The organism is Pectobacterium parmentieri (genome assembly GCF_001742145.1).
Lineage (GTDB): Bacteria > Pseudomonadota > Gammaproteobacteria > Enterobacterales > Enterobacteriaceae > Pectobacterium > Pectobacterium parmentieri.
Genome location: NZ_CP015749.1, coordinates 519,043 through 749,728, shown reverse-complemented (window position 1 = coordinate 749,728; position 230,686 = coordinate 519,043). Strand labels below are relative to the sequence as shown.

The 230,686-nt window shown below is 50.7% G+C and carries 209 protein-coding genes, 6 tRNA genes, 1 other RNA gene and 2 pseudogenes (2 of these 218 running past the window's edge); 109 read left to right on the top strand and 109 right to left on the bottom strand.

The window, feature by feature from the left end; all coding sequences use genetic code 11:
- The 17 genes from tolA to sdhC form a co-directional block, all read right to left on the bottom strand.
- On the bottom strand, positions 1–207 hold the beginning of the coding sequence (tolA, locus tag A8F97_RS03240) for a cell envelope integrity protein TolA (RefSeq protein WP_014700689.1). It extends 954 nt beyond the left edge of the window; only the first 207 of its 1,161 coding nucleotides appear in the window; its start codon is at positions 205–207; its stop codon lies beyond the left edge, outside the window.
- A 64-nt stretch (positions 208–271) separates the two neighbouring features.
- On the bottom strand, positions 272–697 hold the full coding sequence (gene tolR, locus A8F97_RS03235; RefSeq protein ID WP_005973933.1) for a colicin uptake protein TolR: 426 nt from the start codon (positions 695–697) through the stop codon (positions 272–274).
- Between the two features lie 12 nt (positions 698–709).
- Positions 710–1,396: a Tol-Pal system protein TolQ gene (tolQ, locus tag A8F97_RS03230; RefSeq protein ID WP_005973932.1), complete on the bottom strand. Its 687-nt coding sequence runs from the start codon at positions 1,394–1,396 to the stop codon at positions 710–712.
- Entirely contained in the window at positions 1,393–1,797 is a 405-nt protein-coding gene (gene ybgC, locus A8F97_RS03225; RefSeq protein WP_033071785.1) for a tol-pal system-associated acyl-CoA thioesterase, read from the bottom strand. Before ybgC ends, tolQ begins: the two co-directional genes overlap by 4 nt.
- A gap of 133 nt (positions 1,798–1,930) precedes the next feature.
- Positions 1,931–2,224 carry a cyd operon protein YbgE gene (gene ybgE, locus A8F97_RS03220; RefSeq protein ID WP_015730894.1) on the bottom strand — a complete coding sequence of 98 codons (294 nt, stop codon included), beginning with the start codon at positions 2,222–2,224 and terminating at the stop codon, positions 1,931–1,933.
- A complete protein-coding gene (cydX, locus tag A8F97_RS03215; RefSeq protein WP_005973928.1) occupies positions 2,221–2,337 on the bottom strand; it encodes a cytochrome bd-I oxidase subunit CydX in 117 nt (38 codons plus the stop codon). The genes ybgE and cydX overlap by 4 nt, the downstream gene beginning before the upstream one ends.
- A 16-nt stretch (positions 2,338–2,353) precedes the next feature.
- On the bottom strand, positions 2,354–3,493 hold the full coding sequence (gene cydB, locus A8F97_RS03210) for a cytochrome d ubiquinol oxidase subunit II (protein WP_033071786.1): 1,140 nt from the start codon (positions 3,491–3,493) through the stop codon (positions 2,354–2,356).
- 13 nt (positions 3,494–3,506) lie between these two features.
- Positions 3,507–5,075, bottom strand: coding sequence for a cytochrome ubiquinol oxidase subunit I (cydA, locus tag A8F97_RS03205; RefSeq protein WP_014700693.1), 1,569 nt, complete (start codon positions 5,073–5,075; stop codon positions 3,507–3,509).
- Positions 5,076–5,787: 712 nt separating this feature from the next.
- Positions 5,788–6,957 (bottom strand): YfaP family protein, encoded by a 1,170-nt coding sequence (locus A8F97_RS03200; protein ID WP_033071787.1) that lies wholly within the window; start codon positions 6,955–6,957, stop codon positions 5,788–5,790.
- A 228-nt stretch (positions 6,958–7,185) separates the two neighbouring features.
- On the bottom strand, positions 7,186–8,058 hold the full coding sequence (gene sucD, locus A8F97_RS03195; RefSeq protein WP_033071788.1) for a succinate--CoA ligase subunit alpha: 873 nt from the start codon (positions 8,056–8,058) through the stop codon (positions 7,186–7,188).
- Positions 8,058–9,224 (bottom strand): ADP-forming succinate--CoA ligase subunit beta, encoded by a 1,167-nt coding sequence (sucC, locus tag A8F97_RS03190; protein WP_014700697.1) that lies wholly within the window; start codon positions 9,222–9,224, stop codon positions 8,058–8,060. The genes sucD and sucC overlap by 1 nt, the downstream gene beginning before the upstream one ends.
- 209 nt (positions 9,225–9,433) lie before the next feature.
- On the bottom strand, positions 9,434–10,660 hold the full coding sequence (odhB, locus tag A8F97_RS03185; RefSeq protein WP_014700698.1) for a 2-oxoglutarate dehydrogenase complex dihydrolipoyllysine-residue succinyltransferase: 1,227 nt from the start codon (positions 10,658–10,660) through the stop codon (positions 9,434–9,436).
- A gap of 15 nt (positions 10,661–10,675) precedes the next feature.
- Positions 10,676–13,483, bottom strand: a complete 2,808-nt coding sequence (sucA, locus tag A8F97_RS03180) for a 2-oxoglutarate dehydrogenase E1 component (RefSeq protein WP_014700699.1) — start codon at positions 13,481–13,483, stop codon at positions 10,676–10,678.
- Between the two features lie 275 nt (positions 13,484–13,758).
- On the bottom strand, positions 13,759–14,475 hold the full coding sequence (locus A8F97_RS03175; RefSeq protein WP_005973896.1) for a succinate dehydrogenase iron-sulfur subunit: 717 nt from the start codon (positions 14,473–14,475) through the stop codon (positions 13,759–13,761).
- Between the two features lie 16 nt (positions 14,476–14,491).
- The gene (sdhA, locus tag A8F97_RS03170; RefSeq protein WP_005973894.1) at positions 14,492–16,258 is read right to left on the bottom strand and encodes a succinate dehydrogenase flavoprotein subunit; all 1,767 of its coding nucleotides are present in this window, start codon (positions 16,256–16,258) and stop codon (positions 14,492–14,494) included.
- Positions 16,258–16,605 (bottom strand): succinate dehydrogenase membrane anchor subunit, encoded by a 348-nt coding sequence (gene sdhD / locus A8F97_RS03165; RefSeq protein WP_005973891.1) that lies wholly within the window; start codon positions 16,603–16,605, stop codon positions 16,258–16,260. The genes sdhA and sdhD overlap by 1 nt, the downstream gene beginning before the upstream one ends.
- Entirely contained in the window at positions 16,599–16,988 is a 390-nt protein-coding gene (gene sdhC / locus A8F97_RS03160) for a succinate dehydrogenase cytochrome b556 subunit (protein WP_015730898.1), read from the bottom strand. Before sdhC ends, sdhD begins: the two co-directional genes overlap by 7 nt.
- A 666-nt stretch (positions 16,989–17,654) precedes the next feature.
- Between sdhC and A8F97_RS03155 the strand changes: the two genes are divergently transcribed.
- Positions 17,655–18,941, top strand: a complete 1,287-nt coding sequence (locus A8F97_RS03155) for a citrate synthase (RefSeq protein ID WP_005973887.1) — start codon at positions 17,655–17,657, stop codon at positions 18,939–18,941.
- A 74-nt stretch (positions 18,942–19,015) separates the two neighbouring features.
- Here A8F97_RS03155 and nei read toward each other — a convergent pair whose 3' ends face one another.
- The 11 genes from nei to A8F97_RS03100 form a co-directional block, all read right to left on the bottom strand.
- A complete protein-coding gene (nei, locus tag A8F97_RS03150) occupies positions 19,016–19,807 on the bottom strand; it encodes an endonuclease VIII (RefSeq protein WP_033071789.1) in 792 nt (263 codons plus the stop codon).
- A 49-nt stretch (positions 19,808–19,856) separates the two neighbouring features.
- A complete protein-coding gene (pcp, locus tag A8F97_RS03145; RefSeq protein ID WP_025918724.1) occupies positions 19,857–20,504 on the bottom strand; it encodes a pyroglutamyl-peptidase I in 648 nt (215 codons plus the stop codon).
- A gap of 29 nt (positions 20,505–20,533) precedes the next feature.
- On the bottom strand, positions 20,534–21,271 hold the full coding sequence (pxpA, locus tag A8F97_RS03140) for a 5-oxoprolinase subunit PxpA (RefSeq protein WP_015730901.1): 738 nt from the start codon (positions 21,269–21,271) through the stop codon (positions 20,534–20,536).
- On the bottom strand, positions 21,261–22,205 hold the full coding sequence (pxpC, locus tag A8F97_RS03135; protein WP_033071790.1) for a 5-oxoprolinase subunit PxpC: 945 nt from the start codon (positions 22,203–22,205) through the stop codon (positions 21,261–21,263). Before pxpC ends, pxpA begins: the two co-directional genes overlap by 11 nt.
- A complete protein-coding gene (pxpB, locus tag A8F97_RS03130; RefSeq protein WP_025918726.1) occupies positions 22,199–22,855 on the bottom strand; it encodes a 5-oxoprolinase subunit PxpB in 657 nt (218 codons plus the stop codon). Before pxpB ends, pxpC begins: the two co-directional genes overlap by 7 nt.
- A 156-nt stretch (positions 22,856–23,011) precedes the next feature.
- Positions 23,012–23,755 carry a type 2 GTP cyclohydrolase I gene (locus A8F97_RS03125; RefSeq protein WP_033071791.1) on the bottom strand — a complete coding sequence of 248 codons (744 nt, stop codon included), beginning with the start codon at positions 23,753–23,755 and terminating at the stop codon, positions 23,012–23,014.
- The gene (gene phrB / locus A8F97_RS03120; RefSeq protein WP_033071792.1) at positions 23,748–25,226 is read right to left on the bottom strand and encodes a deoxyribodipyrimidine photo-lyase; all 1,479 of its coding nucleotides are present in this window, start codon (positions 25,224–25,226) and stop codon (positions 23,748–23,750) included. Before phrB ends, A8F97_RS03125 begins: the two co-directional genes overlap by 8 nt.
- Before the next feature lie 21 nt (positions 25,227–25,247).
- Positions 25,248–26,207, bottom strand: a complete 960-nt coding sequence (locus tag A8F97_RS03115; protein WP_014700708.1) for a YbgA family protein — start codon at positions 26,205–26,207, stop codon at positions 25,248–25,250.
- Between the two features lie 294 nt (positions 26,208–26,501).
- On the bottom strand, positions 26,502–26,708 hold the full coding sequence (locus tag A8F97_RS03110; protein WP_010299142.1) for a YbfA family protein: 207 nt from the start codon (positions 26,706–26,708) through the stop codon (positions 26,502–26,504).
- 611 nt (positions 26,709–27,319) lie between these two features.
- The gene (locus A8F97_RS03105) at positions 27,320–27,826 is read right to left on the bottom strand and encodes a hypothetical protein (protein WP_033071793.1); all 507 of its coding nucleotides are present in this window, start codon (positions 27,824–27,826) and stop codon (positions 27,320–27,322) included.
- A gap of 128 nt (positions 27,827–27,954) precedes the next feature.
- Positions 27,955–28,506: a hypothetical protein gene (locus A8F97_RS03100; RefSeq protein WP_033071794.1), complete on the bottom strand. Its 552-nt coding sequence runs from the start codon at positions 28,504–28,506 to the stop codon at positions 27,955–27,957.
- 716 nt (positions 28,507–29,222) lie between these two features.
- On the opposite strand from A8F97_RS03100, the pseudogene A8F97_RS25095 reads away from it, so the two are divergent.
- The 3 genes and pseudogenes from A8F97_RS25095 to A8F97_RS03090 form a co-directional block, all read left to right on the top strand.
- Positions 29,223–29,312 (top strand): annotated as a pseudogene (locus A8F97_RS25095) (DUF4118 domain-containing protein); the annotation flags it as partial.
- Positions 29,306–29,782 (top strand): annotated as a pseudogene (locus tag A8F97_RS03095) (winged helix-turn-helix domain-containing protein); the annotation flags it as partial. The pseudogenes A8F97_RS25095 and A8F97_RS03095, both read left to right, overlap by 7 nt.
- A gap of 82 nt (positions 29,783–29,864) precedes the next feature.
- Positions 29,865–30,293 (top strand): EamA family transporter, encoded by a 429-nt coding sequence (locus A8F97_RS03090; protein WP_033071795.1) that lies wholly within the window; start codon positions 29,865–29,867, stop codon positions 30,291–30,293.
- A 57-nt stretch (positions 30,294–30,350) separates the two neighbouring features.
- Here the strand turns inward: A8F97_RS03090 and pgm are convergent, their stop codons facing one another.
- Positions 30,351–31,994, bottom strand: coding sequence for a phosphoglucomutase (alpha-D-glucose-1,6-bisphosphate-dependent) (gene pgm, locus A8F97_RS03085; protein ID WP_015730910.1), 1,644 nt, complete (start codon positions 31,992–31,994; stop codon positions 30,351–30,353).
- Between the two features lie 126 nt (positions 31,995–32,120).
- Positions 32,121–32,657: a replication initiation negative regulator SeqA gene (gene seqA, locus A8F97_RS03080; RefSeq protein WP_014700714.1), complete on the bottom strand. Its 537-nt coding sequence runs from the start codon at positions 32,655–32,657 to the stop codon at positions 32,121–32,123.
- 284 nt (positions 32,658–32,941) lie between these two features.
- On the opposite strand from seqA, the gene ybfF reads away from it, so the two are divergent.
- Positions 32,942–33,709 (top strand): esterase, encoded by a 768-nt coding sequence (gene ybfF, locus A8F97_RS03075; protein WP_033071796.1) that lies wholly within the window; start codon positions 32,942–32,944, stop codon positions 33,707–33,709.
- A 292-nt stretch (positions 33,710–34,001) separates the two neighbouring features.
- Positions 34,002–34,283, top strand: coding sequence for a LexA regulated protein (ybfE, locus tag A8F97_RS03070; protein WP_005973848.1), 282 nt, complete (start codon positions 34,002–34,004; stop codon positions 34,281–34,283).
- A gap of 151 nt (positions 34,284–34,434) precedes the next feature.
- Here the strand turns inward: ybfE and A8F97_RS03065 are convergent, their stop codons facing one another.
- Positions 34,435–36,102 carry a methyl-accepting chemotaxis protein gene (locus A8F97_RS03065; RefSeq protein ID WP_014700716.1) on the bottom strand — a complete coding sequence of 556 codons (1,668 nt, stop codon included), beginning with the start codon at positions 36,100–36,102 and terminating at the stop codon, positions 34,435–34,437.
- A gap of 888 nt (positions 36,103–36,990) precedes the next feature.
- On the opposite strand from A8F97_RS03065, the gene fldA reads away from it, so the two are divergent.
- Together fldA and fur are read left to right on the top strand one after the other, a co-directional pair.
- Entirely contained in the window at positions 36,991–37,518 is a 528-nt protein-coding gene (gene fldA, locus A8F97_RS03060) for a flavodoxin FldA (RefSeq protein ID WP_014700718.1), read from the top strand.
- 329 nt (positions 37,519–37,847) lie between these two features.
- A complete protein-coding gene (gene fur, locus A8F97_RS03055) occupies positions 37,848–38,297 on the top strand; it encodes a ferric iron uptake transcriptional regulator (protein ID WP_005973843.1) in 450 nt (149 codons plus the stop codon).
- 57 nt (positions 38,298–38,354) lie between these two features.
- Here the strand turns inward: fur and glnS are convergent, their stop codons facing one another.
- Both glnS and nagE read right to left on the bottom strand, forming a co-directional pair.
- Positions 38,355–40,013, bottom strand: a complete 1,659-nt coding sequence (gene glnS, locus A8F97_RS03050; protein ID WP_014700719.1) for a glutamine--tRNA ligase — start codon at positions 40,011–40,013, stop codon at positions 38,355–38,357.
- 165 nt (positions 40,014–40,178) lie between these two features.
- Positions 40,179–41,675, bottom strand: coding sequence for an N-acetylglucosamine-specific PTS transporter subunit IIBC (gene nagE / locus A8F97_RS03045; protein WP_014700720.1), 1,497 nt, complete (start codon positions 41,673–41,675; stop codon positions 40,179–40,181).
- 359 nt (positions 41,676–42,034) lie between these two features.
- On the opposite strand from nagE, the gene nagB reads away from it, so the two are divergent.
- From nagB to A8F97_RS02990, 11 genes are all read left to right on the top strand, one after another.
- The gene (gene nagB / locus A8F97_RS03040) at positions 42,035–42,835 is read left to right on the top strand and encodes a glucosamine-6-phosphate deaminase (protein ID WP_014700721.1); all 801 of its coding nucleotides are present in this window, start codon (positions 42,035–42,037) and stop codon (positions 42,833–42,835) included.
- 19 nt (positions 42,836–42,854) lie between these two features.
- Positions 42,855–44,000: an N-acetylglucosamine-6-phosphate deacetylase gene (gene nagA / locus A8F97_RS03035; RefSeq protein ID WP_015730914.1), complete on the top strand. Its 1,146-nt coding sequence runs from the start codon at positions 42,855–42,857 to the stop codon at positions 43,998–44,000.
- Between the two features lie 91 nt (positions 44,001–44,091).
- A complete protein-coding gene (gene nagC, locus A8F97_RS03030; protein WP_015730915.1) occupies positions 44,092–45,315 on the top strand; it encodes a DNA-binding transcriptional regulator NagC in 1,224 nt (407 codons plus the stop codon).
- Positions 45,316–45,518: 203 nt separating this feature from the next.
- Positions 45,519–47,183, top strand: coding sequence for an asparagine synthase B (gene asnB, locus A8F97_RS03025; RefSeq protein ID WP_033071797.1), 1,665 nt, complete (start codon positions 45,519–45,521; stop codon positions 47,181–47,183).
- 298 nt (positions 47,184–47,481) lie between these two features.
- Positions 47,482–47,558: transfer RNA gene (locus A8F97_RS03020), tRNA-Met, on the top strand.
- A gap of 8 nt (positions 47,559–47,566) precedes the next feature.
- Positions 47,567–47,651 (top strand) — tRNA-Leu (locus tag A8F97_RS03015).
- 56 nt (positions 47,652–47,707) lie between these two features.
- A tRNA-Gln gene (locus A8F97_RS03010) sits at positions 47,708–47,782 on the top strand.
- A gap of 35 nt (positions 47,783–47,817) precedes the next feature.
- Positions 47,818–47,892 (top strand) — tRNA-Gln (locus tag A8F97_RS03005).
- Positions 47,893–47,946: 54 nt separating this feature from the next.
- Positions 47,947–48,023, top strand: a tRNA-Met gene (locus tag A8F97_RS03000).
- A 6-nt stretch (positions 48,024–48,029) separates the two neighbouring features.
- Positions 48,030–48,104: transfer RNA gene (locus A8F97_RS02995), tRNA-Gln, on the top strand.
- 133 nt (positions 48,105–48,237) lie between these two features.
- A complete protein-coding gene (locus tag A8F97_RS02990; protein ID WP_015730917.1) occupies positions 48,238–48,852 on the top strand; it encodes a hypothetical protein in 615 nt (204 codons plus the stop codon).
- A 23-nt stretch (positions 48,853–48,875) separates the two neighbouring features.
- Here A8F97_RS02990 and ubiF read toward each other — a convergent pair whose 3' ends face one another.
- Entirely contained in the window at positions 48,876–50,042 is a 1,167-nt protein-coding gene (gene ubiF / locus A8F97_RS02985) for a 3-demethoxyubiquinol 3-hydroxylase (RefSeq protein WP_014700726.1), read from the bottom strand.
- A 230-nt stretch (positions 50,043–50,272) separates the two neighbouring features.
- On the opposite strand from ubiF, the gene miaB reads away from it, so the two are divergent.
- The 9 genes from miaB (at position 50,273) to A8F97_RS02940 (ending at position 59,976) form a co-directional block, all read left to right on the top strand.
- Positions 50,273–51,697, top strand: a complete 1,425-nt coding sequence (gene miaB / locus A8F97_RS02980) for a tRNA (N6-isopentenyl adenosine(37)-C2)-methylthiotransferase MiaB (protein WP_014700727.1) — start codon at positions 50,273–50,275, stop codon at positions 51,695–51,697.
- Between the two features lie 343 nt (positions 51,698–52,040).
- On the top strand, positions 52,041–53,099 hold the full coding sequence (locus tag A8F97_RS02975; protein WP_014700728.1) for a PhoH family protein: 1,059 nt from the start codon (positions 52,041–52,043) through the stop codon (positions 53,097–53,099).
- The gene (gene ybeY / locus A8F97_RS02970; RefSeq protein ID WP_014700729.1) at positions 53,096–53,575 is read left to right on the top strand and encodes an rRNA maturation RNase YbeY; all 480 of its coding nucleotides are present in this window, start codon (positions 53,096–53,098) and stop codon (positions 53,573–53,575) included. Before A8F97_RS02975 ends, ybeY begins: the two co-directional genes overlap by 4 nt.
- Before the next feature lie 295 nt (positions 53,576–53,870).
- A complete protein-coding gene (gene corC, locus A8F97_RS02965) occupies positions 53,871–54,749 on the top strand; it encodes a CNNM family magnesium/cobalt transport protein CorC (protein WP_015730920.1) in 879 nt (292 codons plus the stop codon).
- Positions 54,750–54,756: 7 nt separating this feature from the next.
- On the top strand, positions 54,757–56,286 hold the full coding sequence (gene lnt, locus A8F97_RS02960) for an apolipoprotein N-acyltransferase (protein WP_033071798.1): 1,530 nt from the start codon (positions 54,757–54,759) through the stop codon (positions 56,284–56,286).
- Between the two features lie 431 nt (positions 56,287–56,717).
- Entirely contained in the window at positions 56,718–57,614 is an 897-nt protein-coding gene (locus tag A8F97_RS02955; RefSeq protein ID WP_005976312.1) for an amino acid ABC transporter substrate-binding protein, read from the top strand.
- A gap of 218 nt (positions 57,615–57,832) precedes the next feature.
- Entirely contained in the window at positions 57,833–58,573 is a 741-nt protein-coding gene (locus tag A8F97_RS02950) for an amino acid ABC transporter permease (RefSeq protein ID WP_014700732.1), read from the top strand.
- A 3-nt stretch (positions 58,574–58,576) separates the two neighbouring features.
- Positions 58,577–59,251 carry a glutamate/aspartate ABC transporter permease GltK gene (gltK, locus tag A8F97_RS02945; protein ID WP_033071799.1) on the top strand — a complete coding sequence of 225 codons (675 nt, stop codon included), beginning with the start codon at positions 58,577–58,579 and terminating at the stop codon, positions 59,249–59,251.
- Entirely contained in the window at positions 59,251–59,976 is a 726-nt protein-coding gene (locus A8F97_RS02940; protein WP_005976306.1) for an amino acid ABC transporter ATP-binding protein, read from the top strand. The genes gltK and A8F97_RS02940 overlap by 1 nt, the downstream gene beginning before the upstream one ends.
- Positions 59,977–60,024: 48 nt before the next feature.
- On the opposite strand, the gene A8F97_RS02935 is transcribed toward A8F97_RS02940, so the two are convergent.
- Positions 60,025–60,507: a zinc ribbon-containing protein gene (locus A8F97_RS02935; protein WP_014700734.1), complete on the bottom strand. Its 483-nt coding sequence runs from the start codon at positions 60,505–60,507 to the stop codon at positions 60,025–60,027.
- A 308-nt stretch (positions 60,508–60,815) separates the two neighbouring features.
- On the opposite strand from A8F97_RS02935, the gene leuS reads away from it, so the two are divergent.
- From leuS to lipA, 13 genes are all read left to right on the top strand, one after another.
- The gene (gene leuS, locus A8F97_RS02930) at positions 60,816–63,398 is read left to right on the top strand and encodes a leucine--tRNA ligase (protein ID WP_033071800.1); all 2,583 of its coding nucleotides are present in this window, start codon (positions 60,816–60,818) and stop codon (positions 63,396–63,398) included.
- A gap of 14 nt (positions 63,399–63,412) precedes the next feature.
- A complete protein-coding gene (gene lptE, locus A8F97_RS02925) occupies positions 63,413–63,967 on the top strand; it encodes an LPS assembly lipoprotein LptE (protein WP_014700736.1) in 555 nt (184 codons plus the stop codon).
- Positions 63,964–64,989: a DNA polymerase III subunit delta gene (holA, locus tag A8F97_RS02920; protein ID WP_033071801.1), complete on the top strand. Its 1,026-nt coding sequence runs from the start codon at positions 63,964–63,966 to the stop codon at positions 64,987–64,989. The genes lptE and holA overlap by 4 nt, the downstream gene beginning before the upstream one ends.
- Entirely contained in the window at positions 64,956–65,645 is a 690-nt protein-coding gene (gene nadD, locus A8F97_RS02915) for a nicotinate-nucleotide adenylyltransferase (RefSeq protein ID WP_025918740.1), read from the top strand. The genes holA and nadD overlap by 34 nt, the downstream gene beginning before the upstream one ends.
- Before the next feature lie 194 nt (positions 65,646–65,839).
- Positions 65,840–66,157, top strand: coding sequence for a ribosome silencing factor (rsfS, locus tag A8F97_RS02910; RefSeq protein WP_014700739.1), 318 nt, complete (start codon positions 65,840–65,842; stop codon positions 66,155–66,157).
- 1 nt (position 66,158) lies between these two features.
- Positions 66,159–66,629 (top strand): 23S rRNA (pseudouridine(1915)-N(3))-methyltransferase RlmH, encoded by a 471-nt coding sequence (gene rlmH, locus A8F97_RS02905; RefSeq protein ID WP_015730925.1) that lies wholly within the window; start codon positions 66,159–66,161, stop codon positions 66,627–66,629.
- A 33-nt stretch (positions 66,630–66,662) separates the two neighbouring features.
- Positions 66,663–68,567, top strand: a complete 1,905-nt coding sequence (mrdA, locus tag A8F97_RS02900) for a peptidoglycan DD-transpeptidase MrdA (RefSeq protein ID WP_014700741.1) — start codon at positions 66,663–66,665, stop codon at positions 68,565–68,567.
- Between the two features lie 9 nt (positions 68,568–68,576).
- Entirely contained in the window at positions 68,577–69,689 is a 1,113-nt protein-coding gene (gene mrdB / locus A8F97_RS02895) for a peptidoglycan glycosyltransferase MrdB (RefSeq protein ID WP_015730926.1), read from the top strand.
- Positions 69,690–69,702: 13 nt separating this feature from the next.
- Entirely contained in the window at positions 69,703–70,815 is a 1,113-nt protein-coding gene (rlpA, locus tag A8F97_RS02890) for an endolytic peptidoglycan transglycosylase RlpA (RefSeq protein WP_033071802.1), read from the top strand.
- Positions 70,816–70,980: 165 nt separating this feature from the next.
- A complete protein-coding gene (dacA, locus tag A8F97_RS02885; RefSeq protein ID WP_014700744.1) occupies positions 70,981–72,192 on the top strand; it encodes a D-alanyl-D-alanine carboxypeptidase DacA in 1,212 nt (403 codons plus the stop codon).
- Positions 72,193–72,359: 167 nt separating this feature from the next.
- Positions 72,360–72,623 (top strand): DUF493 family protein YbeD, encoded by a 264-nt coding sequence (gene ybeD / locus A8F97_RS02880; RefSeq protein WP_005976281.1) that lies wholly within the window; start codon positions 72,360–72,362, stop codon positions 72,621–72,623.
- 223 nt (positions 72,624–72,846) lie between these two features.
- Positions 72,847–73,530, top strand: a complete 684-nt coding sequence (lipB, locus tag A8F97_RS02875; protein ID WP_183042263.1) for a lipoyl(octanoyl) transferase LipB — start codon at positions 72,847–72,849, stop codon at positions 73,528–73,530.
- Between the two features lie 227 nt (positions 73,531–73,757).
- Positions 73,758–74,723 (top strand): lipoyl synthase, encoded by a 966-nt coding sequence (gene lipA / locus A8F97_RS02870; RefSeq protein ID WP_014700745.1) that lies wholly within the window; start codon positions 73,758–73,760, stop codon positions 74,721–74,723.
- Positions 74,724–74,805: 82 nt separating this feature from the next.
- On the opposite strand, the gene tatA is transcribed toward lipA, so the two are convergent.
- Both tatA and A8F97_RS24955 read right to left on the bottom strand, forming a co-directional pair.
- Complete coding sequence (gene tatA, locus A8F97_RS02865; protein ID WP_014700746.1) at positions 74,806–75,003, bottom strand: Sec-independent protein translocase subunit TatA; 198 nt, start codon at positions 75,001–75,003, stop codon at positions 74,806–74,808.
- 280 nt (positions 75,004–75,283) lie between these two features.
- Positions 75,284–75,409 carry a hypothetical protein gene (locus A8F97_RS24955; protein ID WP_257785659.1) on the bottom strand — a complete coding sequence of 42 codons (126 nt, stop codon included), beginning with the start codon at positions 75,407–75,409 and terminating at the stop codon, positions 75,284–75,286.
- Positions 75,410–75,479: 70 nt separating this feature from the next.
- Between A8F97_RS24955 and crcB the strand changes: the two genes are divergently transcribed.
- On the top strand, positions 75,480–75,863 hold the full coding sequence (gene crcB / locus A8F97_RS02860) for a fluoride efflux transporter CrcB (protein WP_014700747.1): 384 nt from the start codon (positions 75,480–75,482) through the stop codon (positions 75,861–75,863).
- A gap of 63 nt (positions 75,864–75,926) precedes the next feature.
- Here crcB and cspE read toward each other — a convergent pair whose 3' ends face one another.
- Positions 75,927–76,136, bottom strand: a complete 210-nt coding sequence (gene cspE, locus A8F97_RS02855; RefSeq protein ID WP_005976270.1) for a transcription antiterminator/RNA stability regulator CspE — start codon at positions 76,134–76,136, stop codon at positions 75,927–75,929.
- 218 nt (positions 76,137–76,354) lie between these two features.
- On the opposite strand from cspE, the gene A8F97_RS02850 reads away from it, so the two are divergent.
- Entirely contained in the window at positions 76,355–77,065 is a 711-nt protein-coding gene (locus tag A8F97_RS02850; RefSeq protein ID WP_014700748.1) for an aspartate/glutamate racemase family protein, read from the top strand.
- A gap of 164 nt (positions 77,066–77,229) precedes the next feature.
- Here A8F97_RS02850 and ypfM read toward each other — a convergent pair whose 3' ends face one another.
- Positions 77,230–77,289: a protein YpfM gene (gene ypfM, locus A8F97_RS25090; protein ID WP_137739554.1), complete on the bottom strand. Its 60-nt coding sequence runs from the start codon at positions 77,287–77,289 to the stop codon at positions 77,230–77,232.
- A gap of 232 nt (positions 77,290–77,521) precedes the next feature.
- On the opposite strand from ypfM, the gene A8F97_RS02845 reads away from it, so the two are divergent.
- From A8F97_RS02845 to A8F97_RS02830, 4 genes are read left to right on the top strand one after another with little or no spacing between them, the layout of a single operon-like run.
- The gene (locus A8F97_RS02845; RefSeq protein ID WP_025918743.1) at positions 77,522–77,899 is read left to right on the top strand and encodes an ArsC family reductase; all 378 of its coding nucleotides are present in this window, start codon (positions 77,522–77,524) and stop codon (positions 77,897–77,899) included.
- Position 77,900: 1 nt separating this feature from the next.
- Positions 77,901–79,028, top strand: coding sequence for a succinyl-diaminopimelate desuccinylase (gene dapE, locus A8F97_RS02840; RefSeq protein ID WP_033071803.1), 1,128 nt, complete (start codon positions 77,901–77,903; stop codon positions 79,026–79,028).
- Positions 79,025–79,699: a M15 family metallopeptidase gene (locus A8F97_RS02835; protein WP_025918744.1), complete on the top strand. Its 675-nt coding sequence runs from the start codon at positions 79,025–79,027 to the stop codon at positions 79,697–79,699. Before dapE ends, A8F97_RS02835 begins: the two co-directional genes overlap by 4 nt.
- A gap of 3 nt (positions 79,700–79,702) precedes the next feature.
- Positions 79,703–79,894, top strand: a complete 192-nt coding sequence (locus A8F97_RS02830) for a YpfN family protein (protein WP_014700752.1) — start codon at positions 79,703–79,705, stop codon at positions 79,892–79,894.
- 62 nt (positions 79,895–79,956) lie between these two features.
- Here A8F97_RS02830 and A8F97_RS02825 read toward each other — a convergent pair whose 3' ends face one another.
- Positions 79,957–80,856 (bottom strand): LysR family transcriptional regulator, encoded by a 900-nt coding sequence (locus tag A8F97_RS02825; protein WP_015730932.1) that lies wholly within the window; start codon positions 80,854–80,856, stop codon positions 79,957–79,959.
- 606 nt (positions 80,857–81,462) lie between these two features.
- Here A8F97_RS02825 and A8F97_RS02820 point away from each other — a divergent pair.
- The 6 genes from A8F97_RS02820 to A8F97_RS02795 all read left to right on the top strand — a co-directional run bounded on the left by A8F97_RS02820 (position 81,463) and on the right by A8F97_RS02795 (position 87,127).
- Entirely contained in the window at positions 81,463–82,785 is a 1,323-nt protein-coding gene (locus A8F97_RS02820; protein ID WP_014700754.1) for a CitMHS family transporter, read from the top strand.
- A 61-nt stretch (positions 82,786–82,846) separates the two neighbouring features.
- Complete coding sequence (locus A8F97_RS02815) at positions 82,847–84,187, top strand: acyclic terpene utilization AtuA family protein (RefSeq protein ID WP_014700755.1); 1,341 nt, start codon at positions 82,847–82,849, stop codon at positions 84,185–84,187.
- Positions 84,187–84,486 (top strand): AtuA-related protein, encoded by a 300-nt coding sequence (locus tag A8F97_RS02810; protein WP_005976252.1) that lies wholly within the window; start codon positions 84,187–84,189, stop codon positions 84,484–84,486. The genes A8F97_RS02815 and A8F97_RS02810 overlap by 1 nt, the downstream gene beginning before the upstream one ends.
- A gap of 147 nt (positions 84,487–84,633) precedes the next feature.
- Complete coding sequence (gene atoD / locus A8F97_RS02805; protein WP_015730933.1) at positions 84,634–85,290, top strand: acetate CoA-transferase subunit alpha; 657 nt, start codon at positions 84,634–84,636, stop codon at positions 85,288–85,290.
- Positions 85,290–85,937 (top strand): 3-oxoacid CoA-transferase subunit B, encoded by a 648-nt coding sequence (locus A8F97_RS02800; RefSeq protein ID WP_014700758.1) that lies wholly within the window; start codon positions 85,290–85,292, stop codon positions 85,935–85,937. The genes atoD and A8F97_RS02800 overlap by 1 nt, the downstream gene beginning before the upstream one ends.
- Before the next feature lie 11 nt (positions 85,938–85,948).
- On the top strand, positions 85,949–87,127 hold the full coding sequence (locus tag A8F97_RS02795) for an acetyl-CoA C-acetyltransferase (protein WP_033071804.1): 1,179 nt from the start codon (positions 85,949–85,951) through the stop codon (positions 87,125–87,127).
- Positions 87,128–87,362: 235 nt separating this feature from the next.
- Here the strand turns inward: A8F97_RS02795 and A8F97_RS02790 are convergent, their stop codons facing one another.
- The 8 genes from A8F97_RS02790 to dapA all read right to left on the bottom strand — a co-directional run bounded on the left by A8F97_RS02790 (position 87,363) and on the right by dapA (position 96,398).
- Positions 87,363–89,033: a methyl-accepting chemotaxis protein gene (locus A8F97_RS02790; RefSeq protein ID WP_014700760.1), complete on the bottom strand. Its 1,671-nt coding sequence runs from the start codon at positions 89,031–89,033 to the stop codon at positions 87,363–87,365.
- A gap of 337 nt (positions 89,034–89,370) precedes the next feature.
- On the bottom strand, positions 89,371–89,988 hold the full coding sequence (gene ypfH / locus A8F97_RS02785) for an esterase (RefSeq protein WP_014700761.1): 618 nt from the start codon (positions 89,986–89,988) through the stop codon (positions 89,371–89,373).
- A 164-nt stretch (positions 89,989–90,152) separates the two neighbouring features.
- Complete coding sequence (locus A8F97_RS22895; protein ID WP_014700762.1) at positions 90,153–90,380, bottom strand: DUF1272 domain-containing protein; 228 nt, start codon at positions 90,378–90,380, stop codon at positions 90,153–90,155.
- Positions 90,381–90,874: 494 nt separating this feature from the next.
- Positions 90,875–92,938 carry a tRNA(Met) cytidine acetyltransferase TmcA gene (locus tag A8F97_RS02775; protein WP_033071806.1) on the bottom strand — a complete coding sequence of 688 codons (2,064 nt, stop codon included), beginning with the start codon at positions 92,936–92,938 and terminating at the stop codon, positions 90,875–90,877.
- Positions 92,939–92,955: 17 nt separating this feature from the next.
- Entirely contained in the window at positions 92,956–93,408 is a 453-nt protein-coding gene (locus A8F97_RS02770; RefSeq protein WP_005976235.1) for a DUF441 domain-containing protein, read from the bottom strand.
- A gap of 201 nt (positions 93,409–93,609) precedes the next feature.
- Positions 93,610–94,323, bottom strand: coding sequence for a phosphoribosylaminoimidazolesuccinocarboxamide synthase (gene purC, locus A8F97_RS02765; RefSeq protein ID WP_014700764.1), 714 nt, complete (start codon positions 94,321–94,323; stop codon positions 93,610–93,612).
- Between the two features lie 142 nt (positions 94,324–94,465).
- The gene (gene bamC / locus A8F97_RS02760) at positions 94,466–95,503 is read right to left on the bottom strand and encodes an outer membrane protein assembly factor BamC (RefSeq protein WP_014700765.1); all 1,038 of its coding nucleotides are present in this window, start codon (positions 95,501–95,503) and stop codon (positions 94,466–94,468) included.
- 16 nt (positions 95,504–95,519) lie between these two features.
- Positions 95,520–96,398 (bottom strand): 4-hydroxy-tetrahydrodipicolinate synthase, encoded by an 879-nt coding sequence (dapA, locus tag A8F97_RS02755; protein ID WP_014700766.1) that lies wholly within the window; start codon positions 96,396–96,398, stop codon positions 95,520–95,522.
- Positions 96,399–96,770: 372 nt separating this feature from the next.
- On the opposite strand from dapA, the gene A8F97_RS02750 reads away from it, so the two are divergent.
- The 4 genes from A8F97_RS02750 to arsC all read left to right on the top strand — a co-directional run bounded on the left by A8F97_RS02750 (position 96,771) and on the right by arsC (position 99,877).
- Positions 96,771–97,322: a glycine cleavage system transcriptional repressor gene (locus A8F97_RS02750; RefSeq protein WP_014700767.1), complete on the top strand. Its 552-nt coding sequence runs from the start codon at positions 96,771–96,773 to the stop codon at positions 97,320–97,322.
- A 62-nt stretch (positions 97,323–97,384) separates the two neighbouring features.
- A complete protein-coding gene (bcp, locus tag A8F97_RS02745) occupies positions 97,385–97,852 on the top strand; it encodes a thioredoxin-dependent thiol peroxidase (protein ID WP_005976221.1) in 468 nt (155 codons plus the stop codon).
- A gap of 169 nt (positions 97,853–98,021) precedes the next feature.
- Positions 98,022–99,485, top strand: coding sequence for a beta-barrel assembly-enhancing protease (gene bepA / locus A8F97_RS02740; protein ID WP_014700768.1), 1,464 nt, complete (start codon positions 98,022–98,024; stop codon positions 99,483–99,485).
- Positions 99,486–99,499: 14 nt separating this feature from the next.
- A complete protein-coding gene (gene arsC / locus A8F97_RS02735; RefSeq protein WP_014700769.1) occupies positions 99,500–99,877 on the top strand; it encodes an arsenate reductase (glutaredoxin) in 378 nt (125 codons plus the stop codon).
- Positions 99,878–99,941: 64 nt separating this feature from the next.
- Here arsC and hda read toward each other — a convergent pair whose 3' ends face one another.
- The 3 genes from hda to upp all read right to left on the bottom strand — a co-directional run bounded on the left by hda (position 99,942) and on the right by upp (position 102,880).
- Positions 99,942–100,649: a DnaA inactivator Hda gene (hda, locus tag A8F97_RS02730; RefSeq protein ID WP_014700770.1), complete on the bottom strand. Its 708-nt coding sequence runs from the start codon at positions 100,647–100,649 to the stop codon at positions 99,942–99,944.
- Between the two features lie 99 nt (positions 100,650–100,748).
- Positions 100,749–102,038, bottom strand: a complete 1,290-nt coding sequence (uraA, locus tag A8F97_RS02725; RefSeq protein ID WP_014700771.1) for a uracil permease — start codon at positions 102,036–102,038, stop codon at positions 100,749–100,751.
- Positions 102,039–102,253: 215 nt separating this feature from the next.
- On the bottom strand, positions 102,254–102,880 hold the full coding sequence (upp, locus tag A8F97_RS02720) for a uracil phosphoribosyltransferase (protein WP_005976210.1): 627 nt from the start codon (positions 102,878–102,880) through the stop codon (positions 102,254–102,256).
- Between the two features lie 352 nt (positions 102,881–103,232).
- Here upp and purM point away from each other — a divergent pair, with 352 nt between their 5' ends.
- Together purM and purN are read left to right on the top strand one after the other, a co-directional pair.
- Entirely contained in the window at positions 103,233–104,270 is a 1,038-nt protein-coding gene (gene purM / locus A8F97_RS02715; RefSeq protein ID WP_015730939.1) for a phosphoribosylformylglycinamidine cyclo-ligase, read from the top strand.
- Positions 104,270–104,905: a phosphoribosylglycinamide formyltransferase gene (gene purN / locus A8F97_RS02710; RefSeq protein WP_014700773.1), complete on the top strand. Its 636-nt coding sequence runs from the start codon at positions 104,270–104,272 to the stop codon at positions 104,903–104,905. Before purM ends, purN begins: the two co-directional genes overlap by 1 nt.
- 173 nt (positions 104,906–105,078) lie before the next feature.
- Here purN and A8F97_RS02705 read toward each other — a convergent pair whose 3' ends face one another.
- Positions 105,079–107,265: a TonB-dependent receptor domain-containing protein gene (locus A8F97_RS02705; protein ID WP_050512669.1), complete on the bottom strand. Its 2,187-nt coding sequence runs from the start codon at positions 107,263–107,265 to the stop codon at positions 105,079–105,081.
- A 435-nt stretch (positions 107,266–107,700) separates the two neighbouring features.
- Between A8F97_RS02705 and speG the strand changes: the two genes are divergently transcribed.
- Positions 107,701–108,276, top strand: coding sequence for a spermidine N1-acetyltransferase (gene speG / locus A8F97_RS02700; RefSeq protein ID WP_025918749.1), 576 nt, complete (start codon positions 107,701–107,703; stop codon positions 108,274–108,276).
- Positions 108,277–108,683: 407 nt separating this feature from the next.
- On the opposite strand, the gene ybbP is transcribed toward speG, so the two are convergent.
- Together ybbP and ybbA are read right to left on the bottom strand one after the other, a co-directional pair.
- Positions 108,684–111,113, bottom strand: coding sequence for a putative ABC transporter permease subunit YbbP (gene ybbP / locus A8F97_RS02695; protein ID WP_033071807.1), 2,430 nt, complete (start codon positions 111,111–111,113; stop codon positions 108,684–108,686).
- Complete coding sequence (gene ybbA / locus A8F97_RS02690) at positions 111,110–111,841, bottom strand: putative ABC transporter ATP-binding protein YbbA (protein WP_050512670.1); 732 nt, start codon at positions 111,839–111,841, stop codon at positions 111,110–111,112. Before ybbA ends, ybbP begins: the two co-directional genes overlap by 4 nt.
- Here ybbA and tesA point away from each other — a divergent pair.
- From tesA to A8F97_RS02675, 3 genes are all read left to right on the top strand, one after another.
- The gene (tesA, locus tag A8F97_RS02685; RefSeq protein WP_071822927.1) at positions 111,764–112,447 is read left to right on the top strand and encodes a multifunctional acyl-CoA thioesterase I/protease I/lysophospholipase L1; all 684 of its coding nucleotides are present in this window, start codon (positions 111,764–111,766) and stop codon (positions 112,445–112,447) included. The genes ybbA and tesA overlap by 78 nt on opposite strands.
- Positions 112,448–112,475: 28 nt before the next feature.
- Positions 112,476–113,246, top strand: coding sequence for an SDR family oxidoreductase (locus tag A8F97_RS02680; protein ID WP_014700779.1), 771 nt, complete (start codon positions 112,476–112,478; stop codon positions 113,244–113,246).
- 110 nt (positions 113,247–113,356) lie between these two features.
- Positions 113,357–114,217 (top strand): co-chaperone YbbN, encoded by an 861-nt coding sequence (locus A8F97_RS02675; protein WP_014700780.1) that lies wholly within the window; start codon positions 113,357–113,359, stop codon positions 114,215–114,217.
- A 422-nt stretch (positions 114,218–114,639) separates the two neighbouring features.
- Here the strand turns inward: A8F97_RS02675 and A8F97_RS02670 are convergent, their stop codons facing one another.
- On the bottom strand, positions 114,640–115,833 hold the full coding sequence (locus tag A8F97_RS02670) for a nicotinamide mononucleotide deamidase-related protein YfaY (protein ID WP_014700781.1): 1,194 nt from the start codon (positions 115,831–115,833) through the stop codon (positions 114,640–114,642).
- Between the two features lie 365 nt (positions 115,834–116,198).
- On the opposite strand from A8F97_RS02670, the gene tyrP reads away from it, so the two are divergent.
- Positions 116,199–117,407 carry a tyrosine transporter TyrP gene (gene tyrP, locus A8F97_RS02665; protein WP_015730946.1) on the top strand — a complete coding sequence of 403 codons (1,209 nt, stop codon included), beginning with the start codon at positions 116,199–116,201 and terminating at the stop codon, positions 117,405–117,407.
- Between the two features lie 166 nt (positions 117,408–117,573).
- Here the strand turns inward: tyrP and A8F97_RS02660 are convergent, their stop codons facing one another.
- From A8F97_RS02660 to A8F97_RS02625, 8 genes are all read right to left on the bottom strand, one after another.
- Entirely contained in the window at positions 117,574–118,113 is a 540-nt protein-coding gene (locus tag A8F97_RS02660; protein ID WP_033071808.1) for a YfaZ family outer membrane protein, read from the bottom strand.
- A 112-nt stretch (positions 118,114–118,225) separates the two neighbouring features.
- On the bottom strand, positions 118,226–119,638 hold the full coding sequence (gene menE, locus A8F97_RS02655) for an o-succinylbenzoate--CoA ligase (protein WP_014700784.1): 1,413 nt from the start codon (positions 119,636–119,638) through the stop codon (positions 118,226–118,228).
- Complete coding sequence (menC, locus tag A8F97_RS02650; RefSeq protein ID WP_033071809.1) at positions 119,626–120,597, bottom strand: o-succinylbenzoate synthase; 972 nt, start codon at positions 120,595–120,597, stop codon at positions 119,626–119,628. Before menC ends, menE begins: the two co-directional genes overlap by 13 nt.
- Entirely contained in the window at positions 120,597–121,454 is an 858-nt protein-coding gene (menB, locus tag A8F97_RS02645) for a 1,4-dihydroxy-2-naphthoyl-CoA synthase (RefSeq protein WP_015730947.1), read from the bottom strand. The genes menC and menB overlap by 1 nt, the downstream gene beginning before the upstream one ends.
- 5 nt (positions 121,455–121,459) lie before the next feature.
- The gene (menH, locus tag A8F97_RS02640; protein ID WP_025918753.1) at positions 121,460–122,260 is read right to left on the bottom strand and encodes a 2-succinyl-6-hydroxy-2,4-cyclohexadiene-1-carboxylate synthase; all 801 of its coding nucleotides are present in this window, start codon (positions 122,258–122,260) and stop codon (positions 121,460–121,462) included.
- Positions 122,248–123,930 (bottom strand): 2-succinyl-5-enolpyruvyl-6-hydroxy-3-cyclohexene-1-carboxylic-acid synthase, encoded by a 1,683-nt coding sequence (gene menD / locus A8F97_RS02635; RefSeq protein ID WP_033071810.1) that lies wholly within the window; start codon positions 123,928–123,930, stop codon positions 122,248–122,250. Before menD ends, menH begins: the two co-directional genes overlap by 13 nt.
- Before the next feature lie 289 nt (positions 123,931–124,219).
- The gene (gene menF, locus A8F97_RS02630) at positions 124,220–125,542 is read right to left on the bottom strand and encodes an isochorismate synthase MenF (RefSeq protein WP_033071811.1); all 1,323 of its coding nucleotides are present in this window, start codon (positions 125,540–125,542) and stop codon (positions 124,220–124,222) included.
- Positions 125,543–126,000: 458 nt separating this feature from the next.
- Positions 126,001–126,762 carry an SDR family oxidoreductase gene (locus tag A8F97_RS02625; RefSeq protein ID WP_033071812.1) on the bottom strand — a complete coding sequence of 254 codons (762 nt, stop codon included), beginning with the start codon at positions 126,760–126,762 and terminating at the stop codon, positions 126,001–126,003.
- Between the two features lie 365 nt (positions 126,763–127,127).
- Here A8F97_RS02625 and A8F97_RS02620 point away from each other — a divergent pair, with 365 nt between their 5' ends.
- The 4 genes from A8F97_RS02620 to rcsB all read left to right on the top strand — a co-directional run bounded on the left by A8F97_RS02620 (position 127,128) and on the right by rcsB (position 132,216).
- On the top strand, positions 127,128–127,547 hold the full coding sequence (locus A8F97_RS02620; RefSeq protein WP_014700790.1) for a winged helix-turn-helix transcriptional regulator: 420 nt from the start codon (positions 127,128–127,130) through the stop codon (positions 127,545–127,547).
- 136 nt (positions 127,548–127,683) lie between these two features.
- Positions 127,684–128,853, top strand: coding sequence for an MFS transporter (locus tag A8F97_RS02615; RefSeq protein ID WP_015730951.1), 1,170 nt, complete (start codon positions 127,684–127,686; stop codon positions 128,851–128,853).
- A gap of 16 nt (positions 128,854–128,869) precedes the next feature.
- A complete protein-coding gene (gene rcsD, locus A8F97_RS02610; RefSeq protein ID WP_014700792.1) occupies positions 128,870–131,557 on the top strand; it encodes a phosphotransferase RcsD in 2,688 nt (895 codons plus the stop codon).
- 8 nt (positions 131,558–131,565) lie between these two features.
- Entirely contained in the window at positions 131,566–132,216 is a 651-nt protein-coding gene (gene rcsB / locus A8F97_RS02605) for a response regulator transcription factor RcsB (RefSeq protein ID WP_005976164.1), read from the top strand.
- Between the two features lie 37 nt (positions 132,217–132,253).
- Here rcsB and rcsC read toward each other — a convergent pair whose 3' ends face one another.
- Both rcsC and gyrA read right to left on the bottom strand, forming a co-directional pair.
- Entirely contained in the window at positions 132,254–135,109 is a 2,856-nt protein-coding gene (gene rcsC / locus A8F97_RS02600) for a two-component system sensor histidine kinase RcsC (RefSeq protein ID WP_015730953.1), read from the bottom strand.
- A gap of 115 nt (positions 135,110–135,224) precedes the next feature.
- Positions 135,225–137,864: a DNA topoisomerase (ATP-hydrolyzing) subunit A gene (gene gyrA, locus A8F97_RS02595; protein WP_014700794.1), complete on the bottom strand. Its 2,640-nt coding sequence runs from the start codon at positions 137,862–137,864 to the stop codon at positions 135,225–135,227.
- A gap of 248 nt (positions 137,865–138,112) precedes the next feature.
- Between gyrA and ubiG the strand changes: the two genes are divergently transcribed.
- The 6 genes from ubiG to A8F97_RS02565 all read left to right on the top strand — a co-directional run bounded on the left by ubiG (position 138,113) and on the right by A8F97_RS02565 (position 144,612).
- On the top strand, positions 138,113–138,832 hold the full coding sequence (gene ubiG, locus A8F97_RS02590) for a bifunctional 2-polyprenyl-6-hydroxyphenol methylase/3-demethylubiquinol 3-O-methyltransferase UbiG (RefSeq protein WP_014700795.1): 720 nt from the start codon (positions 138,113–138,115) through the stop codon (positions 138,830–138,832).
- A gap of 348 nt (positions 138,833–139,180) precedes the next feature.
- Positions 139,181–141,466 carry a class 1a ribonucleoside-diphosphate reductase subunit alpha gene (nrdA, locus tag A8F97_RS02585; protein WP_005976154.1) on the top strand — a complete coding sequence of 762 codons (2,286 nt, stop codon included), beginning with the start codon at positions 139,181–139,183 and terminating at the stop codon, positions 141,464–141,466.
- A gap of 109 nt (positions 141,467–141,575) precedes the next feature.
- Entirely contained in the window at positions 141,576–142,706 is a 1,131-nt protein-coding gene (nrdB, locus tag A8F97_RS02580) for a class Ia ribonucleoside-diphosphate reductase subunit beta (protein WP_025918758.1), read from the top strand.
- A 3-nt stretch (positions 142,707–142,709) separates the two neighbouring features.
- Positions 142,710–142,970 carry a class I ribonucleotide reductase maintenance protein YfaE gene (gene yfaE / locus A8F97_RS02575; protein ID WP_005976150.1) on the top strand — a complete coding sequence of 87 codons (261 nt, stop codon included), beginning with the start codon at positions 142,710–142,712 and terminating at the stop codon, positions 142,968–142,970.
- 272 nt (positions 142,971–143,242) lie between these two features.
- The gene (locus A8F97_RS02570; protein ID WP_005976148.1) at positions 143,243–144,157 is read left to right on the top strand and encodes an SPFH domain-containing protein; all 915 of its coding nucleotides are present in this window, start codon (positions 143,243–143,245) and stop codon (positions 144,155–144,157) included.
- The gene (locus A8F97_RS02565; RefSeq protein ID WP_014700797.1) at positions 144,157–144,612 is read left to right on the top strand and encodes an NfeD family protein; all 456 of its coding nucleotides are present in this window, start codon (positions 144,157–144,159) and stop codon (positions 144,610–144,612) included. Before A8F97_RS02570 ends, A8F97_RS02565 begins: the two co-directional genes overlap by 1 nt.
- A gap of 43 nt (positions 144,613–144,655) precedes the next feature.
- Here A8F97_RS02565 and cueR read toward each other — a convergent pair whose 3' ends face one another.
- Complete coding sequence (gene cueR, locus A8F97_RS02560; protein ID WP_005976144.1) at positions 144,656–145,072, bottom strand: Cu(I)-responsive transcriptional regulator; 417 nt, start codon at positions 145,070–145,072, stop codon at positions 144,656–144,658.
- A 181-nt stretch (positions 145,073–145,253) separates the two neighbouring features.
- Between cueR and A8F97_RS02555 the strand changes: the two genes are divergently transcribed.
- The 4 genes from A8F97_RS02555 (at position 145,254) to ybaK (ending at position 150,262) form a co-directional block, all read left to right on the top strand.
- A complete protein-coding gene (locus tag A8F97_RS02555) occupies positions 145,254–145,769 on the top strand; it encodes a DUF6097 family protein (protein ID WP_227001579.1) in 516 nt (171 codons plus the stop codon).
- A gap of 237 nt (positions 145,770–146,006) precedes the next feature.
- Entirely contained in the window at positions 146,007–148,730 is a 2,724-nt protein-coding gene (gene copA, locus A8F97_RS02550) for a copper-exporting P-type ATPase CopA (RefSeq protein WP_015730955.1), read from the top strand.
- A 163-nt stretch (positions 148,731–148,893) separates the two neighbouring features.
- Positions 148,894–149,712 carry a TraB/GumN family protein gene (locus A8F97_RS02545; protein WP_025918761.1) on the top strand — a complete coding sequence of 273 codons (819 nt, stop codon included), beginning with the start codon at positions 148,894–148,896 and terminating at the stop codon, positions 149,710–149,712.
- 70 nt (positions 149,713–149,782) lie between these two features.
- On the top strand, positions 149,783–150,262 hold the full coding sequence (ybaK, locus tag A8F97_RS02540; protein ID WP_014700801.1) for a Cys-tRNA(Pro)/Cys-tRNA(Cys) deacylase YbaK: 480 nt from the start codon (positions 149,783–149,785) through the stop codon (positions 150,260–150,262).
- A 152-nt stretch (positions 150,263–150,414) separates the two neighbouring features.
- On the opposite strand, the gene A8F97_RS02535 is transcribed toward ybaK, so the two are convergent.
- From A8F97_RS02535 to ushA, 6 genes are all read right to left on the bottom strand, one after another.
- Entirely contained in the window at positions 150,415–151,797 is a 1,383-nt protein-coding gene (locus A8F97_RS02535) for a glycoside hydrolase family 28 protein (protein WP_014700802.1), read from the bottom strand.
- 266 nt (positions 151,798–152,063) lie between these two features.
- Positions 152,064–153,050 carry a GTPase gene (yjiA, locus tag A8F97_RS02530; protein WP_033071813.1) on the bottom strand — a complete coding sequence of 329 codons (987 nt, stop codon included), beginning with the start codon at positions 153,048–153,050 and terminating at the stop codon, positions 152,064–152,066.
- A gap of 15 nt (positions 153,051–153,065) precedes the next feature.
- On the bottom strand, positions 153,066–153,269 hold the full coding sequence (locus tag A8F97_RS02525; RefSeq protein WP_005976130.1) for a YbdD/YjiX family protein: 204 nt from the start codon (positions 153,267–153,269) through the stop codon (positions 153,066–153,068).
- Positions 153,270–153,414: 145 nt separating this feature from the next.
- Positions 153,415–155,568 (bottom strand): carbon starvation CstA family protein, encoded by a 2,154-nt coding sequence (locus A8F97_RS02520; protein WP_014700804.1) that lies wholly within the window; start codon positions 155,566–155,568, stop codon positions 153,415–153,417.
- A 292-nt stretch (positions 155,569–155,860) separates the two neighbouring features.
- Positions 155,861–157,870 carry a discoidin domain-containing protein gene (locus A8F97_RS02515; protein WP_033072075.1) on the bottom strand — a complete coding sequence of 670 codons (2,010 nt, stop codon included), beginning with the start codon at positions 157,868–157,870 and terminating at the stop codon, positions 155,861–155,863.
- Positions 157,871–158,099: 229 nt separating this feature from the next.
- The gene (ushA, locus tag A8F97_RS02510; RefSeq protein ID WP_033071814.1) at positions 158,100–159,749 is read right to left on the bottom strand and encodes a bifunctional UDP-sugar hydrolase/5'-nucleotidase UshA; all 1,650 of its coding nucleotides are present in this window, start codon (positions 159,747–159,749) and stop codon (positions 158,100–158,102) included.
- A gap of 669 nt (positions 159,750–160,418) precedes the next feature.
- On the opposite strand from ushA, the gene ybaL reads away from it, so the two are divergent.
- Positions 160,419–162,104, top strand: coding sequence for a YbaL family putative K(+) efflux transporter (ybaL, locus tag A8F97_RS02505; RefSeq protein WP_015730960.1), 1,686 nt, complete (start codon positions 160,419–160,421; stop codon positions 162,102–162,104).
- Between the two features lie 108 nt (positions 162,105–162,212).
- Here the strand turns inward: ybaL and hemH are convergent, their stop codons facing one another.
- From hemH to A8F97_RS02465, 8 genes are all read right to left on the bottom strand, one after another.
- A complete protein-coding gene (gene hemH, locus A8F97_RS02500; protein ID WP_033071815.1) occupies positions 162,213–163,175 on the bottom strand; it encodes a ferrochelatase in 963 nt (320 codons plus the stop codon).
- 222 nt (positions 163,176–163,397) lie between these two features.
- Entirely contained in the window at positions 163,398–164,042 is a 645-nt protein-coding gene (gene adk, locus A8F97_RS02495; RefSeq protein ID WP_014700808.1) for an adenylate kinase, read from the bottom strand.
- Positions 164,043–164,304: 262 nt separating this feature from the next.
- A complete protein-coding gene (gene htpG, locus A8F97_RS02490) occupies positions 164,305–166,188 on the bottom strand; it encodes a molecular chaperone HtpG (RefSeq protein ID WP_181021254.1) in 1,884 nt (627 codons plus the stop codon).
- Between the two features lie 175 nt (positions 166,189–166,363).
- Complete coding sequence (gene recR, locus A8F97_RS02485) at positions 166,364–166,969, bottom strand: recombination mediator RecR (protein WP_005976114.1); 606 nt, start codon at positions 166,967–166,969, stop codon at positions 166,364–166,366.
- A complete protein-coding gene (locus A8F97_RS02480) occupies positions 166,969–167,298 on the bottom strand; it encodes a YbaB/EbfC family nucleoid-associated protein (RefSeq protein ID WP_005976112.1) in 330 nt (109 codons plus the stop codon). The genes recR and A8F97_RS02480 overlap by 1 nt, the downstream gene beginning before the upstream one ends.
- Positions 167,299–167,338: 40 nt before the next feature.
- Positions 167,339–169,411: a DNA polymerase III subunit gamma/tau gene (dnaX, locus tag A8F97_RS02475; RefSeq protein WP_033071816.1), complete on the bottom strand. Its 2,073-nt coding sequence runs from the start codon at positions 169,409–169,411 to the stop codon at positions 167,339–167,341.
- A 74-nt stretch (positions 169,412–169,485) separates the two neighbouring features.
- On the bottom strand, positions 169,486–170,043 hold the full coding sequence (apt, locus tag A8F97_RS02470; RefSeq protein WP_015730964.1) for an adenine phosphoribosyltransferase: 558 nt from the start codon (positions 170,041–170,043) through the stop codon (positions 169,486–169,488).
- A 214-nt stretch (positions 170,044–170,257) separates the two neighbouring features.
- The gene (locus tag A8F97_RS02465) at positions 170,258–170,653 is read right to left on the bottom strand and encodes a DUF454 family protein (RefSeq protein WP_033071817.1); all 396 of its coding nucleotides are present in this window, start codon (positions 170,651–170,653) and stop codon (positions 170,258–170,260) included.
- A 175-nt stretch (positions 170,654–170,828) separates the two neighbouring features.
- Here A8F97_RS02465 and priC point away from each other — a divergent pair, with 175 nt between their 5' ends.
- Complete coding sequence (gene priC, locus A8F97_RS02460) at positions 170,829–171,365, top strand: primosomal replication protein PriC (RefSeq protein WP_033071818.1); 537 nt, start codon at positions 170,829–170,831, stop codon at positions 171,363–171,365.
- 37 nt (positions 171,366–171,402) lie between these two features.
- Positions 171,403–171,582 carry a pleiotropic regulatory protein RsmS gene (gene rsmS / locus A8F97_RS02455; RefSeq protein WP_014700814.1) on the top strand — a complete coding sequence of 60 codons (180 nt, stop codon included), beginning with the start codon at positions 171,403–171,405 and terminating at the stop codon, positions 171,580–171,582.
- Positions 171,583–171,622: 40 nt separating this feature from the next.
- On the opposite strand, the gene acrR is transcribed toward rsmS, so the two are convergent.
- Positions 171,623–172,264, bottom strand: coding sequence for a multidrug efflux transporter transcriptional repressor AcrR (acrR, locus tag A8F97_RS02450; RefSeq protein ID WP_015730967.1), 642 nt, complete (start codon positions 172,262–172,264; stop codon positions 171,623–171,625).
- A gap of 141 nt (positions 172,265–172,405) precedes the next feature.
- On the opposite strand from acrR, the gene A8F97_RS02445 reads away from it, so the two are divergent.
- The 6 genes from A8F97_RS02445 (at position 172,406) to A8F97_RS02425 (ending at position 178,787) form a co-directional block, all read left to right on the top strand.
- A complete protein-coding gene (locus A8F97_RS02445) occupies positions 172,406–173,602 on the top strand; it encodes an efflux RND transporter periplasmic adaptor subunit (RefSeq protein WP_033071819.1) in 1,197 nt (398 codons plus the stop codon).
- Between the two features lie 28 nt (positions 173,603–173,630).
- Positions 173,631–176,759: an efflux RND transporter permease subunit gene (locus A8F97_RS02440; protein WP_033071820.1), complete on the top strand. Its 3,129-nt coding sequence runs from the start codon at positions 173,631–173,633 to the stop codon at positions 176,757–176,759.
- A 232-nt stretch (positions 176,760–176,991) separates the two neighbouring features.
- Positions 176,992–177,240: a type B 50S ribosomal protein L31 gene (locus A8F97_RS02435; protein WP_015730970.1), complete on the top strand. Its 249-nt coding sequence runs from the start codon at positions 176,992–176,994 to the stop codon at positions 177,238–177,240.
- 17 nt (positions 177,241–177,257) lie between these two features.
- On the top strand, positions 177,258–177,401 hold the full coding sequence (gene ykgO / locus A8F97_RS22890) for a type B 50S ribosomal protein L36 (RefSeq protein ID WP_005976091.1): 144 nt from the start codon (positions 177,258–177,260) through the stop codon (positions 177,399–177,401).
- 758 nt (positions 177,402–178,159) lie between these two features.
- Positions 178,160–178,528 carry an Hha toxicity modulator TomB gene (gene tomB / locus A8F97_RS02430; protein ID WP_005976089.1) on the top strand — a complete coding sequence of 123 codons (369 nt, stop codon included), beginning with the start codon at positions 178,160–178,162 and terminating at the stop codon, positions 178,526–178,528.
- Between the two features lie 55 nt (positions 178,529–178,583).
- Complete coding sequence (locus tag A8F97_RS02425; protein WP_005976087.1) at positions 178,584–178,787, top strand: HHA domain-containing protein; 204 nt, start codon at positions 178,584–178,586, stop codon at positions 178,785–178,787.
- A 457-nt stretch (positions 178,788–179,244) separates the two neighbouring features.
- On the opposite strand, the gene ffs is transcribed toward A8F97_RS02425, so the two are convergent.
- An RNA gene (gene ffs / locus A8F97_RS02420) (signal recognition particle sRNA small type) lies at positions 179,245–179,341 on the bottom strand.
- A gap of 174 nt (positions 179,342–179,515) precedes the next feature.
- Here ffs and A8F97_RS02415 point away from each other — a divergent pair.
- Positions 179,516–179,836, top strand: a complete 321-nt coding sequence (locus tag A8F97_RS02415; protein ID WP_005976085.1) for an MGMT family protein — start codon at positions 179,516–179,518, stop codon at positions 179,834–179,836.
- A gap of 19 nt (positions 179,837–179,855) precedes the next feature.
- Here A8F97_RS02415 and A8F97_RS02410 read toward each other — a convergent pair whose 3' ends face one another.
- Positions 179,856–180,440 (bottom strand): YbaY family lipoprotein, encoded by a 585-nt coding sequence (locus A8F97_RS02410; protein ID WP_033071821.1) that lies wholly within the window; start codon positions 180,438–180,440, stop codon positions 179,856–179,858.
- A gap of 210 nt (positions 180,441–180,650) precedes the next feature.
- Between A8F97_RS02410 and tesB the strand changes: the two genes are divergently transcribed.
- Positions 180,651–181,514, top strand: coding sequence for an acyl-CoA thioesterase II (tesB, locus tag A8F97_RS02405; protein WP_014700820.1), 864 nt, complete (start codon positions 180,651–180,653; stop codon positions 181,512–181,514).
- A gap of 117 nt (positions 181,515–181,631) precedes the next feature.
- Here the strand turns inward: tesB and amtB are convergent, their stop codons facing one another.
- The 5 genes from amtB to A8F97_RS02380 form a co-directional block, all read right to left on the bottom strand.
- Complete coding sequence (gene amtB / locus A8F97_RS02400) at positions 181,632–182,918, bottom strand: ammonium transporter AmtB (RefSeq protein WP_014700821.1); 1,287 nt, start codon at positions 182,916–182,918, stop codon at positions 181,632–181,634.
- Positions 182,919–182,957: 39 nt separating this feature from the next.
- Positions 182,958–183,296: a P-II family nitrogen regulator gene (gene glnK / locus A8F97_RS02395; RefSeq protein ID WP_002208627.1), complete on the bottom strand. Its 339-nt coding sequence runs from the start codon at positions 183,294–183,296 to the stop codon at positions 182,958–182,960.
- A 359-nt stretch (positions 183,297–183,655) separates the two neighbouring features.
- Entirely contained in the window at positions 183,656–185,431 is a 1,776-nt protein-coding gene (locus A8F97_RS02390) for a SmdB family multidrug efflux ABC transporter permease/ATP-binding protein (protein WP_025918774.1), read from the bottom strand.
- Positions 185,424–187,193, bottom strand: coding sequence for a SmdA family multidrug ABC transporter permease/ATP-binding protein (locus A8F97_RS02385; protein ID WP_033071822.1), 1,770 nt, complete (start codon positions 187,191–187,193; stop codon positions 185,424–185,426). Before A8F97_RS02385 ends, A8F97_RS02390 begins: the two co-directional genes overlap by 8 nt.
- A 324-nt stretch (positions 187,194–187,517) precedes the next feature.
- Complete coding sequence (locus A8F97_RS02380; RefSeq protein WP_005976040.1) at positions 187,518–187,979, bottom strand: Lrp/AsnC family transcriptional regulator; 462 nt, start codon at positions 187,977–187,979, stop codon at positions 187,518–187,520.
- A gap of 263 nt (positions 187,980–188,242) precedes the next feature.
- On the opposite strand from A8F97_RS02380, the gene A8F97_RS02375 reads away from it, so the two are divergent.
- From A8F97_RS02375 to queC, 3 genes are all read left to right on the top strand, one after another.
- On the top strand, positions 188,243–188,686 hold the full coding sequence (locus A8F97_RS02375) for a hypothetical protein (protein WP_014700824.1): 444 nt from the start codon (positions 188,243–188,245) through the stop codon (positions 188,684–188,686).
- A 158-nt stretch (positions 188,687–188,844) separates the two neighbouring features.
- Positions 188,845–189,921 carry a PLP-dependent cysteine synthase family protein gene (locus A8F97_RS02370; RefSeq protein ID WP_025918776.1) on the top strand — a complete coding sequence of 359 codons (1,077 nt, stop codon included), beginning with the start codon at positions 188,845–188,847 and terminating at the stop codon, positions 189,919–189,921.
- A 124-nt stretch (positions 189,922–190,045) separates the two neighbouring features.
- Entirely contained in the window at positions 190,046–190,741 is a 696-nt protein-coding gene (gene queC, locus A8F97_RS02365; RefSeq protein ID WP_014700826.1) for a 7-cyano-7-deazaguanine synthase QueC, read from the top strand.
- 76 nt (positions 190,742–190,817) lie between these two features.
- On the opposite strand, the gene A8F97_RS02360 is transcribed toward queC, so the two are convergent.
- From A8F97_RS02360 to bolA, 9 genes are all read right to left on the bottom strand, one after another.
- A complete protein-coding gene (locus A8F97_RS02360; RefSeq protein ID WP_014700827.1) occupies positions 190,818–191,216 on the bottom strand; it encodes an acyl-CoA thioesterase in 399 nt (132 codons plus the stop codon).
- A gap of 138 nt (positions 191,217–191,354) precedes the next feature.
- Positions 191,355–191,720 (bottom strand): helix-hairpin-helix domain-containing protein, encoded by a 366-nt coding sequence (locus A8F97_RS02355; protein ID WP_014700828.1) that lies wholly within the window; start codon positions 191,718–191,720, stop codon positions 191,355–191,357.
- Positions 191,721–191,858: 138 nt separating this feature from the next.
- Positions 191,859–193,742, bottom strand: coding sequence for a peptidylprolyl isomerase (gene ppiD / locus A8F97_RS02350; protein ID WP_014700829.1), 1,884 nt, complete (start codon positions 193,740–193,742; stop codon positions 191,859–191,861).
- A 336-nt stretch (positions 193,743–194,078) separates the two neighbouring features.
- Positions 194,079–194,351, bottom strand: a complete 273-nt coding sequence (hupB, locus tag A8F97_RS02345; RefSeq protein WP_005976031.1) for a nucleoid-associated protein HU-beta — start codon at positions 194,349–194,351, stop codon at positions 194,079–194,081.
- 192 nt (positions 194,352–194,543) lie between these two features.
- On the bottom strand, positions 194,544–196,925 hold the full coding sequence (gene lon / locus A8F97_RS02340; protein WP_005976030.1) for an endopeptidase La: 2,382 nt from the start codon (positions 196,923–196,925) through the stop codon (positions 194,544–194,546).
- Positions 196,926–197,115: 190 nt separating this feature from the next.
- Positions 197,116–198,390, bottom strand: coding sequence for an ATP-dependent protease ATP-binding subunit ClpX (clpX, locus tag A8F97_RS02335; protein ID WP_014700830.1), 1,275 nt, complete (start codon positions 198,388–198,390; stop codon positions 197,116–197,118).
- A 162-nt stretch (positions 198,391–198,552) separates the two neighbouring features.
- Complete coding sequence (clpP, locus tag A8F97_RS02330; protein ID WP_014700831.1) at positions 198,553–199,176, bottom strand: ATP-dependent Clp endopeptidase proteolytic subunit ClpP; 624 nt, start codon at positions 199,174–199,176, stop codon at positions 198,553–198,555.
- A gap of 527 nt (positions 199,177–199,703) precedes the next feature.
- A complete protein-coding gene (gene tig, locus A8F97_RS02325) occupies positions 199,704–201,008 on the bottom strand; it encodes a trigger factor (protein ID WP_014700832.1) in 1,305 nt (434 codons plus the stop codon).
- A 317-nt stretch (positions 201,009–201,325) separates the two neighbouring features.
- On the bottom strand, positions 201,326–201,640 hold the full coding sequence (bolA, locus tag A8F97_RS02320) for a transcriptional regulator BolA (RefSeq protein WP_014700833.1): 315 nt from the start codon (positions 201,638–201,640) through the stop codon (positions 201,326–201,328).
- 448 nt (positions 201,641–202,088) lie between these two features.
- Here bolA and A8F97_RS02315 point away from each other — a divergent pair, with 448 nt between their 5' ends.
- The 8 genes from A8F97_RS02315 (at position 202,089) to A8F97_RS02280 (ending at position 211,034) form a co-directional block, all read left to right on the top strand.
- A complete protein-coding gene (locus tag A8F97_RS02315) occupies positions 202,089–202,667 on the top strand; it encodes a lipoprotein (protein ID WP_033071823.1) in 579 nt (192 codons plus the stop codon).
- Positions 202,668–202,726: 59 nt separating this feature from the next.
- Entirely contained in the window at positions 202,727–204,214 is a 1,488-nt protein-coding gene (ampG, locus tag A8F97_RS02310) for a muropeptide MFS transporter AmpG (protein WP_033071824.1), read from the top strand.
- 421 nt (positions 204,215–204,635) lie between these two features.
- Positions 204,636–205,598 carry a cytochrome o ubiquinol oxidase subunit II gene (cyoA, locus tag A8F97_RS02305; RefSeq protein ID WP_033071825.1) on the top strand — a complete coding sequence of 321 codons (963 nt, stop codon included), beginning with the start codon at positions 204,636–204,638 and terminating at the stop codon, positions 205,596–205,598.
- A 4-nt stretch (positions 205,599–205,602) separates the two neighbouring features.
- On the top strand, positions 205,603–207,594 hold the full coding sequence (gene cyoB / locus A8F97_RS02300; protein ID WP_033071826.1) for a cytochrome o ubiquinol oxidase subunit I: 1,992 nt from the start codon (positions 205,603–205,605) through the stop codon (positions 207,592–207,594).
- Complete coding sequence (locus A8F97_RS02295; RefSeq protein ID WP_014700838.1) at positions 207,584–208,198, top strand: cytochrome o ubiquinol oxidase subunit III; 615 nt, start codon at positions 207,584–207,586, stop codon at positions 208,196–208,198. The genes cyoB and A8F97_RS02295 overlap by 11 nt, the downstream gene beginning before the upstream one ends.
- Complete coding sequence (locus A8F97_RS02290) at positions 208,198–208,530, top strand: cytochrome o ubiquinol oxidase subunit IV (RefSeq protein WP_011092734.1); 333 nt, start codon at positions 208,198–208,200, stop codon at positions 208,528–208,530. Before A8F97_RS02295 ends, A8F97_RS02290 begins: the two co-directional genes overlap by 1 nt.
- A gap of 14 nt (positions 208,531–208,544) precedes the next feature.
- Complete coding sequence (gene cyoE / locus A8F97_RS02285; protein ID WP_033071827.1) at positions 208,545–209,435, top strand: heme o synthase; 891 nt, start codon at positions 208,545–208,547, stop codon at positions 209,433–209,435.
- Positions 209,436–209,669: 234 nt separating this feature from the next.
- Positions 209,670–211,034, top strand: coding sequence for an MFS transporter (locus tag A8F97_RS02280; protein WP_014700839.1), 1,365 nt, complete (start codon positions 209,670–209,672; stop codon positions 211,032–211,034).
- 61 nt (positions 211,035–211,095) lie between these two features.
- On the opposite strand, the gene A8F97_RS02275 is transcribed toward A8F97_RS02280, so the two are convergent.
- Positions 211,096–211,587 (bottom strand): YajQ family cyclic di-GMP-binding protein, encoded by a 492-nt coding sequence (locus A8F97_RS02275; protein ID WP_005976012.1) that lies wholly within the window; start codon positions 211,585–211,587, stop codon positions 211,096–211,098.
- A 188-nt stretch (positions 211,588–211,775) separates the two neighbouring features.
- Between A8F97_RS02275 and panE the strand changes: the two genes are divergently transcribed.
- A complete protein-coding gene (gene panE / locus A8F97_RS02270; RefSeq protein ID WP_033071828.1) occupies positions 211,776–212,684 on the top strand; it encodes a 2-dehydropantoate 2-reductase in 909 nt (302 codons plus the stop codon).
- A complete protein-coding gene (gene yajL / locus A8F97_RS02265) occupies positions 212,647–213,237 on the top strand; it encodes a protein deglycase YajL (RefSeq protein ID WP_014700841.1) in 591 nt (196 codons plus the stop codon). The genes panE and yajL overlap by 38 nt, the downstream gene beginning before the upstream one ends.
- Before the next feature lie 66 nt (positions 213,238–213,303).
- Here yajL and thiI read toward each other — a convergent pair whose 3' ends face one another.
- Entirely contained in the window at positions 213,304–214,752 is a 1,449-nt protein-coding gene (thiI, locus tag A8F97_RS02260) for a tRNA uracil 4-sulfurtransferase ThiI (protein WP_033071829.1), read from the bottom strand.
- A 253-nt stretch (positions 214,753–215,005) separates the two neighbouring features.
- Here thiI and xseB point away from each other — a divergent pair, with 253 nt between their 5' ends.
- From xseB to dxs, 3 genes are read left to right on the top strand one after another with little or no spacing between them, the layout of a single operon-like run.
- Positions 215,006–215,254, top strand: coding sequence for an exodeoxyribonuclease VII small subunit (gene xseB / locus A8F97_RS02255; protein ID WP_005976008.1), 249 nt, complete (start codon positions 215,006–215,008; stop codon positions 215,252–215,254).
- Complete coding sequence (gene ispA / locus A8F97_RS02250) at positions 215,251–216,162, top strand: (2E,6E)-farnesyl diphosphate synthase (protein WP_015730980.1); 912 nt, start codon at positions 215,251–215,253, stop codon at positions 216,160–216,162. Before xseB ends, ispA begins: the two co-directional genes overlap by 4 nt.
- A gap of 17 nt (positions 216,163–216,179) precedes the next feature.
- Entirely contained in the window at positions 216,180–218,045 is a 1,866-nt protein-coding gene (dxs, locus tag A8F97_RS02245; RefSeq protein WP_014700844.1) for a 1-deoxy-D-xylulose-5-phosphate synthase, read from the top strand.
- A gap of 109 nt (positions 218,046–218,154) precedes the next feature.
- On the opposite strand, the gene thiL is transcribed toward dxs, so the two are convergent.
- The 5 genes from thiL to nrdR form a co-directional block, all read right to left on the bottom strand.
- A complete protein-coding gene (thiL, locus tag A8F97_RS02240; RefSeq protein WP_014700845.1) occupies positions 218,155–219,135 on the bottom strand; it encodes a thiamine-phosphate kinase in 981 nt (326 codons plus the stop codon).
- 68 nt (positions 219,136–219,203) lie between these two features.
- Positions 219,204–219,623, bottom strand: coding sequence for a transcription antitermination factor NusB (gene nusB / locus A8F97_RS02235; protein ID WP_005976004.1), 420 nt, complete (start codon positions 219,621–219,623; stop codon positions 219,204–219,206).
- Between the two features lie 24 nt (positions 219,624–219,647).
- A complete protein-coding gene (gene ribH, locus A8F97_RS02230; RefSeq protein WP_014700846.1) occupies positions 219,648–220,124 on the bottom strand; it encodes a 6,7-dimethyl-8-ribityllumazine synthase in 477 nt (158 codons plus the stop codon).
- A gap of 110 nt (positions 220,125–220,234) precedes the next feature.
- Positions 220,235–221,401 (bottom strand): bifunctional diaminohydroxyphosphoribosylaminopyrimidine deaminase/5-amino-6-(5-phosphoribosylamino)uracil reductase RibD, encoded by a 1,167-nt coding sequence (gene ribD / locus A8F97_RS02225; protein ID WP_050512671.1) that lies wholly within the window; start codon positions 221,399–221,401, stop codon positions 220,235–220,237.
- A gap of 35 nt (positions 221,402–221,436) precedes the next feature.
- Positions 221,437–221,886, bottom strand: coding sequence for a transcriptional regulator NrdR (gene nrdR, locus A8F97_RS02220; RefSeq protein ID WP_005975999.1), 450 nt, complete (start codon positions 221,884–221,886; stop codon positions 221,437–221,439).
- 209 nt (positions 221,887–222,095) lie between these two features.
- On the opposite strand from nrdR, the gene A8F97_RS02215 reads away from it, so the two are divergent.
- Entirely contained in the window at positions 222,096–222,665 is a 570-nt protein-coding gene (locus A8F97_RS02215; RefSeq protein ID WP_014700848.1) for a SadB/YajI family lipoprotein, read from the top strand.
- A 72-nt stretch (positions 222,666–222,737) separates the two neighbouring features.
- Here the strand turns inward: A8F97_RS02215 and secF are convergent, their stop codons facing one another.
- From secF to queA, 5 genes are all read right to left on the bottom strand, one after another.
- Positions 222,738–223,706: a protein translocase subunit SecF gene (gene secF, locus A8F97_RS02210; RefSeq protein ID WP_014700849.1), complete on the bottom strand. Its 969-nt coding sequence runs from the start codon at positions 223,704–223,706 to the stop codon at positions 222,738–222,740.
- Positions 223,707–223,716: 10 nt separating this feature from the next.
- A complete protein-coding gene (secD, locus tag A8F97_RS02205; RefSeq protein ID WP_025918783.1) occupies positions 223,717–225,564 on the bottom strand; it encodes a protein translocase subunit SecD in 1,848 nt (615 codons plus the stop codon).
- Between the two features lie 27 nt (positions 225,565–225,591).
- Positions 225,592–225,921, bottom strand: a complete 330-nt coding sequence (gene yajC, locus A8F97_RS02200; protein WP_005975995.1) for a preprotein translocase subunit YajC — start codon at positions 225,919–225,921, stop codon at positions 225,592–225,594.
- 108 nt (positions 225,922–226,029) lie between these two features.
- On the bottom strand, positions 226,030–227,175 hold the full coding sequence (gene tgt, locus A8F97_RS02195) for a tRNA guanosine(34) transglycosylase Tgt (RefSeq protein ID WP_014700851.1): 1,146 nt from the start codon (positions 227,173–227,175) through the stop codon (positions 226,030–226,032).
- A gap of 219 nt (positions 227,176–227,394) precedes the next feature.
- Entirely contained in the window at positions 227,395–228,462 is a 1,068-nt protein-coding gene (gene queA / locus A8F97_RS02190) for a tRNA preQ1(34) S-adenosylmethionine ribosyltransferase-isomerase QueA (protein ID WP_033071830.1), read from the bottom strand.
- 132 nt (positions 228,463–228,594) lie between these two features.
- Here queA and A8F97_RS02185 point away from each other — a divergent pair, with 132 nt between their 5' ends.
- From A8F97_RS02185 to A8F97_RS02175, 3 genes are all read left to right on the top strand, one after another.
- A complete protein-coding gene (locus A8F97_RS02185) occupies positions 228,595–229,176 on the top strand; it encodes an acyl carrier protein phosphodiesterase (protein ID WP_005975991.1) in 582 nt (193 codons plus the stop codon).
- Between the two features lie 212 nt (positions 229,177–229,388).
- Positions 229,389–229,991, top strand: coding sequence for a peroxiredoxin C (locus A8F97_RS02180; protein WP_010299049.1), 603 nt, complete (start codon positions 229,389–229,391; stop codon positions 229,989–229,991).
- 217 nt (positions 229,992–230,208) lie between these two features.
- A protein-coding gene (locus A8F97_RS02175) for a mechanosensitive ion channel family protein (RefSeq protein ID WP_033071831.1) crosses the window boundary here: on the top strand, positions 230,209–230,686 show its 5' portion. 797 nt of this gene lie beyond the right edge of the window; the window shows 478 of its 1,275 coding nt (coding positions 1–478); the start codon lies at positions 230,209–230,211; the stop codon falls past the right edge of the window.

The window sequence follows — 230,686 nt, the reverse complement described above, 5'->3', positions numbered from 1 at the left end:
TTGCTGTTGCTGGCGGTTATACTGCTCTACCACTGCGCTCGGATCGACCATCACTGCATCAATTGACGAGCCTCCGCCGCCTCCGCTAGCATCCATCGTTTGCGTCGATGAATTCCAGAGCAGCAAAGCAATCAGTATGATGTGCAGAACAGCCGAGATAATAACGGCGCGTTTCAGCTTATCGTTTTGTTCGTTTGCCTTTAGCACAAGCGATTCCCAAAAACAGTGTTGCCAGAAATAGGCTTAACGATCATTACCGTGATGCACTCATTTAAATCGGTTGCGTCATCAAACCAACGGATTTTACGCCGGCCTGATGCAACAAATTCAACGCTTTAATGATCTCATCATAAGGAACATCCTTCGCGCCACCAATCAAAAATACCGTCTTGGGGTTAGTTGCCAGCCGTGATTGCGCTTCAGCAACCACCTGCTCTGCCGGAAGTTGTTCCATACGGTTTTGCTCAACAACCAGGCTATATTGCCCGATGCCTGAAACCTCTACGATCACGGGCGGATTGTCGTTGCTGGAGACCGTTTTTGAGTCGGTCGCATCCGGCAGATCAACCTCAACGCTCTGCGTAATAATCGGTGCTGTCGCCATAAAAATCAGCAACAGAACCAACAGCACGTCCAGTAGCGGAACAATGTTGATCTCGGATTTTAGCTCACGACGACCTCTGCGTACTCGTGCCATGATCCCCCCTGATTACTTGCTGTTGTCGCTGGAGAACGCCTGACGGTGCAGGATCGCGATAAACTCTTCGGTAAAGTTGTCGTAGTTCTGCTCCAGTTTACCTACCCTCTGGTTAAGGCGGTTATACGCCATGACCGCAGGGATCGCCGCAAACAGACCGATTGCCGTTGCAATCAACGCTTCTGCAATACCAGGGGCAACCATTTGTAAGGTTGCCTGCTTCACGGCACCCAGCGCGATGAAAGCATGCATAATCCCCCAAACGGTACCGAACAGGCCGATATACGGGCTAATGGAGCCCACGGTGCCCAAAAAGGGGATGTGAGTTTCCAGCGTTTCCAATTCACGATTCATTGAAATGCGCATCGCACGGGATGCACCTTCAACGACCGCTTCCGGCACATGACTGTTAACGCGATGCAACCGCGCAAATTCTTTGAAACCAGAATGGAAGATTTGTTCAGTGCCAGTCAGGCTATCACGGCGAGTTTGACTTTCCTGATAGAGACGCGACAGCTCGATACCCGACCAAAATTTGTCCTCGAATGCCTCGGCCTCACGCGTCGCTGCATTCAAAATTCGGGTACGTTGAATAATGATCGCCCAGGAAGCGATAGAAAAACAGATTAAAATCAGCATGATTAGTTTGACCAGAAGGCTTGCCTTCAGGAACAAATCAAAAACGTTCATGTCAGTCACTGCTTGAACTCCGCGACAATAGACTTAGGAAGCGCAATTGGCTTCATTTGATGTGGATCGATGCATGCGATCAAAACTTCAGCATGGCTTAGCAGGGTGCCCTGAGCATTGAGAATACGCTGTGCGAAAGTCAGAGAAGCGCCACGAAGCGAGACAATTTCGCTCTGCACTTCCAGCATATCGTCGAGGCGCGCAGGAGCAAGGTACTCCACCCTCATCCGACGAACAGCGAACGCGATATGCTCACTTAGTAAGGCTTGCTGATGAAAGTTGCGCTCCCGCAACGCCTCGGTTCTTGCCCTTTCATAAAAGGCAACATAGCGCGCATGGTAGACAACGCCACCTGCATCAGTGTCTTCAAAGTAGACTCGAACTGGCCAGCGAAACAACGAATTACTCACTCTACATCCCGGTAATGCATTAAACCTCGCTACTATACGCAAGAGAAATGAGGTTTGGAATGGATTGTGACAGCGGAAAGAAAATAATTATGGGTCGCAAGCAACCCATAACTAAATGGAATAGGAGACTATTTTAACCGAAGAAATAGTACAATCCTGCGCACAGGATCACAAAGGCGGGAAGTGGTGCGAAAAACGCACGCCAAAGCAGGCGATGTGGACGGAAACCAACACCATGAACAACGCCAGCGCAAACGGCCCAAATCAACAGCAGCCCCTGCCAAACCGCGAGTTCACTGGTCCGCGCAGCAAAGCGTGTCGGGTCCCAGAAGACACAGCCAGCCAGTAGCAACGCCATGACAAGGGAAAGAGCCCTTAACGGGCTCTTATCCATCAGGCGATAGAGTTTATCGACCAGATCATTCATTGCTTATCGTCTTCAACCGCTTTGCTTGCCTCACTCTGCTCGATAGCCAGGGCCGTGATGATCCCCAGTGAGCAAGCAAGAAGCGTTCCGAGTATCCAGGCAAAATACCACATAAATTAAGCTCCTTACTTAGTACATAGAGTGAGTGTTTTGCTCAATCTGCTCTTTGGTAATACGACCGAACATCTTGTAATAGCACCATGCGGTATAAGAAAGCACGATAGGAACGAAAATCATCGCCACTACGGTCATGACTTTCAGCGTCAGCAGGCTTGATGTTGCATCCCATACCGTCAAGCTGACGTTAGGCACAGTCACTGACGGCATGATGAACGGGAACATGGCGATCCCTGCGGTCAGAATCACACAAGCGATAGTCAGAGAGGAGAACAGGAATGCCCAAGCCCCTTTCTCTGCACGCGCCATAAGGGTAGTCAGCACTGGCAGCACTACACCCAGAGCAGGGATAGCCCACAATACCGGATGGTTATTGAAGTTGATCAGCCAGGCACCCGCCTGCTGAACGACTTCTTTACGCAGTGGGTTAGACTCAGCGGCAGTGTTAATCGCCGACGTCACCACATAACCATCAATACCGTAAATCACCCAGACGCCAGCCAGAGCGAACGTCACCATCATCACCAGCGCGGAAATCTGCGCAGCAGATTTAGAACGCACGTGCAGGTCGCCCGTGGTCCGCATCATCAGGTAGGTTGATCCCTGAGTAAGAATCATCGTCAAACTGACCACACCAGCCAGCAAGCCAAACGGATTCAGCAGTTGGAAGAAGTTTCCGGTGTAGTACAGACGCAGATATTCATCGACGTGGAACGGTACGCCCTGTAACAGGTTGCCAAACGCCACACCAATAACAACCGGCGGCACAAAGCTACCAATAAAGATGCCCCAGTCCCACATTCCCCGCCAGCGCGGATCTTCGATTTTTGAACGGTAATCGAAACCGACAGGACGGAAGAACAGTGAGGCCAGCACCAAAATCATAGCAATGTAGAAACCGGAGAACGCGGCAGCGTAAACCATCGGCCAGGCCGCGAACAGCGCGCCACCTGCGGTGATCAACCATACCTGATTACCGTCCCAGTGCGGAGCAATACTGTTAATCATGACGCGACGCTCGGTATCCCCACGCCCCATCAGACGGACCAGAATGCCCACGCCCATGTCAAAACCATCAGTGATAGCGAAGCCAATCAGCAAAATACCGATCAACAGCCACCAGATAAAACGTAAGACTTCATATTCAAACATAGTGGACTCCTGTTTACCGTGCTTCCTGCGCAGCCGCTATAGGTTGTTCAAAATGGTAACGCCCTGTTCTCAGGCTGCTCGGCCCCAGACGTGCGTATTTGAACATCAGATACATTTCTGCAACCAGGAAGAGCGTATACAGACCACAGATCAGCCCCATTGAGAACAGAATATCCCCCGCTGTTAGCGATGAGGTCGCGACGGCTGTCGGCAGGATTTCACCTATGGCCCAAGGTTGACGGCCGTATTCAGCCACAAACCAGCCTGCTTCGATAGCAATCCACGGCAGCGGAATACCATACAGTGCGATGCGGTGCAGCCAGCGTTTCTGACCAATTTTGCCACGCAGAACAGTCCAGAAAGACAGGCCAATGATCAACAGCATCAGAATGCCGCTGCCCACCATAATACGGAAAGAGAAATACAGCGGCGCAACACGTGGGATAGAATCTTTAACCGCCTGTTGAATCTGCGTTTCTGTCGCATCAGAGACTTTCGGCGTATAGCGTTTCAGCAGCAAACCATAGCCCAGATCCTGCTTAGCTTGATCGAACGCTGCTTTTACTGCTGGGTCGGTGTTACCCGCGCGTAATTCTTCCAGCAGGTGATAAGCCTGCATACCATTACGAATACGCACTTCATGCATCGCCATCAGCTCTTTCAGACCTGTGACTTCTTTGTCAGTAGAACGCGTGGCAATTAACCCCAGAGCGTAAGGGATCTTGATGGCATAGTTATTTTCCATCGTATCCTGGTTCGGGATGCCGAACAGCGTAAAGGAAGCGGGAGCCGGTTGTGTTTCCCATTCGGCTTCAATCGCTGCCAGTTTAGTTTTCTGCACGTCCCCCATTTCATAACCGGACTCATCGCCCAATACGATAACAGACAGAACAGAAGCCAGACCGAAACTTGCTGCGATAGCAAATGAACGCTTGGCAAACGCAACATCGCGGCCTTTCAACAGATAGTAAGAACTGATGCCCAGAATGAACATCGCGCCGGTACAGTAACCTGCTGCCACCGTGTGAACGAATTTCACCTGAGCAACCGGGTTCAGCACCAAGTCAGCGAAGCTCACCATTTCCATACGCATGGTTTCAAAATTGAAATCTGATGCGATAGGGTTTTGCATCCAGCCATTGGCGACCAGAATCCACAGTGCAGAGAAGTTAGAGCCCAGTGCGACCAGCCAGGTAACGGCCATATGCTGCACTTTTCCTAAACGATCCCAGCCGAAGAAGAACAAGCCAACAAAGGTCGATTCCAGAAAGAATGCCATCAAGCCTTCAATAGCCAGCGGCGCGCCGAAAATATCCCCGACGTAGTGAGAGAAATATGACCAGTTGGTCCCGAATTGAAACTCCATGGTCAATCCGGTAGCGACCCCAAGAGCAAAGTTAATTGCGAATAACTTGCCCCAGAATTTAGTCATATCTTTATAGATTTGTTTGCCAGACAGCACATATACCGTTTCCATAATCGCCAGCAGAAACGCCATCCCCAGCGTTAATGGTACGAATAGAAAATGGTACATTGCAGTTAAGGCAAACTGTAAACGTGACAGTTCGACTACATCAAACATTTTGACTCCTTGCTCCTCGCAGGAAGGGATTAGCTTGCAAACGCTGACAAGCCGCCAAACATTCGGCCATTACACCCAAAAAGAACACAACAAGAATTGCTTTAACATCGGCTGTAACAAACGCTAAAAATACCGTTCACCAAGGCAGTCGCATCGCGACGCCCCCGACAGCAAGCTCAAGATAAATCACAAGTATTACAAATAGCGTACCCCGTAAGGAGGTAACCGTATATTACGCCTGTAATCCCCTACAATAAATAGGTTTTTACGTGACCCAGACTAGGTTTTTGGCTTCAAATCAACTTTCCCACCAAACGGCATGAGAGGCGATAATTGACCTCGCGCAATTTAAGCCTATTTCATAAATTATATCCAGAGACGTTTCTTGATCTAAAACAATTTAACGTCTTTCTCGTGATTAGCACGTTACATTAATTTCTTTACCACACTCATTGTTAATGCAATGTGACTTTTAAGTTTAATTGAAATTAATTCAGCAATATAATTGCTACTTCTCGTTATCGATTATTTAATCGATTCCCTCGTCTTCTATTTTATGTCAAATTTTTATTTTTTATTGCTGACAACAGCGCTGTATTTTCGCCGTGAATTCCCCCGCCCTCCCCGAGTGCCACCTGCTTGTGACGATCCATACCACTGCGGAGACCAAAAGGCCTCCGCAGTGGTTACACACGTAGCAAGATGCTGCGATTTACTTCTTCGCGTTCATCCGTTCAATGGCTTTATCGTAAACCGTGTTACTTTTCTGGCTTCTTGCAAGCTCATAATGCTGAAGTGCATCGCTGAACTGACCCGCATTCTCGTAAATTTTTGCAATATTGTAGTACGAGCTGGCACGCGTGGTTGCCGCATTGCTACCATTTGCCAGCGCAATCGCTTTACGGTTGGCCCAAATAGCTTCGGCAATATTGCCGCGCTTTTGATAGGCCAGACCCAGGTTGCTATATGCCTGGCCAAACGCGCTGTCCTGATCGATCGCGGCCAGAAACAACGTTGTGGCCTGCTCTAGCTCACCCCGCCCATAGGCGGCTTCACCGTCGCGATTGAGGCTTTTTGCCAGCGCGGTATTCCCAGTAACGGAAACTGCCGTCTGCGCCGGGTTAAGCACCATTGGCAGCGCATTACCATCTTTCGCTTTTGAGAAATCAGCCTCGCCAACGGCATTGATATCTTCAAAGTCACCGTTAGGGTTAAGACGGAAAACCGTCCAGATATTCCCTGTCTTATTCAGTGGGACGGAATATGAACGTACCTGCGAGCTTCCAACATAGACAAATACTTTTGCACTACTTGCGGAAAGCGCTAATGAATTAGCCTTATCACCATTTGAATAATCATGGACGGCATAAATATAACTTTCACCTAAACGCTTTTTATCAATTGTGATCGTTTCTGGGCCGAAACTATCTGTATCATCGACATCAAGATTAGCATCGCGTCCTTTTTTGTGGCTGAAATAAATATGATTACCCGGATAAATAAGATGGGAATCTAAATCAAAAGGTTTTTCGCCCCAGGTTAATACAATTCGCATGCCATCCAGGCTTTTCATTACTGGGCTAACTGCATAGGTCATTCCGTCACACGGGCATTTAACCACCAGATCGGAATACCCTTCTTTTTTAATGATCAACAGACTGTCTTGATCGACACTGAATGGCGCGTTGAGCGCCGCACGGCCTGCGGCATCAGAGCGTGCGGTCACTGACTGCGCACCGTTTTTCTGTAGAATAACCGTTGCATCATCAATCTTTTTATCTTTAACCGTCGCACTTAGCACTTCAATATTAATAGACTGTGCGCTGGCCACGCAGGTAAATGCAGATAATGCCAAAATCAGCGATTTTATATTTCCTTTCACACAACATCCCCTTAAGGAAAATTAATTAATCATTCCCTGCTTATACAAAACCAATGAGATAATCATCATTTCTGTTTATCACTCATCGCTTTTTTTCAGGCGCGCAAATTATCCGATAAAACCCCGAAAAAGTCATGCGTAATTCAGTTATGCCAATTAACTTCGCAAGCCAAATATGAATAAAAAAAGCCACCCGGAGGTGGCTAGCGTGTTTCATCGAATAATAAATTAACGAGTTAATACCGCTTTTACTGCATCGCCGATATCCGCCAGACTGCGAACGGTTTTAACACCTGCCGCTTCTAACGCTGCAAATTTATCATCGGCAGTGCCTTTACCACCGGCAATGATGGCACCAGCATGGCCCATACGTTTGCCTTTCGGCGCCGTTACACCCGCGATGTAACCGACAACCGGCTTCGTCACGTGCTCTTTAATGTACGCTGCCGCTTCTTCTTCTGCCGTACCACCGATTTCACCGATCATGACGATGGCTTCAGTCTGTGGATCCTGTTCAAACAGTTTCAGAATATCGATGAAGTTAGAGCCTGGGATCGGGTCACCACCGATACCGACACAACTGGATTGACCCAGCCCGGCATCGGTCGTTTGCTTCACTGCTTCATACGTCAGCGTGCCTGAACGAGAAACGATACCGACTTTACCCGGCAGGTGAATATGGCCCGGCATGATACCAATCTTACATTCGCCCGGCGTGATCACACCGGGACAGTTCGGACCGATCATCCGCACGCCGCTCTGGTCAAGTTTCACTTTCACCGTCAGCATATCCAGCGTCGGGATACCTTCAGTGATGCAGATAATCAACTCGATACCTGCGTCAATCGCTTCCAGAATAGAGTCTTTACAAAACGGTGCGGGTACATAGATAACGGATGCCGTTGCGCCCGTCGCTTCTACCGCTTCACGCACCGTATTAAATACGGGCAGACCCAGATGTTCCGTGCCACCTTTACCCGGCGTCACACCACCGACCATTTGTGTACCGTAAGCAAGTGCTTGCTCAGAGTGGAATGTCCCCTGACTACCGGTAAAACCCTGACAGATAACTTTGGTATTTTTATTAATCAGAATGGACATTATTTATCCCCCACTGCTGCAACAACCTGCTGAGCTGCACCCGTCAGGCTGGTCGCGGCAATAATATTCAGGCCGCTATCCGCCAGTTTCTTGGCACCCAGTTCCGCATTGTTTCCTTCAAGACGTACCACAACCGGCACGCTAACGCCCACTTCGGCTACCGCGCCGATGATACCGTCAGCGATCAAATCGCAACGCACGATGCCACCAAAGATGTTAACAAAGACGGCTTTTACCTTGTCGTCAGACAGGATAATTTTGAACGCTTCAGTAACACGTTCTTTCGTTGCGCCACCGCCTACATCAAGGAAGTTAGCAGGAGAACCGCCGTGTAGCTTCACGATGTCCATGGTGCCCATCGCCAGACCGGCACCGTTCACCATACAGCCGATGTTGCCGTCCAGCGCAACATAGTTCAGTTCCCACTGGGCTGCATGCGCTTCACGAGAGTCTTCCTGGCTTGGGTCACGCATTTCACGCAGCTCAGGCTGACGGAACAGTGCATTACCGTCTGCGCCCAGCTTGCCATCCAGACAGATCAGATCGCCCTGCTTGGTGATAACCAGTGGGTTGATTTCGACCAGCGCCAGATCGCGCTCAAGGAACAGCGTCGCCAGACCCATGAAGATTTTGGTGAATTGCGCAACTTGCTTACCGCTCAAACCCAGTTTGAAGGCCAACTCGCGGCCCTGATAAGGCTGTGGACCTACCAGTGGATCGATAGCAGCTTTGTGGATCAGTTCCGGCGTCTCTTCCGCCACTTTTTCAATTTCTACGCCACCTTCGGTGGACGCCATGAACACGACACGACGCGTGCCACGGTCAACAACCGCGCCCAGATAAAGCTCTTTGTCGATATCCGTTGCGGCTTCAACCAGAATCTGATGAACCGGTTGACCCTGTGCGTCAGTTTGATAAGTAACGAGCTTTTTACCCAGCCAGTTTTCAGCAAAAGCGCGAATGTCTTCTTTGTTACTGACTACTTTAACGCCGCCCGCTTTACCGCGACCGCCTGCGTGAACCTGACATTTTACAACCCACGGACCCGAGCCAATCTTAGATGCGGCTTCTTCTGCTTCACGCGGTGTCGTACAGGCATAGCCGGTGGGTGCCGGTAAACCATATCGAGCAAAGAGTTGTTTTGCCTGATACTCGTGTAAATTCATGATGTTCTATCCATTTAGGTTTGGAGATAAGTCGGCAGACGACTTTCATCACCGACTTTTTCGGTAGAAAAAAGCGCCATAAACTCTCTGATATATTTGGATAACGCCGTTGAGAAAAAACGGCCTGCATAGCACATAATTTGGTTTATCTTTTCGGGCGGAAAACCGTCAGGGTTATCCGCCCTCAAGAATGACTGACCCAGCGATAATTAAACGTCTAGCAGCAGACGCGCGGGATCTTCCAGCATTTCTTTCACCGTCACGAGGAAGCCAACGGACTCACGGCCATCGACCAAGCGGTGATCGTAAGACAGCGCCAGATACATCATCGGCAAAATAACCACCTGACCATCAACTGCCATTGGGCGATCTTTAATGGCATGCATGCCCAGGATCGCACTCTGCGGTGGGTTGATGATTGGGGTAGACATCAGAGAACCAAAGACACCGCCATTGGTAATCGTGAAGTTACCACCCAGCAGTTCTTCAACCGTCAGTTTGCCGTCACGGCCTTTCACGGCCAGCTCTTTGATACGCTTCTCAATGTCGGCCATGCCCAGCGCATCGACATCACGCAGTACTGGCGTGACCAGACCACGCGGGGTAGAAACCGCAATGCTGACATCGAAATAGTTGTGGTAAACCACATCTTCGCCATCAATGGAGGCATTTACTTCAGGGTAACGTTTCAGCGCTTCAACGACGGCTTTGATGTAGAAGGACATGAAGCCCAGACGCACACCGTGACGCTTCTCAAACGCTTCACCGTATTGCTTGCGCAGATCCATGATCGGCTGCATGTTGATTTCGTTAAACGTCGTCAACATTGCGGTGCTGTTTTTCGCTTCCAGCAGACGCTCAGCAACACGCTTACGCAGGCGCGTCATCGGTACGCGTTTTTCGCTACGCGCCCCCAGAACAGGCGCAGGAGAAGCTGCCGGAGCTTCAGATTTAGCCGCTTTACCAGAGTCTTTCTTCTGAGCAGCCAAATGCTTATCCACGTCTTCACGGGTAATTCGACCACCCACGCCGCTGCCTTTAATCGTTGACGCATCGAGATCGTGCTCTGCAATCAGGCGGCGGATAGCCGGGCTAAGCGCATCGCTGTTCTCTTCTTCCAGACCAGCGGTATGACGCTGTGCCGGCGTCGATTCTTTACTCTGCGATTTCTCGCCAGTTTCTTTACCGGAACTATCACCACGGCGAATACGGCCTAGCAGTTGGCGAGACGTTACCGTCGCGCCTTCTTCTTCCAGCACGGCATCCAGAACGCCTGCTTCAGAGGCTGGCACTTCCAGCACCACTTTGTCAGTTTCAATCTCAACCAATACTTCATCACGCTGGACGCTATCGCCTGGTTTTTTATGCCAGGTTGCAACAGTGGCGTCAGCTACAGATTCAGGCAGGTCGGGTACAAGAATATCTACGCTACTCATTATCTATCCTTTTATTTAATCAACGTTCAGCGCGTCATCGACCAGATCTTTCTGTTGTTTCTGGTGTACGGACATATAGCCAACGGCAGGTGATGCAGACGCCGGGCGTCCTGCATAACGTAAAGAAGATCCAAACGGAATCACTTCACGGAGATGGTGCTGACTGCAATACCAGGCTCCCTGATTCAGCGGCTCTTCCTGACACCATACGAAATCATGGACTTGGGAAAAAGGCTCCAGTGCCGCTTGAACAGCCTGATGCGGGAACGGGTAAAGCTGTTCGATACGGACGATCGCGACATCTTTTTGCTCGTTCTTGCGGCGCTGCTCCAGCAAATCATAGTAGACCTTACCGGAACAAAGCACGACTCGCTTCACGGCTGCTGGATCTAATTCTTCTACTTCACCAATCGCTGGCTGGAAGGAACCATTTGCCAGTTCATCCAGTGAAGAGATCGCCAACGGATGGCGCAGCAGAGATTTTGGCGACATGACCACCAGCGGACGGCGCATACCGCGCAGCGCCTGACGGCGAAGCATGTGATAAACCTGCGCCGGTGTTGACGGAATACAAACCTGCATATTTTGCTCTGCACACAGTTGCAGATAGCGCTCCAGTCTGGCAGACGAGTGCTCCGGGCCTTGCCCTTCGTAGCCATGCGGCAGCAGCATGACCAGACCACACATCCGGCCCCACTTCTGCTCGCCGGAACTGATGAACTGGTCGATCACCACCTGAGCACCGTTGGCAAAGTCACCAAACTGCGCTTCCCAGATGGTCAGCGTGCGCGGTTCTGCGGTTGCATAGCCGTATTCAAACGCCAGTATCGCTTCTTCTGACAGCACGGAGTCCCAGACGTTAAACTCGCCCTGTCCGTTATGCACATGATTTAACGGTGTATAACTGGAACCGTTTATCTGGTTATGCACGACTGCATGGCGATGGAAGAACGTACCGCGACCGCTGTCCTCTCCAGACAAACGAATCGGGATCCCTTCATCAACCAGCGTAGCGTAAGCCAGCGTTTCTGCCCCACCCCAGTCGAAAGGTTTGTTGCCAGCGGCCATTTCGGCACGGTCAGCATAAACTTTGGCAACGCGAGGATGAACGTCAATCCCTTCCGGCACTTCACTGATACGCTTCGCCAGTTCCTGCAAACGTTTCATTTCCGTTGCGTGCGGATAAGGTTCATCCCACTCATGGTTCAGATACGGCGTCCAGGTAAAGGACTGCATATCCATCTCACGCCATTCTTCCACCACGCATTCACCCGCATCCAGCGCATCGCGGTACAGGTTGACCATTTCGGTGGCGTCTTCCAGCGTGATAGTTTTATTCTGTTCCAGGCGATCGGCATACACCTTACGCGGCGTCGGGTGTTTTTTGATCTTCTGGTACATCATCGGCTGCGTTGCACTTGGCTCATCAGCTTCGTTATGGCCATGACGACGATAACAAATCAAATCGATGAATACATCGCGCTTGAAGGCGTTACGGAAATCCAGCGCCAGACGAGTAACAAACGCCACGGCTTCCGGATCGTCTGCATTAACGTGGAAAATCGGTGCCTGCACCATTTTGCCGATATCGGTACAGTATTCGGTGGAGCGGATATCCAGTGGGTTAGACGTCGTGAAGCCAATACGGTTGTTAATGACAATACGCAGCGTACCGCCAACTTCATAACCACGCACTGTCGACATATTCAACAGTTCCTGCACCACGCCCTGACCACTGACTGCTGCATCGCCGTGAATGGTGATCGGCAAAACACGTGGACCGCTCTGGCTATTCAGGCGGTCAAGACGCGCACGAACCGATCCCGTCACAACCGGGCTGACGATCTCCAAATGCGAAGGGTTGAACGCCAGCGCCAAGTGTACCAGACCACCAGCAGTCTCAAATTCAGACGAGAAGCCTTGGTGATATTTAACGTCACCTGTACCCAGGTGCTCTTTATGCTTACCGGCAAATTCGTCGAACAGATCCTGAGATTTTTTGCCCAACACGTTGATCAGCACGTTAAGGCGACCACGGTGTGCCATCCCCAATACAACTTCACGCGTATCGTTTGCACCAGCATGGCGAATCAGTTCTTTCAGCATCGGAACCAGTGCGTCACCGCCTTCCAGAGAGAAACGCTTGGCGCCAGGATATTTGGCCCCCAGATAACGCTCCAGCCCTTCGGCTGCGGTTAACTCTTTCAGGAAACGGCGTTTCTCTTCTACCGTAAACGACGGTTGACCGGTTACCGATTCAATACGTTGCTGGATCCAACGTTTCTCTTCCGTGCTGGTAATATGCATATACTCCGCACCGATAGAACCGCAATAGGTGCGTTTCAGCGCGTCATACAGATCTTCCAGCTTCATGGTGTCTTTGCCGATGGCAAAAGAACCCACGTTGAAGGATTCCTGTAGGTCATCCTGAGTCAGGTTATGATAATCCAGATCCAGTTCTGCAACCGGCTCCTGAGGACGCAGGAAAATCGGGTCCAGATTGGCCTGCTGATGCCCACGGAAGCGGAATGCATTGATCAGTTGCAATACCTTGACCTGCTTGACATCAATATCGGGATCGGTGACAGATGAGGTAAAGCGCGAAGAGTCTTTCGCCAGACGGCGGAAATAGTCGCGCGTTTTGGAATGGAGTTGATCCGGTTTGACCCCGCTCGTAGGCAGTTGCTGGAAGATCGAGCGCCAGCTATGTTCGATCGAGTCAGGATCGGTTAAAAAATCTTCATAGAGTTGCTCTATGTAGGACTGATTCGCACCCGCCAAATAGGAGGAATCCAGCCAGGCCTTCATCGCGCCGTTCTGCATTATGATCCCTTAAGCTAATAAGCTTCAGTTTTCGCCGTGGTTAACATGTAATTAGTGTCCGTATATCGTTTGCCGTACAAACGGTTCACTTGTCGTACAATCGGTACGTGCTTAGAGTATCCATCCCCCTAAGGAACCTTTAAAAACCGGTTCTGGCGCGCAAGCCGGTTTTTAAAGGTTTCCTGCGCTCCCTCTGAAGAATAGCAACTCCAGAGGGAGATACATGTTTACTACTTAACTCTTTATGCAATAACGCGTTATGTAATGGCTATCCGTTACGCGCTGCGGTGCAGTAACATCGATTTAATATGGCCGATAGCCTTAGTCGGGTTCAGTCCTTTCGGACAGACGCTGACGCAGTTCATGATACCGTGGCAGCGGAAAACGCTAAATGCATCGTCCAGATCGTCCAACCGTGGCGTAGTTTCCGTATCACGACTGTCAATCAGGAAACGGTACGCAGCCAGCAGCCCCGCAGGCCCAACAAACTTGTCTGGGTTCCACCAGAACGACGGGCAAGACGTTGAACAGCATGCACACATAATACATTCATACAACCCATCCAGCTTGGCACGTTGTTCAGGCGATTGCAGATGCTCACGCGCTGGTGGATTTTTCCCATTATTCAACAGGTAAGGCTTTATTTTCTCATATTGAGCATAGAACTGTCCCATGTCCACTACCAAATCACGCACAACCGGCAATCCCGGTAAAGGACGGATAACAATTTTGCTCTTTCCGCGCTGTAACGCGGAAACCGGCGTAATACAGGCCAAGCCATTTTTGCCGTTCATGTTAACGCCGTCGGAGCCACAGACACCTTCACGGCAGGAGCGACGGAATGAAAGCGTTGGATCTTGTTCTTTCAGCAGCATCAGCGCATCCAGCAGCATCATGTCGCGGCCTTCTTCCGCCTCCAACTGGTAATCCTGCATCCGCGGCGCATCGTCAACATCCGGGTTGTAACGATAAATGGAAAATTCGAGTTTCATCGTTTGATCTCCGCAATTAATAAGTACGTATTTTCGGCGGGAACGCCGGACGCAATTTAGGCTGCATGTTCACCTCACGGCGCGTCATGCTGTCGGTTTGCGGCAGATACAATGAATGGCACAACCAATTTTCATCGTCACGCTCTGGGTAATCGAAGCGACTATGCGCCCCACGACTTTCGGTACGGAAGTTAGCCGAAACCGCTGTTGCATAAGCCGTTTCCATCAGGTTATCCAATTCCAGACACTCAATGCGCTGGGTGTTGAACTCGCTTGAGGTGTCATCCAGACGTGCGTCTTTCAGGCGCTCACGGATCACTTTCAGCTCTTCCAACCCTTTCGCCATCGCATCGCCTTCACGGAATACCGAGAAGTTATTCTGCATGCAGGATTGCAGCGCCTTGCGGATTTCAACCGGATCTTCACCGGAACGGGTATTGTTCCAACGATTCATACGATCGAGCGACGCTTCAATATCGGATTCGCTGGCATCACGGCTTTCGCCCTGTTCTTCCAGTGATTCTTTCAGGTGAAGTCCGGCAGAGCGACCGAATACCACCAGGTCGAGCAACGAGTTACCGCCCAGACGGTTGGCACCATGAACCGATACGCAGGCAATTTCACCCACGGCGAACAGCCCAGGGATCACCACATCTTCGCCTTTCTCGTTTACCGTCAACGCCTGACCGCTCACTTTGGTCGGAATACCGCCCATCATGTAGTGACAGGTTGGGATAACCGGAATCGGTTCTTTTACCGGATCGACGTGAGCAAACGTGCGGGACAGTTCCAAAATACCCGGCAGACGAGATTCCAGAACGTCTTTACCCAGATGATCCAGCTTCAGCTTGGCGTGCGGCCCCCATGGACCCTCACAGCCACGACCTTCACGAATCTCGATCATAATAGAACGAGCAACCACATCACGGCCGGCCAGATCTTTCGCGTTTGGCGCATAGCGTTCCATGAAACGCTCACCGTGCTTATTCAGCAAATAGCCGCCTTCACCACGACAGCCTTCGGTGACCAGCACACCCGCACCAGCAATACCCGTTGGGTGGAACTGCCACATTTCCATGTCCTGCAACGGAACACCGGCACGCAATGCCATGCCCACGCCGTCGCCGGTATTAATGTGCGCATTGGTGGTGGACTGGTAGATACGGCCCGCACCGCCCGTTGCCAGCACGGTTGCTTTCGCTTTGAAATAGACAACTTCACCGGTTTCGATACAGATCGCCGTACAGCCGACAACCGCGCCATCCTGATTTTTCACCAGATCGAGGGCATACCACTCGGAGAAAATAGTGGTGTGATTTTTCAGGTTCTGCTGATACAGCGTGTGCAGCAGCGCATGGCCGGTACGGTCAGCGGCTGCGGCGGTACGTGCAGCCTGCTCACCGCCAAAATTCTTGGATTGACCACCGAACGGACGCTGATAAATGCTGCCATCATCCAGACGGGAGAACGGTAGCCCCATGTGTTCCAGTTCCAGAATCGCTTCCGGGCCGGTTTTACACATATATTCAATCGCGTCCTGATCGCCAATGTAATCCGACCCTTTGACGGTGTCATACATATGCCATTCCCAGTTATCCTCATGGGTATTACCCAACGCGACGGTAATACCGCCCTGCGCAGATACAGTATGAGAACGGGTTGGGAACACTTTCGATAATAGGGCACAGGACTGGCCCATTTGGGAGATTTGTAGCGCGGCACGCATACCTGCGCCACCCGCACCCACAACCACTGCATCAAATTCTCTGACTGGCAAATTCATCACGCACCCCACACCACAACAGTTCCATAAATGACGTACACCAACAGCGCTACCACAATTGCCAACTGTAAAGTCAGGCGTAAGGCCAGCGGTTTAATGTAGTCGGTCAGCACTTGCCACATCCCTATCCAGGCATGAACCAGAATGGAAAATAACGTTAGCAGTGTGAATACTTTGGTGAGGGCCATCGCGAAGAAACCACGCCAGATTTCATAAGTGATGTCGCCAGCCGTAGCAATAAAACCAATAATATAAATTACATATAGAACAATGACGATGGCGGAAGCGCGAATCAGTAACCAATCGTGTACGCCATTGCGTCCTAACGCAGAAGCATTGCTTACCATACGAGGACTCCAGCCAGAATTGAAAGCACGACAGTAATAATAAATGAAATATTTGCAGAACGCTTACCTGCGGCAAGGTCTTCTTCTATATAGCCAAAATCCATCAACAGGTGACGTAAACCACCAACAATGTGATAAGCCAACGCAGCGAGGATGCCCCAGACGATAAACTTGACGATGAAACTATCCATAATTTCCGCGGCGCGTAGGAACCCTTCCTCTGAAGAAAGAGAAGTGCCTAACAGCCACAGTAAAATACCGACAGCGACAAAGGTGATAACGCCGGAGACGCGGTGAAGAATAGATGCTATCGCAGTAACGGGGAACTGAATCGTCTGCAATTCCAGATTGACAGGTCTTTGTTTTTTCACGGATTTGCCCACACAGCTTTTATTATTGTTTCTTCCTCCGGGCCTGATGTGAGGTCAGACAGTATGAAAGTTGCAGCCCTGAAAGTGGGTTTACGATACGCGCTCAAACATCGACATTCCGGTGTCTAAACAGCGCATGATCCTTTCATACTGGGTGCTCCTACTGCAGGGTGATTCCGGAGACCTGGCGGGAGTATAGGTCCTTCACATTCCCATTACAATTCCCATACAAACTGTTTGGTGACATTTGCCACGAACAGTGATTTAGATCACGAAGTTCACAATTTATATAAAATTAATTATCTGATTTGACAAAACTTCAACATTTCAATTACAACTAGGGGATTGAATTTCTTATGATGTGTTAAAGCACGGTGGACACTTCCACACTGGCGTAACTTATGTAACAGTGAAGAGAGTCCACGTAAAAGTCATAGGTAATGGCTACAATCTATTCAGAACGTGATTAATTATCTGATAATTGTTAATTGCCTGGAGATTGTTAATTACCTGGAGAACGAATTTTTCATCCTGAATGCGGCTACCCGCCTTACTCTGTATCCTATTTGACGACTGTGTCACGACAGAGTTTCACCGGTCATTACTCGTCCGGTGCACAGGCATGACGGTATTTCTTCAGTGAGAATTTTTAAAATTAAAGCGCTAAGGAGACTGTAAATGGCTGATAAAAAAGCAACACTTACCCTAGAAGGTAAAGAACCGATTGAGCTAAATGTCCTATCTGGTACGCTAGGATATGATGAGATTGATATCCGTCCTCTCGGTTCGAAAGGTTACTTCACATTTGACCCTGGCTTTACCTCTACCGCATCTTGCGAATCAAAAATTACCTATATCGACGGCGACGAAGGCATCCTGCTGCACCGTGGCTTCCCGATTGCCCAACTGGCTGAAAAATCTAATTATCTTGAAGTTTGTTACATCCTGCTATTCGGTGAAACCCCAACGGTAGAACAGTATGAAACCTTCAAGACAACCGTGACTCGTCATACCATGATCCATGAGCAGATTACCCGTCTGTTCCACGGTTTCCGTCGTGATTCACATCCAATGGCCGTTTTATGCGGCGTCACCGGTGCACTGGCGGCGTTTTACCACGATTCTCTCGACATTAATATCGAGCGCCACCGCGAAATCGCGGCCTACCGCCTGCTGTCGAAAATGCCGACCGTCGCAGCGATGTGTTATAAATATTCACTGGGTCAGCCGTTTGTTTACCCGAAAAACAACCTGTCCTACGCGGGTAATTTCCTGCACATGATGTTCTCCACCCCTTGTGAAGAATATGTTGTGAATCCGGTGCTGGAACGCGCCATGGACCGCATTCTTATCCTGCATGCCGATCACGAACAAAACGCCTCTACGTCTACCGTGCGTACCGCAGGTTCGTCTGGTGCAAACCCATTTGCCTGTATCGCCGCGGGGATCGCCTCGCTGTGGGGACCGGCGCACGGCGGCGCGAACGAAGCCTGTCTGCGTATGCTGGAAGAGATCAGCAGCGTGGAACACATTCCGGCGTTTATCGAGCGAGCAAAAGACAAGAACGACTCTTTCCGCCTGATGGGCTTCGGTCACCGTGTGTACAAAAACCACGACCCGCGCGCCACAGTGATGCGTGAAACCTGCCATGAAGTGCTGAAAGAATTGGGCAGAAAAGACGATCTGCTGGAAGTGGCGATGGAGCTGGAACATATCGCGCTGAACGACCCGTACTTCATTGAGAAGAAACTGTACCCGAACGTGGACTTCTACTCTGGAATCATCCTGAAAGCGATGGGGATTCCATCTTCCATGTTTACCGTCATCTTCGCGATGGCGCGTACCGTGGGCTGGATTGCACACTGGAGCGAAATGCATGCCGACGGCATCAAGATTGCCCGTCCACGTCAGTTGTATACTGGCTATGACAAACGTGACTTCTCGTCCAACCTGAAACACGATTAATCCATTCAGCACATACACAAAAGGCCGGATTTTCCGGCCTTTGTTGCTTCAGAACCGAATTTCTCTTACTTCTACTACCTCTGGCAGTGCGGGCACCAATAAAATGGGCGCGATGACAGCATCGTTCTTTCAATGATCCCACCGCAGCGCTCACAGCTTTCCCCTTCACGATGGAAAACCTTGAACGAGAAAATTGCACCATGATGGTGGTTTTCATCAACGGTGCCGCGCGTGTTGTAAGACAACCGAGGAATCTCCAGCAGCGCTCGACTCAGCGTCTGCAACTGTTCCTCATTCAACTGCGACGCCGTATGCTGCGGTGCCAACTGGGCCTGCCAGAGAATCTCGACGCGCAGATAATTCCCCAACCCTGCGAGAAAAGCCTGATCCAGCAGCAGCCCACTGAACTGACGACGTCGAAAACGCGGTAGCAACAAACGCTCGCAGACCTGCTCCGGCGTCAGAGACAGATCCAACACATCAGGGCCAATACGTTGCAGAAAAGGGTGTGTCGCCAGTGTCTCCGGCGTCAGCATTTCAATATCTGATGCGCTATAGAGCAAAATGGCACGATCCTGTGTTTCCAGCCGGATGCGTAAATCCCGTTTCGTTTCCGGCGACTCACCCGCATTCACAACTCGCCACACGCCATAGAGCTGATTGTGGCTATACAACACCCGATCGTTGCTAAAATAGGTCAGTAGCGCCTTTCCGCGCGTTTCGATCTGCCTGACCTGCTGCCCGACCAATTGTGTTTCATACGGCTTCAGTTCTGGAAACGCAAACCAGACACGCGTCAGCGTTTTCCCCACCACTGCCTCAACCAGCTTATCAGCCGCCCGGCGAATTTCCGGTCCTTCCGGCATACTTTACTCCCTAAAAATCAGACACTCTGCGGCAGAGCGATTCACTAAACTAATGTAATGCCCCGCCAGTGACCGACACATCACCCTGCTGCACCAGCGATTGCTTAATCATCACTTCCAGCGCCGTGGTGACTAGCGACGTGGGCATACTCGGCTCACTGGGATGATGAGCAGCCTGTTCCGGCGAATAGGGAATATGCACAAAACCACCACGCACTGCATCTCCCTGCTGATGGAGACGATGTAAGAGCCCGTACATCACGTGATTGCAGACAAACGTCCCCGCAGTTTGCGATACCGCAGCGGGAATGCCCGCCACGCGTAATGCCTGCACCAGCGCTTTCACCGGCAGCGTCGAGAAATACGCCGCTGGCCCGTTTTCCACCACGGGCGTATCGATCGGCTGGTTGCCTCGGTTATCAGGAATTCGAGCATCATTAATGTTGATCGCCACACGCTCGACGGAAATATCAGCACGACCGCCAGCCTGCCCCACGGCGATCACCACTTCCGGCTGCCATTCCGCCATCGCACGGTAAAGCTGTTCCAGTGACAGGTCAAAGGCGCAAGATAAACGGCAAGCCACCACGCGTGCACCGCCGACCTCGCGCTGATGAAGGACTTTTACCGCTTCCCAAGAGGGGTTAATCGCTTCCCCCTCAAAAGGTTCAAACGCCGTGATTAAAACGGTTTTCATCTGTTATCCCCGTCATACAAAAATAATGATTACGCGGCAGCAACAGCTATCTGATGCTGGCTAAAACAGTGTCGTAATTTGCGAGCAAACAACAGCGCATGCTGCCCATCGCCGTGAATGCATACCGTATCAGCTTGTACGTTAACCCAGGAACCGTCGATCGCCCTGACCCGCTGGCGTTGAATCATTTCCAACGTCTGTGCCAGCGCCAGTTCATCGCTGTTAATCAACGCCCCCGCCTGAGTGCGCGACACCAGCATCCCGTCTGGCAGATAGCAGCGATCGGCGAACACTTCCTGGCGCGTTTCTAGCCCTAGACGTTTTCCGGCTCGAATCAACTCACTTCCCGCCAACCCGACCAAACGCAGTGCCGGGTTGACGGCCTTTACCGCCTTGGCTACCGCATCGGCTAACCCTGGCTGGCTGGCAGCCTGATTGTAAAGCATACCGTGAGGCTTTACGTGCGACAGCGTTCCCCCTTCAGCAGCAACGATCGCACTGAGCGCGCCAAGCTGATACACCATCTGCGCAAAGACAATTTCTGCGGGTACATTCATCGCCTTGCGACCAAAATTTTCACGATCGAGAAAACTTGGGTGAGCACCAAGCGCGACCCCATAGCCCATCCCCCAGCGCACAGACTGACGCATGGTCTGCGCATCACCCGCGTGAAAGCCACAGGCAATATTGGCCGATGTCACCAGCTTCAGCAGCGCTTCGTCGTTCTCACCGCCCTCGCCCAAATCGGCATTCAGATCAATAATCATGCAGCCTCCACGCCAATTGTTCGAGGTAACGCCGCTGCTCTTCTGCGGCTTTTTGCGCCTGAGCTGGCGTACAGTGAATAAAATGTATCGGTTCACCGAGCCGAATTTGCGCCAAATGGAATAAATCCGCTTCAATCACACTCGCAATGCGCGGATAGCCACCGGTGGTCTGTGCATCCGCCAGCAGTACAATAGGATGACCATTGTGGGGAACCTGCACGACGCCCGGCAGCAACCCATGTGAAGGCAGCTCGCGCGGTTGATTACCTGACGATGTGGTTCGCTGTAGCTCAGCGCCCTGCAGCCGGTAACCCATGCGGTTACTTTGTGGGCTCAACTGCCAGGAGGTGCGCCAGAACAGTTCCTGCATCTCTTCGCTGAACTCCTGGTATTCCGGCCCCGGCAATGCCCGCACGCGGTTACTGAATAACAACTGCTTGATACCCACTTCTCGTGTCAGTTCGCGAGTCGGCGTCCCCAGCGGAAGCGCATCGCCATCCCTCAATAAACGCCCGTCAAAACCACCAAATCCGGCTTTCAAATCGGTACTACGCGAACCCAACGCTTCTGGCACATTGACGCCACCGGACAGAGCCAAATAGCTACGCATTCCGTTACGCGGCAGGCGCATTTTTAACGTTTGTCCCGGTTTCACGGCGAAACGCCAGCCTGTCCAGAGCGGCTTTCCATCCAGCTCTGCATGGCAGTCGGCGCCGGTTAGCGCAACCCAGCAGGCCGTGGTAAACGTTGCAGTAAATTTACCCAGCGTAATTTCCAGCGCAGCCGCATTCTCTGCGTTACCCACCAGCAGGTTAGCCATTTGCAGAGCAGGCAGATCGAGCGCACCTGACTGGCTGATGCCCAAACGACGAAAGCCGACGCGACCGCCGTCCTGCACCGACGTATGTAATCCGGCATGGATAACTTTCAGCATACGCCCTCCTTCAGTGGCAGAAACCGAACGTTATCCCCAGGGCGCAGCAGCGTTGGCGGCATCGTTTGCGGGTTGAACAGCGTCAATGAGGTGCGGCCAATCAACTGCCAGCCGCCCGGCGTCGCCAGCGGATAAATCCCGGTCTGCGCACCGCCAATCCCGACCGATCCCGCTGGCACACGCAGGCGGGGTTCAGCGCGACGCGGCATATGCAGTTTCTCATTTAATCCGCCGAGGTAGGCAAAACCCGGTTGGAAACCCAAAAAGTAGACCACGTACTGTGCAGCCGCATGCGCTTCCACAACCTGGCTCACCGTCAGGCCGCTGTGAGTGGCTACTTCTGCCAGATCTGGCCCCGCTTCTCCGCCATAAACGACTGGAATGTCGATGTCACGTGGATCAAATACCAGCGATTCGCTTTCTTCCCACCAGTTCTGCAAACGCTCAATCGCATCCAGCGCCACCTGTTGTGGATGCGCCAACAGCACCGTTAGGTTGTTCATCCCCGGAATCGCTTCCAGCACCTCTTCATGGTGATTCAGGCGCTCGGTAAGCCCCCATATCCGCTGCTGGCTCTCCAGCGACATGGGCGGTTCCAGTTCCAGTACGACAGCTCTCTCGCCCAGAAGATAACACCGTGCTCGTTGCAATCTTTCCTCCTGAATCACGTTTTATCCATCATGATGAACATGGCTAAATGATTAACGCTGCTTACCGATCTATTCTCTTCTCAATAGTTAAGCAACAACGATGCCAACATACAAAGTACACCATCATTCATGTGCAATACCGATATTTTCAGTCCATCAGGCTGGGTTAGGAATATCAATAAATGTCACATCAAGACCATGCTGTACCGCCAGCCATTCACCCAACGCGCGAATGCCGCCGCGCTCAGTAGCATGGTGTCCGGCAGCGAAAAAATGCAGCCCCATTTCACGCGCGATGTGGATGGTTTGCTCAGACACTTCACCCGTAATAAAGGCATCGACGCCGAATCGGGCAGCTTGTTCAATAAACCCTTGACCGCCACCGGTACACCAGGCCACACGCTGTATCTGTTGCGGTGCATTATCCCCACAATGCAGCACGCTACGCCCCAGCCGTTTTTCTACGCGGCGGCAAAAGGCCTCTGCTGTCATGGGCTGCGCCAACTCGCCATACGGCACCAGCGGTTCGATCATGCCCTGCACCTGAATCTCAAGCAGCGCCGCCAACTGTGCGTTATTCCCCAACTCCGGGTGTGCATCCAGCGGCAGGTGATAGCCATACAGGTTGATATCATTGAGCAGCAGCGTTTTCAGTCTGTTACGCTTCATGCCACAGACAATCTGCGGTTCGTTTTTCCAAAAATAGCCGTGGTGAACCAGAATCGCATCGGCCTGCTTTTCTACCGCCGCATCCAACAGCGCCTGTGAGGCGGTGACGCCCGTTACAATACGTTTTACTTCAACACGCCCCTCAACCTGTAAACCGTTAGGTGCATAATCCTGAAACGCCGCCGTACTCAGTTTCTCGTTAATGACCCTTTCTAAATCCGTATTACGCATACTTACTCTTCTCTTCTCGATCGTTATTCGCCATGCCGATGTTTTTTGCCGCTTCAAACGCCGCCAGCGTATCCTGACGAGCAGTTTTGTGGTCAACGATTGGCTGCGGATAGTTCAGCTTAAAATGTTGTTTGTCGGCCCAGCGATGGGGCTGATGAATGTCTTTATCCGGCACAATAGCCAGTTCAGGTAGCCAATGGCGAATAAACCGCCCTTCAGGATCGAAACGTTCACCCTGCGTTGTCGGATTAAAAATACGAAAATAAGGTGCCGCATCGGTGCCCGTTGACGCCGCCCACTGCCAGCCGCCGTTATTCGCTGCCAGATCGCCATCCAGCAGTTGTGACATAAAGTAGCGCTCGCCTTCACGCCAGTCGATCAGTAAATCTTTGACGAGAAAGCTGGCGCAGATCATACGCAGTCGATTATGCATCCACCCCGTTTCATTCAGTTGACGCATCGCCGCATCCACAATCGGATAGCCAGTTTTCCCCTGCTGCCAGGCCGCTAAATCCTCCGGCGATTCCCGCCATTTCACCCACTGCGTCCACGCGGTGAACGGGCGGTGCTTACACAACAGTGGCCAGGAAACGATCAGGTGGCGGTAAAATTCACGCCAGACTAACTCGTTAAACCAGGTAAATGCCCCGCCTTCGCGCCGTTCCAGCATCTCTGGGCATTCGGTACGCAGGCGGTTAAAACATTGACGCGGCGATACGATTCCAAGTGCCAGATACGGAGACAGTTTACTGGTGCCGGGCTGCGCCGGGAAATCTCTCTGTTGATCATAATCCTGCACCTGCTCGCGGCAAAAGCGTCGCAATTGCTGCAATGCCGCACGTTCGCCGCAGGGGAAATCGTCGTTATTAACCTCAACCCGCGGATAACTGAACGGCACGAATGCCACTGTGTTATTGATCGGCTCACCGCGCACGTCCGGTGCGGGTACACACATGGTATCCGCTTCCAGCAAGCGTTTGATAAAGGCCTGACGGAATGGCGTAAATACTTTATACATCTCGCCGTTACCCGTCAGCACGCTACCCGGTGGCAACAACAGGCTGTCGTGATAGCCATGGCAAACCACGCTATCAGTCAGCCGATCTTTCACCTGCTTATCACGCAGGCGTTCGTTGATTTCATACTGATGGTTGTAAAAAAGATCGGTAGCCTGCTGCTGTGCACAGAACTGCACTAGCCAATCAACCGACGCCGCAAAGTCAGCACATTCGTGGTAATGCAGCGGGATGCCTTTCTCCGCTAGCGCGTGCTGTACCAACGTCAGGTTATCTAGCAGAAAAGTCGCCTGACGCGGTGCCATATCATGCAGCTTCCACTGCGCAGGCGTCGCGATGAATACCGCCAGCACGGTCGCATTCGGATTCTGACAAGCTGCGTGTAGCGCCAGATTATCGGTAACGCGCAGGTCATTGCGCAGCCAGACAACATGTGTAACGACAGGCGTGGTCATGAAATTCCTCAGGCGATCAAATTAGTGTCCATAACGCAGGCGCAATGCTTCCGGGTACGGCTCAAAGTAACGCTGCTGGGCCAGATACGCATCGGGGTATTCCGCCATATAATGTTTTAGCAATGTGATAGGTGCCAATAGCGGCTGCAAACCCTGTCGATAGCGATCGATAAGCTGCGCCAGTTCCTGTCGCTGTTGAGAATTTAGCTGGCGTCGGAAGTACCCCTGCACATGCATCAGCACATTGGTGTGATTGCGTCGCGTCGCAGGCGTCGATAGCAGTTTCATCAACCTTATCCGGTATTCAACAATATAGTCTTCCAGCGATTCCCACTTATCGATCCCCGCAACAAACGGCCCCAGCTCGCGGTATTCCGGTTGGGAGTGCGCCAACAGCAGTAATTTATAGCGGCTATGAAAGGCAATAAGCGCGCCACGGCTCAGCCCGTTTTGCCATAGCTGATTCAGTTCGTGCAGCGCATAAACGCGTTCAATGAAATTTTCCCGCAAGCCAGGATCTTGCAGGCGCCCATCTTCCTCAACCGGCAGCCAGGGCATTTGCCGCATCAACTCCTGCGTAAACAGGCCGATTCCGCTTTTACGCGCATCCTTTTGCGCTTCATCGTAAACCTTCACGCGCTCCATGCCACAACTTGGTGATTTAGCGCAGACGATATACCCGCATAAGTGCTGAAGTTCGCTCACTTTGTCAGCGGAAAACACCGTCATTTGCTGGGTGACATCCAGAGGCGAGCCATTACTGGCGCGTAGTGTGATGTGGCTCTCCCCTTCGCGCACCAGCCTGAGCGCAGGACGCGGCACCGGTAAACCAATCGCCATTTCCGGGCAGACCGGCTCAAAACGAAAATAGGGCGCCAGTTGTTCAGCGGCAAACGTCAGACGCTTGTGTCCACCATCAAACCGCACGGGATTACCGAGCAGACAGGCGCTGATACCAACAGGGATGAGTTCGAGCGTCATGATTTATCCTTATACCCGTCATAGTTCAAGCTGCATGTGCGTTGGCATTCTGCAAACCCTCTGACCAGCATAGCGGATTTCACCGCAATTCAGTGCAGTCGCAGCGAAGAATAAAGTAATAAATCATGAGATTGGAGAGGAATAAAGGGAGAACTGGCGAGAAGAGAGAAGATCAGACAACGTCAAAACCCCTTGAACCGATACTCTATCAATGAAGTATGGTTCATTTTCGTGTTTATCTGCCATTCCTTTAGGTATACAGCAGATAAACACGATAGACCTTACACTCAGGCCTTAATAGAAATCGCAGGCTGCGGCTTCGGACTGCGCCATCCATACCGGTTTATCGCTGGTTTTCAGCCAGACACGGTGTAGATAGCTGTAAAAACGTGCCCGATCGCGGCGGAACAACATCACCGGTAACGCCAAGACACCGATGGCAACCACGGCGGCACGACGCAGGAGAATACGGTGCAAGGGATAAGTAGTATAAAGCGACATAACGATCCTCCTCTGGGATAAGCGCCCTTGTTCAGCGGCACCTTTCATAACGATAAAATAAGAACTGTGATATTGGTTAAAATTTTACCGCCTTTCCTGAAAATTTACTACTCATCGGACCAGAAAAAGATGAAATAATCGCCAGTTTTTTCGTCATCACGTTATTAAGTTACAATAACGTTAACAACAAACTTACTATTCGTTAACTCATGGACAAGAGGATGAGCAGCATTTGTATTGCCAGATTAGATCGTCAGGTGTCTCTTCAATCCCTCCGCTCTCCGATGGCAAAGCAAACGTTTGAAATCACCACCCGGCCCATCTACATAAAATACACAGACGGCGTGACTCCCTGATGATATGGCTCGATGAATCGGTGGTTATCACATAGGCGATGAACATCAGTACAAAAGCGTCGGCACAGGGTGAAATCACCCACCTGATCATTTAAATCCAAGGAGGGATGAAAAAAGGAGGTTACTAAGATGCGCATTTAGCCATGGGCCCATGATATATCATGGGTAAAAAACGGATTGATATTACTCTAAATCATTAAAAAACCATTTTATATATCCCATCGCAGAGTATGTTATCTTTCGTGACCTAAATAATTATGAATGTGCCAATCTCGCTAGTTGGTTCTCAGCATTCGATTTAATAATCTCTATATCTGATTGGCACAGCTCGGATAATTTAGATTTGGCATTCTCGTTATTTATTCCACCTAACGCCCATATACACTTTATTGCCAATGCATAACTATCGTCAAATGATAAGTATTTATAATCCTCTTGAATGGCTTTAAATAAACACTCCACACTGCTTTCTGATCTAATGTCCTGCAGCAAACTAGCAATATCCTCATGCTTATAATGCCAGTGTTCAAGCAACAAAAAATTTAGCTGTTCTACAGGAACATCCTTCTCATTAAAAATAAAAACAAGCGTTATCGCATCTTCTAATTCATCGGCATTTTCTTTTTTTGATGCGATGCCTATTTCTTTTGAAATGAACGCAGCAGGGCTGTAGCACTCAAGGTCAAATCTCTTAATTAACTCCTCTTTAGAAAAATTTTGAGAGTAAAACTCATTGAGTAATGTTTGATTATATAAATTCATTTACCCCCCGTAATTTCAGTCACATTATAAATCATCTAGAGTTAACCATATCAAATACCTTACCATCCCCCATCAAGTTATGTACATATCCATAGTTATTATCACCTAAAATACTATAGGATCCTGAGTCAAACAACCGTTAATACCGAGGGATCAAAAACAACGATTTCATTAGCATTTTTCTTTACCCCACAAGGTAAAAAACCCATTTTAAAAATATCGAACAACTCCTCAAGTTTATTGTTAACCCCCTCACCTTTCAAATATCTCTGCACACTCAGCATCATTAACATATAATTGCACTCATCACCGACCTCCTTAACAAATTCATCATATTCAGAATTATCGGCCAGCACCGCCTTTTTCCTTATAAGATATTCTTTCCTTTTCCTTATAGTTTCTTTTAATGTGTCATCATTCTCAGCTATAATTCTCTCAACTATAGATTTTTGTGCTAAATCATAATTATCATCCAATATCAATTCTGATATTAGACCAGAAAAGAAATCATCCCAAATCCAATAGCCTGAAGGTACGTCTTGGCTAAAAATAAGCTTTAAAGCATCATCTTTTTTCGTAATCACATCGTGTTTAGATGAAGCCATTTTAGATCCAGATAAAAACAATGGATTTTTAAAAAAACGGACAGGTTCCATATAAAATTCAACTTGCTTATTCATTTCATCACCTTACCATATCTATTTATAAATAAAACACGCTCTGCCTATCAATTTATCCTATAGCTTTACCAAGCCGAGGATATCAACATTCTACATATCTTTATAGTCCGCCATCCATCAGATAAGCCACTTTCTTCCTGCCGTCGATGCTTTGGATTTAGTGTAAGGTTAATAAAACAACCCCTACTCCATCATGTTTCTTTATGGGCATTAATTTCGAATATATCACTATATCCATCAATGAGTAAATTAAAAGAAACCGGAGAGATAACAAACATAGAATAAAGCAAAAAACAGTGATTTTCAGTCGTTTTTTTCATAAAAAACTATTTTTTATCTTCCGACGGAAGGGGAAAGAAAAAATCATGCCTTTCCTGAGTTATGTTTACCCTACAATTATCTACAGTTTGAATTAATGAAGTAAATAACCGATTGAAAAATAGTTATTTAATAGATCAAAAATAAAAAAGACGATAATTCACTCAATTTTATAAAATATAAATGAGCAGTGACTTACATTTGTTTATGTAAAGTCTACATAGCAACGTGGAGATCTCCACCGTCTATTTCCATTTCACCCCATTTTTATACTTTTTTTACGCCTACCGACGGGAAATTTGCACCTTCTTTTCCTGCGTTTTCCTACCCTGACGCTGTCTATTTTGTTCCGGAGGTGTGTTGTGACGCTCAGCATCGTCTTAGGCAGTCTGCTCGTGCTAGTGATGATTTATCTGCTGGCTGTCGTCATCGTCGCGCTTTTCTTCGGTCGTTGGCCATTGGTGTTCGCTGCCGTGATTAACGTCAGTGGAGCAGCCTGCCCGTTATTGTGCTATCTGCCTGTACCGACGAGCAGGATAAAATAGCTGCGCTGGATGCCGGTGCCGATGATTACCTAACCAAACCGTTTGGCATCGGCGAACTGCTGGCACGGCTGCGCGTCGCGCTCCGTCGCCACAACAATACCCAGCAGGAAACACCGCTGGTGAGCTTCGGTACGATTACCGTAGATTTGCTTAATCGGCAGGTGAACCGCGACGGTCAGGAACTGCACCTGACGCCCATCGAATTTCGTCTGCTGGCAACCTTGCTCGCCAACCCCGGCAAAGTGCTGACGCAACGCCAGCTCCTGACGCAGGTCTGGGGGCCAAACGCCGTCGAACACAGCCACTATCTGCGTATTTATATGGGGCATCTACGCCAGAAGCTGGAAAGCGACCCGGCAAGACCGCGCCATCTCTTGACTGAAACCGCTATCGGTTATCGATTTATACCGTAAAATCATCCTTCTGTATCAGGCAGCGTCCTTGGCGAACCTCTCCCACGGTACGCGCCTGCCTTCTCTTCAGGGATACGCCATCATGAGTAGTTGGTTAATTTATGCTTTGTTGTCTGCCGTATGCGCCGCGATGGTCGCAATATTTGGCAAGATCGGTCTGCAAAATTTGGACGCCAATACGGCGACCGCGATTCGTGCCGTCATCATGGCACTTTTTCTGGTGGGGGTAGTGGTCGCACAAGGTAAGCTGGTGCTGGTCGGTGAAGTTATCGCTAATAAGAAAGCGCTATTGTTCATTGTACTCAGCGGCATCGCGGGAGCGCTGTCGTGGCTGTTTTACTTTGTCGCGTTGAAGAACGGTAACGTCGCACAGGTCGCGCCGATCGATAAACTCAGCGTGGTATTTGCCGTCGTGCTGGCGGTCATCCTGCTGGGAGAAAAAATTTCGCTAATGGCGGGAGCCGGCGTGGCGCTGATTTCAGTGGGTGCGCTACTTGTTGCGTTAGGATAAATACGTTTTCTGGCTGAACGAGATTAACAAGGGCGCTGCAAGCAGCGCCCTTTTCACTTATTTGGCGCTGGCAAGCACCGCACTAACAATCTCTACCGCTTCTTTCTCGATTCGCTCGCGGTGTTCCACCCCGAGGAAACTTTCACAGTAGATCTTGTAGGCTTCTTCCGTACCGGAAGGACGTGCGGCGAACCAGCCGTTCTCCGTCATCACTTTCAGGCCACCAATTGATGCACCATTGCCCGGTGCAGCGGTCAGGCGAGCCGTAATCGGATCGCCCGCCAGCGTGCTCGCTGATACCTGCTCAGGAGACAACTTGGACAGCGCGGCTTTTTGCGCGTGCGTCGCGGAAGCCTGAATACGGTTGTAGCTTGGTGCGCCAAAGCGCTGTGCCAGCTCATCATAATGCTGCTGCGGATTCTTACCCGTCACAGCCGTAATTTCCGCTGCCAGCAGACACAGGATGATGCCATCTTTGTCCGTTGACCATGGCGTGCCATCAAAGCGCAAGAAGGAAGCTCCCGCGCTTTCTTCACCGCCGAAGCCAAAACTGCCGTCATATAGGCCATCAACGAACCATTTGAAGCCAACCGGCACTTCCACCAGCTTGCGGCCCAAATCTGCCACCACGCGGTCGATCATCGCACTGGATACCAGCGTTTTACCGACAGCAACAGATTGCCCCCACTGTGGACGGTGCTGGAACAGATAGTTGATTGCCACCGCCAGATAGTGGTTCGGGTTCATCAACCCAGCAGGGGTGACAATGCCGTGGCGGTCATAATCAGGATCGTTGGCAAACGCCAGATCGAATTTGTCACGCAGCGCTAGCAATCCGGCCATCGCGAATTCTGACGAGCAATCCATACGGATCACGCCGTCATGATCCAGCGACATAAAGCGGAATGTTTGATCGACAGCATCGTTAACCAGCGTCAGATCCAGCTTGTAGTGTTCTGCGATGCGCTGCCAGTAGGCAATGCCGGAACCACCTAGCGGGTCGACGCCCAGTTTCAGACCGGCGCGTTGAATAGCCACCATGTCCACCACGCTAGCCAGACCTTCTACATAAGCTTGAACCAGATCCTGCTCGTGGACATGTCCGCTGTTAAACGCCTGATCCAGCGTAATACGCTTCACGTCACGCAGTTCATCTGCCAACAGCGCATTCGCACGCGTTTCAATCACGCTGGTCAGATTAGTATCCGCAGGGCCGCCGTTCGGTGGATTATATTTAATGCCGCCATCTTCCGGCGGGTTGTGAGACGGCGTAATCACAATACCGTCCGCCAGCGCACCGCCCTGACGATTATGAACCAAAATCGCGTTAGACACCGCAGGCGTTGGGGTAAAACCATTATCCAACTGAACAATGACATCCACACCGTTGGCAGCCAACACTTCCAGCACGGAAATAAACGCTGGCTCGGAGAGCGCGTGAGTATCTTTCCCAACATAGCACGGGCCGCTGATGCCCTGCTTTTTGCGCTCTTCTGCAATCGCCTGCGCAATCGCCAGAATGTGCGGTTCATTAAAGCTATGACGCCCGGCGCTACCACGATGGCCAGACGTACCGAATTTCACCGCATGAGCGGTATTGCCGACTTCCGGGCGCAACACATAATATTGTGACGTTAACTGTGCCACATTAATCAAATCGCTCTGCTGGGCAGGCTGTCCGGCCCTTGGGTGATTAGCCATTGGCGCTTCTCCCTAACGCTGTAGTTAGTGTAGTTAGATAAGTGGTTGATGTTATCCCCCTCATTCTTCGAGCGGTTTGGGTGTTGACTGCATGCCACTCGAATTATGTAGGGGATAGATAGATGATTAGATGGTTCCACACACTTTTTCTGTTAGTTCCGCAGGGAACTGCATCGTCAGCATAATGTGCTCAACCATACTGCGTTTACGACCCGTATTCGTATTGGTAATCACCCAGTATGGCGTACCCGGAATATGTTTAGGCTTGGTGTGTGTGCCATGCTGAAGCAATGTTTGTTGGTCGCCCGCAAAATAGACCCGAGTCCGGCCATGAAGCGATTCCGTCGCGGCAGCAAATTCCTGTGGCGCCAGGGTATATAGCGAGCACAAAACCAGCATAAAGCGATTAATGGCCTTATTTTGTTCAGCGTATTCATCTGACAGCAGCAGTTCACGCAAGGTGCGAACCCGATCGCGCGGGCTCGGCGCAACAGCAGGCTGAGACGTCGCCGTTGCCGTCGTCTCTACCGCTGGCGTTGTAACAGGCTGCCCAGCAGTAAATTTCAGCATGCGCCGTAAAATATCCGATGCGCTCTCACCAATATGCTGTGTGTGGCTGGCAATATAACGATAAAGCTCTTCGTCGACTTCAATAGTTTTCATCTTTATCCAGTGCTGTTTTTTACCCATTATCGTGCAAATTACAGAGTTGTTCCCTTCTGCAACCCGACATCGATGGGTAGATGACTCAAATCAAAAGGATTATACAGGCGTTCAAACATTATCGAACAGCGGCATAATGGGACAATACCAAAAGTCAGACTATGCCCCAATGCCTTTCACATCCATTCAAGTAGCTATACGTGTCCCTTACCGTTCCTTCAGTGACAACATTGCCTCTAAAGTCATGATACCCTAAGCCCATGTCTCTCTGAATGAACTTCACCATGAAATTGAATCATCGCTGGCAAAATGCGCACCAGCCCACAGATAAACGCCCTGTCGTCCTGATTCATGGCTTGTTTGGCACATTAGATAACCTTGGCGTACTGGGTCGGGATTTGCAAAATACGCATGACATCCTGCAAATCGATTTACGCAATCACGGTTTATCGCCACGGTCATCACAGATGAACTACCCCGCCATGGCAGAGGATGTATTGACGCTGCTGGATGAACTGAACATCGAACGCACTATCGTTATTGGGCATTCGATGGGAGGAAAAGTCGCTATGGCGCTCAGCGAGCTTATTCCTGAACGGCTGGACAAACTGGTCGCGATTGATATCGCGCCAGTGGATTATCAAGTACGCCGCCACGACACCATCTTCACTGCACTGCGTGCCGTAACGGAAGCAGGCCTGACATCACGAACCGAAGCAACCGCACTCATGCGCCAATATATAAAAGAAGAAGGCGTAATTCAGTTTTTGCTGAAATCCTTCCAGCAGGGAGAGTGGCGTTTTAACGTACCAGCCTTGTGGGATGAGTATGAAAACATTGTTGGCTGGCAAGAGGTTCCGGCTTGGCAAGGGCCAATATTATTCATCCGCGGCGGCGATTCCCCCTATCTGGACGATCGCTACCGTGATTCGCTGCTGCGTCAGTTCCCAGCGGCGCGGGCGCACGTTGTCAGCGGCGCGGGCCACTGGGTTCACTCAGAAAAACCCGATACCGTTTTGCGCGCTATCCACCGTTTTCTGGACGCGAATTAACCAGACCATACACACACTGGCGGATTCATGGCAACAGCGGCAGTTAACCGTTGTCGCCGCCAGTGTGGCTAGGGTATGATGGCGTTCGCAGTAGAGGGACGGCTGATTCAGCCACAAGTCATTGTAACCACTTCATCAAAGTGCACGCGTAATTCCCCGGCATGTTCCACAGATAGCCAAACCGCCCCCTGACAATCCTATTGCAGAGTGAGGGTAGGCATCGATTTTATCTGTAGGACAGAACGGGCAGTTCTGTGTATTTTGATCCGAATACCTTGCAGTATCATTACTTATGGCAAAAGAACAAACGGATCGCACTACACTGGATCTGTTCGCAGATGAGCGTCGTCCGGGCCGCCCCAAGACCAACCCGCTCACACGTGACGAACAACTAAGAATTAACAAGCGTAATCAACTACGTCGCGATAAAGTGCGTGGCTTACGCCGTGTTGAATTAAAGATTAACAGCGACGCTGTGGATATCCTGAACAGCCTTGCTGAACAGCGGAACATTAGCCGCAGTGAATTGATTGAAGAGATGTTGCTGGCACAGTTGGCCGAACAGCAGCCCTGATTGACGTAACGCGATATTCACATAGTGCGGTTTCATATTTTGCGCGGCGCCATCTCTGACGCCGCCTGAACATTCATCCGAGACTAAAAACACGCCACCGGATTAAAACAACACTGTTTTCTGATTAAAAATTTCCCGATTAAAACAACAGTTAGAATTTTTCCCAGTTGTCGCTACTGGCTGGCAGTGCTTTGCCTGCACGCGGGGCAATCACTGCCGCTTTTTGCACCGGTTTTGCAGCCACTTGCAGCGCTGACTGCGAATCGGACAGTTGGAACAGGGACACAGTCTGGTTCAACAGCGCCGCCTGCTCTTCCAGCGACAAGGCAGCCGAAGAGGCCTGTTCAACCAATGCCGCATTTTGCTGCGTTACGCTGTCCATTTCCGCCACTGCCTGACCAACCTGTGCGATGCCTTTGCTCTGTTCTTCAGATGCCGAGGCAATTTCACCCATAATATCTGTCACGTTAGTGACCGCGCGGACGATATCCTGCATGGTGTCGCCGGCATCGCTAACCAAATTGGAACCCGTATCCACACAGCGGACCGATTCAGAAATCAGCCCTTCAATCTCTTTCGCCGCCTGTGCACTACGCTGCGCCAGACTACGTACTTCTCCGGCTACCACGGCAAAACCACGGCCTTGTTCGCCCGCACGCGCCGCTTCTACCGCGGCGTTCAGCGCCAGAATGTTGGTCTGGAAAGCAATGCCGTTAATCACGGTGGTGATTTCTGCGATTTTTCTCGAACTGCCGGAGATTTCTGCCATGGTTTTCACCACGTTTTCGACGATCTGCCCACCCTTCTTCGCCGTTGTTGAGGCTTGCAATGCCAATTGGCTGGCGTGATTGGCATTTTCTGCGTTCTGTTTCACCGTCGCCGTCAGTTGCTCCATGCTGGCTGCCGTTTCTTCTAACGCAGAAGCCTGCTCTTCGGTACGTGATGACAGATCGTTATTACCCGCAGCAATCTCAGAAGCCCCCTGATAGATGGAGTCCGTGCTGTTTCTGATGGTGCTAACGGTGCTAGCCAAACTCCCCTGCATTTCACGCAGCAATGGAAATAGGCGGCCAACGCAGTTATTACCAAAGTCCAGAATCGGCTTGCCCAAGTGACCAGAAGCAATCACGCCAAAGTGATAGCGCAGGTCATTCAGCGGGCGAACCAAGCACACCACCAAATAACGGTCGGTCAGGAACAGCATGATAAGACCGATAAACAGCCCGCTCAGCAAAATGTTCTGTCCAACCGTGGTGATTTGTTCAAAGCGAACCCCCGCTGCAGCGAATTTCTCTGCGCTGGCGCTACTGAATGCGGATAGGGACGCGCCAAACTGACGGCTCAATGGCGGCACAATATTCTTGGCCTGATTTTGGTAATCGTCCAGCGCGTTGGCAACAGCCTTTTGATAAAGCGGTTCAACACCTTGAACAACCAGACTATTCCAGTCACGACTGACAGCCTGCACCAGAGCATTATCCAGACCCGCATGATCGATGGCATTAAACGCCACCAAATCAGACTTCAGTTTATCCAGCGCGACGAGAGCAGAGGCCTGCTCTTTATCAGCGGTAGCATTATCACCACTGCGACGCGCATCTACGGCACGCGCCAGACGGGTTACCATACGGAAGTATTGATCGTTGCCCTGGTTGATGAAATTCATGTTCTGAACCAGCAAGGTGCTGGTTTTTGAGGTTGTAGTCATCTCTTTAAAAGAGAACAGGGTATATATCGATACCCCCCCCCAAAGAACACAAAAAATGCCCAGCACCCATAGCATAGCGGTTCTGATGGCAATATTTTTAATAAGTCTCATAGCTCACTCCAAATCAGGAAAATGGTTAAAAAGATTTTTATCGCTAATCAACCAATATGAATCAGAAAATTCACACAATAAAACAGACCACTTCTCCCTAGCGTTCACATTTCACCGAGTCGAAAACTCAAAAACCACGCTAGTTCATCGGCTAAATACAGAGAATATTTAGCACTCTTGCTATATTTATTAATATAATTTTTCACACCGAGAATAAATTCGCCTATTTTTATAAATATACGTTTTTTAATCAGAGGGTTGAAAGCAAAGCGACTGCCACCCTACGTCCCTTGTGCGTTGGCGTGGATACACAGCCAGACGGAAAAGCAATTTAAACATCATTTTCATTTTATTCTTTAATATCAAAAGCTAAAGACTTTCTCTTCAAGGTTGCATCGTTTCAGCTACAAATGATTATAATTCTTATCTTCTTTGATTAGGAATATTCCCGAAAAATGTTACAAATCTTCAATTCAATAAAAACATTATCTTTTGTATGTATTTTAATTCTCCCTAAATAGAGATGTACCGTTCCGTGACTTTTATTTCTTAAAAAAAGAAGTCTGCTTTTAATTACAACTGAAAGGAAATGCAAAATAAAAACATCATTCATAAAAAATGAAACGTCGTTGCAAATAAATAACCTTCTGGTACTGGGCTATGCATGTCTAATCTCGGAAGGCAATATAACCATACTATTGACATGGATAATTTAGCGCCAGAAGAGATGCACTTCGCTCCTTTTATCGCCCTCCGCATTTTGCATGCTCTTGATTTACGCCTCTATACCGATACGAGTTTCTCCTAATGTGAGTGTCTGTTATTATTAGCAGATAAGTGGGTGAAACATTACACCATACCATTAGGAATCAAGGGGTTATTCAATTCATGGCACTCATCGGAATATTCTTTGGCAGTGATACCGGCAACACGGAAAACATCGCCAAAACGATCCAACAACAGTTAGGCACCAGCGTTGCTGATGTTCATGACATCGCCAAAAGCAGCAAAGAAGACCTGGAAGGTTTCGATATTCTGCTGTTAGGTATTCCAACCTGGTATTACGGTGAAGCTCAGTGCGATTGGGATGACTTCTTCCCTTCGTTGGAAGAGGTTGATTTCACCGGAAAATTGGTTGCTCTGTTTGGCTGTGGCGATCAGGAAGACTATGCAGAATACTTCTGTGATGCCATGGGAACTATTCGCGACATCATTGAGCCTCGCGGCGCGACGATTGTCGGCCACTGGCCAACAGAAGGCTATTATTTTGAAGCGTCTAAAGGACTTGCCGACGATAATCACTTCATTGGTTTGGCTATCGATGAAGACCGCCAGCCTGAATTGACCAGCGAGCGCGTGACGACGTGGGTGAAACAGATCGGCGATGAACTGAATCTGAAAGAGCTGGTTGGTTAAGCCATTTTGGCTCTGATAATCCCTATCAGAGCCAAAATAGTATCGATAGGTAAAACCTTTCATAATAATTGATACATTTTTTTAACTTCTATCAGTAAACCTGTACAATAATCCCATCGGTTTTATACGCGCTTTACCTTTTCCTCATTCATCAACAACGGATTGCGTTATATATCAGTAGTGTGAGTGGGGACAATATTGTTAACATTCCCTTGTTTTCATTTTGTATGCGCGGTTCTATAATTGAGACGCGTTTGCATTTTTTGAGCCGACCGATGTCATAGGCTAGGCAGCCTCCATTGATAAGTAAGCTACAGGACTAAACCCGCATGACTGACAACAATACCGCATTGAAGAAGGCCGGCTTGAAAGTCACTCTTCCAAGACTGAAAATACTGGAAGTGTTACAGGATCCTGTCTGTCATCACGTCAGTGCGGAAGATTTATACAAGAGACTGATTGATATGGGCGAAGAGATTGGTCTTGCTACCGTCTATCGCGTACTCAACCAGTTTGATGATGCAGGTATCGTAACCCGTCATAACTTCGAAGGTGGTAAATCCGTCTTTGAATTGACGCAGCAGCATCATCACGATCACTTAATTTGCCTCGACTGTGGCAAAGTCATTGAATTCCGCGATGAATCTATCGAAGCACGTCAGCGTGAGATCGCAGAAAGACACGGCATTAAATTGACCAACCACAGTTTGTATCTCTATGGGCATTGCAGTGAAGGGGATTGTCGAGAAGACGAAACCCTGCATGAGTCCACACGATAAATCGACCACATAAAAAAATAAAACCGCCGAGGCGGTTTTATTTTCTAACTCATGCCCTTAACCTACCCAGGTATCGCGCAGCCCGACCGTTCGGTTAAACACCAGATGGTCTGTACTGGAGTAAACGCGATCGGCACAGAAATAGCCTTCGCGCTCAAACTGATACGCTTTCTCTATTTCCGCCTGCGCCAAACTCGCTTCGACAAAGCCTCGCGTAACTTTCAGTGAGTCTGGGTTAATCGTCGACAGGAAGTCATCCGCCGCGCCAGGATTTGCCACACTGAATAAACGATCGTACAAACGGAATTCTGCTGGCACGCCATGCGCCGCGGAGACCCAGTGGATAACCCCCTTCACTTTACGGCCGTCAGCCGGATCTTTGCTCAGCGTTTCCGCATCATAACTACAATAGATCGTGGAGATGGTGCCCTGCTCGTCTTTTTCAATGCGATCAGCTTTGATCACATAGGCATTACGCAAACGAACTTCTTTACCCAACACCAGACGTTTGTACTGTTTGTTAGCTTCTTCACGGAAGTCAGCGCGATCGATGTAAACTTCACGGCTGAATGCCACCTGACGCGAGCCCATTTCCGGCTTATTAGGATGGTTCGGCATCGCAACAAACTCTTCGTGCTCAGCGGGCAGGTTCTCGATCACGACTTTGACTGGATCTAACACTGCCATCGCACGCGGAGCATTCTCATTCAGATCGTCACGGATGCAGGATTCAAGCGCGGCCATTTCCACGTTATTGTCCTGCTTCGTTACGCCGATGCGCACACAAAATTCACGGACGGAAGCCGCACTATAGCCACGACGACGCAGGCCTGAGATAGTCGGCATACGCGGGTCATCCCATCCTTCAACCACATTTTCCACAACCAGTTGGTTCAGCTTACGCTTGGACATAATCGCGTATTCGAGATTGAGGCGGGAGAATTCGTACTGGCGTGGATGGCAAGGAATCGTGATGTTATCCAGCACCCAGTCGTACAGACGACGATTATCCTGGAATTCCAACGTACATAGAGAATGCGTGATCCCTTCCAGCGCATCGGAAATGCAGTGGGTGAAGTCATACATCGGGTAGATGCACCACTTATTGCCCGTCTGGTGGTGATCGGAGAACTTAATGCGATACAGCACCGGATCGCGCATCACGATAAAGGATGATGCCATATCGATTTTTGCACGCAGACAAGCAGTACCTTCAGCAAACCCGCCGTTACGCATTTTTTCAAATAGCGCCAGGTTTTCCTGCACGGTACGGTCACGATAAGGGCTGTTTTTGCCCGGTGCCGTCAACGTACCACGGTATTCGCGAATCTGATCGGCGGTCAGCTCATCAACGTAAGCCAGCCCTTTACCGATCAGCTCAACCGCATAAGCGTGCAGTTGATCAAAATAATCAGAAGAATAACGAACGTTACCGCTCCATGAAAAACCCAGCCACTCGACGTCACGTTTGATCGACTCAACGTATTCGATATCTTCTTTTACCGGATTGGTGTCGTCAAAACGCAGGTTGCATTGCCCTTGATAGTCACGCGCGATACCAAAATTCAGGCAAATAGATTTGGCATGCCCAATATGCAGATAACCATTCGGCTCTGGCGGAAAACGTGTCTGAATACGGTCATGCTTACCAGACGCCAGATCTTCATCAATAATCTGACGGATAAAGTTAGTCGGGCGGGCTTCAGCCTCACTCATTCTTCATTCCTCAATGCTAAAACGACGTATAACCGACAATGATCCAACAAGCTACGCTGGGAAACAACCGTTAATTATTCATAACGAAAAAAAGGGGCGAGATTGCTATCTCACCCCCTCAGTTTCATCGATATAACACGGCGTTACACAAGCATCGTCATTATATTACGCCTTGTCATACTCCGCTTTCAGCGCCGTTGCGATCGACTCAGCCTGCGTGCCCACAACAATCTGTACGCTTTGTTTATTCAGGCGAATAACACCCGCAGCGCCAAGACGTTTCGCCTGTGCATCATCAACCAGAGAGGAATCAACCACGTTCAAACGCAAACGTGTGATACAGGCATCGATGCCAACCAGGTTGGCTTTACCGCCAAGTGCCTGTAAATATCCCTGTGCCAACGCCGCCGTATCGTTTGACTTCTTGCCCACAGACGCTTTAATCACGTCATAGCCATCTGCCTCACTACCGCTTACCGCCAGCTCACGTCCCGGCGTTAACAGATTGAAGCGAGTGATGGTAAAGCGGAACACCACGTAGTAAATGACGAAGAATACCAGCCCCTGCGCTATCAACATGTACCACTGGGTTGCCAGCGGATTACGTGAAGACAGCACCATATCCACCAGACCGGCACTGAAACCAAAACCGGCGATCCACTGCATACTGGCTGCAATAAAGACGGAAAAACCTGTCAGTAACGCATGCAGGAAATACAGCACTGGCGCGACAAACATAAACGAAAATTCCAGCGGCTCGGTGATCCCGGTAAAGAATGAAGCAAATGCCGCCGCCAACATAATCCCGGCCACTTTGCTTTTGTTCTCTGGGCGCGCGCAGTGGTAAATCGCTAGCGCAGCGCCCGGCAGGCCGAACATCATAATCGGGAAGAAGCCCGCCTGATAACGCCCAGTGATCCCAACGATGGCTTTACCAGAATCGATAGACTGTTGGCCTGCCAGGAAGTTAGGAATATCGTTGATACCTGCGACATCAAACCAGAACACAGAATTCAGCGCATGGTGTAATCCAACAGGGATCAGTAAGCGGTTAAAGAAAGCATAAACCCCAGCACCAGCCGACCCTAACTGTTGAATATGTTCACCAAACGACACCAGCGCATTGTAAATGACTGGCCAGACGTACATTAAAATGAACGCCACCAGAATCATCAGGAAAGAAACCAGAATCGGTACCAAACGCCGCCCACTGAAGAAAGAGAGCGCTTTAGGCAATTCAACCTGGCTGAAACGGTTATACAGTTCGGCGGACATCACACCGACGATAATCCCGATGAACTGGTTTTCAATCTTACCAAACGCAGCCGGCACCAGTTCAACGGGAATTCGTTGAATCATAGCGACCACGGCGGGTGAACACAGTGTAGTCAGCACCAGATAACCAACAAAACCGGTCAAGGCGGCCGCACCATCCTTATCTTTCGACATGCCGTAAGCGACACCGACCGCAAACAGCACCGCCATATGTCCAATGATCGCCTCACCCGATTTAATGAGAAGCGCCGCCAACGCGTTTTCACTTCCCCAGCCAACCGGATCAATCCAATAACCTATCCCCATCAGGATAGCGGCAGCAGGCAGCGTCGCGACAGGCACCATCAATGCCCGGCCGACTTTTTGTAAATAGCTCAGAATACTCACTTTTCCCTCTCTTACCTTTGTGAGGTAAATGAAATGTTGTGGGGCAAACAAACCTGCCAATAAATTTCACTGCCAAAAATTTCACTGTCGAACAGTTTCATTGTCGAAAAACCATGACCCGCGGTGGTTCTTAGGGACAGTGTAAGAAAAATAATTCGCTACACAAATTAAACCCCATAATTATGTGATAAAAATCACCAAAAAACTGCATACGAAAACTTTATATCTGAATAAAACCCCAACTTATTTCAAGATTAAAAAAAACGGAGTAGACTAATTTTAATGCATAGACAACGCGCGTCACTGGCGCGACTTACGCGATAACGAATTTAATCCCACTAGAAATCAGGAGAGCGCCGATGAGACTCATCCCTTTAACTACCGCCGCAGACGTCGGAAAATGGGCCGCCCACTACATCGTTGAGAAAATTAACGCTTTCAAACCCAGCGCGGAGCGCCCTTTTATTCTTGGCTTACCGACAGGTAGCTCACCACAGGAAGCCTATAAATCGCTGGTCGCCATGCACAAAGCCGGTCTGGTGAGCTTCAAATACGTTGTGACTTTCAATATGGATGAATACGTCGGCCTGCCAACCGATCACCCGGAAAGCTATCATACCTTTATGCATCAAAATTTCTTCAATCACGTTGATATTCCGCGTGAAAACATTAACCTGTTGAACGGCAACGCAGAAGACACCACAGCAGAATGTCGCCGCTATGAAGAAAAAATAAAATCCTACGGGAAAATTCATCTTTTCATGGGCGGCGTGGGTAATGATGGGCACATCGCCTTCAATGAACCCGCTTCCTCTCTGGCTTCCCGCACCCGCATCAAAACGTTGACGGAAGAAACCCGTATTGCGAATTCCCGTTTCTTCGGCGGGAACGTCAGTTTGGTGCCCAAATTTGCCCTGACCGTTGGCGTTGGTACATTGCTGGATGCCGAAGAAGTGATGATTCTGGTGACCGGACGCAACAAAGCGCAAGCGCTACAGGCTGCGGTAGAAGGCAACGTCAACCACATGTGGACCATCAGTTGTCTGCAACTCCATGCTAAAGCCATCATGGTTTGTGATGAGCCTTCAACGATGGAGCTAAAGGTAAAAACCGTTAAATATTTCCGTGAGTTAGAAACGGAAAGTATGAAAAATCTCTAACCGATCGCGGGAGTTGATGATGTACGCGTTAACCCATAGCCGGATTTTCACCGGCCATCAGATTTTGGATAATCACGCCGTTGTGATTGCCGATGGGCTGATCGAACGGATCTGCCCACTTGCCGCTCTCCCTTCTGGCATTGAACAGCACGACCTGGGCGGTGCGTTCCTCGCCCCCGGGTTTATTGATCTCCAGTTGAACGGTTGTGGAGGTGTGCAATTCAACGATTCGCTGGAGACGATCTCCGTCAAAACGTTGGAAATCATGCAGCAGGCAAACCAGCGATCAGGCTGCACCAGCTTTTTACCTACGCTAATTACGTCCAGCGACGCGTTCATGAAGCACAGCGTCAACGTAATGAGAGACTGGCTGGCGCAGAATAAGCATCTGGCGCTTGGACTGCATCTCGAAGGCCCATGGCTGAACGTAATAAAAAAAGGCACACATGACCCTGCTTTTATCCGCAAGCCAACGCAAGAACTCGTCGACTTTCTGTGCGCCAACGCGGATGCAATTACGAAAATCACACTGGCACCGGAAGAAGTCGAGCCGTCGTTCATCCGCCAGTTGACGGCGGCGGGTATCGTCGTCTCTGCTGGGCATTCTAACGCGACCTGGGAACAGGCTAAGCAGGGTTTTGCCGCCGGAATTCGTTTCGCCACTCACCTGTTCAACGCCATGCCGTATCTGACTGGTCGTGAGCCTGGGCTCGTTGGTGCGATTTACGATGCCCCTGAAGTCTATTGCGGCATTATCGCGGATGGACGACACGTAGACTGGGCCAACATTCGCAACAGTAAACGCATCAAGGGCGACAAGTTGGTGTTGGTTACCGACGCCACCGCACCGGCGGGCGCGGATATTGACCAGTTCATTTTTGCTGGTAAAACCATATACTACCGTGATGGCATTTGTGTTGATGAAAACGGCACCCTGAGCGGTTCGGCACTGACTATGATTGACGCCGTGCGTAATAGCGTCGAACACGTCGGTATCGCATTGGATGAAGCCATTCGGATGGCGACGCTCTATCCCGCTCGTGCCATCGGTGTCGACAAACAGTTAGGCAGCATTGAAAGCGGTAAAGTAGCGAACCTGACCGCCTTTGACCGTGATTATCACATTCTCAAGACATTTGTTAACGGCAACCCAGTTTGGGGGTAAAGCGAAAGCGTCTTGGGGTAACGCAGAAATACGTTGGGGAAACCAAATAAGGTTCCCCAACGTTGAGTTAAACCTAAGCGAGTACTTCTTAATGACCACAGGCGGACAGGCGCAGATAGGGAATGTCGATCTGGTTAAGCAATTAAACAGCGCGGTGGTTTACCGCCTGATTGATCAGCAAGGCCCGATCTCACGGATTCAGATAGCAGAGCAGAGCCAACTTGCTCCCGCCAGCGTCACCAAAATCACCCGCCAACTTCTGGAGCGCGGGCTCATCAAAGAAGTCGATCAGCAGGCTTCCACCGGTGGCAGACGCGCCATTTCGATTATCACCGAAAATCGCCCTTTCCATAGCATAGCCGTTCGTCTCGGTCGTTATGACGCCACCATTGCGCTGTACGATTTACAGGGAAAAGCACTGGAAGAAGCGCACTACGAACTACAAGAAAACACGCAGGAGACATTGGAAACCGCGCTTTTTCAAGCGCTCAATAGTTTTATCACCAACCACCAGCGCCGCATTCGCGAGCTTATTGCGATCTCTGTGGTGCTGCCGGGGTTGGTTGATCCCGTTGCGGGTATTGTCCGCTATATGCCGCACATCAGCGTGGATAACTGGCAACTGGTCGAAAACCTGCAACGCCACTTCAACGTCACCAGCTTTGTCGGTCACGACATCCGCAGTCTGGCGTTGGCAGAACACTACTTTGGCGCAACCCACGACTCGCTAGATTCTATTCTGGTACGTGTCCACCGGGGTACAGGCGCAGGGATTCTCGTCAACGGGCAAATTTTTCTTGGCAGCAACGGCAACGTGGGTGAGATCGGTCATATTCAGATCGATCCGCTCGGCGATCGCTGCCACTGTGGTAATTTCGGCTGTCTGGAAACCGTCGTCGCCAACAGTGCGATTGAACAACGTGTACAGCATCTGCTGCGCCAAGGTTACCCCAGCAAACTTTCTGCAGATAACGCAACGATTTCTGCGATTTGCAAAGCGGCGAATCGAGGCGATGCGCTCGCCCGTGAGGTCATCGAACAGGCCGGGCTTAATCTCGGTAAAGCGCTTTCCATCGCGATCAACCTGTTCAACCCTCAGAAAGTCGTGATTGCTGGTGAAATCACCGCAGCAGAAAAAACACTACTTCCTGCCATCCAGCGCTGTATCAATTCTCAGGTGCTGAAGGAATTCCGTCATAATCTGCCGATTGAGATCTCAAGCCTTAACCATCTTTCCGCTATCAGCGCCTTCGCCTTGGTCAAACGTGCGATGCTAAACGGTGTTCTGCTACAGCAATTGCTCGAAAACGCCTGATTCCCTTTCTGGCCGGATTATGTAATCACTAAAAACCCGGCCTTTCCTCTTCATTAATTTGACGGATCAATACCAAATGCGCCAAATAATTATCGAAACACCACCCCAATGGCTTTTTTCATTAAATAATATTGAATTCCTATAGCACTTTGATGCTAAATCAATAGCACTGAGGTCGAATTCGTAATTACTGGGAGTCATGTATGTGTTCTATTTTTGGTGTGCTTGATCTGAAAAGCGATCCTGTTGAACTGCGTAAGAAAGCGCTGGAGTTATCTCGTTTAATGCGTCACCGCGGGCCAGACTGGTCCGGCGTTTATGCCAGCGATAAAGCGATTCTGGCTCACGAACGTCTGTCTATCGTTGACGTCAACACGGGCGCACAGCCGCTTTACAACGCCGAGCGCACCCACATTCTGGCCGTTAACGGTGAAATTTATAACCATCAAACATTGCGTCAGCAATACGGTGACCGTTACGCGTTTCAGACTGGCTCCGACTGCGAAGTCATCCTGGCGCTGTATCAGGAAAAAGGCCCGGAATTCCTGGATGAGCTGCGCGGCATGTTCGCTTTTGCGCTGTATGACAGCGAAAAAGACGCCTACCTGATTGGCCGTGACCACCTCGGCATTATCCCACTGTATATGGGCTACGATGAGCACGGTAACCTCTACGTCGCGTCTGAAATGAAAGCACTGGTACCGGTTTGCCGTACTATCAAAGAATTCCCAGCAGGCAGCTACCTGTGGAGCAAAGACGGGGAAATCCGTGAATATTACCAGCGTGACTGGTTTGATTACGACGCAGTAAAAGACAACGAAACGGATAAAGAAGCACTGCACGACGCGCTGGAAGAAGCGGTGAAAAGCCACCTGATGTCTGACGTGCCATACGGCGTGCTGCTCTCTGGCGGCCTGGATTCTTCCGTTATCTCCGCAATCACCAAAAAGTATGCCGCGCGCCGCGTAGAAGATGGTGAACGCAGCGAAGCCTGGTGGCCTCAGTTACACTCTTTCGCCGTCGGTTTGGAAGGTGCGCCAGATTTGAAAGCGGCGCAGGAAGTCGCTAACCACTTAGGCACTGTGCACCATGAAATTCACTTCACCGTGCAGGAAGGGCTGGATGCGATTCGCGACGTGATTTATCACATCGAAACCTATGACGTCACCACGATTCGCGCCTCAACGCCGATGTACCTAATGTCGCGTAAAATCAAAGCGATGGGTATCAAAATGGTACTATCAGGCGAAGGTTCTGACGAAGTGTTCGGCGGCTATCTCTATTTCCACAAAGCGCCAAACGCCAAAGAGCTGCATGAAGAAACCGTGCGTAAGCTGCTGGCACTGCACCAGTATGACTGCGCTCGCGCTAACAAAGCGATGTCGGCCTGGGGCGTAGAAGCTCGCGTGCCATTCCTGGACAAAAACTTCCTTGATGTCGCCATGCGCATCAACCCGCGCGACAAAATGTGCGGCAACGGCAAGATGGAAAAACACATTCTGCGTGAGTGCTTTGAATCCTATCTGCCACACAGCGTAGCATGGCGTCAGAAAGAACAGTTCTCTGATGGCGTGGGTTACAGTTGGATCGACACGCTGAAAGAAGTGGCAGCTAACCAGGTTACCGATCAACAGTTGGAAACTGCACGCTTCCGCTTCCCGTACAACACGCCGGGCTCCAAAGAAGCCTACCTGTACCGTGAAATCTTCGAAGAGCTGTTCCCAGTTCCGAGTGCAGCAGAATGTGTACCGGGTGGCCCGTCAGTTGCCTGTTCGTCGGCTAAAGCGATTGAGTGGGATGAATCCTTCAAAAAACTGGATGACCCATCAGGCCGCGCGGTTGGCGTACACCAATCTGCCTACAAATAATTTGATTTAGTTTCATCAGCTAACGGGCCATATACCCTACATAATTCGAGTTGCAGGGCAAAACGTTAACGTTTTGAACAACGCACATGCAGCTTGAAGTATGGCGAGTATAATGGCCCGTTTTTGTACGCTTAATTGATTGGGATTATGTGCTTTTTGGCGCTTTTCTCACCATACTGTTCATAACCCAAACAAACGATACCCTGAGGGCACTTTTCGGGAAAAAACTAGTTGACGCAATTAGACCAACTACGCATAATGCGCCCCGCAACGCCGATGAAGGTGACGCGAAAAAGATGGCTACGTAGCTCAGCTGGTTAGAGCACAGCACTCATAATGCTGGGGTCACAGGTTCGATTCCCGTCGTAGCCACCATCTTTTTTGCGGGAGTGGCGAAATTGGTAGACGCACCAGATTTAGGTTCTGGCGCCGCAAGGTGTGCGAGTTCAAGTCTCGCCTCCCGCACCATGTCACTTTTTCGGTCTGGCATCGTTTTTCGAAGCCTGTTGGTATTTTGTAGTGATTGGGGTATCGCCAAGCGGTAAGGCACCGGTTTTTGATACCGGCATTCCCTGGTTCGAATCCAGGTACCCCAGCCATTTCGAAATACATGCTAAAAAATTCGTTGTCCTGTTGGGGTATCGCCAAGCGGTAAGGCACTGGTTTTTGATACCAGCATTCCCTGGTTCGAATCCAGGTACCCCAGCCATCTACTTGATAGTAGAAGATTTTGTTGAAATGAAATAATAATAGCAGTACATTTGGCTACGTAGCTCAGCTGGTTAGAGCACAGCACTCATAATGCTGGGGTCACAGGTTCGATTCCCGTCGTAGCTACCAAATTTTTGGGGTATCGCCAAGCGGTAAGGCACCGGATTCTGATTCCGGCATTCCGAGGTTCGAATCCTCGTACCCCAGCCAAATAAAGCTGGTAAAACAGCGAGATACGGGGCGACAGTCGAAAGACGTCGCCCCGTTTTCTTATGTCTGGTATTAACATAGTCTGGTGCCAGCAAGCATATCCCAACCATTCGATTTTCCCAAAAAGGGCAGCATGAAGGTTTTATCTACATTTTTTATTACTTATGGTTTCAGCCACGTAGTGCCATCGCGACAAAAACACGTTAACCAATCGTGGCAATCCATTGTTCGTGCGCGGTTAAACACGTTGCTGCTCAATGTGGCTCTGCTGTTTTGCTTCATCGCCCCAACGTATGCCGCGAATATCGCGTCTTTCAAGATTTCATCACAAGAGTTTGCTGACAGAATGAATGCCAATCTGACACAACTCAATATCCCTCTCAAACTGACCATTAATCTGGAAAAGGGACATTCCGTTGATGATTTTCAGCATATTTTCAATGAGCACGTCGGGTTAATCGGGTCAGCAGAGAAACAAAATCAACAACTCACAGAGCTCATCGTGTTCAGCGCTTCATCAGAATCTGCCGAAACAGCGACACAGAACCTACAAATTGTCACAGCCGTGTTTTCTGCACTACTGAGTGAGAATAATATCGAAAATCGTGAAGTAACTGAGATGATGTTCGGCCTACTTCAGGATAGCCGAACCTCAGGTAAAGGCATTCGGCAGGTAGGGAATACTCGTTTTACAGCAACAACCGACGCGGACGCCGATATTATCTTCACCGCCAAGCCAGTACGGTAGCTGGCGGCATCCTCATTATCGGATTAGACACCAATGGCATATTTCAGTGCGCGCTGTTTTAACACGCCAGCGCGCTGTGCAATCATCAGCGCCATATTGCGAGCAAAGCTCAGCGGCGGTAATGTGTTACTGAACGCGTTATAGAATAAATCCATCCCACTTTGCATCATCAGGTTATCCGGCATACGGCGGCACTGATAACGGCGTAAAATCCGTTCAGAAGCCCATTCTTCCCCAGCATCGCGCGCGTTAATCAACACATCCAGCAACGCCTCAACATCGCGATATCCTAAATTAACGCCCTGCCCTGCCAGCGGATTAATGGTATGCGCCGCATCGCCCAGCAACACCAAACCGGGCTTGATATAAGTTTGGGCATGGCGTCTGATCAGCGGAAATGACCCTACGGAGAATGCCTTTACCGCACCCAATCGCTCTGGAAACGCGGCGGTAATCTCTTTATCCAACTGTGTAAGCGGCATCGCCTGAAGCTGGCGAATACGCTGCGGGCTGTCATACCACACTAGTGATCCCCATTGGTCAAACAGCGGTAAAAACGCACGTGGGCCACTCGGCGTGAACTGTTGCCAGGTAACATCCTGCTGCGGTTGAGAAGTTTCAACACCTATCAACATACAAGACTGGCGATACTGCCACCCGCTAATGCCAATTCCCGCCCACTGGCGAACCTGAGAGTTCGCGCCATCAGCGCCAACCACCAGTGAAGCCATCAGTTGTTTCCCATCAGTAAGTTGCAAGCACCAGCCATCATCCGTGTGTTGCAGACTCTGCGGCGTAGCCGGGCAGTGACATTCGCAGTGTTCTTCTTCCTGTAAGCTTTCCCAGAGCGCCAATTGCAGCACACGGTTTTCCACCATAAAACCCAGCTCAGGTAGATGAATGTCGGCAGCATCGAAAACTACTCTGGCATTCGCCCATTCCCAGGTTTCCAGCCGGCGGTAAGGCGCACTGCGCATCTGCTGCACTCTCTGCCATACGCCCAGCTCTTTCAGCAACGCAACCGACGCGTAGCCAATCGCCGAGATCCGTAAATCTGGCGGGCTGGCAGCATCAAACGGCGCAGGCATTTCTTGCTCAACCACCGCAACCTGAAATCCTTGCTGTGCCAGCCCAAGCGCCGCAGCCGCGCCGACCATACCACCGCCGACCACAATCGCATCGTAATGCATATTGGCTTTATCCCCTCTGGTTCTGGTTTATTCACACCAGTAAAAATGCATGAAAATAGTGTACTGGATTTACGGGGGATTTTTCAGAAAAGCCGCATTTTTATAGAAAGTAAGGGGTTATCAAATCAGCACGGCTTCCAGCTCTGGTCACAACGTCAGCGAACGATTACAATATCCATCCCAAATGAGGGGAATCTTTCTTATTTTCCGCACTGAGTAATGGCAAGTCGATGACAAAAAAACTGCATATTAAAACCTGGGGCTGTCAGATGAATGAGTACGACTCATCAAAGATGGCTGATTTACTGGGAAGTACGCACGGCTATGAGCTTACTGAAATCGCTGAAGAAGCCGATGTCCTGCTGCTCAATACCTGTTCGATCCGCGAAAAGGCGCAGGAAAAGGTCTTCCATCAACTTGGTCGCTGGAAAGCGCTGAAAGATCTTAATCCGAACCTGATTATTGGTGTCGGAGGCTGCGTTGCCTCGCAGGAAGGCGCGCATATTCGTGAACGTGCGCACTACGTTGACGTTATTTTTGGTCCGCAAACCTTGCACCGCCTGCCGGAAATGATTAATCACGTTCAGGGCACGCGTAGCCCTATCGTTGACATCAGCTTCCCTGAAATCGAAAAATTTGACCGTCTGCCAGAGCCCCGCGCCGAAGGGCCGACGGCTTTCGTCTCCATCATGGAAGGCTGCAATAAATATTGCACATTCTGCGTGGTGCCTTATACCCGTGGCGAAGAAGTCAGCCGCCCGTGCGATGACGTCTTGTTTGAGATCGCTCAACTGGCGGCACAAGGCGTGCGTGAAGTTAACCTTCTGGGACAGAACGTTAACGCCTATCGAGGTGAAACCTATGACGGTGAAATCTGCTCTTTCGCCGAATTGCTACGCTTGGTCGCCGCCATTGACGGGATTGATCGTGTCCGCTTCACCACCAGCCATCCGATTGAATTCACAGACGATATTATCAGCGTCTATGAAGACACGCCGGAATTGGTCAGCTTCCTTCATTTGCCAGTGCAAAGCGGCTCTGACCGCGTATTGACAATGATGAAACGCCGTCATACCGCGCTGGAATACAAGGCTATCATCCGTAAATTGCACAATGCGCGTCCGGGTATTCTGATCAGTTCTGACTTTATCATCGGTTTCCCTGGTGAAACGCAGGCTGACTTTGAACAGACCATGAAGCTGATCGCCGATGTGAATTTCGATATGAGCTACAGCTTTGTCTATTCCGCCCGTCCGGGAACACCGGCTGCGGATATGGTCGATGACGTGCCGGAGGAAGAGAAAAAACAGCGGTTGTACCTTCTGCAAGAACGCATCACCCAGCAGGCAATGCGGTTTAGCCGCCTCATGCTGGGCACCGTCCAGCGTATTCTGGTGGAAGGCACCTCGCGTAAGAGCGTGATGGAACTGTCTGGTCGTACAGAAAACAACCGAGTCGTCAACTTCGAGGGCACGCCGGATATGATCGGTAAATTTGTCGATGTTGAAATCGTTGACGTTTATACCAACTCATTGCGTGGCATCGTGGTGCGTACCGAAGATCAAATGGATCTGCGCGTACATGAATCACCGTCTTCCGTGATTGCGCGTACTCGTAAAGAGAACGAGATCGGCGTCGGATTCTACCAGCCATAATCGACGTTCATTTGCTTAGGTATTATTGTGGGTGGCTTTGCCACCCGTTTTTTATGGCAGGCTATCCTTGCCTGCCACCCTTCGGGCCGTTGCTTTGCAACGTTGAAAAACGTTCCCTGCGTTTTTTTATGGCAGGCAGAGATAAACTTCAACCAGTTTCAATTTCATGGCGCTTACATTTGCTTTTGCGAAGCGGCATCCCAATATCATTATTGTGACTTGCAGCATAGGGCATTCACGATGAATAATTCACTCACATGGCGGATACATCAGGCCATCTGACAACCGTTCATTTTGTGCGGGCAGAAATAGTGCCAGCACCGTAACGCTCAAGAGGAATAATTTGAACGTAACAACAAAAGAAATTGCCCTTGAACCCGCAGATAACCAACGCCTGCTCAGCCTTTGCGGTCCGTTTGATGACAATATTAAACAGTTAGAACGCCGCTTAGGCATTGAGATCAATCGCCGGGATAACCAGTTTAAACTGGTCGGTAAAAGCCTGCTGACGCAGGCTGCCGCCGATATCCTGCAACGCCTGTATGTCGATACGGCCCCAGTACGTGGCGTCATCGGTGACATAGACCCTGAGCAGATTCATCTTGCGATTAAAGAATCTCGCGTGCTGGAACAGTCTGCTGAGCACGTTCCTGATTATGGCAAAGTGGTCAATATCCGAACGAAACGCGGCGTAATCAAACCACGCACACCGAATCAGGCACAGTATGTCGCCAACATCCTCGATCACGATATCACGTTCGGCGTTGGTCCGGCGGGAACAGGGAAAACCTACCTGGCCGTCGCTGCCGCCGTGGATGCATTGGAGCGTCAGGATATTCGTCGCATTCTGTTAACACGCCCAGCGGTCGAAGCTGGCGAGAAATTGGGCTTCCTGCCTGGCGACCTGAGCCAGAAAGTCGATCCTTACCTGCGCCCACTTTATGATGCCCTGTTTGAAATGCTGGGCTTTGAGCGCGTAGAGAAACTCATCGAACGCAACGTCATTGAAGTGGCGCCACTGGCTTACATGCGTGGGCGAACGCTGAATGATGCTTTTATCATTCTGGATGAAAGCCAGAACACCACCATCGAACAGATGAAAATGTTCCTGACTCGTATCGGGTTCAACTCAAAAGCCGTCATCACCGGCGACGTTACACAGATCGACCTGCCGAAGAATCTGAAATCGGGCTTACGCCACGCGATTGAAGTGTTGGCCGATGTGGAAGAGATCAGCTTTAACTTTTTCCACAGCGAAGACGTGGTGCGCCATCCGGTGGTTGCGCGGATTGTGAATGCCTATGAAGCGTGGGAAAATGCCGACCAGAAACGTAAAGACGCCTTAGCAGAACAGCGTAAGCGTGAAGCACAGGCTGCGGCATCAGATCAGGAGCAAAAATGAGTCAGGTGATTCTCGATTTACAAATCGCCAGCGAGCAAGCACAGGGGCTACCGGAAGAAAAAGACTTTCAGCGCTGGCTGGAAGGCGTTCTACCGCAGTTTCAGGAAGTCTCTGAAGTCACCATTCGTATCGTCGATGAAGCTGAAAGTCGCGATCTGAATAACACCTATCGCGGGAAAGACAAGCCGACCAACGTGCTGTCATTTCCTTTTGAGGCACCACCTGAAGTCGAGCTTCCTCTGCTAGGCGATTTAATCATCTGCCGTCAGGTTGTGGAACGCGAAGCCGCTGAGCAGGAAAAAACCGTAGAAGAGCACTGGGCGCACATGGTTGTCCATGGTAGCCTGCATCTGCTAGGGTATGACCACATCGAAGATAGCGAAGCCGAAGAAATGGAAGCGCTGGAAACCGAGATTATGCAAAGTATGGGTTATACCGACCCTTACCTTGCAGAAAAAGATGGCCTCACCGAATAAATAGAAATACATTTTATATGACCCTAAATAATTCGAGTTGCAGGACAAAACGTTATCGTTTTGAACAACGCAAGGCGTTGGCCCGCTAGGGCGAGGACCATTTATAGGACTCGTAACGCGGCAAGGTTCACGCGAGTGAGCCGAGTATCGCAGCCAGCGCACGTGCAGCTTGAAGTATGACGGGTCTCCCCGAGATCGGGAAGATATCGGGTACTTATCCGTTCCACATCAGCCACTGTGCCGCTTCCAGTTGCTGGCAATAATCCTTTAACAAGAGTGATGTTAATTAAAACGCATGAGCGACGACCATTCTCAAAACAGCGATGCACCCAGTCCCAAGAAGGGCTTCTTTTCTCTTATTCTTAATCAGCTTTTTCACGGCGAGCCAAAAGATCGTAACGGTTTACTCACTCTGATTCGTGATTCCGAGCAGAATGACCTGATCGATCCTGAAACACGAGACATGCTCGAAGGCGTCATGGATATCGCCGACCAGCGTGTACGTGACATCATGATCCCTCGCTCGCAGATGATTACGCTCAAGCGTGATCAAACGTTGGAAGAGTGTCTGGATGTCATTATCGAATCCGCTCACTCCCGCTTCCCCGTCATTAGCGAAGATAAAGACCACATTGAAGGCATCCTGATGGCCAAGGATTTACTGCCGTTTATGCGCAGCGATTCCGAACCGTTCAGTATGGATAAAGTCCTGCGTTCCGCCGTTGTTGTGCCGGAAAGTAAACGCGTTGATAGAATGCTGAATGAGTTCCGTTCGCTGCGCTATCACATGGCGATTGTCATCGATGAATTTGGTGGCGTATCCGGCCTGGTCACGATTGAAGATATTCTTGAGTTGATTGTCGGCGAAATTGAAGACGAATACGACGATGAAGAAGACAGAGATGTTCGTCAGCTTAATCGCCAGACCTACACCGTTCGTGCATTAACCGATATAGAAGATTTTAACGAGGCTTTCGGCACACGGTTTAGCGATGATGAAGTCGACACCATCGGCGGCTTGGTCATGCAGTCTTTCGGCCATCTTCCTGCTCGTGGCGAAACCATCGACATAGAAGGTTACCTGTTTAAGGTTGCGATGGCAGACAGTCGCCGTATCATTCAGGTTCATGTCAGAATCCCTGACAATGCCCCCCAACCAAAATTGGAAGAATAATTTGGCAATGGTTGTCGCATCTTTTCTACAACGCCAGCGGGTCAAAGCCCTGCTGGCGCTCTTATTTGGTGCCTGTGGCACGCTGGCATTTTCTCCTTTTGATTTCTGGCCTGCGGCGATTATCTCGCTCATGGGCCTACAGGCACTGACGCTCAACCGCACGAGTCGTCAGTCAGCCTGGATAGGGTTTTGCTGGGGATTAGGTCTGTTCGGCAGCGGCGTAAACTGGGTGTATGTCAGCATCGCGCAATTTGGCGGAATGCCAGGCCCTGTCAATGTTGCGATAGTCATTCTACTCGCCACCTATTTGTCACTCTATCCTCTGCTGTTTTCTGCCCTGCTCTCACGCCTGTGGCCAAAAACCACGCTGTGGCGTCTTGCGCTTGCCGCCCCCGTTCTCTGGCAGCTAACCGAATTTCTACGCGGTTGGGTGCTCACCGGCTTTCCCTGGCTGCAATTCGGCTACAGCCAACTTGACGGCCCATTAAAAGGTATCGCGCCCATTCTGGGGATCGACACCATTACCTTCCTATTGATGAGCCTCAGCGGGCTACTTGTTTACGCCATCAATCAGCGAAAAATCGCACCAGCAGCCGTTGCTATCGGTGTTTTCGTTTTAGCATGGCCGCTACGTAACGTGCAGTGGTACACCCTGCAACCAGAACGCGCCGTCAATGTCGCGTTGGTACAAGGTAATATCCCGCAGGCCATGAAGTGGGAACAAGATGAGCTGTTGAACACGCTGAGAATCTATCTCGATAACAGCCTGCCTTATATGGACAAGGCACCTATCGTTATCTGGCCGGAAACGGCAATTCCTGATATTGAAAGCCGCCAGAACGCCTATTTGAAGCAGATTGACGATATTCTACGTAGCCACAATAGCAGCCTGATTACGGGTATTGTCGACATCCGGCGTGATGGCAATAAGACCGATTTCTATAACTCAGTTATCGTACTCGGCGACAAAGGGCCATACAACTACCCCACGACGAACCGCTACAACAAAAACCATCTGGTGCCTTTTGGCGAGTTTGTCCCGTTGGAAACGCTGTTACGTCCGCTGGCCCCGTTCTTCGATCTTCCGATGTCGTCGTTTAGTCGAGGGGACTATGTTCAGCCACAGCTTTCTGTGCATGGTTTTAAACTTAATGCCGCTATTTGTTATGAAATCATCCTAGGCCAACAGGTGCGTGATAACTTCCGACCAGACACCGATATGCTGTTGACCATCTCGAACGACGCCTGGTTCGGCCATTCAATCGGCCCATGGCAACATTTCCAGATGGCACGCATGCGTGCGCTGGAGTTAGGGCGTCCTCTGGTTCGTAGTACCAACAACGGCGTCACCGCGGTGATTACGCCAGATGGTAAAGTTAGCGCCAGCCTGCCGCAGTTCACACGTGCAGTGCTTGACACGCAGGTCGTTCCTGCAACGGGAATAACGCCTTATGCCCGCTTCGGTTCCTGGCCGCTCTGGATCGTTACGCTGCTAGGCGGCATCACCGCCGTTTTCTTCGGTTTACGTCGCCGATAACCGCCCCTCCTCACGTCCCTAAGGGCATGCTTTTGCATGCCTTTTTTTATTTTTGGCACGGTATTTGCCTCTTATTATCCTGTAAAGGGTTGTTTCTGTATTTTTTTGGATATTACGTCGACTTAAAGCCCTATCGCGGGGCAAGTTACGCACCAAATTGGTGCCAACCTCTGACATTGCTGCCATTTGGTGCGGCGGATATCGCAAAAAGAAAACATTTCTATTTCAATCTATTTACAATCAGCTACTTTTTAACTGTATACGCAGTAACTTCGCGCTTTAACGGTGCAACGTTATCACTGAGAAGTAGCAACGTGTCATGAGTGATTCAGCGATATAACGTTAACTTGAAGATAACGAACACATTAACCCTATGGTTATTGATGACAGCGCTATAACTATTGCAGCAACGACAGCAAAGGAGTTAGAACATGCAAATGCGTAAACTGGCATTATCACTGATTCTGCTTGGCACTGCCGCCAGTGCAGCCCAGGCTGAAGATCTGGCCGGTACATTGAAAAAGGTCAAAGATAATGGCGTGATCGTCATTGGCCACCGTGAATCGTCCGTCCCTTTCTCTTACTACGATAATACGCAGAAAGTCGTCGGCTATTCTCAGGCCTACTCTGACAAAATTGTCGACGCGATTAAGAAAAAACTGGATGCGCCTAACCTACAGGTCAAACTACTCCCGATCACCTCTCAGAATCGTATTCCGCTGTTACAGAACGGGACTTTCGATTTGGAATGTGGCTCAACGACCAACAACCTGGAACGTCAGAAACAAGCTGCGTTCTCTAACACCATTTTCGTTGTCGGTACACGTCTGTTAACCAAAAAAGATTCCGGTGTAAAAGATTTCCCGGATTTGGCGGGTAAAACTGTCGTCGTGACCTCCGGTACAACCTCTGAAGTTCTGCTGAATAAGCTGAACGAAGAAAAACAACTGAAGATGCGCATCATCAGTGCGAAAGACCATGGCGACTCTTTCCGCACACTGGAAAGCGGCCGTGCAGTCGCCTTTATGATGGATGATGCACTGCTGGCTGGCGAACGTGCGAAAGCAAAAAGCGCCGATCAGTGGGATATCGTTGGTAAAGCGCAGTCTGAAGAAGCCTACGGCTGTATGCTGCGCAAAGACGATCCGCAATTCAAGAAACTGGTTGATGACACCATCGCCGAAGTACAGACCTCTGGCGAAGCCGAAAAATGGTTCGATCGCTGGTTCAAACAGCCGATTCCGCCAAAAGATCTTAACCTGAACTTTGCCCTGTCAGACGAAATGAAAGCGCTGTTCAAAGCGCCAAATGACAAAGCACTAAACTAATTAATAATGAGAATAAGGGCAGAATAATCTGCCCTCTGATTGCTGATTCGTGGCAGGACAGACAGGCATGTGATGGTCGTTCCCCATCACATGTTGCCCCGAGAAATTTCGAGAAACAGGAAATAAATACAACGCCTGTAGTTTGAAAAAAAACGGGAATATGGCCGCTCATCAATCTTCAGGGTAGCTTCGCTACCCTTTTTTTACCGGAGTTCGTTATGTCAATAGATTGGAACTGGGGCATATTTTTACAAGCCGCCCCCTTCGGCAACACAACCTACCTCGGGTGGATTTTGTCCGGTCTGCAAGTCACCGTCACACTATCCATCTGTGCCTGGATTATCGCTTTTCTGATTGGTTCTTTATTTGGAATCCTACGTACCGTCCCGAACCGTTTTCTTTCAAGCATTGGTACTTGCTACGTCGAACTATTTCGCAACGTCCCGCTTATCGTCCAGTTCTTTACCTGGTATCTGGTGGTTCCCGAGCTGCTTCCCGTCAACATCGGTATGTGGTTTAAAGCCGAGCTAGACCCTAATATTCAGTTCTTTCTGTCATCGATGATTTGTCTGGGGCTCTTCACCGCAGCGCGCGTTTGTGAGCAGGTGCGCGCAGGGATTCAATCGCTACCACGCGGGCAGAAAGCAGCCGGGTTGGCGATGGGTCTGACGCTACCGCAAACCTATCGCTATGTGTTACTGCCGAATGCGTATCGCGTGATCGTCCCGCCGCTGACGTCAGAAATGTTAAACCTGGTAAAAAACTCGGCTATCGCCTCCACGATTGGTCTGGTTGATATGGCGGCACAGGCAGGGAAGCTGCTGGACTATTCAGCCCACGCCTATGAATCCTTTACCGCCATCACACTGGCGTATGTTGGCATCAACGCCATTATTATGTTGATCATGCAGGTCGTTGAGCGAAAAACCCGTTTGCCGGGCAATATGGGGAGCAAATAAATCATGTATGAATTTGACTGGAGCTCAATTGGGCCAAGTATGCCGTACCTGATTCAGGGGATGGCCGTCACACTCGAAATTACGCTGACGGCGGTAGTATTCGGGATTGTCTGGGGTACGATCCTCGCGGTAATGCGTCTGTCGCCGATAAAACCCATCAGTTGGTTCGCCAAACTGTATGTGAACCTGTTCCGCTCCGTTCCACTGGTCATGGTACTACTGTGGTTTTATCTGGTGGTTCCTAGCTTATTACAAAATGTGCTTGGGCTATCGCCGAAAACCGATATTCGACTGATTTCAGCTATGGTAGCCTTCTCGCTGTTCGAGGCAGCCTACTATTCGGAAATCATTCGTGCGGGTATCCTCAGCGTATCGCGCGGTCAATCTTCCGCAGCGTTAGCATTAGGAATGACGCACTGGCAGTCCATGAAGCTGGTTATTTTACCACAGGCATTCCGTGCCATGGTGCCGCTGTTGCTGACACAAGGTATCGTCCTGTTTCAGGATACCTCACTGGTTTACGTACTCAGCCTCGCTGATTTCTTCCGTACCGCCTCAACCATCGGCGAGCGCGACGGGACACAAGTTGAAATGATCCTGTTTGCTGGATTCATTTATTTTCTCTTCAGCATTACTGCCTCAATGCTGGTCAGTTACCTGAAAAAAAGGACGGTTTGATGATTTCCCTGAAAAATGTTTCTAAATGGTACGGCCAATTTCAGGTGCTAGCCGACTGCTCCACAGAAGTAAAAAAAGGTGAAGTTGTCGTCGTCTGCGGGCCTTCTGGCTCCGGTAAATCAACCCTGATCAAAACCGTAAATGGACTGGAACCGATTCAAAAAGGTGAAATTACCGTCAATGGCACTGCTGTTAACGATAAAAAAACCAATCTGGCCCAGTTACGTTCCAAAGTCGGGATGGTGTTCCAACACTTTGAGCTTTTTCCACATTTATCGATCATCGAGAACCTAACGCTGGCACAGGTAAAAGTGCTAAAGCGTAAGCGCGAAGATGCCAAAGCCAAAGCACAGAAGCTGTTGGAACGTGTGGGGCTGGCGGCACACGCCAACAAGTACCCTGGGCAGCTCTCCGGTGGTCAGCAGCAACGTGTCGCGATTGCCCGCGCGCTGTGTATGGACCCTATCGCGATGTTATTTGACGAACCGACATCCGCACTCGATCCAGAGATGATCAACGAAGTGCTGGACGTTATGGTTGAATTGGCGCAGGAAGGTATGACCATGATGGTCGTCACCCATGAAATGGGCTTTGCCCGTAAAGTTGCGCACCGCGTGATCTTTATGGATGAGGGCAAAATTGTTGAAGACACCCGCAAGGATGATTTCTTCAATAATCCACAGTCCGAACGTGCGAAAGACTTTCTGGCGAAAATCTTGCATTAATACCCGTCAAAGCGTGCCGCAAGGCACGCTGTATCTATTTAGCGCGTCTTACGGCTGAAACGGCTGGCGATGAAACAGGTCATGTGAACATTTCGGACAAAGTGGCAAAATTTCCGGTGTGTAGAACGCGATATGGTGATGGCAGTTTTCACACACCAGATTGCCTAGCCCCACCACTTCACCACTGTGGTACACCCCGTGATGATTCACATCTTTAAAGAGTTCACGCCACTCCAATTGCGTTTTATCCGTAATATCCGCCAACTCCTGCCACAGACTTTCCTTGATCACTCGCATAAAAACGCTGTCGGTAAATTCATCCTGGCTTTCGCTATAGCTACGGCCAAATTCTTCCAGATCGCGCTGAACAGCCTGAATCACCTGTTCTATTTCTTTCTGCGTCAGCTCAGAGCCTTCCTGTAAGGTTTTGCGGGCGCTCTGCACCAGACTGTCAAAATCGCGCTCACCGTTGTTCAGCCGGGCCGTCACTGAAGCCATTAACTCGCGGTAATAGCGGGCTAGTTTATTCATGCTTCCTCCTGAATAGCGGGTTGAAGGGTGATAAAAAACGATTATTCGCTGTCTGGCATATCTAGCCAAAAACCGATACGTTGCCTATCTCTCTCTATTTTAGATTATTTTTTCCGCATACCTGATGAATTGTCGCCAATTTGCGCAATTCCTCGCAGTATTCCGCTCACAGATCAGAAATATTCCTCAGTCGGGCGCTGGGTGTTGTTGCCTGCGCCGCTTACGGCTATGCTATGCGGATCTTTTGTTATGAATCAGAACAGGCTACTCACGTAGCGATTCTTCACTAAACAGGACCCCTGGCAGCCATGCAAGAGCAATACCGCCCAGAAGAGATAGAAGCGGACGTCCAGCTTCACTGGCAAGAGAAGCAGACATTTAAAGTCACCGAACAGCCTGGCAAGGAAAAATATTATTGCCTTTCCATGCTGCCATACCCTTCTGGTCGACTACATATGGGCCACGTCCGTAACTACACCATCGGTGACGTGATTTCCCGCTATCAGCGCATGCTGGGCAAAAATGTTCTGCAACCGATCGGTTGGGATGCGTTTGGCCTGCCTGCTGAAGGCGCAGCGGTCAAAAACAATACCGCACCTGCCCCCTGGACCTATGCCAACATCGACTACATGAAAAACCAGCTCAAACTGCTGGGCTTTGGCTATGACTGGGATCGTGAAGTCGCGACCTGTAAACCGGACTACTACCGCTGGGAACAGTGGTTCTTCACCAAGCTGTACGAAAAAGGCCTGGTGTATAAAAAAACCTCCGCCGTTAACTGGTGTCCGAACGACCAAACTGTGCTGGCGAACGAACAAGTTATCGACGGCTGCTGCTGGCGCTGTGACACCAAGGTTGAACGCAAAGAGATTCCGCAGTGGTTTATCAAAATCACCGCCTATGCAGACCAACTGCTGAACGATTTAGATACGCTGGAAAGCTGGCCTGAGCAGGTCAAAACCATGCAGCGTAACTGGATTGGCCGTTCTGAAGGGGTGGAAATCACCTTTGACGTGGCAGACAGCACAGAGAAACTGAGCGTTTACACTACGCGTCCGGATACGTTCATGGGCGTGACCTACGTTGCCGTTGCTGCGGGTCACCCTCTCGCCGCGCAGGCTGCCGCAACCAATCCAGCGTTGGCCGATTTCATTGCAGAGTGCCGTAATACCAAAGTCGCTGAAGCCGATATGGCGACGATGGAGAAAAAAGGCATAGCCACCGGCCTGTATGCCATTCACCCGCTGAACGGTGAGAAAGTCGCTATCTGGGTTGCCAACTTTGTTCTGATGGAATACGGCACAGGCGCAGTCATGGCCGTTCCGGGCCACGACCAGCGTGACTGGGAATTTGCCACCAAATATGACTTGTCCATCAAGCCAGTTATTCTGAATGCCGACGGCAGCAAGCCCGATCTGTCCACTGAAGCAATGACGGAAAAAGGTAGCCTGTTCAACTCCGGCGAGTTTGACAGTCTGGATTTCGATGCGGCCTTCAACGCTATTGCCGATAAGCTGGTAGAAAAAGGCATTGGCGAGCGTAAAGTCAACTATCGCCTACGCGACTGGGGTGTCTCCCGTCAGCGCTACTGGGGCGCGCCAATTCCAATGGTGACGCTGGAAGACGGCACCGTCATCCCGACTCCAGAAGATCAGTTGCCGGTGATCCTGCCGGAAGATGTCGTGATGGATGGCATCACCAGCCCGCTGAAATCTAACCCGGAATGGGCGAAGACCACCGTTAACGGTCAGCCGGCGCTGCGTGAAACCGACACGTTCGACACCTTTATGGAATCGTCCTGGTACTACGCCCGCTATACTTGCCCGCAGTACGATCAGGGGATGCTCGATCCGGCTGCCGCCAACTACTGGCTGCCCGTTGACCAATATGTCGGCGGTATCGAACACGCCATCATGCACCTGATGTATTTCCGCTTCTTCCACAAACTGATGCGCGATGCGGGTCTGGTTACGTCTGATGAACCAGCCAAACGCCTGCTGTGTCAGGGTATGGTGTTGGCGGATGCCTTCTACTACCTGGGTAATAACGGCGAGCGCATCTGGGTTTCACCTGCCGACGTTACCGTTGAGCGTGATGAGAAAGGTCGCATCGTCAAAGCCGTCGATAACGAAGGCCGTAACGTGATCTACGCGGGTATGAGCAAAATGTCGAAGTCCAAAAACAACGGCATCGACCCGCAGGTCATGGTAGAGAAATACGGTGCGGATACCGTTCGTCTGTTCATGATGTTTGCTTCCCCGGCGGAAATGACGCTGGAATGGCAAGAATCCGGCGTAGAAGGCGCGAACCGCTTCCTGAAACGTGTCTGGAGACAAGCCTTCGAGCATACCGAGAAAGGTGCGGTAACGGCTCTGGATATCGCTACACTGACTGAAGATCAGAAGTCACTGCGTCGAGATCTGCACAAAACGATCGCTAAAGTGACCGATGATATCGGCCGTCGCCAGACCTTCAATACCGCGATCGCTGCCATCATGGAACTGATGAACAAGCTGGCGAAAGCGCCGCAGGAAAGCGATCAAGATCGCGCGCTGACGCAGGAAACACTGCTGGCCGTCGTTCGTATGCTCTATCCGTTCACTCCGCACGTTTGCTTCACACTGTGGCACGCGCTGCAAGGTGAAGGCGATGTGGATACCGCACCGTGGCCGGTTGCGGATGAGAACGCGATGGTGGAAGATTCCAAACTGGTCGTCGTTCAGGTTAACGGTAAAGTACGTGGTAAAATTACCGTTGCCGCTGATGCCAGCGAAGAACAGGTTCGCGAACGCGCTGCTCAGGAACCGCTGGTCGCGAAATATCTGGACGGCGTCACGGTTCGTAAAGTGATTTATGTCCCTGGCAAACTGCTTAATCTGGTTGTAGGTTAAGGCAAGGAGGAACTGTGCGACATCGTCTATTCACGTTGTTGCTGGGGCTGGCGGTGTTAATCACCGCTGGCTGCGGTTTTCATCTGCGCGGCACGACACAAGTGCCTACGCAGTTACAAACACTCATCGTCGACAGCAGTGACCCTTATGGTCCGCTAACGCGTGCGGTGCGCGAGCAGCTCCGTCTCAGCGATGTAAAAATCGTTGACGATGCGACGCGTCAGGATATTCCGTCTCTGCGGGTACTGGGCTCAAGCGAAACGCGTGATACTGTCTCTATTTTTCAGGACGGTAAAACAGCGGAATACCAGATGGTGCTAACGTTGCAAGCGCAGGTGCTGATGCCGGGTGAAGATATTTATCCGCTCAGCGTGACGGTGTTCCGCACGTTCTTTGATAACCCGCTGGCTGCACTGGCGAAAGATGCCGAACAGGACATCGTCCGTCAGGAAATGCGTGAGCAGGCAGCCCAGCAGTTGGTACGTAAGTTGCTGACCATCAACGGTAGCCAGGAAGTCAAAAATCGGCTGCAGTCCACCGATTCAACGACTGCCGCCACGCGTTCATGATTCGGCTTTACCCCGAACAACTCACCGCGCAACTCCATGAGGGGCTGCGCGGTTGTTATTTGGTCTTCGGTTCAGACCCTCTCCTGCTGCAAGAAAGCCTCGATAGCATTAAACGCGTCGCTCAACAGCACGAATTCAGCGAGCATTTCAGTTTCATTCTGGATCTACATACCGAATGGGATGCGATTTTCAGTACCTGTCAGGCGCTCAGCCTGTTCGCTTCGCGCCAATCGCTTCTGCTGATCTTGCCGGAAAATGGCCCGAATGCAGCGATGAGCGAAAATCTGATCAAGCTTTCTGGATTATTACACCCCGATATTTTGCTGATCCTGCGCGGCCATAAGCTGACGAAAGCGCAGGAAAACAGCGCCTGGATCAAAGCGCTGTCGCAAGACAGTGTCTATATCAATTGCCTGACGCCGGAACAAGCACAGCTCCCCCGTTGGGTTGCTCAGCGCGCCAAAGCGATGAAGTTGACGTTGGATGAACAGGCCACGCAGCTCATTTGCTATTGCTATGAAGGCAACCTTCTCGCGCTGTCTCAGGCGTTAGAACGATTGGCGCTGCTTTATCCCGATGGCAAGCTGACCCTGCCGCGCGTAGAAAATGCGGTCAACGATGCCGCACACTTCACGCCTTTTCACTGGCTTGATGCGTTACTGGCAGGTAAAGCCAAACGCGCCTGGCACATTTTGCAACAGTTAAAGCAGGAAGATTGCGAACCTGTCATTTTGCTGCGCACGCTACAGCGCGAGTTGCTACAACTGTTGGCGCTGAAACGGCGCATGTCAGACACGCCGCTGCGCACGTTATTCGATCAGCAAAAAGTGTGGCAAAACCGACGTGATCTGCTCAGTCAAGCATTACAGCGGCTTTCTCTTCAGCAACTACAGCAGGCCGTGCGGTTACTGACACAGGTGGAAATAACCCTAAAGCAAGATTATGGTCAATCCGTTTGGTCTGAACTTGAATCGCTTGCCATGCTGCTGTGCGGCAAAGCCTTGCCGGAGGCATTCATCTGAATAGGCCATCCACTGCACCATCGTTGACCGCATTTTTTGGCGGCACGTTCGATCCCATCCATTACGGCCACCTTCAGCCAGTGACTGCGCTGGCAAAGCTCGTAGGGCTGACTAGCGTCGTCCTGATGCCCAATAATGTTCCGCCGCACCGACAGCAGCCCGAAGCCAGCTCCCGGCAGCGTTTTCATATGGCTGAACTTGCCGTTGAAGGTAATCCGCTCTTTACCGTGGACGATCGGGAGCTGCAACGGCAAACCCCCTCCTACACCATTGATACGCTGGAAGCATTGCGAGCTGAAAAAGACCGCGATACACCACTGGGATTTATCATCGGGCAAGACTCGCTGCTGACTCTACACCGTTGGCACCGCTGGCAAGATCTACTCAGCGTTTGCCATTTACTGGTGTGCGCCCGTCCCGGCTATCGCTCGACGCTGGAAACACCCGAATTGCAGCAGTGGTTGGACAATCATCTGACGCACACACCAGACGATCTTCATCAGCAGTCGCACGGACGTATCTTTTTGGCAGACACGCCACTGGTCACCATTTCCGCAACGGACATTCGCCAGCGGCGACAGCAAGGCCTGGACTGCCACGATTTATTGCCTCCCACCGTACTCAACTACATCGACGAACACGGCTTGTACCAATAGCACAGGTTTTCCCATCTATCAGCCACGGGCTTTATACCACTCGGCAAAAGTGCGTGATATACTCCGCGGCTGGTTTCAATCACCGGGAAAAGCGGGAATTCTCGGCAATTACTCGGTGATTTACGTTTTTCTTAAACAATTCAGCGCCACACGCGTTCATCAGTGACTGATAGAACGCCATTGAGGGGGAACCTTTGCAAGGTCAAGCACTCCAAGACTTCGTTATTGATAAGGTCGATGACTTAAAAGCCCAGGATATCGTTGCACTCAACGTCCAGGGTAAATCCAGCATCACCGATTACATGGTTATCTGTACGGGCACATCTACACGTCATGTCGCGTCTATTGCCGATCACGTCGTGCAATCCTCACGCGCAGCAGGTTTGATTCCACTCGGCGTTGAGGGTGAAAATGCCTCTGACTGGGTTGTTGTCGATTTAGGTGACGTGATGGTTCATGTATTGCAAGAAGAAAGCCGCCAGTTATACGAATTGGAAAAGCTGTGGGGCTAGCATGAAACTGCAACTGGTCGCCGTTGGCACCAAAATGCCCGACTGGGTGCAGACTGGTTTCACCGATTATCTGCGGCGCTTCCCGAAGGACATGCCTTTCGAATTACTCGAAATTCCGGCGGGGAAACGGGGCAAAAATGCCGATATTAAACGCATTCTGGAGCGCGAAGGCGAACAGATGCTGGCGGCGGTGGGCAAAGGCAACCGTATTGTTACGCTGGATATTCCAGGTACTCGCTGGGAAACGCCGCAGTTGGCGCAACAGCTAGAGCGCTGGAAACAGGATGGGCGCGATGTCAGTCTGCTGATTGGCGGACCTGAAGGGCTTGCGCCGGAATGCAAAGCCGCAGCGGAACAAAGCTGGTCACTCTCGCCATTAACGTTGCCTCACCCGCTCGTTCGTGTACTGGTGGCAGAGAGTCTGTATCGTGCATGGAGCATTACGACTAATCACCCTTACCATCGGGAGTAAGGCGATACGATGAAACATGTGAAATAACACTGGATGAAAGTAGAACGCAAACCCTTTCGTGATTATACGGCGGAGTCCGCTCTGTTCGTGCGCCGTGCTTTGGTAGCCTTTCTGGGCATTTTGCTGCTTTCTGGTGTATTAGTCGCTAATCTTTATCATCTGCAAATTTTGCGCGTCGATGACTATCGCACGCGCTCTAACGAGAACCGCATTAAGCTGGTTCCTATCGCGCCAAGCCGCGGCATCATCTACGACCGTAACGGTACGCCGTTGGCATTGAATCGTACCATCTATCAATTAGAGCTGGTGCCCGATAAAGTCGACAACCTGAAAGAAACGCTGGACGCGCTGCGCCCCATCGTTAATTTGACCGATGACGATCTGGAAAATTTCGAAAAAGAACGCAAGCGTTCACGCCGTTTCACTTCCATTCCAGTAAAAACCGGGCTTGATGAGATTCAGGTTGCCCGTTTCGCCGTCAACCAATACCGCTTTCCCGGCGTTGAGGTTAAAGGCTATCAACGCCGCTATTATCCTTACGGTTCTGCACTAACGCACGTCACTGGCTATGTCTCCAAAATCAACGATAAAGACGTAGAACGGCTGACCAAAGAAGAAAAAATCGCCGATTACGCCGCGACGCGCGACATAGGCAAGCTGGGTATCGAACGTCATTATGAGGATTTGCTGCACGGTAAGCCCGGCTATGAAGAAGTTGAAGTTAACAACCGCGGCCGCGTGATCCGCCAGCTCCACGAACAACCTCCGCAGGCCGGGCGTGATATTTATCTAACGCTGGATCTGAGCCTGCAAATCTACATCGAAAAACTTCTGGAAGGCAGCCGCGCTGCCGTCATTGTCACCGACCCACGCGACGGTGGTATTCTGGCGATGGTTTCCACCCCCAGTTACGACCCCAATCTGTTTGTCGACGGGATTTCCACCAAAAATTATGCGAAGCTACAAAACGATCCCAATCGTCCATTGATCAACCGTGCAACACAGGGAATTTATCCTCCCGCCTCCACCGTTAAACCCTATATAGCAGTTTCCGCCCTGACTGCGGGCGTTATTACCACGAATACTAGCTTGTTCGATCCCGGCTGGTGGCAATTACCTGGCTCCGAAAAGCGCTTCCGTGACTGGAAAAAATGGGGGCATGGTCGCCTTAACCTCACCAAATCACTGGAAGAGTCTGCGGATACCTTCTTTTATCAGGTCGCTTATGACATGGGGATCGATCGCCTATCCGAATGGATGAATAAATTTGGTTACGGCGAGAAAACCGGCATCGATATTTCGGAAGAAAGCGCTGGCAACATGCCAACCCGTGAGTGGAAACTCAGGCGATTTAAGAAACCCTGGTATCAGGGGGATACGATCCCCGTAGGGATCGGTCAAGGCTACTGGACGGCAACGCCGATCCAGATGAATAAGGCACTGGTCACGCTCATCAACGACGGCCAGGTCAAAACGCCTCATTTGCTTTATAGCTCGCGAGAAAATGGCGCTATTGTGCCTTTCCGACAAACTGAGAACCAACAGATTGGCAATATCCACTCTGGCTATTGGGAAGTGGCGAAGGACGGGATGTATGGCGTAGCTAATCGCGCTAACGGCACCGCACACAAAAGTTTCGATGATGCGCCCTATAAAATTGCGGCAAAATCCGGTACGGCGCAGGTTTTCGGCCTGAAAGAAAATGAAACCTATAATGCGCACAAGATCGCAGAACATCTGCGTGACCATAAATTAATGGTCTCATTTGCCCCCTATAAGAACCCTAAAGTCGCACTGTCGATTATTCTGGAAAATGGTGGAGCGGGCCCAACCGTGGGCACTATCACCCGCCAGATCCTTGATCATATTCTGCTAGGCGATAACAATACCGATTTACCCAGTGCGCCTCCTGCGCCGCCGGGTAGCGAGAGTGAGTAACAGATATTCATGACCGATAGCCAACAAAAGGGTTCGTTCTGGGCAAAAATCCACATCGACCTCCCGTTTCTTCTCTGCATCCTGGCACTGCTGGGCTATAGCCTATTTGTCTTATGGAGTGCCAGCGGGCAGGACGTCGGTATGATGGAGCGAAAAGTCATTCAGATCGTGCTGGGGTTTACAGTAATGATCGTGATGGCACAAATCCCTCCTCGCGTCTATGAAGGCTGGGCACCCTACCTGTATGTAGTTTGTGTCATTTTGCTGCTTATCGTGGATATTTTCGGACAAATAAGTAAAGGTGCACAGCGCTGGCTGGATTTAGGTTTTATCCGCTTCCAGCCATCGGAAATCGCCAAGATCGCCGTGCCGCTGATGGTTGCTCGTTTTATTAACCGTGATATGTGCCCACCGTCGCTAAAAAATACGGCGATCGCGCTGATCCTGATTTTTGTTCCTACCCTACTGGTTGCCGCACAGCCGGATTTAGGCACTTCGATCTTGATTGCCTTATCTGGTCTGTTTGTTCTTTTTCTGGGAGGGATGAGTTGGGGCTTAATTGGCATCGCCGTACTGCTAATCGCCGCGTTTATTCCGATACTCTGGTTCTTCCTGATGCATGATTATCAGCGTGCCAGGGTCATGATGCTGCTCGATCCAGAAAGCGATCCACTCGGTGCGGGATACCATATTATTCAGTCGAAAATTGCGATAGGCTCAGGTGGCCTGTCTGGTAAAGGCTGGCTACATGGCACACAATCTCAGCTAGAGTTTCTGCCGGAGCGGCACACTGACTTTATCTTTGCCGTGTTGGCAGAAGAGCTTGGATTAATCGGCGTGTTGATTCTGCTCACGATGTATCTATTCATGATTATGCGCGGTCTGGTCATTGCCGCCAATGCGCAAACCTCGTTCGGCCGGGTGATGGTCGGCGGGCTGATGTTAATTCTGTTTTTCTATGTTTTCGTCAATATCGGGATGGTCAGCGGTATACTTCCCGTCGTTGGCGTGCCGCTACCGCTAATCAGCTACGGCGGATCGGCGCTGGTCGTCTTAATGGCGGGATTCGGTATCGTCATGTCGATACATACTCACCGCAAACTGCTATCTAAGAATTTATAATACGAGGTGAGCAATGCGTAAGAATTGGCTTTGGATCGGCGTAGCAACTCTGGCGCTTGCGGCCTGTACCACAACGGAACAGCGGCAACCCGCGCCGCCCGTTACTCAGGTTTACAGCGGCCCGACGGAAGAGATCGGTGGAGCGGAACCTCGTTATGAACCCTACAATCAGGGTACGCTGCAAGACTACAGCATCAAAGGCAAGAGCTATAAAATTGTCAAAAATCCGCAAAACTTTAGCGAAGCGGGTTTAGCGACATGGTATGGCGAAGAAGCCAGCGGTAACCGCACGTCAATCGGCGAAATTTTTGATCCTAACGCAATAACGGCGGCCCATCCCACGCTACCGCTACCGAGCTATGTCCGCGTCACCAACCTAAGTAACGGTCGTCGCCTGGTTGTGCGCGTTAATGACCGCGGGCCGTATACGCCAGGCAGAATTATCGATCTATCGAAGGCCGCAGGCGATCGCCTGAACATCTCGAATAATACCAAAGTGAAAGTGGATTTCATCAGCGTCGCGCCAGACGGCACACTTTCTGGCCCAGGAACCGTGGGAACCACCGTTGCCAAACAAAGTTTCTCCCTGCCAGAACGCCCGAACTTCGGTGCTAGTGGGCTAGGTACACCCATGATGGAAACGACGTCGCCAACGTCTGCCAGCGCCGTTCGCCCAATTAGCAATAATAACCTGAGCGTCCCCACAGAAAGCACACAGTCGCAGAGTAGCGCACCATCGCATAGCGGTGGCTTTTTAGGCGCGCCTTCCGCACTGCGCGATGGCGTAGTTGAGTCAAACGTGACGCCAACCGCCCCCTCATCACCATCCGCTGCGCCAATGAACGTCGCGCCAGCGGTTGCTGCTCCCGCAGTTGTTGCTCCTTCTGCTACGGGTCGCTATGTGGTTCAGGTCGGTGCGTTGAGCGATCAGCAGCGAGCGCAAACCTGGCAACGCAGCCTGAGCGAACGCTTCAGCGTGGCCGGAAAAGTCATGGCGAGCGGCGGGTTGTATCGTATCCAACTAGGGCCATTCCAGAACCGTCAGCAGGCCGCTGAACTTCAACAACGTTTGTCGGTCGAAGCTCAGCAGCAGTCGTTTATTACCGCCGCACCCGGCACGCTCTAGTCACGGATAATCGGCAGGCTCACGAAGCGAAAACGGCGGCTATGGCATTGAACATACCGCCCTTTTGCAAAATCACGTAACGTAATGCCTGATGCCTGCCTATTCCCCATCTGCTATAGTGTGGCTCGTTTTTAACTCATACCCACGGATGTTGTTGTTCCAATCATGAATACTGTAAACACGTCTCGTTTTACTAAGCGTACTGCGCTTGGCGCACTGCTCGTCATTAGTGCCTCTTCCTTTGCCTATGCCGAAGATATCAATCTTAAAACGATGATCCCCGGCGTCCCGCAAATCGATGCTGAATCCTACATCCTGATTGATTACAACTCTGGGAAAGTGTTGGCGGAAATGAATGCCGACACACGCCGCGATCCGGCCAGCTTAACGAAAATGATGACCAGCTACGTTATTGGTCAGGCGATTAAATCAGGAAAAATCAGCCCGAACGACATCGTTACCGTCGGTAAAGATGCCTGGGCAACCGGCAACCCGACCTTCCAGGGGTCTTCCCTGATGTTCCTGAAGCCAGGCGACCGTGTTCCTGTTTCCCAACTCAATCGCGGCATTATCCTGCAATCCGGTAACGATGCCTGCGTCGCGATGGCCGACTACGTTGCTGGCAGTCAGGATGCTTTCGTTAACCTGATGAATGGTTACGTGAAAGCGCTGGGGCTGCAAAACACCAATTTTGAAACTGTGCACGGTCTTGATGCGCCGGGTCAGTTCAGTTCGGCGCGTGATATGGCTTTGATCGGTCAGGCGCTGATCCGCGATGTTCCAGAAGAGTATGCAACCTACAAAGAGAAAGAGTTCACATTCAACAATATCCGCCAGCCTAACCGTAACGGCTTGCTGTGGGATTCCAGCCTGAATGTTGACGGCATCAAAACGGGCCATACGTCATCAGCCGGCTTCAATCTGGTCGCCTCAGCAACAGAAGGTCAGATGCGCCTGATTTCAGCGGTACTGGGTGGACGTAATGCCAAAGGGCGAGAGTCAGAAAGTAAAAAACTGCTGACCTGGGGCTTCCGCTTCTTTGAAACCGTCGCGCCGTTAAAAGCCGGTAAAGAATTTGCGTCTGAGCCAGTCTGGTTTGGCGACAGTGACCGCGTTGCATTGGGTGTAGAGAAAGATGCCTACCTGACCATACCGCGCGGCCGCATGAAAGATCTGAAAGCCAGCTACGTTCTGGACAACACGGAACTGCACGCACCGTTAGCCAAAAATCAGGTTGTGGGCTCCATCAACTTCCAGTTGGATGGCAAAACCATCGATCAGCGCCCGCTGGTCGTCATGAACGAAGTGAAAGAAGGCGGGATCTTTGGCCGTATGATCGATTACATCAAACTGATGTTCCACCACTGGTTCGGCTAATCCCCCTTGTCTGGGGCCAAAGCGTCCCCATATAGCTAGAACGTCACATATAAATATGTATCCATAACTCCCGCAGAACGCGGGAGTTATGTTTTTTAGTATAATGTAATAGCATCGTGCTAATACCGTCGGAATCATGCCGACGTATTACCCTCTCTGGAGCGCAAATGAAAACCAAATTAAACGAACTGCTTGAATTCCCCTGTGTTTTTACCTACAAAGTTATGGGTGAGGCAAAGCCGGAACTAGTCGATCTGGTCGTTGAAGTGGTACAGCGTCACGCGCCTGGCGACTACACCCCGCAGATCAAACCCAGCAGCAAAGGAAACTATCACTCAGTTTCCATCACTATCACGGCGACTCACATTGAGCAGGTGGAAACGCTGTACGAAGAACTGGGCAACATCGACATCGTGCGTATGGTGCTGTAAAAAGAACGAGCGGGAAAGTTTGCAAGTGCGGCATTGTTTTGCAAGTACGACATTGTTTTGCAAGTACGGCATTGCTTTGCAAGTACGGCATTGCTTTGCAAGTACGGCATAGTTTTGCAAATATGGCATAGTTTTGTGCCCTATAGCGCTGCGTAATTTTGCATAGTGCTGTTCGCTGAGGCTTCCCGCCGTTATAATCCCCCCACCTTTCCTTAACCTGAAGATGACACACTTGCTACAGGATAAGATCGTCGTGCGTCAATTTGGCGTACAACCGTATGAACCCGTCTCTCTGGCGATGCATAATTTCACCGACCGACGTGATGATAAAACTCCAGACGAGCTCTGGCTAGTTCAGCACCCTCGCGTGTTCACACAAGGTCAGGCGGGCAAAGCCGAACATGTCCTCATGCCCGGTGACATTCCCGTGATTCAGAGCGACAGAGGCGGCCAGGTGACCTACCACGGCCCTGGTCAGCAGGTCATGTACGTGCTGATTGACCTAAAGCGCCGCAAGCTCGGCGTTCGCCAACTCGTCACCGCGATTGAAAATACCGTGATTGGTACACTGGCACACTTCCAGATTGAAGCCCATGCGCGCCCTGATGCGCCCGGCGTTTACGTGGGCGAACGCAAGATCTGTTCGCTAGGACTGCGTATCCGCAAAGGATGCTCTTTTCATGGGCTGGCGCTGAATATCGCCATGGATCTCTCTCCTTTCCTGCGTATTAATCCTTGTGGTTACGCTGGTATGGAGATGACGCAGATAAGCGATCTGGTGCCGGGCGTCACGCTGGATGACACCGCCCCCGTGCTGGTAAACACCTTTTTACAGCTAGTCGGCTATTCTGCACCCGAATGTATTCCTTGGAATCTGGACACACAGGGTGAGCCGATTTCTGGTTAATCTTTTTCATCTTGTCAATAAAAATCAGTCAGTTAGACGACCATTTTTTGATAAATTACATTTTATTCACATAATTTCTTCATTTTGATCGCGCAAGGGCTGATTGTCGTTAGGCAAGATGATATAATTTTTATTGTTTTTTAAAAAAAAGTTTAACTAAAAACATAATCCTTTGAATTTGAATAATAAATTTAAAGAAACGATTCAGAACTGGAACTTACGCAAACATGAGTAAACCGATTCAGATCGAACGCGGCGTCAAATACCGCGATGCCGATAAGATGGCGCTAATCCCGGTACGTACCGTCGTCACCGAACGCCAAGAGCTTCTGCGCAAACCTGAATGGATGAAGATTAAACTTCCGGCGGATTCGAGCCGTATTCAGGGAATCAAAGCAGCCATGCGCAAAAACGGGTTGCACTCAGTTTGCGAAGAAGCATCCTGTCCGAATCTGGCAGAGTGTTTTAACCACGGCACTGCCACCTTCATGATCCTGGGTGCCATTTGTACACGGCGCTGTCCGTTTTGTGACGTTGCCCACGGCCGCCCGCTTACGCCAGATGCCAATGAGCCAGAGAAACTGGCACAGACCATCCATGACATGGGCTTGCGCTATGTCGTGATCACTTCCGTTGACCGTGATGACCTGCGCGACGGCGGGGCTCAGCATTTTGCGGACTGCATTAGTGCTATTCGCCGCAAAAACCCGCAGATTCGTATCGAGACGCTGGTGCCAGACTTCCGTGGCCGTATGGATCGTGCGTTGGAGATCCTGACTGCTACGCCGCCGGATGTGTTCAACCACAACCTGGAAAACGTGCCGCGCGTTTACCGTCAGGTCCGCCCCGGTGCGAACTATGAGTGGTCGCTGAAGCTGCTGGAAAACTTCAAGAGCGCGCATCCTGATATCCCGACCAAATCTGGCCTGATGGTGGGATTGGGGGAAACCAATGCTGAAATCGTGGAAGTCATGCGCGACCTGCGCCGCCACGGTGTGACGATGCTGACGCTGGGACAATATTTACAGCCGAGCCGCCATCACCTGCCGGTACAGCGCTACGTCAGCCCGGATGAATTCGATGAGATGAAAGCCGAAGCCATGGCGATGGGCTTTACCCACGCAGCCTGCGGCCCGTTTGTTCGCTCGTCTTACCATGCCGACTTACAGGCAAAGGGTATCGAAGTAAAATAAGCACTCATATATTTTTACACATTTTTTGTGTGGAATAAAAAACGGACGGTCATTACCGTCCGTTTTGCTATGCAATGTGCGATCAGGATCCTTTGTGTGACGAATCATTCAGCGCAGTCGTATCATCCGTCTTCGCCGGTTGCTCCTCATTCATCGCCTTTTTGAAACCTTTAATCGCCGCGCCCAGATCACCGCCTAAACTGCGAAGCTTATTCGTACCAAACAGCAGAACGATTAATGCGCCAATCACCAACAGTTTGGCAATACTGATACCTTCCATACAAACCTACCTGATTTACAGAGGCTGGAGACGCCAGCAAACGAGAACACGTACTGTCGAACAATGGTTGTCGAAAAAAAGGGTTGTCGAAAAAATTCTTTGTATCCTATGTCCTCTATGTAAAACCTTACGCAGCACGACACAATTGCCATCTGTAACAAAGTAAGACGTATAAGAGCGTGCTTTCGCACGTATTCAACTCCCTTTACCGCTTTCCCTTCCCGCATCACTACAAAAATCCTGTCTGACGGCGTAAACTTTTCATACTGGAGCGGACTCCCTACCCTAGCGCGACCACAATGCTGGTAGCCTGAAGTTCAGGGACAATCACCACTCGGCTAATGATGTCTACGCCCGTCTCGCTGAGAGGTCGTAGCGCCCGATCCAGCGCGCGTCGAGATCGCAAAAACTATCCATGTAAAAAAGCAATCTATGTAAAAAACCATCCATGCAAAAGCAATCCAAGAAAGGTTCCTATGCTTAGTACATTACTCGCGGTATTTATTGGTGGCGGCGTCGGCAGCGTAGCACGCTGGCAGTTGGGCGTTAAATTTAACAGTCTGTATCCAACGTTGCCTTTGGGGACGCTGCTTGCCAACTTGATTGGTGCTTTCGTAATTGGCGGCGCACTCGCCTTCTTTCTGCGCCATCCTCATCTCGATCAGGACTGGAAGATATTGATTACCACCGGGCTATGCGGCGGCTTAACGACATTCTCTACTTTTTCAGCAGAAGTCGTTATGTTCCTGCAAGGCGGGCAATTGGCGGCGGCGGGGTTGCACGTGCTGTTGAATCTGGCGGGGTCGTTACTTATGACCGCACTGGCGTTTGCCTTGGTCACTTGGGTGACAACACACTGATATAACGTGGAAAATGATGAAAAAAAACCCGCCATAGGCGGGTTTTTCACGAAATCGGTATAATTAAATAGCGTTAACGTTAGCAGCAGAAGGACCTTTGGCACCGTCAGTGATTTCGAACTCTACACGCTGACCTTCAGCCAGAGTTTTGAAACCATTGCTCTGGATGGCAGAGAAGTGTACGAACACGTCTTTGCTACCATCTTCTGGAGTAATGAAACCGAAGCCTTTAGACTCATTAAACCACTTAACACTACCTTTAATCTTAGACATCAAACTTACCTTTACATGAATGAAAGACACAAAATCTGTGTCAGATACAGTACAACAATAGATTGACCTTTTGTCCAGTTGAAGTTGGATAAAAAGTGATAAAAGTCGCTAAAAATGTATACCGAATGACCCGCTTACCCTATTTTAACCCGATGCAGAACGCAGAGCGTTCAGTTCTGGCTGGTTCATTACTTTTTATGATATCGAAGGGAGACACTATGGTAAGTAAAACGCTGGGTCTGATCGGGGGCATGAGTTGGGAATCCACCATCCCGTATTACCGCATTATCAACGAGTATGTGAAAAACCAACTGGGTGGCTTGCACTCCGCCAAAATCATCCTTCACAGTGTTGATTTTCACGAGATAGAACAATTGCAGTCACAGGGCGATTGGGCACAGGCAGCAGCCGTACTGGGTAATATCGCCGTAGGATTACGTCAGGCGGGGGCAGACGCTATCGTCATCTGTACCAACACCATGCATAAAGTCGCTGATGACGTTGAACGCGCCAGCCAGCTTCCCCTTTTGCATATTGCTGATGCTACCGGAGCCAGCCTGAAACAGCACGGATTGAAGAAAGTCGGTTTGCTTGGCACCCGCTACACGATGGAGCAAGACTTTTATCGTCAGCGCATTCAGGAGCGGTTTGGCGTAGACGTGATTGTTCCCGATCAGGCAGGGAAAGAAGCCGTTAACCGCATCATTTACGACGAACTGTGTCTGGGAAACATTAACGATACCTCACGGCTGGTTTATCGGGACATTATCCAGCAGCTTGAACAACAGGGTGCGGAAGGCATCATTCTTGGTTGTACAGAGATCCCGCTGTTAATCAACGCTCAGGATGCGAAAGTTCCTCTTTTTGACACCAGTAAGCTCCACGCTATCGCTGCAGCGAAATTTGCGCTTAATCAGCTATTGGTATGAATTAATTAGAGAAAAATAAGATTCACACGCTAACGAATAATAGCCTCTTTTATTTACTCAGGTTTCCTCTTTTTACATAAAAAAAAGCAGTATTGAGAGACTCAATACTGCTTATTCGTATGATTTTATTCCTGGTATGCAATGACTATCGGTACTTCTCGTTATTATTTGCGTAACATTGCTTCAATAAAATCTTTCCAAGTGCTTACTTCTACTTCTACCATGTGAACCTCTTGGTGATTAACGGCGACATATTATACGCACACTTTTTAATCAGGTAAAAGTGTTATGAAAGTATAAAAAGTGTACTGGCATCTATTTCTGCCACACAGTTCACAGTAGATCTCCCCGCCTTTTTTCGGCATGCTGGACTATCGTACGATCTAGCCCAGTGAGGCCATGCTGTTCGATACAGCAATCGTCATGCAAATCAATAAGCAGAAGGATTTTACCCCTATGGCGCTGACTATGTACGGCATTAAAAATTGTGACACCATAAAGAAAGCGCGCCGCTGGCTGGAGGATCAACAGGTGGCGTACCACTTCCATGATTACCGTGCCGATGGTCTGGATGCACAGCAGCTACAGCGTTTTATCGACCAACTGGGATTTCAGGCCTTACTCAACACGCGCGGAACAACCTGGCGTAAGCTCAGTGAAGAACAGCGTGAACAGATCAACAGCAATACCAGTGACAGCGCAGAGGCCGCTAAAAACCTGATGCTGGAACAACCAGCAGTAATTAAACGGCCTTTACTGATTACCGATGACGGTAATGCACTGCTTGGGTTTAGTATCGATAGCTATCAGAAATTTATTGCGGAGAACAAATAACGTGTCTTGCCCAGTCATAGAGCTTGCTCAACAGTTAATTAAACGCCCTTCCCTCAGCCCGAACGACGAGGGCTGCCAGGCACTCATGATTGAACGCCTGACGGCGATCGGCTTTACCGTCGAAGCGATGGATTTTGGCGATACCCAAAACTTCTGGGCATGGCGCGGCACCGGAAAAACGCTGGCCTTCGCGGGTCACACCGACGTGGTTCCCAGCGGCGATGAAAACCACTGGCAGCATCCGCCGTTTGAACCCATCATTCGTGACGGCATGTTGTACGGCCGCGGCGCAGCGGACATGAAAGGTTCACTGGCTGCGATGGTGATTGCTGCCGAGCGTTTCGTCGCCGCCCATCCAAACCATCAGGGACGTCTGGCATTTCTGATTACGTCAGACGAAGAAGCCAGCGCGGTTAACGGCACCGTAAAAGTGGTTGATGCGTTGATGGCACGCAATGAACGGTTGGATTACTGTCTGGTCGGCGAACCATCCAGTACGCATGTCGTGGGCGATGTAGTGAAAAATGGCCGCCGTGGTTCTATCACTGCGAATCTGCGCGTACACGGGGTGCAAGGGCACGTTGCCTATCCGCATCTGGCAGACAACCCTGTTCACCGTGCCACACCGGCGCTCAACGAATTGATCGCCACCGAGTGGGATCAGGGCAACGCATTCTTCCCGCCAACCACGATGCAAATCGCCAATATTCAAGCGGGTACGGGTAGCAATAATGTCATCCCCGGCGAACTGTTTGTGCAATTTAATTTCCGTTTCAGCACCGAATTAACGGATGTATTAATCCAGCAGCGTGTAGCGGAATTACTGGATCGCCACCAGCTTAATTACACCATCGACTGGAAGCTCTCCGGCCAACCGTTCCTGACCGCACGGGGCGAACTGGTCGATGCCGTAGTGAATGCCGTCAAGCACTACAACGAAGTTACCCCAGAGCTGCTGACGAATGGCGGCACCTCCGATGGTCGTTTCATTGCCCGCATGGGTGCGCAGGTGGTTGAACTCGGCCCCGTTAATGCCACGATCCACAAAGTGGATGAATGCGTCAGTGCGGCAGACCTGCAACTGTTGAGCCGCATGTACCAGCGCATTATGGAGCAACTCATCGCATGATGACGTCAGCGATGTTAACCGGTAAAAGCGACCAACATCTGGTCGCCTTAGACGCTCGTCATCGTCTTCAGCCAGAGGCGGTAACGGCGTTTCTGGCACTACAGCAGGCAGCAAAAACCGCAGGCTTCAACTTACAGCCCGCCAGTACATTTCGTGATTTCGAGCGTCAGCGCCAGATCTGGAATGCCAAATTTCGCGGCGAACGCCCTGTTATGGATGCCAACAGCCAGCCGCTGGATGTGTCATTTCTGGACGACGGTGAACGCTGTGAAGCCATTCTGCGCTGGTCCGCAATGCCCGGTTCCAGCCGCCATCATTGGGGCAGCGATCTGGATATTTACGATCCCGATTTATTACCCGCAGGCAGCTCGCTCCAACTGGAGCCGTGGGAATATGAAGAAGACGGCTATTTTGCCGCACTAAATGTGTGGCTGAGCACGCACATGCATGAATACGGTTTTTATCGGCCCTATGCGCACGATCTCGGCGGTGTCGCAGTCGAACCCTGGCATATCAGCTATTATCCATTAGCACAGTATGCGGAAGAGCAACTGACCCCTGACCTCATTCTTGCCGCCTGGCAAGATGAAGACATCGCAGGCTACCATTGGCTTTGCCAACACTTACCGCAACTGTTTACCCGTTACATTCATAACGTTGATGAGGCATGATTCATGGCATGGCTGGCTGATTACTGGTGGATAATCCTGATTATCCTGATAGGCATGCTGATTAACGGCATCAAAGAACTGCGCAATGTTGACCATACGCGTTTTCTGCTCAACAAACCGAAATTGCCCCCGCATCGTGACAACAACGACAAATGGGACAATGAAGACGACGACTGGCCGCAGAAAAAGCCCTGACACCTGTCATCACCAAACCGCCTGCACACAAGCTAAGTCTCGCGCTGCGGGGGGTTGGGTTATCACGTAGCGGGAACAAAACTTTCCGCCCGTTCCAGAAGAAAATCATAAAACTCTTTCGCACACACCGAAAGCTGGCGTTCTTTATCCGTCACCAGATAGATACCGCGCTGCAACGATAAATCCCGAAACGGGATAATCGCAATGTCTTTGTGCTGGAACTGGAACAGCGTCAGCCCCGTAACAATACTCACACCATAATTTGCCGCCACCAGCCCCATCATTGTGGTCAACTGACGCACTTCCAGCACGTAGTTAAAGCCTTCCGGTTCGATAAGCTGATCGGTGTACTGCCGGATACTGGTGCCTTTGCAAAACCCAACAAACGGATACTGCACCACATCAACCACATCAACATTAGCGCGTTGTGCCAGCGGGTGCTGGTTATGGCAGATCAGATAGAAGCTATCGGCGAACAGCATGCGGGAGCTAAACGTTCCCGGCGATGGCTGCCCTGCCGTCAGCGCCAGATCGGCGTGACCATCCAGCACCGCTTTCAGACAACGATCCCACTGTGTATCCAACAGCTCGACCTTAATCTTGGGGTAAGCCCGGTGATACTGCGTCAATACCTGAGGCAACCATTCCACCGCCATTGACGGCAGTACCGCCAACACAATTTTCCCTTTATAGCCGGTGGCATAAGACTTGATCTCACCGACAGCATCATCATGGGTTTGCACCAGACGACGGGCAATCTCAATGAAATGGAGCCCATCAGCATTGAGTTGCACTTTACGGGTATCACGGTCAAATAACCGATAGCCGACCTCTTCCTCTAACCCGGCAATTAATGAACTAAATGCAGGCTGAGAGAGATTTATTTTCTGGGCGGCACGCGTGAAATTATCAGTTTCTGTCAACGCGATAAAGGCCCGTAATTGTTTTATCGATAAGTTCATAGTGTTTTTATATAAATAAAATGAAGTCTCCGGTAAGAAAGGAACGAATTCAACAGAAAAAAACCGCAACGACTGTTTTTATGATCCTTCCCGCATTTATTTAATTCCATTCAAACAAAATTCACCATTCATCAAAATGGACATCTTAGATAAATATCACAAACCATAAAAAACAATTAAGCAAAAAGGCCTAACTATACAAACCAAATCAACCAATTAACCATTAATAAGAAAAACAGAACAGTTAATACCATTAACAAATAAAATAAACCCATCAAATTTACGAATAAAACCATTTCGATTACGAGTTAGTATAAAGAGGGATGAGGGTGATAAAAATAGTGCAGACAAAAAATCAAATGACTCTGGGGTAGGCATTCATTTTTATTTGTTAATTATCACATGGATTGTTATTGAGTTGTTTAATTTATTGTAAATAAAACATATAGACAACATACAGTACCCTAAATAATTCGCGTTGCGTGAAGGCGGCAACCGAGCGAATCCCCAGGAACTTACTCAGGTAAGTGACTGGGGTGAGTAAGGGCGGCCAACGCACAAGCAGCGTGAAGTATAACGGGTAAATTATACTAATGAGGAGTTTTTATGCTAGCTCTCATCGGGGTGCTCACCATAGCTACCCTGCTATTTTTTATCATGACAAAGCGAATGTCGCCTCTGGTGGCGCTTATCGTTATTCCGGTTCTCGGTGCGCTCGCCGCAGGTAGCGGCACCGATACCGCGAAATACGTGGTGGACGGCATCACCAAACTGGCACCGATGGCAGCGATGTTTGTTTTTGCCATCGCCTTCTTCGGTGTCATCACCGATGCCGGTATGTTTGATCCCATCATCAAAGGGATCTTACGCATGGTCGGCACCAGCCCGGTCAAAATCATTATCGGCACGGGCGTGTTAGCACTGATTGCGCACCTGGACGGTAACGGAGCTGTCACCTTCCTGATCACCATTCCCGCGATGCTGCCACTGTTTGATAAACTCGGCATGGATAAGCGCATTCTGGTCGGGATTACCGCACTCAGCGCGGGTGTTAACTTCTTACCGTGGACCGGGCCGATGATCCGCGCCGCCGCCGCGTTGAACACCACCACGCACGACCTGTTCATTCCGCTTATCCCGGCACAGGTTTGCGGCCTGACGTTCATGGTGCTCATGGGTTATTACTGGGGCAAAAAAGAAGAGAAGCGTCTGGGATTGGCATCGGGTAATCCGCTGGCGGGTGGTACGCAATCCATCACGACTGAAGTGCATGTGAAAGAGCTGACCGATGCGGAAAAAGTGCTGCGTCGTCCAAAAATGTTTTGGGTCAACATTGCACTGGTTCTTGCCGTGATCGGCACTATGGTGTTTACCAAAATTTCGCCGACGGTCGCCTTTATGATCGCCCTAACGCTGGCGCTGATGTTCAACTACCCCAACGTTGAAATGCAAAAAGAGCGCATTAACGCCCACGCCAAAGCCGCACTGATGATGGCTAGTATCCTGTTCGCTGCGGGTGCCTTCACCGGCATTATGAGCGGCACCGGTATGCTGAAAGCCATGTCGCTCTCGGCAGTCAGCTTCGTGCCGGAATCTTTTGCCTCCCACATTCCGTTCATCGTCGGCCTGATCTCCATGCCGTTGAGTCTGGTATTCGACCCGGATTCGTACTACTTCGGCATCATGCCGGTCATTGCCCACACCGTGGACATGCTGGGTGTGCCGCCGATTCAGGTTGCGCAGGCTTCCGTATTAGGACAGATGACCACCGGCTTCCCGGTTAGCCCGCTCACGCCGGCTACCTTTCTGCTGGTCAGTCTGGCGGGTGTCGATCTCGCCGACCACCAGAAATTCTCTATTCCTGTGCTCTGGGCCGCCAGCGTCATCATGACGTTCGCCTGCGTCATCTTCGGGGTCTTCCCCTTATAGAGAACATACGGTTTCCCATTGATTACGCCAACAGACACATTTCATTGATAAAGGTAAGTTTATGAAAACAATTCGTATTGGTTCCGGGGCTGGTTATGCCGGCGATCGCATCGAACCGGCCGTAGAACTGGCTCAAAAAGGCGACATTCAGTATCTGGTATTTGAATGTCTGGCGGAACGTACTATCGCCATCGGTCAAAAGCAGAAGCAGCAGAACCCAGAAAAAGGCTACAACGAACTGCTGGCCGACCGTATGCACGCCGTGCTACCGCTTTGCCTGGAAAAAGGTATTAAAATCATCACTAATATGGGCTCAGCTAATCCCGTCGCAGCCGGTCAACGCGTATTAGAAATCGCCAAGGAACTGGGTGCAGACAAGCTGAAGATTGCGATCGTCACTGGTGACGATGTGCACTCGGTGCTGATCGCACAAGATTCCAAATTGGACGAGATTGGCCAACCTGTTTCACGCTGCGGTAAAGACATTCTTTCCGCCAATGCCTATCTGGGTGCAGATGCGCTGGTTGAAGCGTTGCGTCAGGGTGCAGACGTGATTATCGCTGGCCGCGTTTCCGATCCCTCTCTGTTCCTGTCCGCGATGATGTATGAATTCGACTGGGCTGCCGATGACTGGGATCGTCTGGGCAAAGGCACCTGCCTCGGCCACCTGCTGGAATGCGCGGGACAAATTACCGGCGGTTACTATGCCGATCCCGGCGTTAAAGATATCCCCAATCTTGACCGTCTGGGCTTCCCGATTGCGGAAATTACCGAAGATGGCAGCGCGGTGATCACCAAAGTGGAAGGTTCCGGCGGCTGCGTCTGTGTCGACACCTGCAAAGAACAGTTGTTGTACGAAATTCACCGTCCGGACAGCTACATCACCCCGGACGTGATTGCCGATTTCAGCCACGTGACATTTACGCAAGACGGTGAGAACCGCGTGCGTGTACAGGGTGCGACCGGACGGGCAAAAACCGATACGCTGAAAGTGTCTGTCGGCTATCAGGACGGCTTCATCGGCGAAGGGGAAATTTCCTATGCGGGGCCCGGTGCAGTCGCGCGCGGCCGTTTAGCGCTGGATATCGTCAAAGGGCGTTTTGCACTGTGCCAACTCGACCCTCAGGAAGTACGCTACGACCTGATCGGCGTTGATTCACTGCACGGTGCACAGCGGTCGCAACGCAGCGAACCGTATGAAGTTCGCGCTCGCGTCGCAGCACGCTGCACCTCCAGAGCACAGGCGGTGAAAGTGGGTAACGAAGTTGAAACGCTTTATACCAATGGCCCGGCAGGCGGCGGCGGTGTTAACAAAGCGGTAAAAGAAATACTGGCGATGGATTCCACCCTGCTGTCTCGCGCCTGCGTCACACCAGCCGTTGATTATCTGGAGATTAAATAATGAAACTGCGTGAAATTGCTCACTCTCGTACCGGCGATAAAGGAAATACCTCCAATATTTCACTGATTGCTTACCGGGCAGAAGATTATGACGTGCTGAAAGAGAAGATCACTGCCGAAAAAGTGAAATCCTGGTTCGCCGATATCGTGACGGGTGATGTGGTTCGCTATGAGTTACCCAGCATCGGTGCACTGAACTTCGTCATGTACGGCGCACTCGGCGGCGGCGTCACCCGCTCGCTGGCGCTGGACATGCACGGAAAAGGACTAAGTTCAGCCATACTGGATATCGATATTTAATCCGATAATAGGGAACAGATGGGAGTTATTTAATTACCTCTGTTCCCGCTAAATAATTAACACTCGCCGCTACGATTAACAGATATTTATTACCTGCGGGATTCGTGCGGCCATTTTCAGAGCAACAACTTTCAGAGTAAAAACACAATGAATAATAAAGTCATTGATGCCAGCCATTTTCGTTCTTATTTATTCGACGGAATGACAATTATGTTCGGTGGTTTTATGGGCGTCGGAACACCGAAATTATTGGTAGATGAAATCATTAAATCCGGCGTCTCTGATTTAACCCTGATTGGAAATGATACTGGGTTTGTCGATACCGGTGTTGGGCCGTTAATTGTCAGCGGTCAGGTAAAAAAACTGATTACCTCGCATATTGGGACGAACCCGGAAACCGGACGTCGTATGCTCTCCGGTGAACTTGACGTAGAACTCGTTCCACAAGGCACGTTGGCAGAGCGTATTCGCAGCGGCGGCGCGGGCTTAGGCGGTTTTCTGACACCGACCGGCGTTGGCACAATCGTCGAAGAAAATAAACAAAAAATAACCATTAACGATATTACCTATTTATTAGAACTGCCCATTAAGGCAGATCTCGCCATATTACAGGCCAGCATTGCCGACACCAGCGGAAACCTTATTTATCACCTCACCGCCCGTAATTTCAACCCACTTATTGCGCTTGCCGCGAAGAAAGTCGTGGCGCAATGCGAGCAGGTTATTCCGGTTGGCCAACTGGCACCAGAATGTATTGTCACCCCAGCGGCACTGGTTGATCACCTTTATTTGGGAGAAAAATAATGGATGCAAAAGAATTAATCGCCCGCCGCGTCGCACTGGAACTGAAAAACGGCGACGTGGTGAATTTAGGCATTGGCTTACCCACCAAAGTGGCGAATTACGTGCCGCATGGCATCGAAGTCACTTTCCAATCGGAGAACGGCTTTTTGGGGCTCGGTGCGGTTACCGAGCCGGATGGCAATCTGGTTAACGCCGGGGGGCAGGCATGCGGCATGGTGCCGGGTGCGGCAATGTTCGACAGCGCTTTTTCTTTTGCGCTGATTCGCGGCGGCCATGTCGATGTTTGCGTACTGGGCGGCTTGCAGGTCGATGAACACGGCAGCCTCGCCAACTGGATGGTACCGGGAAAAATGGTGCCAGGCATGGGCGGCGCGATGGATCTGGTTGTCGGGGCGAAGAAGGTCATCATCGCCCTTGAGCACTGCGCCAAAAATGGCGATGCAAAACTATTGCATCAATGCACCTACCCGCTAACCGCCGCCAATAAAGTCAGCATGGTTGTCACCGAGTTAGCCGTCTTCCAGTTTATCGATAGACAAATGGTGCTGACTGAAATCAGCCCTGATATCACCGTGGACGAACTGCGCCAAAAAACCGAGGCGAACTTCATCGTGTCCGCCGATGTAAAACCCTTCAGCATTCATTAATCGAGGCGATCATGAACGACTCCATTGTTATTGTTAATGCCAAGCGCACCGCAATTGGTAAATTTGCAGGCAGTCTGGCCAACACCTCTGCTATCGAGATGGCCTCTGCCACCATCCGCGACTGCCTGTCGACGCTGCCGGATACGCTGGCGATCGATGAAGTGATTCTCGGCAACGTGCTGCAAGCCGGTCTGGGACAAAACCCCGCGCATCAGGCCAGCCAAGCTGCCGGTCTGTCTTTTGAAACTCCTTCACTGACCATCAGCAAAGTATGTGGCTCCGGCCTGAAGGCCGTTGTGCTGGGCGCACAGTCTATTCTGTCCGGCGATAATCAGGTCTGCGTGACCGGCGGGATGGAAAACATGAGCGCCGCGCCTTACCTGCTGGAAAAAGCGCGCCACGGTTACCGCATGGGAGACGGCAAGCTCGTTGACATCATGATTAAAGATGGTCTGTGGTGTGCGTTTAACGATTACCACATGGGCACCACAGCGGAAAATATCGCCGAGCGCTATCAGCTCACGCGAGAAGAACAGGATCGGGTGGCGCTGGCGTCGCAGCAGAAAGCGGTCGCCGCGATTGAAGCGGGTCGCTTCAAAGTCGAAATTACCCCACTGTCGCTGCGTAGCAAAAAAGAGACACGGATTTTCGATCGGGACGAATTCCCTCGCGCAGACACCACGCTGGCGTCGTTGACAGCGTTACGTCCGGCATTCTCCGCGAATGGCACCGTCACCGCTGGCAACGCATCCGGCATTAACGATGCCGCCGCGACGCTGGTGTTAATGCGTGAATCCGAAGCGAAAAAACAGGGTATTACCCCGCTGGCGCGTATCCGTAGCTGGGCTTCGGCTGGCGTACCGAGTGAAGTCATGGGGCTGGGGCCAATTCCGGCGACGCAGAAAGCGCTGATCAAGGCTGGGTTGACGATCGGCGATATTGACCTGATCGAAGCCAATGAAGCCTTTGCCGCGCAGTTTCTAGCCGTACAGCGCGATCTCCAACTAGACCCAGAAAAGGTGAATGTTAACGGCGGTGCGATTGCATTGGGTCACCCTATCGGCGCGAGCGGTGCCCGTATTCTCGTTACGCTGGTACATGCGCTGCACAGCTATAACAAAACGCTGGGGTTGGCGACGCTGTGCATCGGCGGCGGGCAAGGTATCGCCATGATCGTCGAGCGCGTTTAAAGCGGGTTGTTGGTCGAAACGTGTGTCAGAAAATAAAGTAATCTGACCGTCGACAAACCTATTTGCAGAACGAAAACGGTAGTAACGGAATAGAAGAGTAAAGCGTTTGCGCCAGGGATGGCGCAAGCCGAGCGCACAGGGATGTGTTTACAGCGTCTTTACGATCTATCCGTTACTACCGCTCTACGGACGGTTTTTATTGTTTTAACTGGGGAACAGCAGCACAACTCCTCGGTTAAAACGTTTCCCAATTCGCATTCGATGATCCGGCTGACGTGGGTTTAGGCAGAAGCGATTTCGGTAATGCAGCCGGAGAAGGGGCACTCGCCACACGCGGTTCCTGCGCAGCCGACTGATTAATTTTGAACACCTCAACGGCGTTCTGCAAAAATCTAGCCTGCTCTTCTAATGCCGCTGCGGCAGAAGCCGATTCCTCAACCAGCGAAGCGTTTTGCTGCGTGACGCGATCCATTTCATTCACCGCCTGCCCGACCTGATCGATCCCCCGGCTCTGCTCGTCCGAGGCCGATGCGATTTCTCCCATGATATCCGTTACCCGGCTCACGGCACTGACGATCTCCTTCATCGTCTCGCCCGCGTCTTTTACCTGCAAAGAACCGGTATTGGAACGGCTAACCGAATCGTCAATCAGCACTTTGATCTCTTTTGCGGCCTGCGCACTGCGCTGTGCCAGTGTGCGTACTTCACCTGCTACCACGGCAAAGCCACGTCCCTGCTCCCCGGCACGCGCAGCCTCAACCGCCGCATTCAGCGCCAGAATATTGGTTTGGAAAGCAATACCATCAATCACGCTGGTAATGTGGGCGATTTTTCGTGAACTATCAGAGATCTCATCCATCGTTTTCACGACGTTATTGACCACAACCCCACCCTTATTCGCCGTCTCTGACGCACTTTTTGCCAGCAGCGTGGCCTGACGCGCGTTGTCTGAGTTCTGCCTCACCGTTGAGGTAAGTTGTTCCATGCTAGCAGCGGTTTCCTGTAGCGAGGCGGCCTGTTGCTCCGTGCGCGAAGACAGATCATGACTGCCCGCTGAAATTTCACTGGCACCCGAGTGAATGGAGTGGGAACTGTCGCGCACCAAACTCACGGTACGGGTTAATGACTGCTGCATATGGTGCAGACCCGCCGCCAGTTGGCTCATCTCATTACGCCCGCTAGCATCAATATGCAACGTCAGATTACCTTCGGCAATGGCGCTAATATGCCGCATGAGCGTGCGCAGCGGATGTAAAAGAATACGCTGCAATCCGATCCAACTGAGGATAATCACCAGCACGACAACCACGGAGAGTGCGCCTAAAAGCCACAGCATCGTTTCAAACGCGACGTGGTTTTCCTGTAAGCCATCGTCCGACAACTGGTTTTGGGCCGCACGCCACGTAATATAGGCATCCTGCATCGCCACGTTAAACGGCGTCGCCCCACTGCTCAATTTCATCGCTGCCCCCGCTAGCCCACCGGAAAGCGAATCAACAATGTCATTCAGCAACTTATCGTAGGCGGTATAACTCTCCTCAAGCTTTTTAGATAATGACTCATCCAATCCGGGCGTATTAGGCAGGGACAAATAATATTTATAGCTACTCTCTGAAGCGACCAGTTGCGATTTCGCCTGCTGTAAGAGTGCCTGCATAGCTTCTTTATCCGCATTTCCCATCATCATGTTTTGTATAATAGAACCAATCGCGATGCGTGTCTGATTCATCATAATCCAGGCATCGGTAAAGGCGGCCACATTCTGGTTAGAGCGTTGAGAAACAAGGAAACTGTCTTTATCGTTCATCAATGCCCGAACGGATAGCGCCCCGGTTAAAAATTGAGATACACCTAATACAAACAAGAGAATAACAAGGATGGTAATGACTTTAATACGCTTAAACATGGCACACCCTCTTTTTCCATAAGGATGTGATAGTTATATCCGAAAAAATAAGGAAAATATTGAACGTTCAACACAAATCAAAACATTGCCGATATTATTTAACATCCCAATATGGATTATATTATCTTTAATATGGATAAAACCTCACGTCTGAAAACATATTATAAATTTAATATATGCAGGCCGTATTAGTTATCAAAATAACCAATAAGATAATCTGATGGCATATCGTCCATACCCTAAATAATTAGATGACAAAACGTTAGTGTATTGAGCAACGCGGTACGTTGGCCTGAAAAGCCAACGCACAAAACGCTTGAGTATAATAGGATAGGTTTTATTTGAGGTAGGCCAATGCCTGTTTCAACATCCGTTCATCAATGCCGTGCCCAACACCGGGCACACTATCCAGCGTAAACAACGTCCCCAGTTCCTGAAAGCGGCGGGAGGCAGCATGCGCATGCCCAACCACAATGACACCGTCCGCTTCACCATGAATCAGATGCACCACAACATCGGCAAATGCGGTCTCCGGTAAAACAGCAAAGCGACCGCTAAAAGCAATAATGTGTCCAGCGAGTGAGGCTTCAGATTTCAGCGCCTCCAGCGACATAATGCTCCCCTGCGAGAACCCCACCAGCACGGTTTGTTCTGCGCTAATGCCGGTTTGCTCCTGCCAATCGCGCACCGTCTCAATAAAACGCGGCAGGTTTGCTTCAATGCGCGATAACCGATTATCTTCCGTCACGCCCTGAACAGAGAACCACTGCCGCCCGTCACCATAGCCGGTACTAAATGGCCCACCAATGCTGACCACCATCGCCTGCGGTAATGCGGCAGCAAAATAGCGCCCAATTTGCGCCATACCTGCCGCAGTATCACCCACGCCATGAAACAGCAGAATTAAGCGATTCACCTCAGAGGGTTGCTGAACAACAATATAATCTTGATTCACGTTTCTCTCCTGACGTCGTGCACCGAACGCGTCATCTGCCGACAGTCGTCATAAAATACGGTTAATTCTCACTATACGCCGCACGCTGACAGGAGAAATCGGGAATTACTGAACGAGATGTTCCATTTTTTGCAATGACAGAAGGGCATCAGCTAGGCGCACCGTCAGTGCGGTTTGATAATACGGATCGTTGAGGCCGGATCGTTCACCAGACAACGTGCCGGCCGCACTGGCCGTTTGACCAATCCACCACCGCAGTTGGGGCAGACGTGGTGAAATACGGAATCCGCACAGTCTGGGCAGAATGTACATTCGTAGGAGCAGATATACGTTTCGGCATCCGGCGGTAAATCACAGTCACAGTGTTCACAGTTAGGGCGTAATTCCAGCATCGGCTTATCCTGATTCAATCAAATACGGTCGCTACAACGTAGCAGATCCCACCACCCTGCGTGAATCCATTTACCGCACAGTGCCAACATCAACGTAGTGACATCACGCCTGCGGGGAAGAAAAACGCCGCCATTCCGCTATCCGTAAAGAATCAGTAAAAAATACGTAGAAAGCACGCGAGCGCTACGCTCTCCACATAAAAAACCGCCTTCCATCGCTCCATACTGGCTGCGCATATTGGTCTGGCTTTATTGGTTTTAGCCGGATACACAGGAAAAGGTGGTACGGGTAATAACATCACCCTTTCCGGCAATTCAACCACGGCCACGACACAATGGTCGCGTTGACTGCAGGACTCAAATACAGCTACCTGTCCACCGGCGGCTTTACGGATACCAGTAGCGCATTCGGTCTGACAGGGGGTTAATCTGCGTGCTCCGCTGCAATGGAATCAGGGATGAGGCGTATCACCCGGCGAATGGACAGAAAGCCCTCATTGTCGCCAGCGCTCACAGCGTTGCACATCGAGATCGATTAGCGCACTGGCAGTTTCTTCTCGCCAGCGTTTCAAAAGCGCTTTCTTGCCCGTTAGCCCCAGCATAGTCGACATTTGCTCACCGTCACCGGGTTTCTCCGCCAGCAGGCGTAGCGCAGGCAGCGGCAATGAGGTGTGAACTAACAGACGACAGATCGCGGCGAAGCTGGCTTCCATCGGTCGATGTGCAAAGGCAAATCCCGCCAGTTCACGCCAGTCGTCATCATGTAACGTAATACTTTCGGTATCTAATGCGGTATTTTCTGTCTGCGGCAGTGCGAGGTTCAGCGGGATCATGCGCTGTAGCCAATACCAATCACGTGCTAATTGCTGACTTCCCTGCGCCATCAGCTTATGCCCCGCATCACTCAGCGGCAGTATCGCCATCGCGCTGTAGCAACCGCTGCTGGCCTCAAGATGGCTGCCGATACGCACCAATTGAAACCCACACGACTGCCAGAACGCCCACAGTTCTGGCTGATAGCCGAAACTGACTGACAGGTAATCCATCCCCTGTTTTTGTGCTTCGCGTGTCTGCTCGGCGGTTAATGCTCGCCCTATCCCCTGTCGGCGAGATGACGATGTCACCGCAATCCTACTGATGCGGCGTGAACGCAGCGTCGGTGCATTCCACAAGCCAGCATGCGCCGCCAGTGATTGGGCGACCAGATTACCGCGCGGGCGTCGTCGCCCCGCCCACACCTCATGAGCCAGTGAGGCAGACAGCCCACCTTCCTCCACCAGCCACAGTACGCCACACATCTCGCCCGCTACCTGTGCGCTGGCGATGTGCATACCCGGCGCATCCATCAGGCGGCGTAAATCCAGCGGCGAGGTACGGTAATGCGCACTGCACAATAGCGCGTAGCACCATGTCAGGCGTTCGGGATGTGTTAGCCAATCGGCGGCACGTTCAGTACGAATATCCAGTTCGACAGAGGGCAGAACCAACGAACCAACAACAGGACTCAGCGGAGAATGAAACGAGGTAGGTTCATTGAACAGCAACGCCTGATCCAACACCCGCTCCAGCGGATCGTTGACTGCCCAGCGCAGCGGATCGTCCAGCGTAAACGCCCGCCACTGCGGCAAAACAGCACAAAACTTCAGCAAAAAACCCCGCCCGGTGCCTTCATAGCCCTGCACCGTCGTGGTCATCAGAATACGGGAAAAATACGGCAGCAGCGCGGCGAGCACAGCAGACGGGATCGCTGCGGCTTCATCAATCAACAACCAATCGATATCGGGTACACCATGAAGGCGACAGTGCGCCAATAGCGAATCCGGTGCCCAAAACTGCGCATCAGCACGCGCATGCTGTTGCAGGATATCCGTCGCTACGCGGGAAGGTGCGGTGATCCAGCAGGTTCCGCGACTACGCTGCGTTAGCATACCCGCCAGCGTCGATTTTCCCCGCCCGCGCGGTGCGGTAATCACAAAAATGCCAGACTCAGCGGCACTCAGTTCATGCAGAATATGCTGCTGTCGTACAGTCGGTTCGCCATGCGCAGGCTGCCAGTCGGGCCGCTCGGCGAGAGAGCGAATCGCTAATTCCGTCCCCTGTTGCCAGAGCACCACGTCCTTATCGGCCAATAGCTGGCACTGAAAATGCTGGATAAAGTGCGGGGTGGCAATCGGCTGTTGTTGTTCGCTCCAGCGCAGGCTGTCTTCATCGGGTAAGGTCGGCCATGACGGCCACGACGGTACCAACATAATCAGCCAACTACCGGCCTGTAGCGTGCCTGACAGCATCGCCAGCGCCTCGACATCCACGCCTTTACGCGCATCAAACACCGCGTGGAGAAACTCCCGTCCTAGCAGCGTGCGCACTCGGCTGGTGGAGAGTGAAGTCACGGAACCCGGCGCGTCTTCGCTAACCCATAGCCAGTCGCCCGTGGACTGACAACTGAGCGCCAGCGCCTGTGCTTCACACCAGTTCGGTTCACCGCTCAGCACCAGCAGTCGCCGGATGCCATAGCGTTGCTGCTGGTGTTGGCAGTGGAGAAAATCACGCAGCATCATCACACGCGCCGGATCAGTCAGGTCTTGCCGATTAACAGAGAAAGCAGTCCTGCGGCGATCAATGGCCCAACGGGAACACCGCGAAACAATGCCACGCCCATGACTGTTCCCACCAGCAACCCCGCCACAACGGAGGGTTGGCTACTCATCAACGACACGCCGCGTCCGCCAAGCCAGGACACAACAACGCCAATCAGGATCGCCAGCAGGGATTTCCAGTGCAGGAAGGAATGCATCACTTCACTGGCGGTAATTTTTCCGCTGGCAATCGGTGCCATTACGCCAATCGTCAGCACCACAATACCGATACTTAAACCGTATTTTTCCACCCACGGGAAATAACTATTTAAGGGGGTGATGCGTATTGCCAGCAGAACCAGAATTGCCAGCGTGACGGTCATGTTGTGGCTGATAATGCCCAGCCCCGCCAGAACGAGCAGAATTAACAATGTTGGATCGAAGTAAGCCATGGATGCGAGTCTGTCGAAAGTAGTCAAGGTGGCGCGTTAAGCAAACCGTGATGATAGCATTAAACGGAGTGAGGGGCAGGTCAGCAAATCATTCGGGCAAAGACGAGAATAGAGAGGCGGCTTTTCGAGATAAGAATCGTTAAAACATTCAGGTCGCCAGCCTATCGCCGACTGACGGCCTGAACGTAAACGATTGCGCAGTTAGTCTAATTTTACGCCGATACGGTGCGCAACTTCTTCATACGCTTCAATCAAACCACCGAGGCTTTGACGGAAACGGTCTTTATCCATTTTGTTCAGCGTTTCTTTATCCCACAGACGGCTACCGTCTGGTGAAAACTCATCACCCAGTACGACTTCACCCTTGAACAGACCAAACTCCAGTTTGAAATCGACCAGAATCAGCCCGGCGTCGCCAAACAGTTTGCTCAGCACATCGTTCGCCTTGTAACTCAGCTCTTTCATGCGAGCCAGATTCTCTTCGCTAACCCAGCCAAACGTCTTGCAGTAAGATTCGTTCACCATTGGGTCATGCATCGCATCGTTTTTCAGGAACAAATCGAATAACGGCGGATTCAGCGCAATGCCTTCTTCAATGCCCAGACGTTTTACCAGCGACCCTGCCGCACGGTTGCGCACGACACACTCGACTGGCACCATCTCCAGCTTTTTCACCAGCACTTCATTGTCAGATAGCAGGCTCACCATTTGTGTTGGGATTCCGGCTTCTTCCAGTTTGCTCATGATGAAATGGTTGAACTTGTTATTTACCATTCCTTTACGGTCAAACTGCTCAATGCGCGCACCGTCTCCTGCTGATGTATCATTGCGGAACTCCAGCACCAGTAGATCGGGATCTTCGGTGGTGTAGACAGTTTTCGCCTTTCCACGATACAGCTCAGCTAGCTTTTGCATCTTTAATTACTCCACACAGTGAGGGTCAAAAATACGACCCGTATATTTAACGCTTCCCCGAACGGTTGCCAACAACGCCCGCCAATTCGGGTAGAGAGGTTGAATGAAGAAGGGCCGGATAATCCGACCCTTGGTTTATGTGTTATTTACCGAACGCCGCCTGGAATACGGCCACCAGCGCATCGTTCTGAGACTGGGTTAGCGTATGCCCTTTGGAATCGATAAATTGCAGACTGCTGCGGTTATCTAAATCGCCGACCTGCAATTTGTAATCGCCGTTAGGCAGTTCAGGGTTTTTCGCGCCTAAGTCATCCCAGGTTCCGCCACTTGGTGCACGATACGTGACAGAGACAGAGCCTTGCGGACGGCTGCGATCGTTCACCTTCATACCGATTTTGTCCAACGCGACAGGCAGACGATCCCACACTACCGTGTACGAGCCGCGCACAACCAGCAGTGGCAGGCCTGTGTCATCCGCGCCGCTCTGCACATCTAGAGAACCAATGGTGCGGTTTGCCAGCGCATTTTCGCGTGCGGTTGCCTGAGAGTCCAGACCATTAGCGAGAGCATTCAGCATCAGACTAGCGTAGCGCTGAGCCTGATCGCCCGCCGTCACCGGTTGGCCGTTCAACTGTAATCCCAGCAGTTTCACGATTAAAGCAACTTGATAGCCCTGCTGCTGTACGGAAATCTGATAACGCCCCTGATACGGTACGTCTTCATCTTCTCGCGGCCATGTGATCCAGTCAGTCGTCAGCGTTTGGCTGGCATCCTGACGGCTGGCGATGGTGAACGCTTTATCTTGCAGCACGCGGATAACCTGAGACCAGAGTTGGCTGTTTTGCGCGCTGTTTTCTAACAGCAGCGTTGCCGTATCCCCTGAGACCTGGGTACGCGAACCATTCAACAAAGCCAATGGCTGCACAGGAGGACGAATATCCAGTGCCTTGCCGACCGCGCCATTCAGGGTAACCGGTGGTATCTCATAAGCCCCATTCTGCAGCGGTAAAATCATCCCGGCAGGCGTATTCAGCGCGTGATGCTCAGGCGCTTTCAGATAGGATTCATCACCACTGACCTGACGCTTATAGCGCTGATCGCTGGAACAAGCCGCAAGCAACATCACGAGTGATAGGCCAACGACTTTTGCCACCATCGACTTTTGTAATGAATAACGCATTAAATCTCCCTAACGATTACAGCAAACCCGCTTGCTTAAGTGCCTGCCCCATCACCGCACGGCCGGAATCGGTCAACGGTGTCATCGGCAGGCGCAGCGTATCGGTCGCTATGAGTCCCAATTCCTTACAGGCCCACTTCACCGGAATAGGATTGGGTTCAACAAATAATTTCTGATGCAGTGGCATCAGGCGCTGATTCAAACGACGCGCTTCAGCAAAATTGCCCTGCGCCGCCAGCTTGCAAAGTTCTGCCATTTCACGCGCAGCAATGTTCGCCGTTACGGAAATCACCCCTTTACCGCCGAGTTGCATAAAGTCTAACCCGCTAGCGTCATCGCCGCTCAGCAAAATGAAATCTTCACTAACCAGCTCTTGGATCTGACTTACCCGACTTAAGTTCCCCGTCGCTTCTTTGATTGCGACAATATTTTTCACTTCAGACAAACGGGCAACCGTTTCTGGCAGCATATCGCAACCAGTACGAGAAGGTACGTTATACAGGATTTGTGGCAAATCGGTATGTTCGGCGATCGCTTTGAAGTGCTGGAATAGTCCTTCCTGCGTCGGTTTATTGTAATACGGTGTCACCGTCAGGCAGCCAACAACGCCCGTACCATGAAACCGTTTAGTCAGTGAAACGCCTTCAGCAGTCGCATTCGCGCCGGTTCCAGCGATAACGGGAATACGCCCGTCACTCAGCTCCAGCGTCAGCAACACGACATCGCCATGTTCGTCATGGCTCAGCGTGGCGGATTCGCCCGTCGTGCCGACAGAGACAATCGCCGATGTACCGCTAGCGACATGATAATCAATCAGTTTCTTCAAGCTCGCCCGATCGACAGCGCCTTTGGCGTCCATCGGCGTAACCAGCGCAACAATACTTCCCGTAAACATTGGCCATCCCCTCCACAAACAAGTGCTTCATGGTACTTTTGACCTCTATGCAAAAGCAAGCGGACAAGGGCGTTGTAGGTGCCTGACGCAGGTTTTTTTATGACGCAGTAAACGAAATTAAAAATGCTTCTAACGTTTTGGGAAAATAGACCGCGTAAATCGAGCTAAAAATGGCTCCAGGTTTTTTACGGCGGGCTATCCCTGCCAGCCACCCTTCGGGCCGCCGCGAGCGGCGTTAAAAATTGCTCCAGTTTTTTATGGCGGGCTATCCCTGCCCGCCACCCTTCGGGCCGCCGCGAGCGGCGTTAAAAATTGCTCCAGGCAATTTTTTATGTTTACCATGTGTTAATGGGAAAAAAGACAGGAAGCATGATGTTGCCAAGTTCACAAGAACACTATCTGGTTATTACCGCGCTGGGGGTTGATCGCCCCGGTATTGTCAACGCGATTACCCGCCACGTCAGTAGCTGTGGCTGCAATATCGAAGATAGCCGTCTTGCCATGCTGGGCAAAGAGTTCACGTTTATTATGCTGCTGTCCGGTAGCTGGAACGCCATAACGCTGATTGAATCTACCCTGCCGCTGAAAGGCGCGGAGATGGATTTGCTGATTGTGATGAAGCGGACAGAGTCACAGGCCAGCCAACCAACGCCTTCCACCGTTTGGGTGAAGGTTGACGTCGCCGATTCTCCTCACATCATTGAACGTTTCACTGATTTGTTCGATTCTCACCAGTTAAATATTGCTGAATTAGTTTCAAAAACGCAGCCCGCAGAGGGTGAAAAACCGCCACAGTTGTATATTCAGATTGCCGCGCACAGTTCTGCAACGCTTGATAGCTCAATTATTGAACCAGCCTTTCATCAGCTATGTACAGAATTGCACGCACAAGGCAGTATTAGCGTCGTTAACTATGCCCGATAGCATAACGCTGAAAAATTATGGGTATATCCACAGCATGAAGAGAAACAAGACGGAGAGTCGTGATGAACACACTGAAAGCCGGTGATATTGCACCGAAATTTAGCTTGCCCGACCAGGATGGCGAACAAGTAAATTTAACCGACTTCCAGGGACAGAAAGTGTTGGTGTATTTCTACCCTAAAGCGATGACGCCAGGATGCACCGTTCAGGCTTGTGGCCTGCGCGATAACATGGATGATTTGAAAAAACATGGCGTTGAAGTTCTTGGTATTAGCACGGACAAATCAGAAAAATTGTCCCGCTTCGCCGAGAAAGAAGTCTTAAATTTCACCCTGCTTTCTGATGAAGATCATCAAGTTTCAGAAGGGTTTGGCGTTTGGGGAGAAAAAACGTTCATGGGGAAAACCTATGACGGTATTCATCGCATCAGCTTCCTAATCGATGAAAACGGCAAGGTAGAGAAGGTTTTTGACGACTTCAAAACCAGCAACCACCACGACATCGTTCTCGATTATCTGAAAAGCGCCTGATTCGTCGTTTTTCAGACTTTCCACCGGCATCGTGATTGATGCCGGTTTTCCCACCGTTCTCTCTCTTCACCACGTTTTTCCCGCTGGGGCATTTCTTTGTCTGCCATCGCTGGCTAAGATAGTCGGCAGAATGATTTCACGTTAGCTGTTGATAAGGTTATCTTCCGTTATGTCTATTCGGTTAAGAAAAACGCTCATGTCCGTCCTGCTCGGAGCATTATTGGCTGGCAGCCAGCTTCCTGCTCAGGCCGACACGCTAGATCGGCTGCCGGATATCGGCACCACCGCAGGCGGTACGCTCAGTATCAATCAGGAATTGGCTATGGGCGATTTTTACGTCCGCCAACTGCGGGCGGGCGCGCCGCTTATCAACGATCCCCTGCTGTCTAATTACATTAACCAGCTCGGTAACCGATTGGTCAAACAGGCCGATTCGGTGCGCACACCGTTCCATTTTTATCTGATCCGTAATGACGATATCAACGCCTTCGCCTTCTTCGGCGGCAACGTAGTCCTGCATTCCGCCCTGTTCCGCTATGCCGATAGCGAGAGCGAGTTGGCCTCCGTACTGGCGCATGAAATCTCTCACGTCACCCAGCGCCATCTCGCACGTAGCATGGAATCTCAGCAGCGCAGCGCCCCACTCACCTGGGTCGGCGCACTCGGTTCTATCCTGCTGGCGATGGCTAATCCACAGTTAGGAATGGCAGCGCTCAGCGGCACGTTGGCAGGTGCACAACAAGGGATGATTACGTTCACCCAGTCGAATGAACAAGAGGCAGACCGCATCGGGATCCAGGTGTTGCAGCGGGCAGGTTTTGATCCGCAAGCTATGCCGAATTTCCTGCAAAAGCTGGCTGATCAATCGCGCTATGCCTCCAGGCCACCAGAAATGCTACTAACTCACCCATTGCCAGAAAGCCGCCTGTCTGACGCCCGCAACCGCGCCAACCAGATGCGCTCAACGCCGGTGCAGTCCTCTCAGGATTTCCTGTTCGCCAAAATGCGTACTTTTGGTATGTATGGTGCACCGGATCGTCCGCTGAACGACGATCTATTAGTACAGTGGGAAAAAGGTAACGTGCGGGAGCAGTTGGCTGCGAAGTATGGCCGTGCGATTCAGTTGTATCAGGCCAAGAAGTACGATGAAGCGCGTAATGTGCTGCAACCGCTGCTAAGCAGCACACCTGACAATCCGTGGTTTCTGGATATGATGACCGATATCGATCTGGGACAAAACCGCGCCACGCAGGCGATCGCCCGTTTACAAAATGTGTCCGGAATGCAGGCTAATCCAGTACTTCAGCTTAATCTGGCCAATGCTTATGTGGAAGGGAAACAGCCTGCTGCCGCTGGAAAAATACTGTATCGCTACACCTATGCGCACCCTGACGATCCGAACGGCTGGGATCTATTAGCGCAAGCCGCAGCAGCCCAAGGGCAGCGCGCAGAAGAACTGGCCGCACGCGCAGAGAGTCTGGCGCTTAATGGCCAACTCGATCAATCTATTCGGTTACTGAGCAACGCGAGTTCATTGGTCAAATTGGGCAGCCTGGAGCAGGCACGCTACGACGCCCGCATTGACCAGTTCCGCCAGTTACAACAGCGTTTCCGCCAGTACCAGAAATCCTGATAAGGAGCATGACAATGACACTGCTTTCAACCAAAGCATCCGTGACGATTTACCACAACCCGCGCTGCTCAAAAAGCCGTGAAACGCTGGCGCTACTGCAAGAGCACAAGATTGCCCCTGACGTCGTGCTCTATCTCGACACGCCGCCCGATGCCGCAACGCTGGCTCAGCTTATCCAGCAGTTGGGCTTTAGCAGCGCACGCGAGTTGATGAGAACCAACGAAGAGAGTTATCAGCAGTTGGGGCTATCGGACGCTGCGCTGACGGAAGCGCAACTTATTCAGGCGATGATCGATAACCCGAAACTCATCGAGCGTCCTATCGTCGTGGCACAGGGCCAGGCACGTATTGGCCGCCCGCCGGAGCAGGTGTTGGAAATTCTGTCGTTGTGAACAATGGTTGTGAACGATAGTCGTCGGCAATCCTCAGCGACGATCGTCAACGAGCGATCTCCCGCTACAGCCCGAGGATCTCTTTCACAAAGGGAATGGTCAGCTTGCGCTGTGCGGTGATGGAAGCGTGGTCAAGCTGATCGAGCGTCATAAATAACGTGCGCATTTCTCGATCTAAACGCTTAAGCAGAAAACGACTCACGTCTTCCGGCAATTCGAACCCGCGCAGTCTGGCACGTAACTGTAGCGCTTCCCCTTTCTCATCATCCGACAACGGTTGTAGCTTGTAGATTTGTCCCCAGTCGAGGCGAGAAGCCAGATCGGGCAGACGTAAATTCAACTGACGCGGCGGACGATCGCCGGTAATCAACAGCCGCGCACGTCCCGTTTCCTGAATGCGGTTATACAGATTAAACACCGCCATTTCCCATTCTTCATCGCCTGCAATAGATTCGATGTTGTCGATACAGACCAGCGCCAGTTGCTCCATGCCTTCCAGCACGCCCGGCACAAAGTAGGCGCGTTTATCCAGCGGCACATAGCCCACCGCGCGTTCCTGACGCGACAGTTCGGCGCAGGCAGCATGTAGCAAATGGCTGCGCCCGCCACCTTCGCGTGACCAGAAATAGATATAGCTACCATGCTCTTGATACAACGCATTGTTGACAGCGGCAAGAAGAGACGCATTTTCACCCGGATAGAAACTGGCAAATGTTTCGTCATCGGGTAAGTAGAGTGGCAATGAAAGCTGTGCCGGCGTGTTCAGAATCACCTCAAGCAAAACGGGCGGGAAATCGGATCGAGTTTACCACAGAAACCTGTCCCTGTTGAGACCGCGATATACGCAGCCTCAACAGGAGGAATAACGCGGCTATGAACGCACGTCATTCTCTTCCGGCGCATCGAGGATCTCTTCCTCTTTGCGGAACAGGCTGATGACCTTAAACACCAGACTCATACCGATGCCGACAACCGTCGCCAGCGCCATGCCTTTCAGCTCGGTCGACCCTAAGTGTACTTTCGCGCCGCTAACACCGATGATCAAAATCACGGAAGTCAGGATCAGGTTTTGCGCTTTGTTGTAATCCACTTTGGATTCAATCAGCACACGAATACCGGACGCACCGATCACGCCGTACAGCAACAGCGACACGCCGCCCATGACGGGAACCGGTACAGCCTGAATCGCCGCCGCCAGTTTACCGACGCAGGAAAGCAGAATCGCGAGGATTGCTGCACCGCCGATAACCCAGGTGCTATACACTTTGGTAATCGCTAGCACGCCGATGTTTTCGCCGTAAGTCGTATTCGGCGTAGAACCGAAGAAACCAGATAGCACGGTAGAAATGCCGTTGGCGAACATGGAACGATGCAGACCCGGCTCACGCATCAGATCTTTCTTCACGATATTCGCCGTCACAACCAGGTGGCCAACGTGTTCCGCAATCACCACCAGCGCCGCAGGCAGAATCGTCAGAATGGCAAACCATTCAAAGCGCGGCGTATAGAATGTCGGCATCGCGAACCAGTGTGCTTCACGAATCGGGGTTAAATCCACCACACCCAGCGCGAACGACAGCGCATAGCCAGCCAGTACCCCAATCAGAATCGGGATGATCGCCAGAAAACCGCGAAACAGCACCGATCCCAAAATGGTGATCGCCAGCGTCGCCAGAGAAATCGTTACCGCAGTGGAATCAACAGATGTGCCATCGGCAGGCAGCAGTCCGGCCATTCCTGCCGCAACACCCGCCAGCTCAAGGCCGATAACGGCGACAATCGCCCCCATCGCCGCAGGCGGAAACAGCACATTCAGCCAGCCAGTACCCGCTTTCTGAACAATCAGCGCCACCAGACAGAACAACACGCCGCACATAATGAAACCACCCAGCGCAACTTCATACCCCAGCGGCAATAGCAGTAAAACGGGGGAAATGAACGCAAAACTCGACCCCAAATATGCTGGGATTTTTCCCTTACAAATGAATAAATAAAGCAGCGTACCCACGCCGTTAAATAATAGTACGGTCGCCGGGTTGATCTTGAACAGAATGGGAACCAGAACGGTAGCGCCAAACATCGCGAATAGATGCTGGAAACTCAACGGGATGGTTTGTAACAAGGGGGGTCGTTCACTCACCCCGATGGCGCGACGAGTCATCTTCATATCCTCTGTAGTGTTGCTATTTATGTGTGCAGGTAGACCCACACTTATTATCACAGCCAGACTCATCCCGCCCCACCGTAGTGAAGCAGGATGATGTGACTGCTGATGTAATAAAAGAACCGCGTGTGACGTAATACAGGCTGTGGCGAACCATAGGAAATACTTAGGTTCGTACCAAAAAAAAGCCGACTATCACGTCGGCTTACCTATTATTTCGTACCAAATATTTTATCGCCCGCATCGCCCAGGCCCGGCATGATGTAACCTTGCTCGTTGAGACCTTTATCAATGGATGCGGTATAAAGCTCGATATCCGGGTGAGCTTTCTCCAATGCGGCAATCCCTTCTGGAGCCGCGACCAATACCAGTACCTTAATACTGTGGCAACCTGCTTTTTTCAGCAGATCGATCGTCGCAATCATTGAACCACCGGTCGCCAACATTGGGTCAACAACCAGCGCCATGCGCTCTTCGATATTGGAAACCAGCTTCTGGAAGTAAGGAACAGGTTCCAGCGTTTCTTCATTACGGTAGATGCCGACAACGCTGATACGCGCACTAGGGACATTCTCCAGTACGCCTTCCATCATCCCCAACCCTGCACGCAGAATCGGTACGACAGTAATTTTCTTGCCTTTAATCTGGTCGACTTCAACCGGACCGCACCAGCCATCAATGGTGACTTTTTCGGTAGCCAGATCGGCCGTCGCTTCGTAAGTCAACAAACTTCCCACTTCGGAAGCCAGTTCGCGAAAGCGCTTAGTGCTAATATCGTTCTCACGCATCAAACCCAGTTTGTGTTTGACAAGTGGGTGTTTCACCTCGACGATCTTCATCATTCTCTCCCCATCGGCTAGTGGACGGACAAAAACGCTAAGCGCGTTTTAAACACCGCTTGCGGCGGCCCGCAGGGCGGCGGGCACGAGAGCCCGTCGTAAAAAAAATCGCGGGATTATACCGCCTTTTTTACTTAGCGCCATATGATTAAGCCTGATCCAGATCAACCGAGGAGAGAAATTGTCGTCATCAACGAAAAATAGCCAGCCGATGACTCATCACTCGCAAACGATTGCCTACACTGTTAGAATTAGCGCGCATTATTTTTACCACAATATATTTGCTAAATACCGTGTTTTATGAATACCGTGTTTTATGAATATAATCCGTAACCTTCGTGGGGACTCAGCAGTGACCGACAAAACCTCTCTCAGCTATAAAGACGCAGGCGTGGATATCGATGCAGGTAATGCATTGGTAGACCGAATCAAAGGTGTAGTGAAACAGACCCGTCGCCCGGAAGTTATGGGTGGATTGGGTGGTTTCGGTGCCTTGTGCGCCTTACCGCAAAAATACCGCGAACCGATTCTGGTTTCCGGCACTGATGGAGTCGGCACCAAACTGCGCCTGGCAATGGACCTGAAGCGCCACGATACGATTGGTATCGATCTGGTTGCGATGTGCGTGAACGACCTGGTCGTTCAGGGTGCTGAGCCGCTGTTCTTCCTCGATTATTACGCAACGGGTAAGCTGGATGTCGACACCGCTGCCAGCGTGATTACCGGTATCGCGGAAGGCTGTAAGCAATCAGGCTGTGCGCTGGTCGGTGGTGAAACCGCCGAAATGCCGGGCATGTATCACGGTGAAGACTACGATGTTGCTGGCTTCTGCGTCGGTGTCGTAGAAAAATCAGAAATCATTGACGGTAGCAAAGTTCAGCACGGCGATGTTCTCGTTGCCCTCGCGGCAAGCGGCCCGCACTCAAACGGCTATTCTTTGGTGCGCAAAGTGCTTGAAGTCAGCAAAACCAATCCAGAGCAGTTCGAACTGGAAGGCAAACCGCTGGCCGACCACCTGCTGGCACCGACCAAAATCTATGTAAAATCCGTGCTGTCCCTAATTGAGAAAGTGGATGTCCACGCGATTTCTCACCTGACCGGCGGCGGCTTCTGGGAAAATATCCCACGCGTGCTGCCAGAAGGTATGCAGGCAACTATCGACGAATCCAGTTGGCAATGGCCTGCGGTCTTCAACTGGCTGCAACAGGCTGGTAATGTTAGCCGCCACGAAATGTATCGTACTTTCAACTGCGGTGTTGGTATGATCATCGCACTGCCAGCCGAACAGGCAGACGAGGCCGTTGCGTTACTCAACAGCAGCGGCGAAAACGCATGGAAAATCGGCGTCATTACCCAAACCGATGCCGGAGACGCAGTGGTTATTAACTGATGAAAAACATCGTTGTGCTGATTTCAGGTCATGGAAGCAACTTACAGGCGTTGATTGACGCCTGTAAAAACGGACGCCTTAAAGGGAAGATTGCCGCCGTATTCAGTAATAATGCGGAGGCTTATGGACTAGAACGTGCGCAGAATGCTGAGATCCCTACGTGCGTCCTGAATCCTGAAGATTTTGCCGACCGTGCCGCATTTGATGCCGCATTAGCAAACGAAATTGAACAGTATCAACCGGCGCTCGTGATCTTAGCAGGCTACATGCGGATTCTTAGCCCGGAATTTGTTGCAACGTTTGCAGGCAAAATGTTGAACATTCACCCTTCTCTGCTGCCCAAATATCCTGGCCTGCATACGCACCGCAAGGCGCTGGAAAATGGCGATAATGAACACGGCACGTCCGTGCATTTTGTCACCGATGAACTGGACGGCGGCCCGTTGATTCTGCAAGCGAAGGTGCCTGTATTTACTGACGATACGGAAGAAAGTCTAAGTGAACGCGTTAAGACGCACGAGCACACGATTTATCCGATGGTCATTAACTGGTTCCTGAACGGCAGGCTGGTGATGCGTGATAATGAGGCCTGGTTGGATAGCGTGCGAATTCCTCCACAGGGTTATGCCGCCTAGTAGTACTGTCAGTTCGCCATAGTCGTGAGGCTCTCCTGCGGAGCCTCACGATCCATTGAATCTTTACTCCCCTCAACTTATTTCTTTCCACGCCAACGCAAGAATTCTCACCATGTATTCTGTCGTATTAAGGCCGTATTAGGGAATACTCTGTTTTACCAAAAATATATTATTTAGAATTTAGCTTCTACGCCTAACCTAAATGTCCTACCTGGAATAGGCATGTAAATAACCGTACCTGGATCGAAAGCATAGCGATTGGTTAAGTTATCAATATTAAAATATACGTTGATATTTTTCTCTACATTATATTTCCCGAACAAATCAATGGTTGTAGAGGCGTATTGTCTTTCAACAGGTGTAGCAGCAGTGCCTTGCAACCAACTTGTCGGATACTCTTTCCCTGAGTTATAACGAATCCGAGTTCCTAATTGTAGCCGCTGGTCAAACAACTTGATCCCCACGGAAGTAGACAGATTCTTTTTCGGCGGAATCCTTGATGGTGACAAACTCCAGTTAAACCCAACTGAATTACAGGGAGACGACAGTTCGTTCAATGTCATTTCATGTCTTGAACAGAGTTCAGTTGCGTTATACAACGTGGTATCTATACGACCAAATACATATTTTGAGTCGTAACTAGCTTCTATTTCATATCCGGAAAGTTTAAAACTGTCATAGTTTTTCATAATGATATAGGACTCCGTATCAGTTTCCTTGTTAGGATTAACGCCCTGAGATAAGTAGTCCTTAATATTGTTATTGAAATAAGCCATTCGAAGAGAAGCCGAATCTTCTGTTACCAACAGATTTTTCTTTTTTATTTCCACACCTAACTCTAGTGACTTGGCATGCTCAGACTTTAGCGGGAACTTAGGACTATAGGAGAAGGTTTGTCCTGACGACGAACTTTCAAATAAACTGGGATTTCTGTAAGCGTCAGAGTATTTAGTGTAAATATCAATATTTCGTGACAGGTGATAAGTTAGCGTACCGAAAAAATCATTTTTGGCCGAATAGTTTATTTTTTTATGTTCATTAAGATCGTTTGCTTCAAAATCATGCCCCCGCCACCCTGTCAATATCGAAATGACGTCGCCGTTATACTCAGCGTTAACGAACAATGACTTACTGACCCCTTTTGAATTTCGAGCCGCAGGGAGCAGTTCCTCTCCTTGAATAATTCCCCCCGGCTGCCAGACAGGCTGATATCTCTTGCTCCTGGGAACGATCCTTTGCGTCATAAACTCTAATCCATAAGTCACGTCAATAGCTGTAGTGGGTAGCGATGATGTATTCGCGAGATTGAAGCCTGCTCTCTCGTCGCTGAATCTGTGCAAATATTGACCTGCGTTAACTGCATGTACATTATCGGAGATTCCGTTACGCTGTTCAAAACGTCCCTTTGTCCACCATACCCCCAGATCCATATCAACGAATAGGTTATCTGGTTTGTAGGTATAATTCGCCGCAGCAGTATTAACTAATGCTGAACCTAAACCCCATTGAGGCATTCTTTCCGTCTGATGACCATTCGCATCTTCTTTTTTGTATTTATACCAATATGCAGCAAGAACTTCTCCCGCTTTTTGTTCATGCCGCCGGAAATTAAACTCAACTCTATTGTAGGGATTAAGATTGAAACCCGTTTTGAGTAGGCTTGAATGACTCTCATAACTGGTGTTGACGACTTCCTGACCAGGTGAAATGGGAGATTCTTTTTTATATTTGTCAGCCCCTCCCTTACCTGCAAAATAATTTCCCTGAGCCCTATCGCTGTGGGCAAACACAAAATCAAAATCCATATCGATATAGGCTAAACCAAAGGTTGTCGACCCATTATTAAAGTGACTATTTTTTACACCATTAGACAGCGTATAGCTTAATTGCTCTCCGTCATCGGAAGAAACATTAGGTATACGATTGTTGTTAAAAGTACTCGCTTTGAAAAGGAAACCAAGATTTTCACCAGCAGGAACAATATCTTCTGCGGACAGTGTTTTCATCCTGATGGTGCCGCCTATTGCGCCACCAGAAAATTTCCCCTTAGACACTCCCTTCTCTATATCAATCGAATTTATCAGGTCAATATCGATATAAGTCCGGTCAGAACTTCCCTGATATCCTCGCCATGTATTTGTTGATTGAAGGCTACCATCAATAACAATAGGAACGCGCCCGTTTCCCTGGAGCCCACGGATACCAACATCTATCGCTCCGGCTTCATTCCTGGAATTATTAATTTGCAACGATGTTTCATTACCGAAAACATCAGCGTTATTTGTTCTTCGTATGCTGGTTATGTCTTCACGTTTTATTTTTTTTGCATCACCTCCGTCCCTGGAAGCTTTAACAATCATAGTATCCTCGTTAGTTGGTATGTCCTCTTTGGCATACGAATTCTCATATGAACAAAGCATTGGGATGCATGCGCATAAGTGATACTTGTTAAATTTAACTTTAATTACCACAGTGGTGTCCTTAAGTGTGCAAGGTTACAAGTTCGCCACCATGATAATGATTACCATTATCGTGTAAATGTAAATTTACTTAACTAACACAAAAAACAAGTCTTTTATGCTAATAATTTTCACGTATATACATTAAAATTCTGAAAAAACCAAGGAAGACCATTTAAACCCGCGTGCTGACTGATACAGAGCATCTTGCGGTTTTTCATTCCATATTGAGAGTTCAACACCCGCTTCCCCGTCTATATAATAACGTTGGCATACTCATGCCACGTGCCCCAAACAACAATGGTTCACGTTTCTCTTATCAATTAAGGATTCACTATGTCCGGTACGAGCAATTTCGTTCGGCTACGACCGCTGGAGCGAGACGATCTCACTTTTGTTCACCAATTAGATAATAACGCCAGTGTGATGCGTTATTGGTTTGAAGAGCCTTACGAGGCCTTTGTCGAACTCAGCGATCTGTACGACAAACATATTCATGACCAGAGCGAGCGACGCTTCATTATTGAACATGAGCAGACCAAGGTCGGTCTGGTTGAGCTGGTGGAGATTAACCATATCCACCGGCGTGCAGAATTTCAGATCATCATCGATCCGGCTTATCAAGGTCGCGGCTACGCCAGCGTGGCGGCCAAGCTGGCAATGGATTATGGCTTTTCGGTATTGAATCTGTACAAGCTGTATTTGATTGTGGACAAGGAAAACAACAAAGCGATCCACATCTACAGCAAGCTGGGATTTGAGGTAGAAGGCGAACTGATCCACGAGTTCTTCATCAACGGTGAATATCGCAACACGATCCGCATGTGCATTTTCCAACATCAATATCTGGCGAAGCACAAAACCGTGACAGGAACCGGCGGCGAAGCACCGGGAAGTTCTATCAGCCAGTAAGGTAAAAAGATAGATTTCCTCTGTTATCCGGCATCAAAAATTATGCAGCGGTGAGCTTGACCGCCGAGTGAGCGACAGGACGTCGCGAAAGCCAGTGCCGCGTCGGACAAAAACGTCAGAGGCGTTTTTGAACAGCACTTGTGCTGGCCCGAAGGGCGAGCCCCATTTATGGGGGCGAGTAAACGCGTCACTGGCGGCTCGGTTAGCGGTCATGAACACCGATGGAACCGCGTAGCGGCATAATTTATGCCAGAAGCTAGGGTTCGCAGGGCTGCGGCGCTTGAGCGCCCTGCGTCGGGCGCTTATAAGGTTTTGCATAAACGTGGCGGCGGTACTGCGCACGAAACTTTCTCTGTGTTTGCATAGCAATTCGTCTCAGAGAAAATGGCGTATTCTTATACGCAATTTTAACCCGAAAACTGCCGGAATAGTGCTTTACCGCGTAAGAGTCGTAGCCCCAGCCAGCCGCCGCAGAGCGACAAGAGGAACGCCGCGATTAACGGCAGCGTTATCCACATCGTGATATTCGGTTCCCAGGCGAAGTTAAAGACCTTACGCTGCAACAGCCACAGAGCCGATTCTGCGCCAATCGCCGCCGCGGTTCCCGCCACCAGACCCAGAACAGCAAATTCACACCATAGCGTGGTGCGCAGCAGACGTAACCCTGCTCCCAGCGTGCGGTATACCATCAGTTCCTGACGCCTCTGGCGCATCCCGACCTGAATCTGTGCCAGCAACAGCAATACACCGCAGAACAACACCAGAATGACCATAATTTCCAGCGCACGGCTTACCTGCTGCAAGACCTGCCCCACCTGACGTAGAATACTGCCGATATCCAGTACGCTCACCGTCGGGAACTGGCGATTTAACTGCGTCATCATCTTCTCGTCGCCATCGTAGCGGAAGCTGGTCAGCCAGGATTGCGGCTGGTTATCCAACGCCCCTACGGGGAAAATAAAGAAGAAGTTCGGACGCAGGCTTTCCCAATCCACCTGACGGAAACTGGTCACCGTGGCGCTAAACGGCTGCGTATCACCGGTAAAGGTCAACGTATCGCCAATCTTGATACCCATCTCTTTGGCTTCTTTCGCTTCCATCGAGACTTCACCTACCTTGGGTGCTTCCCCTTCCACCAGTACATTGTGTTGCGGGATCCCGTTCATCCAGGTTAGGTTCAGTTCACGGTTCACCGTGTTGCCGCCCGGATCGTCCTCATGGATCACTTCCGTCGCAATCTGTTGATTAATCTCCGTCAGCCGCGCACGAATAATCGGGAAGAACTGCTCTGGCATCACGTTATTCTGAGAGAGGAATCCCCTCACCTGCGGCACCTGTTCCGCTGTGATATTCAGCAGGAAATAGTTCGGACTGCCCGGTGGCAACTGCTGCTGCCAGCGCTCCAACAAATCACCGCGCATCACCAACAGCAGCGCCAATAGCATGAAGGAAAGTGAAAACGCGGCCAGTTGACTGAGCGTTGACCACGGTTGACGCAGCAGGCGATTAATCGCCAGACGCAACGCCAGTCGTTTCACCGTCAAACGCCGTAACAGCAGCAGACCTCCCCAACCAATGACACCCAGCAGTAGTGACAGCACCGCCACACCGCCGAGCAGCGACCACAGCAGTCCACCGCCGCCGGACAACACCGCTAGCAGGCCGACGACAATAAGTAGAACAATCGGCAGGTAATAGCGCAGCGGCCACACGTTCGCCACCACATCCTGACGCAATACGCGCAGTGGTTGTGTCGCCAGCAGCAGTCGATACGGTCGCAGCCCAACCAGTAGCGAAATCAACACCAACGAGCCCAGCGCCCATACCCACGGCCACAGCCCGGATGCCGGTAATGCAGCGGGCAGCACCGGCGCCAGCATTTTCATTAACAGCGCCTCAAATCCCAGCCCAAGCGCACTGCCACACACCGCCGCCAGCCCAAGCACGGAAAGCCATTGGCCGATGATTAAGCGCCTCAGCGCTTGTTTGCCTGCGCCCAGCGTTTTCAGGATAGCGACCAAGTCATAACGGCTGCGGCAGTAATGCCCCATCGCCACCGCAACAGCAGCGATAGACAACAGCAGCGTCAACAGAGCCGACAGCAACAGGAACTGCTGCGACCGCTTTAACGACTGGCTCAGCGCACCTTCAGAATCCTCCATGCCATACCAGCGCTGATCGGGCTTGAGCTGCGGCTTGATGAAGTTACTGAACTCACTAATTTGTTTTTCATTGCCGGAAAACATGTAGCGCCAGGTAATGCGGCCACCCGGCTGAATCGCCCCTGTTTTCTCGACATCGTCCAGATTCATCAGAATACGCGGCGCGGTTTCGAACGGGTTAAAACCGGAATCCGGTTCCTGAATCAGCTCACCGCTGATGCGTAGCGAGGTATCGCCGACGTCCAGCATGTCACCGACTTTCAGCCCGAGTAGCGCCAACAGGCGCGGCGCGACCAGCACCGTTCCCGCTTCGGCATGCAGCCCTTCAGGACGCGTCTGCAAATCGCCATACAGCGGATAGCGCTGGTCGGTAGCCTTAACCTGCGCCAGTTGTGGCGTATCGCCCGCAAACGTCATGGTCATGAAAGAAATCTGCCGACTGAGCGTCAACCCGCGCTGCTGCGCCTCCAAAAGCCAGGTCTCTGCGACAGGCCGCGATGCACGCAGAACGCGGTCTCCCGCCAGAAAATCACGGCTCTGCTGGCTAAGCCCTTTTTCCATGCGGTCGCTGATTGTCCCCAGCGCCAGCACGCAGGCCACCGCCAGCGTTAACGCCAACCAGACAATCAGTAAGGAAGGAGAGCGCCATTCGCGCCAGAACCACCGCCAGATCATGCGTCCTCCCGCAATTTGCCATCAACTAACCGCAAACGTCGCTCACAGCGTGCCGCCAGTTGCTCATCGTGCGTCACCAAAATCAACGTGGTGGCATAATCGCGATTGAGAGAAAACAGTAAATCAACGATGCGTTCACCAGTTTTACGATCCAGATTTCCAGTTGGCTCATCGGCAAACAACACGTTAGGGCGGCCGCTAAACGCGCGCGCCAACGCTACACGCTGCTGTTCACCGCCGGAAAGTTGGGCGGGAAGATGGTGTAAGCGCTCACCCAACCCAAGCTGTTGCAGAAGTTGCTCAGCCTGCCCACGGCTGTGGCTATCGCTTTCGCCGCGCAACAGCGCGGGTAATTGCACGTTCTCCAGCGCATTCAGCGTCGGCACCAGCATGAAAGACTGAAAAACAAAACCGACATGCTGGGCACGCAGCGCGGCACGACCTTCTTCGTCCAGAGTATTGAGCGATTTGCCCATCAGGCTAACATCGCCTTCGGTGCCATCATCCAGCCCGGCCAGGATCCCCAGCAACGTTGATTTCCCCGAACCCGATTCACCAATCAGGGCAATTGTCTGCGCAGGTTTGACAATAAGCTCAACTCCGGTAAGGATGGAAAGCCGATTCTCTCCTTGACCAACGTGCTTACTAAGATGATGAACTTCAAGAATGTTTTCTACGTGCGCAGTTTTGCTTGGCGTAGCACTCGCTGGGCTGGTCTTCGCAAACATGTTTTCGTCCTTTTGCTTCTGGGATTATGCAGCGCACGCGCTTTCGCCGCTGACACATTATTAATTCTGGGCGATAGCCTCAGTGCGGGCTATCAGATGCCGGCCGCTAACGCCTGGCCAACGCTGCTGAACACACAGTGGCAAACGCAAAAAAAGGGTATCGCCGTGGTTAACGCCAGCATTAGTGGTGACACCACCGCACAGGGGCTGGTGCGACTTCCTAACCTGCTGAAACAGCATCAGCCACGCTGGGTGTTGATTGAGCTAGGCGGCAATGACGGACTTCGGGGATTTCCGGCACAAAATATCGAGCAGGATCTGGCGAAAATCATCACGCTGGTCAAACAGGCTAACGCTCAACCGCTGCTGATGCAGGTTCGTTTGCCGACCAACTATGGCCGCCGCTACACCGAGTCATTCAGCAATATCTACCCCAAACTGGCAGAGCAGTTTACGCTTCCTCTTCTGCCTTTCTTTATGGAGCAAGTGTATCTTAAACCGGAGTGGATGATGGAAGATGGCATCCATCCAACCCGTGATGCCCAACCGTTTATCGCAGAATGGATGGCGAAGCAGTTGGAGCCCTTAGTTAACCATGAGTCTTGATAAATAGGCTTTTGAATTAGGTAAAGTTATGCAAAAAACGGTCTTCATTACCGGTTGCTCCAGCGGCATTGGCCTGATTGCCGCTCAGGATCTGCAAAAACGTGGCTATCGCGTGATTGCGGCTTGCCGCCGTGCGGAAGATGTTGCTCGTCTGACTGCACTCGGTCTGGAGGTTATTACGCTGGATCTGGATGACAGCGCCAGCGTTGAACAGGCCGCTGCGGACGTGATCAGATTGACCAATAACCGTCTGTATGGCTTGTTTAATAACGCTGGATACGGCCTCTACGGGCCGCTGAACACCATTTCACGCCAGCAGCTTGAACAACAGTTTTCCAGCAACCTGTTCGGTACACATCAGCTCACACAACTGCTATTGCCCGCCATGCTGTCGCACGGTGAAGGCCGCATCATCCAGACCAGTTCCGTGCTGGGACTGGTGTCCACCCCCGGGCGTGGCGCGTATGCCGCCAGCAAACATGCACTGGAAGCGTGGTCAGATGCGTTGCGTATGGAACTCCACGGCAGTGGCCTGCACGTCAGCCTGATCGAGCCTGGGCCGATTAGCACACGCTTTACCAACAACGTTGCACAGACGCAGACGGATAAACCCGTCACCAACCCCGGTATCGCTAAACGCTTCACGCTGCCGCCGGAAGCGATATTGCCGAAACTCCACCATGCGCTGGAAAGTTCACGGCCAAAATTACGCTATCCCGTGACGCTGGTGGCTCATGCCCTAACCTGGCTGCGCCGCCTGTTACCGGGGTGTTTGCTGGATAAAGTATTACGAGGATAAGGCAGCAGAAAGTGATGTATTGCGCACTCACTGCGGTACGAGGCTTGTAAGTGACACCGACAAGCCCCATCTAAAGGTCAAATGAATTCAAGAAGTAAGAGAGACTACTCATGTTAGAACAACAAGCGACTATCGTTGACGTTAACGAATCTAACCTGCATCAGGTTTTAGAACAATCCGCGACACTGCCCGTCCTGTTTTACTTTTGGTCGGGGCGTAGCCAGCACTGTCTGGAACTGGAGCCGGTGTTGGACAAACTGGCACAGGAATACGCAGGGCAGTTTGTTCTGGCCAAGGTGGACTGTGATGCCGAGCAGCGCGTCGCCGCCCAGTTTGGCCTACGTTCAATCCCAACCGTTTATCTGTTTAAGGACGGGCAGCCGCTGGATGGTTTTCAAGGGCCACAGCCGGAAGAAGCGGTTCGCGAACTGCTGAAACGCGCACTGCCGAAAGAAGAGGAGCTGAAAGTCGCTCAGGCACAGCAACTGATTCAGGAAGACAAACTGCCAGAAGCAATGCAGTTGCTGAAAGATGCCTGGCAACTCAGCCAACAGCGCAGCGACATTGGCCTGATGCTGGCAGAAGTGCAAATCCAAATTAAACGCAGTGAAGATGCCGAAGCCGTGCTGGCTACTATCCCTTTGCAAGATCAAGACACGCGCTATCACAGCCTCGTCGCTCAGATTGAATTGCTGAAACAGGCAGCAGATACGCCAGAAATTCAGCATTTACAACAGCAGTTGGACGCTGACCCGAAAAATGCGGATCTGGCAGTGCAATTATCTCTGCAACTGCATCAGGTTGGTCGTAATGAAGAAGCGCTTGAGTTGCTGATGGGATTCCTGAAAAAAGATCTGGCCGTCGCTAACGGCAACGCACGTAAAACGTTGATGGACATCATGGCCGCCCTCGGCACCGGCGACGCCCTCGCCGCCCGCTACCGTCGGCAGCTTTATTCGTTATTATACTGATTCTCTTGTGAAAAAGGCCAGAACGTTGATTCTGGCCTTTTTATTTCAAGCATTCATCATCGTCTATATTGTATTGATACGATGATTTCGGGTGTGGTAACTCGGCGTAAAAAATTATGCTGAGGAGATAGCAGGCTTAGGATGAGCCGCATGGACGCGGCTCAAGCTTGCGCCACGCAGGGAGCGTGTCGCAAGCGGTCCGTTAAGCCTGATACCGACGAAGGAACCGCGTTAGCGGCATAATTTCCGCCGAAAAGCCTGGGGTCAAGGGGCGAGCGGCGTTTGAGCCGTCCCTTGTCGGGCGCGCGCTACGAGGTAGCATGAAAATAACGGTATCATCGCGCACGAAACTAACCCCGAAAGCCGAATAGAAGTGTGGCTAAGGCAGGTTAAGGATAAGATCCTCGGTAATTCCCCGCTGACTACAGCGTCTTCAACACCGAGATCCAACCGTGCCCGCCGTAGACTGACCAGCCGTTTAACCAGCGGCGCAGCATGTTCATCGCCAGCATCGCAACCACTTCCTGATGGGTTTTCAGGCTGTAGCGCTGTACGTTGAACTGTATCGTTTGGGCGAAAGATCCTTCAGGTGTATGCAGCGCTAATGACAATTCGGCATCATTCCTACTGCCGACCACCAACGCTAACGATGCCCCCTGACGCTCTGCCAGATGGCGGGCATAATCCGCTAACCCAGACAGGCTGGCGTCTTGAACGCTTGCTAGCAGTTCTCCGCCCGCCAGAGGAACATTTGCCGATTGGAGCTGCCAGTTGAGCAATCCCGCCGTGAAGTGTTCACTCACCGCCAGCGTCATATCACGTTCGGCGAGGCGTCGCGCCAACTGTGCGGGTAACCCTTCCGTGCCTTCAAAGATCGTATTCTCACCTGCTACAGTGCGCACCGTTTCCCACAACTGTTCCATTTTTTCTTTCTGCGCAGCCGGGCCAGTTAACTTCAGTTCAATAATCGGCATAGAAGATCGGTAGCCCAGCACCACGCCCGGCGGTAATGCCATACCATCTAACTGGCTTGCCAGATCGCTCTCGGAGCGGCCAAAGGTGGTCAAACGCAAACACAGCGGGGCTTCCGCCACCGCAAAGCGTTCACGCAGGCGCGGCATAATCTGTTGATCGACCATGACCTTAAATTCAGACGGTACGCCCGGTGTGAAAAACATCAGGCACTTGTTCAATCGCAGCGCAAAACCACAGGCTGTACCTACTGGATTATCCACCATTTCGGCGCTGGCAGGGATTTGCGCCTGTTTACGATTGCTGGGAGCCATGACTCTGCCGCGTTCGGCAAAAAAAGCCTCCATACGCGCCAGCCATTCAGCGTGCTCAACCAACCCTTCTCCTGCTGCGGTGGCGGCCGCCAATGCGCTGAGATCGTCGCTGGTCGGCCCCAGCCCACCGTTCACAATCAAGATATCGGCTATCTGGCTGCGCTGCGCGATCGCGGTCACCAACGCATCGAGATCATCACCCACCGTCATCCGGCTGGTCATCGGTAATCCCTGTACAAACAGATAATCCGCCAGCCAGGCCGCATTGGTGTCAATAATCTGACCATGCAGCACTTCATCGCCGGTACATAACATCTCAACCCTAAGCATTTTTTCACTCCTGATGATAATCCTGAATCCACTTTAGAAAGTCAGATGAACAAACACAATCTTTCTTTCAGGCTGCCCGATAATGCGCCACGCCGACGCATCGCGCTCAAGTGTAAATATAAAATTACACTCGTCGTAACGGCGTTTTGACAGAAATCACTGAATACTCTACCCTGCTGCCAAAAATATCTGGATATACCCGTAATACTTCAAGTTGCATGTGCGTTGGCAGCGTTCAAATCTGCTCCCGGCAGATTTGTCACCCGAATCACTTACCTGAGTAAGCTCATCGGTATGTCTTCTCTTGCCGCCTGCCTGAAACTCGAATTATTTGGAATATAACCACGCTATATATAGAGGAATAGGTGAAAAATCGTACTCTTGGCAGTATTTTTATCGTTGCTGGTACCACCATTGGAGCAGGAATGCTGGCGATGCCGTTGGCAACGGCTGGCGTCGGGTTTGGCACGACATTGATGATATTGATCGGCCTGTGGGCTCTGATGTGCTATAGCGCCTTGTTGCTGGTTGAAGTGTATCAACATCAGCCGTCGCACACCGGGTTAGGCACGTTGGCAAAAATCTACCTTGGCCGTTGGGGGCAGTGGATTACCGGTTTCAGCATGCTATTTCTGATGTATGCACTAACGGCAGCCTATATCAGCGGCGCGGGCGAACTGCTCGCCAGCAGCATCAGCCAATGGAGTGGCTACTCACTTCCGCTGTCCGCAGGGATTCTACTCTTCACGCTGGTTGCTGGCGGGGTCGTCTGCATCGGCACGTCCTCAGTCGACTTGTTTAACCGTATCCTGTTTAGCGGCAAAGTGCTGATGCTCGTCATCATGCTCGCCGTCATGGTTCCACATATTCAACGCGTCAATCTCTTAACGCTACCGCTGCAACAGGGTCTGACACTCTCGGCATTGCCCGTCATTCTGACCTCATTCGGCTTTCACGGTAGCATCCCCAGCATTGTGCACTACATGGGGGGCGACAGCCGTAAGCTGCGCCGTATATTTCTTATCGGTAGCGTGATACCGCTGATTGCCTATATTTTCTGGCAGATCGTGATGTTGGGCAGCCTCAGCTCTTCAACATTCAATGCTATTTTGGCCGATCAGGCCGGATTGAACGGGTTGATGCAGGCAATTCGCACGCTGGTTGCTTCACCGCACGTTGAGCTTGCCGTCCACCTGTTTGCCGATCTGGCACTGGCGACCTCTTTCCTCGGCGTGGCGCTAGGATTATTCGATTATTTAGCCGATCTATTTAAGCGTAAAAATAGCATCACAGGGCGTGCACAGACGGGGTTACTGACCTTTATCCCACCACTGGTATTCGCACTCTTTTACCCGCAAGGCTTTGTTATGGCCTTGGGCTATGCAGCAATTGCACTGGCCGTACTGGCGTTACTCATTCCCGCCTTGCTGAGCTGGCAGGTGCGCAAGCAGCGTCCTGAAATACGCGCGACTCGCGGTGGTGCGCCCGTCTTGGTGCTGATCTTCACCAGCGGCGTCGGCATTATTCTGATCCAGTTGGCGATGGTTGCGGGTTGGCTGCCGTCAATCAATTAACGTCACGAGCGGTTAACCCAAGGATAAAAAACGCAGGGCGCGTTTTTTAACGTCGCGAGCAGGAAACTCACCATAAAAAAGAGCGTGAACTCAACATTCACGCTCTTTTGTCTTTCTGGTCACGACATCAAGCCAGCACACCGGCGACTTGATGTATGACGCTATATTAGAAGTTCAGACCGACGCCGATATAGGCAGAATCAGCCAACTTGTTATCTGGGCCGTTTTCACGCGCCATATTGATGTAGCGGTAACCGACATCGACGCTCAGCGGTGCAAACACCTGCCAACGAACGCCCGCTTTCCCTTCAACATAATGGTCAACGTGGCTAGAGAAAGCATCCGGCGCATAATAACCTTCACCATACAGTGAGAACTGACGGCTCAGCGGCCACTGCACGCCACCGCCCAGTGCAACACCATAGCCATCATCGCCGTGATCCTGATTCAGGTACAACGCTTTACCGCCCAGAGTCAGCTTCAGTGGGCCAACAGGGATGGTGTATCCCAGACCAAAGCCATATACATCATTGCTGTTGTCGCCGTGGGAATAACTCACATTACCTGCAAGCCCTGGAATACCCAAACCGAAGCCCGCACTAGCACCAGCGTAATCACGGCCTGCTTCCCCGGAAAGGCTAATGGCATGCACAGAAGCACTAGCAAGTAACAGGCTTCCCGCACAGGCAATCACAAACTTTTTCATTTTCAATATCCTTAAAACCGTCGTTAAACGCGCGTGTAAAGATGTTATCGTTGCCGATTCTACCCGAAACGCTCCCTCACTCCAGCATGAAATAGTGTAAAATCAAGTCGTACTACGGTTTGAACTGATGGTGTATTGCCTTGACCCAGCTTTTCACCTGCTGGCGAGAAAGCTTAATTCCACCATTTTTCAGTTCGGCTGGCAGCATATAATACGCAACCGGACGCTGAAATCCGGCAAGCTGCGGCAGTAGCCAATCGCGTATCGCATCAAGCGTCGTGGGGTGAGCCACTTCTAATACCGCAACGGGGCGGTGGCCGAACTCCACATCGTCAACGGGCACCACACATGCCTGTTGAACGTCGGGGTGCGTCAATAACACAGCCTCAACATTCTCCGGCTGAACGCCTTCCCCACCGCTGAAAAATTGATTATCTAGCCGCCCCAGAATGTGCCACTCACCCTCGGCAAATAGTCCGCGATCTCGCGTGTGGAACCAACCGTCATCATCGACCAGCGGAATCAGTTTTCCGTCACGCCAATAGCCTTCCGCTAACGTACTGCCGCGCAGTAGAATTTCCTCACTGACCAGTTGGATCTCTCGTCCTTGCAGCGGCGTTCCGACGCCTGAACGACCATCGGCACGTTTAGCGCAGACCGTGGATGCCAGTTCCGTCAGACCATAACCACACCAGCAGCTTACGCCTCGAACTTCTGCTTGCTGCGTCAACGTCTGCGGGATCGTCGCCCCGCCGAGCAACACGGCTTTCAGTGCTGTAGGCAATGCCTCCTCCGACAGCAGTCGCCACAGTTGAGTCGGCACCAGAGAAGCATGGGTACAATCGCGCAGTGCGCTTTCCAGCGGCTGATGCGCACGGACAACAACCGTAGCACCCGTGGCAAGCCAGCGCCAGACAATGCCTTGCCCGGATACATGAAAGAGCGGAAGTGACAACAGCCAACTGTCGCTGGCGGAAAATGCCATCATTTGAACCACACCTTCCGCGCTGGAGAGATGAGCAGAGAACGTATGCACCACCGCTTTCGGCATTCCGCTAGAACCGGATGTCAGCGTTAGCGTCGCTAGCCGATCGGCCTGCCAGCGTAATCGATTGGTGTAGTTGATTACTTCGCTAGCATCTGATGACGAGGAATCTGATGGTAAATAAAGTGAGCGTACAGCATTCGGCCACGGTTTATCAGTCAGACACAAACCATACGCCACATCCAGCGCGGGCAACAGCGCCTCGGTTAGCGTATCGGGCAACTGTGGATTCAGCGGCAGTACGCGCACGCCGCACTGTAACAGAGCCAGATAGCTGAACAGCATCTGTGCGCTATTTTTCCCACGTAGTGCTACCGTGCTTTCAGCGGTGACACCCTGCTGTGTGAAATGTTCTGCCAGACGATCCACCCGCTGGGCGAGCGCCTGCCAGCCCCAACGGATGTCGTCTTCAATCAATGCAACAGACAGGGGCGTCTGGCTAGCCCAGTATCGCCAAGGCCAGTCGGTCAGGATTGCCATACCACGTCCAGTTGCTCGGCAGCCAGAAGCGGCAACATACTATCCGGCCAACGTTGGATCACCTGTGCCTGCATTAGATCTAACGTATCCAATCCAGGAACCGTGTCCGGTGTCAACCAATGTGCCAAGCGCGCTAGCTGAGTTAGGCCCAGACTGGATTCAATGCTGGAGCTGATCACCGCCGTTAATCCAGCCAGATGGGTTTCCTGCACCAGTTGCTGACAGCGTGCCAGACTACCGACCAGCGTCGGCTTGATCACAATCGCACTCACGCCCGGTTCGGCTTCCACCCGAAAATCCGCCTCGCGCACGCTTTCATCCCAGGCAATGTTGATACCGGTTTCCCGCGCAAACTCACGGGATTCGTCACGGGTTTTGCAGGGCTCTTCGAGAAAGGCAATGCGTGAACGCAATGATGGCGCGACATAGCGGGCAAAGCCGTCCGCTTTGGCTCGCGTCCAACTGCGGTTGGCATCCAGACGAAGTTTCAAATCCGGCAACGCTTCCAGCAGGACGTTAACGATCATACCGTCACGCACGGCTTCGTACAGGCCGACTTTTATCTTTGCCACTTTCTCGCCCGGCATCGCCTGAAGCATCTCGAACAGCTCATCAGGATCGCCATTACACAGCGGCGCTTTGCGATAGTCCGCAGCCTGCGGCAGGCGCTGATCCAACTCGGCCTGCGCACAACTCAAACCAAAGGCAACGGACGGCTGAAGATCGTCAGGAAATGCTCGCCCTGTTGCCCACGATTGCAGTTGTTCAAGCGCGGCTGATTCCGCATCTGCCAGCGTTTCTACGCTGAACTCCGGTAACGGCGCAATTTCGCCCCAGCCCAACCGTTCACCTTCTTGCAGGCGAACGATAAGACCATCGCGGGTTTTCAGGCGCTGATTACGCAGCACCACCCCGGCTTCCATCGGCACGCTGTAACGATAGAGAGTGACCCGACGCATTACGGATTCCGTTTGAATTTGCTGAAGTCAGGCTGGCGTTTTTCATTGAACGCGTTGCGGCCTTCCTGCCCTTCATCGGTCATATAGAACAACATGGTGGCGTTGCCCGCCAGTTCCTGCAAACCAGCCTGACCGTCACAGTCCGCGTTCAGTGCCGCTTTCAGGCAGCGCAGCGCCATCGGGCTATTTTGCAGCATTTCGCGGCACCAGCGCACGGTTTCTTTTTCCAGATCGGCCAACGGAACCACGGTATTCACCAGCCCCATATCCAACGCTTGCGCCGCGTCATACTGGCGACACAGGAACCAGATTTCACGCGCTTTCTTCTGACCCACGATGCGAGCCATGTAAGAAGCACCCCAGCCGCCGTCAAAGGAACCGACGCGCGGGCCAGTTTGACCGAAGATGGCATTTTCTGCCGCGATGGTCAGATCGCACATCATGTGCAGAACGTGTCCACCACCGATGGAATAGCCTGCTACCATCGCGACAACCGGCTTTGGACAGGTACGGATCTGGCGCTGGAAATCCAGCACGTTCAGGTGATGCACACCGCTGTCATCCTGATAACCGCCGTAGTCGCCGCGTACTTTCTGATCGCCGCCGGAGCAGAATGCTTTATCGCCAGCACCAGTCAGGATAATCGTCCCGATACCGTCGTCATGACGCGCATTATCGAGTGCCTGAATCATCTCTTTTACCGTTTGCGGACGAAACGCATTACGTACCTGAGGACGGTTAATGGTGATTTTGGCAATCCCATCAATAGATTTATGGTAGAGAATATCGGCGAAGTCGCCGCTGCAATCGTGCCATTCAATCGGTGCGTAAAGCAGTTCTTCACTCGGATAAAGCATAGTTATCAGTCCTTAACGGGATGCGAAAGAAAAGAGCGAACCCGCTCGGCATAGGCCGTTGGGTTCGCCTGATGAGCATTATGACCCGCCTGAGCCACGCTCAGTAACGGCAGGCCGTATTGCGCCGCCAGCGTCTGAAATTTCACGTCGCTGGCACCGCATAAGTAAACAAAAGGTATCGACAGATGCCGCAGGCATTCCGCCAAAAAAGGCTGTCGCCCCAACGAGGTCGCTTCCAGCATCGCGGCAACGGACACGCCATGATTACCGCTGCGACGAACTATCAGTTGTTCACGCTGCACTGAATCAATATCGGCAAAAACAGCCTGCTGATACCAATCCTGCAAGACCTCTGGCAGTGGCTCCTGACGAAAACGCTGCACCCAGCGTGCATCATGATGAATACGTTCCGCACACAGATCTGGCGTTGCCAAACCGGGGTGTCCCCCTTCAACCAGCAACCCCTGTATGCCGTCATGGTGTCCGTCGCAGGCGTGATACATCGCAATGCGACCACCAAGCGAATAGCCCAGCAGCCAATAACGTTCGATGCCCTGTGCCAACAGCGTTGCGGTTAGCTGGCGGCTGATATCGGCAAAATCGGCTGTAGCAATGGCTTGCGACGCACCGTGTCCGGGTAAATCCACCAGCAGCACAGGCCAGTCACGAAAAAATGGGAGGATCGGCCGCCAATCCTCACCGCTTCCTAATAAGCCATGCAGGCACACCAGCCACGGTTGCATCGGAGCAACCGCGCCATGCGTCACTTTCCGGCAGCCTAGCCCCTGAGGATCTAGTGGACCCACGCCGCCACCTGCGCAACCAGTTCATTGAGCGTTTCCGCGCCGTCTTTCGGTTCAACCACTACTTCAAGCAGCGTAACGCCGCCTTGTGTCCAGCAATGGGACACCGTATCCGCGAGTTGTTCCCAGTTCTCAGCGCGCGCGTAATTCAGGCCAAACATCGCCGCAGCATGTCCGAACTCCACATTTTGCGGCATGCAATAAAATGCTTCGCGCTGGTCAACCGGTGTCGGCAACAGGGAAAAGATCTGGCCACCGTTATTGTTCACCACGATCAACACCAGCGGTGCGGGAGACTGGCGCAACAGCGCCAGCGCATTCAAATCGTATAATGCAGAGAGATCGCCAACGATGCCCAGCGTCGCTTTCGCCGTGGCACGCTGTACACCAGCCAGCGTGGAAATCAGACCATCAATGCCGCTGGCTCCGCGATTGCCATATACAGGATAACCTTGTGGGAGCTGCGCCAGCGCATCGATCAGGCGCACCACGAGACTATTACCGACAAACAGTTGCCCATCCGGCGGCAACAGCGCCGGTATGCGCTGCGCCAACTGAGCTTCACCAAAACGGGAGGCCAGATGCGTATCGATCTGCCGCTGCGTTCTGTCGGCAATATCCGCCAGTAAATCCGCCCACGATGCCTGTTTTTCTGCTGGATGCGCCGACAGCCAGTCGCCAACGTCCGCAACCAAACGACGCCCGCGATGGTGAGCCGGGTCCAGTCGTCCCGGCAGATCGTCAATTAACCAAAATTCTTGCGGCTGACACTGGTCTTGCCAGTGCAGCAGGCGTTTACCGGTCAGGCTACCGCCGAACTGTAGGACGATGTCTGCCTGTCGTAAAAGATTTGCGGCTTCAGGATGCGCCAGCCAAATATCCGCGCAGGGCAAAGGTTGCCCGCTTTGCGACAACACATCACCAATCAATGGCCAGCCCAATTCGCTCGCCCACGCGGCAAGACGCGCTCCGTGTTCGGGACTCACGCGCCCGGCGAGGACGACGCCACGCTTCTGCCGCCACTGCGACCAGTCCGACTGCACCACCAGCGCACTCTGGCGCATTTCACGCAGCCAAGGTTCGCGGCTGTTCCACCAGTCACCCAGCGTCATCAGCCAATCCTGATAAGCCGTGCCATCATCGGCACCATAAAGCGGTTCAGCAAAGGGGCAGTTAATGTGCAGCGCGCCGTGCGTAAGCCGCGCCATAGCACTATCCACGGAGGAAACCAGCCAGTTAGCCGGAATATCGGGCGTAGGGCGCGGTAAATCCAGCGCCAACGTAGGGTGTGACGCATACAGTGCATGCTGGCGAATCGCCTGATTCGCACCGCAGTCAATTAGCTCCGGTGGACGATCGGCCGTCAAAACCACCAGCCGTTCACCAGTCAGCCCGGCTTCAATAATTGCCGGATAAAGGTTGGCGGCAGCAGTGCCTGACGTCACGATAATCGCAACCGGTTCACGCGAGGCTTTTGCCAGCCCGAGCGCAAGATGCCCCAGCCCCCGTTCGTCGAAATGGGTATGGCAAATCAGTTCACGATTATCTGCCGCAGACAGCGTCAGCGGGGTAGAGCGAGAACCAGGCGCGATGCAAATATGCCGGACGCCATGGCGGGTCAGCGATTCCAGCAGCAATGTAGCCCAGCGGCGATTAAATACACTTGTTGACATGATGTACTCAACAACTCAGGTTGCAGGTTATTCCCGTCATACTTCAAGCTGCATGTACGTTGGCTTCTCTTACTCACCCCAGTCACTTACTGATGTAAGCTCCTGGGGAATCGTGCGCTCGCCGCCTGCCTGCAACTCGAATTATTTAGGGTATAGCAAATAATAATGATCCAACTGTTGGTGGCCTGGTTGCCCTTCAACGACTATCGCGATCAGCCTTATTATATTTTTTTTTACCATGCTGACTTTGATATAAACCAGTACCTGGCACAACAACCATAAAACAAAACTATGACATATCACCGTCTAACAGCGATCTCAGCCCTGCGGCTTTGTTTTCCAACTCCTGCCATTCTTGTTCTGGATCAGATCCTGCCACAATCCCGGCACCAGCATAGAGCGTCAAAACATGATCCCGCACTTCAGCCGAACGCAGTGCCACACTGAATTCAGACTGCTGACGCGACAAGTAACCCGCAGAACCCGCATACCAACCGCGCTCGAACGGCTCATACGCCGCAATAAAACGGCGCGCTTCCTGCCTTGGCAGACCGGCTACTGCCGCCGTGGGCTGTAATGTATTCAGGCACGCGCTATCGGACGCCGTTCTCAACGTGGCATGAATGGTACGACGCAGATGCTGCACCTTACGCAGACGCACAATTTCTGGCGGCATGACATCCAGCGACAGCGCGGATTGCTGTAGTCGTTGGCAAATATCATCCACCACCAGCATGTTCTCGCACTGATTCTTGGTGTCCTTCATCAGCCAATCAGCCAATTCAGCAGCTTTGAGTGCATCGCGATCGCTTGCCACCGTTCCCGCCAAGGCTTCCGTTTCTAATTCGCTCCCCCGCCGGCGATAAAGCCGCTCAGGACTGGAGCCGAGAAACGCATGACGCGCATCGTGCGCCAGCATGAAATGGAAACAGTGATGATTCGCCGCACGGCTGGCGGCCATAAAGGTGGTTGCTTGTAACGATTGAGTCAGCGTTAGCGTGGTTGCTCGCGCCAACACGACCTTTTCCATTAATCCAGTGTTGATGTCATGTAGCGCCCGCTGGAGCAAATCAATCCACCCCTGACGCTCCGGTTGATGCGCGACAGACTGCACCTCCGCGTGCAAAAGAGGCTGTGATGCTGGCGGAAGAAGCAAGTTAATAAACGCCGAGGCTTCGACAGCATCCTGCTGCAATGACGTCTCACTGAACAGATTAATGCTCAGGCTAAGCGTATCATCCTGACGTCGCAGTTCCGCGCGGGGCAAGAACAGGTAGCCAGGTGACGAAGCGCCCTCTTCTTTCGACTGGTTAAACGCATTCAGCCCCCAGATGCGCACATCGGGATCGCACTGTTGCTGAACGAGAAATGCCTCCGCATCTTGAATATGACGAAACCCGCACACCTTGCCACAAACGGCAACCTCTTCACGATCCTGACGGTGCTGCCAATAGAACTGGGGATACACAGGCTGAGTCGCCAACCACGGCAATAGTTCAGACGCCTCACTGAGGCTTAAGGAACGCGTTATTTGTCTGAAACCTACGCGTTCAGGCTGTGGCTCGCGCAAATCTTGCTGCATATGGCGCAGCAAGTCGGAAAGTAGTTTCACCGTCACCCCGGAGACCTAACACAAAGTAGGGGATTATACGGGAAAAAAACACGTCGTGGGTGAGAGGTTATACAAGACGCACAAGCCACCTCCGGCAGAGTGCGCCTAAGTACATTTTTATGACGAGCCATCCCTGGCCGTCACCCTTACGGGCCGTTGCTTGCGCAACGTTAAAAATTTCTCCTGGAAATTTTTTACCCCCTAAGGGTTATCGGCATGACCACAACGGCGGGCACAGGCTGAAATCGCACCAAACGGCAAAACGGGGCATATGTATCGAACTAGAATTGCAATTCATCATCATTATTACTTCAATTTATCTTAATCTATTCTTTTATTTACTTTTTGCCGATTATTTAATCGGCATTTTTGTTTTACCGTGTCTCTGGTCAAGCACTTCGCCGAACGACCCCCATCTATGTTACGGCGTTCCACTGCACCCGTCTGAATTGACCAAACTAGCGCCGCTGCTCAGTTGCCCGTGCGTTGATCAAATCAAATACCTGTTCGAAACGCCCTTCACGCTCAGCCAAACGTTGCAGTTGAGCACGCTCTACAACGATCTCGTTTGGCGTCGGTTGCTTGCAAAACAATGTAATAACTTCATCAATATATGCGTTCAGAGGCATGTAGCCTTCGCGATCCGACTGCCCCGGCGTGAGCTCAGTCTGGATACCTGGTGGTACGAGCTCGATGACCTCGACCTGATCCACGAGCTGATGCCGCAATGACACAGTGTAGAAGTGAACGGCAGCCTTAGTCGCGCTATAAACCGCCGCGTCAGCGCGCGGAACAAAAGCCAGACCGGAAGACACATTGACGATCGCAGAATTCTGTTGGCTCTTCAGATGATCGATAAAGGCGTTAGTGAGGCGGATAGGCCCAAGCACATTTGTAGTAATCTGCGCCTGCGCATCGCACAGATCGCTTCTAGTACTCAGATCTTCGTAACGCATGATGCCAGCATTGTTAATCAGGACGTTGACGGATGGATATTCCGTCACGATCCGCTGTGCAAACGCATTAATAGCCTTTGGATCGTCGATATCTAATTCAAATGCGTGCATATTTTGCCGTCCATCGATCGTCTCCTGCAGGAGAGATGCTCGCCGACCCGTCACAATGACTGTGTTGCCGAGATCGTGAAAACGCAGTGCGAGCTCGCGGCCAATGCCGGAACCTCCTCCTGTAATGAGTATTGTGTTATTTGCCGTTTGCATGATTAGCTTCACCTTCTCGTTTAAATTCAGGAACTATCTTTTTTAAATTCAGGGACTATGCAGCCGCCCCTCTTCTGACAGTATTCGCGCGCAATAGGGAACAACGTCGCAGTCCGAAGAAACAGGGGATGCGCACAAATGCCAGATGCACTTTTCTACCGGAACGTGGGTAGGACTCAAAGAATAAGCACCTTACAAACTTTTGGGAAGTAGGCACCATAAAGTGCGATACTACCCAAATGGTAAGTATAGAAGATACGTGCTTTAAAGAACTCAGATGCTCGACTCCCGATACTGTCAGACGCAAACTTCGGGAAAGAAAAGCACCAGAATGATCACAATTACCCAAAAGAAAGAGAGTGCCTATGAGCATCGACTTCGCTAAACACTCAGAAGTCCAGAGAAAGCTTTCATCAGTGAAAAAGCAGGATCCTCGCGTAGAGACACTGGTTAACGAAGTGATCGGCCGAGTGGCGGACAAATGGACGATGTTTATCCTTGAGGTTCTGGCTGAAAACGGAGAATTACGCTTCACACAATTGGCAAAGAAAGTGGCAGGGATCAGCCAGAAAATGCTGACACAGACCCTGCGCGAGATGGAACGAGAAGGGTTGGTAATCCGCACCGTACATCCCGTTATCCCCCCAAAGGTGGAGTACCGCCTGACGGATCTCGGTCTTGGGCTTGGGGCTGCGTTCTGTGGCGTGTGGGTGTGGGCTGAGAAAAATCTTGAAATCATCGAACAAGCCCGTTCCGCATTCGATCTGCGATCCAAAGACAGCTAAGGCTTGGCGAAAGGTAGCAACCAGCAAAGTTTGCTGCCAATCATAGGCGTGACGAGTACCATGATTCTTTCCATTCAGACCGCTAATTATGGTAAAAATAGGCCCTTGTTACGTATACCGGATAGCCTCGTTCAGGATGAGTACGACTCTGCATTCCAACTTGTTAAGCATTAATCAGAATCTGCCGGGCAAAAAAGCACAGGCGGCCACGCGCATCGCTTTCTTTGTTGCAGGTTTTGCTATGGCTTCCTGGGCACCGCTGGTGCCCTTTGTTAAAGCGCGACTGGCTATCAGTGATGCCTCTCTTGGGATGCTGTTACTTTCTCTGGGCATTGGTTCACTGTTGGCCATGCCGCTCACCGGTTTCCTCACCAGTAAGTGGGGATGCCGCAGCGTTATTTTGCTGGCCAGCGCCCTGCTCTGTCTGATATTACCCGCTCTGACGCAGGCAGAAACATTGCCAGTGATGGCGATCGTGCTGCTCTTTTTTGGCGCGTCTATTGGTATGATCGATGTCGCCATGAATATTCAGGCCGTCATCGTAGAGCGCGCCAGCGGCCAGGCGATGATGTCCGGTTTTCATGGTTTCTTTAGCATCGGAGGAATTTCCGGTGCTGGTGGCGTCAGCGCCCTGTTGTGGCTTGGCCTGTCTCCGTTGATGGCAATACTCACTATTGTTGCGTTGATGCTGCTGTTCATGGCAACGGCACATAAACACCTGCTACGCACCACAAATCAAAATGAAGGTGGCCCGCTGTTTGTGATCCCACGCGGCTGGGTCATGTTCATTGGTTCACTGTGCTTCATCATGTTCCTAGCCGAAGGTTCGATATTGGATTGGAGCGCCCTCTTTCTGACGGTTGAGCGCAACCTGAGCGGCGCGCAGGCGGGAATGGGCTATGCGGCATTTTCCGTCGCGATGACGCTAGGCAGGCTGAATGGCGATCGCATTGTTAATGCGCTTGGGCGCTATGCGATTCTTACTGGTGGTAGCCTTTGTGCCGCACTCGGTCTGCTGTTAACGATCGGTATTGATAATGCAGTGACCGCCATTCTTGGCTTCGTGATGGTGGGTATCGGCGCATCCAATGTGGTACCGATCCTCTTCAGCGCGGCGGGGAATCAAAAAATCATGCCACCCAATCTGGCCATCGCCTCCATTACCACAGTAGGCTATGCGGGCATTCTGATCGGCCCGACCATTCTCGGCTTTATTGCACAGCTCAGCAATTTGGCTACCGCATTCGGGTTTGTCGCACTGCTGTTGCTGGCCGTCAGCGCCAGTGCGCGAGCAGTTATCCGCTAATCAGGAGCGCTAATTGATGCCAGCCATGATCTTGCGTTATTTTTCCCTCCTTACGGTGTTATCGTTCCTTATTACTGGAACGTTTGGGTATAGCTACATCAACGATTTGCTGGCGGACAAAAAACATTCGCTGACGACTATTGCCCAAGGTATACAGAAACGCATCGATACTTACCGTTTTTTCACCTATCAAATTTACGGCAGTCTGAACAGTGAACCGTCCGCTAGCGACGCCAACATTAGCGCAATTAATTTAATGCCCAATGTTTTCTATGTAGAAAAAAATGGTCAGAAAACGGATGCGTTGATTTTTGGGCAACACGATAAAGGGACGCTGACGTCGGTGCGTCGGATATCACGCTATCTCGATATTCTCTGGGGAGCAGAGAATAACGTCTATTCTATGTATTATCTGAATGGCATCGACAACAGTCTGACGATGATTTCCACACAGACGCTGAAAGATATCTCTTCGCAGTTCCGCGGCAATTATATTACGGTCATTGCCGAAGCCCGCCGGACGGAAATGCTGCAACAGGCAAATGTATTAGATGAACGCGAAAGTTTTTCCCCGCTGCGTAAATTACGCTTCTATAACGATTACTATTTCACGCTGCGCACCACATTCAATCAGCCGGGCCATCTGGCGACAATTCTGGCGTTCGATCTGCCCATTAACGACTTAATTCCAGACACAATCCCGCGTGACCATCTGATGCTGAAGCCAGATACACCTGCAGCTAGCAACATCGACGGCAGTAATAATGGTGAAAGCGCAACGGATGCACAGCTTCATGGCTCTAATATTGAAGTCTCTGCCACGCTCGTAAATGCACCGATAAAAATCGTTTTCCAGGTGCCAGTAAAGGCACTGATTATTGATGCGTTGCGTAATAACATCTGGCTTATGCTGCTGAATCTGGTTCTGCTGAGTTCGTCCATCAGTGGCTTTTATCTTTTCCGGCGAAAGTATGCCCATCCCGGTGAAGATTTATCGCATCAGTTGGAAAAGAAACTGGATATTTACCGCGAAACCACGGGGAAAATCCCGATGGGCGTGCTGGTTTATGATTTCAACAGCAACAAGATCATCATACAAAATGAGCGTGCAGAGCACCTGCTTCCACACCTGAGTCTGCAAAAAATCACCAATATGGCGGACGAGCATCAGGGTGTCATTCAGGTCACCATCAATAATGAAATGTATGAAATTCGTCAAATCCGTAGCCAATATTCGCCAGACTATTGCCTCTTCCTGGTGCGCGAACAGGATAAAGAAATTCTGGTGCAGCGGAAATTGCTGCTAGCCCAGCGTGAATACGAAAAGAATATCCATGCCAGAAAACGTTTATTCCAAAACCTGCTCAGCGAATTTAAACAGCCGCTGCTCTCACTACAACAGCATATTCACGCGATACGCCACAGCAATACGGCAGCCATGCAAGCACAAACGCTGGATCAACTAACAGCAGATACCCGCTGCGCGATTCAGCTACTGGAAAATATCGCCCTGCATGAAAAGCTTGAGGCTCAGGAATGGACGGGAGTCAACACCAGTTTTTCACCGCTGACACTTATCGACAATGTTCTCCTTGAGTTGTTGCCACGATTGAATCAAAAAGGGCTTACCCTATTCCATCATTACCATCTGGATAATAATCAAACTTATGTGGGTGATGCCGAGCTGTTGAAAAAGACGCTGGCACTGCTGCTAAATTATTCAGTGACCAATACCGATTACGGCAAAATTACGGTATCGGTTGACAGAAAAAATAATGAGTCGGATACGCTGATTATTCAGGTCAGCGATACCGGAACCCAGGTTTCAGGCAAAGAGCAGGAAAACATTCGACATCCTTTCCTGCATCCTGCGGCTTTCGATCGTTTCGGACAAAATTCAGGATTGACCTTATTTTTGTGTAATCAACTCTGTAATAAACTGGGCGGTGCGTTAGCCATCAACAGTAAATCTGGGTTAGGTACACACTATATTCTGACGTTAAAACTGGAGGCGGAAGCGCTGCCCGTTGAGGACGAAAAACTGCTGGATGGGATTACCGTTCTGCTGGATGTGACGTCTGACGAAGTACAGCATATTGTCGGCAATATGCTGACGGGCTGGGGAGCAAATTATCTGGTCAGCGATGAGCGTCAGATTACTCAGGAAGCCGATATTTTTATTACTGATGACCCGGAGAAAAAAGCAGATTATACGCTGCTATTGAGTCATGACGATGACACGCTAACGCCTTTGGGCCCGCGCCGTTTGCGGGTGAACTATAATATCAGCCACCTCCTACTGGAGGCATTGCTTAAGCTGATTGAACTGCAACTGGAAACACCACCCGATGCGACGCAGGAGGGAGAACAGAACGATGTCGAATTTTACGCCGCACAATTGGCGTCAAGCGACTATTATTCGCTGTTCGTGGAGACAGTACCGGATGATTTAAAGAGGCTGTATACTGAAGCGGAAGCAGGCGATTTTCCGTCACTTTCGCAGACGGCGCACCGGCTGAAAGGCGTGTTTGCCATGCTGAATCTGCATCCTGGCAAACAGTTGTGTGAACAGCTTGAACAGCATATTACCGCGCACGATAGTATACAGATTGAGGCCAACCTTCATGAAATTGAAAGGTTTGTCAGTGCATTACTATCCCCAAGCGAACCTAAAGGGCAGCAAGGTAGCCAACAAGATGAGTAACCAAAACGATGAGTAACCTAAACGTAATTATTGCCGACGACCATCCCATTGTCCTTTTTGGCATCAAAAAATCACTTGAGCAAATTGAATGGGTCAATGTGGTTGGCGAATTTGAAGACTCAACTGCGCTGATCAATAACCTGCCTAAGCTGGACGCTAACGTTTTAATCACCGATTTATCCATGCCGGGCGATAAATACGGCGATGGTATCACCCTCATTAAATACATTAAGCGTCATTTCCCTCATCTCTCTATTATTGTTCTCACCATGAACAATAATCCGGCGATTCTGAGTGCGGTGTTGGATCTGGACATTGAAGGCATCGTACTGAAGCAGGGCGCACCGACCGATTTACCCAAAGCGCTAGCAGCCCTGCAAAAAGGAAAGAAATTCACGCCGGATAGCGTATCCAAAGTACTGGAGAAAATCAGCGCCAGCGGCTACGGTGATAAACGCCTGTCTCCGAAAGAAAGTGAAGTGCTGCGCTTGTTTGCAGAAGGCTTTTTGGTTACCGAAATCGCCAAAAAACTGAATCGCAGTATCAAAACGATCAGTAGCCAGAAAAAATCAGCCATGACCAAGCTGGGCGTCGAGAACGATATTGCCCTGCTCAACTACCTGTCTTCCGTTAATGGCGGCGCAACACAAGTCGACTAAGTTTTTCTCCCTGCACCGGCAACCGCGCTGGTGCAGGTTACTTCTCGGATGTTCTCGCCTGACGCACCACAGTACTGTAATACGCCAACGCCTGCTGCAACGTATCCAGCGTCACCGGTTTTGACAAACAGTGATCCATCCCTGCCCCAAGGCAGCGTTCTCTTTCTTCTGCCAACGCATTCGCCGTCACGCCAATGACAGGGAAACGTAGTCCCTGCTCCCGCATACGCTGAGTAAACAAATAACCATCCATATTCGGCATATTGACATCCGTCAGAACGATATCAATGTGGTTTTTACCTAATACACCGAGTGCGTCGACCCCATCATTCGCCGTCATCGCCTGATAGCCCAAAGAACCCAACTGATCCGCCAGCAATCGACGGTTGATGGGGTGGTCGTCAACCACCAGAATCATAATGTCGCCATTCTCAACTCGCTCATAGTGAGCCAGCGGCGGTGAAATCCCTTCACGAATATTGTCTTCACTTTCTGAGCGGTAGATTTTTTCCAGCAAATCAGGCAGATGCTGAGGTGTCGATGTCCCTTGTACCCAGTGCCCCTCACTCACTTTCTGTGCGGTTCCGTTATGCGCGCCACTCATCATGATATGCGCCCGAACGGCAATGTCTTCTATTGAGGTGTAATCACTAATCATGACATCATCAGGCGACACGGTTTGATTCTGGTAACGCACCGCCTGCACGCCTTGGTTCTGCAATAATGTCAGTAGATACGCCTCCAGCCGGGCATTACGCACCCTCAACCAGCATGTTTTCCCTTGCAGGCTGGCGTTAATCGCCATAGGCGCATAGTGCGCTTTATACAACGGGATCCTGACGCCAAACAGGCTGCCTAGCCCTGGTTCCGACTCGATAGTAATATCGCCATCCATCAGATTGACCAGCTTTTCACAAATTGCCAGCCCTAACCCTGTGCCCTGAAAATGACGCTGTACCCCGCTCCCCGCCTGGAAGAACGGATCAAACAGTTTCACCGCCTCGCGCGGTTGAATGCCCACGCCAGTATCGCGCACCACAAATTCCAGATAACCATCGCGGCAGCCGACTTCAAAAACGATGCAACCCGTATCCGTAAACTTGATCGCATTACTCAACAGGTTGGACAACACCTGCTGCAAACGGACGGGATCGCCAAACAGGCTAACCGGAACATTGGGTTCGATAAAGCAGTACAGCATCAGGCGTTTTTTGACCACCAGCGGGAGATAATTACTGGTGATGTGGCTGATAACCTCATGCGGTGCAAACTCACACGGTTCGATCTTCAACTGCTCCGACTCAATCTTGGAAAAATCGAGGATATCGCTGATGATTTTCAGCAGCAGCGATGAGGAGTTGTTCATCGCCAAGACCAGACGGTTAGCGTCCTGCGGCAGCGACTTGGTTTGCAGCAAGTCGAGATTGCCGATAATGCCATAAAGCGGCGTGCGCAATTCATGGCTGACGGTGGCAAGGAACATCGATTTAGACTGGCTTGCCTGTTCGGCGGCATTCGCCATTTCCTGTAGCGACTCTTCCATTTTGACGCGCGCGCTAACGTCCAACAACACACAAATCGCCACATTTTCATTGCGATAGCGCGAATGGACAAAGCTGATTTGCAGGTGGTGGTTACGGCTGGTCATCACATCCACAAACTTGGACTGCTGCTCGCAAATAATGCGGGTAATTCGCAGCCTGTCCTCGTGGGTAAGCAAATTGAGATAGTTATGCGCCAGTTCGTTACTGAGGATATTGGTGCCGTCACTAATACGCAGAATACAGATGCCTACCGGTGCCGACGCCACGATCTTACGGTTAAATTGCTCGTTCTCTTCCAGTTGAAACGCATTCACTTCTGCAGGCAACAGCATTTTCCGCTCAAACACCAGCGCCAACACGAACAACAGAATCGCCGAGAGGATATTCAGCACCAGCATGTTGATCATCAATCCGCCGATATGGGACAGCAGCACCTTCAGCGGTAGCGAGTACACAATACTGAACGAAGTCGGCGGCAGCGCCTTCTTCAGAATGAGTTCGTCATAACCATTCACATAGCCAAAATAGTTATGTTCGGAGGGATAGCCGCCTACCGAGGAAACAGAGAGCCCTTTGTCATCGGAAAACTGTAAAACGACCTGGTTATATTGATCCAGCAGCTTGGCATTGATCGGAAATTTTCCAACAGTGACGAAGTCATCCAGACGAATAGTCTGTTCAATTCCCATGATGACTTCCAGCTTGTTATCCACATAGATCGGCGTGAGCGCATATAAATAGCCGACATCGGGGACAGATGCGGGGGTAATCCAATAGAGTGTTTCATCACGCCCGGTCTGGGTACGATTCTTCTTTTGATCCTGAAACCGATCCTGCACATTTTTAAGCAAGTTATCACGATCAAGCGACTGGTTACGAATGCCAAAATCAACCATACAACGCCGATCGCCACCAACAAAAAAGACCCGATTAAGATCGTAGACGGCAGAGAAATTATCCTGCCAGCCGTTGAAAAAATGACTCAATGAGAGCAGCGCCGCATTCCCGCCATATTGCGTAGAACAGGTTGCTCCGGGCTCAAGCGCATAAACAGAGACACCAGGCCCTCCTTCCGTTGGCGACTCTGCCTTTTCTCTCGCCAGCATCAGACGGTTTGCCGCCAGATACTGAAGTTCGCGCACAATATCCGACGCGTGTCGGATGTATCCCTGTGACTGATCAAAGCTGAGATTATATTCCTGACGCAGTTCTGACTCTTTTTCATTCAATACTTTAGTGATATAGAAAACGGATATCAGCGCGCCCAACACCCACAGCATGATCGCCAGAACCCGAAACAAATAGCGGGAAACTTTTAATGTGGTATGGAATGAGGCGAGATATTTCAAGTGAATACCGTTGAATGATGGAGGAACCAGTTGGCTGATACACTACCGAGTGTCGATAAAAAAAGCCAGCGCATCGCGCTGGCTTACTCGGCTCATTTCGGTTTAAGGAAAAGGCTTATTCGTCATCTTCAGCGATATCATCATCGCCATCAATGTCGTCGATAGCATCATCGTCTTCGGCGATTTCGCCTTCAACGCTTACCACGCCATCCAGCTCTTCATCTTCTACCGGTTCGGCCACACGCTGCAGGCCAACAACATGTTCGTCTTCCGCTGTACGAATCAGCGTCACACCCTGTGTGTTACGGCCAACGATGCTGACTTCAGACACGCGAGTACGTACCAGCGTTCCCGCATCGGTGATCATCATGATCTGGTCAGCGGCGTCAACCTGAACCGCACCAACCACTTTACCGTTACGCTCGCTGACCTTGATAGAGATAACCCCTTTCGTCGCACGTGACTTGGTTGGATACTCACTCACGGCAGTACGCTTACCAAAGCCATTTTGTGTGACGGTCAGGATATCGCCCTCACCACGAGGAATAATCAACGATACCACGCGATCTTCACCTTGCAGGTTGATACCACGGACGCCCGTTGCCGTTCGACCCATAGAGCGCACCGCCTGTTCAGAGAAGCGGACTACTTTACCTTCCGCTGAGAACAGCATCGCCTCATCACTACCATCAGTCAGGTCAACGCCAATCAGCTCGTCACCCTCGTTCAGGTTAACCGCGATGATCCCCGCGCTACGTGGGCGGCTGAATTCCGTCAGCGCCGTTTTCTTCACCGTACCGCTCGCCGTTGCCATGAAGATATGACGACCTTCTTCGTATTCACGTACTGGCAGAATCGCCGTGATACGTTCATTCGGCTCAAGCGGCAGCAGGTTAACGATCGGACGACCACGTGCGCCACGGCTGGCTTCCGGCAATTGATATACCTTCATCCAGTACAGACGGCCACGGCTGGAGAAGCACAGAATCGTGTCGTGGGTGTTAGCCACCAGCAGACGATCGATAAAGTCTTCTTCTTTAATACGGGCTGCCGATTTACCACGACCACCACGACGTTGGGCTTCGTAGTCGCTCAGCGGCTGATACTTCACATAACCCTGGTGAGACAGCGTAACCACAACATCTTCCTGATTAATCAGGTCTTCGATGTTGATGTCAGCAGTGTTCGCCGTGATTTCTGTGCGGCGCTCGTCGCTGTATTGCGTTTTGATCGCTTCCAGCTCTTCGCGGATCACTTCCATCAGACGCTCAGGGCTATTGAGGATATAAAGCAGCTCGGCGATCTCCGCCAGCAGGTCTTTATATTCATCCAGCAGCTTTTCGTGCTCCATGCCAGTCAGTTTCTGCAAACGCAGATCCAGAATCGCCTGCGCCTGCTGTTCCGTCAGGTAGTAGTGACCGTCACGAATGCCGAACTCTGGCTCCAGCCACTCCGGACGCGCGGCATCATCGCCCGCACGTTCCAACATGGTAGAAACGCTGCCCAGTTCCCACGCTTGTGCGATCAGTGAAGCTTTCGCTTCAGCAGGTGACGCCGCACGACGAATCAGTTCGATAATCGGATCGATGTTCGCCAGCGCAATGGCCAGACCTTCCAGGATATGGGCGCGGTCACGGGCTTTACGCAGTTCAAAAATGGTACGACGCGTCACCACTTCGCGGCGGTGGCGCACAAACGCAACCAGAATATCTTTCAGCGGCATGATCTTCGGTTGACCCTGATGCAGTGCCACCATGTTGATGCCGAATGACGTCTGAAGCTGCGTCTGGGAATACAGATTATTCAGAACCACTTCGCCCACGGCGTCGCGCTTAATCTCGATGACGATACGCATACCGTCTTTATCGGATTCGTCACGCAGTGCGCTAATACCTTCAATACGTTTATCTTTAACCAGTTCGGCAATTTTCTCGATCAGGCGCGCTTTGTTCACCTGATACGGAATTTCATGCACGATGATGGTTTCACGTCCGGTTTTCGCGTCCGTTTCAACTTCGCCACGCGCGCGGATGTAAATTTTACCGCGCCCGGTGCGATAGGCTTCTTCAATGCCGCGTCGGCCATTGATGATCGCCGCCGTCGGGAAATCCGGGCCTTTGATGTGCTCCATCAACCCTTCGAGGGTAATGTCTTCATCGTCGATATACGCCAAACAGCCGTTCACGACTTCAGTCAGGTTATGCGGCGGAATATTGGTTGCCATCCCGACGGCGATACCGGAAGAACCGTTAACCAGCAGGTTGGGAATACGCGTAGGCATGACGTCAGGAATCTGCTCGGTGCCGTCATAGTTCGGCACAAAATCGACCGTCTCTTTTTCGAGATCGGCCAGCAGTTCGTGAGCAATTTTCGACATGCGAATTTCGGTATATCGCATGGCCGCAGCGGAGTCGCCGTCAATCGAACCGAAGTTACCCTGACCATCAACCAGCATGTAGCGCAGTGAGAAAGGCTGCGCCATACGCACGATGGTTTCATAAACGGCAGAGTCGCCGTGCGGGTGGTATTTACCGATGACATCCCCGACGACACGGGCGGATTTTTTATACGGTTTGTTCCAGTCGTTACCCAGTACGCTCATCGCATACAGTACGCGGCGGTGTACCGGTTTCAGTCCATCTCGAACATCTGGCAATGCACGTCCGACAATAACGGACATCGCATAATCCAGATACGAGCTTTTCAGCTCTTCTTCAATGTTGACCGGTGTGATTTCTCTGGCAAGGTCGCTCATGGAGCCGCTATCCCTCTATTTAGGCATCTACCCGTGTTCAGAAAAGTGAACCGTTCAGAAAGGTGAACTGTTCAAAAGGTGAAAAATTATATCACAAACCGCCGTTTCGGGGGAAACTCCCTTCCGTTCTGAACAGACTGTTTTCCTCGTGAACGTTTATCCCGCAGAGAAAAGCGACAGCGCTGCACGTTGCGACATGAAGGGGTATACTCGCGGCAGTAGAAAATGATGAAAGGCAGTGATGACACATGAACGTAGAAAATAAAACGCCGAACGTTGACCATCAGGAAATTGCCAAATTTGAGGCTATCGCCTCACGCTGGTGGGATTTAGAAGGTGAATTCAAACCATTACACCGCATTAACCCGCTGCGTCTGGGCTATATTTCACAGCGCGCGGAAGGCCTGTTCGGCAAGAAAGTGTTAGATGTCGGCTGCGGCGGCGGCATTTTGGCTGAGAGCATGGCGCGTGAAGGCGCGGACGTCACCGGGCTGGATATGGGCGCAGAGCCGTTAGACGTTGCGCGCTTACATGCGCTGGAAAGCGGCATCACTGTCGATTACGTACAGGAAACGGTAGAAGCCCATGCACTCGCTCACCCAGGCCTTTACGATGTGGTCACCTGCATGGAGATGCTGGAGCACGTTCCCGATCCGCAATCCGTAGTGCAGGCTTGCGCTAAGTTGGTCAAGCCCGGTGGACACGTGTTTTTCTCCACGATAAACCGCAATGCAAAAGCGTGGATGATGGCCGTTATCGGTGCTGAGTATGTTTTAAAAATGGTGCCACGCGGCACGCACGATATTAAGAAATTCATTCGCCCGGCGGAGCTGATGCGCTGGGTCGATGACACCGCACTGCGCGAAAGGCATATCACCGGGCTGCACTACAATCCGCTGACGGACCACTTTAAGCTCGGTCCAAATGTGGACGTGAACTACATGCTGCATACTCTCCATGATAAATAGACCCAATTAAGAATAGTCTTAAAATTGCGCGGTTTTTCACCGCGCAATTTTCTGGGTTTATCTGAAAAACCAACAAAATGGCCGAGACTTATTTTTTTTACAGAATATTGACATCCTCTTAGCCCTTACAAAATCAGGATTTCGGGAAACCAACGCTTCGGCAACCTGAAATTAACACCAAAATCAAGCCTTGTACTCAAACGAATCCAGACTAGAATACTCACCATGTAGTAGCCATTTATCAAAAAATATCCATATCTAGTATTTATCCACAGGGTTAGTCACAGCGGAATTTCTGTGAATAAACGGGGGATATTTTTTTATTTTCATCAACAGGTAAATCCCAACATGAACCAGAGCTTGCTCGTTACCAAACGCGATGGCAGTAAAGAAAAAATCAATTTGGATAAAATCCACCGCGTCATTACCTGGGCCGCAGAAGGTTTACACAATGTCTCCGTTTCTCAGGTGGAACTGCGTTCCCACATTCAGTTTTATGACAGCATCAAAAGCTCTGATATTCATGAAACCATCATCAAGGCCGCTGCCGATCTGATCTCCCGCGAAAGCCCGGATTATCAATATCTGGCCGCGCGTCTAGCTATCTTCCATCTGCGCAAAAAAGCCTACGGTCAGTTCGAACCGCCGGCCCTGCTGACCCACGTCACCAAGATGGTGGAATTGGGCAAATACGACAAGCACCTGCTGGAAGACTATAGCCCCGAAGAATTCGCTCAGATGGACGCTTTCATCGATCACTGGCGTGACATGAATTTCTCCTATGCTGCGGTTAAACAGTTGGAAGGGAAATATCTGGTACAAAACCGCGTCACCGGTGATATCTACGAAAGCGCCCAGTTCCTGTACATTCTGGTCGCTGCCTGCTTGTTCTCTGGCTATCCGCGTGAAACCCGTTTGGATTACGTTAAACGTTTCTATGACGCGATCTCAACGTTCAAAATTTCCCTGCCGACGCCAATTATGGCCGGCGTGCGCACCCCGACGCGCCAGTTCAGCTCCTGCGTGCTGATCGAATGCGGCGACAGCCTGGATTCCATCAACGCGACGTCCAGCGCTATCGTGAAATATGTTTCCCAGCGTGCCGGTATCGGCATCAACGCCGGTCACATCCGTGCGCTCGGTAGCCCAATTCGCGGCGGTGAAGCGTTCCATACCGGCTGTATCCCGTTCTATAAACACTTCCAGACGGCGGTGAAATCCTGCTCTCAGGGCGGCGTTCGCGGTGGAGCTGCCACGCTGTTCTATCCGCTGTGGCATCTGGAAGTCGAAAGCCTACTGGTATTGAAAAACAACCGAGGCGTAGAAGGCAACCGCGTTCGTCACCTCGATTACGGCGTGCAGTTGAACAAACTGATGTACCAGCGCTTGGTAAAAGGTGAAGAGATCACACTGTTCAGCCCGTCTGACGTACCGGGGCTGTACGACGCGTTCTTCGCCAATCAGGATGAATTCGAACGCCTGTATGTGCAATATGAGCAGGATGACAGCATCCGCAAGCAGCGTATTAAAGCGGTTGAGCTGTTCTCCCTGATGATGCAGGAGCGTGCTTCAACAGGCCGTATCTATATTCAGAACGTTGACCACTGCAACACGCATAGCCCGTTCGATCCGCTGATTGCGCCAGTTCGCCAGTCCAACCTGTGTCTGGAAATCGCGTTACCGACCAAACCGTTGGACGACGTGAATGATGAAAACGGTGAAATTGCACTGTGTACGCTGTCGGCGTTTAACCTCGGTGCGATTAATAGCCTGGACGATTTGGAAGATTTAGCAACGCTCGCGGTACGCGCGCTGGATGCCCTGCTGGATTATCAGGATTACCCGATTAAAGCCGCAGAACGTGGTGCGATGGGCCGCCGCACATTGGGAATTGGCGTCATCAACTTTGCCTACTATCTGGCGAAAAATGGCGTGCGTTACTCCGATGGCAGCGCCAATGGCCTGACGCACAAAACCTTTGAAGCGATTCAATACTATTTGCTGAAGGCGTCGAATGTGCTGGCACGTGAGCAAGGTGCCTGCCCGTGGTTCAATGAAACCACCTACTCACAGGGTATTTTACCGATCGATACCTACAAGCGCGATCTGGACGCGATTTGCAACGAACCGCTGCATCTCGACTGGGAAACGCTGCGTAACGACATCAAAGAATACGGCCTGCGTAACTCCACGCTGTCTGCGCTGATGCCGTCTGAAACGTCGTCTCAGATCTCGAACGCCACCAACGGCATTGAGCCACCGCGCGGCCACATCAGCGTCAAAGCATCCAAAGACGGTATTCTGCGTCAAGTCGTGCCGGAATACGAAACGCTGAAAGATGCCTACGAACTGCTATGGGAAATGCCAAATAACGATGGATACCTGCAACTGGTGGGTGTGATGCAGAAATTTGTCGATCAGGCGATCTCCTCCAACACCAACTACGACCCATCACGCTTCCCGTCAGGCCGAGTACCGATGAAGCAGTTGCTAAAAGATCTGGTCACGGCCTACAAATTCGGCGTTAAAACGCTGTATTACCAAAATACCCGTGACGGCGCTGAAGACGTGCAAGACGATCTGTTGGCAGAGCCGCAAGACGATGGCTGCGAAGGCGGCGCGTGTAAGATTTAAGCCAATAATAAAAGGCTGCAATGCAGCCTTTTATCCTTTTAGCGCGGGCGTCCTACCCGCAGCCGCAGACGGCGTTAAAAATGCTCACGGCATTTTTTTGGAGAGACTAATGGCCTATACCACTTTTTCACAGAATAAAAATGATCAGTTGCTAGAACCCATGTTCTTCGGCCAGTCGGTTAACGTTGCACGTTTCGATCAGCAAAAATATGAAATTTTCGAAAAATTGATCGAAAAGCAATTATCCTTCTTCTGGCGCCCGGAAGAAGTTGATGTGTCCCGCGATCGCATCGACTATCAGGCACTGCCCGATCATGAAAAGCACATCTTCATCAGCAACCTGAAATACCAAACGCTGCTGGATTCGATTCAGGGACGTAGCCCGAACGTGGCACTGCTGCCGCTAATTTCTATTCCTGAGCTGGAAACCTGGGTGGAAACCTGGGCGTTCTCGGAAACCATTCACTCGCGTTCTTACACCCACATCATCCGTAATATCGTGAACGATCCATCGCTGGTGTTTGACGATATCGTCACTAACGAAGAGATTCTAAAGCGTGCCAAGGATATCTCCGGCTACTACGACTCGCTGATCGAGATGACCAGCTACTATCATTTGCTGGGTGAAGGAACACATCAGGTTAACGGTAAAACTGTAGCCGTTAACCTGCATACGCTGAAAAAGCAGTTGTATATCTGCCTGATGAGCGTGAACGCGCTGGAAGCGATTCGTTTCTATGTCAGCTTTGCCTGCTCGTTTGCTTTTGCGGAACGCGAACTGATGGAAGGCAACGCCAAAATCATCAAGCTGATCGCCCGTGACGAAGCACTACACCTGACTGGCACGCAGCACATGCTGAACCTGATGCGTTCCGGCCATGACGACCCTGAAATGGCGCAGATTGCCGAAGAGTGTCAGCAAGAGTGTTACGACCTGTTCGTACTCGCCGCCCAGCAAGAAAAAGAGTGGGCTGAATACCTGTTCCGTGACGGTTCGATGATTGGCCTGAACAAGGATATTTTGTGCCAATATGTGGAATATATCACCAACATCCGCATGCAGGCCGTTGGTTTGCCGCTGCCGTTCCAGACACGTACCAACCCCATCCCGTGGATCAACGCCTGGCTGGTGTCCGATAACGTACAGGTCGCGCCGCAGGAAGTCGAAGTCAGCTCCTATCTGGTCGGCCAGATCGATTCAGAAATCAGCGATGACGACCTGAGCGATTTCCAACTGTAATCGATGAGCAATCCAACTATTACGCTGCGCACATCCGGTGCGCAGTTTTCCTGTTCAGATGACGGCCCTTCCCTGCTGGAGGTACTGGAATCCAACCGCGTCAGCATTGAATATCAGTGCCGATCCGGCTATTGCGGTTCCTGTCGGCTGCGTCTGGTAAAAGGTCGCGTAGCGTACCGCCAAACCCCATTGGCCTGTATCCAACAGGATGAAATCCTCCCCTGCTGCTGTATGCCGCAGGGCGATATCGAACTCGACCTATAGCCCCGAATTGTCCTCCCACGCCAGTTAACTGGCCTACCGTTCTCGCTGGCGAGTGCATTTCTTGCCCGCATTTATACATAAGTGAGTTACACTATCCGCTGAGATCGTCTTTTGACCGATATATACCCTAAATAATTCGAGTTGCAGAAAGGCGGAAACCGAGCGAATCACCAGGAACTTACATCAAGTAAGTGACTGAGGTGAGTAAGGGAATCCAACGCACATGCAGCTTGAAGTATGACGGGGATAAAACAACCTGGAGGTTTTAAAACATGCTCACCGTCATTCCCATTTTGGTTTTTGTTGCACTTATCATCGTCTGGTCAGGCATCAAAGTCGTACCTCAGGGATACCAATGGACTGTAGAACGTTTTGGCCGCTACACCAAAACGCTGATGCCGGGGCTTAATCTGGTCGTACCGTTTATGGATCGTGTTGGACGTAAAATCAACATGATGGAACAGGTATTAGACATCCCCTCTCAGGAAATTATCTCACGCGATAACGCCAATGTAGCGATTGATGCCGTCTGCTTTATTCAGGTGATTGATCCGGCACGGGCGGCCTATGAAGTCAGCAATCTGGAACAGGCTATCGTCAACCTCACCATGACCAACTTCCGTACCGTACTGGGCTCCATGGAGCTGGACGAGATGTTGTCTCAGCGCGATAGCATCAACACGCGCCTACTGCACATTGTCGACGAAGCCACCAACCCGTGGGGCATTAAAATCACGCGTATTGAGATCCGCGATGTACGACCGCCTGCTGAACTGATTGCCGCGATGAATGCGCAGATGAAAGCGGAACGTAACAAACGTGCCGATATTCTGGAGGCGGAAGGGGTGCGTCAGGCGGCTATCCTGAAAGCCGAAGGGGAAAAGCAGTCACAGATTTTGAAGGCGGAAGGCTTGCGTCAGTCCGCATTTCTGGAAGCAGAAGCGCGTGAACGTGCGGCAGAAGCAGAAGCACAGGCGACCAAAATGGTCTCCGAGGCCATCGCAGCGGGTAACATTCAGGCGATTAACTACTTTGTCGCTCAGAAATATACTGATGCCTTGCAGCAGATCGGTTCTTCTAATAACAGCAAAGTGATCATGATGCCGCTGGAAGCCAGCAACTTGATGGGAGCCATTGGCGGGATCACCGAGCTGATTAAAGATAGCAAAGACAGCCGAGGTCAATAATGGGCATTGAACTGGTGATGGAAAATGCGCACTGGTTCTGGCTGTCGCTCGGCGGCCTGCTTTTAGCCGCCGAAATGCTGGGTGCCAGCGGTTATCTGCTGTGGAGCGGCGTGTCGGCCGTATTGGTTGGGTTGCTAACGTGGGTGATGCCGCTAGGCTGGCCATGGCAGGGCACGATTTTCGCCATCATGACGATCGTTACAGCGCTGCTCTGGTGGTATTGGCTGCGTAAACGAACGCTGTCACGCCCACCGTCAACGCTTAACCAGCGTGGGCAACAGTTGATTGGCCTACGCGCTACCCTGACCGAACCCGTGACTAACGGCTTTGGTCGGGTAAACATCGGCGACAGCAGTTGGCGCGTGAAATCAGAGCAGGAACTGCCTGCTGGCACGCATGTTGAAGTGATTGCCGTTGATGGCATCACACTGCATGTCCGGTCGATTGAGCACTAACAGAGCGCACGAATTGGGGAGCCTCGCTCCCCTTTCTGGCAATTTACTCTTTTGACGATTTACTCTTTTGACAACAACCCGCCAGATTATTGATTATCGGACACTCCGCGCTACCGTCCCCTGGGCACTGTTCGGCCAACGCCAGCAACTGTTCACGCATCGTTTTCAACTCTTCGATATGCATCTCGATTTCTTGTACTTTCTGCAAAGTACGAGCTTTTACATCCGCGCTGCGCCGCAGCGGATCGTTAAATAACGTGACCAGCTCCCGGCATTCATCCAGATTAAAACCCACCTGTCGCGCTTGACGCAGCAGCGTTAGCTCTTCGACATGATGCTCATCATAGCTACGATAACCATTTTCAGAACGCAGCGGTGTAGTCAGAAGCTCTTTCTCTTCATAGAAACGAATGGTTTTACTGCTAAGACCCGTTTTTTTCGCAACATCACTGATATTCATGATTTCTCCTTGCCTCTCCCCATAATGGCAGAAGGCGTATTGGCACAGCCAATGAGTATCTCAATGAGATCATATTATCTGACTCTGTAGTATCAGCCAAATTTACCACTATAAAAATTCACTTCACGTAAAAGATGACGAGAACATTTATTTGTGTAAAATCACAAGGTTTTATAATTGCTTGCGATGGAATGCTGCAAGTGAGTTATTATCAGTAAAGGAAAATATCATCATGGGATATAGCAATATACTCGGTAAGGTACTCGATAACGCACAGCGGCTCAAAGAGGTCCATTATCATATTGAACACCACCACATTCCTGTTACATCGAAAGATGACCTTTCTCAGCAGATTATTGAAATTGAACGCTATCTCGGGGACAGCAGCTACACGTCGCTGAATACCAGAAAACATCGAATCAATATATTAAGCGCTATTCTCGCTTTACCCGTCCTGCTATTTTGCTTCATTTTCGTACCGGATCGGTATCTTAAATACTTTAATATTGAATATGATATCGACGGTATGGCGCAAAGCGTATTTCTTTTTCTAATCGAACATATGTGGATGGCTATCGCGTATGGCGCTTTGTTTTTCGGTTTGATTTTTTATTTTTATTACCTGAATCACCGCGCGGAAAACGAGGCTGAGAAGGTCATTCAGGCATTCATCGCCCGGACCTCAAGCAATACTTGATGACTGACAACGTCAGACTCAACTGACCTTACCTTCACCTGAGTGTTTCATTTTGTTCGAAGAGTCTCTCTGCTATTTGGCAGAGAGACTCTTCACTTTTTCTTTCCTAGAACAAAAGCATATTAAATCCCTTGACCTTCCCCTTGCCAGAAGGTTTACCTTACCCAATAACAAGTAGAAATCAGATGGCCGGTCAACGTCTTTCACCGCCGGTTGTTAACACGGGAGAAAATTGTTATGTCACAAACCATCGTGTTGTCCTTGCAGGGACTGACCTGCGGGCACTGTGTTCAACGCGTTAAAAAAGCACTAGACGCGATCCCTACAGTCGAACACACCGACGTCACTCAACAGTACGCCAAAGTCAGCGGTGCCGTCGATTCTCAAACGTTGATCGACACTATCGAGCGGGCAGGCTACGACGCGCAACTCGCCACCACTCCGGATGTATCCCTTCAGCTTTCCGGCCTGAGCTGCAACCACTGTGTCGCCGCTACGCGTAAAGTGCTGGAAGCTATTCCCGGCGTCGTCGCGACGGATGTCACCAAAGAGCAGGCCACCGTGTATGGTAACGTTGAGACCACGGTACTGATTAGCGCTATTGAAGAAGCCGGCTATCACGCCAGCGTGCAGGAGAATGTTCACCCAAAAACTGAGCCGCTGGCACAGGTAGCGACGATGCCGGAAGCGCTGCCAGCGGCCGAGAGCATTCTTCCGGCAATAACAACACGCACCACCCGCGATGATGACAGCGTACAGATCCTGCTTCAGGGGATGAGCTGCGCCAGTTGCGTGAATCGCGTGCAGACGGCACTACAAAACGTCAGCGGCGTTACGCAGGCACGAGTGAATCTGGCTGAGCGCAGTGCGTTGGTCAACGGTCACGCCGAGCCGGAAGCGCTGATTGCCGCCGTTGAGCAAGCAGGCTATGGTGCAGAAATTATTCAGGACGAAGAAGCACGCCGTGCACGCCAGCAGCAAACCTCTCAACAGGCTATCCGCCGCTTTCAGTGGCAGGCTGCGCTAGGTTTACTGCTGGGTATACCGCTGATGCTGTGGGGTGTATTAGGTGGCAGCATGAGTCTGACGCCGGAAAGCCAAACGCCGTGGCTCGTCATCGGTATTCTGACGCTGGCAGTGATGGTATTTGCTGGCAGTCATTTTTACCGTAACGCCTGGCGTAGCCTGAGAAACGGCGCTGCAACCATGGATACGCTGGTGGCACTGGGAACGGGTGCGGCATGGCTTTACTCGATTACCGTTAACCTATGGCCGGACCTTTTCCCGATGGCGGCGCGCCATCTGTACTATGAGGCCAGCGCGATGATCATTGGTTTAATCAACCTGGGCCACGCGCTGGAGCAACGCGCTCGCCAGCGATCTTCACGCGCGCTGGAACGACTGCTGGACTTAACACCGCCTACTGCCCGTGTCGTGACTCCGGAAGGTGAAAAATCCATTCCACTGTCCGAGGTGCAATCGGGCATGACGTTACGCCTGACCACTGGCGATCGTATTCCTGTTGATGGCGAGATCTTGCAAGGCGAGCTGTGGGTGGATGAAGCCATGCTGACCGGCGAACCGATCCCACAGTCCAAAACATCTGGCGATACCGTTCACGCAGGCACATTGGTTTCCGATGGCAGCGTTCTCTTCCGTGCAGACGCGATCGGCAACCAAACCACCCTGTCGCGAATCATCCGATTGGTGAGACAGGCGCAAAGCAGCAAACCGGCTATCGGGCAGCTAGCGGATCGTATTTCTGCCGTGTTTGTTCCCGTCGTCGTTGCCATCGCACTCCTCAGCGGTGCGATCTGGTTCTTTGTCGGGCCACAGCCACAGATTGTCTATACGCTTATTATCGTTACGACCGTTTTGATCATTGCTTGCCCCTGTGCGCTTGGGCTGGCAACACCGATGTCAATTATTTCCGGCGTAGGACGTGCAGCGGAGTTTGGCGTTCTGGTACGGGATGCCGATGCCTTGCAGCAGGCCAGCAAGCTGGACGTGCTGGTGTTTGACAAAACGGGTACGCTAACCGAAGGGAAGCCGCGCGTCGTGGCGATTCACACGTTCGGCAGCGTAACAGAGGAGCAGGCGCTGACTTGGGCGGCTTCGCTGGAACAGGGATCTCATCACCCGCTAGCGAAAGCCATTATTGAACACGCAGAAAATCTTACGCTAACGCAAGTCGATCAGTTCCGCACGCTGCGCGGTCTTGGCGTCAGCGGCAAGACCATGGATGTCGACCTGCTGCTGGGAAATCCGCCACTGCTCAAACAGCATCAGATCGATCTCGCGGAAGGTGACACGCTGATCAATGAACAAGCTCAGCGCGGCATCACGCCCGTTTTACTTGCGGCCAATGGCCACCTCATCGCGGTGATCTCTATCCACGATCCGCTGCGAGCAGACAGCATCAGCGCGCTGCAGCGCCTGCATCAACAGGGCTACCAGTTAGTCATGCTCACAGGGGACAACCCGCTCACGGCGAAGAGTATCGCTAAAGAAGCCGGTATCGATCAGGTGATCGCGGGTGTGCTACCAGACGGAAAAGCCGAGGCCATCAAAAAACTACAGGCGCAAGGCAAACGCGTGGCGATGATTGGTGATGGCATCAACGATGCGCCCGCACTGGCGCAGGCCGATGTCGGCATTGCGATGGGCGGCGGCAGCGATATCGCGATTGAAACCGCCGCTATCACACTAATGCGCCACAGCCTGCACGGCGTCGCCGATGCGCTGTTGCTCTCCAATGCCACGCTGCGCAACATGAAGCAAAACCTGCTGGGTGCCTTTATCTATAACTCGCTGGGTATTCCAATTGCCGCAGGCGTGCTCTATCCACTGACCGGAACGCTTCTCAGCCCGGTCGTCGCCGGTGCCGCGATGGCACTCTCCTCCATTACGGTAGTCAGCAACGCCAACCGCTTGCTGCGTTTTAAACCTAAAGGTCAGTAATGTTAGTCCGCCATCTTAATTATTCCAAAGATGGCGGGCTCTTTTATTCTTTCGCCACATCACTTTATTACCATGCAACCATGTTTGCTCTACCTGTAGTATCCCTTGTATTGTTCCGTATCTAGCGTTTAGCATATTACTCCCACATCAGGAGACGGAAGCAATGGGGCAACTGCTGCGTAGAATCGCGACTTTTCTTGGCTTTATCCCACCGCTAGCTTATGCCTACCCAGCGATAGACGTTCAACTCGCCAACGAACGGCATCTGCATCTGGTCGGCAGTATTCATATGGGTAGCCAGGATATGGCACCGCTGCCCGATATACTGCTGCAACAACTCAGACAGGCGACCGCACTCATCGTAGAAGCCGATATCTCCGATTCTCATTCCCCCTTCGGACACAGTGACGCCGAGCCACCGCTCGCACAGCGCCTCAGCCCGGACAACTATCGCCAGTTGCAGAAAATCTGTGAATCACTCTCTTTCGATGAAAGCAATATCGACAAGCTTCCCGCCTGGCAAGCCGCGCTGGTGCTGCAAGCAAGGCAGGCTCAGCGATTAGGGTTACGCCCCGATTATGGCATCGATTATCAGTTGATTAACGCAGCGAAATTTCATGGTATTCAGATTATCGAACTGGAAGGACAGCAGACGCAGGTTGATTTGTTACAGCAACTGCCGCAGGGCGGCCTGCTGTTGCTGGAGGATACGATTAAGCACTGGCACATCAACGCTCGTCTGCTGCAAACGATGGTAGGCTGGTGGCTAGACAGCAGGCCTGGCACCTATAAACCGGATATCCCCGCGACGTTCAGCAATGAAATGACCGACCTGTTGATGGGTCAGCGTAACCGTCGCTGGCAACAGCAACTTCAGGCGCTTCCCCCTGGAAGCTACGTGGTAGCCGTCGGCGCACTGCATCTGTATGGCGATGAGAATTTATCCACGCTGCTCAACAACAGTCATTCAGCAACACCTTGAAAGAACACATTATGACGCCCAGCCGCGTCCGCAAGATAAGGCCCACAAAGGGTTTAAGGATAGTGAAATCATGACACCCGCAGTCAATCTGCTCGAAAAGAACAAGGTCGCCTTTACATTACACAGCTATCATCACGACAGCGACGAAACTAATTTTGGCGAGGAAGCGGCCAAAAAATTGGGACTGAATAAAGAGCAGGTTTATAAAACGCTACTCGTCTCCCTGAATGGTGATGCGAAAAACCTCGCCGTGGCCGTCACACCCGTCGCAGGCATGCTGGATCTCAAGAAAGTCGCTCGCGCGCTGTCCGCCAAAAAAGCCGATATGGCCGATCCGGTCATCGCTCAGCGCGTAACGGGTTACCTGGTGGGGGGAATCAGCCCGCTCGGGCAGAAGAAACTGCTGCCGACCGTGATTGATGAACCGGCACGCCAGTTTGATACCATTTTCATTTCCGGCGGTAAACGCGGATTGGACATTGAACTATCGGCAAATGATTTGGCACAGCTACTGCGTGCCACCTTTGCCGATATCGCCAAGCACGATTAATCCCTGCGATTAAACGAACAGCCTGCCAGGCGATATGCATTAAAGTGAAGCAGATAGCAGAGGACTCCACGGCCAGTGTGTCCCCTGCTACCGCTTCATATACTCGTTATATTTCAAGTTGCATGTGCGTTGGCTGCACTCACTCGAATCGATTACTGATCGACTTTCGCCCCTTTATCCAACTGCATCACTGGACCTTCTTTCACATTCAGCGTCAGTCCTTTGGTTTGCAGTTCCGCATTCCTTATGCGGATACCTTTATCCGCATCAATGCGCACGTTATCAAAGTGGAAACCACTGAGCGGGGCTTCCGGTACGCCGATAATGTACGCTGCGGCTTTGGTCTTCCCGGTCGATTCCAAATTCTCGATCGTCACGTTGCTGAAATGCGGTGTCTTGTACTGATCGAACGGCTGCTCTGGATCGGTATCCGGTGGGTAAATCTGCTCGCCCATCGTGAAGCCACCTTCGGCCAACATCTTATCTACCTCAGCCTGCACAATCGGCGCAGCTTTGTAGTACGCAGCAAAGACCAGCGGTATTTCAACATCCACCATTTTGGTATTACGGTAGGTGATGTTTTTCACTTCGCCGCCTTTACCACGTAGGGTTTTAATGCGGATACCGTACATAGAGCCTTCAAACTGGTTATTTTCAACCAGCACGTTATTCACGCCGCCGGAAGTTTCGCTACCGATGGAGATGCCGCGCCCCTGCTTCAGAATATTGTTGGCAATATAGATGTTATCCACGACGCCATTCGGGAAGCGGCTATCTGGCTTCTCGGCTTTTATCGCAATATGGTCGTCATTACAGTCGATATAATTATTGGTGATACGGATATTCTGGCTGTCGATCGGGTCGATAGCATCGGTGTTTGGTGCATGCCACGGCGACAGAATACGCGTACCGTTAACATCCACATCATGCGAGTAACGCATCACAATGTGGAAGCTAGGGGAATGGGTGAGCGTGACGCTGTCCACCAGCACGTTACTAGAACTTTTGATATAAATCAGACGGGGGCGGTCGGTTCCACCTTTCTTGCCGGTGGCTCGAATATTCTCACGCCAGCGTTCCCACCAGACGGCACCCTGCCCATCAATGGTGCCTTCGCCAGTAATCGCCACGTTTTGTGCATCAGCAATACTGATAAAGGGAAGCCAACCATTTTCCGCTTCAGCGTACTTGGTTTTTTCCGTCGCGCGATACGCTGCGACTTCAGTCGAGGCGACGATAGTTGCATCTTTTGCCAAATCCAGTCGGATGTTACTTTTCAGGAACAGCGGATCGACCAGATAGTTACCGCGAGGAACGTGTACCGTTCCGCCACCAGCCGCCGCGCAATCATCAATCGCTTTCTGAAAAGCTTCGGTATTTAGTGCGATCTGTAGGCGGTGACCTTCGGCCCCGTATTGTGTGACGTCACAGGTTTTATCTGGGAATTTCACTGAACTGGCAGCCTGTGCCGTACCAGCTTGAATACCCAGCGTGATGCAGGAAGCCATTAATGACAGAGCAAGACCACTACGCATACTTAACCTCACAAAATAATGAAATATCGTTTTAATAAAATAACACCAATATTCCACTAAAAAACGAGGGACGATCACGTTTTAGATGTATTCGTAATAATTACAATAAGGTAGGGATTTTTTCGTGCAATTGCACTACTTCCATCCTGAGAAGATGCGCTCCCCTGACAGACAGAATGTGGCGCAAACAGAACCAGGAATAGAGCGAGAATAGAATTGAAGAGAGAGTGCTGGCCTGAATGACCAGCACAAATAAGACGGAAGCGTTATGCCGTCAGACGAGCGAAAGCATTACGGATTTCCTGTTCGGGTAAATCCACACCAATAAATACCAGCACGCTCTTTCTTTCTTCATCAGTCTGCCATTCTCTGTCCCAGTCTGCGCTATACAAGCGCTGAACGCCCTGAAACAGCAGGCGACGGTTGTCACCGTTGATAGCCAGAATACCTTTATAGCGCAGTAGATTATCGGAGAATTGTAGCAGCAGGTTTTCCATAACATCGGAAACAGCCTGAAGCTCAACGGCATCATCAAGATACACAACAATCGACTGCACGTTATTCTGCGTCGGTGCAACAAAGCGAAATACCGGCGTTTTCACGTCCAGTTTGTCGCTGAGGACAAAACCGTCAATGTTAAACAGCACGCTCAGATCGATATCGCCATGTACCACAGGGTAGATCGGTGCACGTGCATTGATGCGCTGAAGACGCGGTAACAGCGTGTCGTCTTCGCTTGCCACATCCGTTTTGGTTAGCAATATGCGGTCGGCATAGCCAATCTGCGATTGTGCAATGGTGAACTGATCGAGCTGTTGTTGCGCATGTACCGCATCCACCAACGTGATAATTCCGTCCAGAACAAAGCGTTCACAGATAACTTCATGGGAGAAGAAGGTCTGCGCCACAGGCCCTGGATCGGCCATACCGGTGCATTCAATGATGACGTGATCAAAATCCAGCGTACCGTTATCCACGCCATCAATAAGATCGAGCAACGCATCAGCCAGCTCATTGGACTGCGTGCAGCAGATACAGCCGTTGCTCAACGTCGTAATCTGGCTAGCACGTTCACCGATTAATGTATTATCAATTGGGACTTCGCCGAATTCGTTTTCAATCACGGCAATTTTGTAGCCGTGATCGGCATTCAGAATATGCCGTAGTAAGGTGGTTTTTCCAGCACCAAGAAACCCGGTCAGAATAGTGACATACACGGGTTTAGCCACATCAGATGATAAAGGTTGAGTCATAACAGTTCCAAGTCGTTAACAGCAACGCATCCCGCCTTTGCCGTCTCCGCCGTAACGCGCCTGCTGGCGTTCGCGGAAAAATTCTTCATACGTCATCGCAGGTTTATCCGGGTGATTGGTCTGCATATGCTGCACATAGGTATCATAATCCGGCATACCGACCAGCATACGCGCCGCCTGGCCCAAATATTTTCCTGCTTTTCCCAGATTGCCAAACATCATTACCTCCAGACCATCGCCTGCAACAGCGGCTAGATAAAAAATACCCTGTATAACGTTATACATTATACAGGGTATCTGTACCCGTCATCTTTCACGTTCAACCTTGCTAGCGGTCTCGCAAAATCTGACGGGCGCGTATGGATTAGTGACCGGAAGAGACTTTCACGCCACCTTCAGGAACCGGAACATACGGCGTTTCCTGATCGGTACGTTCAGCCACTTTACGTGCAGCCAGTGCCGCTTTAATACCGTACGCGATAATGCTGTACACCACGATCAGGAACAGAATGCTCAGACCAGCGTTGGTATAGTTGTTGGTCACGATATGATTCATGTTCGAAATCTGCTGCGCGCTCAGATCGGCACCGCCTTCTGCAATTTTGCCCTTGAACATGTTCGCCATGTAGAAGAAGCCTTCCAGTTGCGGGTTGTCGCTGAACAGTTTCAGACCCAGCGCCCACGTGGTACAAATCAGCAACCAAACAGCCGGAACCAGCGTGACCCAAATGTACTGTGTACGTTTCATCTTAATCAGGATGACCGTACCCAGCACCAGCGCCACCGCAGCCAGCATCTGGTTAGATATACCGAACAACGGCCACAGGCTCTTCACGCCGCCCAGCGGATCGACTACACCTTGGTACAGCAGGTAGCCCCACAGACCGACGCAGCCCGCCGTACCAATCATACCAGCAATCAGCGAGTCGGTTTTCTTCAGGAAAGGAACGAAGTTACCCAACAGGTCCTGCAACATGAAACGACCAGCACGCGTACCCGCATCCAGCGCCGTCAGAATAAACAACGCTTCAAACAGAATACCGAAGTGATACCAGAAGCCCATATCGGCACCCGGAATAATCTGGTGGAACACGTGTGCGATACCGACAGCCAGCGTTGGTGCACCGCCTGCGCGATTCAGAACGGAAGGTTCACCGATGTCTTTCGCCGTTTGCAGAATTTGCTCTGGAGAAATGACGAAGCCCCAGGAGCTAACGGTCGCCGCCGCGTGTGCAGATACGTCCTGCAACTGTGCCAGAATCATCGGCGCATCCGCTGTGCCCAATCTATGCAGATCCGGCATCGTAATACCCAATGCCGCTGGCGGGGTATTCATCGCAAAGTAGAGACCTGGTTCGATGATAGACGCCGCAACCAACGCCATGATCGCTACGAAAGATTCCATCAACATCGCACCGTAACCGATGAAACGCGCATCTTTCTCGTTAGCCATCAATTTCGGTGTAGTACCAGAAGCAATCAGTGCGTGGAAGCCAGACACAGCACCACAGGCGATAGTAATAAACAGGAACGGGAACAGCGTACCTTTCCAGACCGGACCGGTGCCATCCACAAACTGCGTTACCGCTGGCATTTTCAGATCGGGATTCAGGATCACGATACCAATCGCCAGACCGACGATCACGCCGATTTTCAGGAAGGTCGCCAGATAGTCACGCGGAGCCAGAATCAACCATACTGGCAGCAGTGCCGACACGAAGGCATAGCCAATCAACGTATAAGTAATGGTCGTATCTTTGAAGGTCAGCGCTGGCCCCCAGTACGGGTCGTGTGCCACTACGCCACCAAACCAGATCGCCAGCACCAGCAGCACGATCCCGATCACCGAGATTTCACCCACTTTACCCGGACGGATAAAGCGCATGTAAACGCCCATGAACAGCGCGATTGGCACCGTAGAACAAACGGTAAAGACACCCCACGGACTTTCTGCCAGCGCTTTCACAACAATCAATGCCAGCACGGCAAGAATGATGATCATAATAAGGAAGCAGCCGAACAGTGCAATCGTACCCGGTACCGGGCCAAGTTCTTTCTTAACAATTTCGCCTAACGACGCACCGTTACGACGGGTCGAAATAAACAGCACCATGAAGTCCTGCACGGCACCCGCCAGCACCACACCACCCAGCAACCATAAGGTGCCAGGCAGGTAGCCGACCTGCGCGGCCAGTACCGGCCCGACCAACGGACCGGCGCCAGCGATAGCAGCGAAGTGGTGCCCGAACAGCACGTTACGGTTCGTCGGTACATAGTTAAGACCGTCGTTATTGACAACGGCAGGGGTTGCTCTGGTCGGGTCCAACTGCATGACTTTTTGTGCGATATACAGGCTGTAGTATCGATAGGCCACGAGATAAACGGCGACAGAAGCAACAATAATCCATAAGGCACTGACATGCTCACCGCGACGTAGTGCGACTACGCCGAGGCAGGCAGCCCCAATGATTCCAAGAATCATCCAGGGGATGTGTTTAAGAATGGAATTGCTCTTCATAAGACATCCTTCAATTAAAAATCACAATCATTTGATTTTTGTTAGCGGTAGAAAAATAAACCCTGGTAAAGCGTCGTGCGATAACGTGAGTCATCGCGTGTTTCAGATAAGGAAGAGAGTGGCGGCACAGTACGTCATCGCGTGCACGCGTGGGGCGGGTATTTGGGTAGGCGGCAGAATAGCGTGCTAAGCGGTTAGAATGACGCAGCGAGTGGCTGGAGAAAAAGGGGTGGCATCAAAAAGAAAAGGCCGCGACATTCGCGGCCAGTAAGGTGTTGAGTATCACGAGCAATTACGGAACCTGATACGCCAGTTTGTAATTACCTACTGTCGTGGTGCGGAATGTCACATTGTCGGTGCGCCAGCGAATTTCCACTTCCGCAGGTGATTGCACTTTCCAGCTAGACGCATCATTGACGTTCAGCGTCAGTCGGTCAATGGTCGCAACATCTGCCACCGGATCGGTGATATCAAGTGCAAACGCAAACGCAAGCGCGTCCGGCACACCATTATTGGATGCAAACAACTGCGTCCACTGTGCCGCCGTAATAGCGCCGAGATCGGCTGGTGTCATACCGTCTGCAATCAACGCCGTTGCGCCTGCGGTATCTGCAGACAGAGGCCCAACATTAACCCATGCCCCGCTCCGCAAAACATGCCAGTTCACCCGATCTCGCGTGACAGCGACGCGCACTTTGCCATTGCCAGTCTGTGTTGCCGTTAGCGTTGCTGAGTTGATCCTCGAATATTCTGCTAATGGCGTTTTTAATGATGGAATAACAATTTGCGAATGCGGAGTGTAGACAACATTAAACGGCACTGCCGTGTTGGAAACAATATCGATAGGGAGTAAATTAGATAGTGCTGACCCAGGAATTGCTCCGGATAGCGAAAAACCTGTGTTTTTTATATCATCAACCGATTCAGGCACAGAAACCTGAGTTAATTCTCCATTATTAGACGTATAGTAAACGTCTCCACTTTTAATTAAAAATTTAGCGATAGAGTATAGGTTAATTTGGTTGATACTAGCGTACTGCCCTGTATTTTGTGCCGTTATTAATATGCGGAATGATGAATATTGGTTGTCATTTGTAACAGTAAACGCTCTGACTGCCGACGCGCCGTCATTCGTATTATTGGCAATAGAATGCAGTGTATCCCATGTTTCTCCATTATCATTGCTCGCCTGTAATTCCCACGATCGTAGGGATCCAGTATTGGCCAGATTCCGATTTTTTAGCGAATAGCCAGAAATGGCAATTGAAAAAGGCAGATCCAACCGTATCCACTGCGGTACAGATACGGTTGGAATATTGTTAGTCATCCAAAATGTTGAATTGTTATTATCCAACGCGAAATATTCATTATTTGATCCAAATTTCCCGGATGCCGAAATAACGTATCCCACAGGGCTGGTATTTGATGTCATTGTAGGTACAATCGATTCGCCTACGCTAGAAATGGACAATGCTCGCGGTTTACCAGGAACAGACTGTGCGTAAAAATCTCCCTGAGCAGATGAAGCATATATTCCACCTGTATAGGGCTTTAATAGCCCATTAAAAATAACCTCGCTGGTCGCATGATAATTTGGTTCGCTCGATTCATTAAATTCATCAACCACATGAGTCTGATTCGCCACACCAGCAACTTCTTTCAGCGCATACGCTGCGAGGTTAAATGTATTTTGTGGACGAATACTGAACGCGTGATTTTGTCCTGCCGTTGCACCCTGACGCTCGGCAACGGTATAGCCAGAACCGCCGCTGCCGGAACCACCGCCTGTAGCGCTAATTACCGTTTTTTCACTCGCAGGGTTATAGCTCAATGCAACGCCCGCTCCCGCCTCCAGCGAGGAATGGATGAGCTGCTTCGTTTTTTGTGTGTAGTCGGCAATTTCTGCTGTGGTATGAGTATGTCCCGCAGTCGCCACGCCCATTTGCGCTGGCGTCGGTGAAACATCACCACTACCTAACAATGATTGACCAAAGACCGTGCGAATGTTGGTTCCAGAAATTAATTCAGCCTGCTTCGCATTCCAGGCCGCTTTTTCATCCGGCGTGGCAAATTTTCTGGTGCCGGTTTCGGTAATCTGATCGGCCGTATAGTCGCCTGGTTGCGCAGTGACAACACCGGTCCGTCCAAATACGGAGGAAACACCTGAAACGCCAGGTTCTTGCCCGTCTCCGTTATCCGAATGGCAGCAAGCGTGAGGATTTACCTGAATAGGAGGATAAACGGTACATGTTGATTTGCCTGTACTGTCACAAACGTTAATTTCGATGTTGATATCTTTCATGGTGCTGACGACTCCGTTGATAAAAGGCATCAGGAGTATCGTTTATTTGGCGGGGGAGTTATTTTAACGCGTTTTAAGGAATGTGGAGGAATTTTACAAATAAAATCAATTAATTAATTTCACCTCGAAAAACAAGAGGCTAATTCTATCCCCTTTATTTAGGATAGCTCAGAGAAAAAACAGCGGTTTTCGCCACCAGCACAGGGACAAAAACCGCCATAATTATTAATTACTTATAAACGATCTCGCCTTTCGGCGCGTAGGCTTCCGCATCCAGCGGAGAATGTTTCTCGATGTACTGTTTCAACACTTCCGCGTCGACAAAGCCAGTGTTCACATAGCCTGGTAGGTTATCAAGACGCGGGTAACCATCGCCCCCCATCGCATTAAAGTTCAGCGTTGCCATGCGGTAAACTTTATCGGCCTGCAACGGTTCACCTTTGATTTTCACGTTCTGCACACCTTGTCCATCGGCCGTCAGGCTGACGTTAAGGAATTGCGCATAAGCACCGGAATCCACCTTTTTATTGGCGGCGACAGCCAGATATTTCTCGACTTCACTGCCAGTCATATCTACATAAACCAGCGTATTAGCAAATGGCTGAACCTTCAGTACATCTTTATAAGTGATATCACCCGGCTCAATCGAATCACGGACGCCACCACCGCTCATAATGGCAAAATCGGCCTCTGCACGCTCAAGTTGCGCAGACAGCAGCACGTGCGCCAGATTGGTCTGACGAAAACGTACCTGGTTGCGATCGCCTTCCAGTTTACCTTTCACGCTACCGATCTTGATACCCAACTGCGCCTGCCCTTTTTCCTGGAACGGCGTCAGCATTTTCATGACGTCAGAGTCCTGCATGATTTCATGAGTATAGAAAACACGTTCGGTTTTACCGTCTTTTTCTACCTTTTTCTTCAGGTTGATCGGTATCAGTTGATAATGCTCAAGTTTCAATTCGCCATTGCGGAATGTGAAATCAGCACGACCGACATATTTGCCCCACTCGTGCGCCTGAACAATCCAGGTGCCATTCTGACGGTCGGGTGCACAAGGTGTGCCTGGCACATAATCCACCTGCTTTTTATTTTCCTGCGCCATACAGACCGGGTCCTGCGAGTGACCGCCAACAATCATATCCAGATAGCCAGCAGGCAAGCTACGCGCCATTTCCACATCACCCGGTGCATTAGAGCCGTGATTACCATCGTCATAGTGGCCCATATGCGTTGCGGCAATAATCACATCGGGCTTTTCACTCTTGCGCAATTGTTCAACAACCTGCTTCGCTTCCGTAGAAGGATTACGGAATTCGATATCGGTAAAATATTCAGGATTGCCTAATTTGGCCGTGTCATCTGTTGTCAGGCCGATAACCGCGATTTTCACACCTTGCTTGTCGAACAGGGCATAAGGCTTAAACAACCGCTGATCGGTGCTTTTTTGGTAGATATTGGCCGATAACAGCGGGAATTTTGCCCATTTCTCCTGCTGGCGCAGTACAGATAGTGGATTATCGAATTCGTGGTTGCCGAGCGCCATCGCATCATAGCCAACCATGTTCATACCACGAAAATCAGGCTCCGCATCCTGCAAGTCGGACTCAGGCACGCCAGTATTAATATCACCGCCGGAGAGCAATAATACACTGCCGCCTTTACTTGCCACTTCCTGACGAATCTGATCGACCAGCGTTTTTTGCGCCGCCAAACCATATTCACCATGATCGTTATGCCAGAAATGGCCGTGGTGGTCATTCGTATGCAAAATAGTGATGGCGTATGTTTTGTCTTTTTCCCAAGCCATTGACATAACAGGCGTTAACGCCAACGATACCGCCATCGCACATCCCAGAGCTTTTATTGAAAAGCGCATGATAAATCTCCGTTTATTTTAAAGCTGCAGTGGAACCACTGAGAAATTCATTGCACAAATTATCACAGCCAGATGAACAATGCGCCAGGCACGTTCATGCGTTCCTCAGCAATGTGTGATAGCCGACAAAACCAGATTAGGTATAGCAGCCAGAGTGATATCGCACTGACATGGCATTGTCGTCACGCCGTCACGAACTCTTGCTAATATGGATGCTTCATCGGAATAACCTGCCATCACACCGTTTATCCTCTGTTTTCTGGGATTTTATACCGATGGATAGAATCATTCTGGTGAATAGACGTAAAAGCCGTAGGCCATTGCCATCAATAACATCATGCTATCAGAATAATTACGCATGTTTATCAATGCTTATCGTCGGAAACCACACCTAAACATGTGTTACACTACCTTTATCTTGAGAAACTGATATTTTTCATAAAATACCACTTTTACCCAAGCAACATTTCACTACATGCAATAGAATTTATATATACCCAGAATAATTGGCGTTACAGTCACACAGCAAACGAACGACCCCTAATACGTTTTTCGGTACATAATTAAGAGTGATAAGGGTACGTAAACACCGCTAGCCACGCTGTAGCTTCAAGATAAGAAGGGTAAATCCGCTCAATTACGTTTCACCTACTGGCACAAGGAGTTGGGATGCATGCTGCAACACCGCTAATTTCTACTATCGCTGGGGGGCTGGTTCTTGCCTTCATCCTTGGTATTCTGGCAAACCGCCTGCGTATCTCTCCCCTTGTTGGCTACCTTGCCGCAGGCGTGCTTGTCGGCCCTTTTACCCCCGGTTTTGTTGCCGATACTTCACTAGCATCAGAACTGGCTGAACTTGGCGTAATTCTGCTGATGTTTGGCGTCGGTTTGCACTTCTCGCTGAAAGACCTCATGGCGGTAAAGTCCATCGCCATTCCCGGCGCGATAGCCCAGATTGCTGTGGCAACGCTGCTTGGAATGGGGTTATCCACCATGTTGGGCTGGAGCCTGGCGAGCGGCCTGGTTTTTGGCCTCTGTCTGTCCACCGCGAGTACCGTGGTTCTACTACGTGCACTGGAAGAACGTCAGCTTATTGATAGCCAGCGTGGTCAAATCGCTATCGGTTGGCTGATCGTAGAAGATTTGGCAATGGTGCTTACGCTGGTCCTACTGCCCGCCTTCGGTGACATGATCGGGTCTGAGCATGCCGATACCAGCAAGCTGCTGGCTGATTTAGCCTGGACCATCGGTAAAGTCATCGCGTTTATCACCCTGATGATTGTAGTAGGTCGCCGTCTGGTGCCGTGGGTGTTGGCAAAAAGTGCCAGCACTGGCTCACGCGAGCTTTTCACGCTGGCGGTGTTAGCGATGGCGCTGGGCATCGCTTTTGGCGCAGTGAAACTGTTTGATGTCTCCTTTGCTCTGGGCGCATTCTTCGCTGGCGTGGTACTGAATGAATCTGAACTCAGCCAGCGAGCGGCTCACGATACGCTGCCGCTGCGCGATGCCTTCGCCGTACTGTTCTTCGTTTCTGTCGGCATGCTGTTTGATCCGATGATCCTGCTGAACGACCCAATTTCCGTGCTTATAACTCTGGCAATCATCGTGTTCGGTAAGTCAGCCGCTGCTTTCGCGCTGGTTCGCCTCTTTGGTCACTCAAAACGGACAGCATTAACGATTTCTGCCAGTCTGGCGCAGATCGGTGAATTTGCCTTTATTTTGGCTGGACTCGGCATCGTGTTGGGGCTGTTGTCCGAAGAAGGTCGAAATCTGGTACTAGCCGGTGCCATTCTCTCTATTATGATAAACCCGCTGCTGTTTACGCTGCTTGAACGCTATCTGGCGAAGAACGAAACAATAGAAGAGCAGATCGTAGAAGAAGCCATCGAAGAAGAGAAACAGATTCCTGTTGATATGTGCAACCATGCTCTGCTGGTCGGCTATGGGCGCGTTGGTAGCCTGATTGGCGCCAAATTGCATCAGGCAGGCATTCCTGTGGTAGTGGTTGAAAATTCACGTACTCGCGTCGATGCCCTACGTGAGCAAGGCATTAAAGCCGTATTGGGCAACGCCACCAAGCCTGAAGTCATGGATATTGCGCGTCTCGATTGTGCCCGTTGGCTATTACTGACGATTCCGAACGGTTATGAAGCCGGTGAAATCGTCGCAGCGGCCCGTGAGAAGCGCGGCGATCTGGAGATCATCGCCCGTGCGCACTATGACGATGAAGTCAGCTACATTACCGAGCACGGTGCCAACGAGGTAGTAATGGGTGAACGGGAAATCGCCAACAGTATGATCACACTGTTGAAACTGGATGAAATCCCGCCTGCGCCACAGGCGTGCCCTATCTAAACGACTACACGTAGATACAAAAATGGCGGGCAAATATGCCCGCCATTTTTTATGCTGTGCAATACAGGCACAAGGCTTCAAGCGCTGCCAAACAACGGCAATCTCCCCCTACTCTGCTTTGCTCACTAATTGTTCCAGCAGATCGATATGCAGCGGATCGTCATTGAGCGCAGGAATATAGTGGAAAGCCTCTCCACCTGCGTGCAGAAATATTTCACGGTTCTGTTCCTGAATCTCTTCTAACGTTTCCAGACAGTCAGCAGCAAAGCCAGGACACATAATCTGAATGTGCTTGATTCCTTGCGCGGGTAATCCCAGCATGGTTTCATCCGTGTACGGCGTCAGCCAAGGTTCACGACCAAAACGCGACTGGAAGGTCATCATTATTTTCCCTTCCGGCAGCCCCAGCGCGGTAATCAGCGCCTCTGTGGTCGCCCGACAACGCTGCGGATAGTCATCTCCTTCGTTAGCATAACGTACAGGGATGCCGTGATAGGAGATCACCAATCTGTCCGGTTCGCCATGTTCAGCAAAAGACTGCTCAACACGGTGCTTCAACGCCGCAATATAGGCAGGATGCTCTGCGTAATCACGGATAAAACGAATAGCAGGCAACTGACGATTATCACGCAGTTGTGCAGCTAACCCATCCCACACAGCCGCGGTCGTTGAGCAGGAATATTGCGGATACATGGGCAAGACCACCAGTTGCGTTACCCCCTGAGCCAATAGCTTATCCAGCGCTGAGCGCAGGCTGGGTGAACCATAGCTCATACCCAGCTCAACCGGTGTTTCCGGCATACGTGCAGCCAGTGCCTGCTGCTGTCGGCGGCTAATCACCAACAGCGGCGATCCCCCTTCCATCCAGACCGATTGATAGAGCTTCGCCACTCGTGGTGAGCGAGTGGGTAGAATGATGCCGCGCAGCAAAGGCCACCAGAGCAAACGCGGCGTATCCACCACACGCCGATCGCTCAGGAACTCAGCCAGATAACGTCTCACCGCCTGCGGCGTCGGGGCATCGGGCGTCCCTAAGTTCACCATCAGCACGCCGTATTTCTCTTGTTTCATCGCCGTCTTCCTTTTATGGAGAAGCAAGCTTTCTTTCAGCCCGCCCGTGCGTAACATCAGATCCCTATTGTAGCGAAAAAAAGCTAAACAAATACGGGTAGATAACAGGGGTAATGTCGATGCTACTAATAGGGGAAAATAAACAAGGGAGAGTTTCAAAACGAAAAAATGCCAGACGATTATCTGGCATTCAGAGGGTGGAACTCAGTTCACTTAGAAAAATTAGCCCAGAATAGTTTCCAGTTCTGCGCGAACCTCTTCCACTTTACGCGTACCTTCTACTTTGAAGTAGCGCGTATTACCCGCATCAGCTTCTTTTTGATAATAAGAAACTAGCGGTGCAGTCTGCTGATGGTACTCAACCAGACGTTTACGCACGGTATCTTCCTGATCGTCCTTACGGATGCTCAGGTCTTCGCCTGTCACGTCGTCTTTGTCTTCAACTTTAGGCGGATTGAATTTTATATGATAGACGCGGCCGGACGCCGCATGAACGCGACGACCAATGATACGATCGATGATCAGTTCGTCAGGAACTGCAAATTCGATAACGTAATCCACATCGATGCCTGCATCTTTCATGGCATCAGCTTGCGGAATGGTGCGTGGGAAGCCATCCAGCAGAAAACCGTTACGGCAATCGTCCTGGGCGATGCGCTCTTTAACCAGAGCAATGACCAGTTCATCAGTGACGAGTTTACCTGCGTCCATGATTTCTTTAGCCTGCTTGCCCAATTCAGTACCCGCTTTTACCGCTGCACGCAGCATGTCACCGGTGGAAATCTGCGGAATACCGTATTTTTCCATGATGAATTGAGCCTGAGTACCTTTGCCTGCGCCCGGAGCGCCCAGCAGAATAATACGCATCGCGTAAATCCCCTTGCTATGTAATATTTATAAAATAAATTTGAAAAACGCTAAACCATACCATTCCAGACGCTTATGCTCAAGGAACGGGCTCGCTTCAGCAATGTGTAGGCAGATGAAAAAAAGCCAGATACCTAAAAATACGGTTTGCCGCCTGCCCAATGTTGCCATTCAGTGTAGACGAATAAACCCTCATCAGAGGAAGGATACGTAAAAATCGAGGGAGATCCCGGTTGGAACCGGGATCTGAAGGGCATCAATATCAGGCGCTTAATAGCTGATTCATACGACGAATGAACTGGTTCGGATCGTCCAGCGTGCCGCGTTCGGCCAGTAAAGCCTGATCCAGCAGCAGCTCAACCCACTCGCCAAATTCAGCGTCGTCAGAAACATCAGCGGCACGTTTAATTAGCGCGTGTTCCGGGTTCAGTTCAAAGATGTACTTCACTTCCGGTGCCTGTTGGCCCGCTGCGGCGAACAGTTTCGCCATCTGCGTGCTCATCTCGTCGGCATCTGTCACGACAATCGCAGGCGTATCGGTCAAACGGTACGTGAAACGCACGTCTTTAACGCGCTCGCCCAGCAGCGTTTTCACGCGTTCAACAAACGGCTCCAGCGCTTTTTGTGCTTCTTTCTGCGCATCGTTTTCTTCATCAGCCAGTTTATCCAACGTATCATCCGCCTTACTGACAGACTGGAAGGATTTACCGTCAAATTCGGTCAGATAGCTCATCATCCATTCGTCAATGCGCTCAGACAACAGCAATACCTCGATGCCTTTCTTGCGGAACAGCTCCAGGTGTGGGCTGCTCTTCGCCGCAGCATAGCTGTCTGCGGTGATGTAGTAGATCTTGTCCTGACCTTCCACCATACGACTAACATAATCTTCCAGCGACACCGTCTGCGCAGAACTGTCAGATTGTGAGGTGGCAAAGCGCAGCAATTTCGCGATCGCTTCGCGGTTACTGCCGTCTTCCGCCGGCCCTTCTTTCAGCACCAGACCGAACTGTTGCCAGAACGTTTGGTATTTTTCCGCATCGTCTTTCGCCAGTTTATCCAGCATTTGCAGCACACGTTTGGTCAGTGCATTACGCAAGTTCTGCGTCACACGACTGTCCTGTAAAATCTCACGGGAAACATTCAACGGCAGATCGTTGGAATCAATCAGGCCGCGAACAAAACGCAGATAGTTCGGCATGAACTGTTCGGCGTCATCCATAATAAAGACACGTTGAACATACAATTTCAGGCCGTGTTTATGATCACGGTTCCACATATCCCACGGGGCATGAGCAGGAATGTAGAGCAAACTGGTGTACTCCTGCTTGCCTTCCACACGGTTGTGGCTCCAGCTCAACGGATCGGTAAAGTCATGGGAGATGTGCTTATAAAATTCGTTGTACTCATCATCGCTGACTTCAGATTTACTGCGCGTCCACAAGGCTTGTGCCTTGTTAATTTTTTCCCAACTAACGGTGGACTCACCGCCTTCTTCTTCGCTTTCTGTCCGAGATTCAATTTCTACCGGCAGCGCGATATGGTCAGAATATTTGCTGATGACGGAACGCACACGCCAGTCATCCAGAAACTCGTCTTCACCTTCACGCAGGTGCAGAGTGATTTCCGTGCCGCGATCGTCTTTGGTGATGTCAGCAATGGTGTAATCGCCTTCACCAGCAGATTCCCAATACACGCCCTGATCGGCACTCGCACCCGCAGCGCGGGTACGCACAGTCACTTTATCCGCAACAATGAAGGCAGAGTAAAAGCCCACCCCGAACTGGCCAATCAGTTGACTATCCTTAACCTGATCGGAACCCATGGATTCCAGAAAAGCCTTGGTGCCGGACTTCGCAATTGTACCAAGATTATCAATCACTTCATCACGGCTCATGCCAATACCGTTATCAGAAATCGTCAGAGTACGCTTTTCTTTATCGGTAGACACTCGCACGCGCAAATCGCCATCGCCTGCATACAGTTCAGGGGTAGACAACGCGCGGAAGCGTAATTTGTCTGCCGCATCGGAGGAGTTGGAGATCAATTCACGCAGAAAAATTTCTTTGTTGGAATAAAGCGAATGGATCATCAAATGCAGTAGTTGCTTAACTTCGGACTGGAACCCGCGAGTTTCTTGGCCTTTCATACTCATTGTTGCTTACCTCAATCCTAATATTATTCAGGCTGATTAAACTGACGATAAGTAACAGATGGGGATAAATCAGGGCGATTTCAAGGGGTAAATTTCAGCGATTCAAGAAAATGGTGGGAGAAGAAAAGAAGACTGCAGCCGCCAGAGAGTGACACTGGCAGCCGACAGCTTAAAACCGGAAAGGTTGACGACCTGCCAGAGAATGGGAGAGCGTGGTACCATCGACCATTTCCAGCTCACCACCAACCGGAACTCCGTGTGCAATGCGACTGGCCATCACACCGTGTTGCGCGCAGAGTTCAGCGATATAGTTCGCCGTAGCATCGCCTTCTACCGTCGGGTTAGTAGCCAAAATGACTTCGTTTATCGATTCCACTTGCAGGCGCTCTTCCAACCGCCCCAAACCGATATCGTCTGGGCCAATGCCATCCAGCGGCGACAAATGCCCCATCAGCACAAAGTAGCGACCGGCAAATTGCCCCGTCTGTTCAATAGCATGAATATCAGCCGGGCTTTCTACCACGCAAATCTGCCCATTTTGCTGGCGGCGCGGGTTCGAGCAAATCGCACAAACGTCCTGCTCGGTGAATGTCCGACAATCGCTACAGTGACCGATTTCGGACATCGCCCGCGTCAACGCCTGCGCCAGACGCATACCCCCGCTGCGATTGCGTTGCAGCAGTTGAAACGCCATGCGCTGCGCCGACTTAGGCCCAACGCCCGGCAGGCAGCGCAGTGCTTCCATCAATGATTCCAGAAGCGGACTGGTCTGCATCAGAACGGCATCTTGAAGCCCGGCGGCAATTGCATACCGCTGGAAACCGATGCCATTTTTTCTTTCTGCGTTTCAGCGATGCGACGAGCGGCATCGTTGAACGCCGCAGCGATTAGATCTTCCAGCATCTCTTTGTCGTCTTCCATCAGGCTTGGATCGATCTCAACACGGCGGCAGTTATGCGCCCCGTTGATGGTGATTTTCACCAGACCCGCACCCGATTCGCCCGTGACTTCCAGATTCGCCACCTCTTCCTGCATCTGCTGCATTTTTTCCTGCATTTGCTGGGCTTGCTTCATCAGGTTGCCAATTCCACCTTTACCAAACATAGTTTTCTCTCTATCACGTCGGGCTGCGCACTCGCAGCGGTTAAACAGGGCGGATACTTTCTTCGTCCAGTTCCGCATCAAAGAAACGCCGCAGCGTTTGAATCGTCGTATCGGCCAGAATCGACTGACGCGCCTGCGCCAGCTTCTCTTCATATATCGCCTGACGCCACTCCAGCGGCGTCCGCACCGCTGAGTTGTCGTCTTCAGTAATCAGTAATTCTACAGGATGCCCATAGTGGGCCGTCAATGCATCTATCAGCGTCTTTTGCGCCGCAGGCGAATTCAGATGCCGCTGGGATGAACGCAGATGAAGATGGACTTTACCTGCTTCCTCACTCTCTTTAAACGCATTGAGTGCCAGTTGTTGTACCAGCTTTGGCAGCGTCAGGCGATGGATTTCCGCCGCCCAAGGATCCCGTTCCAGCGACTCTTCCGCCAGCCGCGCCGCCAGTTCCGGCGTTTTTTCGTGCTCTAAAGCCGAACGTAACGCCTTTGGCGTCGCCACATCGACCTTAACCTCATCAACCTTGTTTTGCGCCCGCCAACGATACGCTTCCGGCTTTTTGGGCTCGGAAGGCGAGGTTTTCGCGTTTTGCCGTTGAATGCTACGCTCAGTTACCGAAGCCAATCGCTCCAGCGCTGAAGTTGCCGGCCGCGTGTTGTCAGACGCTGCCGGTTCAGCCTTTTTTGGTGGCGTACTCCCCTGTTTTCTCAGGAGTTGGCTGCGAGCCTGTAACAACTGAGAAGTCGCATCGGGCAGTTCGTTTTCACCATGCCGATCCGCAGAACTGGCCGAAACAGTCGGTTCTCCTAACGGTGGCGCATACGCGGAAGCATCCATCGGCGGTTCGGGAGAATAAGATGATGGCAGCGCGTCGTCACGAGATTCAGCCTGTTGCTGCATTGGTGCACGAACCATCGCCGATGTTGTCGCAACGGGCTGCTGCACAGGAGGTTGAATAGAAGGCGCACGCGTAGCCTGAGCAGGCGCAGCGCTTACAGGTGCCACAGGTTCAGCGATAATCTGGCTGGGGTGAAACGCTAACGCTCTCAGTAGCGTCATTTCCACGCCCATCCGACGATCTGGCGCAAAAGGCAACTCTTTGCGGCCAATGAGTATCGTCTGGTAGTAAAGCTGCACATCCGCAGGCGGTAGCGCACGGGCCAACTCTCGCATACGCGCTTCAACGGCAGCGTAATCATCGCCCAACGCCGCAGGCAGCAGTTGAACCATCGCAATACGATGCAGCAGCGTCTGGGTTTCCACCAACAGCGATTCCCAGTCCACACCCCGTGCAGCAACTTGATCTAACAGCGACATCACCTGTGCGCCATCGCCTTTCTCCAACGCTTCAATAAGTGCCAGCGGTTGCTCGTCGTCCAATGTGCCAAGCATTTGGCTGACCGAAGCGGTCGTAACTTGCCCCTGCCCCATGGCAATAGCCTGATCGGTCAGACTCAGCGCATCACGCAAGCTCCCATCAGCAGCACGCGCCAGAAGTTGCAGCGCACGCGGTTCACTGACGAGATTTTCCGCCTGTAATACCTGTTCCAAATGCGCGCGAATCTGTTCGACATCCAGCGCTTTAAGGTGAAATTGCAGGCAGCGCGACAGAATAGTCACAGGCAATTTCTGCGGATCGGTGGTTGCCAGCAGAAATTTGACGTGTGGAGGGGGTTCTTCCAACGTTTTCAGCAGCGCATTAAAGCTGTGGCGCGATAGCATGTGTACTTCGTCAATCAGGTACACCTTGAATCGCCCACGCGCAGGGGCATACTGCACGTTATCCAACAGATCGCGCGTATCTTCTACTTTTGTGCGAGAAGCGGCGTCGATTTCAATTAAATCGACAAAACGGCCCTGTTCGATTTCTCGGCAGTTATCACACTGACCGCACGGCGTTGCCGTTACGCCCTGTTCACAATTCAGCCCTTTTGCCAGCAAACGGGCAATCGTTGTCTTCCCGACACCGCGGGTGCCAGAAAACAAATAAGCGTGATGGATTCTGCCTAGGGAAAGGCCGTTAGCCAACGCGGTCAGGACATGTTCCTGACCGACAACTTGGGTAAAGGTTTGGGGACGCCACTTACGGGCAAGAACCTGATAGCTCATCAATACCGCAACAGTCGAGTTATTGAGGCGATCATGCTAACACAGCCACGCTGCTATCGGCGAGACTGTTATGATTAATGTCCGGGGAAGTCAACCAGACTATAGCAGGTTACACCCATCTCGGTCAGGCGCTGTTCCCCCCCCAGATCGAACAAATTAATGATAAAAGCGGCATCATTCACTGTGCCACCCAGGCGGCGGATCAATTTCACTGTGGCTTCGAGCGTTCCCCCCGTTGCCAGCAGATCGTCGATCACCAGCACATTATCACCAGCGGAGATCGCATCTGCATGAATTTCCAGCGTATCTGAGCCATATTCCAGCTCATAGCTTTCACCGATCGTCGGACGCGGCAACTTGCCTGGTTTACGCACGGGAACAAAGCCCACTCCCAGCGCCAAGGCAACCGGTGCGCCAAACAGAAAACCACGTGCTTCCGTACCCACAACCTTCGTCACACCGGTGTTGCGGTAACGGTTCGCCAGCAGCTCAATACTGGCCGCATAGGCCACGGGATCTTCCAGCAGGCTGGTGACATCACGGAACAGTATGCCCGGCTTCGGATAATCGGGGATGCTTTTGATACTGTTTTTAATTAATTCTGCCTGCTGCTGGGCTGTTACGGTCGTCATAGTTGCGCCTGATAAAACGTTCTAAACATACAAATGCCGGTCGCCACAAGGCTTTCACCATCGCATGATGTGATGGATAAGCATTATGACAAAGAGGAAAATGGCGACCCGTGCACGAAAACGCTCAAATCTAGTCAAAGTGACGGACAAATGCAACTATCCGCACTCTGGGTGGGTATTTTTTGTATTCCCGTCACAAAGACCGCCGCTTGCGCTATCTTTTCGGATCCACGTCCTGAATTTGTTGTTCTGGATCAACCACGGGTAAACGAAGCATAAAGGTCAGCAAAATAGTCAAAATGACTAGCAGCAAGATCCTGACCCAAACCAGCTTAACCAGCCAGAGCGAAAGCGCGAACGTCAGCAGAATCATGGCGACAGCCTTCCATTTTGCTCCCGGCGGCAATGCCCGATGTTGTTGCCAATGGCGCAGATAGCTACCAAACCAGGAACGGTACAGTAGCCAGTCATGGAAACGCGGGGAAGAGCGAGCAAAACACCAGGCGGCCAGTAACAAGAAAGGCGTGGTCGGTAATAAAGGTAACACGACACCCAACGTTGCCAGCACAACGGAAATCCACCCCAGTATAATCAGCAACACACGATACATATTCACCTTTACGCTTTGTTCGCTACAACCAACGTCATACTTTATCATCACCTTGCTCGATGGATTAGTTAAGATATCCTCATGCAGGCCATCAGGCACCCTATAACTTACCATGCTGACATATTACGTCTGAGTAGGTTGGCTGAATCATTGACCTTAACCGTAAGGGAAAAAAGTGAACACGCATCAATTGCTGCAGGCGCTTGAGCAACAAATTACTACGCTGTCGAAAGAGCTGGAACCGCTGGCAGATAAAGCGGTGCCACAATCACGCTTTGATCGTCAACTTTTTAGCAGTTACGGCACCCGGTTACGTGATTATCGCGCCGAGGTTGAACAAAATCTGCATACAATAAAACAACTGGTCGCAGAGCAACGCACCGATCGTGTAGCATTTCTGGCTGAAAAGCTGGTCAGCCAGATAGCTGCCTTGCAGCGTGAACTGGCGACGCAGTCGCTACGCAGACAAGAGCAACGAAACACGCCACAGCCGGAAGATGTGTATCACAAGCTAGCAGAGCATCAGGATTATGAACGCCGTTTGCTTTCCATGATTCAGGATAGAGAAAGTTTGCTCATCACACAGACGCTTTTCAGTGAGCAACAGCGGCTACAAAAAGAGCTAGCGGCACTGGAAGGACGACTGGCTCGCTGCCGTCAGGCGCTGTCGCGATTAGAACGTCAGATCGAACGCCGGGAACAAGGGTTATAGCGCAGCGGTTTCGCAGAGAAAAAAGAGGAATTGATTGATGTCACTTGAAAACGCCCCACCTGAAGTCAAGCTGGCAGTCGATTTGATTATGCTGCTGGAAGAGAACCAGATCGCACCACACATTGCACTGGCCGCGCTGGCAATGGTACGTACCGATTTTGAGAAAAAGCGCTCGCAAGAAGAAAACGATGCGAAATCCTCTGCCCAAAACGAATAGTTCAGGAACTTAGCGGCAAGAATGAGTGGTAAGCCGCAACTTACACAGCAGGTTTGCGCAGCGCCGGGCTAAAATGCAGCATATCGATAAAGGCATCCACCAGCGCAGGAGCATCCTGATCGAGATCGAAACTTTCCGGCATAAACAGCCAGTTTTCCATCACGCCGGAAAAATAGGCACGCAGCGCAATCGCAGCGCGACGGGGGTAAATATCCGTCGGCAACATCCCCATACGAATGCACTTAATCAGGTTTTCTTCGATATCAACATAGCAGGAAAGATAAAGCTCTTTGCGCGCATTATAAGATTGCAACATTTCGCCGACAAATTCGCATTTATGGAAACAAATTTCCATAATGGAACGCCACTGCGTATCATTAACCGTTAAACGCAGCATATAAATCAATAATTCACGCATCACGCGGAGTGGATTGTCAGGGAATTTTGTCTGATACTCTATTTCGAACTCACTGATTTTTGATTCTGCCTGTGCCCAGATCTCATCGAAAATTTCGGCTTTATTCTTAAAATGCCAGTAAATAGCACCGCGGGTCACGCCAGCAGCTATCGCAATGTCAGACAATGAAGTCGCAGACACACCGTGCTCAGAGAAGACTCTCAACGCAGTATCCTGTATATGTTGTCGGGTTTCCTGAGCCTGTTCTTTGGTTTTTCGTGCCATATCGCTGTATTTGAAGGAAGCGTGATTTACATACATTCAAGAATGTATGTAACATAGCATGAACATAAGACTATAGCAGCAATGGGTTTTTGAGCTTGTGATCCATTGGTCAATTTCAAATCGGACACTTGAGGTTTATCTATGAACAAAAACAGAGGGCTAACGCCTCTGGCGGCAGTTCTGATGCTTTCTGGCGGCTTAATGCTCGCAGGATGTGATAGCGGCAACAATCAGCAGGACGGCGGCGCACAGCAGCAGATGCCTGAAGTGGGTATTGTTACGTTGAAAACAGAAGCACTGAATGTCATGACCGAACTGCCGGGCCGTACAAGTGCTTACCGCATTGCTGAGGTTCGCCCACAGGTTGGCGGAATTATCCTAAAACGCAACTTCGTTGAAGGATCTGACGTTAAAGCTGGCGCATCACTGTATCAGATCGATCCTGCAACCTATCAGGCGAACTACAACAGCGCCAAAGGTTCACTTGCTCAAGCTCAGGCTCAGGCAGAAATTGCACACCTGACGGTTAACCGCTATAAACCGCTGCTGGGCACCAACTACGTCAGCAAGCAAGATTACGATCAGGCTGTCGCTACTTCCCGTCAGGCTGATGCTGCTGTTTTGGCAGCCAAAGCGGCAGTAGACACCGCACAAATCAATCTGGCTTACACCAAAGTCAATTCACCAATCGAAGGCCGCGTAGGAAGATCAACGGTAACGGAAGGCGCATTGGTGGGAACCGGGCAAGCAACGGCATTAACAACCGTGCAGCAACTTGATCCGATCTATGTTGATGTCACTCAATCCAGTAACGATTTTCTGCAACTGAAAAAAGAGCTGGAAAACGGCACGCTAAAACAAAATCAAGGCAAAGCGAATGTCCGTCTGCTGTTAGAAAATGGTACTGAGTATGCAGAAGCAGGTACATTGGAATTCTCTGATGTTACGGTAGATGAAACCACAGGTTCCATCACGCTGCGCGCCATTTTCCCTAACCCACAGCACAACCTGCTGCCCGGTATGTTTGTACGTGCTCGCCTCGATTCCGGCGTTAACCCGACGGCCTTATTAGTGCCGCAGCAAGGTGTCACCCGCGATCCGCGTGGTCAGGCCACGGCGATGGTGGTTGGGGAAGGCGATAAAGTAGAGCCGCGTTCGCTTAAAACCGGTAAAGCAATTGGTGACAAATGGTTGGTTACCGAAGGCTTGAAAGCAGGTGACCGCGTTATTCTCACTGGTCTGCAAAAAATCAGACCCGGTGCGCAGGTGAAAGCTAAAGAAGTCGCTCCAGAAAATCAGCAGGCGCAGCAAGCGTCAGCAGAACCCGCGAAGTCTTAAGACGTTCTAACAGGAGCCGGTACAATTCATGGCTAAGTTTTTTATAGATCGACCCATTTTTGCATGGGTACTCGCCATCATGGTGATGCTGACGGGGTTGCTGGCAATTGTTAAATTACCTATTGCCCAGTATCCAACGATCGCCCCACCCGCGATTGACGTAACAGCAACTTATCCAGGGGCCGATGCATCAACGCTGCAAGATTCCGTCACTCAGGTTATCGAACAGAATATGAACGGTATCGATAACCTGATGTACATGTCATCAAGCAGCGACTCCTCAGGTACGGTCCAGATTACGCTGACCTTTCAGGCAGGTACCGATCCGGACATCGCACAGGTTCAGGTGCAGAACAAACTGCAACTGGCCATGCCGCTGCTGCCGCAGGAAGTACAGCAACAAGGGGTTAACGTTCAGAAATCAAGTAGCAGCTTCCTCATGGTTGCCGCCTTCATTAGTGAAGACGGTAAAATGTCACAGGAAGATATCGCTGACTACGTGGCCGCTAACGTTAAAGACCCTATCAGCCGTACATCAGGCGTAGGCGACGCGCAGCTATTTGGCTCCCAGTATGCCATGCGTATCTGGCTGGATCCGAACAAGCTAAATAACTATCAGTTAACCGCAGGTGACGTCAGCGCAGCAATTCGTGTTCAAAATAACCAGATCGCCGCAGGGCAATTGGGGGGCGCTCCACCGGTTCCCGGCCAGCAGTTGAATGCCTCGATCATTGCTCAGACCCGTCTGAATTCAGCAGAAGAATTTTCTAAAATACTGCTGAAAGTTAACGCTGATGGATCTCAGGTTCGCCTTAAAGACGTTGCACGTGTTGAGCTGGGAGCAGAAGGCTACGACGTTATTGCACGTTTCAACGGGAAACCGGCTGCCGGTATCGGTATCAAATTGGCAACAGGCGCTAACGCGCTGGATACCGCAACTGCCGTAAAAGATGCACTGACCAAAGCAGAAGAGTTCTTCCCTTCCGGCCTGAAAGTCGTTTACCCTTACGATACAACGCCTTTCGTTAAGATTTCCATCAACGAAGTAGTGAAAACACTGGTGGAAGCCATCGTACTGGTCTTCCTGGTGATGTATCTGTTCTTGCAGAACTTCCGCGCCACGCTGATCCCAACTATCGCGGTACCGGTCGTCTTGCTGGGGACGTTTGCTATCCTCTCTGCGTTTGGTTATTCCATTAACACCTTGACGATGTTCGCGATGGTTCTCGCCATCGGGCTTCTGGTGGATGACGCCATCGTCGTCGTGGAAAACGTGGAACGTGTCATGGCGGAAGAAGGTCTACCGCCTAAAGAAGCGACAAAACGCTCCATGGAGCAGATCCAAGGCGCGTTGGTCGGTATTGCACTGGTACTGTCCGCAGTATTCGTCCCGATGGCGTTTACCGGTGGCTCCACAGGGGCAATCTATCGCCAGTTCTCCATCACAATCGTTTCTGCGATGGTGCTGTCAGTTCTGGTTGCATTGATTTTGACACCAGCCCTTTGTGCAACACTGCTAAAACCGATCGCCAAAGGTGATCACAGTGAGAAAACTGGCTTCTTCGGCTGGTTCAACAAAGTGTTTGAGAAGAGCACGCATCACTACACCGACAGCGTTGCTAATATTCTGCGTAGTACTGGTCGTTATCTGGTTATCTATCTGCTGATTGTTGTGGGCCTCGCACTCTTGTTCTTACGTTTGCCGACGTCCTTCCTGCCAGACGAAGACCAAGGGGTTCTCCTGAACATTGTTCAGTTGCCTTCAGGTGCGACGCAGGAAAACACCCAAAAAATCATGGACAGAATGACGCAATATTATCTCGAAAATGAGAAAAATAACGTCAAGTCTGTGTTTACCGTGACGGGCTTCGGGTTCTCTGGTCGTGGGCAGAATGCCGGTTTAGCCTTCGCCAGCTTGAATGACTGGAGTGAGCGAAGCGGCGCAGAGAATAAAGTCCAGGCGATTGCAGCCAGAGCTAACGCAGTCTTCAGTCAGTATAAAGAAGCTATCGTGATTGCGGCCAACGTTCCTGCGATTATCGAACTGGGTACGGCAACGGGCTTCGACTTCCAGTTAATTGACCAGGCTAACCTGGGACATGCAAAACTAACGGAAGCACGTAACCAGTTGCTGGGTATGGCGGCACAACGCCCTGATACGTTGATACAAGTTCGTCCTAACGGGATGGAAGATACACCGCAGTTCCGTCTCGATATCGATCAAGAAAAAGCGCAAGCACTTGGCGTGTCATTGGCTGATATTAGCTCAACGCTGGCAACAACGTTGGGTGGATCTTATGTGAATGACTTTATCGATCGCGGTCGCGTGAAGAAAGTCTACGTTCAGGCTGATGCGCCTTTCCGTATGTTGCCGGATGACATCAAGAACTGGTACATCCGCGGTAACAACGGACAAATGGTGCCATTCTCTGCATTTACGCAGAGCCACTGGGAATACGGTTCACCACGTCTGGAGCGTTATAACGGCCAGCCATCCATGCAAATCCAGGGCGAGGCAGCTCCAGGTAAGAGTACTGGTGAAGCCATGGCATTGATGGAAGAATTCGTCACCAAATTACCGCAAGGTATTGGCTACCAATGGACGGGGATGTCCTATCAGGAACGGTTATCTGGTAATCAGGCACCTGCAATCTATGCTATTTCACTGATTGTTGTGTTCCTGTGTCTGGCAGCGCTTTATGAGAGCTGGTCAATACCGTTCTCCGTCATGCTGGTTGTTCCACTGGGGATCATCGGTGCATTGATTGCGGCGAATATGACGGGTCTTCAAAATGACGTTTACTTTAAGGTGGGCCTGCTGACAACCATAGGGCTATCCGCGAAGAACGCCATATTGATCGTCGAATTTGCTAAAGATTTGATGGATAAAGAAGGGAAAGGCCTGATAGAAGCAACGCTGGATGCAGTACGTATGCGTTTACGTCCAATCCTGATGACATCACTTGCCTTTATCCTCGGCGTAATGCCGCTGGTAATCAGTAGTGGTGCGGGTTCCGGTGCACAAAACGCCGTTGGTACTGGCGTAATGGGCGGGATGATTACAGCAACCGTGCTGGCTATCTTCTTCGTTCCCGTGTTCTTCGTTGTGGTTCGTCGTCGCTTTGGTAAGAAAATCGACGATACAACAGCCCACTAATATTTCATATCCACCGATAACCATCCTAAAAGGCCGCCTCGCGGCCTTTTTTTTACCTCCCAGCCCAACCCAACTAGTCCGAGCTAAACGGCTCACGGTGCTTTTTTGCATCTTATGCGTATCTACAGTGACGTAGAGAATGCTGCCGCCTCACCGAAACATAATGGTTGATCCTGATGATAAAAAAGCGCAACATAATGGGTATGTTATAACATAACAAAATGAGGTAACAATGAAGGCAGGAATTCATCCTGACTATCGCACAGTGGTATTTCATGATACCAGCGCGGATGTCTATTACAGAACAGGGTCAACCATTAAAACCGATCGGACAATCGAACTGGAGGGGGCCCACTACCCTTACGTCACCATCGATGTTTCTTCGGCATCGCATCCCTATTACACCGGGAAGCAAAAAGAATATTCCAAAGAAGGCAGCACAGCGCGCTTCCAGCAGCGCTTTGGGAACTTCTTCAAGTAATCAGAGAGGGCAATTAAATGCAGGTGCTTAGTTCGCTGCGCTCAGCGAAAAATCGACATAAAGATTGTATTGTGGTCCGTCGTCGCGGGCGAGTTTACGTTATATGTAAATCCAATCCGCGCTTTAAAGCCGTGCAGGGCGGAAAAAAGAAAAAAGGCTAATCTTTCTCTATCACATCCCGATACAACCTATGTTATGGCGTTAGTATGGTTGTACGGGATGATTTCCATTAAAAAACTTATTAAACAATAAGATAACAACAATCACTGTACCTTATCGACAGAACAATTCCTTCGCACTCCGTCTACCCTTTCTCATATTTTTAGATAGAAATAATTAAATAAGCCGTCATCGAGTTTATTCTACGCTCATTGTTACAAAAAATTTGAGAGTTAATCAAAATAACTAGCAGTGAAAACCTTATCTATTATCCTATCCGCGAATTTTACGAACGTTTTTGCTATAGTCATATATATACTCAAAATAATTCGCGATGCAGGACAAAATGTTATCGTTTTGAACGACGCGATATGTTGGCTGAGCAGGGTTCTTTTATGCGCTTCGTAACGCGACAGAGAGGGAACCCCAATGAACTTACTTGGTAAGTGATTTCGGTGAGTGAACGCAACCAACGTACATGCAGCTTGAAATATTAAGGGTATAGCTATACTTAAGGTTAAGTCATGCTGTGTTGGTATTTACGCCAACCCTGTTTCGCGACATAGTAATATGTGAGAGGTACGAAAATCGCTGTTGTCTCATTCAGTGCTGAACGAATTACAATGGCTCAACGCATTCTCTGTAACAACATGAATAGGAAACAATGCTAACGTCTTTATCTTGCAGGCTTCGTCAGTCTACCTGTTTACTAGGTGTTAACCGCAGTAACACTGAATAACGGCTTAACGGAGGGATTGATATGGATGAGTACACACCAAAGCATTATGATATTGCCCAACTCAGATTCTTATGTGAGAATCTGTGTGATGAGAGCATAGCAACGTTAGGCGATAGCAGTCACGGCTGGGTCAATGATCCAACTTCTGCGATCAATCTCCAATTAAATGAGCTTATTGAGCATATCGCTACGTTTATTCTCACATTTAAAATAAAATACCCTAACGAAAGTGAGCTCTCAGAGCAGGTTGAAAAATATTTGGATGATACTTACGTCTTGTTTAGCAACTATGGTATTAATGACGCTGAACTACGACGCTGGCAGAAGTCCAAAGCAAAATTATTCGGAATGTTCTCAGGGGAGAACGTCTGTACGCCTGCTAAAACTTAAGCAATAATTTATTTATATAAATTTTAACCACCAGGTACTGTTTGCATAGGCCATTATGAAAAAAATCGACTATTTGATGCGTTTGCGTAAATGCACAACGATTGACACTCTCGAACGCGTTATTGAAAAAAACAAGTATGAACTCTCCAATGATGAACTGGAGATGTTCTTTTCTGCAGCCGATCATCGCCTCGCAGAGTTGACGATGAACAAACTCTACGACAAAGTTCCTACCGCAGTATGGCGATACGTCCGTTAATCCCTAACGAGACGTGTAAAAAGCTGGCATTAATACACTGCGCCGATAATATTATCGGCCTTTGTTTTCATTCTCGTTTTAACGTATTAATTGAATAAGACTTGTAACAAATTGTATTTTTTTGACATAAGAAAAAAATGAAAAACCATTTCATCCCATTCGTTTATTGCCTTCCGTTTATCATTTATAACAATCGCATTGATAGCATCATTAATAGTATATCCCGTGATAAAAACACGAGTCGTAATAATTGGCGCAATTATTAATCGCTAAGTAAAGAAACCACTCCCCCTCCAGAAGAAACAGAGATTGGTCAACGACACCTATAAAACGCGGCGAATGGCGACTCAAAGATTACGTATGAGCGTGGGTTTATGGCTAAGAATTGGTTTTATGGGCAGAGGATGAAGATCAATTCGACGGTAGAGTATTCACACAGGAGCAGAAATGGTGGAGGCCCTGCCAGCTACATCCCGGCACACACGTCACCTGCTGCGGCTGCTTCCTTCCGGATCTGACCGAGTCCACAGGGTAGTGTTGCGGGAGAACCGACAGGGCCTCCATTGACGGCTTTATAACAGTTCTACTGTGTGTCACAAAGCGGTGAGCATTATCGGCGATGAGATAGGCAATTGCAAGCTAACCCATACTAACCGTTGTTTTCTTACTCACCTCACTATGCCACTATGGAAGTTCAATCGGTTTAGAAATAGCAGGAACATCCGCGGATGTCAGAAGAAAACGATAATTTCCGCCAACGCGTTTTTCAAATTGTCGCAGCCATTCCCTATGGAAAAATAGCGACCTATGGCGACATCGCGCAACTTGCCGACTCCCCCAGAGCATCGAGGCAAGTCGGTGGAGTGTTAAAACGCCTCCCGAAAGACAGCAAACTCCCTTGGCATCGGGTAATCAATCGTAAAGGCGAAATATCACTCGTCGGTGGAGATTACATACGTCAGAAATCAGCGCTACAGGCGGAAGGCGTGATTTTCAATCGTCAGGGTAAGATTGATCTTGCTAAATATCGCTGGCAATACGCGCCATAGCGGCGCGTATCCAGATGAATTACCAGACTGGCTGCGCAGGAACCGTAGAGGATGAAGCCGGTTGCCCCTGAAGCATATGAGGGGTTTCATTCACCGGATTGGATATCATCGATCCCTGGTTTTTCGCGGGTAACGGAACGGAAGCAACAGGTACCAATACCAAATCGGCGTTATTTATCCCGTTGCTAATAACGGGTAAGACGTTCTCCGTCACCATGACAACACGATTATCGATGGCAACCGCCGCGCTGAGTAAGATACGCGCATTGGGCTGAATATCAGCCGGGTTATACGGTAACTCGAATTGGAAAGGAGCCTGATTTCCTTCTGTACGCGTCACACTCTGAGTAATCACTTTTGAAGGCGCATCTGCCAGCGATGCATCAGACACCGTAACGGTCAAAACCGCGCTGTGAGGTAGGGCAATGCGCTGACGGATATTCACTGTCCCCGTTACCGCAGGCAGTGCGACAGCCGGACGCGGTGAAGAAACAGAGGTAACAGGTGCGCCAGTTTGAGGAGAAACGCCATAATCACTTCTCTGTGCACAAGCAACCAGAGTCATCGATAACGTGATACTGCCTAAGATATGCCATAATTTCATTCGGTCAGTCTCCTTTATTATTGTCAGACTGCCGGCATCGAAAACCGGCACTCGCAAATAGTATGATTCAATAAACACAATAATGATGGTGCAAAATTCTGATATTTTTCTAAAAGCCGTGCATTCATTATAGTAAAAACTATAAATAGAAATTTTAAGTTTTACAGAACAAATAGATAACCAGCCCCCACATCCATTGAGGCCGATACCATGAGTCAATCACTACAACACCTTCTCGACCTCTTGCATTTAGAGAAACTCGAGGAAGGGCTATTTCGCGGACAAAGCGATGATTTGGGGCTACGTCAGGTCTTTGGTGGGCAAGTCGTGGGGCAGGCGATGTCAGCCGCCAAACAGACCGTTCCTATCGAGCGCAACATTCACTCTTTCCACAGTTACTTTTTGTTACCCGGCGACAGTCAGAAGCCGATTATTTATGACGTTGAAAATCTGCGCGATGGCAACAGTTTTAGCGCCCGACGCGTTAGCGCCATTCAAAATGGTCGGCCCATTTTTTATATGACCGCTTCTTTTCAAAGCCATGAGGAAGGGTTTGAGCACCAAAATGTGATGCCAAACGTCGCACCGCCAGAAGATCTGAAATCCGAACAAGAAATCGCGCAGGATATGCAACATCTTCTACCCCCCCGCTTTCGTGATAAATTTATTCAGGCCAGCCCGATTGAGATGCGACCAGTTAAATTCCATAACCCGCTGAAGGGTGAAGTGGACGACCCCGTGAGACACGTTTGGTGCCGTGCCAGCAGTCCGTTGCCGGATGATAAGCGTATTCACCAATATCTGCTGGGCTATACCTCTGACTGCAATTTCTTACTCACTGCCTTACAGCCTCATGGCGTCGGCTTTTTGGAAGCGGGCATGCAGGTTGCCACGATTGATCACTCAATGTGGTTCCATCGGGATTTCCGGCTGGATGACTGGCTGCTTTATACCGTGGAAAGTACATCCGCATCCGGCGCTCGTGGTTTCGTGCGCGGGCAATTCTATACCCGAGAAGGCGTGCTGGTTGCATCCAGTATGCAGGAAGGCGTTATGCGTCGCCGCCAACAATAAATCTGCTGACGGGCTTATTGCATGGCTAAAACGACGCGATTTGAATAACGTTAACCGTAAAACAAAACAGGCGTGGAGTTTCCTCCACGCCTGTTCACTGTATTTGAACTGTCTTACTTATTGATTGTAAGCGCTCTCGCCATGGCTGTTGACGTCCAGACCTTCGCGCTCTTGCTCTTCAGGGACACGCAGACCGACAATCATATCCGCCACTTTGAAGGCAACGAATGCCACCACGCCAGACCACACCAGGCAAACAATCACGCTGAACAACTGTACCCAAATCTGGTGCGCCATTGTCACACCTTCGGCATAGCCTGTTCCACCCAGCGATGCCGACGTGAATACACCCGTTAAGATACAGCCAACGATACCACACACGCCATGAACACCGAACACATCACACGGGTCATCCACGCGCAGCCATCTTTTCAGTACGGTCACGCCCCACAGGCCTGCAACACCACCAGCCAGACCGATGATCAATGCGCCACCCACGCCCACCGTACCCGCCGCCGGGGTAATAGCAACCAGACCTGCAATACAGCCAGAACACGCGCCCAGCAGAGAAGGTTTACCGCGTACCAACCACTCACCGCCAACCCATGCCAGAATGGCAGCAGCAGTAGCAACAACCGTGTTCAGGAAAGCCAGAGCAGCAATACCGTTGGCAGCACCCGCAGAACCCGCATTGAAACCAAACCAGCCGATATACAGGATCGCTGTACCGATAAACACCATCGGCAGGTTATGCGGTTTGAAGGCTTCTTTGCCAAAACCGGCACGTTTACCCAGCAGGTAAGCACCAACTAACCCAGCAACCGCAGCGTTGATGTGAACGACCGTACCGCCTGCGAAATCCAGCGCGCCATCCGCAGCCAGATAACCACCGCCCCACACCATATGCGTCATTGGCAGATAAGAGAATGTCAGCCACAGCGCAACGAAAATCAGCACCGCAGAGAAACGAATACGTTCAGCAATCGCTCCAACAATCAGCGCAACGGTGATACAGGCGAAGGAAGCCTGATACGCTACGTGTACAAACTGATAGAAGGTGCCACTGATAGACTCAATCCCAATGCCTTTCAGCATAAATGTGCTGAACCCACCGAAGAAGGCGTTACCCTCGCTGAAGGCCAGGCTATATCCATAAACGACCCACAGGATACAGACCATTGCGAATGTTACGCTTACTTGCGTCATCATAGACAGAACGTTCTTTGAACGGATCAGGCCACCATAAAACAGTGCGATACCTGGTATAGTCATAAAAAGTACCAACGCGGTACAAATCATAATAAAAGCATTATCAGCTTTATCAATCGTCGGTGTCGCAGCCATTGCCCAGCTCGGGAGTAATGCCGCCACACCGAGACCTAATGAAGAGAGTCGTTTTTTCATTTTCATCCATCCCTATTTACGTATCTACGTTAGGTGTTGTTAAAGTGCGGCTTCGTCAGTTTCACCCGTACGAATACGGATAACCCTTTGCAACTCGGCGACAAAAATTTTGCCATCACCAATTTTTCCGGTGTACGCGGCTTTGCTGATGACGTCGATCACTTCGTCCAGTTGGTCGTCTGCAATCGCGATATCAATTTTTACCTTAGGTAAAAAGTTAACGCTGTATTCTGCGCCGCGGTATAGCTCTGCGTGCCCTTTCTGACGACCAAATCCTTTCACCTCAGTGACGGTGAGCCCCTGGATGCCGACAGAAGATAACGCTTCACGGACATCTTCCAGCTTGAATGGTTTTATCACCACAGTAACCAGTTTCATTTATCTTCCCCCTAGCCATTACGTTCAGGCTTTCGCCCGCCACTTGTTCGATTACGCGCTCTATGAAGTCGGTCTACGCAATGATTAAAGCAAACGGTGTGCCATAAATGATTTATCTGGCATAAATCAGGAAGGAGAACGCGATTAGAGAAAGAAAAGAGTAAAAGTAAACACGGTAGAAAATGAATAATGAAGAATTCGGGGCAATAATTGCACCAAATTAGTGCGTGAAGTGTATTTTCAGTGCAGCAGGAGTAAAAAGCAGAATGATGATGCTTACTGATGGTGCGAAGTCATGCATGGACTGTTGGTCTGCACTACTCGATGCGGTGCAGACCCTGGAATTAGAGATAATCGTGTTATACGGAGCAAGGCTCAGTACTGGGAGTAGCGAGATCCTCTCCGGCCAGTTGCAACTGATGCATTTGATAATAGCGCCCCTGCTGTTGCAGCAGTTGCTCATGCGTTCCCCGCTCAACGGTTTGTCCATGATGGAGCACCATAATCGTATCAGCCTCAACAATGGTGGAAAGCCGGTGTGCAATGATAATTAAGGTTGTCTGTTCCCTAATGATGCGCAGCGCCTTTTGCACCGCTTGCTCCGTACCTGAGTCAATATTCGCAGTCGCCTCATCGAGAATCAGGATTTTAGGCGTTTGCACCAGTACCCGCGCAATCGCCAACAGTTGCTTTTGTCCGGTAGACAGATTATTCCCCTGCTCACCAAGACGCGTATGTAATCCGTCGGGGAAACCATGAACCAACTCAGCAAGCTGCACCACTTCCAGCACGCGCCAGACGGCTTCTTCGCTAATATCGCGCCCCAGAGTCACATTCACAAACATGGACTCCGCCAGCACCACCGGATCCTGCTGTACCATTGCCACATTTTGGCGCAAGACACGATGGGAGAGCGTCGATAATGGCCGGCCATCAAGCCGAATTTCGCCCTCATCCGGGCTGTAATACCCCATAAGCAAACTGGCTAATGTACTTTTTCCACTGCCGGTATGCCCTACCAACGCGACGAACCCGCGATCGGGTATCGTCAGAGAGATATGCTGGAGCACACGTTTTTCTGTGCCATAAGAGAAAGAGACATCGTTAATATCAACACGCCCCGAGACCATAGGACGATCGTCGTTTCCGTAGCCTTGCTTTGCACCATCCATCAATTCAAAGATACGCTCGCCAGCAACAACCGCCTGCTGCAACATCGACTGCTGGGTCGTCAGCTCAATTAGCGGTTCATTCAGACGGCCAAGGTAATTGATAAAGGCGTACAAAACCCCAACACCAACCGCGCCAACCGAGCTAAAACCGAACTGGATCAACAATCCGCAGAGAACCATTGCGGCAAACAGACTCAGCAGTGGCCGTAGCAAGAATCCCTCCAGACGCAAAGCCTTCATGCGTGCCTCGTAATGCTCATGGCTGGCTGCGCCTAGTTTCTTACCAAAACGCGCCTGCTGGCGGAATTGCTGAATGACGCCCATGCCATTAATCACTTCGTTGAAGCCATCATTAATGTCTGCTAAATAGCGCCGAATCTTACGCACAATCGGCGTACTAAAACGATGGTAGAGCGCCATGACCGTCGCTACTGCAGGAAAAATCATCAACGCAACCAGCGCCATTTGCCAGCTCAGGCTGAACATCGCCACCAGCATTGCCCCGACCAGTGTCGCGCTGCGTAATACCGTTGATGCCACCATGACGTAGAGATCTTTAACCACCTCGGTGTCATTGGTGACGCGTGAAATCAACTGCCCGACAGGTTGCGTATCAAATGTACTCAGCGGCTGACGCAAAGCCGCATCCATCACATCAATACGCAGTTGCTGCACAACGCCGACGGCGACTCGGTTAAACAACAGTGTCTGGAAATAGTGCAGCGAGGCGGCCAGAATATGCAGCAAGATATAGGCCATTGCCAGACCTACCGCAATCGCCAGCGGGAATTGGCCTTTTGTCACCAGATCGTCAATGAAATAGCTTACCAACACGGGGCCTGAGACTTCCGCAATCGCGGCAACCCACAGCATCAGGACACCGAACATCAGCGTTTTCCGCCAGGGAGAGCTATAGGCCAGCAGGCGCTTAAGGGTTGGCCAAAACGGCTGAGGGCTATTCATTTGTCGTTCCTTCTGGCTGCGGCACATCATCCAGCGCGGCCTCCAACTGTTGGTAGCGGTGCATATCCCGATACCAACCGGGCTGTGCCGCCAGCGTCCGATGTGTACCACGCTGTACCGTTTGTCCTTGTTGCAACACCACGATTTCATCCGCTGCGGTTAAGGCCGACAAACGATGTGCGCTGATGATCAGCGTCCGTTTCTCACCCCATGTTTTAAGATTTTGCAAAATCTGATGCTCCGTTCGCCCATCAACCGCAGACAACGCATCGTCCAGCACCAAAATCTCAGCATCTAGCAATAATGCTCGAGCAATCGCAATACGCTGTTTTTGACCGCCAGATAGCATCACGCCGCGCTCGCCAACTTCTGTCTGGTAACCCTGAGGTAAACGCAAAATATCATCGTGTACGCTAGCAAGCCGTGCTGCTTGTTCAATCTCCTGCTGAGTGGCATCTGGTCGGCCCAGTGCAATGTTTTGTGCCACCGTATCGGAGAACAGAAAAGGCATTTGTCCCACAACGGCAAAACGACCGCGCAGTTCATCCAACCGAATGACACTCAACGGACGATCGTGATAACGAATGTCTCCCGAGCAGCTATCAAAATGACGCAAAATCAACGCCAGCAGCGTACTTTTCCCCGATCCTGTCGGCCCGCATAATCCCAACATATTGCCCGGTGCCAACGTAAATTGAATATTTTTTAAAGCATCACGGGTATTATCGGGGTAGTGAAACGCGGAGATATCCACCGCTAGCACGCCCCGCTCGGCAGGTAATGATTCCTCACCGTCTTTCACCACCGATTCTTCCGCGAGGAGTTGTCGAATGCGGCCATATGCCGCACTGCCGCGCTCAACAATATTAAACATCCAGGCCAGCGCCAGCATCGGCCATATCATCAATCCCAGATACATGACGAAACTGGTCAACAAACCTAACGTCAGCGAACCGTTGATCACCATCCAACTGCCGCCGCCAATGGCCAGCAAATTCGACAATCCGACGGCAATATAAATGGTGGGATCGAAGCGGGCATCGACCCGGGCAACGTGCATGTTTTTGGCACCAGCATCTGCGGCAACCTGCGCGAAACGCGCTGATTGATAGTTTTCCAATCCAAAGGCTTTAATCATCCGGATGCTGGTCAAGCTTTCCTGCGCCTGATCGTTAAGCGAAGAAAACGCCGCCTGTGCGGATTTAAAACGGTTATGCAGTTGGGTGCCGTAACGCTTGATGAAAAGCGCCATGATAGGCATCGGGAGCAGTGCCAGCAGGGTGAGTTCCCAACTGATCTGAGTACACATAACCACCAGCACAGCACAGCCCATCACCATCGAATCGACCAGCGTCAGCACCCCCTCTCCGGCAGCAAATACCACGCGATCGACATCGTTAGTGGCGCGCGCCATGAGATCGCCGGTACGATGACGTTGGTAAAATGCAGGATGTTGGCGGCTTAACTGGCGATAAAAATCCTCTCGTAACTCAACCGCTAGCTGGTATGACGCACCAAACAGGAACACTCGCCACACGTAGCGCAGTAAATAGACCATGACGGCGGTCAGTAACATCACGCCAATCCACTGCATCATTTCAGTTATCGACATACCATGTTGCGTCACACCATCGACAATCACGCCAACCAGTTTTGGAGGCAGCAATTGCAGAATAGCAATCGCAATGAGTAGTGCGACAGCCCCCAGATAGCGACGCCATTCGCGGCGAAAATACCAACTTAGTTGAGCAAACAATCTCACGCAGTTTTTGTTCCAATAGTCAGACGGGCCATGACAGGCTCAGAAAAATGATTATACAAAAGACGGATATACACTAAATAACTCAAGTTTCAGGACAAAACGTACTCGTTTTGAACAACGCTTCGCGTTGGCCCGCCAGGGCGATGCTCAGCAATGTGCATCATAACGCGGCAAGAGAAGGACAAATTCGTCGGGAACGAATTTGACCAGCCAACGGCTGGCCTTCGGTGAGAGACAGGAAGTCTATCATTTCATCCCGATGAGCTTACTCAAGTAAGTGACAACGCACATGCAACTTGAAGTATGGCGAGTATGGATGATGAATCACAGGGATAAAGGCAGTGCCGTGGTATGCTTGATTCGTTCCATAGCAAAGCTAGATGTTACATCGACCAGCCCGGGAATACCATTCACTAACCGCTTATAAAAGTCATCATAGCTTTTCATATCAGCAACCTGAACCTGCATCAGGTAATCATATTCACCGGCCATGCGATAGAAAGCTAACACCTCCGGCATATCTGAGACCACGCGAGTAAATGTCTGATACCAGTCACGGTTATGCTGCTGCGTCTTTAATAAGACAAACGCCGTCAATCCTAGCCCCAGACGCTCATTATCTAACAGCGCCACCCGCGCCCGGATGATCCCCTCCTCTTCCAGACGCTTCAGACGTTTCCAGCACGGTGTAGATGTCAAATTGACCGCATCGGCCAGCGTTTGTAGCGAAAGCGTACAGTCCTGTTGCAGCATATTCAGCAATGTGCGATCAATTTTATCCAACATAGCGCCACTCCATAGAAAATTTTTCCCTACTTTCCCCCATTAAGAGAGAAAAGTAATGTTCTGCCGACAAAAACCATCTTCAACATTTACGGATAACAGTAGTCAATTGGTTTTGTTGCGGAAGGAAAATATAACCAACTGTATAGTATGATATTTCATTGTTTTTCACAGAAGGTGATACGATAAACGGGCTGGTTGAATTCTACGATTTATGACGATATCAACCAACAACGTATTTTATGCCAATCAGGAGTGGCGAAACGATGACAACAGATAAAAAGAGTAAATTCAGTACGATTGGGATGGTTCTTGGCGCATTGGCACTGCTTATTTCCGTCACCTACTTTTGGACTGGGCCATCAAAGCCCGAGGTTTCCATTGAAGAGCGGGTCGCAGAGAAAATTGTTTCTATCCGAGACACCACCCTAGACAGACTGATGGGGAAAGCTCCCCAGACACAGCGCCCCGAGCCATCATTCAATGAACGACGACTCGTCATTGCCGCGACATCCGCATTAGGCTGTCTCGCTATTATTTTCGCTGTTTTCGGCTTCACTCGCCGTGAATCGGCCAGATCTTGCATTAGCTCAGCAATGCTCGGCATCGCCGTAATCGCATTCCCTTTTATCATTAGTGCTATCAATATGGCATTTACGTTAATGGCTCTCGTCGCCATAGCCGCAGCCATTGCCATGATTTTTGGATAGCCACACTCCATAGAACATTAATAGAAAATAAATCCCCAAATAAAGATAAATAGGGGAAAATAATTTCATTAAATTGGTCATGAAGAGATAAAAAGATAATTTTTTTATCCTGAAAACTCGTTAATCTATTCGCATCACTGCCTAATCGAGTTTTCATCATGACCAATACCTGGGTTAAAAATGCCATCAGCGCTATCGAAGCAGATTTTCAGCGTTCGGCTGACACACATCTTATCCGTCTGACCCTGCCGGATTATCCCGGTATTTATTTTTACCTCAAAGATGAAAGCACACATCCCAGCGGCAGCCTAAAGCATCGTCTGGCTCGCTCTTTGTTTCTCTACGGGTTGTGCAACGGTTGGGTTAAAGAAGGTACGCCAATTATCGAAGCGTCATCTGGCAGCACTGCCGTGTCAGAAGCCTATTTTGCACGCTTGCTCGGCCTACCGTTTATCGCCGTCATGCCCTCCTGCACGGCGAAAAGAAAAATCGAGCAAATCGCTTTCTATGGTGGACGCTGCCATTTTGTCGAACAGGCAGGGCAAATCTATGCAGCATCCGAACAGTTAGCGCAAGAGATGAACGGCCATTATATGGATCAGTTCACCTATGCGGAACGCGCCACTGACTGGCGTGGCAATAACAATATCGCTGACAGCATTTACCGACAAATGGCACGTGAACCGCATCCTGTACCGGACTACATCGTGATGAGCGCGGGAACTGGCGGCACGTCAGCAACGCTCGGGCGTTACATTCGCTATCAGGGGCTGGATACGCAACTGGTCGTCGTTGATCCAGAAAACTCCGTCTTCTACGACTGTTACCAGAAACGGGACCGCTCTATCACTGGCCCGTGTGGTAGTCGGATAGAAGGTATTGGTCGCCCGCGAGCAGAGCCCTCTTTTATTCCTGGCGTCATTGATAGCATGATCAAAGTGCCGGACGCCGCCAGCATCGCCACACTGTACTGGCTGGAAAGCGTGTTAGGCCGCAAGGCAGGCGCTTCGACCGGCACCAACGTCTGGGGGATGCTGCAATTGGCCAAAGAAATGGTTAGCCGTGGCCAAAAAGGCGCTATCGTGACCTTGCTGTGCGACAGCGGCGAACGCTATCTGGATACCTACTACAACAGCAATTGGGTAGAAAAAAATATCGGTGACATTACCCCTTACCTTACTGCCCTGAACTGCCGGGAGATATCTCATCTAATGCCTGAAGCCAACCTTGCGTAAGATCCGTTTATTCGGCACGCAGCCGCAGCGCTGAATACAAACCATTTTTCAGGTAAAATAACGACTTTGTACCGCAGTGCATTAAAACGTATTGCGGTTCACGTCACGTTAAGGTGAATGAAGAATGAAGCGTGCTGTTGTCGTTTTTAGCGGTGGACAAGACTCCACAACTTGCCTAATCCAAGCTCTGCAACATTATGATGATGTCCACTGCATCACCTTCGATTATGGGCAACGCCACCGTGCCGAAATTGAAGTCGCTCAGGAACTCAGCCAGAAACTGGGGGCAACGGCGCATAAGATTCTGGACGTCGGATTGCTGAATGAACTGGCCACGAGCAGTCTGACGCGTGATAGTATCCCGGTCCCTGATTATGACGCCAATGCGCAAGGTATCCCTAATACCTTCGTGCCAGGAAGAAACATTCTTTTCCTGACACTCGCTTCTATCTACGCCTATCAGGTTGGTGCAGAAGCCGTCATTACCGGCGTGTGTGAGACCGACTTTTCCGGTTACCCAGATTGCCGGGATGAATTCGTCAAGGCACTGAATCAGGCCATTGTTTTAGGTATTGCTCGTAATATCCGTTTTGAAACCCCGCTGATGTGGCTCAATAAGGCCGAAACCTGGGCGCTGGCGGATTACTACCAGCAACTCGATACCGTGCGTTACCACACGCTAACTTGCTATAACGGCATCCAGGGTGATGGATGTGGCCAATGTGCCGCCTGTCATTTACGCGCAAATGGACTCGCACAATATCAAAATGATGCCGAAATTGTGATGGCATCACTAAAGCAGAAAGTAGGGTTACGCTGAGGCGGCACCACGCAGAACCTATACGACAAAGTAAAACCAGCAGGCCGCATCGTACAGGGGTGTCCTGCTGCCTATGCTAACGACGAATCTCGTTTAAATGCTCCAGCAGTACCCCCTCCAGCGGTAGCGCTTTCTGCGTCAATAAATCAATGCAGACAAACGTCAGCGTGGCATCAACCACATCCCTTTCATCCGGCACACAAGTGATCTTCTGACTGATCACCCCACTTTTCGTATTTATCTGCAGTAGCGCACTATCAATACATAGCACGTCACCGAGAACGGCAGGCTTGCGATAGTTGATATTGATATTGACCACCACGAAAGCAATATTGTTACTCTGCATCCAGCCAAACGCGGGCAACGTTTCCAACCACTGCCAACGCGCCTCTTCCAGAAATTCCAGATAGCGCGCGTTATTAACGTGCTGATAAACATCAATGTGATAACCACGAACGGTGATGAACGTCTGCATCGTATTAATGCTCCTGTGACAGAATCAAGAACGGGTATGACTGATAATGAGCCTAGCAGAGGTTCGCAGCCCAGAGAAAGTGCTCGACTGGGCTGCGACTGATATCACAGTTTTAAAAGCATCACGGTTTTAAAAACGTTACAGTTTTAACCGCGAGAGATTACGCTCAACTAACGCGGCTCCGATTCCTGGGACCTCAGTTAATTGATCGATCTGGGTAAAAGGACCATTTTGTTCACGGTAGCTAACTATCGCCTCCGCTTTTTTAAGGCCGACACCGTTCATGATTTCAGCCAGCTCAGCCGCCCCCGCAGTATTAATGCTTACCTTATCCTCATCACCATCAGGAAGCGTTGCTTTTTCTGCTTTCTGATCTGTTGGTGCAGATTTCACCGCCGTCGCTGTACTGTCAGCGGCTTTAGGTGCCGCCTGACCCAGTAATGGCAACCCAGACAAACTCATCCCAATGATTAAGCACAGTGCTTTTATTCCTGATTTTTTCATGCTGTTTCCTCCATGTGTGTGACAGCACGGCTACCTTGCCGTACACCAATCGACATCGCAAACAGCAGAATTTAAATGTGGAAAAGGCCGCGAAAGCGGCCTTTGGTTGTTGCAACGATTTGCAAATTTTTGCGGAGCTTATTGCTGTTCCTGCGCCGCCGCATTGCCCATCTTGATTTTCGCTTCACTACGCAAGCTAGACAGCAGAGAATCAAACAGCGCCCCCAGAGAGCCTTGCTGAACCTGGCTGGCAAACTGTGTTTTCTGCTCATCATTTAGCTGATGTGGCGTTACGCTATCCAGCGCAGCCAGCACGATGTTACCGGCCTGATCCTGGGTAATCGTATAAGACGGCTTATCTTTCTCTGGATGCGGCATAGCAAAAATGGCCTCTGCCGTTGCATCGCCTTGAGAGATAGAGGACAGCGTTTTTGCCTGACCAAAGCTCAATCCTGCGGCTTTAAGTGCGTCGTCTTTACCTTGTTTTAGCTCAGCCAGAATTTTCTCAGCGTCTACACGAGCCTGCTGCTCAGCCTTCTGACGTTTCAGAGCCTCTACGATCTCGGTACGGACCTGATCCAGAGGACGAGTGCTTTCAGGCCGATGTTCGGTGATACGCAGAACAAACGCGCGGTCGCCGTCAACGTTAATCACATCGGAGTTATTGCCCGCAGCACCATTTTCTCCCAGCAGTGCGCCATTAAAGATGGATTGCGTTACCGGCTTGAAGTTCAGTGCAGCAGGAACCTGCTCACGCGTAAACCAGTCGGTCTGCGTTGCTTTAACACCCGCCGCTTCTTCTGCTGAAGCCAGGGACTCGTTGTCATTGCTAGCCGCCTCACTCACTTTTTGTTGTAGCGCGTAGAACCCATCCTGCGCTTTTTCGTGCTTCACTTTTTCAGCGATCTCAGCACGCACGTCGCTCAGCGGTTTAACCTGCTGCGGTTGAACATCATCCAGACGCACAATAAGGTAGCCAACAGAGGATTTAATTGCTGAGGAAACCTGGCCTTTCTCCGCCAGTTTTGCCTGCTTAAGCTCATCAATCGTGCTGTTTTCGTCCATCCACCCCAGATCGCCACCATTACGGCGCGAGATGATGTCGGTTGATTTCTCTTTCGCCAGCGTAGCGAAATCGCCACCTTGCTTCAACGCATCCAGAACAGACGTTGCATCTGCCTCATTCTTCACCTGAATGACGCTGAATTTTTTGCGTTCAGGTTGGGAATAGTCGTTCTTATTCTGCTCGTAGAAATCATTGATGGCCTTATCATCTATTTTCACATTGTCCATGATGCTTGCAGCATCCAGCGTGATATAGCTGACTTTGAATTCTTCTGGTGCGATGAAACGCCCTTTATTTTGATCGTAATAGCTCTGTACTTCATCATCAGCAACCGTCAGGGCTTTCGCCTTGGCAGCGACATCAATGGTTGCTACACGAACAACGCGATCTTGTGCAGCCAGCTTCACCAGATTGTCGATCTCCTGCGGCAGCAGGAATGCGGTGTTGCCAAAACCACGAATCAACTGTTGTGAAGTCAATTGCTTACGTAACATCTGAGCATACATATCCGGCGTTACGCCAAGGCGGCGAACCTGATCCAAATATTTTTCATTATCAAAATGCTTGTTTGTCTGAAACGCGGGAACGTCAAAGATCGCCTGTCTGATTTGCTCATCGCTGATGTTCAACCCCAGCTTGTTGGCATACTGATCCAGCAAGGTTTCATCAATCAGTTGGGAGAGTGCCTGCTTACGCAATTGCTGCATATAACCGTCATTACTAGCCAGGATAGAGAAATTCTCTCCCAAGGCTTCCTGCTGACGACTGCGTTCGTTCTGTACCGCTTGCTCAAGCTGTCCGCGGGTAATTTCCTGCCCGTTCACTTTTGCAGCGTAATCTCCGGAACCACCAATAAGATAATCACCAACGCCAGTTAAAACGAATGATGCGATGATCAAAGCAAGAATAATTTTGAGCACGACGTTATTCGCGGCCGTACGTAAATTGTCCATCATAATGTGACAACACTCCGCTGTAGAATGGATAAAACTCCCTGCGCTGGCCGGAGCCATGCATCCTTGCGATTGCTATAGCCCAATACAAGGCTAGGGCGCACTTAAGCTTATTGCCCACCACACAACGACAGTTGCTCTGTTTAATTTAAAAAAACAATGCTTGCTGTTTTAACGTCGCCTCAGCCACGTTCCGCCGTGTGTCGGGTATGTATAGTTCTATATAAATAAAAGGCACATCACAAAATGATGCGCCTCGTATCTTACCCTACCAATATCATTGCGTCAGGTATTGTTTGGCACCCAAAGTGGTTATCAACCAAACCTGTGACGTAATAATCAGTTAACAGCGTCTTTCAGCGTTTTACCAGCACGGAATCCTGGTACTTTTGCCGCAGGGATACTGATTTCCTTACCCGTCTGCGGGTTACGACCGGTACGGGCAGCACGTTCACGCACTGAGAAAGTACCAAAACCAACTAAGGCAACATCATCCCCTTCTTTCAGGGATTCGGTAACGGAACCAATAATTGCATCTAACACACGCCCTGCTGCCGCTTTGGAAATATCAGCATCTGCGGCAATTTTGTCGATCAATTGTGACTTGTTCACTCTGTCATCCCCTCTGGAATTCTCTTATCGCGCTTCAATGTCCCAAGACGCGACACGTATTATCAATACTGTCATGCTTAGCCAGTTACGGCTAAAACTAACAGTGCTCTAACTTAGCGGTACAAAAAAAAGCTGGCAAGCACGATTTCACTCACCAGCCCTGATTTTCTCAAGGGTTTTTGCGACAGGTCACTATTTTGCCTTGGCTTTGGTTCTGGCCTTAGGGGGCGAGACCACCTGAATGCCAGAAGGCGCATTCAGCAACGCTAACGCCAACACTTCCTCGATACGTTTCACCGGATGAATTTCCAGATCGGCAATCACGTTCTGTGGGATATCCTCCAGATCGCGCTTGTTATCATCTGGAATCAATACCGTCTTGATTCCACCGCGGTGTGCAGCAAGCAATTTCTCTTTCAGGCCGCCGATCGGCAATACCAGACCGCGCAGGGTAATCTCCCCCGTCATCGCCACATCCGCACGCACCGGATTGCCTGTCAGACAAGAAACCAGTGCAGTACACATAGCAATACCCGCGCTCGGCCCGTCTTTCGGCGTCGCTCCTTCCGGAACGTGAACGTGAATATCACGTTTCTCATAAAAATCAGCATTGATGCCTAATTTTTCCGCTCGGGCACGAACCACGGTAAGCGCAGCCTGAATCGACTCCTGCATGACCTCGCCCAATGAACCAGTGTAGGTCAGCTTCCCTTTACCCGGCACACAAGCGGTTTCAATCGTCAGCAGATCGCCACCGACTTCTGTCCAAGCAAGACCGGTCACCTGCCCTACGCGATTTTCATCATCCGCGCGGCCATAGTCAAAGCGCTGTACCCCAAGGAAATCCTTAAGGTTATCTCCCGAAACCTGGATGTGCTTAGTCGATTTATCCATCAACAGCGTTTTCACTGCTTTACGGCACAGTTTGGAGATTTCACGCTCCAGGCTACGCACGCCAGCTTCACGCGTGTAATAACGGATAATACCCACAATCGCACTGTCTTCTACCGACAATTCACCCTTTTTCAGCGCATTACGCTCGATCTGTTTCGGCACCAAGTGCTGTTTGGCGATATTCAGTTTTTCATCTTCGGTATAGCCGGAAAGACGAATGACTTCCATACGGTCAAGCAACGGTGCCGGGATGTTCATGGAGTTAGACGTGGCAACAAACATCACATCGGACAGATCGTAATCGACTTCCAGATAGTGATCGTTAAATGCAACGTTCTGCTCAGGGTCAAGCACTTCCAGCAAAGCAGAAGCCGGATCGCCACGCATGTCGGAAGACATTTTGTCGATCTCATCCAGCAGGAATAACGGGTTTTTTACACCGATTTTCGCCATTTTCTGGATCAGTTTGCCCGGCATTGAACCGATATAGGTACGGCGGTGCCCACGGATTTCCGCTTCGTCACGCACGCCACCCAGAGCCATGCGCACATACTGACGTCCGGTTGCTTTGGCAATAGACTGACCGAGCGACGTTTTACCCACGCCTGGAGGCCCAACCAAACACAGAATCGGCCCTCTGATTTTGCTGACACGGCTCTGTACTGCGAGATATTCGAGGATACGTTCTTTGACGCGATCCAGCCCATAATGGTCGGTATCCAGCATTTCCTGCGCTTTCAGCAAATCTTTCTTCACTTTACTGCGCGCATTCCATGGCACCTGCACCATCCAGTCAATATAGCTACGCACCACCGTTGCTTCCGCCGACATTGGCGACATCATTTTCAGCTTTTGTAACTCTGCTTCGGCTTTTTCACGTGCGTCTTTCGGCATCTTTGCCGCTTCGATCTTGCGCTTTAACGCTTCGATCTCATCGGGTGCGTCATCCATCTCGCCCAGCTCTTTCTGAATAGCTTTCATTTGCTCATTCAAATAGTACTCGCGCTGGCTTTTTTCCATTTGTTTCTTAACGCGGCCACGGATCCGTTTTTCTACCTGCAACAGGTCGATTTCGGATTCCATCATCGCCATCAGGTACTCCAAACGTTCAGTGATGTCGAACATTTCAAGTACAGACTGCTTATCGGACAATTTCAGCGGCATGTGCGCAGCAATGGTATCAGCTAAACGTGCGGCATCATCAATGCTGTTCAGCGACGTCAGCACTTCCGGCGGGATCTTCTTGTTCAGTTTGATGTATCCCTCAAACTGATTAATCGCCGTGCGCATGAGGACTTCCTGCTCACGCTCGTCAATCGCCGGGGAATCAAGATATTCGGCGTGTGCAGCGAAATGCTCACCGCTATCAGAGAGCGTCGTAATACGCGCACGCTGTAACCCCTCGACCAGCACTTTTACCGTGCCGTCAGGCAGTTTCAGCATTTGAAGAATTGAGGCTACCGTCCCTACCGAAAAAAGATCGTTAATACTTGGCTCATCCGTTGAAGCTTCTTTCTGTGCCACCAGCATGATCTTCTTGTCATGATCCATTGCGGCTTCAAGGCACCGAATCGATTTCTCCCGACCAACAAACAACGGAATGACCATGTGCGGATAAACCACCACATCGCGCAATGGCAATACGGGGATTTCTATGCGTTCGGAACGCTCAGGGTTCATAGAGCTCTCTCTTAGTTTCGTTTCCGCCAGGTTATGGGAATCTCGTGAAACGCGGTTTTCACAGTTTCATCAAATAGGTATTTGAGTATATGGGGATAAATATCTCACATTCAACAATCAGAATACGTGTAAAAACGAATGGGGGATAAAATCCCCCATTTTTATTTTTTGATTCAGCTTAGTTGATTAATTATTCGCCAGAAGCCTGCTGTGTCTCGGGCTTGCCATAGATCAGCAATGGCTCCGACTGCCCAGCAATCACGGATTCATCAATAACAACTTTATCCACACTTTCCAGCGATGGCAGATCGTACATCGTTTCCAGCAACGCAGCTTCAACAATGGAACGCAAACCACGCGCACCTGTTTTACGCACCATCGCTTTCTTCGCAATCGCCGTCAGCGCTTCATCACGGAATTCCAGCTCAACGCCTTCCAGATTGAACAGCGCCTGATACTGTTTGGTCAGCGCATTCTTCGGCTCACGCAGAATCTGAATCAATGCGTCTTCGCTCAATTCTCTCAGCGTTGCGACAACCGGTAGACGCCCGATGAACTCAGGAATCAAACCAAATTTGATCAAATCACCCGGCTCAACATGACTTAACAATTCGCCTTCGGTCGCTTTTTCAGCCGATCCTTTAACCGTCGCATTGAAGCCAATACCGCGTCCCGTATCGGTACGCTGCTCGATCACTTTGTCCAGCCCCGCGAACGCACCACCACAGATGAATAGGATCTTGGAGGTATCAACCTGCAAGAACTCCTGCTGCGGATGCTTACGGCCACCCTGTGGCGGAACCGCGGCAATCGTCCCTTCGATCAGCTTCAGCAGCGCCTGTTGCACGCCTTCACCAGACACATCACGGGTGATCGATGGGTTGTCTGACTTACGAGAAATCTTGTCGATTTCATCGATATAGACAATCCCACGCTGCGCTTTCTGCACATCATAATCGCACTTCTGCAGCAGTTTCTGAATGATGTTTTCAACGTCTTCACCGACGTAACCCGCTTCAGTCAGCGTGGTCGCATCCGCCATGGTGAACGGGACATCTAAGAAGCGCGCCAGCGTTTCGGCCAACAGCGTTTTACCGCTCCCTGTCGGACCGATCAGCAGGATGTTACTTTTACCCAGTTCGATCCCGTTGCTGCTGTCACCATTACGCAAGCGTTTATAGTGGTTATAGACCGCAACGGCCAATACCTTCTTGGCCTGCTCTTGACCAATGACGTAATCGTCAAGGTGGTGGCGAATTTCGTGTGGCGTCGGCAACGCACTGCGCTCACGGTGGGGCGATACTTCCTTAATTTCTTCGCGAATAATGTCGTTACACAAGTCAACACATTCATCGCAGATATACACCGACGGCCCGGCAATCAGCTTACGCACTTCATGCTGGCTTTTGCCGCAAAAAGAGCAGTACAGTAACTTTCCTGAACCGTCTTTGCGCTTATCTGTCATGAGTCAAACCTCTTTTCGTCTTTTGCCCGCAGGCCAACCACAGCGATACCGCTACAACGAACGCCGATATTTATAGCCAATACGCGTAAAATAACTTCGCACAACAGACTATCGGTCGAACACTGATCTTTAGCCATATCAGACCGCTAATATGGCGAATAATTACCCACGGTTAGTGAATACGGAGTCTACCAAACCGTATTCTACTGCCTCACTTGCAGAGAGGAAACGATCGCGCTCTGTGTCTCTCTCTATCGCTTCAAGAGGTTGTCCCGTGTGTTTCGCCATCAGCTCATTCATTTTGGCTTTCACTTTCAGTATTTCTTTGGCATGGATTTCAATATCCGTTGCCTGCCCCTGGAAACCACCCAATGGCTGGTGAATCATGACGCGTGAGTTAGGCAAGCAAATACGTTTGCCTTTGGCACCAGCCGTCAGCAGGAACGCGCCCATTGAACAAGCCTGTCCCATACAAATCGTGCTGACATCTGGTTTGATAAACTGCATGGTGTCATAAATGGACATACCTGCAGTAATCACGCCACCGGGTGAGTTAATGTACAGATAAATGTCTTTTTCTGGGTTTTCGGCTTCCAGAAACAGCATCTGTGCCACAACCAGATTCGCCATGTGATCTTCCACCTGACCAGTCAGGAAGATTATCCGTTCTTTTAGCAGACGGGAATAGATATCGTAAGAACGTTCCCCACGCGAGGTCTGTTCAACCACCATCGGCACTAATGCCATATGAGGTGCTTGTCTTTCTTGTTCGCCACTGTATGACATTCACGTCTCCTAGATAAAATGCGTCCGGCACTCTTATTGCGTTGTTCAATCATTGCATTGCTCAATTCTACTAGAGATAGGAGGGGATGACTATGGAACCCTACCCTACTCCGCCCTTGAGCCCCTGTTGAACAACCCAACAGCCGATAATCTTTACCTGCTGTGCCAACTTTTCTTCTTCAATGAGTGGGGGCACATACATTGTATTTCAAGCTTACACTATCAATCGCTCTGTATTAAAGAGCCAATTATTTTATTATTAACACGTTATCGGCACAGTAAATCTGTGGTTTAACTCTTTGCCTGACCGAATAAATTCTTCACTGAGTTAATGATAGTGCAATTTTAGGCAATCATGCCTTGCGCCTTCTCTGACGGGAATACCGGAGATAATGTAGCGTCCAGACGCTAATCATCAGTATCAAGATGGCATAAAACTATAAGCAAAAAGCCCGCGCCATAAGGCACGGGCTTTTGATAGGGAAGCACCCCAACTACACAATAAGCACTGTTGAGATCAACAAGGCTTATGCCGTAGTCGTTTGGTTCATCAGTTCGTTGAAGCTTACTGATTTCTCAACCACTTTCGCTTTAGCAAGCACAGTTTCTACCGCTTGCTCTTCCAGCGCGACGTTACGCATGTTGTTCAGCAGCTCTTTATTTTTGCTGTAGAACTCGATAACTTCCTGCGGATCTTCGTAAGCAGAGGCCATCTCTTCGATCAGTGCATTAACGCGTGCTTCATCAGCTTTCAGCTCATTGCTGCTGATCACTTCGCCCAGCAGCAGACCGATCACAACACGGCGTTTAGCTTGCTCTTCGAACAGCTCACGCGGTAATTCCAGCGCTTGCTTCTCGTTGCCACCAAAACGCTGTGCAGCCTGACGGCGCAGAACATCAATTTCGCCATCGATCAGTGCGACAGGCACTTCGATCTCGTTTGCGTTGATCAGTCCATCCAGAACTTGAGTCTTCACACGGTTACGCACCGCGCCTTTCAACTCACGCTCCATATTTTTACGGACTTCAGCACGCAGACCTTCCTGAGAACCATCAGCCACGCCGAAACGCTTGATGAATTCTTCAGTCAGTTCAGGCAGTTCACGCTCTTCAACTTTCTTCAGGACGATAGCGAACTGAGCCGCTTTTCCTTTCAGGTTTTCAGCATGGTAATCTTCTGGGAAGTTCACGTTGATCGTGAATTCTTCGCCCGCTTTATGCCCAACGATGCCATCTTCAAAGCCTGGGATCATGCGATTCTGGCCCATCGCCAGAACAAAGTCGGATGCTTCTCCGCCTTCAAAGACTTCACCGTCGATAGAGCCAGTGAAATCGATAGTGGCACGATCTTCCGCTGCCGCAGCGCGGTCAGTTTCTTTCCAGGTAGCCTGTTGCTTACGCAGCGTATCCAGCATGGTATCAACATCTGCGTCAGTCACTTCAACAACCGGTTTTTCAACTTCGATTGCATCCAGACCTTTCAGTTCGACTTCTGGGTATACATCAAACTCAACAGAGTAAGTGAAGTCGCCGCCGACAGCGTATTCGCCAGGGATATAGTTAGGCGCGCCAACCGGATTAATTTTTTCTTTGATGATAGCGTCAACAAAGTTGCGCTGCATCAGGTCACCCAATACGTCCTGACGCACAGAGGCACCATAACGCTGAGCAACAACATTCATCGGCACTTTGCCTTTACGAAAACCGTCAATACGTACTTTTTTGGCCGCGTTGACCAGCTCGCTCTTCACCGCACTCTCAATGATGTCAGCAGCAACGGTAATCGTTACGCGACGTCCCAGACCTTGAGTGGTTTCAACTGAAACTTGCATCTTGTTACCTCAAAAAATCACAGTGATCGGTCAACCCCAAAACTATTCTCGCGACGAAAAACCCTCACGACAGCAAGACTAATTTAGACGGCTGGCACCAAGGCGCACAGCTCGAATCAACCTCGCAGAACCGGGAAATTGCCAACCCCGTCCTTGTAGTCAGAAGCGTCCCGAATACATTCAGGAAAAATAGACGCAGCATTATAGCGATATAGAGAGGATGAGTCGAGAACGGCAGGCGGACTATTACAGCAACGGATTCACACTTTTTGTCAGTAACCCGCTCCGATATACCAGGAACGGGTCATATTCATGACTTAAGAAAGAATGCCAGAGCCACCACAGGGAGGTGAAGAAGGGACGGCGTTTTGCAAACTGATCCACTCTTTTGCCGTGTACGTATGGAGCGCTAACGCATGCACAGAGCCAGCAAGCTCCGTAGCCAGTACAGCATAAACTGAGCGATGTCGCCCGATCACGCGTTCGCCCGTGAATTTATCGCTAACCAGTACAACTTTAAAATGGCTTTCTGCTCCCGCAGGCACGTTGTGACGATAGCTTTCATCAATCACCTCTAAATGAACGGGTTCAAACCCCACACGCAGCTTTTCTTCTATCGTTTCACGCATCATACGGCAACCCTTTCAGCTTGGGGAAAAATTGATATCAACGCGACATAGCTATCGTTCACCGATGCCCGAATCATTATATACCCGTCATACTTCAAGCCGCATGCGCGTTGGCTGCGTTCACTCATCCGAATCACTTACTTAAGTAAGCTCATCGGGATTCCCGCCCTTGTCACCTTCATGCAACTCGAATTATTTAGTGTATAACCTTAACGTTTTTTCAAACTGTTATGCGCCAAAACGGCCTGGAAAGAGGAAAAATGTTCGCAACAGGTTGATATGCCATCGACGAGTTTGATGTGATAAAACGTTTTTTTCATGTCAAAAGCATGAAAAAGATGAGTTTCAGGATAATTTACCTACTATCTGCTCTTTTTCCTGCCAGTGGCGATGATATGATATCAACAATATTTGTCAGCTCACCACACTAATCATTATTGAGAAAATACGAATGTTAAAAAAATTATTTTTCCCTCTTCTGGCCGTCATCCTGCTTGCCGGGTGTGCAGCAAAAAGCAACACGCTGAACGTCACCCCAAAAATTAGCCTGCCTTCTCAGGATCCTACGCTGATGGGCGTGACAATTAGCATCAATGGTGCAGACCAGCGCGCCGACCAGGCTCTGGCAAAAGTGAATCGCGATGGACAACTGGTTACGCTGACACCTTCCCGCGATCTACGTTTCCTGCTGCAAGAAGCACTGGAAAAACAAATGACCACACGGGGTTATATGATCGGAACAGGCGGCCCAGTAGCCTTACAGATCGTGGTTAACCACCTGTACGCCGATGTCTCCGAAGGCAACCTGCGCTACAACATCACGACTAAAGCAGATATCTCCATTATTTCTCAAGCGGCAAATGGTAACAAACAGGTGAAAAACTACCGCTCAACCTATAACGTTCAGGGCGCGTTTACCGCCAACAATCAAAACATCACCAATGCGGTTAACACAGTGTTAAGCGATGTCATCAACGACATGGCGCAAGACACCACCGTAAGTACGTTTATCAAAGAAAACGCCCGTTAATTTCTGCACGCCGCTTCCCTTGCTCCTGACTTGTCATAGAGCAAGGGAAAGGATCCCTCATGTTTAGTCGCATCATTACTTTGTTCAGCCAACGTAATTCGCTTTTTATGCTATTGCTTGGCTTCGCTTCCGGTTTGCCCCTGGCCCTGACATCTGGCACGCTGCAAGCGTGGATGACCGTCGAAAATGTCGATCTGAAAACCATTGGTTTTTTCTCTTTGGTTGGCCAAGCCTACGTATTCAAGTTTCTGTGGTCCCCCCTGATGGACCGCTACACCCCGCCGTTTCTTGGCAGACGCCGTGGGTGGCTGGTTCTCAGTCAGCTTTTGCTTATTGCTGCCATCATTGGTATGGGGTTTATGAACCCAGCACGCGATCTCTGGTGGCTGGCTGCGCTGGCGGTTCTGGTCGCGTTCTGCTCCGCATCTCAAGATATTGTTTTTGATGCCTATAAGACGGATTTACTTCCCCCTGAAGAACGCGGCACGGGTGCAGCTACCTCGGTACTAGGCTACCGACTGGCCATGCTGGTTTCTGGCGGGTTAGCACTGTGGATGGCCGATCGTTACCTCGGCTGGCAGTCAACCTATTGGTTAATGGCTGGGTTAATGCTGATCGGCGTATTCGCCACACTGTTAGCACCCGAACCATTGAATAGCCAGCCCGCGCCGCGCACCATGGAACAAGCGATTGTTGCCCCACTGCGCGATTTCTTCGAACGCAACAACGCCTGGCTCATTCTTCTGTTGATCGTGTTATACAAACTCGGTGATGCCTTTGCGATGAGTCTAACGACTACCTTCCTGATACGTGGCGTTGGCTTCAATGCCGGTGATGTCGGGTTGGTTAACAAAACCCTTGGACTATTCGCCACCATTGTCGGCGCTATTTATGGCGGTTTGCTAATGCAACGGCTCTCCTTGTTCAGAGCGCTGATGCTGTTTGGCATCCTTCAGGCCGTTTCAAATGCAGGGTACTGGCTCTTGGCTATCACCGCCAAAAATCTGTTTACCATGGCCAGCGCTGTTTTTCTGGAAAATCTCTGCGGCGGAATGGGAACGGCAGCATTTGTCGCCCTGTTGATGACGTTATGTAATAAATCCTTCTCAGCCACGCAGTTTGCCTTGCTTTCTGCCCTTTCTGCTGTCGGACGGGTTTACGTTGGCCCGATTGCCGGCTGGTTTGTCGAATCCTATGGCTGGGCATGGTTCTATCTGTTCTCAATCTTTGCCGCATTACCGGGCCTGGCAATCTTGATGATTTGCCGCGAGACGCTGGAATTCACTCAGAAAACAGATAGATTTCAGTTACGTACACACTTCCAAAATTATTACAAAAAGGCCTTACGTGTGTTAGGGCTAGGGGTGATATTACTGGCACTGTGGCTCGTCTTGCTCATCAGCAATGCGCTGGCGTGGTCTTCATTGCCGCGGTTGGCAGAATACCTGCTCGCCGTAGGCGGTGCGCTCGCTCTACTGGGCATTTTCTTTGGTAGCCTGCTGGACTATTTGTCACTCAGGCGAGCGTCCAAGCCGTCCGTACACTAACTGATATTCGTTCAGGCAGCGCTTCTGCTGCCTGAACCTATTACCATTCCTTTATTTAATTATTTTTTTCATAATTATCTTGCTAGAGGAAATTTTATTTCCTCGTAAAATCTCTCCAGAACTAATTTCATTCGTTAGCAAAAACACAGATTGGGCAAAATCCCCACCAAACTAAAAATAGAAAATAAGCGTTACGGTAAGTTGTAATTTCTTATTATCCATCCATACTCTCATCGGGGTAGCTACTTAATTTGCTGTTTTTAAATATCATTTTTATTTTGGCTATCTTTGTGACATTAAGGGCAAAAAACAGCAACAATCGGCTGACATAACCTTAATCATGTTTACAGTGCAGTAACCTTCCCGTAAAATGCCCGCTCGCATGAAATGACAATAGAGCCCTTGTTATTGAGGTCGCTAGATGAGACTCAAGAAATACAATAAAATTTTTGGGATGCTGTCTTTATTTGCAGCCACTGCTCTGCTGAGCGGTTGCGATATGGCGCTAATGAACCCCAAAGGAGAGGTCGGGTTAGAACAACGATCGTTAATACTGACTGCCATCGGGCTGATGTTGATCGTTGTGATTCCCGTTATCGTTATGACGATAGCTTTTGCCTGGAAGTTTCGTGCTTCCAATGAAAAGGCAAAATATACCCCAAACTGGTCACACTCCAATAAGATAGAAGCAGTAGTTTGGACTGTACCAATTATCATTATCGTTATTCTTGGCACGATTACCTGGAAGACGACTCACTCGCTTGATCCGTACAAGCCACTGGTATCAGACGTCAAACCTATCAATGTCGAAGTCGTTTCGCTTGACTGGAAATGGTTGTTTGTTTACCCGGACCTTGGTATCGCTACGGTTAACGAATTGGCTTTCCCTGCCAATGTACCTGTTGCATTCAAGATCACATCCGACTCAGTGATGAACTCCTTCTTCATCCCTCGTCTTGGTGGACAGATTTACGCCATGGCTGGAATGCAGACGAAGCTCCATTTAATCGCTAATGAACCGGGCAAATATGACGGGATCTCTGGCGGTTATAGTGGTAAAGGTTTCTCTGGTATGAAGTTCACCGCGATTGCCACACCAACCCAACAGGAATTCGATCAGTGGGTTGCGAACGTTCGTGCGTCCTCCAAGACACTGAATACTATGGATGAATTCAATACGTTGGCTAAGCCAAGTGAATTCCATCCTGTCGAATACTTCTCCAGTGTCCAGCCGGATTTGTTTAATAATATTATTCGCAAATTCATAGGCAACGACATGAACATGCAACATCATGGTGAAGGCATGAAGCCCGATGAAAACATGCAACACGGTGAGGGTATGAACATGGGCGAGCATAGCTCGCACAAAGGAGCCGAGGGATAATACGATGTTCGGAAAACTTACACTCGATGCGGTTCCGTACCACGAACCCATTATTATGGTCACCGTGGCGGCGATCATCGTCGGCGGCCTTGCGCTGCTGGCGGCAATAACCTATTTCGGTAAGTGGAAGTGGCTGTGGACTGAGTGGTTCACCTCCGTCGACCACAAGAAAATCGGTATCATGTACGTCATCGTCGGTTTGGTGATGATGATTCGTGGCTTTGCCGATGCCATCATGATGCGCGGCCAACAGGTTCTTGCCTCTGCCGGGCATGAGGGCTTCCTAAACGCTCACCACTACGATCAGATTTTCACCGCGCACGGTGTCATCATGATCTTCTTCGTGGCAACTCCGTTCGTTGTTGGCTTGATGAACCTTGCGGTTCCCTTGCAGATCGGTGCGCGTGATGTTGCTTTCCCCTTCCTGAACTCCCTCAGTTTCTGGCTGTTTGTGGCTGGCGTTGTCTTGATCAACCTCTCTCTCGGGGTAGGTGAGTTCGCGCAGACTGGCTGGGTGGCCTATCCGCCACTTTCAGGAAAGGAGTACAGTCCCGGCGTTGGGGTCGATTACTGGATATGGAGTCTACAGATATCCGGTATCGGTACCACGCTGACTGGCGTTAACTTCTTCGCGACGATTCTGAAGATGCGCGCGCCAGGCATGACGCTGATGAAAATGCCGGTATTTACCTGGACAGCGCTGTGTACCAACGTGCTGATCATTGCCGCATTCCCGATATTAACCGTTACCATTGCGCTACTGACGCTTGACCGTTACCTCGGCACCCATTTCTTTACCAATGATATGGGTGGCAACATGATGATGTACATCAACCTGATATGGGCATGGGGTCATCCTGAGGTTTACATTCTGGTGCTGCCGATATTCGGTGTTTACTCCGAAGTGGTTGCCACCTTCTGTAGAAAGCGTCTGTTTGGCTACACCTCACTGGTATGGGCCACCATTGCGATTACGGTTCTGTCGTTTATCGTTTGGCTGCACCACTTCTTTACCATGGGGTCCGGCGCGAACGTCAACGCCTTCTTTGGTATAGCCACTATGATTATTTCAATCCCAACCGGGGTTAAAATCTTCAACTGGCTGTTCACCATGTACCAAGGTCGTATTCAGCCCCACTCCACGATGCTGTGGACCACAGGCTTCATCATCACCTTCACCATCGGTGGGATGACAGGCGTACTGCTGGCCGTACCGGGCGCAAACTTTGTCTTGCACAACAGCCTGTTCCTGATTGCTCACTTCCATAACGTGATCATCGGCGGCGTGGTGTTTGGTTGCTTCGCAGGTATTACTTACTGGTTCCCGAAAGCCTTTGGTTTCACTCTGAACGAAACTTGGGGTAAACGCGCGTTCTGGTTCTGGATTATCGGCTTCTTCGTTGCTTTCATGCCGCTGTATATTCTCGGCTTCATGGGCATGACGCGTCGTCTGAGCCAGCAAATCAGCCCTGAATTCCACACCTTGTTGGTTGTGGCCTCCATCGGCGCGGTATTGATCGGTATCGGTGTGCTGTGTCAGGTTATCCAGTTCTATGTCAGTATCCGTGACCGTGACCAGAACCGCGATCTAACGGGCGATCCGTGGGGTGGACGCACGCTGGAGTGGGCAACGTCTTCTCCTGCGCCGTTCTATAACTTCGCCATCGTGCCACACATCGACGAGCGTGATGCATTCTGGGAAGCAAAAGAGAAAGGTGAAGCTTACAGGCGCCCTGCCAGCTATGAAGAAATTCACATGCCGAAGAATACCGGTGCTGGTGTGATTATCTCCGCATTCAGTCTGGTATTCGGTTTTGCGATGATCTGGCATATCTGGTGGCTGGCCATCGCTGGCTTTGCAGGCATGATTGTGACCTGGATTGTGCATAGCTTTAATCAGGACGTGGATTACTACGTGCCGGTTAAAGAAATTGAGCAAATTGAGAATCAGAACTTTGATCAACTCAGTAAGGCAGGCGTGAAACATGTCAACTGAAACTCTGGCTAACCACAATACTGCCCATGCCGAGCATGGGCACCACGACACAGGAGCCAATAAGGTATTCGGCTTCTGGGTCTACCTGATGAGCGACCTGATCATTTTCGGGTCACTGTTCGCAACCTATGCAGTACTGGTTAACGGTACGGCTGGTGGCCCAAGCGGGAAGGACATTTTCCAACTGCCTTTCGTGCTGGTGGAAACGTTCGCGCTGTTGTTCAGTAGTATTACCTACGGCATGGCGATGATCGCCATGAACAAAGGCAACAAATCTCAGGTTAATACCTGGTTGGGTGTGACCTTCTTGTTCGGCCTGGTGTTTATCGGGATGGAAATCTATGAATTCCATCACCTGATCGTGGAAGGCTATGGCCCGGATCGCAGCGCGTTCCTGTCCGCCTTCTTCGCGCTGGTCGGTACTCACGGGCTCCACGTAACGGGCGGTCTGATCTGGTTGGTCATCATGATGATTCAGGTGTCCAAACGTGGCCTGACGGCAACCAACAAAACGCGTCTGATGTGTCTGAGTCTGTTCTGGCACTTCCTTGACGTGGTGTGGATTTGTGTCTTCACCGTTGTTTATCTGCTGGGGGCAATCTAATGAGTCATTCAACAACCGATCATGCAGGTGCCAGCCACGGTAGCGTTAAATCGTATGTGATAGGTTTTGTTCTGTCTGTTATTTTGACAGTCATTCCTTTCAGTATGGTCATGAGCGGCACTGCCTCGCACAACGCCATTCTTTTCACGGTGGTGGGATGTGCAGTGGTTCAAATTCTGGTGCATCTGGTGTACTTCCTGCACCTGAATACGTCCTCAGAAGAGCGCTGGAACGTGGTGGCTCTTGTGTTTGCCGTCCTGATTATCGCGATTGTTGTCGTGGGCTCCATCTGGATTATGATGAGCGCACACCACAATATGATGATCCAGTAACAGAGCCGTAAAAGATGATTAAGCAATACCTGCAAGTTACTAAACCAGGAATTATTTTCGGAAATCTGATTTCCGTTATCGGTGGGTTTCTCCTTGCGGCACAGGGCCGCATTGATTATCCCTTGTTTCTCGCCACCCTCATGGGTGTGTCGTTAGTCGTTGCGTCTGGCTGCGTGTTTAACAACGTCATTGACCGCGATATCGATAAGAAAATGGAGAGAACCAAAAATCGGGTTCTGGTAAAGGGACTGATTTCGCTGAAGGTAACACTGGTTTACGCATCGCTGTTAGGTATTGCGGGTTTTGCCCTGCTGTACATCGCGGCCAACCCGCTGGCCATGTGGCTGGCGGTGATGGGCTTCGTCGTGTATGTCGGTGTATATAGCCTGTACATGAAGCGGCATTCTGTTTATGGCACGCTGATTGGTAGCCTGTCCGGCGCGGCACCACCCGTTATCGGTTACTGTGCCGTCAGCAACCAGTTCGACGCTGGCGCGTTGATTCTACTGCTGATCTTTAGCCTGTGGCAGATGCCGCATTCCTACGCGATCGCGATTTTCCGCTTTAAGGATTATCAGGCTGCCAATATCCCGGTGCTACCTGTTGTGAAGGGTATCTCCGTTGCGAAAAACCACATTACGCTCTATATCGTCGCGTTTGCAGTAGCAACATTGATGCTATCTCTCGGCGGCTATGCTGGCTATAAATACCTGATCGTTGCCGCAGCGGTCAGTGTATGGTGGTTGGGTATGGCGTTGTCGGGCTATAAAAACGCGATAGATGACCGCGTATGGGCAAGAAAGCTGTTTGTTTTCTCCATCGTCGCGATTACCTCACTGAGCGTGATGATGTCCGTGGATTCAATGGCGCCAGCGCATGAAGTTCTGCTGACCTATCTGCGTTAACCATAAGCAGTACGTTATTCATTAAGAAAAACAGGTGGCTCGTCCGCCTGTTTTTTTATGGCATACAGGAAGCCCCCCTCCAGGCAATCGCTAGCAGCATTGAAAAATGCTCCCTACGTTTTTTTCTTTTTCACTCCCCTATTTCCCTCTCGGCCAAATCAGGTAACAAACCTATCGTTTACTGTCTGGCCAATAACACACTAAAATAGCGCCAATTGTTTTCAGAGGTAACGAATGAACGATAATAAAATGACCTCAGGCGAATTACGCGCCACATGGGGCTTGGGAGCTGTTTTTTCACTGCGCATGCTTGGCATGTTCATGGTGTTACCCGTTTTGACGACTTACGGCATGGCCTTGCAGGGAGCCAGTGAAGCGCTGATCGGGATTGCGATTGGTATTTACGGTCTGATGCAGGCTATTTTCCAGATCCCCTTTGGCTTAGTCTCCGATCGTATCGGCAGAAAGCCGCTGATCGTCGGGGGGTTGCTGATTTTTGCATTCGGCAGCATCATCGCAGCACTAAGTGATTCCATCTGGGGCATTATCCTTGGCCGGGCATTGCAGGGAGCAGGGGCCATCTCTGCGGCCGTCATGGCACTGCTTTCCGACTTAACACGCGAACAGAACCGAACCAAAGCCATGGCGTTTATCGGCGTTAGCTTCGGCGTCACCTTTGCTATCGCCATGGTTGTTGGCCCTATAATTACCCATGCTTTTGGCTTACAGGCGCTCTTCTGGGGCATCGCCCTTCTATCATTCGCTGGCATTCTCATTACTCTAACCTTGATTCCTTCCGCTCCTGCGCACGTCCTGAATCGAGAATCGGCGATGGTGCGTGGCAGCTTCCGCAAAGTACTCGGCAATAGCCGCTTGCTAAAGCTGAATATCGGCATTATGTGCCTTCATATCCTGCTGATGTCGAGCTTTGTCGCCCTCCCCCGCGCGATGGAATCCGCAGGACTGGCACCGCAGGATCACTGGAAAATCTATCTGGTTACTATGCTGCTCTCCTTTGTTGGCGTCGTACCCTTCATTATCTATGCCGAAGTGAAAAGGCGGATGAAACAGGTTTTCATCGGCTGCATCGTGGTATTAATCGCCGCAGAAGTCGTCCTGTGGGATGCGGGTAACCATCTCTGGCAAATTATCCTCGGCGTACAGCTATTCTTTCTGGCTTTCAACGTCATGGAGGCGCTGTTGCCATCGTTGATTAGCAAGGAATCGCCAGCGGGATACAAAGGCACCGCAATGGGCGTTTACTCCACCACACAGTTTATCGGTGTAGCAATTGGCGGGAGCCTAGGCGGTGGATTGTTTGAGCTTTATGGCGCATCTGTTGTGTTTATGGCTGGCGCAGCCATTGCCGCTATCTGGCTGTTCGTCAGTTTCACCATGCAGGAACCGCCCTATCTCAGCAGTCTAAGAATCTCGCTGACCGATTTAGCATTGCAGGATAGTGAGTTGGAACAGAGAATCCGCACCCAGCCTGGCGTTGCTGAAGTGGTTATCGTGCCGGATGAGTACAGCGCCTATGTGAAGATCGACAACAAAAAGACCAATCGGCAGCAGTTAGAACAAGTAGTGGGCCACGTTTAAGCCAAGCAAAAGGCCAGCGTTCTCGCTGGCCTTGTTGTTCATCGGCGTGGGACTAAAAGTATCAATCGCGGAAGTTGGTAAACTGGAACGGTTGTCCCAAATTGCCACCACGAATCAACGCCATCACACCTTGTAAATCATCACGTGATTTCCCTGTGACGCGAACCTGTTCACCCTGAATCTGCGCCTGCACTTTTAGCTTGCTGTCTTTAATCAGCTTGATAATTTGCTTCGCCAACGTAGTTTCAATACCTTGCTTCAGCTTCGCTTCCACACTGTACGTTTTGCCGCTGTGTTCCATCTCTTCTGGAATTTCCAGCGCACCGCCTTCAATACCGCGCTTAACCAACTTTTCACGCAGAATATCAACCAGTTGTTGTACCTGAAAATCAGACTCGCTGGCCACTTTGATACTCTGTGATTTCTCATTCAGTTCAAAGCTAGCCGGAACATTGCGAAAATCCCAGCGGGTGCTCAGATCGCGCGTCGCATTTTCCACCGCGTTACGGACTTCCTGCATATCAATTTCCGAAACAATATCGAAAGATGGCATAATTCGCTCTCCTGACAAATTTGGCTGGCGAGCATAATAACCGCTCTTCTGCGATAAGCAAGATGCCAGACACGATCCCGATTTTTACTCTGTATCAGGTAAACAGGCCGAATAACACAAAATTATGGTGTGAATGATAGCCTATGATAGGAGATCGACAGTGCCCGCATCAAATAAGGGAGACGCACATGAAAATCACCGTTCTTGGCTGTGGCGCGCTGGGGCAACTTTGGCTCGCCGCGTTGCATCAACAAGGACATGATCTCCAGGGATGGCTGCGCATTCCGCAACCGTATTGTTCGGTCAATGTCACCCTGTTGGACGGCCAGCACTGCAATCTCAACCTAACGGCTAACGATCCCGATCATCTTGCCCAGAGCGAACTGCTACTGGTCACGCTAAAAGCCTGGCAAGTTTCCGATGCCGTTACCGTACTGTTGCCCCAACTCAACCCGCATTGCACGATTTTGCTGTTACATAACGGGATGGGTACGCGGGAAGAGTTACCGCCACTACAGCAGCCGCTGGTGCTTGGTATCACCACCCACGCGGCCCGGCGCGACGCAACCAACGTCGTCCACGTTGCCGCAGGCACTACGCATATCGGTACGTTTAACGGAGACAGTAGTCAAAGCCATTTGGCAGAAATACTGCATCAGGCCTTACCGGATGTGGCTTGGCATAGCAATATCAGCGCGACCTGCTGGCTCAAACTGGCTGCTAACTGCGTCATCAATCCACTGACGGTGAAATATCACTGCGCCAATGGCGAACTTGCCGCATATCCGGAGCTAATTACTTCACTTTGTCAGGAGGTGGCCAATGTCATGGAACGGGAAGGCTTCCACACATCGCGAGACAGTCTGCAACTCTACGTTAATCAAATTATTCAGAACACCGCGGCAAATACCTCATCGATGTTGCAGGACATCATCGCTCAGCGACATACTGAAATTGACTACATTACCGGGTATTTGCTGCACCGTGCGCGTCTCCACGGTCTGACGCTCCCCGAGAATGCCCGCCTATTTGACTACATTAAGCAAAAGGAAAACGATTATGACCGCATCGGCACTGGTGTGTCTGGCGCCTGGTAGTGAAGAAATTGAAGCCGTCACGACTATCGATCTGCTTGTCCGGGCGGGTATTCAGGTAACACTTGCCAGCGTGGCAAGCGATGGCGACCTTGAAATCGTCTGTTCACGCGGGGTAAGGCTGCTGGCCGATGCGCCACTGGCTATGGTCGCCGATCGGCCTTTCGATGTGCTTGTGCTACCGGGCGGGTTAAAAGGTGCGGAGTGCTTCCGCGATAGCCCAATACTGGTGGAATGCATTCGGCAAACGCATCTGGAAGGAAAAATTGTCGCTGCCATGTGTGCCACACCGGCGCTGGTGCTTGAATATCATCAGTTGTTCCCCGTAGGAAACATGACGGGCTATCCCACATTCAAAGAGAGTATAGCGCCAGAGAAATGGATGGATAAACGCGTCGTCTACGATCCACGCGTGAATCTGTTAACCACACAAGGGCCTGGCACCAGTATGGATTTCGCTCTGAAGATCATTGATTTGCTGCTGGGGAAAGAAAAAGCCGCTGAGGTCGCCGCACAGCTCATTCTGCCGCCGGGAATTTATAACTATCACGATTAATAATCGCGCAGTTTATAACCCCCGCGATGAAAACTGATGAAAAAGGCGCTTACGCGCCTTTCTATATTACGGACGGTATACCTTCACATTGCTGAAACCTTGCTCACGCAAATATAACGCCTGCAAACGGCTCATCACGCCGCGCTCGCAGTAAAGCAAATAGGTTTTACTCTGATCCAAATCGCCAAACTGCGTACCCAGCTTGTAGAACGGTAAGGATTTAATTTCGATCTGCTCCAGTTGAAGCGGCTTATCGTCCTGTTCATCCGGCACGCGGATATCCAGCAGCACGTCAGTTGGCGCAAATGATGCGACCGTTTCGACTTCAACCACGTCTTGCTTGGTCTGCTCGGCGATCTCACGGATATCAATATTTCGCGCTTCACTCACCACGCGATCCAGAATAGCAAAGTCAAAGTGGCCTTCCTCGGCCTCAATCTTCGCTTTCACGGCCTTCACCGTCGGGCTTTTGGAGATTACACCGCAATATTCCGGCATCGTTTTGGCGAAATCTTCCGTCCCCAGTTCGCGAGCCTGTTTGATAATGTGCTCTTTATCATGAGAGATCAGCGGGCGTAAAATCAGGGTATCGGAAGCATTGTCGATCAAACGCAGGTTAGTCAGCGTCTGGCTGGAAACCTGCCCTAGCGCTTCGCCAGTCACCAACGCCTGAACGCCATAACGCTCAGCTATTTTGGAGGCCGCACGCACCATCATGCGCTTCAAGACGACGCCCATCTGCCCGTCGTCGACCTTCTCCAGAATTTCACCAACAACGGGATCGAAATCAATAGCAATAAAACGCACCCGATGTGAACTACCAAACCGGTTCCACAAATAATGCGCCACCTGTTTCACACCAATCTCGTGTGCTGCACCGCCAAGATTGAAGAAGCAGTAATGCACGCGGCATCCTCGGCGCATCAACATATAGCTGGATACACCGGAATCGAAACCACCGGAAATGAGTGACAGTACATCTTCCTGCGTACCGATCGGATAGCCGCCAATCCCTTCATAACGGCCCTTAATCAGCAACAGACGATCCTGCTCGATTTCCAGATGCACAGTGACCTGCGGAGCGGTGAGATTGACTCGCGCCGTTTCAATGTGCTGATTCAGCCCGCCACCGACATAGCGTTCCACGTCCTGTGAACTAAACTCATGCTTACCGCGGCGTTTTACTCGTACACAAAACGTCTTGCCTTCCAGACGTTCACGATACAGCACCAACGCCTGTTCAAAGATGTTATGCACGTCGGTATAGGCGTGATCTTCAACTTCCAGAATATGATGAATACCCGGAATTCTCGTCAGCGCATCACGAATCGCTCCACGCTGGCTTTCGTCTTTGGCCCGAACTTCGATATGATCCCAGTGACGGACAACCGCCAGCGTTTCATCATAGTGTTTTAATACGTTGCGAATGTTTCCGGTTAGAATCTTGATAAAGCGCAACCGCACAGATTGGCTCTTGATGGTGATTTCCGGGAACAATTTAATGATAAACTTCATGGTGGCTGTCGTTACTTGGTCAGACAGGTGTAAATAAATTTACCCTGAGCACTAAAATCACGTTATCGGTAAAATCAGCCAGAACAGAGATGATTTTACCAATAGCATCCAGGGCGCGGAGTATATCATTATATGCAGATATACTGTGCGTTTTAACCGTATAATCGTCACGCCATCCACGGATGACTAAACGCGATACCACGCTTTGCCGCCACAAGCCAACGGCGTATAACACCAGGATTCTGAAACCACTATGCCTAAGAAGACCGAGCAGCCAGTCAGCTTTGAAAGCTCACTGAACGAACTGGAAAAAATCGTTACCCGCCTCGAATCTGGCGAACTGCCACTGGATGATGCGCTAAATGAGTTCGAGCATGGCATCCAGCTCGCTCGTCAGGGACAGCAAAAGCTGCAACAGGCAGAGCAGCGCGTACAAATCCTGCTAAGCGACGATCCCGATGCGCCGTTGTCACCGTTTACGCCGGATAATGACTCGCTATGACCGATTTCAACACGCAACTGAACGCGCATTACCAACGCACTAACCGCATGTTGGGGCATTTTATCGCTGACCTCCCCTTTCAGAGTAGTCCACTAGTCAATGCAATGGAGTACGGCTCACTCTTAGGGGGCAAACGCCTGCGTCCGTTTCTGGTTTATACTACGGGCGAATTGTTTGGCATGCCGCTAGAAAGTCTGGATGCCCCTGCTGCGGCAGTAGAATGTATCCACGCCTATTCATTGATTCATGACGATCTGCCAGCGATGGACGACGACGATTTACGCCGCGGACAACCGACCTGTCACATCAAATTTGGTGAAGCCAATGCCATTCTGGCGGGTGATGCATTGCAAACGCTGGCATTCTCTATTCTGGCCGACGCACCGATGCCGCAGGTCTCCGACCGCGATCGGCTGGCAATGCTCTCAGAATTGGCTCACGCCAGTGGCGTAGCAGGTATGTGTGGTGGTCAGTCTTTCGATCTGGAAGCGGAAGGTCATCAGGTTGATCTGGTTGCATTAGAGCGGATCCATCGCCACAAAACGGGGGCATTGATCCGCGCCGCTGTCCGACTGGGCGCATTCGCCGCAGGTGACGCAGGGCGTGCAGCCTTACCTCACTTGGATCGTTATGCTAACGCGATTGGGCTCGCTTTTCAGGTTCAGGACGATATTCTCGATGTTGTTGGCGACAGTGCGACAACAGGCAAACGTCAGGGTGCAGACCAGCAGTTAGGTAAAAGCACCTACCCCAGCCTGCTGGGGTTAGATAACGCACGAAAAAAAGCACAGGAGCTTTATCAGGAGTCACTGGCATCGCTGGACGATCTCATCGCATCTAGCCCAACATCCCTGAATATTGCACCACTACAAGCGCTGGCGAATTTCATCGTTGAACGCGATAAGTAATTACTTAATGAGTCTCTATGAGTTTTGATACCGCGAAGTACCCTACATTGGCGTTAGTGGAAACACCGGATGAACTTCGATTGTTACCGAAAGAGAGCCTGCCAAAACTGTGCGATGAGCTGCGCCAATACCTGTTGGACAGCGTCAGCCGTTCAAGCGGACATTTTGCTTCAGGGTTAGGGACGGTTGAATTAACGGTTGCACTGCATTACATCTATAACACGCCTTTTGATCATCTGGTGTGGGATGTTGGTCATCAGGCTTATCCGCATAAGATCCTGACGGGCCGTCGCGATCGTATTTCAACAATCCGCCAAAAAGGCGGTTTGCACCCCTTCCCGTGGCGTGATGAAAGCGAATATGACGTATTAAGCGTCGGACATTCCTCCACCTCAATCAGTGCCGGGTTGGGTATGGCCGTCGCGGCCGAGCGTGAAGGTAGAGGTCGCCGTACCGTTTGTGTGATCGGCGACGGCGCGATTACTGCGGGTATGGCCTTTGAGGCGATGAACCACGCAGGCGACATCAAATCCGATCTGCTTGTTGTACTGAACGACAATGAAATGTCGATTTCGGAAAACGTCGGCGCATTGAACAACCATCTGGCACAACTATTATCCGGCAAGCTCTACGCCAGCCTGCGTGAAGGCGGTAAAAAAGTTTTATCCGGCCTGCCTCCCATCAAAGAGTTAGTGAAGCGCACCGAAGAACATCTTAAAGGCATGGTTGTACCGGGCACACTATTTGAAGAGCTGGGCTTTAATTATATTGGCCCAGTCGATGGTCATGACGTTCAGGCGCTGGCGCATACGCTGAAGAACATGCGTAATCTGAAAGGCCCGCAGCTTTTGCACATCATGACGAAGAAAGGCAAAGGTTACGCGCCTGCCGAGCAGGATCCAATCAGTTGGCACGCGGTGCCAAAATTTGATCCCGCCAGCGGCACATTGCCAAAAAGCAAAGAAGGTGCCCAACCCACCTATTCCAAGATCTTTGGTCAATGGTTACAGGAAACCGCCGCCAAAGACAGCAAGCTCATGGCAGTCACACCAGCGATGCGCGAAGGTTCCGGCATGGTGCAATTTTCGCGCGACTATCCGCAACAATATTTTGACGTAGCGATTGCCGAACAGCATGCTGTCACGTTTGCTGCTGGCCTGGCAGTCGGTGGTTATCATCCCGTCGTCGCGATTTACTCAACTTTCCTGCAACGTGCTTACGATCAGGTTATCCACGATGTAGCGATTCAGAATCTACCGGTTCTTTTTGCTATCGATCGCGGTGGTATTGTTGGTGCCGATGGGCAAACGCATCAAGGCGCGTTCGATCTCTCTTTCTTACGCTGTATCCCGAATATGGTCATCATGACGCCCAGCGATGAAAATGAATGTCGCCAGATGTTGCACACTGGCTATCACTACCAAAAAGGCCCTACCGCGGTACGCTACCCGCGTGGAAACGGTACGGGTACGGAACTGACGCCATTATCAGAACTGCCAATCGGCAAAGGTATGGTGCGTCGTCAGGGTGAAACAATCGCTATTCTGAATTTTGGTACGCTATTACCGGAAGCGCAGATTGCGGCTGAGAAGTTGAACGCCACACTCGTCGACATGCGTTTTGTGAAACCGCTGGATGAAGCGTTGCTTGAAGAGCTGGCACAGTCTCACAGCACATTCGTGACGCTGGAAGAGAATGCTGTCATGGGCGGTGCCGGGAGCGGTGTGAATGAATTTCTGATGGCGAAACGCCTTGCCGTCTCAGTGCTAAACATTGGGCTACCGGATATATTTATTCCGCAAGGTTCGCAGGAAGAAATCCGTGCCGATCTCGGTCTGGATGCCGCTGGCATTGAGCGCAACATCATACAGTGGATGAAATAAGAGACCTACGACAACCGGGGCAACATAGAGCCCCGGTGTAACAACATCGTAGTCGCCACCAGCGCGCTAGGGGTTACTCAGCCGTAATGCTATATCAGTGCTTCGCGGGTCAGCCTTGCTCACTAAAATGGTCATATCCCTTCCAATTCAACTCGGTCGCTTTATTATCTCTGAAAAAGCGTAATCCTTCCGATGAAGGCCCGATTTGTCCGATACAGGTATAGTCAGCACCGAGATGCCCTAAAGCAAGTTCCAATGCACCGCGGTTAATTTCTGGCACGGTAAAGCACAACTCATAATCTTCTCCACCAGATAGCGCCCAACGCAACGCCTGCTCTTCGTCAGTACAGCTTCGTAGCCAATCAGATTGCGGAATCGCATCGAGATGAATACGTGCACCGCACTCGCTGGCTTTAAGTATATGCTGGAGATCCGAGATAAGGCCGTCGGAAAGATCGATGGCCGAGCTGGCCAGATCGCGCAACGCCTGCCCTTGCAAAATTCTAGGCTGAGGGCGAAGGTGACGCTGCATCAATCCCTGACGCGTATCTTCATCATCAACACGCAGTGAGTTTTGGAGGATAGCCAGACCGGCAGCGCTATCGCCTAATGAACCGGTAACATAAATCCAGTCACCAATTCTGGCTCCGCGACGCGTCAACGCCCGACCTGCGGGCACCAGGCCGTGGATAGTTAACGTCAGGCTCAATGGACCACGCGTCGTATCGCCGCCGACCAACTGCATGCCATAATAATCAAGCAGCTCAAATAAGCTGTCGCTATAGGCGGACAGCCACTGGCTATTGCTTTTAGGTAGAGTAATGGCCAGAGAAAGCCAGGCAGGATCGGCACCCATTGCAGCCAGATCGCTTAAATTGACCGCCAGAGATTTGTAACCCAGATCGGCGGGATCGATATCTGGTAGGAAATGAACGCCAGATACGAGTGTGTCGGTACTCACCGCCAGCAGTTGCTTATCAGCCACCGTCAGTAACGCACAATCATCACCGATGCCTAACTCGACATCGCGACGTGAACTTCGAACCCGATTAAAATAGCGGGCAATAAGGTCAAACTCACCTTCAACCATAACCTTTCCAGCCAGCCTATCATTCAAAAGCGATCAGGGCCGGATATCCGGCCCTGATTCGATTCATTTTACTTCTTGCCTTTCCGTACACTCGGAGCAGCTTTGTCCAGCACGCCATTCACAAACTTATGGCTATCTTCAGCACCGAAGGTTTTAGCCAGTTCAATGGCTTCGTTAATCGCCACCTTGTAAGGAACATCTTCGCGCTTGCTCAGCTCAAACATCGCCAAACGCAGGATCGCCTTTTCAACCTGTCCCAATTCATCAATCTGGCGAGACAGGAAAGGTGCCATCAGTTGATCCAGCTTCTCAGCTTGAGTGGCAACTCCCGCCAGCAATTCACGGAAATAGGCTATGTCGACATCTTTGACATCCTGCTCGCTCAGGAATTGGTGTTCAACATCGGCAATATCATTTTTAGATAATTGCCAGGAGTAAAGCGCTTGAACCGCACATTCACGAGCGCGGCGACGAGCAGCAGGTTTCACGGAATTCCCCTTACTTAATCAGGCTTACTTAATCGCTTTCAATACATTAATCATTTCTAGCGCGGTCAAAGCGGCTTCTGCACCTTTGTTCCCCGCTTTCGTGCCAGCACGCTCAATCGCCTGCTCAATGCTTTCCGTCGTCAGAACGCCGAAAGCAACAGGAATTTGGCTGTCCATCGCAACGGAGGACAGACCAGAGCTACATTCACCAGCAACAAATTCAAAATGCGCTGTTCCACCACGGATGACCGTTCCCAGAGCAATAACGGCATCATATCCGCCATTTTTCGCACTTTTGGTCAGCGCACGAACCGTCAACGGCAGTTCGTAAGCGCCCGGCACCCAAACCACGGTGATGTTTTCGTCTTTAACCTGACCGATGCGTTTCAATGCATCAACCGCACCTTCCAGCAGGCTATCGTTAATAAAATGGTTAAAACGCGCAATCGCAATCGCCACACGGGCATCAGGAGTAGCAACAACACCTTCGATAACGTTCATAGCTTTCCTTGTATTTGGTCTTTATGGCCCGCAGGGGGGCGGATTCTATCATAATTTTTGTTGGCACGTATCCGGTTTTGTCAGGCCGACGCCACGTATTTACATATGCATCAGAATTTGGGTTTCAAGCGTAATCGCAAATCCGGGCCAATCTGGCGAACCTCTGCGATGTCAAATTCTGGTGCCTGAGACAGTTGATCTAACCCTGGTAAGAGGCACAGCGCACGGGCATTTTCACCCAGCAGTTTGGGGGCAAGATAAACGACAAGTTCATCAACGACACCCGCATTAAGCAACGCCCCGGCCAGACTTGCTCCGGCCTCAACCCAGACGGAGTTAATCTGACGCCTCCCCAGCACCATCATTAGCGCCACCAAATCAACGCCGCCATTGTGCTGCGGTAGCATGACCTGTTCAACGCCCTGCGGCCATGCCTGTTCATCGGCCTGAACACGTGCTAACCAGGTTTCACCCGGTTGGCTAACAACGCGATGTTGCGGCGTGACGCGCTGCTGACTGTCCACAATCACCCGAACGGGCTGCCTGAGATCTGCCTCTGAATAGCGTTTCTGAACATCCGCATCCAATTCTAACCACCGCACGGTGAGGGAGGGATCGTCGGCCAATACCGTCGCACTACTGCTCAGAATTGCGGCGCTCTCCGCGCGAAAACGCTGTACATCCTGCCGCGCCTGCGGCGAAGTAATCCACTGGCTTTCTCCCGATGCCATCGCAGTACGCCCATCCAAAGACGCCGCCATTTTGAGCTGCACGTAAGGAAAGCCCGTCCGCATACGTTTCAGAAAGCCGACATTCACCTTCTCTGCTTCAGCCATCATCACGCCATGACTAACGGTAATCCCTGATTGCTGTAAGCGATGTAAACCACGACCGGCAACCTGTGGATTGGGGTCCTGCATTGCGGCCACCACACGAGAAACGCCAGCAGCAATCAGCGCATCGGCACAAGGCGGCGTTCGTCCGTGGTGGCTGCACGGTTCCAGAGTGACATAGGCCGTAGCGCCACGTGCGCGTTCCCCCGCCATTCTCAGCGCATGCACCTCAGCATGAGGTTCACCCGCACGGAAATGGTAGCCTTCACCGACAATCTCGCCATCACGCACGATCACACAGCCAACATTGGGGTTAGGTGCCGTCGTAAAACGGCCACGACGCGCCAGTTCTAACGCACGCGCCATGTAGAATGCATCCTGCGGCAATTGCCCGTTTTCCTGAGCATTATTTTTCTGAGAACTGTTTTCCTGGAAAGCGCTCATTCCCGTCCCTCTTGTCTCTGTTGAATCGACACGATCTAGTCCTGTAAACGTGCGATCTCTTCGCCAAATTCACGGATATCTTCAAAACTGCGATACACCGAGGCAAACCGGATATAAGCCACTTTGTCCAGCTTTCTCAACGCTTCCATTACCAGATTGCCTACCATTTTGGTAGTCACCTCGCGTTCTCCGGTCGCACGAAGGTGAGATTTTATATGATTAATCGCCATTTCAACGTCATCCGAACTCACCGGCCTTTTTTCCAGCGCTTTCAACATACCGCTACGCAATTTGTCTTCATTAAACGGCTCGCGCACTTCATTGCTTTTGATGACTCGCGGCATCACCAGTTCAGCCACTTCAAACGTGGTGAAGCGTTCGTGACAAACCAGACACTGCCGACGACGACGGACTTGCGAACCTTCGCCGACCAGACGGGAATCAATGACTTTGGTATCAACAGCGGAACAAAATGGGCAATGCATGATGTGTCCTGACCAGTAATCCTTAACGTAGAGACAGTTTACCCTGAATTAACGGACTAACCAAAACTCCTGATTCGCGTTACGGAGGGTTTCGCCTCTCTTCCGGTAAGCGGATGAAAAAAGCTGTATCACCTATGACTTAGGCTTCATCACGACTAAACTCAACAACAGGGATCAATGAATAAGACATCGAAAGGGGAACCACAGATATGAGAATCCGATATCGCGTACTGACCTTCCTGCCAGCGCTGTTATTGCTCGCAGGATGCGCAGAACAACGCCAGATGCCTAAATTGCAAAATCAGATAGGCCAGTTAAATCACCAATTGCAAACGCTGACCGATCAGGCCACAGCATTGGAACGACAAAATGCGTTGAATTCCCAATCCGCCTCTGGTGTTTATTTACTGCCAGCGGCGCAGACGAGCATACAGTTAGAAAGCAGCATTGGCAGGCTCAGCGTATCGTTACGCAATATAGAGACAGAAGCGAACGGAACCAGCGCGTTGCTACACATTCGCACGCTTGATGCTAAAGGGTTACCCGCCTTTGGTGCACAGTTGGATTGGGGACGCCTCGACCCCGTGAGCGGGAAGCCTTTAGTAGGGGATACGCAAACGCAGTCTTTTGTTGTCTCACCCACGCTGTTACCAAAAACCGAAGCGATTGTTGAATTACGCCTGAGCGGTCTGTCGCCGGAAGAGCTTGGCTTTGTTCATTTACACCAGGTTCAGGAAGTACAGAGCCCACCGCCCGTTGCCGCAACCGAGTCCCCCTAGCAAGCGCATTTCCTAATACTACGATGCAAAAAACCCCGCAGCGCGGGGTTTTTTATATTTACAACCAGCAGATTAAGGCAGGATAGACGGTTGATCCGCGCCCTCTTTTTCCACTTTCTGAATCAGCAGGTGTTCACGCTTCATTCCCAGTTTCAGAGCCAAAGCTGAAGAAACATAGATAGAAGAGATGGTACCGATGATGACACCGATAAACATTGTCATCGAGAAACCATGCAATAACGCACCGCCAAAGAACATCAGGATTAAAATCATCGCCAGCGTGGTCGCCGACGTGATGATGGTACGGTGCAGCGTCTGTGTCAGAGAAATGTTGGTAATTTCGTAAGGTGTTCCGCGTCGGATCTTGCGGAAATTCTCACGGATACGGTCAGACACAACGATCTTATCGTTAAGCGAATAACCAATGACCGACATCAGCGAGGCGATGATCGTGAGATCAACCTCAATACTGAACAAAGACAGTAGCCCCATCGTAATGATCACGTCATGCCCTAGCGCCAACACAGCACCTAATGCCAGACGCCACTCGAAGCGGAAGCCAATGTAGATGAGGATTGCAATCAGTGCAGACAACAGCGCCAACGCGCCCGCCTGTGCTAAATCGCTTCCCACACTCGGCCCAACGAACTCGATACGTTTCACCGTCGCATGCTGCTGGAAGGTATCATTCACCACCGTCAGCACTTTGTTGCCGAGCGCTTCGTTCTCACTACCAGAAACCGGTGGCATACGCACCATCACGTCACGGCTGCTACCGAAATTTTGTACCTGCGGTTCTGAAAACCCAGAGGTCTCCAACGAACTGCGCAGAACATCGAGATCGATCGGTTTCTCAAGGTTAATCTCAATGACCGTACCACCGGTAAAATCGAGCCCCCAGTTGAAACCACGCACACCCATGATCGCGACAGCGATCATGATCAGCAGACCGGAAATCACAAACGCCAATGTGTCCCAGCGCATGAAATCATAGACTTTACGCCCATGGTTTAGTTGTTCAATGTTGTATTCCTGTGCCACAACGCACTCCTCAGATAGACAGCTTGTTGATGCGTTTACCGCCGTAAAGCAGGTTAACGATGGCACGAGTACCGACGATCGCCGTAAACATTGAGGTCGCAATCCCAATCGCAGTAGTAATAGCAAACCCTTTGATTGAACCGGTACCCACGGCATACAGGATGATGACTTTAATCAACGTTGTGACGTTCGCATCAACAATGGAACTGAATGCACCTTTGTAGCCCTCGTGGATAGCCTGCTGTATAGAGCGACCATTACTGAGTTCTTCCTTGATACGTTCGTTGATTAATACGTTAGCATCCACTGCGACCGCCAACGTCAACACGATACCGGCAATACCCGGCATGGTCAGCGTAGCGCCAGGTAACAATGACATCACACCGACAATCAATACCAGGTTAGCAACCAATGCACTGGTCGCAATCACACCAAACTTCTTGTAGAAGAAAACCATAAAGAGAATCGACGCGATCAAGCCCCACAAACAGGCTTCCAGACCCTGAGTGATGTTTTGCATCCCCAGCGTTGGCCCAATAGTACGTTCTTCCACGATCTGGATCGGAGCAATCAGCGCACCCGCACGCAGCAACAGAGAAAGCTGACGCGCTTCATTCGGGTTATCAATGCCGGTAATACGGAAGCTGTTACCCAATCGCGACTGAATCGTCGCCACGTTGATCACTTCTTCGTGTTTTTCCAGTATTGAACGACCCGTCGCATCTTTCTTGCCGCTGTCTTTGTATTCCACAAACAGCGTCGCCATCAGCTTACCAATACTGTCTTTGGTGAAATTGGACATGGTGTTGCCACCCGCGCTGTCCAGAGAAATATTCACCTGAGGACGATTGTATTCGTCATTGCTTGATGTGGAATCCGTGATGTGGTCGCCCGTCAGGATGACGCGTTTGAACAGCACAACGGGTGAACCGTCACGCATATTCTTCACTTCGGAATCGCCCGGCACACGGCCGTTTGCCGCCGCTGTCGCATCAGCATCGCTGTTGACCAGACGGAATTCCAGCGTAGCGGTTGCACCAAGAATTTCTTTCGCGCGCGCCGTGTCTTGAATACCCGGTAATTCAACGACGATGCGGTCAGAACCCTGACGTTGTACCAGCGGTTCGGCAACGCCCAGTTGGTTCACACGATTACGCAGGATATTGATGTTCTGCTGTACGGCGTATTCACGTGCTTCACGCAGACGTTCGTCCGACATCACCGCACGCATCAGGTTGCCACCGCTACTGCTGAGAACCAGGTTACGATGACGAGACGTCAGATAGCTGAGGCCATCATCACGCGTTTGAGCATCACGGAAGCGAATTTCGACGCCGTAATTATCAATCTTACGTACAGCGGCATAAGGAATGTTCTTCTCACGCAGATCGCTGCGCAAAGAGTCCATGGTTTGTTCTTGTAATTTACCCAGCGCCGTATCCATATCCACCTCCATCAGGAAGTGAACGCCGCCGCGCAGGTCAAGCCCCAATTTCATCGGTTCAGCACCTAACAACCGCAGCCAGGTTGGCGTAGCAGGAGCAAGGTTAAGTGCAACGACGAATTTTTCGCCCAGCTCATTAACGAGCGCTTCACGCGCACGGAGCTGAATATCAGGGTTAGAGAAGCGAGCCAGAATTGCACCATTTTCTAATGCAATCGACTTACTGGTAATATTTTGTTCTTTCAGGACATTCTGGACTTGGATCAGCGTCGTTTCGCTGGCGGCGGTTCCCCGCGCACCAGTAACTTGTACCGCCGGATCCTCACCATATAGGTTAGGAAGCGCATAGAGCAGGCCGACAAACAACACCACGACCAGCATCAGATACTTCCACAAAGGATAACGGTTTAACACGGCAGTTCCCTTCGGGAAAATCAGAAATTACAGGGCTTTAATCGTGCCCTTCGGCAGCACTGCAGCCACGAAATCACGTTTGATAACCACTTCATTGGTCTCGTTCAACGCAATCGCAATATAGCCCGTTTCGGACACTTTGGTCACGCGACCAACCAGGCCACCACTCGTCAAGACTTCATCACCCTTGCTGATGGAATCCATTAACTTTTTGTGTTCCTTGCCACGTTTTTGCTGAGGACGTAGGATCATAAAGTAAAAAATCAGACCAAAAACGGCCAGCATAATAACCATAGTGTACGGACTCTGAGGCGGAGTACCTGTCGCAGCTACAGCATCGGAGATGAAAAAACTCATTTAAATATCCTCTTTTTTGTCAAAAGATAAGCTATCAAAAAGATAAATTATCAACCTTACAATTATAAAAACGCTTCACAGCAAAATGCATTCATAGCGAACGAGCCATCAGTTGCTCGCAGCAACATCGTTTTCAGCAAGCGGCGGAATGGATTTGCCTATCCGTTGGTAAAAATCCACCACAAAGTGCTCTAATTTACCCTCTTCAATGGCCTGACGTAAACCCGCCATTAAACGCTGATAATAACGCAAGTTATGAATGGTATTGAGTCGTGCTCCGAGTATTTCGTTGCAACGGTCAAGATGATGCAAGTAGGCACGACTATAATTGCGACACGTGTAGCAATCACAGTGTTCATCCAACGAGCTGACGTCATCTTTATGCTTCGCATTACGGATTTTCACCACACCATCAGTCACAAACAGGTGTCCGTTACGTGCGTTACGCGTTGGCATTACGCAGTCGAACATATCGACACCGCGACGTACACCTTCCACCAAATCTTCCGGTTTTCCAACGCCCATCAAATAGCGTGGTTTATCTTCTGGAATCTGTGGGCAAACGTGCTCCAGAATACGGTGCATGTCCTCTTTCGGTTCCCCCACAGCCAAACCGCCCACAGCGTACCCATCAAAGCCAATGTCTACCAGACCTTTTACGGATACATCACGTAAATCTTCGTAAACACTGCCCTGAATAATACCGAACAGCGCATTTTTATTCTCTAGCTCATCAAAACGCTGGCGACTACGTTTCGCCCAGCGCAGTGACATCTCCATAGAACGCTTGGCGTAATCCCAATCGGCAGGGTACGGCGTACACTCATCAAAGATCATGACGATATCGGAACCGAGATCGTGCTGAATCTCCATCGATTTCTCCGGACTAAGGAAAATCGAATCCCCGTTGATCGGGTTACGGAAATGCACGCCCTGTTCGGTAATCTTGCGAATATCGCCAAGGCTGAATACCTGAAAACCGCCAGAGTCCGTCAGAATTGGGCCGTGCCACTGCATGAAATCGTGCAGATCGCCGTGCAGTTTCATGATTTCCTGACCGGGACGCAGCCACAGATGGAAGGTATTGCCGAGCAGGATCTGTGCGCCCGTCTCTTTCACTTCTTCTGGCGTCATGCCCTTGACCGTGCCGTAAGTCCCCACGGGCATAAAAGCCGGAGTTTCCACCACACCACGTTCAAAAATCAATCTGCCGCGTCGCGCACGGCCGTCTGTTGTTTGTAATTCGTACTTCACTTAACCTCCGACACCAGAAAAACAGTCTGATGATAATGATATATTAACGCCTGACAGAGCGTGGCCTGTGGCGTTCCTATTGTGTAGAAAACAAGGGTTATGCCTAATGCTGGTCACTTAAGCCCCATTTTAGGAGAAACACGGGGATGAGCTTCCCGCAGGAACGCCTCACCCGTGGTCACTCCGTGTATCTCGGTTCTTAAACGATCGGTATTAGGGTTATGCTACTTTTTCCTGTTCGGCCAGCGGATTATGCGTAATAAACATCGCATCACCGTAGCTGAAAAAACGATATTGCTCAGCCACCGCTTCACGGTAGGCAGACATCGTATTCTGATAACCGGCGAAGGCGGACACCAGCATGATTAACGTCGATTCGGGCAAATGGAAATTGGTCACCAACGCATCAATAATGCGATAGTGATAACCTGGATAGATAAAAATTTTGGTATCGTCGAAGAACGGGGCAATCGGCGCATCCTGGCTGGCCTGTGCGGCACTTTCCAGTGAGCGAACCGAAGTCGTGCCCACGGCGATCACCCGATTTCCTCGCGCTTTGCACGCCAGAACGGCATCGACGACATCCTGCGGCACTTCGGCATATTCGGCGTGCATGATGTGATCTTCGATCGTATCAACCCGCACTGGCTGGAAAGTACCCGCACCCACGTGCAGCGTGACGAACGCCATTTCAATGCCCTTCTCGCGCAGCGCAGTTAGCATTGGCTCATCAAAATGCAAGCCCGCTGTCGGCGCAGCAACAGCACCGGGGCGCTGACTATACACGGTCTGATAAAGCTCACGGTCGGCGTCTTCATCAGGCCTGTCGATATACGGTGGCAACGGCATATGGCCGATAGCATTCAGAATCGACAAAACATCGCGAGCGTCATCGAAATGCAGCTCAAATAGTGCGTCATGACGAGCCGCCATCGTGGCCTTGACGCTTTCATCATCGCCCAGCAGCAGCTCTGTGCCCGGCTTTGGCGCTTTTGACGCTCGAACGTGCGCCAGTACTCGGCGATCGTCCAGCACGCGTTCCACCAGCACTTCTAGTTTTCCGCCGCTGGCTTTACGGCCAAACAAACGTGCCGGAATCACGCGCGTGTTATTGAACACCAGCAGATCGCCTGGGTTCAGTTTTTCCAGCAAATCGGTAAATACGCCGTGCGTCAGATTTCCCGTCGGCCCATCCAGCGACAGCAAACGGCAGCCACTGCGTTCCGCCTGTGGATAGTGAGCAATTAATGATTCAGGAAGTTCAAACGAAAAATCGGCAACACGCATGGCAATTCACTTAGCTGTTAATACATTAAAAATGGGCGGCCTAGTCTAGAGCCGCAAGCGCATGGCTGCAAGAAATAAGCATCTGAGTCGCGGAATGCATTATACCCAATAGAAAGGGTATATACTGTCACGATGAATTTTCTTGCACACCTTCATCTGGCCACGCTGGCCGACAGTTCCCTGTTAGGGAACCTGATGGCGGACTTTGTTCGCGGCAACCCACAGGACAGCTACGCTGACGAAATCGTCGCGGGTATCCGCCTACATCGCCGCGTTGATTCGCTGACCGACAGCCTGCCAGAGGTCAAACAGGCGCGTCAGTATTTCAGCGATGAATTCCGCCGCGTTTCGCCAATTACATTAGATGTCCTATGGGATCACTATCTTGCACGCCACTGGCTACAGTTGGTTCCGAACACGCCTTTGCAGACCTTTATCGATGACGCGCAATCACAAATTGAACCCCATCTGGCGCAAACCCCCGAGCGCTTTCAGAACCTGAATCTCTATTTGTGGCCGGAACGTTGGATGACGCGCTATGCGGAGCTGCCGTTTATCGCCGACGTGCTGCACAGAATGTCGGTACGCCGTCCGAAGCTGGCTGCCCTGTCCGGCTCTTTTCAGGATATCGAGCAGCACTATCACCAATTTGAAATACTCTTCTGGCAATTTTATCCACGCATGATGCAGTTAGCGAAAACGCAACAGTTGTGAGATCGTAACCTTTCCGTTTTTCTGCGTAACCTATTGCCCTTTCTATCAAAAGGGCTAATGTAATTTATTGAAAGGAAATAGCGATGAGTTCAATAGACAAAAGCTATCTCATTGATTGGTCTCTTTGCCTGTATTCGCTCAGACAGAATCCCTATACTAATCGCTGTTTTTTTACATCTTCCGATCATTAACCGCTATCTACAGGAGTAATTATGGTCCTGGTAACTCGTCAAGCCCCAGACTTCACTGCCGCTGCTGTTTTAGGCAGTGGCGAAATTGTCGAAAATTTCAACCTGAAGAAACATATCAACGGTAAAGCTGCCGTGATCTTCTTCTGGCCGATGGACTTCACCTTCGTTTGTCCATCAGAGCTGATTGCTTTCGATCACCGCTATGCCGAGTTCAAGAAACGCGGCGTAGAAGTGGTTGGGGTTTCTTTCGATTCCGAGTTTGTTCACAACGCATGGCGTAAAACCCCTGTGGACAAAGGCGGCATCGGCGAAGTGCAGTATGCGATGGTTGCTGACATTAAGCGCGAAATCCAGAAGGCCTACGGCATTGAGCACCCAGAAGCGGGTGTTGCACTGCGTGGTTCTTTCCTTATCGACAAAAACGGTGTAGTTCGCCATCAGGTGGTGAACGATCTGCCACTGGGCCGTAACATCGATGAAATGCTGCGTACCGTTGACGCCCTGCAATTCCACGAAGAGCACGGCGAAGTGTGCCCGGCACAGTGGGAAAAAGGGAAATCCGGTATGGGTGCGTCACCAGACGGCGTAGCAAAATACCTGTCTGAAAACGCAGACAAGCTGTAATCCCTCATCGTTGCCCTCAATAGGTAATGTGATAATCAAGCCAGTTGCTATGCGACTGGCTTTTTTTTCGAGATGTCTCCCTCATCATTTTCCTCACGGCTCACCTTCCCTACGCGATCCCAAAAAATACAAAAGGTTGACTCGATGCGCTAAATCCTTAGCCTTAACGTCACATCGTGTTAACGCACGACAGATTGATGGAATAAAAGGAGAACGCATGCAACAAAATCTCGCACTGTGGCTGAGAGAAGCAGAGATACAACACGCCGGCATCATTGCATTACTGATTGTTCTTGGGCTGATATTGCTCATTTCTGCCGTCATCCACCTGATTCTGCATCAGATTGTGCTGAAAAGAATGGTTCTGCGTTCACTCAATAAGCCAGGAAAAACCGAGGGTCATGGGTGGAAGCAGGCGCTGACACAACACAACCTGTTTAACCGGCTGGCCTTTTTGCTGCAAGGGGTGATCCTCAATATTCAGGTCTTTGTGTGGCTTCCCGCACAAAGTGAAACCCGTGAAGCGCTCATCATCTGCTCCCAAGTGTGGATTATGATTTTTGCGCTGCTGTCTCTGTTCTCGCTACTCGATGTGCTGCTCAATGTTTCTGCTCGCACGAAAGCCGCTGCACAACTGCCGCTACGCGGTATTTTCCAAAGCCTGAAACTGATCGCCACCGTTGTCATCAGCATCA

Coding starts and splice junctions, on each gene's coding strand:
- tolR (WP_005973933.1), bottom strand. CDS start 697: ATGGCACGAGTACGCAGAGGTCGTCGTGAGCTAAAATCCGAGATCAAC.
- ybgE (WP_015730894.1), bottom strand. CDS start 2,224: ATGAATGATCTGGTCGATAAACTCTATCGCCTGATGGATAAGAGCCCG.
- cydX (WP_005973928.1), bottom strand. CDS start 2,337: ATGTGGTATTTTGCCTGGATACTCGGAACGCTTCTTGCTTGCTCACTG.
- cydB (WP_033071786.1), bottom strand. CDS start 3,493: ATGTTTGAATATGAAGTCTTACGTTTTATCTGGTGGCTGTTGATCGGT.
- cydA (WP_014700693.1), bottom strand. CDS start 5,075: ATGTTTGATGTAGTCGAACTGTCACGTTTACAGTTTGCCTTAACTGCA.
- sucD (WP_033071788.1), bottom strand. CDS start 8,058: ATGTCCATTCTGATTAATAAAAATACCAAAGTTATCTGTCAGGGTTTT.
- sucC (WP_014700697.1), bottom strand. CDS start 9,224: ATGAATTTACACGAGTATCAGGCAAAACAACTCTTTGCTCGATATGGT.
- odhB (WP_014700698.1), bottom strand. CDS start 10,660: ATGAGTAGCGTAGATATTCTTGTACCCGACCTGCCTGAATCTGTAGCT.
- sucA (WP_014700699.1), bottom strand. CDS start 13,483: ATGCAGAACGGCGCGATGAAGGCCTGGCTGGATTCCTCCTATTTGGCG.
- A8F97_RS03175 (WP_005973896.1), bottom strand. CDS start 14,475: ATGAAACTCGAATTTTCCATTTATCGTTACAACCCGGATGTTGACGAT.
- sdhA (WP_005973894.1), bottom strand. CDS start 16,258: ATGAATTTGCCAGTCAGAGAATTTGATGCAGTGGTTGTGGGTGCGGGT.
- sdhD (WP_005973891.1), bottom strand. CDS start 16,605: ATGGTAAGCAATGCTTCTGCGTTAGGACGCAATGGCGTACACGATTGG.
- A8F97_RS03155 (WP_005973887.1), top strand. CDS start 17,655: ATGGCTGATAAAAAAGCAACACTTACCCTAGAAGGTAAAGAACCGATT.
- nei (WP_033071789.1), bottom strand. CDS start 19,807: ATGCCGGAAGGACCGGAAATTCGCCGGGCGGCTGATAAGCTGGTTGAG.
- pcp (WP_025918724.1), bottom strand. CDS start 20,504: ATGAAAACCGTTTTAATCACGGCGTTTGAACCTTTTGAGGGGGAAGCG.
- pxpA (WP_015730901.1), bottom strand. CDS start 21,271: ATGATTATTGATCTGAATGCCGATTTGGGCGAGGGCGGTGAGAACGAC.
- pxpC (WP_033071790.1), bottom strand. CDS start 22,205: ATGCTGAAAGTTATCCATGCCGGATTACATACGTCGGTGCAGGACGGC.
- A8F97_RS03125 (WP_033071791.1), bottom strand. CDS start 23,755: ATGCGTAATACGGATTTAGAAAGGGTCATTAACGAGAAACTGAGTACG.
- phrB (WP_033071792.1), bottom strand. CDS start 25,226: ATGACCACGCCTGTCGTTACACATGTTGTCTGGCTGCGCAATGACCTG.
- A8F97_RS03115 (WP_014700708.1), bottom strand. CDS start 26,207: ATGACGCTCGAACTCATCCCTGTTGGTATCAGCGCCTGTCTGCTCGGT.
- A8F97_RS03110 (WP_010299142.1), bottom strand. CDS start 26,708: ATGTCGCTTTATACTACTTATCCCTTGCACCGTATTCTCCTGCGTCGT.
- A8F97_RS03105 (WP_033071793.1), bottom strand. CDS start 27,826: ATGAATTTATATAATCAAACATTACTCAATGAGTTTTACTCTCAAAAT.
- A8F97_RS03100 (WP_033071794.1), bottom strand. CDS start 28,506: ATGAATAAGCAAGTTGAATTTTATATGGAACCTGTCCGTTTTTTTAAA.
- A8F97_RS03090 (WP_033071795.1), top strand. CDS start 29,865: ATGAGTAGTTGGTTAATTTATGCTTTGTTGTCTGCCGTATGCGCCGCG.
- pgm (WP_015730910.1), bottom strand. CDS start 31,994: ATGGCTAATCACCCAAGGGCCGGACAGCCTGCCCAGCAGAGCGATTTG.
- seqA (WP_014700714.1), bottom strand. CDS start 32,657: ATGAAAACTATTGAAGTCGACGAAGAGCTTTATCGTTATATTGCCAGC.
- ybfF (WP_033071796.1), top strand. CDS start 32,942: ATGAAATTGAATCATCGCTGGCAAAATGCGCACCAGCCCACAGATAAA.
- ybfE (WP_005973848.1), top strand. CDS start 34,002: ATGGCAAAAGAACAAACGGATCGCACTACACTGGATCTGTTCGCAGAT.
- A8F97_RS03065 (WP_014700716.1), bottom strand. CDS start 36,102: ATGAGACTTATTAAAAATATTGCCATCAGAACCGCTATGCTATGGGTG.
- fldA (WP_014700718.1), top strand. CDS start 36,991: ATGGCACTCATCGGAATATTCTTTGGCAGTGATACCGGCAACACGGAA.
- fur (WP_005973843.1), top strand. CDS start 37,848: ATGACTGACAACAATACCGCATTGAAGAAGGCCGGCTTGAAAGTCACT.
- glnS (WP_014700719.1), bottom strand. CDS start 40,013: ATGAGTGAGGCTGAAGCCCGCCCGACTAACTTTATCCGTCAGATTATT.
- nagB (WP_014700721.1), top strand. CDS start 42,035: ATGAGACTCATCCCTTTAACTACCGCCGCAGACGTCGGAAAATGGGCC.
- nagA (WP_015730914.1), top strand. CDS start 42,855: ATGTACGCGTTAACCCATAGCCGGATTTTCACCGGCCATCAGATTTTG.
- nagC (WP_015730915.1), top strand. CDS start 44,092: ATGACCACAGGCGGACAGGCGCAGATAGGGAATGTCGATCTGGTTAAG.
- asnB (WP_033071797.1), top strand. CDS start 45,519: ATGTGTTCTATTTTTGGTGTGCTTGATCTGAAAAGCGATCCTGTTGAA.
- A8F97_RS02990 (WP_015730917.1), top strand. CDS start 48,238: ATGAAGGTTTTATCTACATTTTTTATTACTTATGGTTTCAGCCACGTA.
- ubiF (WP_014700726.1), bottom strand. CDS start 50,042: ATGCATTACGATGCGATTGTGGTCGGCGGTGGTATGGTCGGCGCGGCT.
- miaB (WP_014700727.1), top strand. CDS start 50,273: ATGACAAAAAAACTGCATATTAAAACCTGGGGCTGTCAGATGAATGAG.
- ybeY (WP_014700729.1), top strand. CDS start 53,096: ATGAGTCAGGTGATTCTCGATTTACAAATCGCCAGCGAGCAAGCACAG.
- corC (WP_015730920.1), top strand. CDS start 53,871: ATGAGCGACGACCATTCTCAAAACAGCGATGCACCCAGTCCCAAGAAG.
- lnt (WP_033071798.1), top strand. CDS start 54,757: ATGGTTGTCGCATCTTTTCTACAACGCCAGCGGGTCAAAGCCCTGCTG.
- A8F97_RS02955 (WP_005976312.1), top strand. CDS start 56,718: ATGCAAATGCGTAAACTGGCATTATCACTGATTCTGCTTGGCACTGCC.
- A8F97_RS02950 (WP_014700732.1), top strand. CDS start 57,833: ATGTCAATAGATTGGAACTGGGGCATATTTTTACAAGCCGCCCCCTTC.
- gltK (WP_033071799.1), top strand. CDS start 58,577: ATGTATGAATTTGACTGGAGCTCAATTGGGCCAAGTATGCCGTACCTG.
- A8F97_RS02940 (WP_005976306.1), top strand. CDS start 59,251: ATGATTTCCCTGAAAAATGTTTCTAAATGGTACGGCCAATTTCAGGTG.
- A8F97_RS02935 (WP_014700734.1), bottom strand. CDS start 60,507: ATGAATAAACTAGCCCGCTATTACCGCGAGTTAATGGCTTCAGTGACG.
- leuS (WP_033071800.1), top strand. CDS start 60,816: ATGCAAGAGCAATACCGCCCAGAAGAGATAGAAGCGGACGTCCAGCTT.
- holA (WP_033071801.1), top strand. CDS start 63,964: ATGATTCGGCTTTACCCCGAACAACTCACCGCGCAACTCCATGAGGGG.
- rlmH (WP_015730925.1), top strand. CDS start 66,159: ATGAAACTGCAACTGGTCGCCGTTGGCACCAAAATGCCCGACTGGGTG.
- mrdA (WP_014700741.1), top strand. CDS start 66,663: ATGAAAGTAGAACGCAAACCCTTTCGTGATTATACGGCGGAGTCCGCT.
- mrdB (WP_015730926.1), top strand. CDS start 68,577: ATGACCGATAGCCAACAAAAGGGTTCGTTCTGGGCAAAAATCCACATC.
- rlpA (WP_033071802.1), top strand. CDS start 69,703: ATGCGTAAGAATTGGCTTTGGATCGGCGTAGCAACTCTGGCGCTTGCG.
- dacA (WP_014700744.1), top strand. CDS start 70,981: ATGAATACTGTAAACACGTCTCGTTTTACTAAGCGTACTGCGCTTGGC.
- ybeD (WP_005976281.1), top strand. CDS start 72,360: ATGAAAACCAAATTAAACGAACTGCTTGAATTCCCCTGTGTTTTTACC.
- lipB (WP_183042263.1), top strand. CDS start 72,847: ATGACACACTTGCTACAGGATAAGATCGTCGTGCGTCAATTTGGCGTA.
- lipA (WP_014700745.1), top strand. CDS start 73,758: ATGAGTAAACCGATTCAGATCGAACGCGGCGTCAAATACCGCGATGCC.
- tatA (WP_014700746.1), bottom strand. CDS start 75,003: ATGGAAGGTATCAGTATTGCCAAACTGTTGGTGATTGGCGCATTAATC.
- crcB (WP_014700747.1), top strand. CDS start 75,480: ATGCTTAGTACATTACTCGCGGTATTTATTGGTGGCGGCGTCGGCAGC.
- cspE (WP_005976270.1), bottom strand. CDS start 76,136: ATGTCTAAGATTAAAGGTAGTGTTAAGTGGTTTAATGAGTCTAAAGGC.
- A8F97_RS02850 (WP_014700748.1), top strand. CDS start 76,355: ATGGTAAGTAAAACGCTGGGTCTGATCGGGGGCATGAGTTGGGAATCC.
- A8F97_RS02845 (WP_025918743.1), top strand. CDS start 77,522: ATGGCGCTGACTATGTACGGCATTAAAAATTGTGACACCATAAAGAAA.
- A8F97_RS02835 (WP_025918744.1), top strand. CDS start 79,025: ATGATGACGTCAGCGATGTTAACCGGTAAAAGCGACCAACATCTGGTC.
- A8F97_RS02830 (WP_014700752.1), top strand. CDS start 79,703: ATGGCATGGCTGGCTGATTACTGGTGGATAATCCTGATTATCCTGATA.
- A8F97_RS02825 (WP_015730932.1), bottom strand. CDS start 80,856: ATGAACTTATCGATAAAACAATTACGGGCCTTTATCGCGTTGACAGAA.
- A8F97_RS02820 (WP_014700754.1), top strand. CDS start 81,463: ATGCTAGCTCTCATCGGGGTGCTCACCATAGCTACCCTGCTATTTTTT.
- A8F97_RS02815 (WP_014700755.1), top strand. CDS start 82,847: ATGAAAACAATTCGTATTGGTTCCGGGGCTGGTTATGCCGGCGATCGC.
- A8F97_RS02810 (WP_005976252.1), top strand. CDS start 84,187: ATGAAACTGCGTGAAATTGCTCACTCTCGTACCGGCGATAAAGGAAAT.
- atoD (WP_015730933.1), top strand. CDS start 84,634: ATGAATAATAAAGTCATTGATGCCAGCCATTTTCGTTCTTATTTATTC.
- A8F97_RS02800 (WP_014700758.1), top strand. CDS start 85,290: ATGGATGCAAAAGAATTAATCGCCCGCCGCGTCGCACTGGAACTGAAA.
- A8F97_RS02795 (WP_033071804.1), top strand. CDS start 85,949: ATGAACGACTCCATTGTTATTGTTAATGCCAAGCGCACCGCAATTGGT.
- A8F97_RS02790 (WP_014700760.1), bottom strand. CDS start 89,033: ATGTTTAAGCGTATTAAAGTCATTACCATCCTTGTTATTCTCTTGTTT.
- A8F97_RS22895 (WP_014700762.1), bottom strand. CDS start 90,380: ATGCTGGAATTACGCCCTAACTGTGAACACTGTGACTGTGATTTACCG.
- A8F97_RS02775 (WP_033071806.1), bottom strand. CDS start 92,938: ATGATGCTGCGTGATTTTCTCCACTGCCAACACCAGCAGCAACGCTAT.
- A8F97_RS02770 (WP_005976235.1), bottom strand. CDS start 93,408: ATGGCTTACTTCGATCCAACATTGTTAATTCTGCTCGTTCTGGCGGGG.
- purC (WP_014700764.1), bottom strand. CDS start 94,323: ATGCAAAAGCTAGCTGAGCTGTATCGTGGAAAGGCGAAAACTGTCTAC.
- bamC (WP_014700765.1), bottom strand. CDS start 95,503: ATGCGTTATTCATTACAAAAGTCGATGGTGGCAAAAGTCGTTGGCCTA.
- dapA (WP_014700766.1), bottom strand. CDS start 96,398: ATGTTTACGGGAAGTATTGTTGCGCTGGTTACGCCGATGGACGCCAAA.
- A8F97_RS02750 (WP_014700767.1), top strand. CDS start 96,771: ATGTTGCCAAGTTCACAAGAACACTATCTGGTTATTACCGCGCTGGGG.
- bcp (WP_005976221.1), top strand. CDS start 97,385: ATGAACACACTGAAAGCCGGTGATATTGCACCGAAATTTAGCTTGCCC.
- bepA (WP_014700768.1), top strand. CDS start 98,022: ATGTCTATTCGGTTAAGAAAAACGCTCATGTCCGTCCTGCTCGGAGCA.
- arsC (WP_014700769.1), top strand. CDS start 99,500: ATGACACTGCTTTCAACCAAAGCATCCGTGACGATTTACCACAACCCG.
- uraA (WP_014700771.1), bottom strand. CDS start 102,038: ATGACTCGTCGCGCCATCGGGGTGAGTGAACGACCCCCCTTGTTACAA.
- upp (WP_005976210.1), bottom strand. CDS start 102,880: ATGAAGATCGTCGAGGTGAAACACCCACTTGTCAAACACAAACTGGGT.
- purN (WP_014700773.1), top strand. CDS start 104,270: ATGAAAAACATCGTTGTGCTGATTTCAGGTCATGGAAGCAACTTACAG.
- A8F97_RS02705 (WP_050512669.1), bottom strand. CDS start 107,265: ATGATTGTTAAAGCTTCCAGGGACGGAGGTGATGCAAAAAAAATAAAA.
- speG (WP_025918749.1), top strand. CDS start 107,701: ATGTCCGGTACGAGCAATTTCGTTCGGCTACGACCGCTGGAGCGAGAC.
- ybbP (WP_033071807.1), bottom strand. CDS start 111,113: ATGATCTGGCGGTGGTTCTGGCGCGAATGGCGCTCTCCTTCCTTACTG.
- tesA (WP_071822927.1), top strand. CDS start 111,764: ATGATGAACTTCAAGAATGTTTTCTACGTGCGCAGTTTTGCTTGGCGT.
- ybbA (WP_050512670.1), bottom strand. CDS start 111,841: ATGTTTGCGAAGACCAGCCCAGCGAGTGCTACGCCAAGCAAAACTGCG.
- A8F97_RS02680 (WP_014700779.1), top strand. CDS start 112,476: ATGCAAAAAACGGTCTTCATTACCGGTTGCTCCAGCGGCATTGGCCTG.
- A8F97_RS02675 (WP_014700780.1), top strand. CDS start 113,357: ATGTTAGAACAACAAGCGACTATCGTTGACGTTAACGAATCTAACCTG.
- A8F97_RS02670 (WP_014700781.1), bottom strand. CDS start 115,833: ATGCTTAGGGTTGAGATGTTATGTACCGGCGATGAAGTGCTGCATGGT.
- A8F97_RS02660 (WP_033071808.1), bottom strand. CDS start 118,113: ATGAAAAAGTTTGTGATTGCCTGTGCGGGAAGCCTGTTACTTGCTAGT.
- menE (WP_014700784.1), bottom strand. CDS start 119,638: ATGGCAATCCTGACCGACTGGCCTTGGCGATACTGGGCTAGCCAGACG.
- menC (WP_033071809.1), bottom strand. CDS start 120,597: ATGCGTCGGGTCACTCTCTATCGTTACAGCGTGCCGATGGAAGCCGGG.
- menB (WP_015730947.1), bottom strand. CDS start 121,454: ATGCTTTATCCGAGTGAAGAACTGCTTTACGCACCGATTGAATGGCAC.
- menD (WP_033071810.1), bottom strand. CDS start 123,930: ATGTCAACAAGTGTATTTAATCGCCGCTGGGCTACATTGCTGCTGGAA.
- A8F97_RS02625 (WP_033071812.1), bottom strand. CDS start 126,762: ATGCAAACGGCAAATAACACAATACTCATTACAGGAGGAGGTTCCGGC.
- A8F97_RS02620 (WP_014700790.1), top strand. CDS start 127,128: ATGAGCATCGACTTCGCTAAACACTCAGAAGTCCAGAGAAAGCTTTCA.
- A8F97_RS02615 (WP_015730951.1), top strand. CDS start 127,684: ATGAGTACGACTCTGCATTCCAACTTGTTAAGCATTAATCAGAATCTG.
- rcsD (WP_014700792.1), top strand. CDS start 128,870: ATGCCAGCCATGATCTTGCGTTATTTTTCCCTCCTTACGGTGTTATCG.
- rcsB (WP_005976164.1), top strand. CDS start 131,566: ATGAGTAACCTAAACGTAATTATTGCCGACGACCATCCCATTGTCCTT.
- gyrA (WP_014700794.1), bottom strand. CDS start 137,864: ATGAGCGACCTTGCCAGAGAAATCACACCGGTCAACATTGAAGAAGAG.
- ubiG (WP_014700795.1), top strand. CDS start 138,113: ATGAACGTAGAAAATAAAACGCCGAACGTTGACCATCAGGAAATTGCC.
- nrdA (WP_005976154.1), top strand. CDS start 139,181: ATGAACCAGAGCTTGCTCGTTACCAAACGCGATGGCAGTAAAGAAAAA.
- nrdB (WP_025918758.1), top strand. CDS start 141,576: ATGGCCTATACCACTTTTTCACAGAATAAAAATGATCAGTTGCTAGAA.
- yfaE (WP_005976150.1), top strand. CDS start 142,710: ATGAGCAATCCAACTATTACGCTGCGCACATCCGGTGCGCAGTTTTCC.
- A8F97_RS02570 (WP_005976148.1), top strand. CDS start 143,243: ATGCTCACCGTCATTCCCATTTTGGTTTTTGTTGCACTTATCATCGTC.
- A8F97_RS02565 (WP_014700797.1), top strand. CDS start 144,157: ATGGGCATTGAACTGGTGATGGAAAATGCGCACTGGTTCTGGCTGTCG.
- cueR (WP_005976144.1), bottom strand. CDS start 145,072: ATGAATATCAGTGATGTTGCGAAAAAAACGGGTCTTAGCAGTAAAACC.
- copA (WP_015730955.1), top strand. CDS start 146,007: ATGTCACAAACCATCGTGTTGTCCTTGCAGGGACTGACCTGCGGGCAC.
- A8F97_RS02545 (WP_025918761.1), top strand. CDS start 148,894: ATGGGGCAACTGCTGCGTAGAATCGCGACTTTTCTTGGCTTTATCCCA.
- ybaK (WP_014700801.1), top strand. CDS start 149,783: ATGACACCCGCAGTCAATCTGCTCGAAAAGAACAAGGTCGCCTTTACA.
- A8F97_RS02535 (WP_014700802.1), bottom strand. CDS start 151,797: ATGCGTAGTGGTCTTGCTCTGTCATTAATGGCTTCCTGCATCACGCTG.
- yjiA (WP_033071813.1), bottom strand. CDS start 153,050: ATGACTCAACCTTTATCATCTGATGTGGCTAAACCCGTGTATGTCACT.
- A8F97_RS02525 (WP_005976130.1), bottom strand. CDS start 153,269: ATGTTTGGCAATCTGGGAAAAGCAGGAAAATATTTGGGCCAGGCGGCG.
- A8F97_RS02520 (WP_014700804.1), bottom strand. CDS start 155,568: ATGAAGAGCAATTCCATTCTTAAACACATCCCCTGGATGATTCTTGGA.
- A8F97_RS02515 (WP_033072075.1), bottom strand. CDS start 157,870: ATGAAAGATATCAACATCGAAATTAACGTTTGTGACAGTACAGGCAAA.
- ushA (WP_033071814.1), bottom strand. CDS start 159,749: ATGCGCTTTTCAATAAAAGCTCTGGGATGTGCGATGGCGGTATCGTTG.
- ybaL (WP_015730960.1), top strand. CDS start 160,419: ATGCATGCTGCAACACCGCTAATTTCTACTATCGCTGGGGGGCTGGTT.
- hemH (WP_033071815.1), bottom strand. CDS start 163,175: ATGAAACAAGAGAAATACGGCGTGCTGATGGTGAACTTAGGGACGCCC.
- adk (WP_014700808.1), bottom strand. CDS start 164,042: ATGCGTATTATTCTGCTGGGCGCTCCGGGCGCAGGCAAAGGTACTCAG.
- htpG (WP_181021254.1), bottom strand. CDS start 166,188: ATGAAAGGCCAAGAAACTCGCGGGTTCCAGTCCGAAGTTAAGCAACTA.
- recR (WP_005976114.1), bottom strand. CDS start 166,969: ATGCAGACCAGTCCGCTTCTGGAATCATTGATGGAAGCACTGCGCTGC.
- A8F97_RS02480 (WP_005976112.1), bottom strand. CDS start 167,298: ATGTTTGGTAAAGGTGGAATTGGCAACCTGATGAAGCAAGCCCAGCAA.
- dnaX (WP_033071816.1), bottom strand. CDS start 169,411: ATGAGCTATCAGGTTCTTGCCCGTAAGTGGCGTCCCCAAACCTTTACC.
- apt (WP_015730964.1), bottom strand. CDS start 170,043: ATGACGACCGTAACAGCCCAGCAGCAGGCAGAATTAATTAAAAACAGT.
- A8F97_RS02465 (WP_033071817.1), bottom strand. CDS start 170,653: ATGTATCGTGTGTTGCTGATTATACTGGGGTGGATTTCCGTTGTGCTG.
- rsmS (WP_014700814.1), top strand. CDS start 171,403: ATGTCACTTGAAAACGCCCCACCTGAAGTCAAGCTGGCAGTCGATTTG.
- acrR (WP_015730967.1), bottom strand. CDS start 172,264: ATGGCACGAAAAACCAAAGAACAGGCTCAGGAAACCCGACAACATATA.
- A8F97_RS02445 (WP_033071819.1), top strand. CDS start 172,406: ATGAACAAAAACAGAGGGCTAACGCCTCTGGCGGCAGTTCTGATGCTT.
- A8F97_RS02440 (WP_033071820.1), top strand. CDS start 173,631: ATGGCTAAGTTTTTTATAGATCGACCCATTTTTGCATGGGTACTCGCC.
- A8F97_RS02435 (WP_015730970.1), top strand. CDS start 176,992: ATGAAGGCAGGAATTCATCCTGACTATCGCACAGTGGTATTTCATGAT.
- ykgO (WP_005976091.1), top strand. CDS start 177,258: ATGCAGGTGCTTAGTTCGCTGCGCTCAGCGAAAAATCGACATAAAGAT.
- tomB (WP_005976089.1), top strand. CDS start 178,160: ATGGATGAGTACACACCAAAGCATTATGATATTGCCCAACTCAGATTC.
- A8F97_RS02425 (WP_005976087.1), top strand. CDS start 178,584: ATGAAAAAAATCGACTATTTGATGCGTTTGCGTAAATGCACAACGATT.
- A8F97_RS02415 (WP_005976085.1), top strand. CDS start 179,516: ATGTCAGAAGAAAACGATAATTTCCGCCAACGCGTTTTTCAAATTGTC.
- A8F97_RS02410 (WP_033071821.1), bottom strand. CDS start 180,440: ATGAAATTATGGCATATCTTAGGCAGTATCACGTTATCGATGACTCTG.
- tesB (WP_014700820.1), top strand. CDS start 180,651: ATGAGTCAATCACTACAACACCTTCTCGACCTCTTGCATTTAGAGAAA.
- amtB (WP_014700821.1), bottom strand. CDS start 182,918: ATGAAAAAACGACTCTCTTCATTAGGTCTCGGTGTGGCGGCATTACTC.
- glnK (WP_002208627.1), bottom strand. CDS start 183,296: ATGAAACTGGTTACTGTGGTGATAAAACCATTCAAGCTGGAAGATGTC.
- A8F97_RS02390 (WP_025918774.1), bottom strand. CDS start 185,431: ATGAATAGCCCTCAGCCGTTTTGGCCAACCCTTAAGCGCCTGCTGGCC.
- A8F97_RS02380 (WP_005976040.1), bottom strand. CDS start 187,979: ATGTTGGATAAAATTGATCGCACATTGCTGAATATGCTGCAACAGGAC.
- A8F97_RS02375 (WP_014700824.1), top strand. CDS start 188,243: ATGACAACAGATAAAAAGAGTAAATTCAGTACGATTGGGATGGTTCTT.
- A8F97_RS02370 (WP_025918776.1), top strand. CDS start 188,845: ATGACCAATACCTGGGTTAAAAATGCCATCAGCGCTATCGAAGCAGAT.
- queC (WP_014700826.1), top strand. CDS start 190,046: ATGAAGCGTGCTGTTGTCGTTTTTAGCGGTGGACAAGACTCCACAACT.
- A8F97_RS02360 (WP_014700827.1), bottom strand. CDS start 191,216: ATGCAGACGTTCATCACCGTTCGTGGTTATCACATTGATGTTTATCAG.
- A8F97_RS02355 (WP_014700828.1), bottom strand. CDS start 191,720: ATGAAAAAATCAGGAATAAAAGCACTGTGCTTAATCATTGGGATGAGT.
- ppiD (WP_014700829.1), bottom strand. CDS start 193,742: ATGATGGACAATTTACGTACGGCCGCGAATAACGTCGTGCTCAAAATT.
- lon (WP_005976030.1), bottom strand. CDS start 196,925: ATGAACCCTGAGCGTTCCGAACGCATAGAAATCCCCGTATTGCCATTG.
- clpX (WP_014700830.1), bottom strand. CDS start 198,390: ATGACAGATAAGCGCAAAGACGGTTCAGGAAAGTTACTGTACTGCTCT.
- clpP (WP_014700831.1), bottom strand. CDS start 199,176: ATGTCATACAGTGGCGAACAAGAAAGACAAGCACCTCATATGGCATTA.
- tig (WP_014700832.1), bottom strand. CDS start 201,008: ATGCAAGTTTCAGTTGAAACCACTCAAGGTCTGGGACGTCGCGTAACG.
- bolA (WP_014700833.1), bottom strand. CDS start 201,640: ATGATGCGTGAAACGATAGAAGAAAAGCTGCGTGTGGGGTTTGAACCC.
- A8F97_RS02315 (WP_033071823.1), top strand. CDS start 202,089: ATGTTAAAAAAATTATTTTTCCCTCTTCTGGCCGTCATCCTGCTTGCC.
- ampG (WP_033071824.1), top strand. CDS start 202,727: ATGTTTAGTCGCATCATTACTTTGTTCAGCCAACGTAATTCGCTTTTT.
- cyoA (WP_033071825.1), top strand. CDS start 204,636: ATGAGACTCAAGAAATACAATAAAATTTTTGGGATGCTGTCTTTATTT.
- cyoB (WP_033071826.1), top strand. CDS start 205,603: ATGTTCGGAAAACTTACACTCGATGCGGTTCCGTACCACGAACCCATT.
- A8F97_RS02295 (WP_014700838.1), top strand. CDS start 207,584: ATGTCAACTGAAACTCTGGCTAACCACAATACTGCCCATGCCGAGCAT.
- A8F97_RS02290 (WP_011092734.1), top strand. CDS start 208,198: ATGAGTCATTCAACAACCGATCATGCAGGTGCCAGCCACGGTAGCGTT.
- cyoE (WP_033071827.1), top strand. CDS start 208,545: ATGATTAAGCAATACCTGCAAGTTACTAAACCAGGAATTATTTTCGGA.
- A8F97_RS02280 (WP_014700839.1), top strand. CDS start 209,670: ATGAACGATAATAAAATGACCTCAGGCGAATTACGCGCCACATGGGGC.
- A8F97_RS02275 (WP_005976012.1), bottom strand. CDS start 211,587: ATGCCATCTTTCGATATTGTTTCGGAAATTGATATGCAGGAAGTCCGT.
- panE (WP_033071828.1), top strand. CDS start 211,776: ATGAAAATCACCGTTCTTGGCTGTGGCGCGCTGGGGCAACTTTGGCTC.
- yajL (WP_014700841.1), top strand. CDS start 212,647: ATGACCGCATCGGCACTGGTGTGTCTGGCGCCTGGTAGTGAAGAAATT.
- thiI (WP_033071829.1), bottom strand. CDS start 214,752: ATGAAGTTTATCATTAAATTGTTCCCGGAAATCACCATCAAGAGCCAA.
- xseB (WP_005976008.1), top strand. CDS start 215,006: ATGCCTAAGAAGACCGAGCAGCCAGTCAGCTTTGAAAGCTCACTGAAC.
- ispA (WP_015730980.1), top strand. CDS start 215,251: ATGACCGATTTCAACACGCAACTGAACGCGCATTACCAACGCACTAAC.
- dxs (WP_014700844.1), top strand. CDS start 216,180: ATGAGTTTTGATACCGCGAAGTACCCTACATTGGCGTTAGTGGAAACA.
- thiL (WP_014700845.1), bottom strand. CDS start 219,135: ATGGTTGAAGGTGAGTTTGACCTTATTGCCCGCTATTTTAATCGGGTT.
- ribH (WP_014700846.1), bottom strand. CDS start 220,124: ATGAACGTTATCGAAGGTGTTGTTGCTACTCCTGATGCCCGTGTGGCG.
- ribD (WP_050512671.1), bottom strand. CDS start 221,401: ATGAGCGCTTTCCAGGAAAACAGTTCTCAGAAAAATAATGCTCAGGAA.
- nrdR (WP_005975999.1), bottom strand. CDS start 221,886: ATGCATTGCCCATTTTGTTCCGCTGTTGATACCAAAGTCATTGATTCC.
- A8F97_RS02215 (WP_014700848.1), top strand. CDS start 222,096: ATGAGAATCCGATATCGCGTACTGACCTTCCTGCCAGCGCTGTTATTG.
- yajC (WP_005975995.1), bottom strand. CDS start 225,921: ATGAGTTTTTTCATCTCCGATGCTGTAGCTGCGACAGGTACTCCGCCT.
- queA (WP_033071830.1), bottom strand. CDS start 228,462: ATGCGTGTTGCCGATTTTTCGTTTGAACTTCCTGAATCATTAATTGCT.
- A8F97_RS02185 (WP_005975991.1), top strand. CDS start 228,595: ATGAATTTTCTTGCACACCTTCATCTGGCCACGCTGGCCGACAGTTCC.
- A8F97_RS02180 (WP_010299049.1), top strand. CDS start 229,389: ATGGTCCTGGTAACTCGTCAAGCCCCAGACTTCACTGCCGCTGCTGTT.